This is a genomic window from Kerstersia gyiorum (assembly GCF_048595715.1).
GTDB lineage: Bacteria > Pseudomonadota > Gammaproteobacteria > Burkholderiales > Burkholderiaceae_B > Kerstersia > Kerstersia gyiorum.
In genome coordinates this window covers 2123121-2353806 of sequence record NZ_CP169556.1, presented here as the reverse complement: position 1 = coordinate 2353806, position 230686 = coordinate 2123121, and the positions used below count along the sequence as shown (strand labels likewise).

General features: G+C 59.8%; 200 protein-coding genes, 2 tRNA genes and 2 pseudogenes (2 of these 204 only partly in view). 131 read left to right on the top strand and 73 right to left on the bottom strand.

The annotated features are described in order from the left end of the window. From ACEW7X_RS10415 to ACEW7X_RS10385, 7 genes are all read left to right on the top strand, one after another. Positions 1-220: the end of a GntR family transcriptional regulator gene (locus tag ACEW7X_RS10415; RefSeq protein ID WP_134838596.1), read on the top strand. It extends 581 nt beyond the left edge of the window; 220 of the gene's 801 nt are visible here — the last part of the coding sequence; its start codon lies off the left edge, out of view; its stop codon occupies positions 218-220. A gap of 106 nt (positions 221-326) precedes the next feature. Beyond that, positions 327-746, top strand: a complete 420-nt coding sequence (gene sdhC, locus ACEW7X_RS10410; RefSeq protein WP_068370631.1) for a succinate dehydrogenase, cytochrome b556 subunit — start codon at positions 327-329, stop codon at positions 744-746. Further along, a complete protein-coding gene (gene sdhD / locus ACEW7X_RS10405; RefSeq protein WP_068370634.1) occupies positions 746-1129 on the top strand; it encodes a succinate dehydrogenase, hydrophobic membrane anchor protein in 384 nt (127 codons plus the stop codon). The genes sdhC and sdhD overlap by 1 nt, the downstream gene beginning before the upstream one ends. 3 nt (positions 1130-1132) lie before the next feature. Next, a complete protein-coding gene (gene sdhA / locus ACEW7X_RS10400; protein ID WP_130487384.1) occupies positions 1133-2911 on the top strand; it encodes a succinate dehydrogenase flavoprotein subunit in 1779 nt (592 codons plus the stop codon). A 13-nt stretch (positions 2912-2924) separates the two neighbouring features. After that, on the top strand, positions 2925-3641 hold the full coding sequence (locus ACEW7X_RS10395) for a succinate dehydrogenase iron-sulfur subunit (RefSeq protein ID WP_068370636.1): 717 nt from the start codon (positions 2925-2927) through the stop codon (positions 3639-3641). Between the two features lie 49 nt (positions 3642-3690). Further along, positions 3691-3951 (top strand): succinate dehydrogenase assembly factor 2, encoded by a 261-nt coding sequence (locus tag ACEW7X_RS10390; protein ID WP_068370637.1) that lies wholly within the window; start codon positions 3691-3693, stop codon positions 3949-3951. A 29-nt stretch (positions 3952-3980) separates the two neighbouring features. Continuing rightward, positions 3981-5279, top strand: coding sequence for a citrate synthase (locus ACEW7X_RS10385; protein ID WP_068370638.1), 1299 nt, complete (start codon positions 3981-3983; stop codon positions 5277-5279). A 92-nt stretch (positions 5280-5371) separates the two neighbouring features. On the opposite strand, the gene ACEW7X_RS10380 is transcribed toward ACEW7X_RS10385, so the two are convergent. Further along, positions 5372-6550 carry an MFS transporter gene (locus ACEW7X_RS10380; protein ID WP_134838595.1) on the bottom strand — a complete coding sequence of 393 codons (1179 nt, stop codon included), beginning with the start codon at positions 6548-6550 and terminating at the stop codon, positions 5372-5374. Positions 6551-6598: 48 nt separating this feature from the next. Continuing rightward, complete coding sequence (locus tag ACEW7X_RS10375; protein ID WP_420177173.1) at positions 6599-7840, bottom strand: MFS transporter; 1242 nt, start codon at positions 7838-7840, stop codon at positions 6599-6601. 134 nt (positions 7841-7974) lie between these two features. On the opposite strand from ACEW7X_RS10375, the gene ACEW7X_RS10370 reads away from it, so the two are divergent. Then, complete coding sequence (locus tag ACEW7X_RS10370; RefSeq protein ID WP_134838593.1) at positions 7975-8595, top strand: TetR/AcrR family transcriptional regulator; 621 nt, start codon at positions 7975-7977, stop codon at positions 8593-8595. 104 nt (positions 8596-8699) lie between these two features. On the opposite strand, the gene ACEW7X_RS10365 is transcribed toward ACEW7X_RS10370, so the two are convergent. Continuing rightward, a complete protein-coding gene (locus ACEW7X_RS10365) occupies positions 8700-10028 on the bottom strand; it encodes a PLP-dependent aminotransferase family protein (RefSeq protein ID WP_134838592.1) in 1329 nt (442 codons plus the stop codon). 81 nt (positions 10029-10109) lie between these two features. Between ACEW7X_RS10365 and ACEW7X_RS10360 the strand changes: the two genes are divergently transcribed. Both ACEW7X_RS10360 and ACEW7X_RS10355 read left to right on the top strand, forming a co-directional pair. Then, positions 10110-10742 (top strand): LysE family translocator, encoded by a 633-nt coding sequence (locus tag ACEW7X_RS10360; protein ID WP_134838591.1) that lies wholly within the window; start codon positions 10110-10112, stop codon positions 10740-10742. Positions 10743-10981: 239 nt separating this feature from the next. Beyond that, positions 10982-11437 carry a MaoC family dehydratase gene (locus ACEW7X_RS10355; RefSeq protein WP_068370642.1) on the top strand — a complete coding sequence of 152 codons (456 nt, stop codon included), beginning with the start codon at positions 10982-10984 and terminating at the stop codon, positions 11435-11437. Between the two features lie 14 nt (positions 11438-11451). Here ACEW7X_RS10355 and ACEW7X_RS10350 read toward each other — a convergent pair whose 3' ends face one another. After that, on the bottom strand, positions 11452-12855 hold the full coding sequence (locus ACEW7X_RS10350) for a PLP-dependent aminotransferase family protein (protein ID WP_167731938.1): 1404 nt from the start codon (positions 12853-12855) through the stop codon (positions 11452-11454). A 120-nt stretch (positions 12856-12975) separates the two neighbouring features. On the opposite strand from ACEW7X_RS10350, the gene ACEW7X_RS10345 reads away from it, so the two are divergent. Beyond that, a complete protein-coding gene (locus ACEW7X_RS10345; RefSeq protein ID WP_068370643.1) occupies positions 12976-13845 on the top strand; it encodes a DMT family transporter in 870 nt (289 codons plus the stop codon). Positions 13846-14052: 207 nt separating this feature from the next. Next, complete coding sequence (gene dsbG, locus ACEW7X_RS10340) at positions 14053-14820, top strand: thiol:disulfide interchange protein DsbG (protein ID WP_130487389.1); 768 nt, start codon at positions 14053-14055, stop codon at positions 14818-14820. Positions 14821-14863: 43 nt separating this feature from the next. Here the strand turns inward: dsbG and ACEW7X_RS10335 are convergent, their stop codons facing one another. After that, positions 14864-15640, bottom strand: a complete 777-nt coding sequence (locus tag ACEW7X_RS10335; protein WP_130487390.1) for an AraC family transcriptional regulator — start codon at positions 15638-15640, stop codon at positions 14864-14866. A gap of 262 nt (positions 15641-15902) precedes the next feature. Here ACEW7X_RS10335 and ACEW7X_RS10330 point away from each other — a divergent pair, with 262 nt between their 5' ends. After that, positions 15903-16874 (top strand): MFS transporter, encoded by a 972-nt coding sequence (locus ACEW7X_RS10330; RefSeq protein ID WP_130487391.1) that lies wholly within the window; start codon positions 15903-15905, stop codon positions 16872-16874. 101 nt (positions 16875-16975) lie between these two features. After that, complete coding sequence (locus ACEW7X_RS10325) at positions 16976-17410, top strand: VOC family protein (protein ID WP_068370646.1); 435 nt, start codon at positions 16976-16978, stop codon at positions 17408-17410. Positions 17411-17735: 325 nt separating this feature from the next. Here ACEW7X_RS10325 and ACEW7X_RS10320 read toward each other — a convergent pair whose 3' ends face one another. Together ACEW7X_RS10320 and ACEW7X_RS10315 are read right to left on the bottom strand one after the other, a co-directional pair. After that, on the bottom strand, positions 17736-19307 hold the full coding sequence (locus ACEW7X_RS10320) for an ABC transporter ATP-binding protein (RefSeq protein ID WP_134838589.1): 1572 nt from the start codon (positions 19305-19307) through the stop codon (positions 17736-17738). Then, positions 19304-20920 (bottom strand): ATP-binding cassette domain-containing protein, encoded by a 1617-nt coding sequence (locus ACEW7X_RS10315; RefSeq protein ID WP_130487393.1) that lies wholly within the window; start codon positions 20918-20920, stop codon positions 19304-19306. Before ACEW7X_RS10315 ends, ACEW7X_RS10320 begins: the two co-directional genes overlap by 4 nt. Positions 20921-21089: 169 nt before the next feature. Here ACEW7X_RS10315 and ACEW7X_RS10310 point away from each other — a divergent pair, with 169 nt between their 5' ends. Together ACEW7X_RS10310 and ACEW7X_RS10305 are read left to right on the top strand one after the other, a co-directional pair. Then, positions 21090-21692 (top strand): TetR/AcrR family transcriptional regulator, encoded by a 603-nt coding sequence (locus tag ACEW7X_RS10310; protein ID WP_134838588.1) that lies wholly within the window; start codon positions 21090-21092, stop codon positions 21690-21692. A gap of 177 nt (positions 21693-21869) precedes the next feature. Next, complete coding sequence (locus tag ACEW7X_RS10305) at positions 21870-23528, top strand: carboxylesterase/lipase family protein (protein ID WP_240733227.1); 1659 nt, start codon at positions 21870-21872, stop codon at positions 23526-23528. A gap of 114 nt (positions 23529-23642) precedes the next feature. Here the strand turns inward: ACEW7X_RS10305 and ACEW7X_RS10300 are convergent, their stop codons facing one another. The 4 genes from ACEW7X_RS10300 to ACEW7X_RS10285 form a co-directional block, all read right to left on the bottom strand. Further along, positions 23643-24416, bottom strand: a complete 774-nt coding sequence (locus tag ACEW7X_RS10300; RefSeq protein ID WP_068370657.1) for an ABC transporter ATP-binding protein — start codon at positions 24414-24416, stop codon at positions 23643-23645. Further along, positions 24413-25426, bottom strand: coding sequence for an iron chelate uptake ABC transporter family permease subunit (locus ACEW7X_RS10295; protein ID WP_127775619.1), 1014 nt, complete (start codon positions 25424-25426; stop codon positions 24413-24415). Before ACEW7X_RS10295 ends, ACEW7X_RS10300 begins: the two co-directional genes overlap by 4 nt. Further along, positions 25426-26340, bottom strand: coding sequence for an ABC transporter permease (locus tag ACEW7X_RS10290; protein WP_127774570.1), 915 nt, complete (start codon positions 26338-26340; stop codon positions 25426-25428). Before ACEW7X_RS10290 ends, ACEW7X_RS10295 begins: the two co-directional genes overlap by 1 nt. 91 nt (positions 26341-26431) lie before the next feature. After that, a complete protein-coding gene (locus ACEW7X_RS10285) occupies positions 26432-27325 on the bottom strand; it encodes a siderophore ABC transporter substrate-binding protein (RefSeq protein ID WP_238591375.1) in 894 nt (297 codons plus the stop codon). A 436-nt stretch (positions 27326-27761) separates the two neighbouring features. On the opposite strand from ACEW7X_RS10285, the gene ACEW7X_RS10280 reads away from it, so the two are divergent. Further along, complete coding sequence (locus tag ACEW7X_RS10280; RefSeq protein WP_253101721.1) at positions 27762-28619, top strand: 3-hydroxyacyl-CoA dehydrogenase; 858 nt, start codon at positions 27762-27764, stop codon at positions 28617-28619. A 54-nt stretch (positions 28620-28673) separates the two neighbouring features. Here ACEW7X_RS10280 and ACEW7X_RS10275 read toward each other — a convergent pair whose 3' ends face one another. Next, positions 28674-29594, bottom strand: coding sequence for a LysR family transcriptional regulator (locus tag ACEW7X_RS10275; RefSeq protein ID WP_068370662.1), 921 nt, complete (start codon positions 29592-29594; stop codon positions 28674-28676). A gap of 334 nt (positions 29595-29928) precedes the next feature. Here ACEW7X_RS10275 and ACEW7X_RS10270 point away from each other — a divergent pair, with 334 nt between their 5' ends. From ACEW7X_RS10270 to ACEW7X_RS10245, 6 genes are all read left to right on the top strand, one after another. After that, a complete protein-coding gene (locus ACEW7X_RS10270; protein WP_415358537.1) occupies positions 29929-31131 on the top strand; it encodes an alpha-hydroxy-acid oxidizing protein in 1203 nt (400 codons plus the stop codon). 24 nt (positions 31132-31155) lie between these two features. Continuing rightward, positions 31156-32052 (top strand): amidohydrolase family protein, encoded by an 897-nt coding sequence (locus ACEW7X_RS10265; RefSeq protein WP_420177172.1) that lies wholly within the window; start codon positions 31156-31158, stop codon positions 32050-32052. Positions 32053-32105: 53 nt separating this feature from the next. After that, positions 32106-33335, top strand: a complete 1230-nt coding sequence (locus tag ACEW7X_RS10260; protein ID WP_253595489.1) for an MFS transporter — start codon at positions 32106-32108, stop codon at positions 33333-33335. A 276-nt stretch (positions 33336-33611) separates the two neighbouring features. Further along, positions 33612-34778 (top strand): ATP phosphoribosyltransferase regulatory subunit, encoded by a 1167-nt coding sequence (locus ACEW7X_RS10255; protein WP_068370677.1) that lies wholly within the window; start codon positions 33612-33614, stop codon positions 34776-34778. A gap of 87 nt (positions 34779-34865) precedes the next feature. Further along, complete coding sequence (locus tag ACEW7X_RS10250) at positions 34866-36161, top strand: adenylosuccinate synthase (RefSeq protein ID WP_068370681.1); 1296 nt, start codon at positions 34866-34868, stop codon at positions 36159-36161. A gap of 238 nt (positions 36162-36399) precedes the next feature. Then, positions 36400-36945, top strand: a complete 546-nt coding sequence (locus tag ACEW7X_RS10245; RefSeq protein WP_068371034.1) for a phosphoribosyltransferase — start codon at positions 36400-36402, stop codon at positions 36943-36945. Between the two features lie 73 nt (positions 36946-37018). Here the strand turns inward: ACEW7X_RS10245 and ACEW7X_RS10240 are convergent, their stop codons facing one another. Then, the gene (locus ACEW7X_RS10240) at positions 37019-37315 is read right to left on the bottom strand and encodes a hypothetical protein (protein WP_068370683.1); all 297 of its coding nucleotides are present in this window, start codon (positions 37313-37315) and stop codon (positions 37019-37021) included. A 230-nt stretch (positions 37316-37545) separates the two neighbouring features. Here ACEW7X_RS10240 and ACEW7X_RS10235 point away from each other — a divergent pair, with 230 nt between their 5' ends. The 3 genes from ACEW7X_RS10235 (at position 37546) to ACEW7X_RS10225 (ending at position 39786) form a co-directional block, all read left to right on the top strand. Further along, complete coding sequence (locus ACEW7X_RS10235) at positions 37546-38472, top strand: DNA/RNA non-specific endonuclease (protein WP_130487399.1); 927 nt, start codon at positions 37546-37548, stop codon at positions 38470-38472. A 136-nt stretch (positions 38473-38608) separates the two neighbouring features. After that, on the top strand, positions 38609-38926 hold the full coding sequence (locus ACEW7X_RS10230; RefSeq protein ID WP_257740523.1) for a hypothetical protein: 318 nt from the start codon (positions 38609-38611) through the stop codon (positions 38924-38926). 149 nt (positions 38927-39075) lie between these two features. Next, positions 39076-39786, top strand: a complete 711-nt coding sequence (locus ACEW7X_RS10225; protein ID WP_257740524.1) for a metallophosphoesterase — start codon at positions 39076-39078, stop codon at positions 39784-39786. Positions 39787-39902: 116 nt separating this feature from the next. On the opposite strand, the gene ACEW7X_RS10220 is transcribed toward ACEW7X_RS10225, so the two are convergent. Next, positions 39903-39976: transfer RNA gene (locus tag ACEW7X_RS10220), tRNA-Cys, on the bottom strand. Between the two features lie 994 nt (positions 39977-40970). Between ACEW7X_RS10220 and ACEW7X_RS10215 the strand changes: the two genes are divergently transcribed. The 4 genes from ACEW7X_RS10215 (at position 40971) to ACEW7X_RS10200 (ending at position 53611) form a co-directional block, all read left to right on the top strand. Further along, the gene (locus ACEW7X_RS10215) at positions 40971-41987 is read left to right on the top strand and encodes an AraC family transcriptional regulator (RefSeq protein WP_130487414.1); all 1017 of its coding nucleotides are present in this window, start codon (positions 40971-40973) and stop codon (positions 41985-41987) included. Between the two features lie 637 nt (positions 41988-42624). Then, positions 42625-51888, top strand: a complete 9264-nt coding sequence (locus tag ACEW7X_RS10210) for a YadA-like family protein (RefSeq protein WP_420177171.1) — start codon at positions 42625-42627, stop codon at positions 51886-51888. Positions 51889-52004: 116 nt separating this feature from the next. Continuing rightward, positions 52005-52805: an OmpA family protein gene (locus tag ACEW7X_RS10205; protein WP_127774557.1), complete on the top strand. Its 801-nt coding sequence runs from the start codon at positions 52005-52007 to the stop codon at positions 52803-52805. 218 nt (positions 52806-53023) lie between these two features. Then, positions 53024-53611 carry a SecDF P1 head subdomain-containing protein gene (locus ACEW7X_RS10200; RefSeq protein ID WP_420177170.1) on the top strand — a complete coding sequence of 196 codons (588 nt, stop codon included), beginning with the start codon at positions 53024-53026 and terminating at the stop codon, positions 53609-53611. A 30-nt stretch (positions 53612-53641) separates the two neighbouring features. Here the strand turns inward: ACEW7X_RS10200 and ACEW7X_RS10195 are convergent, their stop codons facing one another. Both ACEW7X_RS10195 and ACEW7X_RS10190 read right to left on the bottom strand, forming a co-directional pair. Then, a complete protein-coding gene (locus tag ACEW7X_RS10195; RefSeq protein ID WP_127774555.1) occupies positions 53642-54358 on the bottom strand; it encodes an MgtC/SapB family protein in 717 nt (238 codons plus the stop codon). A 128-nt stretch (positions 54359-54486) separates the two neighbouring features. Then, positions 54487-55398 (bottom strand): LysR substrate-binding domain-containing protein, encoded by a 912-nt coding sequence (locus tag ACEW7X_RS10190; protein ID WP_420177169.1) that lies wholly within the window; start codon positions 55396-55398, stop codon positions 54487-54489. Between the two features lie 167 nt (positions 55399-55565). Between ACEW7X_RS10190 and hcaE the strand changes: the two genes are divergently transcribed. The 10 genes from hcaE to tehB all read left to right on the top strand — a co-directional run bounded on the left by hcaE (position 55566) and on the right by tehB (position 65585). After that, a complete protein-coding gene (gene hcaE, locus ACEW7X_RS10185; RefSeq protein WP_068370714.1) occupies positions 55566-56924 on the top strand; it encodes a 3-phenylpropionate/cinnamic acid dioxygenase subunit alpha in 1359 nt (452 codons plus the stop codon). Then, the gene (gene hcaF / locus ACEW7X_RS10180; protein ID WP_205704105.1) at positions 56921-57469 is read left to right on the top strand and encodes a 3-phenylpropionate/cinnamic acid dioxygenase subunit beta; all 549 of its coding nucleotides are present in this window, start codon (positions 56921-56923) and stop codon (positions 57467-57469) included. The genes hcaE and hcaF overlap by 4 nt, the downstream gene beginning before the upstream one ends. A gap of 115 nt (positions 57470-57584) precedes the next feature. Next, on the top strand, positions 57585-57905 hold the full coding sequence (hcaC, locus tag ACEW7X_RS10175) for a 3-phenylpropionate/cinnamic acid dioxygenase ferredoxin subunit (protein WP_068370720.1): 321 nt from the start codon (positions 57585-57587) through the stop codon (positions 57903-57905). Beyond that, complete coding sequence (gene hcaB / locus ACEW7X_RS10170) at positions 57905-58717, top strand: 3-phenylpropionate-dihydrodiol/cinnamic acid-dihydrodiol dehydrogenase (RefSeq protein ID WP_068370723.1); 813 nt, start codon at positions 57905-57907, stop codon at positions 58715-58717. The genes hcaC and hcaB overlap by 1 nt, the downstream gene beginning before the upstream one ends. Positions 58718-58851: 134 nt before the next feature. Continuing rightward, entirely contained in the window at positions 58852-60078 is a 1227-nt protein-coding gene (gene hcaD / locus ACEW7X_RS10165) for a 3-phenylpropionate/cinnamic acid dioxygenase ferredoxin--NAD(+) reductase subunit (RefSeq protein ID WP_257740538.1), read from the top strand. 509 nt (positions 60079-60587) lie between these two features. Then, entirely contained in the window at positions 60588-61535 is a 948-nt protein-coding gene (locus ACEW7X_RS10160) for a 3-carboxyethylcatechol 2,3-dioxygenase (RefSeq protein ID WP_253595480.1), read from the top strand. A 126-nt stretch (positions 61536-61661) separates the two neighbouring features. Then, positions 61662-62528: an alpha/beta fold hydrolase gene (locus ACEW7X_RS10155; protein ID WP_415358985.1), complete on the top strand. Its 867-nt coding sequence runs from the start codon at positions 61662-61664 to the stop codon at positions 62526-62528. A gap of 69 nt (positions 62529-62597) precedes the next feature. Then, entirely contained in the window at positions 62598-62906 is a 309-nt protein-coding gene (locus tag ACEW7X_RS10150; RefSeq protein WP_068370731.1) for a DUF485 domain-containing protein, read from the top strand. Next, positions 62903-64561, top strand: a complete 1659-nt coding sequence (gene actP / locus ACEW7X_RS10145) for a cation/acetate symporter ActP (protein WP_253595479.1) — start codon at positions 62903-62905, stop codon at positions 64559-64561. The genes ACEW7X_RS10150 and actP overlap by 4 nt, the downstream gene beginning before the upstream one ends. A gap of 148 nt (positions 64562-64709) precedes the next feature. Continuing rightward, entirely contained in the window at positions 64710-65585 is an 876-nt protein-coding gene (gene tehB, locus ACEW7X_RS10140; RefSeq protein WP_068370737.1) for an SAM-dependent methyltransferase TehB, read from the top strand. 34 nt (positions 65586-65619) lie between these two features. On the opposite strand, the gene ACEW7X_RS10135 is transcribed toward tehB, so the two are convergent. Continuing rightward, on the bottom strand, positions 65620-67050 hold the full coding sequence (locus ACEW7X_RS10135) for a PPC domain-containing protein (protein WP_068370740.1): 1431 nt from the start codon (positions 67048-67050) through the stop codon (positions 65620-65622). Positions 67051-67610: 560 nt separating this feature from the next. Between ACEW7X_RS10135 and ACEW7X_RS10130 the strand changes: the two genes are divergently transcribed. The 4 genes from ACEW7X_RS10130 (at position 67611) to ACEW7X_RS10115 (ending at position 71005) form a co-directional block, all read left to right on the top strand. Next, positions 67611-68975: an NAD(P)-binding domain-containing protein gene (locus ACEW7X_RS10130; RefSeq protein ID WP_420177168.1), complete on the top strand. Its 1365-nt coding sequence runs from the start codon at positions 67611-67613 to the stop codon at positions 68973-68975. Between the two features lie 85 nt (positions 68976-69060). After that, a complete protein-coding gene (locus ACEW7X_RS10125) occupies positions 69061-69651 on the top strand; it encodes a hypothetical protein (protein ID WP_127774546.1) in 591 nt (196 codons plus the stop codon). Between the two features lie 194 nt (positions 69652-69845). Next, complete coding sequence (locus ACEW7X_RS10120; RefSeq protein WP_242611488.1) at positions 69846-70286, top strand: antitoxin Xre-like helix-turn-helix domain-containing protein; 441 nt, start codon at positions 69846-69848, stop codon at positions 70284-70286. Positions 70287-70339: 53 nt separating this feature from the next. Further along, positions 70340-71005 carry an RES family NAD+ phosphorylase gene (locus ACEW7X_RS10115; RefSeq protein WP_130487421.1) on the top strand — a complete coding sequence of 222 codons (666 nt, stop codon included), beginning with the start codon at positions 70340-70342 and terminating at the stop codon, positions 71003-71005. 85 nt (positions 71006-71090) lie between these two features. Here ACEW7X_RS10115 and ACEW7X_RS10110 read toward each other — a convergent pair whose 3' ends face one another. Continuing rightward, on the bottom strand, positions 71091-71444 hold the full coding sequence (locus tag ACEW7X_RS10110; protein ID WP_068370752.1) for a DUF6693 family protein: 354 nt from the start codon (positions 71442-71444) through the stop codon (positions 71091-71093). Between the two features lie 497 nt (positions 71445-71941). Between ACEW7X_RS10110 and ACEW7X_RS10105 the strand changes: the two genes are divergently transcribed. Together ACEW7X_RS10105 and ACEW7X_RS10100 are read left to right on the top strand one after the other, a co-directional pair. After that, the gene (locus ACEW7X_RS10105) at positions 71942-72283 is read left to right on the top strand and encodes a hypothetical protein (protein WP_420177167.1); all 342 of its coding nucleotides are present in this window, start codon (positions 71942-71944) and stop codon (positions 72281-72283) included. Positions 72284-73818: 1535 nt separating this feature from the next. Then, on the top strand, positions 73819-74898 hold the full coding sequence (locus tag ACEW7X_RS10100) for a plasmid recombination protein (RefSeq protein WP_420177166.1): 1080 nt from the start codon (positions 73819-73821) through the stop codon (positions 74896-74898). 28 nt (positions 74899-74926) lie between these two features. Here ACEW7X_RS10100 and ACEW7X_RS10095 read toward each other — a convergent pair whose 3' ends face one another. From ACEW7X_RS10095 to ACEW7X_RS10085, 3 genes are all read right to left on the bottom strand, one after another. Beyond that, entirely contained in the window at positions 74927-76237 is a 1311-nt protein-coding gene (locus ACEW7X_RS10095; protein WP_420177165.1) for a phage integrase N-terminal SAM-like domain-containing protein, read from the bottom strand. A 72-nt stretch (positions 76238-76309) separates the two neighbouring features. Further along, positions 76310-76399 (bottom strand) — tRNA-Ser (locus ACEW7X_RS10090). A 177-nt stretch (positions 76400-76576) separates the two neighbouring features. Beyond that, positions 76577-78793: an FUSC family membrane protein gene (locus tag ACEW7X_RS10085; RefSeq protein ID WP_420177164.1), complete on the bottom strand. Its 2217-nt coding sequence runs from the start codon at positions 78791-78793 to the stop codon at positions 76577-76579. A gap of 639 nt (positions 78794-79432) precedes the next feature. Between ACEW7X_RS10085 and ACEW7X_RS10080 the strand changes: the two genes are divergently transcribed. The 4 genes from ACEW7X_RS10080 to pssA all read left to right on the top strand — a co-directional run bounded on the left by ACEW7X_RS10080 (position 79433) and on the right by pssA (position 83986). Then, positions 79433-81145, top strand: coding sequence for an acetolactate synthase 3 catalytic subunit (locus ACEW7X_RS10080; RefSeq protein ID WP_253103764.1), 1713 nt, complete (start codon positions 79433-79435; stop codon positions 81143-81145). Positions 81146-81155: 10 nt separating this feature from the next. Beyond that, complete coding sequence (ilvN, locus tag ACEW7X_RS10075; protein ID WP_068370122.1) at positions 81156-81647, top strand: acetolactate synthase small subunit; 492 nt, start codon at positions 81156-81158, stop codon at positions 81645-81647. Between the two features lie 77 nt (positions 81648-81724). Further along, complete coding sequence (ilvC, locus tag ACEW7X_RS10070) at positions 81725-82741, top strand: ketol-acid reductoisomerase (RefSeq protein WP_068369973.1); 1017 nt, start codon at positions 81725-81727, stop codon at positions 82739-82741. 477 nt (positions 82742-83218) lie between these two features. After that, positions 83219-83986, top strand: a complete 768-nt coding sequence (gene pssA / locus ACEW7X_RS10065; RefSeq protein ID WP_068369966.1) for a CDP-diacylglycerol--serine O-phosphatidyltransferase — start codon at positions 83219-83221, stop codon at positions 83984-83986. A 95-nt stretch (positions 83987-84081) separates the two neighbouring features. Here the strand turns inward: pssA and ACEW7X_RS10060 are convergent, their stop codons facing one another. After that, positions 84082-84624, bottom strand: a complete 543-nt coding sequence (locus ACEW7X_RS10060; RefSeq protein ID WP_068370119.1) for a hypothetical protein — start codon at positions 84622-84624, stop codon at positions 84082-84084. A 333-nt stretch (positions 84625-84957) separates the two neighbouring features. Here ACEW7X_RS10060 and rpsO point away from each other — a divergent pair, with 333 nt between their 5' ends. From rpsO to ACEW7X_RS10045, 3 genes are all read left to right on the top strand, one after another. Further along, positions 84958-85227 (top strand): 30S ribosomal protein S15, encoded by a 270-nt coding sequence (rpsO, locus tag ACEW7X_RS10055; RefSeq protein WP_068369963.1) that lies wholly within the window; start codon positions 84958-84960, stop codon positions 85225-85227. A gap of 188 nt (positions 85228-85415) precedes the next feature. Beyond that, positions 85416-87557, top strand: coding sequence for a polyribonucleotide nucleotidyltransferase (pnp, locus tag ACEW7X_RS10050; RefSeq protein WP_068369960.1), 2142 nt, complete (start codon positions 85416-85418; stop codon positions 87555-87557). A 203-nt stretch (positions 87558-87760) separates the two neighbouring features. Continuing rightward, the gene (locus ACEW7X_RS10045) at positions 87761-88636 is read left to right on the top strand and encodes a PaaX family transcriptional regulator C-terminal domain-containing protein (protein ID WP_420177163.1); all 876 of its coding nucleotides are present in this window, start codon (positions 87761-87763) and stop codon (positions 88634-88636) included. Between the two features lie 166 nt (positions 88637-88802). Here the strand turns inward: ACEW7X_RS10045 and ACEW7X_RS10040 are convergent, their stop codons facing one another. After that, positions 88803-89366 (bottom strand): XRE family transcriptional regulator, encoded by a 564-nt coding sequence (locus ACEW7X_RS10040; protein ID WP_339136682.1) that lies wholly within the window; start codon positions 89364-89366, stop codon positions 88803-88805. Between the two features lie 313 nt (positions 89367-89679). On the opposite strand from ACEW7X_RS10040, the gene ACEW7X_RS10035 reads away from it, so the two are divergent. Beyond that, positions 89680-90585, top strand: coding sequence for a DMT family transporter (locus ACEW7X_RS10035; RefSeq protein ID WP_420177162.1), 906 nt, complete (start codon positions 89680-89682; stop codon positions 90583-90585). Positions 90586-91037: 452 nt separating this feature from the next. After that, the gene (locus ACEW7X_RS10030) at positions 91038-92063 is read left to right on the top strand and encodes an alpha/beta hydrolase family esterase (protein ID WP_420177161.1); all 1026 of its coding nucleotides are present in this window, start codon (positions 91038-91040) and stop codon (positions 92061-92063) included. Positions 92064-92156: 93 nt separating this feature from the next. Here the strand turns inward: ACEW7X_RS10030 and ACEW7X_RS10025 are convergent, their stop codons facing one another. Then, positions 92157-93362 carry an aromatic amino acid transaminase gene (locus tag ACEW7X_RS10025; protein ID WP_068369949.1) on the bottom strand — a complete coding sequence of 402 codons (1206 nt, stop codon included), beginning with the start codon at positions 93360-93362 and terminating at the stop codon, positions 92157-92159. A gap of 151 nt (positions 93363-93513) precedes the next feature. Between ACEW7X_RS10025 and uvrB the strand changes: the two genes are divergently transcribed. After that, positions 93514-95541 (top strand): excinuclease ABC subunit UvrB, encoded by a 2028-nt coding sequence (uvrB, locus tag ACEW7X_RS10020; RefSeq protein WP_420177927.1) that lies wholly within the window; start codon positions 93514-93516, stop codon positions 95539-95541. Positions 95542-95636: 95 nt separating this feature from the next. Here the strand turns inward: uvrB and ACEW7X_RS10015 are convergent, their stop codons facing one another. The 15 genes from ACEW7X_RS10015 to ACEW7X_RS09945 all read right to left on the bottom strand — a co-directional run bounded on the left by ACEW7X_RS10015 (position 95637) and on the right by ACEW7X_RS09945 (position 116735). Further along, complete coding sequence (locus ACEW7X_RS10015) at positions 95637-97091, bottom strand: MFS transporter (protein WP_420177160.1); 1455 nt, start codon at positions 97089-97091, stop codon at positions 95637-95639. A gap of 575 nt (positions 97092-97666) precedes the next feature. Beyond that, entirely contained in the window at positions 97667-98845 is a 1179-nt protein-coding gene (locus ACEW7X_RS10010; RefSeq protein ID WP_068369944.1) for an acetyl-CoA C-acetyltransferase, read from the bottom strand. A gap of 285 nt (positions 98846-99130) precedes the next feature. Beyond that, complete coding sequence (locus ACEW7X_RS10005) at positions 99131-100255, bottom strand: ABC transporter permease (RefSeq protein WP_068369941.1); 1125 nt, start codon at positions 100253-100255, stop codon at positions 99131-99133. A gap of 10 nt (positions 100256-100265) precedes the next feature. Beyond that, positions 100266-103076 (bottom strand): ribosome-associated ATPase/putative transporter RbbA, encoded by a 2811-nt coding sequence (rbbA, locus tag ACEW7X_RS10000; RefSeq protein WP_068369938.1) that lies wholly within the window; start codon positions 103074-103076, stop codon positions 100266-100268. 2 nt (positions 103077-103078) lie between these two features. Then, positions 103079-104149 carry an HlyD family secretion protein gene (locus ACEW7X_RS09995; protein WP_068369935.1) on the bottom strand — a complete coding sequence of 357 codons (1071 nt, stop codon included), beginning with the start codon at positions 104147-104149 and terminating at the stop codon, positions 103079-103081. A gap of 45 nt (positions 104150-104194) precedes the next feature. Next, a complete protein-coding gene (gene fabI / locus ACEW7X_RS09990; protein ID WP_130487431.1) occupies positions 104195-104965 on the bottom strand; it encodes an enoyl-ACP reductase FabI in 771 nt (256 codons plus the stop codon). Position 104966: 1 nt separating this feature from the next. Beyond that, a complete protein-coding gene (locus ACEW7X_RS09985; RefSeq protein ID WP_257740621.1) occupies positions 104967-106706 on the bottom strand; it encodes a PHA/PHB synthase family protein in 1740 nt (579 codons plus the stop codon). A 221-nt stretch (positions 106707-106927) separates the two neighbouring features. Further along, positions 106928-108199 carry an exopolysaccharide biosynthesis polyprenyl glycosylphosphotransferase gene (locus ACEW7X_RS09980; protein WP_420177159.1) on the bottom strand — a complete coding sequence of 424 codons (1272 nt, stop codon included), beginning with the start codon at positions 108197-108199 and terminating at the stop codon, positions 106928-106930. 109 nt (positions 108200-108308) lie between these two features. Beyond that, positions 108309-109424 (bottom strand): glycosyltransferase family 4 protein, encoded by a 1116-nt coding sequence (locus ACEW7X_RS09975; RefSeq protein WP_420177158.1) that lies wholly within the window; start codon positions 109422-109424, stop codon positions 108309-108311. After that, on the bottom strand, positions 109421-110689 hold the full coding sequence (locus ACEW7X_RS09970) for an oligosaccharide flippase family protein (protein ID WP_420177157.1): 1269 nt from the start codon (positions 110687-110689) through the stop codon (positions 109421-109423). The genes ACEW7X_RS09975 and ACEW7X_RS09970 overlap by 4 nt, the downstream gene beginning before the upstream one ends. After that, the gene (locus ACEW7X_RS09965) at positions 110686-111474 is read right to left on the bottom strand and encodes a glycosyltransferase family 2 protein (protein WP_420177156.1); all 789 of its coding nucleotides are present in this window, start codon (positions 111472-111474) and stop codon (positions 110686-110688) included. The genes ACEW7X_RS09970 and ACEW7X_RS09965 overlap by 4 nt, the downstream gene beginning before the upstream one ends. Continuing rightward, positions 111467-112582: a glycosyltransferase gene (locus ACEW7X_RS09960; protein ID WP_420177155.1), complete on the bottom strand. Its 1116-nt coding sequence runs from the start codon at positions 112580-112582 to the stop codon at positions 111467-111469. The genes ACEW7X_RS09965 and ACEW7X_RS09960 overlap by 8 nt, the downstream gene beginning before the upstream one ends. Then, positions 112542-113936 carry a hypothetical protein gene (locus tag ACEW7X_RS09955; protein ID WP_420177154.1) on the bottom strand — a complete coding sequence of 465 codons (1395 nt, stop codon included), beginning with the start codon at positions 113934-113936 and terminating at the stop codon, positions 112542-112544. Before ACEW7X_RS09955 ends, ACEW7X_RS09960 begins: the two co-directional genes overlap by 41 nt. Before the next feature lie 46 nt (positions 113937-113982). Beyond that, positions 113983-115119 carry a non-hydrolyzing UDP-N-acetylglucosamine 2-epimerase gene (wecB, locus tag ACEW7X_RS09950; RefSeq protein WP_257740627.1) on the bottom strand — a complete coding sequence of 379 codons (1137 nt, stop codon included), beginning with the start codon at positions 115117-115119 and terminating at the stop codon, positions 113983-113985. 662 nt (positions 115120-115781) lie between these two features. Next, a complete protein-coding gene (locus ACEW7X_RS09945; protein ID WP_420177926.1) occupies positions 115782-116735 on the bottom strand; it encodes a DMT family transporter in 954 nt (317 codons plus the stop codon). A 338-nt stretch (positions 116736-117073) separates the two neighbouring features. Here ACEW7X_RS09945 and ACEW7X_RS09940 point away from each other — a divergent pair, with 338 nt between their 5' ends. From ACEW7X_RS09940 to ACEW7X_RS09930, 3 genes are all read left to right on the top strand, one after another. Then, entirely contained in the window at positions 117074-117811 is a 738-nt protein-coding gene (locus ACEW7X_RS09940; RefSeq protein ID WP_420177153.1) for a beta-ketoacyl-ACP reductase, read from the top strand. Between the two features lie 12 nt (positions 117812-117823). Continuing rightward, entirely contained in the window at positions 117824-118807 is a 984-nt protein-coding gene (locus tag ACEW7X_RS09935; RefSeq protein ID WP_083969543.1) for a phosphate acetyltransferase, read from the top strand. Between the two features lie 66 nt (positions 118808-118873). Further along, positions 118874-120061 carry an acetate/propionate family kinase gene (locus ACEW7X_RS09930; RefSeq protein WP_068369910.1) on the top strand — a complete coding sequence of 396 codons (1188 nt, stop codon included), beginning with the start codon at positions 118874-118876 and terminating at the stop codon, positions 120059-120061. Between the two features lie 135 nt (positions 120062-120196). Here ACEW7X_RS09930 and ACEW7X_RS09925 read toward each other — a convergent pair whose 3' ends face one another. The 7 genes from ACEW7X_RS09925 to ACEW7X_RS09895 form a co-directional block, all read right to left on the bottom strand. After that, the gene (locus ACEW7X_RS09925) at positions 120197-121477 is read right to left on the bottom strand and encodes an MFS transporter (RefSeq protein ID WP_420177152.1); all 1281 of its coding nucleotides are present in this window, start codon (positions 121475-121477) and stop codon (positions 120197-120199) included. A 47-nt stretch (positions 121478-121524) separates the two neighbouring features. Further along, positions 121525-121998: a hypothetical protein gene (locus ACEW7X_RS09920; protein ID WP_127774506.1), complete on the bottom strand. Its 474-nt coding sequence runs from the start codon at positions 121996-121998 to the stop codon at positions 121525-121527. A 439-nt stretch (positions 121999-122437) separates the two neighbouring features. Next, on the bottom strand, positions 122438-123265 hold the full coding sequence (gene panC, locus ACEW7X_RS09915; protein WP_130487440.1) for a pantoate--beta-alanine ligase: 828 nt from the start codon (positions 123263-123265) through the stop codon (positions 122438-122440). A gap of 8 nt (positions 123266-123273) precedes the next feature. After that, positions 123274-124131: a 3-methyl-2-oxobutanoate hydroxymethyltransferase gene (panB, locus tag ACEW7X_RS09910; protein WP_068369901.1), complete on the bottom strand. Its 858-nt coding sequence runs from the start codon at positions 124129-124131 to the stop codon at positions 123274-123276. An 82-nt stretch (positions 124132-124213) separates the two neighbouring features. Next, on the bottom strand, positions 124214-124624 hold the full coding sequence (panD, locus tag ACEW7X_RS09905) for an aspartate 1-decarboxylase (protein WP_068369898.1): 411 nt from the start codon (positions 124622-124624) through the stop codon (positions 124214-124216). Between the two features lie 141 nt (positions 124625-124765). Further along, positions 124766-125446, bottom strand: coding sequence for a response regulator (locus ACEW7X_RS09900; RefSeq protein WP_083969542.1), 681 nt, complete (start codon positions 125444-125446; stop codon positions 124766-124768). Continuing rightward, positions 125446-126891, bottom strand: a complete 1446-nt coding sequence (locus ACEW7X_RS09895; RefSeq protein WP_068369895.1) for a cache domain-containing protein — start codon at positions 126889-126891, stop codon at positions 125446-125448. Before ACEW7X_RS09895 ends, ACEW7X_RS09900 begins: the two co-directional genes overlap by 1 nt. A gap of 188 nt (positions 126892-127079) precedes the next feature. On the opposite strand from ACEW7X_RS09895, the gene ACEW7X_RS09890 reads away from it, so the two are divergent. Continuing rightward, positions 127080-129176, top strand: a complete 2097-nt coding sequence (locus ACEW7X_RS09890; protein WP_130487442.1) for a carbon starvation CstA family protein — start codon at positions 127080-127082, stop codon at positions 129174-129176. Positions 129177-129184: 8 nt separating this feature from the next. Continuing rightward, complete coding sequence (locus ACEW7X_RS09885) at positions 129185-129409, top strand: YbdD/YjiX family protein (RefSeq protein ID WP_068370100.1); 225 nt, start codon at positions 129185-129187, stop codon at positions 129407-129409. 175 nt (positions 129410-129584) lie between these two features. Here the strand turns inward: ACEW7X_RS09885 and ACEW7X_RS09880 are convergent, their stop codons facing one another. Continuing rightward, complete coding sequence (locus ACEW7X_RS09880; protein WP_253602284.1) at positions 129585-129848, bottom strand: hypothetical protein; 264 nt, start codon at positions 129846-129848, stop codon at positions 129585-129587. A 132-nt stretch (positions 129849-129980) separates the two neighbouring features. Between ACEW7X_RS09880 and ACEW7X_RS09875 the strand changes: the two genes are divergently transcribed. From ACEW7X_RS09875 to ACEW7X_RS09865, 3 genes are all read left to right on the top strand, one after another. Beyond that, on the top strand, positions 129981-130589 hold the full coding sequence (locus ACEW7X_RS09875; protein ID WP_127774503.1) for a DUF2239 family protein: 609 nt from the start codon (positions 129981-129983) through the stop codon (positions 130587-130589). Between the two features lie 110 nt (positions 130590-130699). After that, a complete protein-coding gene (locus ACEW7X_RS09870) occupies positions 130700-131161 on the top strand; it encodes a MarR family winged helix-turn-helix transcriptional regulator (protein ID WP_068369889.1) in 462 nt (153 codons plus the stop codon). A gap of 89 nt (positions 131162-131250) precedes the next feature. Next, positions 131251-133182, top strand: a complete 1932-nt coding sequence (locus ACEW7X_RS09865; protein WP_420177925.1) for an FUSC family protein — start codon at positions 131251-131253, stop codon at positions 133180-133182. Here ACEW7X_RS09865 and ACEW7X_RS09860 read toward each other — a convergent pair. After that, the gene (locus ACEW7X_RS09860; protein ID WP_068370094.1) at positions 133175-133624 is read right to left on the bottom strand and encodes a MarR family winged helix-turn-helix transcriptional regulator; all 450 of its coding nucleotides are present in this window, start codon (positions 133622-133624) and stop codon (positions 133175-133177) included. The two genes, ACEW7X_RS09865 and ACEW7X_RS09860, sit on opposite strands and share 8 nt — an antisense overlap. 328 nt (positions 133625-133952) lie before the next feature. On the opposite strand from ACEW7X_RS09860, the gene ACEW7X_RS09855 reads away from it, so the two are divergent. The 20 genes from ACEW7X_RS09855 to ACEW7X_RS09760 all read left to right on the top strand — a co-directional run bounded on the left by ACEW7X_RS09855 (position 133953) and on the right by ACEW7X_RS09760 (position 157341). Next, positions 133953-136289, top strand: coding sequence for a thiamine pyrophosphate-dependent enzyme (locus tag ACEW7X_RS09855; RefSeq protein ID WP_420177151.1), 2337 nt, complete (start codon positions 133953-133955; stop codon positions 136287-136289). Positions 136290-136394: 105 nt separating this feature from the next. Beyond that, the gene (locus ACEW7X_RS09850) at positions 136395-137927 is read left to right on the top strand and encodes an indolepyruvate oxidoreductase subunit beta family protein (protein WP_420177150.1); all 1533 of its coding nucleotides are present in this window, start codon (positions 136395-136397) and stop codon (positions 137925-137927) included. A 232-nt stretch (positions 137928-138159) separates the two neighbouring features. Continuing rightward, a complete protein-coding gene (locus tag ACEW7X_RS09845) occupies positions 138160-138687 on the top strand; it encodes a MarR family winged helix-turn-helix transcriptional regulator (RefSeq protein WP_253595435.1) in 528 nt (175 codons plus the stop codon). Positions 138688-138719: 32 nt separating this feature from the next. Then, positions 138720-139175, top strand: coding sequence for an acyl-CoA thioesterase (locus ACEW7X_RS09840; RefSeq protein WP_420177149.1), 456 nt, complete (start codon positions 138720-138722; stop codon positions 139173-139175). A 154-nt stretch (positions 139176-139329) separates the two neighbouring features. Then, on the top strand, positions 139330-141657 hold the full coding sequence (locus tag ACEW7X_RS09835; protein ID WP_420177148.1) for a bifunctional salicylyl-CoA 5-hydroxylase/oxidoreductase: 2328 nt from the start codon (positions 139330-139332) through the stop codon (positions 141655-141657). A 67-nt stretch (positions 141658-141724) separates the two neighbouring features. Then, on the top strand, positions 141725-142858 hold the full coding sequence (locus tag ACEW7X_RS09830; protein ID WP_068369872.1) for a cupin domain-containing protein: 1134 nt from the start codon (positions 141725-141727) through the stop codon (positions 142856-142858). Positions 142859-143010: 152 nt separating this feature from the next. Next, the gene (locus tag ACEW7X_RS09825; RefSeq protein ID WP_253595431.1) at positions 143011-143934 is read left to right on the top strand and encodes a fumarylacetoacetate hydrolase family protein; all 924 of its coding nucleotides are present in this window, start codon (positions 143011-143013) and stop codon (positions 143932-143934) included. Positions 143935-143952: 18 nt separating this feature from the next. Further along, a complete protein-coding gene (locus ACEW7X_RS09820; protein ID WP_068369866.1) occupies positions 143953-144972 on the top strand; it encodes a carbon-nitrogen hydrolase family protein in 1020 nt (339 codons plus the stop codon). A 6-nt stretch (positions 144973-144978) separates the two neighbouring features. Continuing rightward, positions 144979-145737, top strand: coding sequence for an Asp/Glu racemase (locus ACEW7X_RS09815; RefSeq protein WP_127774495.1), 759 nt, complete (start codon positions 144979-144981; stop codon positions 145735-145737). Between the two features lie 130 nt (positions 145738-145867). Continuing rightward, positions 145868-146659, top strand: a complete 792-nt coding sequence (locus ACEW7X_RS09810) for a cyclase family protein (protein WP_068369859.1) — start codon at positions 145868-145870, stop codon at positions 146657-146659. Positions 146660-147155: 496 nt separating this feature from the next. Beyond that, complete coding sequence (locus ACEW7X_RS09805) at positions 147156-148133, top strand: PDR/VanB family oxidoreductase (RefSeq protein WP_240733220.1); 978 nt, start codon at positions 147156-147158, stop codon at positions 148131-148133. 88 nt (positions 148134-148221) lie between these two features. Next, complete coding sequence (locus tag ACEW7X_RS09800; protein ID WP_238591341.1) at positions 148222-149652, top strand: aromatic ring-hydroxylating dioxygenase subunit alpha; 1431 nt, start codon at positions 148222-148224, stop codon at positions 149650-149652. Then, positions 149649-150125 carry an aromatic-ring-hydroxylating dioxygenase subunit beta gene (locus ACEW7X_RS09795; protein WP_127774492.1) on the top strand — a complete coding sequence of 159 codons (477 nt, stop codon included), beginning with the start codon at positions 149649-149651 and terminating at the stop codon, positions 150123-150125. The genes ACEW7X_RS09800 and ACEW7X_RS09795 overlap by 4 nt, the downstream gene beginning before the upstream one ends. A gap of 10 nt (positions 150126-150135) precedes the next feature. Then, positions 150136-151830 (top strand): AMP-binding protein, encoded by a 1695-nt coding sequence (locus ACEW7X_RS09790; RefSeq protein ID WP_083969541.1) that lies wholly within the window; start codon positions 150136-150138, stop codon positions 151828-151830. Then, on the top strand, positions 151827-153035 hold the full coding sequence (locus tag ACEW7X_RS09785; protein WP_130487450.1) for a thiolase family protein: 1209 nt from the start codon (positions 151827-151829) through the stop codon (positions 153033-153035). The genes ACEW7X_RS09790 and ACEW7X_RS09785 overlap by 4 nt, the downstream gene beginning before the upstream one ends. Next, a complete protein-coding gene (locus ACEW7X_RS09780; RefSeq protein WP_068369848.1) occupies positions 153032-153499 on the top strand; it encodes a Zn-ribbon domain-containing OB-fold protein in 468 nt (155 codons plus the stop codon). The genes ACEW7X_RS09785 and ACEW7X_RS09780 overlap by 4 nt, the downstream gene beginning before the upstream one ends. A gap of 20 nt (positions 153500-153519) precedes the next feature. After that, positions 153520-154248 carry an SDR family oxidoreductase gene (locus ACEW7X_RS09775; RefSeq protein ID WP_253595421.1) on the top strand — a complete coding sequence of 243 codons (729 nt, stop codon included), beginning with the start codon at positions 153520-153522 and terminating at the stop codon, positions 154246-154248. 157 nt (positions 154249-154405) lie between these two features. Then, positions 154406-154936, top strand: coding sequence for a TRAP transporter small permease (locus tag ACEW7X_RS09770; protein ID WP_083969540.1), 531 nt, complete (start codon positions 154406-154408; stop codon positions 154934-154936). 1 nt (position 154937) lies between these two features. After that, complete coding sequence (locus ACEW7X_RS09765; RefSeq protein WP_068369842.1) at positions 154938-156230, top strand: TRAP transporter large permease; 1293 nt, start codon at positions 154938-154940, stop codon at positions 156228-156230. 61 nt (positions 156231-156291) lie between these two features. Continuing rightward, positions 156292-157341: a TRAP transporter substrate-binding protein gene (locus ACEW7X_RS09760; protein ID WP_130487453.1), complete on the top strand. Its 1050-nt coding sequence runs from the start codon at positions 156292-156294 to the stop codon at positions 157339-157341. 102 nt (positions 157342-157443) lie between these two features. Here the strand turns inward: ACEW7X_RS09760 and ACEW7X_RS09755 are convergent, their stop codons facing one another. Continuing rightward, the gene (locus ACEW7X_RS09755) at positions 157444-158331 is read right to left on the bottom strand and encodes a helix-turn-helix transcriptional regulator (RefSeq protein WP_420177147.1); all 888 of its coding nucleotides are present in this window, start codon (positions 158329-158331) and stop codon (positions 157444-157446) included. 140 nt (positions 158332-158471) lie between these two features. On the opposite strand from ACEW7X_RS09755, the gene ACEW7X_RS09750 reads away from it, so the two are divergent. Next, positions 158472-159926, top strand: coding sequence for an MFS transporter (locus tag ACEW7X_RS09750; protein ID WP_420177146.1), 1455 nt, complete (start codon positions 158472-158474; stop codon positions 159924-159926). Between the two features lie 44 nt (positions 159927-159970). Here ACEW7X_RS09750 and ACEW7X_RS09745 read toward each other — a convergent pair whose 3' ends face one another. The 5 genes from ACEW7X_RS09745 to dctP form a co-directional block, all read right to left on the bottom strand. Further along, the gene (locus ACEW7X_RS09745) at positions 159971-160273 is read right to left on the bottom strand and encodes a monooxygenase (protein ID WP_127774483.1); all 303 of its coding nucleotides are present in this window, start codon (positions 160271-160273) and stop codon (positions 159971-159973) included. 42 nt (positions 160274-160315) lie between these two features. Beyond that, positions 160316-161248 carry a ketopantoate reductase family protein gene (locus ACEW7X_RS09740; RefSeq protein WP_130487457.1) on the bottom strand — a complete coding sequence of 311 codons (933 nt, stop codon included), beginning with the start codon at positions 161246-161248 and terminating at the stop codon, positions 160316-160318. A gap of 10 nt (positions 161249-161258) precedes the next feature. Beyond that, on the bottom strand, positions 161259-162578 hold the full coding sequence (locus ACEW7X_RS09735) for a TRAP transporter large permease (protein ID WP_130487458.1): 1320 nt from the start codon (positions 162576-162578) through the stop codon (positions 161259-161261). 2 nt (positions 162579-162580) lie between these two features. Continuing rightward, on the bottom strand, positions 162581-163114 hold the full coding sequence (locus ACEW7X_RS09730; RefSeq protein ID WP_420177145.1) for a TRAP transporter small permease: 534 nt from the start codon (positions 163112-163114) through the stop codon (positions 162581-162583). Between the two features lie 184 nt (positions 163115-163298). After that, positions 163299-164285 (bottom strand): TRAP transporter substrate-binding protein DctP, encoded by a 987-nt coding sequence (dctP, locus tag ACEW7X_RS09725; protein ID WP_068369822.1) that lies wholly within the window; start codon positions 164283-164285, stop codon positions 163299-163301. Between the two features lie 490 nt (positions 164286-164775). Here dctP and ACEW7X_RS09720 point away from each other — a divergent pair, with 490 nt between their 5' ends. The 5 genes from ACEW7X_RS09720 (at position 164776) to ACEW7X_RS09700 (ending at position 170561) form a co-directional block, all read left to right on the top strand. Further along, complete coding sequence (locus ACEW7X_RS09720; RefSeq protein ID WP_420177144.1) at positions 164776-165657, top strand: SphA family protein; 882 nt, start codon at positions 164776-164778, stop codon at positions 165655-165657. A gap of 367 nt (positions 165658-166024) precedes the next feature. After that, on the top strand, positions 166025-166813 hold the full coding sequence (locus tag ACEW7X_RS09715; protein ID WP_068369820.1) for an SDR family oxidoreductase: 789 nt from the start codon (positions 166025-166027) through the stop codon (positions 166811-166813). Between the two features lie 140 nt (positions 166814-166953). Further along, positions 166954-168198, top strand: coding sequence for a styrene monooxygenase/indole monooxygenase family protein (locus ACEW7X_RS09710; protein ID WP_127774476.1), 1245 nt, complete (start codon positions 166954-166956; stop codon positions 168196-168198). Positions 168199-168210: 12 nt separating this feature from the next. After that, positions 168211-168726, top strand: coding sequence for a flavin reductase family protein (locus ACEW7X_RS09705; protein WP_238591339.1), 516 nt, complete (start codon positions 168211-168213; stop codon positions 168724-168726). A 233-nt stretch (positions 168727-168959) separates the two neighbouring features. Continuing rightward, positions 168960-170561, top strand: a complete 1602-nt coding sequence (locus tag ACEW7X_RS09700; protein ID WP_134838491.1) for a phytoene desaturase family protein — start codon at positions 168960-168962, stop codon at positions 170559-170561. A 211-nt stretch (positions 170562-170772) separates the two neighbouring features. On the opposite strand, the gene ACEW7X_RS09695 is transcribed toward ACEW7X_RS09700, so the two are convergent. Continuing rightward, positions 170773-171744, bottom strand: coding sequence for an AraC family transcriptional regulator (locus tag ACEW7X_RS09695; RefSeq protein ID WP_134838490.1), 972 nt, complete (start codon positions 171742-171744; stop codon positions 170773-170775). A 174-nt stretch (positions 171745-171918) separates the two neighbouring features. Here ACEW7X_RS09695 and ACEW7X_RS09690 point away from each other — a divergent pair, with 174 nt between their 5' ends. From ACEW7X_RS09690 to phaP, 6 genes are all read left to right on the top strand, one after another. Further along, the gene (locus tag ACEW7X_RS09690; protein ID WP_420177143.1) at positions 171919-172533 is read left to right on the top strand and encodes a flavin reductase family protein; all 615 of its coding nucleotides are present in this window, start codon (positions 171919-171921) and stop codon (positions 172531-172533) included. Between the two features lie 229 nt (positions 172534-172762). Next, positions 172763-173512: a transporter substrate-binding domain-containing protein gene (locus ACEW7X_RS09685; protein ID WP_068369804.1), complete on the top strand. Its 750-nt coding sequence runs from the start codon at positions 172763-172765 to the stop codon at positions 173510-173512. A 340-nt stretch (positions 173513-173852) separates the two neighbouring features. Continuing rightward, on the top strand, positions 173853-174689 hold the full coding sequence (locus ACEW7X_RS09680; protein WP_068369800.1) for an EI24 domain-containing protein: 837 nt from the start codon (positions 173853-173855) through the stop codon (positions 174687-174689). A gap of 60 nt (positions 174690-174749) precedes the next feature. Further along, a complete protein-coding gene (locus ACEW7X_RS09675) occupies positions 174750-175574 on the top strand; it encodes a competence/damage-inducible protein A (RefSeq protein WP_068369796.1) in 825 nt (274 codons plus the stop codon). 159 nt (positions 175575-175733) lie between these two features. After that, on the top strand, positions 175734-176549 hold the full coding sequence (locus ACEW7X_RS09670; RefSeq protein WP_068369793.1) for an IclR family transcriptional regulator: 816 nt from the start codon (positions 175734-175736) through the stop codon (positions 176547-176549). Between the two features lie 354 nt (positions 176550-176903). Then, the gene (gene phaP, locus ACEW7X_RS09665; RefSeq protein ID WP_068369790.1) at positions 176904-177470 is read left to right on the top strand and encodes a TIGR01841 family phasin; all 567 of its coding nucleotides are present in this window, start codon (positions 176904-176906) and stop codon (positions 177468-177470) included. 221 nt (positions 177471-177691) lie between these two features. Here the strand turns inward: phaP and ACEW7X_RS09660 are convergent, their stop codons facing one another. Both ACEW7X_RS09660 and ACEW7X_RS09655 read right to left on the bottom strand, forming a co-directional pair. After that, positions 177692-178054: a hypothetical protein gene (locus tag ACEW7X_RS09660; RefSeq protein WP_068369787.1), complete on the bottom strand. Its 363-nt coding sequence runs from the start codon at positions 178052-178054 to the stop codon at positions 177692-177694. Between the two features lie 37 nt (positions 178055-178091). Next, positions 178092-178172: pseudogene (locus tag ACEW7X_RS09655) on the bottom strand (SulP family inorganic anion transporter); the annotation flags it as partial. A gap of 204 nt (positions 178173-178376) precedes the next feature. Between ACEW7X_RS09655 and ACEW7X_RS09650 the strand changes: the two are divergent. The 5 genes from ACEW7X_RS09650 (at position 178377) to ACEW7X_RS09630 (ending at position 181236) form a co-directional block, all read left to right on the top strand. Further along, positions 178377-178619 carry a hypothetical protein gene (locus ACEW7X_RS09650; RefSeq protein WP_130487535.1) on the top strand — a complete coding sequence of 81 codons (243 nt, stop codon included), beginning with the start codon at positions 178377-178379 and terminating at the stop codon, positions 178617-178619. A gap of 13 nt (positions 178620-178632) precedes the next feature. Next, entirely contained in the window at positions 178633-179973 is a 1341-nt protein-coding gene (locus ACEW7X_RS09645; protein ID WP_068369785.1) for an NAD(P)/FAD-dependent oxidoreductase, read from the top strand. Between the two features lie 11 nt (positions 179974-179984). Then, entirely contained in the window at positions 179985-180350 is a 366-nt protein-coding gene (locus ACEW7X_RS09640; protein ID WP_068369784.1) for a DUF5368 domain-containing protein, read from the top strand. Positions 180351-180385: 35 nt separating this feature from the next. Beyond that, complete coding sequence (locus tag ACEW7X_RS09635) at positions 180386-180763, top strand: carboxymuconolactone decarboxylase family protein (protein ID WP_068369781.1); 378 nt, start codon at positions 180386-180388, stop codon at positions 180761-180763. Between the two features lie 101 nt (positions 180764-180864). Further along, positions 180865-181236: a DsrE family protein gene (locus ACEW7X_RS09630; protein WP_420177142.1), complete on the top strand. Its 372-nt coding sequence runs from the start codon at positions 180865-180867 to the stop codon at positions 181234-181236. Positions 181237-181721: 485 nt separating this feature from the next. Here ACEW7X_RS09630 and ACEW7X_RS09625 read toward each other — a convergent pair whose 3' ends face one another. After that, on the bottom strand, positions 181722-182636 hold the full coding sequence (locus ACEW7X_RS09625) for a LysR family transcriptional regulator (protein ID WP_068369778.1): 915 nt from the start codon (positions 182634-182636) through the stop codon (positions 181722-181724). A gap of 267 nt (positions 182637-182903) precedes the next feature. Here ACEW7X_RS09625 and ACEW7X_RS09620 point away from each other — a divergent pair, with 267 nt between their 5' ends. Beyond that, positions 182904-184421 (top strand): acetyl-CoA hydrolase/transferase family protein, encoded by a 1518-nt coding sequence (locus ACEW7X_RS09620; protein ID WP_127774464.1) that lies wholly within the window; start codon positions 182904-182906, stop codon positions 184419-184421. 203 nt (positions 184422-184624) lie between these two features. Here ACEW7X_RS09620 and ACEW7X_RS09615 read toward each other — a convergent pair whose 3' ends face one another. The 6 genes from ACEW7X_RS09615 to ACEW7X_RS09590 form a co-directional block, all read right to left on the bottom strand. Further along, the gene (locus tag ACEW7X_RS09615; protein ID WP_420177141.1) at positions 184625-185671 is read right to left on the bottom strand and encodes a quinone-dependent dihydroorotate dehydrogenase; all 1047 of its coding nucleotides are present in this window, start codon (positions 185669-185671) and stop codon (positions 184625-184627) included. A gap of 119 nt (positions 185672-185790) precedes the next feature. Continuing rightward, a complete protein-coding gene (locus ACEW7X_RS09610; protein WP_068369770.1) occupies positions 185791-186570 on the bottom strand; it encodes an arginyltransferase in 780 nt (259 codons plus the stop codon). Beyond that, positions 186567-187400 carry a leucyl/phenylalanyl-tRNA--protein transferase gene (gene aat / locus ACEW7X_RS09605; protein WP_420177140.1) on the bottom strand — a complete coding sequence of 278 codons (834 nt, stop codon included), beginning with the start codon at positions 187398-187400 and terminating at the stop codon, positions 186567-186569. The genes ACEW7X_RS09610 and aat overlap by 4 nt, the downstream gene beginning before the upstream one ends. Positions 187401-187405: 5 nt before the next feature. Next, on the bottom strand, positions 187406-187984 hold the full coding sequence (locus ACEW7X_RS09600) for an NUDIX hydrolase (protein WP_068369764.1): 579 nt from the start codon (positions 187982-187984) through the stop codon (positions 187406-187408). Positions 187985-188064: 80 nt separating this feature from the next. Next, positions 188065-189240, bottom strand: coding sequence for a hypothetical protein (locus ACEW7X_RS09595; RefSeq protein ID WP_420177139.1), 1176 nt, complete (start codon positions 189238-189240; stop codon positions 188065-188067). 256 nt (positions 189241-189496) lie between these two features. Then, the gene (locus tag ACEW7X_RS09590) at positions 189497-190114 is read right to left on the bottom strand and encodes a DUF2946 family protein (RefSeq protein ID WP_339136771.1); all 618 of its coding nucleotides are present in this window, start codon (positions 190112-190114) and stop codon (positions 189497-189499) included. Between ACEW7X_RS09590 and ACEW7X_RS09585 the strand changes: the two genes are divergently transcribed. The 11 genes from ACEW7X_RS09585 (at position 190103) to ACEW7X_RS09535 (ending at position 201326) form a co-directional block, all read left to right on the top strand. Beyond that, on the top strand, positions 190103-190336 hold the full coding sequence (locus ACEW7X_RS09585) for a hypothetical protein (RefSeq protein WP_420177138.1): 234 nt from the start codon (positions 190103-190105) through the stop codon (positions 190334-190336). The two genes, ACEW7X_RS09590 and ACEW7X_RS09585, sit on opposite strands and share 12 nt — an antisense overlap. Positions 190337-190552: 216 nt before the next feature. Continuing rightward, a complete protein-coding gene (locus tag ACEW7X_RS09580) occupies positions 190553-191671 on the top strand; it encodes an ABC transporter permease (RefSeq protein WP_420177137.1) in 1119 nt (372 codons plus the stop codon). Next, the gene (locus ACEW7X_RS09575) at positions 191665-192519 is read left to right on the top strand and encodes an ABC transporter ATP-binding protein (protein ID WP_083969536.1); all 855 of its coding nucleotides are present in this window, start codon (positions 191665-191667) and stop codon (positions 192517-192519) included. Before ACEW7X_RS09580 ends, ACEW7X_RS09575 begins: the two co-directional genes overlap by 7 nt. A gap of 1 nt (position 192520) precedes the next feature. Next, positions 192521-193459, top strand: a complete 939-nt coding sequence (locus ACEW7X_RS09570) for an MlaD family protein (RefSeq protein ID WP_130487472.1) — start codon at positions 192521-192523, stop codon at positions 193457-193459. Beyond that, positions 193456-194136: an ABC-type transport auxiliary lipoprotein family protein gene (locus tag ACEW7X_RS09565; protein WP_420177136.1), complete on the top strand. Its 681-nt coding sequence runs from the start codon at positions 193456-193458 to the stop codon at positions 194134-194136. The genes ACEW7X_RS09570 and ACEW7X_RS09565 overlap by 4 nt, the downstream gene beginning before the upstream one ends. A gap of 405 nt (positions 194137-194541) precedes the next feature. Then, complete coding sequence (locus ACEW7X_RS09560) at positions 194542-195975, top strand: cytochrome ubiquinol oxidase subunit I (RefSeq protein WP_420177135.1); 1434 nt, start codon at positions 194542-194544, stop codon at positions 195973-195975. Next, on the top strand, positions 195976-196983 hold the full coding sequence (gene cydB / locus ACEW7X_RS09555) for a cytochrome d ubiquinol oxidase subunit II (RefSeq protein WP_253105466.1): 1008 nt from the start codon (positions 195976-195978) through the stop codon (positions 196981-196983). Continuing rightward, the gene (locus ACEW7X_RS09550) at positions 196983-197315 is read left to right on the top strand and encodes a DUF2474 domain-containing protein (protein WP_242611493.1); all 333 of its coding nucleotides are present in this window, start codon (positions 196983-196985) and stop codon (positions 197313-197315) included. The genes cydB and ACEW7X_RS09550 overlap by 1 nt, the downstream gene beginning before the upstream one ends. After that, positions 197312-198748 (top strand): PLP-dependent aminotransferase family protein, encoded by a 1437-nt coding sequence (locus ACEW7X_RS09545; protein WP_420177134.1) that lies wholly within the window; start codon positions 197312-197314, stop codon positions 198746-198748. The genes ACEW7X_RS09550 and ACEW7X_RS09545 overlap by 4 nt, the downstream gene beginning before the upstream one ends. Before the next feature lie 279 nt (positions 198749-199027). Then, positions 199028-200743: a nitrite/sulfite reductase gene (locus ACEW7X_RS09540; protein WP_130487475.1), complete on the top strand. Its 1716-nt coding sequence runs from the start codon at positions 199028-199030 to the stop codon at positions 200741-200743. Then, positions 200736-201326, top strand: a complete 591-nt coding sequence (locus tag ACEW7X_RS09535; RefSeq protein ID WP_420177133.1) for a DUF934 domain-containing protein — start codon at positions 200736-200738, stop codon at positions 201324-201326. Before ACEW7X_RS09540 ends, ACEW7X_RS09535 begins: the two co-directional genes overlap by 8 nt. A gap of 277 nt (positions 201327-201603) precedes the next feature. Here ACEW7X_RS09535 and ACEW7X_RS09530 read toward each other — a convergent pair whose 3' ends face one another. The 6 genes from ACEW7X_RS09530 to ACEW7X_RS09505 form a co-directional block, all read right to left on the bottom strand. Continuing rightward, positions 201604-202164 carry a GNAT family N-acetyltransferase gene (locus ACEW7X_RS09530; protein ID WP_420177132.1) on the bottom strand — a complete coding sequence of 187 codons (561 nt, stop codon included), beginning with the start codon at positions 202162-202164 and terminating at the stop codon, positions 201604-201606. Positions 202165-202213: 49 nt separating this feature from the next. After that, a complete protein-coding gene (locus ACEW7X_RS09525; RefSeq protein ID WP_420177131.1) occupies positions 202214-202864 on the bottom strand; it encodes a sugar transferase in 651 nt (216 codons plus the stop codon). A gap of 126 nt (positions 202865-202990) precedes the next feature. Next, the gene (locus ACEW7X_RS09520) at positions 202991-203893 is read right to left on the bottom strand and encodes a 1-aminocyclopropane-1-carboxylate deaminase/D-cysteine desulfhydrase (RefSeq protein ID WP_420177130.1); all 903 of its coding nucleotides are present in this window, start codon (positions 203891-203893) and stop codon (positions 202991-202993) included. 215 nt (positions 203894-204108) lie between these two features. Next, complete coding sequence (locus ACEW7X_RS09515; protein ID WP_420177129.1) at positions 204109-205116, bottom strand: ATP-grasp domain-containing protein; 1008 nt, start codon at positions 205114-205116, stop codon at positions 204109-204111. A gap of 16 nt (positions 205117-205132) precedes the next feature. Further along, complete coding sequence (locus ACEW7X_RS09510) at positions 205133-206974, bottom strand: polysaccharide biosynthesis protein (RefSeq protein ID WP_420177128.1); 1842 nt, start codon at positions 206972-206974, stop codon at positions 205133-205135. 326 nt (positions 206975-207300) lie between these two features. After that, entirely contained in the window at positions 207301-208476 is a 1176-nt protein-coding gene (locus ACEW7X_RS09505) for a DegT/DnrJ/EryC1/StrS family aminotransferase (RefSeq protein WP_420177127.1), read from the bottom strand. A 199-nt stretch (positions 208477-208675) separates the two neighbouring features. On the opposite strand from ACEW7X_RS09505, the gene ACEW7X_RS09500 reads away from it, so the two are divergent. The 9 genes and pseudogenes from ACEW7X_RS09500 to ACEW7X_RS09460 form a co-directional block, all read left to right on the top strand. Further along, complete coding sequence (locus ACEW7X_RS09500) at positions 208676-209026, top strand: MarR family EPS-associated transcriptional regulator (RefSeq protein WP_420177126.1); 351 nt, start codon at positions 208676-208678, stop codon at positions 209024-209026. 27 nt (positions 209027-209053) lie between these two features. Next, positions 209054-210328 carry a Vi polysaccharide biosynthesis UDP-N-acetylglucosamine C-6 dehydrogenase TviB gene (tviB, locus tag ACEW7X_RS09495; RefSeq protein ID WP_420177125.1) on the top strand — a complete coding sequence of 425 codons (1275 nt, stop codon included), beginning with the start codon at positions 209054-209056 and terminating at the stop codon, positions 210326-210328. A 70-nt stretch (positions 210329-210398) separates the two neighbouring features. Further along, positions 210399-211694 (top strand): lipopolysaccharide biosynthesis protein, encoded by a 1296-nt coding sequence (locus tag ACEW7X_RS09490; RefSeq protein WP_420177124.1) that lies wholly within the window; start codon positions 210399-210401, stop codon positions 211692-211694. Between the two features lie 43 nt (positions 211695-211737). Continuing rightward, positions 211738-212862 (top strand): glycosyltransferase family 4 protein, encoded by a 1125-nt coding sequence (locus ACEW7X_RS09485; RefSeq protein WP_420177123.1) that lies wholly within the window; start codon positions 211738-211740, stop codon positions 212860-212862. 59 nt (positions 212863-212921) lie between these two features. Continuing rightward, a complete protein-coding gene (locus ACEW7X_RS09480) occupies positions 212922-213986 on the top strand; it encodes a glycosyltransferase (RefSeq protein ID WP_420177122.1) in 1065 nt (354 codons plus the stop codon). Positions 213987-214001: 15 nt separating this feature from the next. Next, positions 214002-215129: a glycosyltransferase family 4 protein gene (locus tag ACEW7X_RS09475; RefSeq protein WP_420177121.1), complete on the top strand. Its 1128-nt coding sequence runs from the start codon at positions 214002-214004 to the stop codon at positions 215127-215129. A 43-nt stretch (positions 215130-215172) separates the two neighbouring features. Next, the gene (locus ACEW7X_RS09470) at positions 215173-216087 is read left to right on the top strand and encodes an NAD-dependent epimerase/dehydratase family protein (protein ID WP_420177120.1); all 915 of its coding nucleotides are present in this window, start codon (positions 215173-215175) and stop codon (positions 216085-216087) included. 35 nt (positions 216088-216122) lie between these two features. Next, positions 216123-217421 carry an O-antigen ligase family protein gene (locus ACEW7X_RS09465; RefSeq protein WP_420177119.1) on the top strand — a complete coding sequence of 433 codons (1299 nt, stop codon included), beginning with the start codon at positions 216123-216125 and terminating at the stop codon, positions 217419-217421. 88 nt (positions 217422-217509) lie between these two features. Then, positions 217510-217743 (top strand): annotated as a pseudogene (locus tag ACEW7X_RS09460) (IS3 family transposase); the annotation flags it as partial. Between the two features lie 12 nt (positions 217744-217755). Here the strand turns inward: ACEW7X_RS09460 and ACEW7X_RS09455 are convergent. From ACEW7X_RS09455 to ACEW7X_RS09445, 3 genes are all read right to left on the bottom strand, one after another. Beyond that, the gene (locus ACEW7X_RS09455; protein WP_420177118.1) at positions 217756-218310 is read right to left on the bottom strand and encodes a transposase; all 555 of its coding nucleotides are present in this window, start codon (positions 218308-218310) and stop codon (positions 217756-217758) included. A gap of 89 nt (positions 218311-218399) precedes the next feature. Beyond that, positions 218400-218714, bottom strand: a complete 315-nt coding sequence (locus ACEW7X_RS09450) for a DUF1153 domain-containing protein (protein ID WP_068375548.1) — start codon at positions 218712-218714, stop codon at positions 218400-218402. Positions 218715-218981: 267 nt separating this feature from the next. Further along, positions 218982-219191, bottom strand: coding sequence for a hypothetical protein (locus tag ACEW7X_RS09445; RefSeq protein WP_420177924.1), 210 nt, complete (start codon positions 219189-219191; stop codon positions 218982-218984). Between the two features lie 531 nt (positions 219192-219722). Here ACEW7X_RS09445 and ACEW7X_RS09440 point away from each other — a divergent pair. The 9 genes from ACEW7X_RS09440 to pgi form a co-directional block, all read left to right on the top strand. Further along, positions 219723-220844 carry a polysaccharide biosynthesis/export family protein gene (locus ACEW7X_RS09440; RefSeq protein WP_165390053.1) on the top strand — a complete coding sequence of 374 codons (1122 nt, stop codon included), beginning with the start codon at positions 219723-219725 and terminating at the stop codon, positions 220842-220844. A gap of 22 nt (positions 220845-220866) precedes the next feature. Further along, positions 220867-223098: a polysaccharide biosynthesis tyrosine autokinase gene (locus tag ACEW7X_RS09435; protein ID WP_420177117.1), complete on the top strand. Its 2232-nt coding sequence runs from the start codon at positions 220867-220869 to the stop codon at positions 223096-223098. A gap of 134 nt (positions 223099-223232) precedes the next feature. After that, positions 223233-223499 (top strand): hypothetical protein, encoded by a 267-nt coding sequence (locus ACEW7X_RS09430; protein WP_205704103.1) that lies wholly within the window; start codon positions 223233-223235, stop codon positions 223497-223499. Positions 223500-223628: 129 nt separating this feature from the next. Continuing rightward, complete coding sequence (locus ACEW7X_RS09425; RefSeq protein WP_420177116.1) at positions 223629-225740, top strand: YjbH domain-containing protein; 2112 nt, start codon at positions 223629-223631, stop codon at positions 225738-225740. After that, complete coding sequence (locus ACEW7X_RS09420; RefSeq protein ID WP_420177115.1) at positions 225737-226453, top strand: hypothetical protein; 717 nt, start codon at positions 225737-225739, stop codon at positions 226451-226453. Before ACEW7X_RS09425 ends, ACEW7X_RS09420 begins: the two co-directional genes overlap by 4 nt. A 95-nt stretch (positions 226454-226548) precedes the next feature. Beyond that, entirely contained in the window at positions 226549-226959 is a 411-nt protein-coding gene (locus ACEW7X_RS09415; RefSeq protein WP_253102686.1) for a hypothetical protein, read from the top strand. Between the two features lie 385 nt (positions 226960-227344). Further along, positions 227345-228229 (top strand): UTP--glucose-1-phosphate uridylyltransferase GalU, encoded by an 885-nt coding sequence (galU, locus tag ACEW7X_RS09410; protein ID WP_068369698.1) that lies wholly within the window; start codon positions 227345-227347, stop codon positions 228227-228229. An 8-nt stretch (positions 228230-228237) separates the two neighbouring features. Next, positions 228238-229524, top strand: coding sequence for a UDP-glucose dehydrogenase family protein (locus tag ACEW7X_RS09405; RefSeq protein ID WP_127774411.1), 1287 nt, complete (start codon positions 228238-228240; stop codon positions 229522-229524). A 249-nt stretch (positions 229525-229773) separates the two neighbouring features. Next, positions 229774-230686: the 5' portion of a glucose-6-phosphate isomerase gene (pgi, locus tag ACEW7X_RS09400; protein ID WP_068369692.1), read on the top strand. Its footprint extends 704 nt past the window's final position; 913 of the gene's 1617 nt are visible here — the first part of the coding sequence; it begins with the start codon at positions 229774-229776; its stop codon lies beyond the right edge, outside the window.

Here is a 230686-nt window from a genome sequence, read left to right as displayed (position 1 = left end):
CTTGTTTGAATCGGAATTCGGCATCAGCATGGTGCGTGCCGACGAGAAACTAAAAGCGGTGGCTGCCACCGAAGAAGATGCGACTTTGCTGAGTGTGCAAGCGGGGTCCCCATTGCTGCAGGTGGAGCGGGTTTCCTATACGTATGGCGATCGTCCCATGGAATACAGAAGGGGTTTATACATCACGGAGCGTTACTACTATCGCAACAGTTTGAAGTGAATCCGGTGTAACATACTGCTGCCCGCGTTTTGTGATGATTTGAAACCCCAACTGACATAAGCGAAAATAGCGCGTTTGCCTAATTTTTTTAGAAACGAGGCTGTCCATGAGTGATTCCATAACCAAGCCGCGTCCCACTTACAAAAACGTAGGTGTGCCGCAACTCCTTGTCTATCTTCGGCATATGCCGGCGCCGGGCAAGTTATCCATCCTGCATCGCGCCAGCGGCGTGATTCTCTTCCTCTGTCTTCCGTTGGTGATCCTGCCTCTGTTCGCCAAGAGTGTCGGTTCCGAGGCAAGCTACGCGTCCATCGCGGAAATCGCCGGCAATCCGCTGGTGAAACTCGTGCTGTTGGCCATTATCTGGGGCTACCTGCACCATTTCTGTGCTGGCATCCGCTTCCTGCTGCTCGACCTGCACATCGGTGTCGAGAAGGTTGCGGCCCGCAAGAGCGCGACCACTTCGCTGGTCATCAGCCTGATCCTGACCGTCATCCTCGGCCTGAAACTTTTCGGAGCATGGTAATGGGAGCCCCTGATAACATCGGCCCGCGTCGCCTGGTCGTCGGCGCACACTATGGCGTGAAGGATTTCATCGCACAGCGCCTGACCGCAATCATTCTCGCCACCTATACGCTGGTGTTGCTGATCGGCATCCTCGTGATGCCCGAATTCAACTACGCCAACTGGAAGGCATTGTTCACGTTCCATGTCTTCGCCCTGCCTGTGGGCCAGATCCTGGCCACTCTCGCATTCATTTCGCTGGCCTGGCACGCCTGGATCGGCGTTCGCGATATCTGGATGGACTACGTGCGCGCCGTCAGCGTGCGTCTGTTGCTGCACACCCTGACGATTCTGTGGCTGGTTGGTTCGGTCGCTTATTTCGCACAAATCCTTTGGAGCCTGTAAGCCGTGGTCGCTGTCAAAAAATCTCTTCCGCGCCGCCAGTTTGACGTTGTCGTCGTGGGTGCCGGCGGCGCCGGCATGCGTTGTTCCCTGCAACTTGCACAGGCGGGCCTGTCCGTGGCCGTGCTGTCCAAGGTTTTTCCAACCCGCTCGCATACCGTTGCTGCCCAAGGCGGCGTCAGCGCTTCGCTGGGCAATATGAGCGAAGACAACTGGTACTGGCACATGTACGACACCGTCAAGGGGTCGGATTGGCTGGGCGACCAGGATGCCATCGAGTTCATGTGCCGTGAGGCTCCTCACGCCGTGTACGAAATGGAACACTTCGGCATGCCTTTCGACCGCAACCCGGACGGCACCATTTACCAGCGTCCGTTCGGCGGGCATACGGCCAACTTCGGTGAAAAGCCGGTGCAACGCGCCTGTGCCGCCGCTGACCGTACCGGTCACGCACTGCTGCATACGCTGTACCAGCGCAACGTTTCGGCCCGCACCCAGTTTTTCGTGGAATGGATGGCGCTGGACCTGATCCGCAACGACGAAGGCGATGTCCTCGGCGTGACTGCGCTGGAAATGGAAACCGGCGAAATCTACATCCTGGAAGCCAAGACCACGGTGCTGGCCACCGGTGGCGCCGGCCGTATCTGGGCTGCGTCGACCAACGCCTTCATCAATACTGGTGACGGCCTGGGCATGGCGGCACGTGCCGGCATACCGCTGCAGGATATGGAATTCTGGCAATTCCACCCGACTGGCGTGGCCGGCGCAGGCGTGCTGATTACCGAAGGCGTGCGTGGCGAAGGCGGCATCCTGCTGAACAAGGATGGCGAACGCTTCATGGAGCGCTATGCGCCCACGCTGAAGGATCTGGCGCCGCGTGACTTCGTGTCGCGCTCGATGGACCAGGAAATCAAGGAAGGCCGCGGCTGTGGCCCCGACGGCAGCTACGTGGTGCTCAAGCTTGACCACCTGGGCGCTGACGTCATCAAGAAGCGCTTGCCTTCGATCCGCGATATCGCCATCAAGTTCGCCAATGTCGATCCGATCAAGGAACCGATTCCGGTTGTTCCTACCATCCACTACCAGATGGGCGGTATTCCGACCAACTTCTATGGCCAGGTGATGGATCGCAAGAACGGCGAGAACCAGGTCGTCAACGGCCTGTACGCCATCGGCGAATGCGCCGCGACTTCCGTGCACGGCGCCAACCGCCTGGGTACGAACTCGCTGCTCGATCTGATCGTGTTTGGCCGTGCTGCCGGCAACCACATCGTGGCCGCGCACCCGGAACGCCAGCATGCGCACAAACCGCTGGCGATGGAATCGGTCGACGCTTCGATGGCGCGTGTCGATGCCATCGAATCGCGTACCGGCGGCGAGCCGACGCAGGAAGTGGGCAATGCCATCCGTATGTCCATGCAGCATCACTGCGGCGTGTTCCGCACGTTGGAACTGCTGGAAGAGGGCGTGGGACAGATCGCCGAACTGAACGAGCGTGCCAAGCACATTTCGTTCAAGGACAAGTCCAAGGTCTTCAATACCGCCCGCGTCGAGGCACTGGAACTGTCCAACATGATCGAAGTGGCCCGCGCCACCATCCTGTCGGCTTCCAAGCGTACCGAAAGCCGTGGCGCGCATGCCCTGGATGACTTCCCCACCCGCGACGACGAAAACTGGCTGCGCCATACGCTGTGGTACTCCGCGACCAACAGCCTGGAGTACAAGCCGGTGCAGATGAAGCCCCTGACCGTCGACTCCTTCCCGCCCAAGGCGCGTACCTTCTAAGCAGGACCCAGTCATGAGCACCAAACGTATCGTTAAGTTCGAAATCTACCGCTACGATCCGGACAAGGATGAGCGTCCGTACATGCAGAAGCTGGAGGTGGAGCTGCTGCCCACCGACAAGATGCTGCTGGACGCCATCATCCGCATCAAGAACTCGGTGGACGACAGCCTGGCCCTGCGCCGCTCCTGCCGTGAAGGCGTGTGCGGTTCGGACGCCATGAACATCAATGGCAAGAATGGCCTGGCCTGTACGACCAACCTGCGCGACCTGAAGGAACCCATCGTTCTGCGGCCGCTGCCGGGTCTGCCGGTTATCCGTGATCTGATCGTCGATATGACGCACTTCTTCAATCAGTATCACTCGATCCGGCCGTACTTGATCAATGACACCCCCCCGCCCGAGCGCGAGCGTCTGCAGACGCCCGAAGCCCGCGAAGAGCTGGACGGCCTGTACGAGTGCATTCTGTGCGCCTGCTGCTCGACGTCCTGCCCCTCGTTCTGGTGGAACCCCGACAAGTTCGTCGGTCCTGCCGGGCTGCTGGCGGCCTACCGCTTCATTGCGGACAGCCGTGACGAAGCGACCGGTTCGCGCCTGGACAATCTGGAAGACCCGTATCGCCTGTTCCGATGCCACACCATCATGAACTGTGTCGATGTCTGTCCGAAGGGTTTGAACCCGACGCGCGCTATCGGAAAAATCAAAGAATTGATGGTGCGTCGCGCTGTCTGACCGCTGTTAGGGTTGCGGCGTGCAGGGTTTTTTTAGGAAGGAAGGTTAGATGTCAAAACTGACCGATCTGGATCGTGTTCGTCTGCGCTGGCGTGGCCGGCGCGGTATGCTGGAAAACGATCTGATAATCACCCGGTATCTGGACGCCTATGAGGCGGATCTGGACGATGAGGACGTTGCCGTGCTCACTCAGCTGTTCGAGCTGAGCGATAACGACCTGTTCGATCTGCTGCTGGCGCGCAGTGAACCGGAGGGTGACCTTGACACGCCGCGCATGCATAAGGTCCTTGGCCTGATGCGCGCACTTTGATCATTCACTAAAGTAGAGGATGCATTGCAATGAAACTGTCCGACAAGAAGGCAACGCTAAGCTTTTCCGATGGTTCGGCTTCGGTTGAATTTCCTGTTTACCAGGGCACGGTTGGCCCGGATGTGATTGATATCCGTAAGCTCTACGGGCAAACGGGCATGTTCACGTATGATCCCGGTTTCCTTTCGACCGCATCTTGCTCGTCTGCCATCACTTACATCGACGGCGACAAGGGCGAGCTGCTGTATCGCGGCTACCCGATCGAGCAACTGGCCCAGAACTGCGACTTCCTGCAAGTCTGCTACCTGATCCTGAATGGCGAACTGCCCGACGAAAAGCAAAGCGCCGATTTCGACTACGCTGTCACGCATCACACCCTGGTACACGACCAGCTGCAGTTCTTCCTGCGTGGCTTCCGCCGCGACGCGCACCCGATGGCCGTGCTGACGGGCCTGGTTGGTGCCTTGGCGGCGTTCTACCATGACTCCACCGACATCAACAATCCGGAGCATCGCCGCATTTCCGCGATCCGCCTGATTGCCAAGATGCCGACGCTGGTCGCCATGGCGTACAAGTACTCCGTGGGCCAACCGCTGGCCTATCCGCGCAACGACCTGTCGTACACCGGCAATTTCCTGCGCATGATGTTCAGCAATCCGTGCGAAGACTACGTGGTCAACCCCGTCGTCGAGCGCGCTCTGGACCGCATCTTCATCCTGCACGCTGACCACGAACAGAATGCCTCGACCTCGACTGTGCGCCTGTGCGGTTCGTCGGGCACCAACCCGTTCGCAGCCATTGCCTCCGGCGTGGCTTGCCTGTGGGGTCCGGCTCACGGCGGCGCCAACGAAGCTTGCCTGCAAATGCTCGAAGAGCTGCAAGCCAACGGCGGCGTGGCCAAGGTCGGTGAATTCATGGAAAAGGTCAAGGACAAGAACTCGGGCGTGCGCCTGATGGGCTTTGGCCACCGTGTCTACAAGAACTACGACCCGCGCGCCAAGCTGATGCAGGAAACCTGCAAGGAAGTGCTGCAAGCACTGGGCCTGGAGAACGACCCGCTGTTCAAGCTGGCCATGGAACTGGAGCGTATCGCTCTGGAAGATCCGTATTTCGTCGAGCGCAAGCTGTACCCGAACGTGGACTTCTACTCGGGTATCGTCCAGCGCGCCATCGGTATTCCGACCTCGCTGTTCACGGCCATCTTCGCGCTGGCCCGTACCGTGGGCTGGATTGCCCAGTGGAACGAAATGATCTCCGATCCCGAATACAAGATCGGCCGTCCGCGCCAACTGTTCGTGGGGTCGCCCTCGCGTGACATCAAGGCTTAATGGCTGGCAGCCGTTGAGCGGATGCGGCGGCAGCATCCTCGCCAGCCGTATCTGAATGATCCCCGTGTCTTTGGCACGGGGTTTTTTTTTGCCTATTCGTTGCCGGTGAATGGCTTTGAGCGCAGGGCCAGTAGCAGGGCGGCGGCAAATCCAGCCGCCAGCCAGAGATTGCCGGCGAGGCCCAGCCTGTCCACGCTGTGGCCGCCGGCCCAGGAACCCAATGCAATGCCGATATTGAACACGCTCACATAGAGCGCGGCGGCAATTTCCACGGCTCTGGGAGCGGCTTTCATCATCCAGGTCATTAAACCGACAGAGACGCCGCCGTAGGCCAGGCCCCAGGCCAGCAGCAGGATAGCCCCGCCGGCCGGCGTGTGGCCCAGGCCCAGGAACAACAGGGGCGCGGCCAGCAGGCCCATGGCGATTGCTGCCACAGTTGCCCTGGTATGGCGCGCGGCATGCATGCCCGCGAGGAAGTTGCCAGCCACGCCGGCAACGCCATAGGCGAAAAGCAGCATGCCTATCCATTGCGAATCGAACGCTGGGAATGTCAGCAGCAAGGGGCGCACGAAGGTGAAGGCGATGAAGTGGCCGGCCACCAGCAAAAGTGTCAACAGCAGCCCGGTACGCAACTGCCGGTTGTGCCATTGCGCTCGGAAATGTCGCAAGGCCGTGGAACCGGAGACTGGCAGGGCGGGCAGGACAGCGCCATGCAAGACCAGTACCAGTCCGCTGAACAGTGCCATGCTGCCGAAGGCCCAGCGCCAGCCGGCAAGCTCGCCGATCATCGCCCCCAGCGGTACGCCCAGCACGGACGCCGCAGCCACACCGCCGAAAATGACAGAAGTGGCGAGGCCAAGGGCATGGCCTGGGACCAGCCGCGCCGCCAGCCCGCCAGCGATGGCCCAGATGCCGCCGATACAGAAACCGAGCAGTGCGCGGGCCGCCAGCATCCCGCCCAGGTTTATCGCCAGCGCCGAGGTCAGGTTGGCCAGTGCCAGCAAGGCCAGCAGGCCGCACAGGATCTTGCGCCTGTCCAGATTGCCCGAGACGATGACAACCAAGGGAGAGAAGCCGGCGGCCAGCAACGCGGGCAGGGACATCATCAGGCCGGCCCTGCCGTTGGACGTGCCCAGGTCGGCGGCGATGGCATCCAGCAGGCCTACCGGCAGCATTTCCGTGCTCACGACCGAGAACGTGGCAAGGCCCACGGCAATAACTGCCAGCCAGGCGCGCCGGGACGTGGCATGGGTATCAGGCGCGAGATTCATGGCTGGTAACCTTGAAATGAGCAGTCAAAGAGGAAGAGGCATGCAGGGTCATGGCTTGCAATGCTCCAGCGTGGAGTCAGGGGCGACAGCAGGGGCGACTGCCGGGGTGGCTATCCGCAGGCGCTGATGGCCGCGCAAGGCTGCCAGCAGCACCACGGTTGCTGCGCCGAGTGCGACCAGGAGGCCAGCCCGGGCACCATGTTCATCGACCAACTGGCCGGCGGCTGCGGCACCCATCGCAACTCCGATGTTGAGGCCGGCCAGCAGCCATGTCATGCCTTCGGTAAGGCGTTGTTCCGGTACCAGCCGTTCCACCAGCGACATGGCAACGATCATGGTTGGGGCGAAGAACAGGCCGGCTATCCATACCGCAGCGGCCAGCATGGGAATACTGTTTGCCAGCAGCAGAGGCAGCGTTGTGGCCGCCGTTGCCAGACCGCCCAGCAGCAATAGGCGGTGCAACGGGGCGGACAGCTTCAGCGCACCGAAGCCGAGCCCGGCCAGGCAGGACCCCAGGGCATAGGCGGACAGGATCAGGCTCGCCGCAGCCGGCTGGTCCAGCTGTGCGGCAAAGGCCACGCTCACGATATCGACAGTGCCGACTATCGCCCCCATTGCCATCATCATGAGCACCAGCAGTTGTACCGGCGTCTGGCGGATGACCGATCGCACTGCGCAGTACGTGGCCTGCTGCGGATTCACGGGAGGCTCTGTGCCACGTTGCACGACCAGGGCTGATACACCTAGTGCCAGCACAAGTGCAGCTGCCATCAGGCCAGCCTGTGGCAGCACGGCAACGGACAAGCCTACCGATAGCGGCGGTCCGGCAATGAAAGTCACTTCGTCCAGTACGGTTTCCAGTGAATAGGCGGTTTGCAGCCTGGGTTGGCCACGGTAAAGCACCGACCAGCGGGCCCGCACCATGGCCGACAGGCTGGGCATGAAGCCGGCCAGCAGCGCGCCGGCAAAGAGTGGCCAAACGGCATGAGAATGCCAGGAGGCTGCGATCAGGAGCAGGAGCCCGACGCTGCTGACTGCCGTGGCGGCGGGCAGGACGCGGCTTTGCCCATGCCTGTCGACCAGGCGGGATATCTGGGGCGAAACCAGGGCGTAGGCCAGCACGAACGTGGCGGAGACGGCACCTGCCAGCGCGTAGCTGCCACGCAATTGTGACAGCATGGTGATGATGCAGATGCCCGTCATGGGCAGGGGAATTCGTGCCAACAGGCCAGCCAGGACAAAGCCACGGCTGCCGGGCGCATTGAAAAGTTCTCGATAGGGGTTGGCCATCTTGTTTCTCTGAAGGCGCCGCTTGCCTGGGGGGGACGGTACGGCGAAAATACATACGTAGCGTATGAATGTGATCATATATTCATACGCAGTGTATGTAAATAAACATTCAATATGTATGTAAAGGGGATGTGATGGTTCGTCGCACACGTGCTGAAATGGAAGAAACCAGGGTGATACTGCTGGTCACTGCCCGTCGGGTGTTCGGCGAAGACGGCTACGCGGATGCGTCAATGGATGACCTGACCGCCAGGGCCGGGTTGACCCGGGGAGCGCTGTACCATCATTTCGGTGACAAAAAGGGACTGCTGGCGGCAGTGGTCATGCAGATCGACGCCGAGATGGATGCGCGCCTGCAAGCGATTTCAGATGGGGCCGAGGATGACTGGGCAGGGTTTTGCAAGCGATGCCGCGCCTACCTGGAAATGGCGCTGGAGCCGGAAATCCAGCGCATCGTGCTACGCGATGCGCGCGCCGTACTGGGCGGCGCCACGCCGGAGGCGCAAGGGCACTGCGTGAGCTCCATGCAGAAGATCATAGACAGGCTCATGCAGCAGGGAGTGGTGGCGCAGGCTGATGCGCAGGCGCTGGCATCCATGATTTATGGCAGCCTGGCCGAAGCCGCGTTCTGGATCGCGGATGCCGAAGATGGCAGTCAACGCTTGCAACAGGCCACGCAGGCGTTGGAATTATTGTTGCGCGGATTGCTGGCCGAGCCTGGGTCCGAGGGGCGAAGGGTTAATTCGGCTGGCTAGGCGACGCGGCTGGCAGGCAACCTGGCAGCCCGGCGACAAGATGGTCCGGTGGCCCGATGACCCGGTGGCGTGGGCCGAAGTGGCTAGTGCTGGTGGCAAGCAACCTAATCTATTTCCGTTGCGCCTGCATCCAGGATCTGGCGCAGTTGCGTCAAGGCTTGGCGCAGCGTCTCTGGTGGCGGGGCCGACAGGGCGAGGCGCACGGCGTTCGGCGAGTGTCCGCTGGCGATGGCAAAGGCGCTGCCCGGCGCAATGGCGATGCCTTGCCGGGCGGCGGCGGCGACCAGGTTTTCTGCACGCCAGCCAGCGGGCAAGGGCAGCCACATGTGATAGGCGCGCGGGTCTCCTGCCGGCGCCAGGCCGGCAAGCGCCTGGCGTGCGATTTCCTGCCGCATGGCGGCGTCTGCACGCTTGAGCGCGGCAATCTGCCGGGCGCTGCCGTCGGACATCAATTGCAGGCCCAGGGCGAGAGGAAAGCCGGCTGCCGCCACGCCGCCAGCGCGTATGCTGGCGGCCAGCCGTGGCGCCAGGGCTGGTGGGGCTGATGCGAAGCCCAGCGTCAGGCCGGGTGCAATGCGCTTGGAGAAGCTGTCCACGTAGATGACTTGTTCAGGCGCATAAGCGGCAAGCGGTAGGTCATCGACAAGAAAGCGGTAGATAGCATCTTCGATGGCGGGTAAACCAGTGCTGGCCAGTACGGTTGCCACGGCCTGGCGCCGAGCCGTGTCCATATGGCAGCCCAAGGGGTTGTGCAGTGAAGGCTGCAGGTAGAGGCCATCGAGCGGCGTGGCTGCATGCGTCTGCAGGATGGCGTCGGGCACCAGGCCTTGGGCGTCGATGGCCAGCGGTACTAGCGTAATGCCCAGCTGGCTGGCCAGGCCCCGTATTCCCGGGTAGGACAGGGACTCCACGCCGATGCGGCCGCCCGGCGCAGCCAGTGCGCGCAGCGCGGCGGCAATGGCCTGCCGTCCGTTGCCGGTGAAAAAAATGCTGTCGTCCTGCGGTTGCCAGTGCGCTTGCGCCAGGAAAGCGGCAGCGATGCGGCGGGCCTGGGGCTTGGCGGCAGTGCCCACGGCCTGCAGGGCATGGCCGAACAGGCCGGCCTGGAGTATCCGGGCAGTGGCGTCGGCCAGCATGGTATTGGCCTGGGCCAGGACGGGAATGTTCATTTCGAGGTCTACGGAAGCCAGGCCTGGCTCCGACAGGGCAGGATGAGGCGCAGCCCAGGCGGGCCGGACATAGGTGCCGCGCCCGATCTCACCGCTGGTCAGTCCGCGGCGGGCGAGCTCGGCGTAGACGCGGCTCGCAGTGGAGGCGGCAATTCCGTGCCGGTCGGCAAAATCGCGCTGCGGCAACAGCCGGCTGCCGGGTGGCAGGCAGCCTGATGCGATATCGGCGGCGATGGCATCGGCCAGCGTGCGGTAGTCCGTCATGTCATTGCTCCGAGTGCAATATATCAATTGCACTGAATTATGCCTCAGTGCAATGATGAGTCCTTTGCAGGAGTCACAACAATGGTTTCCGCCAGCAATCTCGCGGCCTTTTCCCTGGTCGCCCTGGGCATGGTGATCACGCCAGGTCCAAACATGATTTACCTGATCTCTCGTTCCATCGCCCAGGGACGGCGCGCGGGGCTGGTGTCGTTGTGCGGCGTGGTCATGGGTTTCTTCTTCTACCTGGTCTGTGCGGCTTGTGGCCTCACAGCGCTGCTGCTGGCCGTGCCATACGCCTATGCGCTGATACAGTGGGCGGGGGCGGCCTATCTGTTGTATCTGGCGTGGCAGGCCGTGCGGCCTGGAGGCAGTCCGGTATTCGCGATACGCGCGGATATGGTGCCAGACAGGCCGCGCAAGCTGTTCCTGATGGGGTTTGTGACGAATCTGCTCAATCCCAAGATCGCCGTTCTGTATCTGTCGTTGCTGCCGCAGTTCATGGACCCGGCCATGGGCGATCTGTTGCTGCAGGGCATGACGCTGGGGCTGGTGCAGATTGCCATCAGCTTTTCGATCAATCTTGCCATCGTCTGTGCAGCCGGTTCGATCGCGGGTTGGCTTGCTTTGCGTCCGGGGTGGTTGCGGATGCAGCGCTGGTTGATGGCGGGAGTGTTGACGGCATTGGCGCTGCGGCTTGCGACGGAACGGCGCTAGGCAGGAAGCGTCAGCGCAAGAGGCGCGTATCGGTGCCGGTGTCGGTGTCGATGCATGGCGGCAGGCGCGGGCTTATGATGGATGCTGGGTTGGCGCAAGCCGGCTGCAGGCACAAGCCGGAGTCTGCGCGGCACTGCCACCTTTTCAGGGTGGAGAAAAAGGCGGCTGGCAGGCATCCGGATAGGGTGGAGAAGCCTTTCATTCCTGAACCCGGAAGGCTTCACAAGGAGACTGATTGCATGACCAAGCAGAACAAAATCTATCTGGAAGATATTGAAATCGGGACGGAGTTCCGTAGTGCCGAACATGCGCTGGATGTGGCGCAAGTCATTGGCTTTGCCCAGCAGTTCGACCCGCAGGTATTCCACCTGGACGAAGATGCCGCTCGGCAGACGTTTTTTCAGGGGCTGGCGGCCAGCGGTTGGCATACGGCCGCGATCACCATGAAGCTGCTGGTACAGAGTATTCCGGTCGGCAATGGCCTGATAGGCGCGGGCGTCGAGGTGGCCTGGCCGCAGCCAACCCGGCCGAACGATGTGCTGCGGGTCGTCAGCACGGTCAAGCAGATACAGCCATCCAGGTCCAAGCCGGACCGGGCCATCGTCATCATGGAGTGCCTGACGCTGAACCAGCGCGACGAGGTCTGCCAGCGCATGACGGTCAAGACGCTGGTCATGCGCAGACCGGCGGGCTGAGCCGCAGCGGCCGGCTAGCCGGCCATGGCTTGTGCCAGTACTTCGAAAATGCGCGGGTCGGCACATTGGGCGACATTGAAGCGCAGGTAGTCGGCGGCGCGTTGCGACTGGCTGAAGGCGTTGCCGGGTGCCAGGATGATACCTGCCTTCAGGCAGGTGCGGGCCAGCGTGGCGGCATCGCCGCCGGCGGGCAGGCGGCACCAGAGGAACATGCCAGCCTGGGGCCGCAGCCAGGGCTGGATGCCTAGTGCCGCAAGCCGTTTCAGGGTGGTGTCCATCGCGGTGGCCAGGCGTACCCGGATGGACTCCATATGGCGGCGGTAGCCGCTGTCGCTCAGCGCGGCCAGGATGGCTTCTGTCGCAAGGCGGCCGCCGCCGAACGACGTGGCGATCTTGAGGTCTGACAATCCTTCCAGCCAGTCTGGTCGGGTCGCAATGTAGCCGCAGCGCAGCGAGGCGGAAATGGTTTTGGAAAAACTACCTATCTGTATCACCCGGGAAAAATCGTCGAAGGCGGCCAGCCGGGGTGCCGGCGTGGTTTCGAAGTCCGCGAAGATGTCATCCTCGATGATCGTGAGCCTGGCTGTGTCGGCAAGTTTCAGCAGGCGATGCGCCACGATGGGGGAGAGCGTGGCGCCGGTGGGGTTGTGAATGCCCGCATTGGTGATATACAGGCGTGGCGCATGTTCCTGTAAGGCAGACGCGAAGGCATCCAGGTCGGGTCCTTGTGGGGTATAGGGCACGCCGACCGCATGAACCCGGTGCGCTCGCAGCAACGCGTGGAAATTGAAGTAGCAAGGATCGTCGACCAGGACGGTATCGCCAGGCTGCAGCAGGAAGCGGCAGATCAGGTCGATGGAGTGCGTGCTGGATTCGGTGAGCATGACCTGCTCGGGGGCGACATCGACGCCATTGCCGGCCAGGCGTCGTGCCAGCCATTGACGCAGCGCGGGGTTGCCCAAGGGGGGCGCGTACTCGGCAAGCGTCGTACTGGATGTACGCGCCAGGGTACGCAGCGCCCGACGCATACCGGTTTCATAGAGCCAGTCGGGCGGCAGCCAGCCGCATCCGGGCTTGAGAACGTCCACATCGGTTTCCAGCGACTGCCGGGAAATCCACAGCGGGTCGATGGCGCGGTCCAGGTCGGGGGCCAGTTCAGACAACGCCAGTGGGGCCAATGGCCCGGCAACATAAAACCCGGAGCCAGGGCGTGACACCACAGCGCCGCCGGCACTGAGGCGGCCATAGGCCTCCACGACCGTGGAAACAGAGCATTGCATTGCTTGCGCCTGGGCGCGCACGGAAGGCAGGCGTGCACCCGGCGGATACACGCGGGAAGCGATCCTGGACTGTATTTCCGCCATGACAGCTTCGATGCGGGTGTGTGCCTGAGCCTGGCGATGGGATTCGTTTTTCATATCGGTCATCAACTGTGCTGGATTTTGATCCATAACAGTTCTTTCTAATCGTACTGGATTGTATCTGGCCCGGCAGCAGGAACGGGTGATCTACTGCCATCAAGCTTGATGGAGAGGATGATGTCGAAAAACAGCAAAGGGTGGGTGCAGGGCATGATAGGCGTGGCGATTTTCGCGGGTTCTCTGCCCGCCACGCGTTTGGCCGTGCGCGGATTCGACCCGGTGTTCCTGACCGGCGTCCGGGCGCTGATCGCGGCGCTGCTGGGGGCTGCCTTGCTGTGGCTGCTGCGGCAGCGGCCGCCCGAGCGCAAGGATTTGCCCGCGCTGGCCCTGACTGCCTTGGGGGTAGTGGCCGGGTTCCCGTTGCTGACGGCCCTGGCCTTGCAGCAAGCCAGTGCGGCACGCGCCATGGTGTTCGTGGGCTTGCTGCCATTGTGCACCGCGCTCTTTGCCGTCTGGCGCGGGGGTGAACGGCCTAGACCGGCATTCTGGCTGTTTTCCGGCGCAGGGGCCTTGTGCGTGAGTGCCTATGCCGCGCTGGACGGTTCGGCTGGTTCCATCCCGGGTGATCTGATGATGTTGGGTGCTGTGCTGATCTGCGGACTGGGCTATGCCGAAGGGGCTGGCTTGGCGCGCCGCCTGGGCGGCTGGCAGGTGATCAGCTGGGCCCTGGTCCTGTCGGTGCCGGTTATGCTGCCGCTGGCGCTGTGGTGCTGGCCGCCGTCGTTGGTGGGTATCGGGCAGGAGGCCTGGCTGGGCCTGGCCTACGTTTCGGTTTTCAGCATGCTGGTGGGCTTCGTGTTCTGGTATCGCGGGTTGGCGCTGGGCGGTATTGCTGCGGTCGGGCAACTGCAGTTGCTGCAACCGTTCCTGGGCCTGGCGCTGGCAGCCGGTCTGCTGCATGAGCCGGTGACGACCGGTATGCTAGTGGCCATGCTGGGAGCACTCGTGTGCGTGACGGGCGCCAAGCGCTATGCGGCTGCTGGATGAAGTCCAGGGAATCGGGAGCTGAGGCGTGGCACCTGCGTGGCAATGCGATGGTGGCATGCCGCATCTTGTTGACACCTGCTTGCAGGTTCATGGTCGGCGAGCTGGCGCTTACATGGGAGAATTGAGCCTGGCTGGTTTCAGGCGGACGGTAGGGTGCAAGCGTGCGCCATTGCCTTCACTGGATTTTCTCAAGGAATAAGAGCGCGTATGTTTCAGCAAAGCCTTTGTTTTTCTTCCCTGCTTCTGGCAAGCCTGGCCCTGGGGGCCGCACCTGCGCATGCGGCTGAGATGCCCGAAGCGGTGACGGCGCTGCAGGCCAAGGGGCTGAAGGTGGTGCAGGAGTTTGAAGTCGGAGGCGGCCTGCGCGCCTTCGCGGGCGTTGCCGGGGATGTGCCTGTCGCCGTTTATTTGACCAGCGATGGCAAGGCGATCATCGGCACGCGCCTGGACGAGAAGGGGCAGGCGCTGGACGAGGAGATCCTGGAGCAACTGGTGGCGCAGCCGATGGCGGAACAGGCCTGGGCGCAGTTGACCGAGGCCGATTGGGTGCTGGATGGCAAGCCGGACGCGCCGCGCATCGTCTATACCTTCAGCGACCCCAATTGTCCGTATTGCAATCGTTTCTGGCAGGCTGCCCGGCCTTGGGTGGATGCCGGCAAGGTGCAATTGCGGCATGTGCTGGTCGGCGTCATCAGGGCTGACAGCCCCGCCAAGGCAGCCGCCATCCTGGAAGCCAAGGACCGCACGGCGGCGCTGCTTGAGAACGAACATAATTTTTCCAGGGGCGGGATCAAGCCTGCGGCGAAGATTTCCGCAAAGGCCGGCGCGAGTCTCAATGCCAATCAGGCCTTGATGGCCAGCCTGGGTTTTCGTGGTACGCCTGGCATCGTGACGCAGGACGGCAAGGGCGGGTTGACCAAGCTCAACGGCATGCCCCAGCCGGAGTCTTTGCCGGAATTGTTCGGCCCGCTCTGAGCGCGTGAGTGGGCGCGGCCCAGGCAGCGCTCCCGCTGGCCGTTCAGCCGTGGCCGAAGTATCTGGCGGGAGTTTTGCCGAACATGCTTCGAAAGGCGGCGATGAAGCTGGAAGGCGATTCATAGCCGACTTCAAGCGCAGCCTGCGTCACACTGGCGCCATAGGCGAGTTGTTCCATCGCAGTCAACAGGCGCAGGCGGTAGCGCCAGGCGCCAAAACTCATCCGGGTTTCCAGGGAGAACAAGCGTTCCAGCGTGCGTGCGCTCGCACCGGCATGGCGGCACAGGCTGGCCAAAGGTTCCCGGTTGGCCGGGTCCTGCTGCAGGATGGCAACGATGCGCAGGGCACGCGGGTCCGTCGGCATGGGGATATCCGCCGGGGCCTGCTCCAGGGCCTGCAACTGGTCGATCAGAACGTGAGCCATGCGGCCCTGGGGGGAATCTGCTGTGTAGTCGGCGGGATACTCGGCGCAGGCCAGTATCAGTTCACGTACCAAGGGTGGTACATCCAGTACCCGGCAGGCGCTGCCGCCGGGGATGTCATAGGCGTCGGGATCTATGTAAAGCACACGGGTCTCGGCCGGCCGCTTGACCTCAAGCCCGTGTGGGATGCCACCGCCTATCCAGATGGCACGGCTGGGCGGCAGGATCCATTGGCCGGCAGGCGTCGCGACATGCACGACGCCACGGGTCGCATAGATCACCTGGTGGCGCAAATGGCTATGGGGCGCCAGCCTGCCTGGCTGCCAGCGCTCCACCTGGCCGGCAATCGGGGTGCGGGCCTGGTCGGGATTGGCAAGGGATTGGCGGATTATCAACATATTCGGTCATTATGCATGGAGACGCGCCGGCAGGGCTGGCCTAAGCTTGGATTTCATTACTGTTCGGCTTGCCGGCCGACGTAGGCGTCTGCGGCAGCGGTGCGACGGCAATGCGGAACGAAAGACCTTCCCCACGACAGGCATACATGCATACGAGAACCCCTGACACGACTGCTGCGCCGCTGGACGGCGCCAAACGCGCCACTCGGCTGGCCTTTTTCATTGCCGGCTGCGGGATTTCCGCCTGGGCGCGGTGCTTGGCATGCCCGCAGCCGGCGTCCTGTCGGGGCGGCTGGGTAGCAGGCGTGTCATTGTCGCAGGGGCGCTGGGGATTTTCGTGGCCTTGCCGCTGCTGGTGATAGGCACCAGTCCATGGGCGATGGGCGCAGCGTTGCTGCTGTTCGGCGCGTCCATAGGCGCCATTGACGTTGCGGCCAATATCCACGGTTCGCAGGTACAGGACCTGGCGGGCGTGCCGCTGATGTCCGGCTTTCATGGCATGTACAGCATCGGCGGCCTGGCTGGGGCCAGTGGCATAACGGCGCTGCTGGCCGCCGGTCTGCCGCCGGGCGCCGCCGCCGCGCTGGCCAGCGTCGTCATCGGCGCAGCGATCCTGTGGGCATTGCCGGGCTTTCTCAACACCCGGGCAGAAGGACATCATCCCATGTTCGTGCTGCCGCGAGGCGCCGTGTTGGTGATGGGTGTATTGGCATTGATTACCTTCCTGGTCGAAGGCGCCATGCTGGACTGGGGAGCAATCCTGTTGACGCAGGTGAAGCATGTTGATGTGTCCCTGGCCGGCATGGGCTATTCCGTCTTCGCCACGGCCATGGCGCTCAGCCGCCTGGTGGGCGACCGCCTGGTCCTGGCCATGGGGGAGAAACGCATGCTTTCGGTCAGCATGGCAGTCACCGGCTTGGGCATCATGTCGCTGGCCTGGGTGACATCCGTTCCGGTTCTGCTGGCGTGCGTGGCGCTGGCGGGCATGGCCGTCGGAAATGTCGTGCCGGTGTTGTTTTCCCTGGCGGCACGCCAGCGCGTCATGCCTGCCGCCCATGCCATCGCGGCCGCCAGCATGCTGGGGTACCTGGGTGTATTGCTCGGGCCGGCCTTGATCGGCTATGCCGCCCATTTCGTCGGCCTGGAAATTGCTTTCGTGGGGGTGGGGGGCTTGCTGCTGCTGGCGCTGGCAGGCCTGCCAGCCGTGCTGGCGAGCGGGCGGAACGCGTCCTGAGGATGGCTGACAATAGCTGTTTCGCTGCGCTACGGCTGCACCGGTGAAAAACGGTAGAACGCATACTGGGTGCCTGTCCGAGTTTTTGTCCAGGAAAAGACATGACCCAAGCCCGCAATTTCAACCAGCTCTGGCGCGAGCGTAACGATACGTCCCGGCAACCGGTGCCGCGCGTTTTGATCCGTGTTTTCGTTGGTCCGGGGCAACTGGAGGCGTCTGTGCGCTTCTACGAGGACCTGCAGGACGTGAAGGCGGATGCCGGTTTTCCCTTCCCGGAAGCCGGCCTGCGGCTGGCGATGGTGGGGGCCTTCCTGCTGATTGAGGGGGCGCCGGAGGCGCTTGCGCCATTCACATCGACGACCGGCACCCTGCTGGTGGATGATGTCCGGCCATACTATGACAAGCTGGTGGCGGCCGGCGCGGAAATTATCTTTCCGCTGCAGGTCGTGCCCACCGGCGCTGCGTTCAATGCCGTGCATCCGGATGGTACGGTGGTGGAATACGTGCACCACAGGCCGGACCCGCAGGGGCGCTGAACTAGGCGCGCCGGCTGATGGTGACCAGCGCGAAGGCGCTTGCGCACACGGCCACCAGCAGGAGCATGACGGCCCGGACAGCTTGGCTCGCGTCTGTGCCATGCGCCGCGCCAGCCGCATATGCGGCTGGGTGATCTGGCTGCGGTTCGCCAGGCAGCCCGAGCCCCCTGCCGATACACCTGCTTTGGCTGAAAACCACGCGCATGACCGCCAGGTTGCGCCTGGTGATAGACGCACTGCTCAATACCCTGGGGCCGCCGCAGGCATGATGCCGCCGGCTCGCAGTCATGCCTGCGGACTGTAGATCAGGGGTGTGCGAGGCTGGTCAGGTGTCCTGGCCTAGCCGTATGGTACGGCTGGCTTGCCAGACGCCGGGATCACGGTGGGTGACGATGATGACGGTGGCATCCAGCGCACGGATTGCCTGGGCGACTCTTGCCTCGGTGGTTTCATCCAGCGCTGCCGTTGCTTCATCCAGGATGAGCACGGGAGCGCGCTTGAGCAGGGCGCGGGCCAGGGCCACACGCTGGCGCTCCCCGCCCGACAGCGCCGAACCCTGGTGGCCCAGTTGCTGGTGAATACCCTCAGGCGTACGTGTCAGCACTTCATCCAGCGCCGCCAGCCGGGCTGCCTCGGTGACTTCCGCATCGGACGCGCCCGGACGACCCAAGCGCACGTTTTCAGCCAGGGTGCCGGTGAAGACCACCGGTTCCTGCGGCACATAGGCGATATGGGTGGCGAAGTCATCATAGCGCATGTCCGGCAGCGGGACGCCGCCCAGCGTGATGCGGCCGGATTGGGGGTCGTCAAAGCGCATCAGCAAACCCAGCAAGGTGCTTTTGCCGCTGCCGGTCGGACCGGCGATGAGTATCCGTTCTCCTGCTGGAATGCGTGCATTGATGCCGTGCAGCACCGGGGCATGACTGACATCACTGAGTTCGAAATGCCAGCCTTGGGGCTGCTGCGCCTGCGCGGCGCCGGGCTCGGGCAGTGTCGGTGCGGTAATGGCCTTGCGGTAATCGTCGACGGTAGCGCGCAGGTCGTTGATACCCAGCCCGGCCAGGGCCAGGGCGTCGAGGGGTGCGGCAGCCCTGGCGGTCAGGATGAGAATTGCCAGCGCGGCGGCCGGGTCGGTGAAGCCCTGCAAGCCCTGAGACAGTACGACGCCTGCCAAAGGCAGTACGCTTGCCAGCGCAGAAATGAAAGTGGCCGGGGCAGCGGCATGATTGGTACGCGCCAGCGCGCGTTCCTGCGCCTGCCAGCGCTGTTCCAGGCGAGCCAGTGCGCGGCTCGGACCGGCGGCGGTACGCAGTAATTCCAGGTGATCGGTCAGTTCCAGCGTGGCCTGAGTTGCGGCCAGTTCGGCTTCATGACGCCGTGCGTCGGCTCGGCTGAGCGCGCGCTGGGAGAGATATTGCGCCGTTAGTGCGACGACCATCAGGCCGCCGACCAGCAGCGTGGTGCTGGCGCCGGCAACCAGCGCAATGCCGACCAGCAGGAAAAGCGGGGTGAGCGGAGCTAGTAGAAAGGTTTGCAACTGGTGGGCCGGCACGCTCATCAGGGTGGTAATGCCACGGCCGGCGATGCTGGATACCAGGGCGCGATGTGCCGGCGTGAACCAGGACAGGCGTGTGCGAGTCAGCGCCTGGCCCAGCGCGTCATAGAGATCCCCAGCCATGCGGGCGCCGGAGAAAAATCCGGTCCGTGTGACCAGGACAGTGAGCAGCAGCGTGAGGGCGGCGCAGGCCAGGACCAGGCCAGGTGGCTGGTGATGCAGGATCGCCAGCGCAAGCAGGGTATAGGTGACGGCTTCCAGCAACGCTACGGCGGACCAGCCTATGCCGATGGCAATCAGGCGGCGGCGGGCGGAGTGAATCGGGTTCGGTGCGGCGGTCATCGCGCATCTCCCTGGTGAAAGGCGGCAAGGTCCAGCCGTGCGTCGGCAGTATTTGCCAATTCTGTATCGTGAGTCACCATCAGGATGGCCTTGTTTGCCTGCCGCGCCAGGCGCAGCAGTTCCTGCATCAGGCGCGCAGCCGTCTGCGAGTCCAATGCGCTGGTCGGTTCATCGAGCAGAATGAGGCTGGCGGAGGACAGGAAGGCGCGGGCCAGGCCGACGCGCTGCTTTTCGCCACCGGAGAGTAGGCTGGCGTCGGCGCCTGGTTCGATGTCGATCTGCGCCCGGCCCAGGGCGGCCAGATAGTCTGCTTCGCTGGCGCCGGGAGCGGTCAGGGCAAGCGTTGATTGAACGGCGGCGGGCAGTACGCTGCCACCTTGCGGAATCAGCAGCAGGTGCTGGGAGCGCACGTCTTCCGCCAAGTCGGCCACACGCGTATGGCCCAGCCGTATTTCGCCGCCTTGGGGCGTTTCCAGTCCTGCAAGCACGCGCAGCAGCGTGGTCTTGCCGCTTCCGCTGGGGCCGGTGATGGCTGTCAGGGTGCCTGGCATGAAAATGTGCGTCAGCCCTTGGACCAAATGGCGTTCCCCCTGCTGCAGTTGCAGGTCCGAAACCGTCAGCGGCAGGCCCTGGCCCGTGGGTTCGGGCGCCAGGCAGGTGCCGCTGGCCAGCGGGGTTTCTTGCAGCAGTGCTGCCAGGCGCTGTGCAGCGGCACGTCCTGCTGATAGATAATCCAGGCCGTGACCGAGCTTTAGCGCTGGGGTCACGATGGCCAGGCTGAACAGCAGGGCGGCAGCCAGCCGATAGGCTGGCAGTTCATGGCCGACCGCATAGGCAATGGCGAAGGTGGAAACAGCCTGCAGCAGTGCGACGGCGATGGCGGCAGCCGTCGCGACCCGGCCGACGCGTTCCAGCATGCCGTCGATGAAGCGCCGTGTCGCCGACTGGTAGGCGGCCGCCGCGCCGGCCTGGGCGCCATAGATGCGGCTCACTCGGATGCCGCGCGCATAGTCGTCGGCGGCACTCATGATATTGCCCATGACATCCGCTTGTTCAGCGCCTTGCCGGGCTGCCATTTTCGGAATCACCACCAGGTAGAAACCGGCAGCCAGTGCGCCAGGGATCAGCGCCAGCAAGGCAAGCGGACCGGCCAGGCCGGACAGCAGCAGCACGGAGGCAATCGGCACGATGACAAAGGTGGCGATTTCCGAAGGCAGGTGCGCAACCATGTGGTGCAGGGCGCTGATGTCGTCCGACACCAGACGGCGCAGCTTGTCGCCGCCGTGGCGGCTTAACGTGCTGGCTGGCAGGCGCAGGAGGTGCCCGGCGACCTGCCGCCTGAGCCTGGCCTCGAAACGTCCTTCTGCGTCATGCGATAGCCACGCAGACAGCGACGCCAGCAGGGCGCCGCTGACCCACAAAAAGCAAGCCGCACCCGCCCAGGACAGCGTCGGCTCGCGCAGCATGCAGACCAGGCACCAGAGCGCGCCGAGTGTCGCGAGGCCAGATGCCGCAGCGGTGCCGATACCGGCAGCCAGGGCCGGGAATGCGGGTTTCAAGGCGGGGAGCAGGACGGGATCCAGCCATCGGTTCCGGGGAACAGTTTGAGTCATGGTGTGTTCTGTCATCGGCAGGGGCGTCCGGTTTCAGGGAAGGGGCGCCGTGGCGGAACCGTTATTCCGAAAATCAGGCCCAGGTCGAGAATGGTTTTCAATCAATTAGTTTCATGATGATAAACTAATTTCGTTGATCAGATGAAGATGACCCGGAAAAGCGAAATACATGGAAACGGTTAAACCAGCCCCCCGGCGTGGCCGGCCGCCCAGCATCACTCGCCAGCGCATTGCCGAGGCGGGGATGGCCATGGGCTTGCCCAGGATGACATTCGTGGGCGTGGCGGCTTTGCTCGGGGTGAGTCACATGGCCCTCTACAAGCATGTGCAGAACCTGGAGGCGCTCAAGCGTCTGGTCGCCGAGGAGATTTTCTGCCGCTGGCAGATGCCGGAAACGGTTGGGCCGCTACACGAGCCGCTCGAGGCATACCTGCATCGCTTCAGTGCGTCTTTGCGCGAACTGGTGCGCCGGCACCAGGGATTGGCGCCCTATCTGATACGGCGCAGCGCTACCACGCCCACCATGCTGGACAAAATCTATGCGCACCATGAATGGTTCGCTGGCCGCTACGGCTTGACGCGCGAGCGGGCACGCTGGCTGTTGTCCACGATTGCCTTTCATTGCATTGCGCTGGCAGATACCGTGTATGCCGTTAGCGCGGACGATGATGTGCCGCTGCTGGATGATGAAACTGAGGCTGCGGAAATCGAAGCGGAATTCGACCGGGGCATGCAGGCCCTCGTTATCGGGGTGCTGCACATGCCGTCCTAGCCATGCCAGCCGTCGGGCTACCCCTGTTATCAGATGTTAGTTAATGCATAAAAGTTCGTTTGAACATGCCTTCGGGTTATTTAGACTAATCGGTCTACCCCTGTGCTGGCAGCAGCATTGTCCGACAGTGGCGGGCAGCCGGTCTGGCTGGTGGTGCAGCGTATGAACGAAGGATGGATGATGAATAAACGAGAATTTCTGGTATCAGGCTTGAAAGCCGGTGTGGTCGTCAGTTTGCCGGGTGGCCTGCTGGCCTGCGCCAGTCCGGTCGCGGCGGGCGAACCGGTCGTGGAAACGGCGGCCGGGCGTCTGCGTGGCGTGCGCACCAGCCAGGGCTATGCCTTCCGTGGCGTCCCCTATGGCGAAACAACGGCAGGAGCCAACCGGTTCCAGCCGCCCGTGCGCAAGCAGCCGTGGGCAGGCGTGCGCGATGCCACCAAGCATGGCGCGAGTGCGCCACAGCTCAAGGGTGCTTCCGTTGCGGAATTCGCCTGGTACTGGTCTGGCGTGGCCGCCGATGAGGATTGCCTGTCGCTGGCGGTCTACACCCCTGCCATCAATGACGGCAAGAAGCGGCCGGTGCTGTTCTGGCTGCATGGCGGAGCGTTTTCTGCTGGAGCAGGGACTTCCGCCGGTTTCGATGGCAGTTTCCTGGCGCAGAGCCAGGACGTGGTCGTCGTCTCCGTCAATCATCGCCTCAATGTGTTCGGGTCGCTCTATGTGGGTGAAAATGCGCCCGGGTTCGCAGCGGAATCGGCCAACGTCGGTGTGCTGGACCAGGTCGAGGCCCTGCAGTGGGTGAAGGACAACATCGCGGGCTTCGGCGGTGACGCCGACAACGTTACGATCTTCGGGCAATCCGGCGGAGCGGCCAAGGTCACGGCGCTGCTGGGGCTGCCGGCGGCCAAGGGCCTGTTCCACAAGGCCATCGTACAAAGCGGTTCGGGTCTGTGGCGCCTGGGCAGCCAGGAAAAGGCTGAGCGCGCCACGCATGGCCTGTTGCAGGAACTGGGGCTCAATGCAGGCAATGCTGCGCGCATCCAGCAGTTGCCGGTGGAACAGATCCTCGCCGCCTATGGCAAGCTGCTGGCCAAGACCGGCGGCGTCAGTGAATTCCGCCCGACGCTCGACGGCGTGGTGTTCCGTGAGGAACCCTATGACCCGCGCGCGGTGGCGCTGGCGGCTGACGTGCCGGTGCTGGTGGGCTATGCCCAGGATGAAGCGACGTTTTTCCTGGCAGGCAATCCGGCCAATTTTTCCATCAGCCAGGCGCAGCTGGAGGCCCGGGTACAGAAATTCCTGCAACTGACGGATGCGCAGACCAGGGAAATCCTCCAAAGCTACGCGGCACGCTATCCGGGCAGCACGCCTGCCCATCAATTGATCGCCATTGCCGGCGACTACAACTACAAGCTGCCAACACTGGCGTTTGCGGATCGTCAGGCGGATCTGAACGGCGCTGCCGTCTACGCCTACGAGTTCGACTGGAAGTCTCCGGCGCGCGCAGGCGTGCTCGGTGCGGCCCATACGTCGGAAGTGCCCTTCGTGTTCGGTACGCTGGATGCCGCCCGGGCGCTGGTGCAGGATAGCTCCGATCAGATCGAGGTGCGCAATCGCCTGGGGGCAATCTGGGGGCAGTTCGCCCGCACCGGCAACCCGAATTCGGATCGTGCCGGCGTGCAGGGCTGGGAGCGCTACGAGCGTGGCCAGCGCCAGACCGCCCGCATTGGCGGCAGCTGGCAGGTCGTTGCCGACCCGCAAGCCCATGGGCGCGAGGCGCTGGCGGACTTGCCGCTGTACGAGTACAGCTTCCCGGTTTCGTTCGTGAAGGACTGAGCCGCGGAAAATGCAGGCCTGGCCGAAATCCTACCGCCAGGCCTGCAGTCGTCTGCATGACCTCATGCCATGCGAGCCTGGTTGTTACGATTCCTGCGCCTGGGCGGGCTGGCCTTAGAGTCGGGGCTGGCCGGTGTAATAGACGCAGATACGCTGGCCGCCGATGTCATGCACGCTGATGGGCGTTTCATAGAGTTCGCTGAGCAGATCGCTTCTGACCAGTTCCGCCGGCGAGCCATGATGGGCCAGCCGGCCCCGGCGCATTGCGATGATGGCGTCGGCATAACAGGAAGCGAAATTGATGTCATGCAGCACCAGCACCACGGTCTTGCCCAGGGTGTCGGCCGCATGTCGCAAGGTGCGCATCATGGCTACCGCGTGTTGCATGTCCAGTCCGTTGAGCGGTTCGTCCAGCAGCACGTAGTCGGTGTCCTGGCATAACACCATGGCGACGAAGGCGCGCTGGCGCTGGCCGCCGGACAACTCGTCGAGAAAACGATGCGCCAGCGTTTCCATATCCATGTAACGCAGCGCCATGCTGATCTGCCGTTCGTCTTCCTCGGCCGTGCTCACGCCTTTGTGCGGGAAACGGCCGAACGCCACCAGGTCGCGGACGGTCAGGCGCAGCGGCAGGTGGTTGTCCTGGCGCAGGATGGCGAGCCGCCTGGCCAGCACTTTGCTGCTGGCGCGGCTGACGTCCAGCCCGTCGATGAGGACTGCGCCGGCATCCATGGGCAGCAGTCGGCTGATCATGGAGAGCAGGGTGGATTTGCCCGCCCCGTTGGGGCCGATGATGGCGGTGACGCCTCCCGTGGGAATGCGCAGCGAAACGCCATCGACCACGACGCTGCCGCCATAGTGTTTGCTGAGTTCGGAGACTTCTATCATTTCATTGCCTTGCGCGTAACCATGAGCAGGAACAGCAGCCCGCCGGTGAACTCGATGACCACGCTGATCGCAGTTTCCAGATGCAGGACATGTTCCAGCACGGTCTGGCCACCCACCAGCAAGATGATGCCGATCAGGATGGCGGCAGGCAGGGTTAGCCGGTGCCGGTCGCAATCCATGACGTGGTAGGCGAGGTTGCTGACCAGCAGGCCGAGAAAGGTGATGGGGCCGACCAGCGCCGTGGAAACGGCAACCAGCACGGCAATGACCACCAGCGTCTGCATGACGGTGCGCTGATAGGGCACGCCCAGGTTGATGGCGATATCGCGCCCCAGCGCCAGGACATCGTAGCGCGGCAGTAGGCGTAGCGCCCAGAGCGCTGCGGCCACCAGTAGTACGGTGCTCAGTCCGAGCAGCTTGGGTTCCACGGAATTGAAGGACGCGAACAGTTTGTCCTGCACAATGACAAACTCATTCGGGTCGATCAGGCGCATCAGCAGATTGGCCAGGCTGCGAAACAGCAGGCCGAAAGTGATGCCGACCAGTATCAGGCGATGCAGGCTTTGTGCCGTATCGGTGAAAAGCCAGCGGAACAGCAGGCAGGCCAGCCCGGTCATGATGGCGACCTGCACCAGGAACTGAACGCCGCTGGCTTGCGAAATCGACGTAAGTTCGGTGCCCAGGCCGAAGGCGGCCGCGGCCTGTATCAGGGTATAGAGGGCATCGAAACCGATCAGCGCGGGCGTGAGGATGCGGTTATGCGTGATGGTCTGGAACAGCACCGTAGAAATTGCAATGGCACAGGCCACCAGCACCATGGTCGCCAGCTTGATTCCGCGGAACGCCAGAATGAAACCCCAGTCGCCACGGGTGCCGGTCGTCATGAAGGCGAGGATGGCCAGTAGCGCCAGGACCAGCAGCGGCAGCAGGCGCCAGGCGCGTCGTGCGGCAGGATTCAGTGGCAATGTGTCGACGGTCGCCAGGGCAGGGGATGATTCACCACGATGCATCATGCGGCTCCGTTCCTGTTGCGTAGAATCAGGTAGAGGAACAGGATGCACCCGAGTATGCCCATGGTGACGCCGATGGGTATTTCATAAGGCGGATTGATCAGGCGGCCGACAATATCGCACAGCAGGGCCAGGCCGCCCCCCATGAGGGCGATCCATGGCAGGGAGCGGTGCATATTGTCGCCCATGATCAGGCTGATGACATTGGGCACCACCAGCCCCAGGAACGGGATGTTGCCAGCCGTGATGACCACGACGGTCGATACCGCAGATACGATGACCAGGCCTGCCAGCGTCAGGGCGCGGTGGTTCAGGCCGAGATTGGTGCTGAAGCGCTGGCCCATGCCCATGACCGTGAAACGGTCGGCGGCGAGATAGGCCGCACAGGCCAGCGCGAAGCCGATCCACAACAATTCGTAGCGCCCGCGCAGGACACCGGAAAAATCGCCGGTGGTCCAGGCATTGAGGGATTGCAGCATATCGTAGCGATAGGCGAAGAAATTCGTCACGGCGCTGACGATGCCGCCCAACACGATACCGACCAGCGGGACCAGGAAGGGGGAGCGCAATGGTGTGCGCCGCAGGATCATCAGGAACAACATGGTGCCGCCCATGGCGAAACTGCCGGCGACCAGCATGCGTCCCACAACGGAAATGTCGGGCATGACCAGGGCAACGAACAGGATGCCCAGCATGGCCGATTCGACAGTGCCGGTGGTGGAGGGCTCGACATAGCGGTTCTGCACCATGACCTGCATGAGCAGGCCGGCGACGGCTAGTGCGATGCCAGCCAGCAGCAGGGCGATGGTGCGTGGCAGGCGGCTGACCGTGAGCAGGGACCAGGCATCGCCGGCATCATCCTGCCACAGATCGCGCCAGCTGAGGTCGCTGGCGCCGATGAACAGACTGATCATGAATAAAACGGCGATCCCGCCGCAGGCGGGCAACAGCCAGCCTGCAGGCGGAACACGCCGGCGCGCCACTCGCGGAGCGGCGACGGCCGGATTACTGCTTTTCATCGAAGGCGGCACTCAGCTGATCGACGTTTTGCTGCATGGCGGCCAGGCCGCCGCTGCCCAGCAGATACCAGTTGGCGGCATCGAGATACACCACATGGCCCTTTTGCCAGGCGGCGGTCTTGCGGACCAGTTCATTGTCCAGCAGGCGCTGGGCCGACGTGCCTTCGCGGCCGATGGCGGCATCGCGGTCGATCACGAACAGCCATTCGGGGTTGGTCTTCAGGATGTACTCGAAGGAAATGGCCTGTCCGTGCAGCGAAACCTTGAGGTTGGGGTCTGCCGGCACAATGCCGAAGGCATCGTGCAGCACGCCGAAACGCGAACCCGGGCCGTAAGCGCTCATCTTGCCGCCGGTGGTCAGCACGATCAGGCCGGGGCCGGCCTGGGCCGCCTTGGCCTTCAGCGCATCTATGGATTCGTGCAGCGTGGCCAGCTTGGCGTCAGCCACATCTTCCTTGTCGAACAGGCCGGCCAGCAGCTTGGTGTTGTGCTCGAGGCTGCCCAGCAGGTCGGCGGCGTCAGGCGTCAGGTCCACTGTCGGTGCAATGCGCTTGAGCATGTCGTACTTGGGGGCGGAACGGCCGGCCACCAGTACCAGGTCGGGCTTGGCGGCATTGATGGCCTCATAGTTCGGCTCGAAAGCGGTGCCGGCTTTCAGCACATCGTCCGCGCTGTATTTTTGCAGGCGTTCAGGCAGCACGGCAGCGCTGGGGACGCCGGCCACCGGCACGCCCAGGGCATCCAGGGTGTCGAGTGTGGCGAAGTCCAGCACGATGACCTTTTCCGGTTTGGCCGGCAGCGTGGTGTTGCCTTGTACGTGGGAGACCTCGACCGGTTCGGCCTGCGCGGAGACTGCGGCGCAGCTCAGGATGGCGGCCAGGACAGGCGTGAGGCAGGCGCGGGCGACGCGGTGGGTAAACGGGAACTTGCCAGCGGCGGGCAGATGTGTAGCGCGGTGCACGGCTTTCTTCCTATAAGAATACGTTTCATTCATTGTCTGACGCCTGATGCGGCCACAAAAAACGGTTTGTAGCCGCCAGCGGGCGCAGGGCGGATATTTCACGTAGTCGCCTTTATATCGCCATATGTGGGGCGTGGGCAAACGCCGGGCAATAAAGATAGGAAGGTCGAGACGGGAAAAACGGGGAGACTGTGGGGGATACAGGTGTGAGATTGCCTGTATCGACTGCCGTCTTGTAACAGTTGTTCGTTACAAGATGTGCGGGAAGCTCGTTTTCATCTTTATATTAGGTCATTATTTACTAGCGGCAGCACGACTCCCCGGACGTTGCCGGCGTTCCAGTCAAAGGATAGCAATGAGCACCATCAGGAAGGTCACAGTGGTCGGCACGGGCGTGCTGGGTTCCCAGATTGCGTTTCAAAGCGCCTACAGCGGTTTTGACGTAACGGCATATGCTGTCAATGATCAATCGGCAGAGCAGGCCAGCCAGCGTTTTGCCGAATTGGCGGAAACCTACGTGCGCGAGGTGCCGGGCGCGGCAGATGGCAAGACTGATGCGGCGGCGGCAAGACTGCACCTGAGCACCGACCTGGCTGCGGCCGTGGCCGATGCCGACCTGGTCATCGAAGCCATTCCGGAAGTGCTTGCCATCAAACAGGAAACCTACGCCAGGCTGGCGGGCCTGGCGCCGGCCAGGACTATCTTCGCCACCAATTCGTCTACCTTGCTGCCCAGCGCCATCAAAGATGCCACTGGCCGTCCGGATCGTTTCCTGGCACTGCACTTCGCCAACCAGATATGGAAGTTCAATACGGCGGAAATCATGGGCACGTCCGATACCGATCCCGCCGTGTTCGATGCCCTGGTGCAGTTTGCCGCGGATATTGGCATGGTGCCCATTCCCGTGCGCAAGGAGAAGGCTGGGTACGTACTCAATTCGTTGCTGGTGCCCTTGCTCAATGCCGCCGCGGAACTGGCGGAAGGCGGCTATGCCGACCCGCATGATGTGGACAAGGTATGGCGCATCGCCACCGGCGCGCCCATGGGGCCATTCCAGATCTATGACATCATCGGCCTGAATACGCCGTACAACATCCTGTCGCAGGGCGGGGAACGTGAACGCAGGCTGGCGAACTGGTTGAAGGAAAACTATCTCGACCAGGGCAAGTTGGGCGTTGCCAGCGGTGAGGGCTTCTACAAGTACGAAAAATAGGCGAACCTGTGGCAGAGCCGGGCCAGACGGGCGGCACTGCTTGCGGCCTGGCTGCTACAGGTTTTCCCTGGGGGCGGAAAAATCAACGCAACCCGCCAGCAGTTCGCGCATCGCCAGGATCAACGGACGTTCGTCACTGCGGCGCCACTGGACCGAATACAGCAAGGGAGCCAGCGGTTGCCGGTGCTCCAGGCGCGCAAGCGGTTGCCGATCGTTGGCGTGCAAGGCCCAGCCGCAGGGCAGGAAACCGACACCCAGGCCGCGCCGCAGCATGCCGGCCACGGCCGTCCAGTTATTGCAGGACAGCCGCGTGACATGATGGATCTGCTGGCTCATCAGCCAATCGTCGAGAATACGCGTCGTGCCGGCGCCAGCGGGCAAGGTGATGAGCGGCAGTTCCTGCAGCAAGGCGGCCGGGTCGCGCTGCCTGGCTTTGCGGCCGGCCAGTAGCGCCGGCGCCGCCACCCATTCGAAATCCGCACGTCCGATGGGTTGGGACAGGATATCGCTGCGTGAAGAACGCCCTGCAATCACGGCCAGGTCCAGTTTGCCGGCGGCCAGCCGCTGTTCCAGTGGAGCGCCCATATCCACGTCCAGCGCGAGCTGCAAGGCGGGATGCAATGCCCGCACCTGTGCCGCGAAGTCCGGCAGCCAGCTCAGCGCCGACAGTTCTCCTGCGCCCAGTTCGAAGGTGCCGTTCAGGCTGGCGCCCTGGTTGCCGGCCGCCTGTTGCAGGGCCTGTGCGGCATCAAGCGCCGCCAGCGCCACGGGCAACAGGCGCTGGCCGTCATGCGTCAGCGTGGCGCGGTTGCCGCGCCTGTCGAATAACTGTACGCCCAGCGCGGCTTCCAGCTCGCTGATGCGCTTGGACAGCGACGACAGCGATAGATGCAAGCGTTGCGCCGCCGTGGCGAAGTTGGAGCAGGTCGCGGCGCGATAGAACGCTTCTATCTGCTTGAGGGTGGGGGGCATCATGGGCGTGCGTGGGGAGGATAAGTGGGTGTACTGGAAAGCGGGCTGCCGGCCGGGGTGAAACCGGAGCCAGGATGAAAGAAGGCTGGTGGCAACGGTTGGCGGGGGCAGGCAGGCATAGGGGTAAATACCAGGTTTGATGCGAGTGCCTGCGGCTTTTCGCCGAGGCATTCGGTAATCGGATCGGCTGCGCGGCCAGTAAAACCGCCACACCAGGCATTCATTGCCAGATTTTGGTTCGATTTTATTCAATCTAAGCCGGGTGTTTATTTCAATTTACCAAAGAAAGTGCCATTTCTAGAATGCGCCTCATCGTTGTATTCAAGGCGCAGCACCCATGTCTGTTTTTCAACCGAACGCAAAATCAAAGGCAAGCGAGCCCCGCAGACTGCGCGGCGTGCTGAACTTGCAGGATTTCGAGCGCCAGGCCCGGCGGCACTTACCCAGGCCGCTGTTCGAGTATGTCGCCGGTACCGTGGAGGATGGCCGCGCCGGACGAGACAACCAGCATGCCTTGCTGGAATACGGCCTGCTGCCACGCATTCTGACGGATGTGTCCGGGCGCAGCCAGAAAGTCGAACTGTTCGGCCGCACCTATGACAGCCCCTTCGGTATTGCCCCCATGGGCCTGGCCGCGCTGACCGCCTACCGTGGCGATGTCGTGCTGGCCCGCGCTGCGCGTGCTGCGAATATTCCTGCAGTCCTGAGCGGCACTTCCGTCATTCCGCTGGAAACTGTCATGGAAGATGTGCCGGGGACCTGGTTCCAGGCCTATCTGCCCGGGGATTCCGAACGCATTGCCGCCTTGCTGGACCGTGTGGCGCGTACCGGATGCGATACGCTGGTCGTGACAGTGGATATCCCCGTCAATGCCAATCGCGAAAATAATATCCGCGCCGGTTTCTCCACGCCGCTCAAGCCCAGCTTGCGGCTGGCCTGGGATGGCCTGACGCGGCCTTCCTGGCTGTTCGGCACCTTTCTGCGTACGCTGGCGCGTCACGGCATGCCGCATTTTGAGAACTCTTTCGCGACGCGCGGCGCGCCCATCCTGTCGGCCACGGTGCTGCGGGATTTCACTGCCCGGGACCATCTCAACTGGCGCCATTTCGCTGAAATCCGCCGTCAATGGCACGGTAACCTGGTGATCAAGGGCATCTTGCATCCGGCCGACGCGCAGCTGGCCCGCGAGCATGGTGCGGATGCCGTCATCGTCTCCAACCACGGGGGCCGCCAGCTCGACGGTGCCATCTCGCCGTTGCGCTCCCTGCAGGCGGTCGTGGCTGCTGTGCCGGACCTGCCCGTTCTGGTTGACAGTGGTTTTCGGCGCGGTTCGGACGTGATGGTTGCGCTGGCGATGGGGGCACGCATGGTCTTTGTCGGACGCCCTTTCAATTACGCCGCCGCCATTGCCGGCGAAGCGGGCGTTGCCCATGGCATCAGGCTGTTGCGCGAGGAAATCGACCGCAACATGGGGATGCTGGGCATCAACCGCTGCGATGAACTGACTCCCGCGTGCCTGGTGCCGCGCACTATTTCCTGATCTTACCCACAGCGAGGACACTCCATGTCTAGCCATCCTCAAACCGAAACCGCAGCCCTGTGCCGCGCGCCGCTGGCGCAATTCGAAGCGCCTGCTTTCGATGTTCCTCCGGGCGCCGTCGATACGCACGCCCACGTCGTGGCCGACAGCGACGCCTATCCGATGGTGGCCAATCGCAGCTATACGCCGCCGCCGGCGCCTGAGCAGAAATATCTGGCGATGCTCGACAACAACCACATGAGCCATGGCGTTCTGATCCAGATCAGTGTCTATGGCACCGACAACCGCTACATGCTGGAAGTGCTGCGGCGCAACCCGCAGCGCTTGCGCGGCATTGCCGTGGTCGACGCAGATATCAGCGATCGCGAACTGCTGGCCATGCACGAAGCCGGCGTGCGCGGCTTGCGCATCAATGTCCTGTTCGGCGGCGGCATCGGCTTTGAGGCCATGGAGCGGCTGGCGGCGCGCATTGCGCCGTTGGGCTGGCACATGCAATTCCTGATGGATGTGCGCGATTTGCCGGAATTGATGCCGCGCATGACACGCCTGCCCGTGCCAGGGGTGATCGACCACATGGGGCATGCGCCGGTTTCGATGGGGCTGGATGCGCCGGGCTACCAGGCCATGCGCAGCCTGGTGGCGGACCATGGCTTCTGGATCAAGCTCTCTGGCGCGTATCGCATCAGCGACGATTTCGAGGCGTTCCGCGATGTGCAGCCCCTGGCGCAGTCGCTCATCGAACTGGCGCCGGACCGCATGGTGTGGGGCAGCGACTGGCCGCACGTGGCGCGCGAGCAGATGCCCGATACCGGCAAGCTGCTGAACCTGTTGCCGCAATGGGCGCCGGACGCAACGACGCGCCGCCGCATCCTGGTCGACAACCCGGCGCGGCTCTACGGTTTTCCTGCCACGCCCGCCTGAAGGCGGCAGGCAGCATGGTGGCAAACAGATATCCATAAACAGGAGACAGAATCATGAGTTGGTATTCGGAACTTTCCCCCAAGGAACGGAAAACCTTTATTGCCGCGTTTGGCGGCTGGGCGCTGGATGCGCTGGATTTCATGGTGTTCACTTTCGTCATCACGACCTTGATCACCTTGTTCAATATCGACCGCACCCAGGCCGGGATGCTGGGCACGGTCACGCTGCTGTTCTCGGCGGTGGGCGGCTGGCTGGCTGGTATCCTGGCGGACCGCTACGGCAGGGTGCGCGTGCTGCAGGCGACTATCCTGTGGTTCTCGCTGTGCACGGTATTGATCGGCTTTGCACAGAATTTCGAGCAGGTGTTCGTACTGCGGGCATTGCAGGGCCTGGGCTTCGGCGGGGAATGGGCAGTGGGTTCCGTGCTGATGGGCGAAATCGTCCGCACCCAATACCGTGGCCGCGCCGTGGGCACGGTGCAGAGCGGCTGGGCGGTCGGCTGGGGCTTGGCGGCGCTTCTATATACGGTGGCTTTCAGCGTGCTGCCTGAAGACTGGGCCTGGCGTTCGCTGTTCTGGATCGGCGTGATTCCGGCGCTGCTGGTGCTGTACATCCGCCGTCACGTGCCCGAGCCTGAAATCTTCGAGCGCACCAAGAAAGAACAGGCCAGCCGTGGTGAGCGCAGTTCGCCGTGGAAGATATTTTCCCCGGCGCTGCTCAAGACCACGGTGCTGAGCGCCATTCTATGCACCGGCGTTCAGGGCGGCTATTACGCCGTGACCACCTGGTTGCCGACCTTCCTCAAGAGCGAACGGCAGTTGTCCGTGGTTGGTACCGGCGGCTACCTGATGGTCATCATCCTGGGGTCGTTCATCGGCTATATCGTTGGGGCCTACCTCACGGACCGCCTGGGGCGCAGGGCCAACCTGCTGATTTTTGCCGTGATCTCGTGCATCAGCGTCTATGCCTACACGCAGTTCCAGCTGAGCAACGAGCAGATGCTGTACCTGGGCTTCCCGCTGGGATTTGCGGCGTCGGGGATTTTCAGTGGCATGGGCGCCTACCTGACTGAGCTGTTCCCCTCGGATGTGCGGGCCACCGGGCAGGGCTTTGCCTACAACTTCGGCCGTGGCGTAGGGGCCTTGTTCCCCAGCCTGGTGGGCTACCTCTCCGGCGTGACGGGGTTGGGCATGGCGATCGGGATATTCGCAGGTACGGCCTATGCCGTCGTGTTGGTGACGGCTTTGCTGCTGCCTGAAACCAAGGGCCGGGAAATCGAGTAGGTTTTGCCTGCGGGCACCGGCAAACCTGCGGAACGCGCCGTTCAACAATTGGGTGAACGGCGCGTTTTCATGTGCCGGGGCAGGGCGCCGGGCGGTGGTTTGTGTAAATCTGCAAAGGGTATACAATAACCCGTAAGCTAATTGCAGGAAGTTTGTCTGGCACAGACCCTGCGTTACTCCTAGGCGGCTTGCCGGGCTTACGCCCCAAGCCGCTTTTTGTTTGCCCGCGCACTTTGCGCAAGCGTATCCAGTTTTGGGAATTGCTGAAATATCATGATGGGCGATTGGTTGCTTCCGGAAGGGATTGCCGACACATTGCCGGCAGAAGCACGACGCATCGAAGAGTTGCGCCGCAAGCTGCTGGATCTCTACCGGGTTTATGGCTATGAGCTGGTGGCGCCGCCACTGGTCGAATACATAGATTCACTGTTGTCGGGTACCGGGCGGGACCTGAGCCTGCGTACTTTCAAGCTGGTGGACCAGCTGTCTGGCCGCACGCTTGGCATCCGGGCCGACATGACGCGCCAGGTGACGCGCATAGACGCACACCTGCTGAATCGCGATGCGGTCACGCGTCTGTGCTATTGCGGCTCGGTGTTGCATACCCGTCCCGCCGGCCTGTTGGCGCGGCGCGAACTGTTGCAGATCGGCGCCGAGCTGTACGGGCATGCCGGCGTCGAGGCCGACCTCGAAATCGTTCGCCTGGCGTTTGCCAGCGTGCGCGTGGCCGGGGTCGTGGATGCCCGCCTGGATCTCTATCACCCTGGGTTGGCGCAGTCCATCCTGGATGCCGATGCGGCCATCGCTCCGCATGCGGAAGCGGTTTTCACCCTGTTGCGCGACAAGGACATCCCCGGCCTGCGTGAGCTGGCGGCAGTTGTGCCTGGCGTGGCTGCGGCCACCTGGACGGCACTGGAGCGCCTGCCCAACCTCTATGGCGGCCTGGAAGTGCTGGACCAGGCACGCCAGTGCCTGCCCGCCTTGCCGGGTGTCACGGCGGCGCTGGACCAGCTGCAGACGACGGCGCAGGCCCTGGATGTTCCCTGCATCAGCATCGACCTGGCGGAAGTCGGGGGCTATGGTTATCACTCCGGCGTCACGTTCGCCATCTATGCGCAGGGCTGGCACGATGAAATCGTCCGTGGCGGCCGCTACGACAAGGTGGGCGAATCCGGTTTGCGGGCCCGGCCCGCGACAGGGTTCAGTCTGGACCTGCGCAAGCTGGCGGCGGGCCTGCAGCCGGCCCAGGCGTCCCCGGCGATCCGTGCGCCCTGGAGCACCGATCCGGTGCTGGAAAAAGTGGTGCACGAACTGCGCAGCCGGGGCGAAGTCGTGGTGCAGATGCTGCCCGGCCACGAGCACGAACAGGACGAGTTTTTCTGCGACAGAGAACTTTACGAACATGAAGGGGCCTGGAAGCTGCGCTCGCTGGAGCGTGCCTGAACGGGCATGCTGCCAGGGCGGGCGCTGCTGAGGCGCCGTTCCAGGGCTTTTTCCGGATTTGAATCTACTCTTTTCTCGAATACAGACATGGCTAAGAACGTAGTAGTTATCGGCACCCAGTGGGGTGATGAAGGCAAGGGCAAGATCGTCGACTGGCTGGCAGAATCGGCCCAGGGCGTGGTGCGTTTCCAGGGAGGCCACAATGCCGGCCACACGCTCTGGATCAACGGCAAGAAGACGGTGCTGCGCCTGATTCCCTCGGGCATCATGCATCCCGGCGTGACCTGCTATATCGGCAACGGCGTCGTCCTGTCGCCGCAGGCGCTGATGACCGAAGTTGCCGAACTGGAAGCCGCCGGCCTGGACGTGCGTTCGCGCCTGAAGATTTCCGAAGCCTGCACGCTGATCCTGCCGTACCACATTGCGGTTGACCAGGCTCGCGAAGCCCGCAAGGGCGAAGGCAAGATCGGCACGACCGGCCGTGGCATCGGCCCGGCCTACGAAGACAAGGTCGGCCGCCGCGCCCTGCGCGTGCAGGATCTGTACGACGAAGCCCAATTCGCCGCCAAGCTGGAAGAAGTCCTGGAGTACCACAACTTCGTGCTGACCCAGTACCTGGGCGGCGAAGCGGTCGATTTCAAGAAAGTGCTGGACGAGGCGCTGGCCTTCGCCCCGATCATCAAGCCCATGGTGGCCGATGTTTCCACGCTGCTGTTCGAGGCCCGCGAAGCCGGCCAGAACCTGCTGTTCGAAGGTGCACAAGGCGCGCTGCTGGACGTGGACCACGGTACCTACCCCTTTGTGACCAGCAGCAACTGCGTGGCGGGTGCTGCCTCGGCGGGTGCCGGTGTTGGCCCCCAGGCGCTGTCCTATGTGTTGGGCATCACCAAGGCCTATGCAACGCGCGTCGGCTCGGGCCCGTTCCCCACGGAACTGCATGACGATATCGGTTCGCACCTGGCCAAGGTCGGCAAGGAATTCGGCGCAGTGACGGGCCGTCCGCGCCGTTGCGGCTGGTTCGATGGCGCGGCGCTGAAGCGCTCGGTGCGTCTGAATGGGATCAGCGGCCTGTGCATCACCAAGCTGGATGTGCTCGATGGTCTCGAAGAGATCAAGATCGGCGTGGGCTACAACCTGGACGGCAAGTTCGTCGACGTGTTGCCCAGCGGCGCTGCAGCCGTGGCGCGTACCGAGCCGGTGTTCGAAACGCTGCCGGGCTGGACGGAATCCACGGTGGGCGTACAGTCCTTCGACGCACTGCCGGCCAATGCCCGCCGCTACCTGGAACGCATGGCGGAAGTCTGCGGCGTGCCCATCGCCATGGTCTCTACCGGTCCCGATCGCAACGAAACCATCCTGATGAAGCATCCTTTCAAGGATTGATGTCCGGTTTTTCGGCTGATTGCGCCTGGCATCAGCCGATCCGGAAAGACAGCAGACGCCGCTTGGCGTTATGATTTCTGCCGCAGCCATTTGGCTGCGGTTTTTTTATCGCCGGGCCATTTGTGCCAGGAAGGCAGCCTGTCCGTTCAGCGGACCTTCCTTCCTGGGACCAGCCTGGCATTTTTTGACGTTGCCGGGGGCCTGGATGGCCGTCTGGAACTCGCATGGAGTAATGAGTATGGCCCTTCCTGAAAACACTGATAGCGACCTGTGGGTAAGCTGGGAAGAATACAACCGTCTGATCGAACGCCTGTGCCTCAAGGTGTATGAGTCCGGCTGGGTATTCGACAAGATTCTGTGCCTGGCTCGTGGCGGCGTGCGTGTGGGGGATGTCATCTCGCGCATCTACGACGTACCCCTGGGTATTCTGGCCACCAGCAGCTATCGGGAAGCGGCCGGCACCCAGCAAGGTGAGCTGGATATTGCCCAATTCATCACCATCACGCGCGGCTCGCTGGATGGCAAGGTACTGCTGGTCGATGACATGGTCGATACCGGCCTGACCTTCAACCGTGTGCACGAGCATTTGCGCAAGCAATTCCCTGCCATCACGGAGCTGCGCACGGCCGTGCTGTGGTGGAAAGGCAGGGCGCAGGCCACGCCGGATTACTACGTGGATCGTCTGCCGACCAACCCCTGGATTCACCAGCCTTTCGAAGACTACGACAGCCTGCGTCCGCACCAGCTGGCTGCGTGGATGCAGAAAGGCGTGCATAACGACTGATCGAGCCGTTCGGCCCGATGATAAACAGGCCTGGCCGCAGCGCACATGCAAGCGCTGCGGCCAGGCCTGTTTTTTATTCCGCGTCCAGCAGATGCAGGCGCTTGTCGGTAAAGACACAGAGCACGCCGGCGTCGGTATGCATGATCTGGTGATCGAAGTCGCAATACAGGGCGGCGACTTGCAGCGGCAACTGTTGGTTGCCCCAGCTTTGGGGACGGAAATAGGCCAGTTCGCCGGGCTTGCAGGCTTTGGCCTCTTCGTCCGTGGAGTAGATGCAGGTATTGTTCTGCGAAATCTTGGAAGACTCTCCGCAGCCGGACAAAATGCTGACGGCAGCCAGGGCCAGCAGCATGGGGACAGTTCGTTTCATGGTCTCTGATCCGAGGGAATAAAAAGAAGCCGCACAAAGCGGCAGCCGGGATTATGGCATTCGGCCCTTGAAGCCGCCAGCCGTGCGGGCGTGCGCTGGAAAAGCGTAACGCGCCGGGCGGTGCGGCAGCCTGCAGGCCGGGTCAAATGGTTACTGATGTGAACGGCTACAATGCCAATGGGTACTTACCGACATGGTGTGGTACCCGGCAGCAAACAGATACCCGTCGCATGAGCCCCAAGAAGAAAACTGTACCCCGCAAGAAAAACGTTGCATCAAGCACCAGCAGTAGCCGCAGCCGAGCCAGGGCGTCAGGAGGGCAGGCGGGGCGCTTCTTCCGGGCGTTGGGGGCCTCCGCGCTGGCATCGTTCCTGGCCGCCAGCTGTGCTCTGCATCCCGAACTGCGCGACAAGCTGTCGCTGGAACCCATTCTGTCCAGGATGGTGTGGCAGCAAGACGAGCCTGGCCATGTGACAGGGCAGGCCCAGGTACAGACAAACTTTGCTGGCTGTCCGCAGTTCTTCCCGGAACGCCGGCCGCCGGTTGTACCTGCGCAGCCGGCTTTGCGCGAACTGTGCTTCAGCGCATTCGCCATCCTGCATGGTGGCCGGCAGAAAACGCCGGTGTTCGTTGCACAGCGTCTCAATCGCCAAATGCTGGCGCAAGGCCGAAGTATCGGGCGGACCGACAGGTTCTATGCGGAAGCGCGCCTGCCGGAGGCCGAACGCGCCACCCTGGCGGATTACCGTGGGTCGGGCTATTCGCGCGGCCACATGGCGCCGGCGGGTGACATGCACACGGCAGAAGCCATGGCGCAAAGCTTTTCGCTGGCCAATATGGTGCCGCAGAACCAGATCCATAATGGCGGCGCCTGGAATCGCATCGAACAGGACACCCGCAAATATGTGCAGCGCGCCAAAGGCGATGTCTACATCTTCACTGGTCCGGTGTATGAGAACGGCGTGGCAACCATAGGCGCGGGCCATGTTGCCGTTCCCAGCCATATCTACAAAGTCGTCTACGACGCCAGCAGCGGCCGTGCCTGGGTGCACTGGCATGCGAATCGTCCTGACACCAAGGCAGGGCCGCCCATCAGCTACGAGGAATTCGTACGCAGAACGGGGCTGGAACTCCTGCCGCCGGGCGCGCTGCGTTGACGTCGTCGCACCCGGCGGGGCCCTTGGGTGGAAGTGAGGGCAGTTTTTGGGGGCTTTGGGAGGCAGAGAGCCTGGCGCTCAAGCGATGAAAAACTTCTCGGGTATGATGGAATCATCCTACATGCGGAGGTGAGCGATGTCCGAAGTCAAAAACAGCGCAATGGAACTGGCCCGGCTGCATGCAGCGGAGGCCCAGGTGGAAATCCAGGCTGCGGCCGTTTCTCCGACGCGACGCTCAGATGAACTGCGCATCGAGGCTCAAGTCGCCGCCAGGAATTTCCCCGGGCGAGAACAGGAATTCATGTCCGCCTACGATACCGAACTGGAAAATCAGATGGCCCAGGCCTCGCTCGAGGCCGCGAAAACAGGTGAAAAAGCTGGCGCCTGGATCAATATCGCCAGCCTGGCCGTAGCCATCATCGTTGCGGCCGTCTTGTTGTTCTATCTGGTCTAAGGGCCGACAGAACACGGCATCCACCGGCGTGGCTGGTCTGTGCCCAGGATGCGTCCGGTGATTGTCGGGACAGCGGCTTGATGGTCATGCCCGACGGCTGCCTTGCCGTGGCGGCAAGTGAGTGGGGATGCCGCAACACGTTTATGGCAATGAAACTGCAACACTTCACCATCAACCGGGGCGGCCGGGACTTTGCCGTGGGCGACATCCATGGCTGTTACTCGAAACTGCAAGCGGTGCTGCTAAGCATTGGATTCGACTGCACGCGCGACCGGCTCTTCGCGGTCGGCGACCTGGTTGACCGCGGCCCTGAGAATGCAGCCGTGCTGGAGTGGCTGGCCCGACCCTGGTTCCATTCCGTCATGGGAAACCATGACAACATGGCATTGCGCTGGCCCAATGGGTGCATGCAGGAAGCCAACTACCGCGAAAATGGCGGCGCCTGGAACATAGACCAGCCGCGCGCAGCCCAGGAACGTATCGCGCAGGCCATGGCGGCGCTGCCTTTCGCCATCGAAATCGAAACATCGGCTGGATTGGTCGGGCTGGTACATGCCGACGTGCCGCGCAGCAGCTGGCAAGCCTTCACCGCCGCGCTACTGGGCGAGCACGGGACTGCCAAGGCGCGCAATGTCAGCAGCATGGCCATGTGGTCCCGTGAACGCATAGGCGCGAACAACATATCAGGTGTCGCGGGGGTACGCGCAGTCGTTGCAGGGCATACCCCGCTCACTGAACCGCTGGTACTGGGCAACGTCTATCACATCGACACCGGCGCGGTATTCGGACGGGAATTCACCATCCTGGATCTTGAAACGCTGGAATTCGTGCGATGTCCAGTCGTTCCGTCGATGCGATAGACAGGGATGGCGCGACAACATGTTGCGATGTACGCCGCGACGGGGGGCAATGTCAAAAAATCCCCATACAGAAAACAAAAAAGGCTTACACAGATCGTGTAAGCCTTTGATTTGTTTGGAGGCGCAAGCCGGAATCGAACCGACGTACACGGATTTGCAATCCGCTGCATAACCACTCTGCCATTGCGCCATTTGCACCACAGAGGCCCGAAGTATACACGTTTCATCCCGTTTTTGAGCGTTATGAAAGGCTTCAAGGCGTCCGTCGTGAAGCTTTAAATATTAACGTCCTTCCAGCATGGTGTCAAGTCTTGCGGCGGCAGGGGCTGTGGGTAGAAGCCAGGTCGAGGTTAGCGGCTGGTTTTCCCCAGCTTTTCAAAATCGCCAATTACTGTTCTGGAAATAATTATCGGGGCACTTTATTTGTTGCCCCGATTTACTGGTGAAACGTGGTGGAGAATCGCGAGATTCAAGGAGTAACAATATATCGTTTTATTGTAGGGTGCTGCTCTGTTGCTGTTTTGAGAATCGGCTTGCGAATGGGTGCTTGGAGCTGAGAATGACTGCCGTAGACTTTCCGCTGGTAGTCTATGAGTTCTTGCTCTATAGAAGTCCATGCCCAAAAGTCTTGTGAACTGTTGTCACGGTGCTGATACATAGCTGATCTCCCCCGTAGCTTTTGATAACCGTAAACATATCAGAATTTTCTATATTCTTGAATCTTTGATGGCTTGTTCTTGCAATTTTTAAACAAAATCCGATTTTTGTATCAAAATTTTTCTAAAAATGTCGTTATGTTTTTATCCCGGGGCCAGGAGGAAAGCGAAAAAACACAGTGGTTCTGATTTCACAGAGTTTTTCCGCTTTTTTCCCCGTTTTAGAGACTGGGGGTTGGAGGAGGACGGCTCGATATAGAGAATGATCTTATTTTTTTGAGTATCCGATGTGAATTGTTTCAGTCGGTTTTAAAATCATCGGCCTTGATGTTTATAAATTTCGAATTTTTTCGAGGTCTAATCAGAAATTGCAGATGGTTTGACACTTCATATGGGTTTTTTGCGTTTTTGACCTATATTAAGTGAAAAAAATGCTATTTCTTGTTTCAAGAAATATCCCATCCTAGACAATAAGGCAGTACCGGTTCCGGCGTCGGTTCAGGGTGTTGCCAATTCTTCTAATCAGGGATGGAGCAATATCAGGCCATGCTATTAAATTATTCAGTTGCCATGCCTGCATGGAAAGTGGAGCAGGATGTTCTCGGCAGCTTTTTGGAGTTCATGGTCCGGGATCGGATTTTTCGCACACTGATATCCGTTCCTCGACATTTGGCAACGCAATGCTCAGCCGAGGTTGATACGGATGATGGCGGGCAAATCAAGAAATATGAAGTCGGTGATTTTCCTTTACGTGCCGAGCCCGAAGATAGCTGGTTGCTGATATATACCCGCGTGAAGTGGAGCATTATGGTCCGCGGGGATTTCGTTGTTTTCCCGGAAGGTGAACTGGCATTGATGCGTAGCCGGGATATTGATGCCGCTGGTTTTCATGATTTCCGTGGCAGCATGTTGGTATTGCCTAGTCAGGCGTTGACGCTTTATGACCGTACGCTATTAATGCGTCAAGCAGGAAAGATTCGTCTCAAGGTAGGCTGGGGGAGGATTCTGGCTGCCTATATTGAAAGTCTGGATGTGCAGATTCTGGCGCAGGCCGTGCGCGATGAGTCGGCCTGGTTGATGTTGGAACAGCACATTATGGCATTGCTCAGGCGTGCCTTGCTGGGAGGGTTTGAGTCCAGGAGCGGGCAGGGTTTGGAGAGTGATGCCCAGGACGCTCTGCGCAGCAAGGGAGAGGTGCTGTTCCAGCGGCTGTGCGCCTGGATTGCGGAGAACTACGCTAATCCGGAGATGTCTTCGGATTTCGTGGCCAGCCATTTTGATATTTCGCCACGCTATATCCAGAATCTTTTCTCCAAATACGGGAAAGGTGAAACTTTTGTTTCCTATTTGCGCGATAAAAGGATGCGGCGCGCCTGGGAGATGCTGACGAGTATCGACTTCATTCACCAGAGCGTTTCCGAAATTTGCTGGAACTGCGGTTTTTCAGACCCCGTCTACTTTGGCAAAATTTTCAGGCGCTTCTATGGGATGACTCCCGGGATGGCTCGCAAGAATAGCTTACGAGAAGTCGCGGAAAGAGTCTGACGTTGCAGCACGACAAGGTAATGATGCCGGCCCCTTAGGGCCGGATTTTTTTTGCTGTCGCAGAGAGGAAGCATCAAAGGACATTGCGTCAGAGAATGACATCAGGCTGTGTGGCGTTTTTATTACTAGGGACGGATGAAAGGCATTTTGTTTTCATTGTTTTCCTAAAAAATATCAGGATTCAAGGATGAAAAATCTTAACGCAAGTTTTTTGACAAGTGAAAAATAATGCAATTGTTTTGTGGGTTCAGTTTCCGTCATATGTCAAAGTTCACGGAAATTATTTTTTAATAATGTCATACATTGACAAAGTGAGCCATTTTTGCGCATATATACCATGAGTTTTCGCTAATCGCCTAGTTGTGTTTTGATCTGAAATGAAACCATAGCCGCGATTCTTCTGTATCTGGGAAGAGGTTTGCGGATCTTCTTCTATGTCATTGGTTATTCGGAGCGTTTCGGGTGCAGCCTAGTGCCGTGCCCGTGTCGCAGCAGTTATCTGTATCAATGGGCAGGACGCCCGTAGATACCCGTTAACGATCGCGGCACACGTGTTTTCTGGTTCGCCAGGCATACCCGAACACTGTGATAGTGGAAAGTCCGTTTCGATCTGGTGGTTTCTTGATTAGGGTTATTCATGAACAAGGCATACCGTAATGTATGGAGCGAAGCGACGGGCACGTTTGTGGCTGTGGCAGAGAATGTAAAGGCGCGGGGCAAGCGTTCTTCCAGCGCTAAAACGCTGGCCAAGGTGACCCTGGCGGTTGCTGCGCTGGGTGCGGCAGGTGCTGCCCAGGCCGATGTCACCCTTGATGGCTCCACGCCAGTCGTAACGGATGGCGCTGAAATTATTTTTGAAAATGGTGCTGGCAAGATCACGTTCACTAACGGCGGCACAATTGATTTTGGCGCAACGGGCGGCACGATCACCGGCCTGAACGATGGCGCCGTCGATGCCGCCAGCCGCGATGCAGTGACGGGCAAGCAGCTGCATGCAACGAATCAGGAAATCAGTGGTGTGCAGGGTAGCGTGGCGGCGCTGCAGGTGGACATGTCCGCAGCTCAGAACGACATCACTACGTTGCAAGGCGACCTTTCGACGGCGCAAGGCAACATCTCGACGCTGCAGGGTGACGTCTCCACAGCGCAAGGCAACATCTCGACGCTGCAGGGTGACGTCTCCACAGCGCAAGGCAACATCTCGACGCTGCAGGGCGATGTCTCCACGGCGCAGGGCAACATTTCGACGTTGCAGGGTGACGTCTCCACGGCCAAGAACAATATCTTGACGCTGCAAGGGGACGTTTCGACGGCCAATACCAATATCGCTGATCTGCAAAACGACCTGGCGCTGCTGCAAGGCGGCACGACGACGGCCGACGGCTATTCGGGTGTCAAGTACTTCCGCGTGAAGTCCGATGGCGACGATGCCCAAGCGACGGGCGACGACGCGATTGCAATTGGTCCGAATGCCAACGCTGCGGGCGCGGCTTCGATTGCCGCTGGTGTTGATAGTTTAGTCAAGGGGGCAAGCTCTATCGCTGTCGGCGAGCGTGCGACGGTTGATTCCGAGTTCGTGACGAACGCCATTGCTATCGGTACCGATGCCGCCGTTCAGGGCAAGGACAGCAGTGGTGCCGTGGCCCTGGGTAGCAATTCCGTAGCTTCCGCTGCCAATGCAGCGGCGCTGGGGGCAGGTGCAAACGCCAGCGGTGCGAACGCCGTTGCGCTGGGCAACGCTGTTGCTGCTGGCGGGAATGCGCTGGCGGCCGGCAATGGCGCCAACGCGCTCTCGCCTAACAGCATCGCCCTGGGTGTCGATGCAGGCAAGGGCACGCAAGGCACACTGGCCGATGACCGTACGTCGCATATCGCGATCGGTACCGGTTCGGGCCAGAATGTCGTTGGCAATCAGACGGTTGCTCTGGGCTACGGTGCAGGCTCCAATGTTTCCGGCGACCAGAATATCGCTGTGGGTTCGCAAGCTGGTTCGGGTGTGGACGGTGACTTGACTGTCGCCATTGGTTACCAGGCCAACAAGGACATCGGCGTAGCGGATCACGCCGTGGCACTGGGTGCCTTGACGCAGGCTGGCCGCGATTCCGTGGCTGCGGGCTACGGCGCAGTGGCTTCCAGCGAAGGCGCGATTGCCATCGGCACGAACTCGAACGTCAGCAGCGGGCAGGGCGTGGCCCTGGGACGCAACGCCAACGCAGTGGGCGCCAGCGTGGCGCTTGGCACCAATTCAGTGGCAACGCTTACCGATGCGCAAGGCACGGGTTTCCTGACCGGCAGCAACTTCAATGATGGCAGCGTCGTCTCTGTGGGCAATGCGGGCCAGCAACGCCGTATTGTTAACGTCGCTGATGGTTCCAATAACTATGATGCGGTCAACGTCGGGCAGCTCAAGGCCTCGCAGATCAGCGTGGCCAATCTGGTTGGCGTGACCGTTGATAGCACCACTGGCGAGTACTCCAAGATTACGGTAGGCAAGGATATCAACGGTCAGGATATCGTGGTGGATACCGTTGCCGAAGGCCTGGAACTGCTGGGTAGCGGCGCTGTGGTTTCCGTATTGCCCGCTGACGCAGTCAAGTACAACGCCGCCGGCCAGATCAATAACGTGACGGCAGGCACACTAGCGACAGATGCTGTCAATGTTGGCCAAATGAACACCGCAATCGCGGAAAAGGGCGCCAAGTACTACAGCGTAAATTCGGTCAACCCGACGAACCGCGACAATTCCGGCGCTACCGGCACTGACGCCATTGCGATCGGGCCGGAGGCCGGCGCGACCAAGAATGCCGGTGTGGCCGTCGGCCTGCAATCCCGCGCCGAAGGCAACGAAGCGACCGCTATTGGCTACAACAGCAATGCGCTGGGCAATCAGTCCAGCGTACTGGGCAATACCAGTTTTGCCTATGGGGATCGCAGTGTCGCAATCGGCAGCGAAGCCCGCAGCAACGGCGAAAATTCCATCGTCATGGGGACCAATGCACAGGCTGACGTGAAGGTTCCTGGCGCAACGGTAGACAATGCCATTGTGATTGGTACCGACGCAGAAGTGTCGGCCGACTACGGCATTTCCCTGGGTTTTGATGCAACGGTCAACCAGGACCGTGGCATTGCTCAAGGTTACAAGGCAGCGGCCACCGGCGAGGATGCAACGGCTATCGGCAGCAATGCCCATGCGTCTGCGACCAATGCGTTTGCCAGCGGTACGAATGCCCAGGCTTCGGGCAACAATTCGATCGCTTCCGGTACGAACGCCCACGGGTATGCCAATAGCGGTATTGCACTGGGTGATGGTGCGGTATCTGGCCGTCAGGTGCTGGTGCCGGACGACTCCTTGCAGAATTTCAACTCGATCGCCGTGGGTACGGCATCCAAGGCGACGGCACTGAATGCCAGCGCCCTGGGGCGCACGGCGGAAGCAACTGAAGAGCAGGCGCTGGCGATCGGTGACGCTGCCAAGGTCAGCGGCAAGCAGGCGACTGGTGTCGGGGCCGGTAATACGGTTTCTGGCGCACAGGCATTCGCGGGCGGCGCCGGAAACACGGTCGGTGGTGCAGGCGCCAGCGTGGTTGGCAATGAAAATAGCGTGGCGGCTGCTGGTGCGGGTGCATTCGGCAACGACAATACGCTGACGAATCGCGCCACGAACAGCCGCATCGTTGGTAATGGCAACCAGATCACGGCTGCCAACTCCTTCGTTGTCGGCAATGGCAATGACCTGAACGTCGGTGACGCCTTCGTGCTGGGCAATGGCGCTTCCGTGGCGAACGCTGGCGGCGTGGCCATCGGCTCGGGCAGTGCTTCTACTGCAGCTGCGGGTGTCGCCGGTTATGCGGCCAATGCCGGTCACAACACGTTGTCCAATCTGAATGCCGTTTCGGCGACCGTCAGCACAGCTGCTGCTGTTGCTGTTGGTTCGGATTCGGTGCGTCGCCAGATTACCGGGGTGGCAGCAGGTACCGCAGATACCGATGCCGTCAACGTGGCACAACTGAAGTCCACGGGCTGGAACATCGCCACCGGCAACACCAGCGGCACGACAAATACCACCCATGTCAGCTCAGCTAATGGTGATATCGTGGATATCGGCCTGGCGACTGGTGAAAACAATCTGGACGTGACGCGCTCGACCTCGGGCAATACCACGACCATCGCCTATTCCTTGAAGAAGAACCTCGACCTGGGCAGCGCAGGTAGTGTCAAGACGGGCGATACGACGCTGAACAATGCTGGTGTGCAGATCGCCAATGGAGGCAATGTCACCAACGTCGGCGCTGGCTCCTTGAGCGTCAGCAACGGTTCTAACACCGTTACCGTCAACAGCAGCACCGGTACGGTCAATGGTCTGACGAACAAGACTTTCAATGCCAATAGCTTCACGAGCGGCCAGGCGGCTACCGAAGACCAGCTCAAGCAGGTGAGCGGTGATCTGACCACGTTGGGCTTCGCGATCGAAGATGAATCGGGCAACAAGATCCAGAAGAGCCTGGGCGAGTCTGCACCGATCGTCGGCGACGGCAATATTGAAACGGCCGTACAAAATGGCAAGCTGGTGGTTGGTCTGGCGGATAACGTCAATGTCAGCCAGAACCTGACGGTAGGCGGCAATAGCAGCGTTGCGGGCAACAGCTCGGTGGGCGGTACGCTGAACGTGGCCGGTTCCACGACGCTGAACAACACGCTACAAGTAGCTGGCAGCACGACGCTGGCAGGTGGCGCCACCATTGGCAACAATCTGACGGTCAACCCGTCTACCAACGTCAACTTCGGCGGCAATCAGCTGCATGGCGTGGCGGAAGGCACCCTGGGAACGGATGCCGTCAACGTTAATCAGTTGAACTCCACCAAGCAGGACATCATCACCGAGGGCTTTGCGCTCAAGGCTCAAGATGGCCAGACGGTGCAGAAAAAACTGGGTGAAGCGGTCGACGTGGTCGGCGGCGACACCAATGTCGTCACCTTGGTGGATAACGGCCAGGTCAAGGTCAAGCTGGCCGACAGCGTGTCGATCAAGGACAATCTGACGGTGGGCGGCAATAGCAGCGTGGCGGGCAACAGCACGGTGGGCGGCACGCTCAACGTGGCTGGCGCGACGACGCTGGCAGGCGGTGCAAACATCAGCAACCACCTGACGGTCAACCCGAATACCACGGTCAACATGGGTGGCAACAAGGTTGGCGGCGTGGGCGCGGGCGAGGTTTCCTCGACGAGCCAGGAAGCGGTCAACGGCAGCCAGCTGTTCGACGTGGCGAACCGTCCGCTGGGCTTCTCGGCAGACCAGGGTAGCGACGTTAGCCGCAAGCTGGGCGAAACGCTGGCGATCAATGGTGCAGACAGCAACATCGTCACCAAGACGACGGCTGCCAACGGCATCGAGATCGAACTGGCGAAGAACCTGGACCTGGGCAGCGCCGGCAGCATCAAGCTGGGTGATACGACGGTCAACAATGGCGGCCTGAGCATCGTTGGCGGCCCGAGCGTGACCAAGACCGGCATCAACGCCGGTGGCGCGAAGATCACGAATGTGGCTGCCGGTTCGGACGACACCGATGCCGTGAACGTGAGCCAGCTCAATGATGTTGCCGCCGTGGCCAACAGTGGCTGGAACCTGAGCGCGGAAGGCGGCAATCAGTCGAACGTGGCGCCGGGTGCAAGCGTGGATCTGTCGTCCTCGGACGGCAACATCGACATCACCAAGGGGGCAGCCGACGGGAACGTGACGTTCGCATTGGCGGATACGCTGGAGCTGGGCACGGTCAATGTCAGCAACAACCTGACGGTGGCAGGCACGACGAACCTGGGCGACAGCACGCTGGTGGTGAACAAGGGCAATGTGACCTACGCACCGAACACCACGATCAACATGGGTGGCAACAAGATCACCAATGTGGCCGAAGGAACGGATGGCACGGATGCCGTGAACAAGGACCAGCTGGACCGCCTGGCGGATACCCCGCTGACCTTCGTGGCGGACTCCGGCACGCCGCTGGACCGCAAGCTGGGCCAGCAGGTGGCCTTTACCGGTTCGAACGCCAATCTCAGCACGACGACCACCGCCAACGGCGTGGAAATCGCGCTGGCTGACGACCTGGACCTGAATAGCGTCAAGACGGGCAATACGCTGATCAACAACAGTGGCGTGCAGGTGGGCCAGAACGTGCACCTGGGCAATACCGGCCTGGTGATCGCGAATGGCCCGAGCGTGACGAACAGCGGCATAGACGCTGGCGACAAGATCATCCAGAACGTGAAGGCCGGCGTGGCCGACACCGACGGGGTGAACGTGAGCCAGTTGAAGGGCGTGGAAAACGTGGCCAATATGGGCTGGAACGTGACGGCTAACGGCACGAACTCGACCAACGTCAAGCCGGGTGACACGGTGGATCTGACTGACGCCGATGGCAACATTGTCGTCGCCAAGGGTACGGACACCAATCCGCATCAGGTGACATTTGGCCTGGCCGACAGCGTGTCGATCAAGGACAATCTGACGGTGGGCGGCAATAGCAGCGTGGCGGGCAACAGCACGGTGGGCGGCACGCTCAACGTGGCTGGCGCGACGACGCTGGCAGGCGGTGCAAACATCAGCAACCACCTGACGGTCAACCCGAATACCACGGTCAACATGGGTGGCAACAAGGTTGGCGGCGTGGGCGCGGGCGAGGTTTCCTCGACGAGTCAGGAAGCGGTCAACGGCAGCCAGCTGTTCGACGTGGCGAACCGTCCGCTGGGCTTCTCGGCAGACCAGGGTAGCGACGTTAGCCGCAAGCTGGGCGAAACGCTGGCGATCAATGGTGCAGACAGCAACATCGTCACCAAGACGACGGCTGCCAACGGCATCGAGATCGAACTGGCGAAGAACCTGGACCTGGGCAGCGCCGGCAGCATCAAGCTGGGTGATACGACGGTCAACAATGGCGGCCTGAGCATCGTTGGCGGCCCGAGCGTGACCAAGACCGGCATCAACGCCGGTGGCGCGAAGATCACGAATGTGGCTGCCGGTTCGGACGACACCGATGCCGTGAACGTGAGCCAACTCAATGATGTTGCCGCCGTGGCCAACAGTGGTTGGAACCTGAGCGCGGAAGGCGGCAATCAGTCGAACGTGGCGCCGGGTGCAAGCGTGGATCTGTCGTCCTCGGACGGCAACATCGACATCACCAAGGGGGCAGCCGACGGGAACGTGACGTTCGCACTGGCGGATACGCTGGAGCTGGGCACGGTCAATGTCAGCAACAACCTGACGGTGGCTGGCACGACGAACCTGGGCGACAGCACGCTGGTGGTGAACAAGGGCAATGTGACCTACGCACCGAACACCACGATCAACATGGGTGGCAACAAGATCACCAATGTGGCCGAAGGAACGGATGGCACGGATGCCGTGAACAAGGACCAGCTGGACCGCCTGGCGGATACCCCGCTGACCTTCGTGGCGGACTCCGGCACGCCGCTGGACCGCAAGCTGGGCCAGCAGGTGGCCTTTACCGGTTCGAACGCCAATCTCAGCACGACGACCACCGCCAACGGCGTGGAAATCGCGCTGGCTGATGACCTGGATCTGAATAGCGTCAAGACGGGCAATACGCTGATCAACAACAGTGGCGTGCAGGTGGGCCAGAACGTGCACCTGGGCAATACCGGCCTGGTGATCGCGAACGGCCCGAGCGTGACGAACAGCGGCATAGACGCTGGCGACAAGATCATCCAGAACGTGAAGGCCGGTGTGGCCGACACCGACGGGGTGAACGTGAGCCAGTTGAAGGGCGTGGAAAACGTGGCCAATATGGGCTGGAACGTGACGGCTAACGGCACGAACTCGACCAACGTCAAGCCGGGTGACACGGTGGATCTGACTGACGCCGATGGCAACATTGTCGTCGCCAAGGGTACGGACACCAATCCGCATCAGGTGACGTTCGGCCTGTCCGACACCCTGAACCTGGGCACGGTCAACGTCAGCAATAACCTGACGGTGGGCGGTACGACCAACCTGGGTAACAGCACCCTCATCGTCAAGGAAGGCGATATCAAGGTGGCAGGCGGCACGACGGTCAACATGGGTGGCAACAAGATCACCAATGTGGCCAAGGGCACGGATGGTTCGGACGCAGTCAACAAGGACCAGCTGGATGAACTGGCTAACACGCCGCTGACCTTCGTGGCGGAATCTGGCGCACCGCTGGATCGCAAGTTGGGTCAGCAAGTGGCCTTCACGGGGTCGAACGCCAATATCAGCACGAAGACCACCGCCAATGGCGTGGAAATCGCACTGGCCGACAACCTGGACCTGGGCGCCAATGGCAGCGTGACGACGGGTGATACCGTTGTGAACAACGCCGGCGTGAAGGTGGGCGGCGATGTGACCTTGAACAATACCGGCCTCATCATTGCTGGCGGCCCGAGCGTGACCACTGGCGGCATCAATGCGGGCGACCTGCAGATTACCAATGTGGCAGCCGGTACGGAGAACCACCATGCGGTCAACCTGGGGCAGCTGAAGGACGTCGAAACCATTGCCAACACCGGCTGGCAACTGTCGGTCAATGGCGATGCACGCCAGGATCAGAGCCAGGTCAAGCCGGGTGATGTGGTCGACTTCTCGACCGATGACGATGGCAACATCATCATCGACAAGACGGGTAACAACGTCGTCGTCAAGATGAGCCGCGACCTGGACCTGGATTCGGTGACTACCGGCCAGACCGTCATGAACAATGACGGCGTTAAGGTGGGCAACGATGTGTTCCTGAGCAGTGATGGCCTGCGTGCCGGTAATGTGATCATCTCTGCAGCAACCGGCATCAATGCCGGCGGCATGAAGATCACCAACGTTGCGGCAGGCACGGACCTGACAGACGCGGTGAACGTCAGCCAGTTGAAGGATGTCGAGCAGCAGGTCGGCAACCTGGATGATCGTGCGGTGAAGTATGACGGTAACGTCGGCGATCCGAAGAGCAAGATCACCCTGGAAGGCGATGTGTCGACGGACGGCGGCAAGACCGGCGGTACCACCATCACCAACGTGGCGCGTGGCGAAATTTCCGAGAACAGCACGGATGCCGTCAACGGCAGCCAGATCAAGGAAATGGGCGACAGCATCGCGGAAGGCATGGGCGGTAACTCGAAGTTCGAGGACGGCAAGCTGGTGACCGAGCTGAACGTGGGCGGCAACACCTACAACAATGTCAATGATGCGTTGAACGGCGTGAACAACGAGCTCAACACGAAGATCGACAATGTTGCGGAAGTGGCCAATGCCGGCTGGCAGATCGACACCAACGGTGAGGGTTCGAGCAAGGTTGCTCCGGGCAAGACGGTCAACTTCGTTGGCGGCAGCAATATCGAGATCTCTCGTGAAACCACGGCTGACGGCAACAACAATGTGACCGTGGGCCTGGCCAAGGACATCACTGTGGATTCCGTGACGGCCACGACCGTGACGGCGGATACGGTGAATGCCAAGGAAGTGGTGATCGAGAACGGTCCGGTCCTGAACCAGAACGGCATCGACATGCGTGACCAGCGCATCGTCAACGTCGCGGCTGGCCAGGCGCCCAACGACGCAGTGAACGTGAGTCAGTTGGAAGCGGCAACCGGCAATCTGCAGAACCAGGTCAACAGCGTGCGCGGCGACCTGCACAAGCTCGACAACAAGCTGAGCGCAGGTGTCGCGGCCGCCATGGCGACCGCAGGCCTGCCGCAGGCTTACCTGCCGGGCAAGAGCATGGCTGCGATTGCTGGTGGTACCTGGAATGGGGAATCCGGCTTTGCCATCGGTGTCTCGACGATTTCCGACAATGGCAAGTGGGTGATGAAGCTGTCTGGCAATACCAGCTCGCGCGGTGACTTCGGTGGCGCGGTTGGTGTGGGTTACCAGTGGTAATCACTGCCGGTTGAGCTTCGAGTGCTCCCGGCTGCGGCCGGGAGCATGCACCGGCAGGCGAGCATGCCTGCCGGTGGATCACCTCCAGACTTCCCGAATTTCAAAGGATATTTTTCATGAAGATCGTTTCTAACCGCCGTGCGCTGTGGGCAGCGCCCCTGGCCGCCGCCGTGCTGCTGGCCGGCTGCGGCACCTTGAGTAACGTCGATCGCGATGGCAAGACCGACGAACCGGTATTCCCGGAAGCAGAGAAGGTAACGCTGCATACCGGCACTTTTCCCAACCTGGCCGACTTGAACCAGGTGCAGGATGGCGTGACGCGCGACCAGATCTATGACTTGCTGGGCCGCCCGCATTTCGCCGAAGGTTTCCAGGTGCGTGAGTGGGATTATCTGTTCCACTTCCGTACCGCCGAAGGCATCAAAACCTGCCAATTCAAGATTCTGTTTGATTCTGACAAGGTGGCGCGCAGCTTCTACTGGGCGCCTGAGGATTGCCGTCCCCAGGCTGACGCGACGCCGTCGCCTGCGCCTGTCGTCGTGGCGCCGCAGAAGTATTCGCTGGGCAGCGACGTCGGTTTTGCCTTCGGCAGCGCGACGCTGACGGCGGCCGGCAGCAGCCGCATCGCGGAAATCGCCCGTGAGCTGAAGCAACAGAAGACCATTGATCAGCTGGAAGTGGTGGGTCATACCGATCGTATTGGCAGCGTGGCCTCCAATGACCTGCTGTCGCAGCGCCGTGCGGACGCGGTGCGCCACGAATTGGTCGCCAACGGCATTCCGGCCGCCAATATCCGTGCCTACGGCTATGGTCCGCGCCAACCGCTGGTGCAGTGCGATCAGGACAACCGTGCAGAACTGATCTCTTGCCTGGCGCCGAACCGCCGAGTGGATATCCAGGCCAGCGGTATCCGTTGAGGCCGCGAAGCGCAGCCGGCGCAGCCATGATGGTCTGCAGCCGCGCCGGCTGTCCTGCTGGAATCAACAGAAAACAGTCTCAGTGATGTATGGGCGGAAGCAACGGCATCGAGCAGGTCGCCGGTGGCTTCCGTTTCTTTTTTCCGGCAACGGAATTGAACAGAATTTTTTGCGGCTCGCGTTGAGGCGCCTGCCGTGTCAATCAGTGGAGTCTAGCGATGACGATGGCGATGAAAACGATTTTTTCCAAGCGAGCGGCCTGCCGTGGCCTGACGGTGCTGGGTGCTGTGTTGCTGGCCGCCTGCCAGCAGACCGCTCCGGTGCGTCAGGACGCGCAGCCGGATGCCGCCCAGCAGGCGGCAGCACAGCAACAACAGCAGCAGGCTGCCAGGGCAGTGGCCCAGGCGCCGGCAGCCAATAGCGCGCCTGCCGTCAGCTTCTTCCTGGCACAGGCCCAGCCTGCGGAAGGGCTGTCCGAGGTCGTGCTGAACCCGAATACCCGCCTGTATGCCTTGCCGCAACCAGTGTTTACACAGCAAGATCTGCAGCAGGTCCTGCCGGTGCGCAACAACCAGGGCCAGGTGTTCCTGCGTTTCGACTTCAATGAGCAGGGCGCGCAGAAGCTGGCAACGGTGACCAGCCGGGCGCAAGGCAACTACCTGATCCTCAGCATGCGCGACCAGATTGTGGCCGTGCCGCAGATCAATGCCGTTTACGACCAGGGATTCCTGCCGGTTCCGGTGCAGAGCGCCGAAGCTGCGCAGGCCATGCTGCAACTGCTGCGTCCCGCAGCGGCTCAGCAGTAAGCCGTTGCTGCGCTGACGGGGAAATCTTGCCTATTCGCGTGTGCTGGGGCTCCAGAAGGCCTGGCGCACGCCGTGCACCGCAGCCAGGCGCTGCACCAGTGTATCGAGGATTTTTCCGTCTACCGAAGTCGAGGCCAGCGTGGCCTCGATTTTGACTTCATCCTGCCCGAAAGGCTCGATTTCCAGTTCCTGCTTCGGGAAGCTGCAGCGTGCCAGTTCGTCCTTGAGATGCTGCATGACGTGCTTCTGGTGGGCACGGTCGACGATCATTTGTAGCGAATTGGTGACTTCCACGGATTCGGTATCGAGCGGCTGCCGGTTGATGGCGTCGACGACCGGGCGCAACAGTGTGTTGGCCGCCAGGACGAAGACCGTGCCCAGGATCGCTTCGATCAGCAGGTCCGAGCCTGCCGCTGCGCCGACGGCGGCCGAGCCCCACAATGTTGCCGCGGTATTGAGCCCGCGTACATTGCCTTCTTCGCGCATGATGACGCCCGCGCCCAGGAAACCGACACCCGAAACCACGTAGGCGATGACGCGTACTGCGCCATCCGCATCGTGCAGCCGGAACGCCACGTCAACGAATAATGCCGCGCCGACCGCAACCAGGACATTGGTGCGCAATCCGGCGGTGCGCTGGCGGTACTGGCGTTCGATCCCTATGATGCTGCCCAGGATGAAGGCAGCACTCAGGCTGACCAGGGTATCGAGCAGGGAAGGCAGGTTGATATTCTGAATGGCGTTCATGGTTTCCGTCTGGGGCTCTCTTTACGGCGCCTGCTCGGGTGCCTGTTGGGGCGCACTTGCTGGCAAGCATGGCGCGATTCTAGCCGCAGCGCATGTTGCCCATGTTGCAGCCGGCTGACATCCTCCATCTAGGCCTGCGGAGTGCGCTCGGTTGTGCCGGCGCTGCCTTGCGGCGGGATATGGAAGCGGTCGTTGCCGTTGTCAGGGCAAACCAGCTGGCGCAAGGTCGGCAGCAATGGCGACGGGTTGTTTGCCCGATACGCCATGATCAGGTCGATTTCCGGGGCATTGCTTTCGAACTGGCGCACGCACACGGAATGTCCGGCCATTGTGGCGGCATAGGCGGGCAGTAGGGCATAGCCTATCCCGGCACCCACGAGATTCACGTTCAACAGAATGTTGGAGGCCTGCTGGACGATGGGGCTCCTGACGCCATGGCGTTCCAGAAAGGTTTCCACCAGGTCGTACAGCGGCCGGGTGAATGCCGGATCGGAAGCAATGCGCGGCTCGCCGTCCAGCATCTGCGGCGTGATCCGGCGCATGGCGGAAAGTGGATGGCTGGCGGGCAGAAAGACCTGCAGCGGTTCGGTATAGACCAGATGAGTGACCAGTTCGCTGGATTGCAGCGGCGGGCGCAGGAAGGCGACGTCGATATCGCCGCGTAGCAGCGCCGGTTCCTGTTCGTCGTTGATCAGGCTGTGCAGGCTGATGTTCAAGGTCGGATAGTGCATGCGCAGCTCTGGCAGGATGGACGGAAAAATCCGGATCTCTGCTGATGGCACAAAACATATCTTCAGGGTCTGTTCGGTGTGCCGGCCAGCGCGGCGGGCGCGGGTGACGGCATTGTCTACCTGCATCAGCGCCTGGCGCGCCTCGGTCAGGAAAACTTTGCCGACCTCGGTCAGTTCGACGCGCCGTTTAGTGCGCTCGAGCAGCGGGAATCCGATCTCTTCTTCCAGGTGGATGATTTGCTGGCTCAGTGAAGGCTGGGAGGTGTGTAGTCGTTGTGCGGCGCGAGTGAAGCTCAATTCCTCAGCCACGGCAATGAAATATCTTAGATGTCTTAGTTCCATGGCTGTATTAATAGGTTGTACGTCTTAATAGAGATGAAACAACTATTTTACAGAGACTGCAGCTTTGCTGACAATTTGCCCTCAAGTGCTGCACAGATCAGCACTGGGAACCATGCAGAACAAGGAGACAAAGCATGTCCAATAGCACGCTGCGGGATATAGAGGCCTTGGTGGATGCGCAAAACGGCCGCGTCACCCCGTCCATCTATACCGATCCCGAGATCTATGAACTGGAATTGGAAAGGATTTTCGGGCGCTGCTGGCTGTTCCTGGCGCATGAAAGCCAGATTCCCAAGGCCGGCGATTTCTTCAATACCTATATGGGGGAAGACCCGATTGTCGTGGTGCGCCAGAAGGATGGCTCCATCAAGGCCTTCCTGAACCAGTGCCGCCATCGGTCCATGCGCGTCAGCTTCGCGGATTCCGGCAATACCCGCGCCTTTACCTGTCCGTACCATGGCTGGTCCTATGGCGTCGATGGTGCCTTGGTGGAAGTGCCGCTGGAATCCCGAGCCTATCCGCAGGGCCTGTGCAAGGAAAAGTGGGGATTGCAGGAAGTGACCCGCATCGAGACCTACAAGGGCCTGATCTTCGGCAACTGGGACGCGAGCGCGCCCGGCCTGCGGGAGTACATGGGCGATATCGCCTGGTACCTGGATGGGGTGCTGGATCGCCGCGAAGGCGGCACCGAGATCATCGGCGGTCCGCACAAGTGGGTGATCGACTGCAACTGGAAATTCCCGGCAGAGCAATTCGCCAGCGATCAATACCACGCATTGTTCAGCCATGCCTCGGCCGTCCAGGTGCTGGGCGCCAAAAGCGAGGCCGACAAGGCGCTGGGTGCAGGCCAGACGGCCAGGCCGGTCTGGGAAACCGCCAAGGATGCGGTGCAGTTCGGCCAGGATGGACATGGTTGCGGCTTTTTCTTCACGGAAAAGCCGGATGCCAATGTCTGGGTCGACGGCGAAGTGTCGCAGTACTTCCGTGATACCTACCCGGAAGCGCTGGCGCGCCTGGGCGAGGTGCGTGCCCTGCGCCTGGCCGGCCACAACAACATGTTCCCCACGCTCTCCTGGCTCAACGGCACGGCAACGCTGCGGGTCTGGCACCCGAGAGGCCCGAACCAGGTGGAAGTCTGGGCTTTCTGTATCGCCGACAAGGCGGCGCCGGACGACGTGAAGGCTGCGTTCGAACGCAGCGCAACGCGCGCCTTCGGCCCGGCTGGTTTCCTGGAGCAGGATGATTCCGAAAACTGGGTGGAAGTACAGAAAGTCCTGCGCGGCAAGCGTGCCCGCAACAGCAAGCTTTGCCTGGAAATGGGGCTGGGACGCGAACGCCTGCGGGAAGATGGCATTCCCGGGGTAACCAACTACATTTTTTCGGAAACCGCAGCGCGAGGCATGTACCGCCGTTGGGCCGACCTGCTGTTGTCGGCAAACTGGGAAGAAGTCCAGGAGCGCACCCGCCAATATACCGAGGAGCTGGTGAAATGAGCACAACCGTGGAAACCATGGAACAAGGCAAGGTGGCCTCGCTGGCGTTGCACCATGAAATCGGGCAGTTCCTCTACCTGGAAGCGGAACTGCTGGACGACTGGGAGTTTCGCGACTGGCTCGATCTGCTGGCCGAAGATATCGAATACACCATGCGCACGACGGTCAATGCACAGACGCGTGATCGTCGCCGCAGTGTCCAGCCGCCTACAACCTGGGTATTCAACGATACCAAGTTCCAGTTGGAGCGACGCATCGCCCGCCTGGAGACCGGCATGGCCTGGGCCGAGGAGCCACCGTCGCGCACGCGCCATTTGATTACCAACTTGCGGGTGCGGGAATCGGCACTGCCCGACGAGTACGAGGTGAGGCTGAACTTCATCCTGTACCGGGCGCAGAAGGAGCGCGACGAGGTGTTCTACGCCGGCATGCGGCAAGACCGGGTGCGCAGGGCGCCACAGGCCGCCGGCTGGCAGCTGTGCCGTCGCCATATCACCCTGGATCAGGTTGTGATGACTTCCCATAACCTCAGCGTTCTGTTCTGACCCGTGCGGGCCCGGCGTGCAAGTGCAAGCCGGGGCCGGCCGGATCTGTGACGCATTCTGGCGCCGCTGGCCTGCCGGGCGGCTGGCGCCATATTCCTCAAGACGAGATTGCCTCATGCCACGTATTGCCGTTTGTCCTGACGACGCCTTGCCCGAAGGGGAGGCCGTCAAGATAGATTCGCCAGTCAGCCATATTGCCGTGATCCGTTCCGCCGGCGAGCTGTATGCGGTGACGGACCGCTGCAGCCATGGCAATGCCTCCATGTCGGAAGGCTATATCGAAGACGATGGGACCGTGGAATGTCCGCTGCACGCGGCGCGTTTCTGTCTCAAGACCGGCGTGGCGCTGTGCCAGCCCGCGACGGAGCCCTTGAATACCTATCCCGTGGTCGTTGATGCAGGCACGATCTACGTGGAAATTCCGGAGACGGCGTGATGGGCTGGTTGAAGAATGAATCCATCCTGGTGACAGGCGGCGGCTCAGGCCTGGGGCTGGCGCTGGTACAGCGCTTCGTGGACGAAGGCGCGCAGGTCACGGTGCTGGAACTGAATGCCGACAAGGTGGCTGCCCTGCAGTCCTGTTTTGGCACGGCGGTCGTGGCAGTGCAGGGCAATGTGTGTTCCGGAGCCGATAACCAGAGAGCGGTGGAGGCGGCCATGGCGCGCTGGGGCAAGCTGGATTGCTTTGTCGGCAACGCGGCCATCTGGGACCACGGCCTGAGTCTGATGGGCATGACGCAGGAGCAGCTGGAAAAGGGCTTCGACGAGTTGTTCTCGGTCAATCTCAAGGGCTACCTGCTGGGTGCCAGGGCAGCGGCACCGGCCTTGCTGGCTTCCGGCGGCAGCATGATCTTCACGTTGTCCAACTCGGCCTTCTATCCGGAAGGCGGCGGGCCGCTCTATACCGCCAGCAAGCATGCCGCAGTGGGCTTGATCCGCCAACTGGCCTTTGAACTGGCACCCAAAGTGCGCGTCAACGGCGTCGGGCCGTGTGGCATGGCCAGTGACTTGCGCGGGCCTGCGGCCCTGGGGCAGCAGGAAATGCGCATCATGGATTCGCGGACGCCGGACGCCATCGCCGCCATCCTGCCGCTGCAGTTTTTTCCGCAAGCCGAGGACTTCACCGGCCCGTATGTATTGCTGGCATCGCGCGCCAACAACCGGGTGCTCAGCGGGGTCATGATACAGGCCGACGCCGGCCTGGGCATACGGGGCATACGTCACGTGGCCGGCGGGTTGGATCTGTAGAGGCAGCTTGTCGGTACAGGCGTGTGCCGCAGAGGCAGGGCGGGTACCGAAAATGCGGGCCTGCAGGATGGCAGTAGCCGATGCCCCAGAGGCCGGCACCAATACAAGAAAAACAGGGACAGGAGACAAAAATCATGAAAGAAACAGGCATCATCATTATCGGTGCGGGGCAGGCCGGCGCGATGGTTGCGGCGCAGTTGCGCCAGCTCGGCCATACCGGGCGGATCACGCTGGTGGGCGATGAACCGCATGTGCCTTACGAACGCCCGCCACTTTCCAAGGACATGTTGCTCCAACCGGCGTCAACGCCTTGCGCTATCCATGCAGACGGCTTTTATCGGCAACATGGCATCGAGCTGCGCCTGGGAGTTGCCGTCAAGTCGCTGGATATCCAGGCAAAGACGGTCAGCCTGGATGATGGCGAGACGCTGGCATACGACCAATTGGTACTTGCAACAGGCGCCAGGGCGCGGCGCCTGCCTGTGCTGGATGCGCTGGGCGAAGGTGTGCACACCCTGCGCACACTGGAAGATGCTGCCGCGCTGCAAGCCGCATTGCAGGCTGGCCGGCGCCTGATCCTGGTGGGCGCTGGCGTGATCGGCCTGGAACTTGCCTCGACAGCCGTGGATCTCGGGGTGAAGGTAGCGCTGGTAGACCCGGCCGAGCTGCCTATGATGCGCGCCACTCCTCGCTTGCTGGCCGAGTTCCTGTGCGAAACCCACCGAGAGCGCGGCGTGGCCCTGCACATGCGAGCGCAGGTGGTGTCGGCCGAACGCACGGCCGTCGGCCTGCGGTTGGCCTTGTCTGACGGCACCTGCCTGGAGGGTGACGTGATTGCCTATGGCGTAGGTGTTGAGCCAAACGTCGAATTGGCCTGTGCCGCCGGCCTGGCGGTCGAGAACGGCATTCTGGTTGACCGGGCTTGCCGCAGTTCTCATGCGGATGTTTATGCCATCGGTGACGTGGCAGCACGCCAGGAGCAAGCCGGGCGCCCATACCAGCGCCGCGAAACCTGGGAGAACGCCAACTGGCAGGCAGAGTTGGCCGCACGCGGCATTCTCGGCCTGGCGCTGCCCGAGGATATCGTGCCCTGGTACTGGACGGACCAATGCGGTCTGAATATTCAGCTGGCAGGCGATATGCACGCCGAGCGCTGGGTCGTGCGCGGCGCCCTGGGCGCCGGGCCCTGCATGTTGCTGGGCCTGCGTGGCGATGAGCTGGTGGCTGCGATTACGGTCAACCAGGGCAGGGAGATGCGTAGCGCCAGGGAACTGATTGCGCGGCGTGCCTGCATCGAGCCGGCGGTATTGGCCGATACCCAGCAAAGCCTGCGCAATCTGAGTCGGGCCTTGCCCGCCTGATACGCGCCGTGCCTGCCTCTGGCGGTAGCCGGAAAGGCCATTTCCACCATTCATCCCGTTCATTGTCCTGACATTGACGCTGCCGCCGCGCTGTGGTGTGGCGGCTAGCCCTGGCCATGTGGCCGGCATCGGCTCGCCTGGTTGTTGCCTGCGCGCTTGCCATGCTGGCCCGGCGCTCCGGGTGGCGTGCGGCTAAGGACCGATGCACAAGCCTGCCTTGCAGCCGTGCGGGCGCCTCTTCTGTGAGGGGCTGCGTAGTTCAAGGCAACGGCAGTCCGGCGGAAGGGGGGAGGGCGTCCGGTGTCGCCATGGCCGACATGGTTCAACAACGACGATTTCTTTGCAGCGACTGACAGTTCGCATCGCCATGGCTGGTGGCAGTCCGGGCGTGCAGGCTGCCAGCCCAGGTGTTTGCGTATGCCGGCCGGTTGCCGGCAGCCATGCCATGCACGGCCCAAGTTGTTCAAGCCTTCATAACGAAAACCGTTTCAACGGGAGACATTCCTATCATGCAAGCACGAGTGCAATGCCTGTCCCATACGCCGCTGGTTGGCCATGTCGATCCGCCGGTCTGCGTCCTGGACGAAGTCCAGGGCGTCATCGCCCAGGCGCGCGAGGCGATCGCTAGTTTCGACCCGGAACTGGTCGTGTTGTTTTCGCCTGATCACTTCAATGGTTTTTTCTATGACGCCATGCCGCCCTTCTGCATCGGCATGCAAGCCCATGCCATTGGGGATTTCGGCACCCCTGCAGGGCCGTTTGACGTGCCCCAGGCATTGGCGCTCGACTGTGCCCAGGCCGTGCTGGAGGCAGGCGTGGATGTGGCCATGTCCTATTCCATGCAGGTGGATCATGGCTTTTCCCAGCCACTCGATTATCTGCTGGGTGGCATTGCGGTGCGTCCGGTCATTCCAGTGTTCATCAACGCCGTAGCAGCGCCTTTGCCGACTTTCGCCCGTGCGCGGGCCTTGGGTGCTGCGGTGGGACGTTTCATCCGCGATACCGGCAAAAGGACGCTTTTCATCGGCTCTGGCGGTTTGTCGCACCAGCCGCCGGTGCCGGAATTGGCAACAGCCGACGCCCACATCCGCGATCGTCTGTTGGGCAGCGGCCGGCATTTGCCGGCAGCGGAGCGTGCCGCGCGCCAGCAAAGGGTGATAGACGCGGCCCTGAGGTTCGTCGAAGACCAGAGCAGCCTGCATCCGCTCAATCCGGCGTGGGACCGTGCGTTCATGGACACGCTGGCGCAGGGCAGGGCGGCCGAGCTTGATGGGCTGAGCAATGCGGATGTCTCGCGCCAGGCCGGGAAATCCACCCATGAGGTGAAAACCTGGGTGGCTGCCTTTGCCGCGTTGTCCGCCTATGGCGGTTACGAGGCGCTGGATGCCTATTACCGGCCCATCCCGGAGTGGATTGCCGGCTTCGGCGCCCTGGCGGCCCGGCCGATGGCAGCCTGATTTTTCCCCTTGCTGTTTTTCCATCCGTTTTTATGTTTCTTCCCCCGGGGTTTGCCCATGAGGTCCCGGGGTGGAACACCTAGGCCCTCGGCCGACATTCTTCACTGGAAAGGAGTACCGAACATGATGGCTTCCGCAACGAACTACACCGAAGCATCCAGTAGCCGTTTTGCCCGCATTCAGGACGAGGGTACTGCGCTGCAGATCCATTACAACGATATCGGCCAGGGAGCCGAAACCGTCGTGATGCTGCATGGCTCGGGTCCGGGCGCGACTGGTTGGGCCAACTTCAGCCGGAATATCGACCCACTGGTGGCTGCCGGCTACCGCGTCATCCTGATGGACTGTCCGGGGTGGGGCAAAAGTGATTCGGTGGTCTGTACCGGGTCGCGCTCGGATCTCAATGCCCGTGTGCTGGACCGCCTGCTGGAAGCGCTGGGACTGGAGCAGGTGCATCTCCTGGGCAATTCCATGGGTGGACACAGCGCGGTGGCGTTGGCGCTACAGAACCCGCAGCGGGTCGGCAAACTGGTGTTGATGGGAGGCGGCACTGGTGGCATCAGTTCCTTCGTGCCCATGCCGGCCGAAGGCATCAAGCTGCTGCAGGGGCTGTACCGCGAGCCCACGCTGGAGAACCTCAGGAAGATGATGGCGGTATTCGTCTTCGATTCCAGCGACCTGACCGAAGAACTGTTCCAGCAGCGCCTGGAGAACATGCTGCGCCGGCGCGACCACCTGGAGAACTTCGTGGCCAGCCTGGATGCCAATCCGCGCCAGTTTCCAGATGTCGGCCCGCGCCTGGGCAGTATCGAGTCGCACACGCTGATCGTCTGGGGCCGCAATGACCGTTTCGTCCCTCTGGATACCGGGCTGCGGCTTGTGGCGGGCATTCCCCATTCGGAACTTCACATCTTCAATCACTGCGGCCACTGGGCGCAATGGGAGCACGCCGAGCGATTCAACCGCCTGGTGCTGGATTTCCTGCGCGATTGAGTCGCCCGAACCCGGTTTCCCTGCTGTTCATATCCATAACAACCCGCTGAAGCGGGAAGGAGACAAACCTTGAATCCACAACAATTGCGGATATACCGCAACCCCAAGCTCGCGCAACTGGTGCGCAGCCGCCAGCGTCTGGCGTGGACGCTGACGCTGCTGGTGCTGGGCAGCTTCTTCTGCTACCTGATGGCCGGCATCTTGCGGCCGCACTGGCTCGCCAGGCCGCTGTATGACGGCACGCTGCTCAATGTCGGAGGCCTGCTGGGCGCCGGCATCATCGTCATGGCATGGCTGGCGACCGGCGTCTACGCCTGGTTCGCCAACACCCGGTTCGATCGCCTGAGCCAGGAAATCCTGCAGGAGTCCGTGCAATGAAACCCGCCAAGCTTGCTATTCCTGCCGCGCTGGCGGCGCTGCTGCTGCCAGGGGCCGCGCTGGCCGCTGCCGGAAGTCCCGGCCCCAATGCCTCGGCGATCGCCATCTTCCTGGCGTTCGTGGGCATTACATTGCTGATCACCTGGTGGGCTGCCCGCCGCACCAGCAGCGCATCGGATTTCTACACCGCTGGCGGTGGCCTGTCGGGCTTTCAGAACGGGCTGGCGATCGCAGGCGACTATATGTCCGCGGCGACGCTGCTGGGGATCTCCAGCATTGCCTATTTCCGGGGCTATGACGCGCTGCCTTTTGCCGTTGGCTTTTTCATCGGCTGGCCCATCGTGCTGTTCCTGCTGGCCGAGCGCCTGCGCAATCTCGGGCGCTTCACTGTCGCGGACATTATTTCCTACCGGCTGGACGAAACCCGCATGCGCATCCTGACGGCGCTGGGTTCACTGACGGTGGTGCTGTTCTACATGATCGTGCAGGTGGTCGGGGCCGGGCAACTGATCCAGTTGCTGTTCGGGCTGGACTACAAGTACGCGGTATTCATCGTCGGGGCGCTGATGGTGGTCTATGTCATGTTCGGCGGCATGATTGCGACAAGCTGGGTGCAGATCATCAAGGCAACACTGCTGCTGGCCGGGGGAACTGTCATGCTGCTGCTGACCATGCAGCATTTCGATTTCAGCCTGGGCCAGATGTTGCGCGACGTCGTGACTGCCAGCAAGCAGGGCGCCGCGATCCTGGAGCCGGGGCGCATGCTGTCCGATCCGATTTCCACGATTTCGCTGTCCCTGGGCATGATGTTCGGCATTGCGGGCCTGCCGCATATCCTGATGCGCTTCTTTACCGTGACCAACGCCAAGGAAGCCCGCCGTTCGGTGTTCTATGCCACGGGCTTCGTGGGCTATTTCTTCCTGATTGTCGTCGTCATGGGGCTGGCTGCCATCGTGATCGTCGGCGGCAATCCGGTCTATTTCGTGGATGGCAATCTGTCGGGCGCGCTGCTTGGGGGCAGCAACATGGTGATCATGCATCTGGCCAACGCGGTCGGCGGAAATCTGCTGTTGGGTTTCATGTCTGCGGTGGCTTTTGCCACTATCCTGGCGGTGGTCTCCGGCCTGGCACTGGCGGGAGCGTCGGCGATATCGCACGATCTGTATGCGATGGTATTGCGCCGGGGCAGGGCCAATGAGCAGAGCGAAATCCGGGTATCGAAAATCGCCACGCTGTGCATAGGCCTGGCGGCCATCGTGCTCGGGCTGGTATTCGAGAACATCAATGTTGCGTTCATGACGGCGCTGGCCTTCGGCGTTGCGGCTTCATCCAACTTCCCGGTATTGATCCTTGCCATGAGCTGGAAGGGCCTAACAACGCGTGGGGCGCTGTGGGGCGGGCTGACGGGCCTGGTGGTGGCGGTGGCACTGGTCATTCTGTCGCCCGCCGTGTGGCAGAGCGTGCTGGGCTTCCCCGCGGCTATCTTCCCCTATGAGCACCCGGCGCTATTCTCCATGCCGCTGGCTTTCCTCGTGTGCTATGTGGTGTCCAGGCTGGACCGCAGTGCCGGTATCGCCAGGGAACGCGAAGGGTTCGAGCGCCAGTTCATTCAGGCCCAGACTGGATTCGGCATCAACGAAGCGGCGCGGCATTGACTGGCCGGTGGCCGTAGCTGTCATCCGTACCGCCCTTGCGGGGCGGTGACGGGTGATAATCGAAGCTTGTACCCGGGCCTGTGCCGTACGGGTCGAATCAGGGCGGTGGCTCCATCGGGCGCCGCCGGCCCGCGCTCAGGAGAGAAACATGGACGCGCTGCTTTGCTACAAAACCCTGCCGGTCTGGGACGCCGGGACCTTGCCCGAAGCGTTTCAGCGGAATCACAATACCAAGGCGGGAACCTGGGCGAAGCTGACGATCCTGCGCGGCTCGCTGGATTTTGCCCTGACGGATGGGCAGGGTGAGCTGTTGGAAACCCTGCACTGCACGCAGGACGCCCAGCCGCCGCTGATCGAACCACAACAATGGCACAGGATTGCCGGCTTCAGCCCGGACATCCAGTGCCAGTTGGCATTCCTGTGCGAGCCTGCGGACTACCTGTCCAAGAAACATGGGTGGACCCGCACGCATTCCGAGGTGCTGGAAGCCGCGCAACACCTTCCCGCTCGTGCCTGCAAGGTATTGGACCTGGGGTGTGGCAAAGGGCGCAATACCTTGTACCTGGCCATGCAAGGGCATGAGGTTACAGCCTGGGACAAAGATGCAGGCAGCATTGCACAGTTGCGCGAAGTTGCCGGGCAGGAAGGCTGGGGTGGCGTAACGGCGGATGTCGCGAATCTGGACGAGCCGGGGCTGGCGCTGGGCGGTGCGTACGACTTCATCCTGTCCACCGTTGTGATGATGTTCCTGCAACCCGAAACCGTGCATCCGCTGATTGCCCGAATGCGTGAGGCGACTGCTCCTGGCGGTTTGAACCTGATCGTCGCGGCGATGGATACTCAGGATTGCCCGTGCCCGGTGCCGTTTCCCTTCACCTTCCGGGAAGGCGAACTGGCGGGGCTATACGCAGATTGGGAAATTCTGAAATCGAATGAGGATCTGGGTACGCTGCATCGGAAGGATGCGGAGGGCAAGCGCATTCAACTGCGCTTTGCCACTTTGCTGGCTCGCCGTCCGGCCTGAGGGCCCGGACGGCGGCAGCTTGCCTGTTGCTGCCTCAGGCGCCGGAGGCGCGGGCGTTGCCTTGGGGGGCCGGACGTATCGAGAGGGTGTAGCGGCTGTCACGCGAGGAGGAACCGAATTGGCCCGCGTGCAGCTGATATTGACCGGCTTCGAGATACAGCGTGATCTGCGCATCCAGGTTGCCGCCGCTGTCATCGTCTTCCGCGATCAGGATGCCATTCTGGTAGAGCCAGAGATAGGTGTCCAGGGAAGGCGACTTCATGTCGATGACGTAGGTACCCGTGCGCGTGATCGTGAAGTTATAGGTGTCGTAATCCAGGCCACCCAGCAGTACTGCGGGGCGCGGCTCGTTCACGGCCAGGGTGCCGCCGCCTGCATTGGCCGGAACTGCCTGGCTGCGTGCGTCCAGAACGAACAGGCCGCTCTGGCTGCCGCCGTCGACACCGACGGTGTAATTGCCTGCCTGCAGGATGGTGCGTATGCGTTTCTTGCCGTTGTCGCTGTTGGACAGCATCAGGTTCTGGCCGGTCAGGCTGAGGTTACCTTCAAAGCTCTGGGTATTCAGTTCCAGTGTGACCAGGGCAGGAGCCTCGAGTGAGAGCGGATATTGCAATTGGTCGCCCGTATAAATGCCGCTGGCGGGCTTGCTGTTGAGCGTCAGTGGGGTGCCGCTGGGCAGGCGGTTTTCGTCCAGGCGGCTTAGCTGCTTGATTTCCAGGTCGAAACTGCCTTGGAAGGAACTGGTGTCCATGGCGGAGTCGGCGCGCAGGGTGTATTCACCAGCGGCCAGGGGAATCTGGATACGGGCATCGAGGTTGTTGCCGCCGTCGTCATCGCTGGCCAGCTCCATACCATTGCTGTCGAGCAAGGTCAGGTATGGATCCAGATCGCTATGCGTGGCGATCATGTCGATGCGGTAGAGGCCATCGGTGTCGATATGCACGCTGTAATCCAGCGTTTCGCCTGTGCCCCAGTCAGAAATACGCTGATTGCTGCCGATAGGCTCGCCGGAATAGGCCTCCTGGATTTCAGCAGAAAGGCGGAATGGGCCATAGGCGCGGGCGTCGGTGCCGCTGACGGCGACCAGGTAGCTGCCGGTTTCACTGGCCTTGAAGGTCAGGGAGGTGTCATTTGCCCTGCGCGAACCGCAACTGTTGCAATCGTCCTGGCTGCGAGCAAGCAGCTGGCCATCCCGGTAGACGCTGATTTGCGAACGCAGCGCACCGTTGACGGCCAGTTTGATGATTTTGTCCTTATCCGCATTCAGCGAGAACAGGGTGCTGCGCACGCCGCTGTTGTAGTTCAGCAGACTGGTGCTGGTTAGCTCGCCGTTGGCGTTCTGGCCTGGAACCAGGGGGGCTGCTTGGGGCAGCGGAACGTTGGGCGTATCGTGAACCGTGAAATAAACGGCAGCACCTGCCACGACTGCGCCAGCAATGGCGGCAAGCGGGGTAGAGAGATTCATGGGGTCAGGACCTTTTCAATGCAAACAAATAACGGTCAACCACTGCTTGCAGCGCGGATGGCTGCATCTGTTCAGGGGCAGATAGGGGCTGGCTTGCGGGAGGTTATACCCCGCAAAGCCTGGCAACGCAGCAAAGGGTTTCCGATGCTAACGATTTAGTGGAAATTTCATCCTATGAAAATAGCCTTCAATTTCTTTCATCAACGTTCAATTTTCATCAATTAAGACTCAATTTGAGTCATCTATATTTTTGTGTTTCAATAAAAGCGTCTGGCCTACGGCCATTCTTCCGGTTGCGCAGCATAAATGCCTTGCTGCGCAGCTTGCGTCTTTCGGAGTCTCGCTGGCTATTTCGGCGGGCTCCGCATGCCGGGCCTGGGCTACCTGCAGGTGGCCCAGGCCTTCCGTCCGCTTCGGGCGGAACCAGATTGTGCCGGCTTTCCGCCGCGCTCAATCGGGGTGATCATCCGGACATTTGCTCAGGCCCTGATTGGCTCTACGCTGATCATTGCCAGTGCTTTTGTCCGTCCATCAACGACATGAGAAAAGAGGAGCAATCCATGACGATGCGCATTGGCATTATTGGCGCGGGCCCGAGCGGCCTGGCGCAACTACGCGCTTTCGAGTCCGCCTTCAAACAGGTATCCGAGCCTATCGAACTCGTATGTTTCGAAAAGCAGGATAACTGGGGCGGCTTGTGGAATTACACGTGGAGGACCGGTCTGGATGAATACGGGGAGCCGGTGCATGGCAGCATGTACCGCTACCTGTGGTCCAACGGACCGAAAGAAGCCCTGGAGTTTGCGGACTATTCCTTCGATGAGCACTTTGGCCGGCCGATTCCGTCCTACCCGCCACGCGAGGTCCTGTTCGACTACATCCAGGGACGCATGCGACGCAACAACCTGCGCCAATACATCCGTTTCCAGACGGTTGCCCGCTGGATCGAGTTCAATGAGCAGGAGAACATTTTCCGCGTCACCGTGGAAAACCTGGAAAAGCAGGAAACCTATACCGAGGAGTTCGATTATCTGGTTGTCGCGTGCGGCCATTTCTCGACGCCCAATGTGCCGCACTTCGAAGGCCTGGAGCAATTCCCCGGTACCGTGATGCACGCCCATGACTTTCGTGGAGCCGACCAGTTCATCGGCAAGGATCTGCTGCTGGTCGGTGGCAGCTACTCGGCGGAGGACATAGGCGTGCAGTGCCACAAGCATGGTGCTGCTTCCGTGACGATCAGCTATCGCAGCCGCCCGCATGGTTTCGGCTGGCCGGAGGGCATCAGCGAAGTGCCGCTGCTGCTGCGTTTCGATGGGGAAATCGCCTATTTTTCCGATGGCTCGACGCGCCGCTTCGATGCCGTCATCCTGTGCACCGGTTATCAGCACAAGTTCCCATTCCTGGCGGACAACCTGCGTCTGTCCACGCACAACCGCCTGTATCCGGGCGGCCTGTACAAGGGCGTCGCATGGATAGAGCAGCCCCGCCTGTTCTATCTGGGCATGCAGGACCAGTACTACACCTTCAATATGTTCGATGCGCAAGCCTGGTTTGCGCGTGACGTGATGCTGGGGCGCATCAGGCTGCCGGGCAAGGAAGACATGGTGGCGGACAGCCTGACCTGGCAGGAGCGCGAGGCCACGGTGCAGGATGGTTTCGATGCGGTCGATTTCCAGACGGCATACGTGCGCGACCTGATGGACCGTACCGACTATCCGGGGTTCGAGGCGGAGCAGGTGGCGGTGCTGCTCAAGCAATGGCTGCGAGACAAGCAGAAGAACATCCTGACCTACCGCGACCGTTGCTATGTGTCAGTTGTGACAGGAACCAAGGCACCCGCGCACCACACGCCATGGATGGAAGAACTTGATGACAGCATGGAACGTTTTCTTTCTATTGAAGTAGAAGAAAACTCACCGATTTAGATTAAAATTGCATCTAATCGTGACATAAGTTGCCGTCCCTTATGTGCGTCATGAGGGACGGCAATTTTTATATATGTCATTTTGAATGCTTGTCATTTTCACGGCCTTTACGCTTGGGTGCGTCCAGGGTGCGGGCTCTAGGGGAACACAGATAATGCAGTCCGGAATTTGGTCTTGGTTGTTGGGGCTGGTGGCGATGCTGGTGGTACCCGTCGCGCTGGGCGAGATACTGTGGCGGCGCTTTTCCGATAGCATCCGCAATCCGGAACGCAAGCCGGGCGTCCTGCCGTTTTCCCTGCTGTTCGGCTTTGTCGGCCCTCCGGTCGGCATGGCGGCATTTCTGATGGTGGCCTCATGGCTTGAGCGGGACATGCCCAATTCCCGTCCGGCCAACGATATGCTGATCGTGCTGTTTTTCTTTTCATATGTTGCTGGTGGAATCCCTGCGCTTATTTGCGGCGGCGTCATGGGGGGCTTGCGCAAACGCTTCAAAGGTTGGGCAGGTATTGGGGGCGCGGTGCTCCTGGGCGGGCTTCTGGCGTTCATCTTCTTCACCATGACCGGCCTGTATGCAGACTTCCAGGAAGGCTGGCGTGCCATCGTGTGCGGTGCAGTCGGCGGGCTGGGCAGTGCCTCCATTGCCTATGGTGTCTGGCGGCGCGAGATCAGCGACTGAAATACGGGGCTGCCCCGTTGCAATACGGTTTTTTGCGAGGAGCCTGGATGTTGCCGATGGGGCACTATTCCAGGCCGGGGGCTCAGCGGCGTGATGCCGAGCGAGTACAAGTTGCCGCGGCTGGGTCGGCTGAACGGTTTCCTGTATTCAGTCATTTATCCATCATTTGAAATTTTTATTTGATATTTTTTCAAATGATGGATTTTTTGCGTTCATTTGATATGATGTGGGCATCCATGGACCCGTTGCAGGAGACGATCATGCCGGCCACTCCCCACGCTGTTCCCGATGCTGCTGTCGTGCTGACGAAGGCAACGTTGCGCGCTGCCGAACAATTGGGGTTGAACAATTCAGCGCTGGCATCGGTGATCGGTGTCAGCGAACCCACGATCTCGCGGCTCAAGGCGAATGGCCGCACCATCAGCCCGGACTCCAAGGAAGGGGAGCTTGCCCTGATGCTCATTCGGGTATTCCGCTCGTTGGATCCGCTGGTAGGGGGCGACGCGCACAAGCGAAAGTTGTGGATGGAAAGCCATAACAACGCTTTGCTGGGCAGCCCGATACAGCTGATCCGCAAGGCCGAGGGCCTGGTCCGCACCTTATCGTATCTGGATGGTATGCGGGCTGCGACATGAATGGGGCCGCCTGGAACCCCGCCTGGTTACAAGATCACGCAGGCAGCCTGGCGATGGAAAATGCCTGGCGCGGCGTGGAAACCCAGTACATTGCGGCCTCCATGAAACTGGTGGACTCCCTGGAAGAACAGGGCCTGCTGGAAATTCTCCTTGAAGAAAGCAAGCCGCCGGCTCAGAGGAAATCGCCAGGTCAGCATTATTTGTTGCTGAGCCCGTTCCGTTACTTTCCCCAGCATGATTCACGTTTCCGGCCAGCACGCCAGAGTGGCCTGTGGTATGGCTCGTCCACGCTCGATGGGGCCTGTTCCGAAGTTGCGTACTGGCGCATGCGTTTCCTGCTGGATAGCGAAGCGCTGGCAGCCGATGGTGAGCTGATCACCGAGCACACTTTCTTTCAGGCGTCCGTGCGCGGCAATGCAATCAACCTCATGGCTGAACCCTGGGCGGGGTTGGCGCATCTGTGGAAGCATTCCACGGACTACCGGGCTACCCATGCGCTTGCTGCAGCGGCCATGGCAGCATCCATTGAATGGATTCAGTATGAATCCGTTCGTGCGCCTACCTGCGCGTTGGCGGCCGTCCTCACGCCCACGGCTGTTCACGCCGCATCGGCGAGACTGGAGCGTTCCAAGCAGGAATGGGTGTGCAAGGCAACCTTGGCTGGCGTCATGATGATCCGCAAAAACGGGCAGGGCAGATTCGAGTGGCGTCCGGAGTGAGGCGAAGCAGCTTGCAATTGGTCGGATTGGGCTTGTCGTGCTGCCTGGGGGTGTCAGACTGCCTGACGGGATGCCATGCGGCAACTCACAAATCGTTGACGCCAACCAGCTTGGTATGACTCATGCAGTGGGCGGAAATCTTGTATAGAAACACCAGGTAGCCCAGGCCCAGCGTAACAATGCTGATGATCGCCCACAGGACGATATTGCCAATAATGCTGGCCAGGTCGATGGTGCAGACCAATCGTCCCACGCGTTGCCCCTGCGCATCATAGGCATAGGTTTTGCTGATGATGAACTTCTGCATGTAGTAGGGAAACACGAACATCGCCAGCCCTAATGTGACGATTGTGAGCAGAACCCAAACGATCATATGCCCGAGGGCTTCCATGAAGCCAAGTTCTGACTTGAGCTGCAGATTATTGAAGGCGCTGGGCATTGTGCAATCCACTGGGCGAAGCAGCGTCAGCGCGCCCGGGCCGTGCGACGCGTGAGCGTAACAATTGCCATCGGGGTTCCAACTGCCATGAACACGGCTCCCAGGATCATAAATGTAGGGCTGTTGAGCGCCAGCCCGGAAGACAGGAAGGTAACGCCGGAGCACAACAAAGCGATGGACGCGGGGATGAATGCGGTCATAGTCATGGTTGGATTGTGGCACAGGTTGCGCATGGCAGGTTGGGGGACGCCGGTAAAAGGCTGGCGCGATGGTGGCTATTCGTGAGGGAGGGGCAAGCTCAGGCCGAGTACATGGACTGCAGGATTGGGTTGGGGCAATTGTTAGGTAGGCTGGTGTGCGCGGCGGCATATGACGAGATTAGCACCTGGCTGCTAAGATACTTTCCGTATAAGTCAGAGGCTTCTGAAAACGCATTACAGAGAGGCCAGCTTTTCGCGTTGGCATATCCGCAATGTTGGGTTGGCGATAGAAATCACATGAATATCAATGATAAGTATTATGGTGAAGCCCTCAGATCGCTTGAGAGAGGCGAACGGCGCGATGAGCTATGGGCTAAAGCTTATGCCAAGAGCCAGGGTGACGAATCAAGGACAAGGGCGCTGTATATTGAGCTACTTGCCGGATATCTGGCAGTGACTGACCCTGACCTAGCCGAGGAAAGAGCGCGTGCCGAGGCTGAAAGGGCCAACAAACAAAAAATGTTGAGTTATGGCTCTTACCGGCTCGGCTATAACCTTGCTAGAAAAGGATGGGGCGGGAGTCTTTGGTTGATCGCTATTTTGATTGTGGTGATAGTTGCGGTAGCGGCTGGGGGCTAAGTATCTGGATCTCACGGCAGTTCAGAACTGCACGGATGGATCGAATGCAATCGACGGCCAGCAGTTCTACCGGGGGGTATATTCAGATATGGGATAGGCCAGTTGCGGACGATGCGGCAATTCGTTTTGCGGAGCAAAGGCGTAAGTGCGGAGCAAAACAAAAAGCCCGCTGTGTGAGCGGGCTTGGTGTAAGTCTTTGAATTCTTTGGCGGACAGGGTGAGAGAAAAACCCACTTGATGTTTTTCCCTGCCATTTCAATAGGTTAGTGGTTTGGTGGGTTAAATTATTTTTACCTACCTTTTACCTGTCTGGTAAGAGTATAACACAAATATTATTGAATAATAATTATTCTTATTTAATGTATTATTTAAAAATAAATTAATTTATATATTAAAGAATATATTTATTTATTAAACTTTTTTGATCCCTTTACCTTTTTCCCCTTGGTCAAAAGGTAAAGGGATTCCCTACCCGGCTTGTATTAAAAGCAAGGTTGAGAAAACCCTTTTACCTTTTGACCTGTTGGGTGTCCCCTTGGCCGTTTCGGTCTTATAGACTTAAAGAGTTGCTATAAGTTAGTAAGTTCCGTTTTTTAAACTCCTGTCCTTCTTGACAGTTCAGCCAACCCTTACCTTGGTTAGTTGTGCCCTTATGCTGATCCTCGTTCTAGGGCTTCACTCTTTATTTACTTCCCTCTACTCTGTCATTGCTGTTGGTTGTTTGCCAACTGATTTTCGAGATTTTCAATAAAGAGCTTGTCTGTTATCTATTACCTTATTGTTAGGTGGTTTTAAGTGCTGTCCAACAGCCTTTCGTTCTGTCATAAAGCCACCCCAATTTTAGGGAACTAACTGATATTTGTAGAACCGGGTGAGAAAAGAAAACTCAGACGTATATACAAACATAACACTATTAATGTAATAAATTAAAAATAAATGTCAAATAAAAAGCCCACTTAAAAAGTGGGCTAATTATTCTGCTGGTGTTATGTTTGTACGTCAAGTTTAGGCATAGGCAGAACTATGATTGACAATTAAATAATAGCAAATTAAAAAATAATGTCAATAGTAAAGTGATATATCTTTTTGCTTGGATGTTTAATTGTCTTTGAAAATCAAAAAGCCATCTAAAAAGATGGCTTATGATTTTTTACTAACTTAATTACTAATTTGACTTAGTTTATTTCAAGCCCCACGTGTGGGGCAACTATTTGGCAAGGCTAACCTGACCAAATGACTAACACAAGGTTAGTTATTAAATAATAACAAATAAAAAAATAATGTCAATAGCAAAGGCTATGGAACTATGAAAATAGTTAACTATAAAACTATGAATATAGTTCAGTTGCTATATTCATAGTTTGACAGGGTTCGGGATGTATTCCCGAGGGGTGTTTTTTTTGTTCCCCTGAAAGGGGCCGCGTATCTCGTAGAGATACATAGTCGGTCACTATGTATTTCAGCAGTTGTTTTTGTTGTGGTTGTTTGACTGCCAGAATATACCCGCTATAAATATAAGAAGATAGGGGGAGATTATGGCAGGCTATCAGTTTATTCACATAGAAAGCTATGCTCGTTTTGGGTCAGAAAGGAAAGATCCAAAATCTGGCAAGATTAATAAAAAGTGGTCTATAAGAGATATAGTTGCAGAAGCAAGAAGGGAGCAGGGGGCAATTTCACATATAGAAAATCCACAAGAAATTGATTCTGGCTTGGTGTATGGAATGCCACTTTTAGAACTTGAAAAAATAGCTCATGCTTGGGGCGATAACTCAAAGGACAAGACAGGTAAAAAATTACGAAAGGATGGGCATTGTCTTCTGGCTGGTGTGATTTCTTTGCCTGACAGTGAAAAAGGGGATTGGGAAAAGTTTAAGGCTAAATCTGTTGAGTGGTTAAAAAAGAATTATGGAGATAGGCTTAAAACTGTTGTTGAGCATTTGGACGAAAGTCATCCCCATATACACTTTTACTGTGTGCCAAGGCCAGGAGAGACTTTTGAGACTATCCACGAAGGACAAGCAGCAGCAAAAAAAGCAGCAGCCCAGGGGAAGGTTAAAGGTGAGCAAAATCAAGCTTACATTGAGGCTATGAGGGGTTTCCAGGATGCTTTTGCTAATGTTGCTCAAAGGTTTGGGCTTGCTAGGTTAGGACCAGGCAGGAGAAGGCTCACAAGGGAGCAGTGGAAATCTGAACAAATTCAGGCTGAGGCATTAAAAAGGGCTAGGGAAAAAGCCAATAGAATATATAAAGATGCTAAGAAAAAGGGTATTGAAGATAGTAAAACAGTTGGTTTTTTAGATAAGATGAAATTGAGTTGGCATCAACCTAGCAATGAACTCAAAAAAGAAAATGAAGAATTAAAACGTAAAAATAAAGAATTGGAACAAGAAAAAGAAGAGTTAAAAGAAAAGTCTCGCTCATCAATTGCAAGAGCACTTGATGAAATCAGAAAATCTGAAAAATTAAAAGAAGAGTTGCAAGAAAACAAAAATCAAAAAAGAACAATGGAGGACGAACTAAAAGAAAAGAACAAAAAACTGTTAGACATATACCACAAACAACAACAGCAAGAAAAAAGACAAGATCAGCCTAATAAAAGATTTAGCATATAAAAAAGCCCCATTGCTGGGGCTTAAATTATTATGACTGATTGATTCTTTCCAAAATCTTTTTTTGGAGTGGATCAATCATCTCGTGAAGTTCTTTTATTGTAAAGTCACTTGAATATATTTTATTGTTAATATCTTCGTTCTCATGCCCTAGGACTTGGGTTCTTGCTTCCCATGTAATTTTATTTTTTTTAAGGTAATCGTTGAAGTATTTTCTCAATGAATGAAAAACCAGCTTGTCTCTATGGGTTTTTGTTGCTGTAAGCAAACGAGCAAACTTCTTGCCTAAAGCATTTCCTGCCCCTTTGCCTTCTCTTTCTCTATATCTAAAAATCTTGCTTTCTGGTTGCTGTGATTTTTCAGCATAGGCAAAGAATTCTTTTGTCAAATCACAATCAGGAAGTGGTATTTCTCGCTTACCAGCTTCTGTCTTTGCCACAAAAAGCTTAATATATGGAATACCTTCATCACTGAAAAACAAGTTTGTTTTTTTCAGTGCTGTTATTTCGCTGGCTCTCAAGCCACTAATTAAGGTAATCAAACAAGAAAAATAAAAATCTTTGTCCCTGTCATATTCTCTTTTGAAAAGCTCATTTGTGAAGATTTGAATTATTTCGTTGTCTTCAAAAATTGAGTAGGTTGATTGATCTTTTTGCTTTTTTGATAATAGTCCTTGTCCCTGGCAGGGATTTTTTTCAAAGTAATAACCTTTATCAATGGCAAAGTTAAAAAAGCTTTTCAACACTGATATTTTATTGTCTGCTGTTCTATGGCTATTTTTCTTATCAACCAATAAATGCTCTTGATACCTGACAATATCACTAATCAAAATTTTTTGAATGTCGCAATTTTTGACAAAAACAGCAAACTCTTCAATATTGGTTTTATATTGTTGGACTGTTCTAACTTCAAGTTTTTTAAAAAGAAGAAGCTTGTCCAAGACTTCCCTGATGGTTAAGCCTTTTTTATTGGTTGGAACAACACAAGCAAGAGATTCCACGGCATCAGAAGTTAAAACCTGCTGTCGTGGAGCCTGATAGCCTGAACCTGTCAGCATTGCTATGGCTTTAAGAAGTGCGTCATTGTCTTCTTGACTGCCATCTGTCTTGAAAATGCCTCTGCTGGTATCAATTTCAAGTTTTCTAATGTTGTTTTTCCAGTCATCATTAGACATATTGCTTCTCATTCTCAAAACAAGCTCATACAAGGGTATAGCTCGAATGATAGCTTCAGTTTTGTCTTTTGTATGAAGTGATTTTTTGAACTGCTTCCCTGCTATGGAGGTGTGGAAGCAGTAAATCCCAGTCTCTGGACGCGGATAGATGGGAAGGGATGAAGGCATTTTACCTACCTTTTACCCAAACCCTAACCCAGAAATGAAAAAACCCTTGAATAATCAAGGGTTTAGAATGCTTGGCGGACAGGGTGAGATTCGAACTCACGATACGCTTGCACGTATACCGGATTTCGAGTCCGGCGCATTCGACCACTCTGCCACCTGTCCTTAGGTAACCGCAGCGGTACGTGTTGAACGCTGCAGTGGAAGAAAAAATAAATTATATCGGGTATTTTTTTTCTTGGCAAGTGTTTTGCGTTTGGGGATAAACGCACTTGGGATTGGAAGCTGCACAAGGAGAGCAAGCAGGTTAATGCCATCCACAAGCACAGTCGTGCCAGCTATCTAGCCCGGGCTGCGGGTGGATGGTGTCGGGGGCATGTCTTCCTCGGCTTGGGATTCCAGTGCCGCCAGTTCGCGCCGCGCCAGCAGGCCGGCCTTGAGCAGCTGGCGCATGGGGAAGGTCAGGTTGGCGGTATCGGCGTCGGTGTCCGCCGCCGACGGCGCCAGCGTGATGTCCGCGGCCGGTCGGTTGGGGTCGAGCAAGCCGAAGAACTGGTCCAGCGCTTGCTGGATGGCCGGCGGCGTCGCGGGCAATTCCGCCAAGGCGCCGATGATGGATGCCATCTGCGAGGCCAGGATGTGGTTCTGGATCACCAGGTTGTTGACCTCAGGCACCAATACCTGCCGCGAGCGGGGTTCGCGTGTCATGCGGTAGAAGGCTTCAGCCATGTTTGCCAGGGCTGTATGCAGGTTTTTCCGTGCCAGCATCCAGTCCAGCCTGGCCTGTTCCAGTTCCGTGTCGTGCTCGTCGCTGGGGTCTGCCGCCGCGGTGCGGCTGGCATCCACGTAGGCCAGGCCGGTGCGCAGATATTCGCGGTTAGCCTTCAGGCTGGCGCGCGCCATCGGCGCCATATAGCGCTGTTCCCACCAGGGTAGGATATAGCTGCAGATCAGCGCGATGATGCAGCCCAGAAATGTGTCCAGCGCCCGTTCGCTTACCATGAACAGCGAACTGGGCGATACCAGGTGGAACACGATCAGCACGTAGATCGTGATGAACAGCGAGCTGGCCATGTAGTTGAGCTGGATCAGGCTGTTGCCCAGGACGCTGGCCACGAACATGGCGGCGATCAGCGAGACGTGAGAATCCAGGACGTTGAACAGCGCCAGCGCGATGATGCAGCCCAATAGCGTGCCGATCAGGCGCAGCGAATTGCGCTGGCGGGTGAGGGCGAAGCCGGGCTTCATGATGGCGACGATGGTCAGCACGATCCAGTAGCCATAGGGGCGCAGGACTTCGACCGAATAGCTTAGTGTCATGGCCATTGCTGCAGCGCAGGCCACCCGGATGGCATAGCGGCAATGTGGAGAATCCAGCCTGAGGTTGGAGGTCAGCATGCTGAGGCGAAAATCCTGGCGCGAGAGGAAGTGGCTCAGAGATTTGTTGATGCGCAGCGAGCCTTCGGGCTTGGCGCTGCGTGCCGAGCGTGTGTGCGCATACAGCCGTTCCACCAGGCGTGCGGCGCCTCGCAGGCGGCGCTGGACCTGCAGCAGCACGCCATACAGTTCGGCATCCCGCTGGGGCAGGCCTTGTTGGCGCAATTGCTCCATTTCATAGTCGATGGCGCGCAGCTCGGCTTTCACGCTGGTGCGCTCCATGGCGGGGCGCCCCTGTGATACCGCCAGCGCAATGCGTTCCAGGTCGCGGGCGAGTTTTTCCAGGCAGTCGCGAGCGAACAGCATGATGTCGGCGTCCCGCAAATTCCGCCGCAGCAGGATGTAGTCCGTATGCGTGGCCAGCATGGTGTCCAGGATGGCGATCATGTCGCTGAAGATGTTCCACAGCATGGAGCGCTCGGAGGTGCGGCGGTCTTCACCCGGCAGCGAGCGCAGGACGATGTCGCGGGCGTCCTGGTGCTGTTCGATCATGGCTGATTGGCGGCGGATCAGGGTGCTGTAGCACTGTTCGAGGTCGCGGTTGACGTCATAGAACGCAGATCGTGCGGCGATGTAGTCGGCCGTGGCAAAAAGCGCGACGGAAAGGGATTGGCGGGTTTCGCGCAGCGCCAGCAGATAGCTGATGCCCAGGCTGAACGCTGTATAAAACAGGCCGCCGCCGGCGGTATAGAGCATGGCGGCGGGAATCTGGGCGGGAGTGAGCGGCGCGTGCATGGTGACGCTCATGAGCAGCAGGCAGCCCATGCTGATCAGGTTGCCTTTCTTGCCATAGACGGAGAACATCGAAAATACGAAGCACTGCGCCACGACTGCAACCCAAAGCAGGGCGGGGAAGGTGCTGGACAGCCCGGTAATGGCGACCACCAGCGTGCTGAGCGCGCAGCAGGTCAGCATTTCGTTGCGGCGGTGGCGGTGCGGTCCAGGCTGGTCGATGATGGCGGTGCCCAGTGCGCCGAATGTGGCGGCAATGCCTGCCGAGAAATCCCCCAGCAACAGGCCCAGAACCAGCATGGGCGTCAGCATGCCTATGCTGCGGCGCAGGCCGAGCAGGAAATAGTGGCTGTAAAGAAACCTGTTCAGCGATTCTAGGCGGATGTCCATGGCGGAGGTGATGCTGGTGCCGGAGGCAAGTCTGTGTCTGGCGGGGTTTGCCGGCGGCTATCTGCCGTTCCCGGGGCTGCTTGGGATGGTAATGCCGGCGCCTGCTCCTCAGGGCTGGTGCCTTGCAAGCGAAAGTATAAGGGCAGGCGGCCAGTGGCGGATGATGCCTGCGCGCAGGCTGTCGGCAGCAGGTGTGCAAGCTCTTGGAAGTCCCTGTTTTTCCTTGAGGAAAACCCTATAAGTGATGCGTAAGAAACACTGTTTCATTGGCGTGTAGACAGTTCCTGTGCAAACGGGTAAATTCCAAAACTTGTCCTGTCCTGCTATCAGGGGCGGGACAAAGGCAGTCAGAGTCTCCGGGTCATCCGCCCGGGCCAATGCGCCGTTATACCGTCGCGGGCCGCGTCACAAGCGCAGGCGTTGCGGCATCCGTTTCGATCCAGAGCATCCCATCCGGGGTGCGTGCGAAACGTTGTCGATGATTGTGCTGCCAGGGGGCAGGGCAGGTGGGTGGAGCGGTTCCGTGAATCGCAAAGCGCCACAGTGTTCTGTCAGTTTCTGGGGGTGCATCCGGCTAGCCGCCGTTACCCGGGCGGGCAGCGATCGAGGACGTTTTAGCCGGTACAGAAAGGAATATTCATGGAACTCAATGGCGCAGATATCCTTGTGCGCTGTCTTGCCGACGAAGGCGTGGAACACGTTTTCGGTTATCCCGGCGGGGCGGTGCTCTATATCTACGATGCAATTTTCAAACAGGATGCTTTCCAGCATATCCTGGTCAGGCATGAACAGGCGGCGGTTCACGCTGCGGATGCCTATTCCCGTTCGTCCGACAAGGTCGGTGTCTGTCTGGTGACCAGCGGTCCCGGGCTGACCAATGCCGTTACCGGTATTGCCACCGCCTACATGGACTCGATCCCGATGGTGATCATCAGCGGCCAGGTGCCGACGACGGCCATTGGCGAAGATGCTTTCCAGGAGTGCGACTCGGTCGGTATTACCCGCCCCTGTGTCAAGCACAACTTCCTGGTGCGCGACGTCAAGGACCTGGCCGAGATCATGCGCAAGGCCTTTCATATCGCCCGCACTGGCCGGCCTGGCCCCGTGCTGGTGGATATTCCCAAGGACGTGACGGTTGCCCGCGCGCGCTATGCGCCGCTGAAGGGTGAAGTCAAGATGCGTTCCTACGCCCCGGTGGTCAAGGGGCACCAGGGCCAGATCAAGAAAGCCGTGCAGATGCTGCTGGCCGCAGAGCGCCCGATGCTCTATACCGGCGGCGGCGTGGTGTTGTCCGACGCCAGCGCCGAGTTGCGCGAGTTCGCGAGCCTGATAGGTGCGCCGCTGACTAGCACCCTGATGGGGTTGGGCGCATTCCCGGCCAACGAGGGGTTGTTCGTGGGCATGCCGGGCATGCACGGCACGTATGAAGCCAATATGGCGATGCAGCACAGTGATGTGCTGATCGCGATCGGCGCGCGTTTTGATGACCGCGTTATCGGCAATCCCAAGCATTTTTCGCAGAACGCCCGAAAAATCGTTCACATCGACATCGACCCTTCGTCGATTTCCAAGCGTGTGAAGGTCGATGTGCCCATCGTGGGCAACGTCAAGGACGTGCTGCAGGAAATGATCGCCCAGTTCAAGGAGCTGGCGCCTTCGGCTCGCCGTCCGTCGCTGGACAAGTGGTGGCAGCAGGTGGAAGGCTGGCGCGGCCGTCAATGCATGAAGTACGAGCTGTCCGATGAGTTGATCCGGCCGCAGTATGTGGTCGAGCAGCTGTGGGAAGAAACGGGCGGCAACGCTTTCGTGACGTCGGACGTCGGCCAGCACCAGATGTGGGCAGCGCAGTACTACCACTTCAACGAGCCGCGCCGCTGGATCAATTCCGGTGGCCTGGGCACGATGGGTGTGGGCCTGCCATACGCCATGGGCGTGCAGGCAGCGCATCCCGGCGCCGAGGTGGCGGTGATCACTGGTGAAGGCTCCATCCAGATGAATATCCAGGAGCTGGCCACCTGCAAGCAGTATCGCTACACCCCCAAGATCATCTGCCTGAACAATCGTTTCCTGGGCATGGTGCGCCAGTGGCAGCAGCTGGATTATGGTTCGCGCTATTCCGAATCCTATATGGATTCGCTGCCGGACTTCGTCAAGCTGGTAGAAGCCTACGGCCACATCGGCATGCGTATCGACAAGCCTGCAGATGTCCGTCCCGCATTGCGTGAAGCATTTGCGGCGAAGGATCGTCTGGTCTTCCTGGACTTCATCACCGACCGTGGCGCCAACGTCTGGCCGATGGTCAAGGCTGGCAAGGGGCTGACTGAAATGCTGCTGGGTTCCGAGGATCTGTAAGGTGGCTGATATGAAACACGTGATTTCCGTCCTGATGGAGAACGAGCCGGGCGCCTTGTCGCGCGTGGTGGGCCTGTTTTCCGCCCGTGGCTACAACATCGAGACCTTGACGGTGGCGCCGACCGAAGATCCTACCCTGTCGCGCCTGACGCTGGTAACGGCTGGTTCCGATGCCGTGATCGAGCAGATCACCAAGCACCTGAACCGCCTGATCGACGTCGTCAAGGTCGTCGATCTCAATGAAGGCCCGCATATCGAACGTGAGCTGATGCTCATCAAAGTGCGCGCGGTGGGCAAGGAGCGCGAAGAGGTCAAGCGCATGGCCGACATTTTCCGTGGCCGCATTATCGACGTGACCGACAAGAGCTACACCATCGAGCTGACCGGTGTGCAGGAAAAAATCCAGGCGTTCATTGATGCGCTGGACCGCAGTGCCATTCTTGAAACCGTCAGGACCGGCGTTTCCGGCATCGGCCGGGGCGAGCGGGTACTGAAAGTCTGATCCTCGCGCCTGGCCAGGGGGTTGGGCGCGTTCCAAATTGATTTATTGCAATCCAAAGAATTCCTCAGGAGATATACATGAAAGTTTTCTACGACAAGGACGCCGATCTGTCCCTCATCAAGGGCAAGACTGTCGCGATCATCGGTTATGGCTCGCAGGGCCACGCCCATGCGCAAAACCTGAATGACTCGGGCGTCAAGGTCGTGGTCGGCCTGCGCAAGGGCGGTTCGTCCTGGAACAAGGCCGTCAACGCCGGCCTGGAAGTCAAGGAAGTGGCTGAGGCCGTGCGCGCCGCCGACGTGGTCATGATGCTGCTGCCGGACGAGAACATCGCCCAGGTCTACAAGGAATCCGTGGCTGACAACATCCAGTCCGGCGCCGCCCTGGCTTTCGCCCATGGCTTCAACGTTCACTATGGCCAGGTCGTGCCGCGCAAGGACATCGACGTCATCATGGTTGCGCCCAAGGCGCCGGGCCACACGGTGCGTGGCACCTACTCGCAAGGTGGCGGCGTTCCGCACCTGATCGCCGTGCACCAGGATCACTCCGGTTCCGCCCGTGACATCGCCCTGTCGTACGCCAGCGCCAACGGCGGTGGCCGTGCCGGCATCATCGAAACCAACTTCCGCGAAGAGACCGAGACTGATCTGTTCGGTGAACAGGCCGTGCTGTGCGGCGGTACCGTCGAGCTGATCCGCATGGGCTTCGAAACCCTGGTGGAAGCCGGTTATGCGCCCGAAATGGCTTACTTCGAGTGCCTGCACGAACTGAAGCTGATCGTCGACCTGATCTACGAAGGCGGCATCGCCAACATGAACTACTCGATCTCGAACAACGCTGAATTCGGCGAATACGAGACCGGCCCGAAGGTGGTCAATGAGGGTTCGCGCGCAGCCATGCGCCAGGCCCTGAAGGACATCCAGACGGGTGATTATGCCAAGCGCTTCATCCTGGAAAACGCGGCCGGCGCTGCTTCGCTGACGGCCCGCCGTCGCATCATCGCCGACTCGCAAATCGAGGAAGTGGGTGGCAAGCTGCGCGCCATGATGCCCTGGATCGCCAAGAACAAGCTGGTCGATCAAAGCAAGAACTGATCTACCCGAGGCTAACGGCCGCCACGTCTCGAGCAGGGGCGTGGCGGAACGAGTCAGGCAAGGGCGCAGGCCGGGAAACCGGTCTGCGCCCTTGTTGTTTCCGGTGCTGGGGCAGCGCGAGTTTCGCCATGCTTGCGCGTATTCGGTTAATCTTCGTCTGCGAGACCATTCGTGGATTCGGGCGTGGTGCGTATGTTGCCCGCCCCTGCTACGGTGGAAACCTGGTCCGCTGCCAGATGCCAGCAGGTCCGATGCCGGGTGTTGCGAGGGCTTGCCTGCATGGTAGTGCTGGTCGCCGGGCGTCCCCGATGGCAGTACACTTGCGCGCGGAAGGGGGCTGCACGCATCTGTGTATCTGCCTGCCCTGCACTTTTTTTCAGCGGGATGCGCTGCCAGATCATTGCGCTGGCGCTCAATGTGAAACATCTTCCTGTCCTGGCCGATCCGGCCATTTGAACCAACGGAAAATCCTGAATTATGCCGAACCTGCGTTTTCGTGATGCCGATCACCGACACCGCAGCATTTACCTGTTGCCCAATGCTTTTACGACGGCGAATCTGTTTGCCGGGTTTTATGCCATCGTCCAGGCCATGGGGGGCCACTTCGAGGCCGCTGCCATTGCCATCTTCGTTGCCATGGTGTTCGACGCCATGGATGGGCGCGTGGCCCGCATGACCAATACCCAATCCTCGTTTGGCGAGCAATACGATTCGCTGTCGGACATGACGTCCTTCGGCATCGCGCCGGCGCTGGTGATGTATGAATGGGCGTTGCACGACCTGGGGCGCTGGGGCTGGCTGGCGGCGTTTGTCTATGTCTCTGGTGCGGCGTTGCGCCTGGCGCGCTTCAACGCCAATATCGGCGTGGTGGACAAACGTTTCTTCCAGGGGCTGCCCAGCCCTGCGGCTGCCGCCCTGGTGGCGGGATTCATCTGGCTGGTGGTCGACAACAAGCTGGCGATCGCGCCGGAAAGCCTGGCCTGGATCAGCTTCGGGCTGACGCTCTATACCGGCATCACCATGGTGACTGATGCGCCGTTCTACAGCGGCAAGTCAGTCATGGTGGGGCGCAGCGTGCCTTTCTGGGTGATCTCGGTCTTCGTGGCGGGCTTTGTCTTCATTTCCAGTGACCCACCTGTGGCGCTGTTCGGCTTTTTCGTGCTGTACGGCCTGTCGGGCTGGGTGATCTGGATATGGCGCTGGCAACGACTGCGCCGCCTGAGTTCTGGACGACGCGAAGGCTAGCAGGCTTTTGAAGCTTGCATGCAAAAAGGGGCATGGCGCCCCTTTTTTTTATTCCATGCGAATGTCAGGGCAGGGCAGGCCTGCCGCAGCGGCGCTCAGAAGTCGAAGTAGTTCCAGGGCGCGTTGTCGTCGAAGCGCGGGTCCGGGCCAGGGTAGAAGCGGGTGACTTTCTCGCCGGTCATGCCGAAGAAGACGTACATCACGGAATTCCAGACGCCGTTCTCGCGGTAGCGGTAGCCCCAGACCTGTTCGCGCAGCGAAGGCAGGCCGACCCAGCCGGTGCGGGCAGGGGGGCCGAAGGCGCAGGTGACATCCTGCTGGGTCCAGGTGCCGGTGCGCAGGCGTTCGAACGATTCATTGGTGAGGACCGGTTCGCGCTTGGTCAGGCGACCCTCGGCGTCGAAGTCCATGGCCCAGGCATATTGGCCCTGGGGTTGCTGCGACCAGACGGCGCGCAGGCCGCCGTTGGCTAACGGGCAACTGCTGGTGGGCGCGCCCAGCGTGGTGGTGGCGCTGTCCAGCGTGGTGTCCGCCGGCAAGGTCATGGGCGTGGAACAGGCGCCCAGCAGCAGGGTGGCGAGCGCCAGCGGCAGGCTGAGACGGGCAAGGCGAGGAGTGGCAAGACGTTTGGTTTGCATATCTGGCAGGTGTCCCGGCATGGATGACACGGGAGAATCAGTGATGCGTTGGAAGGAAAATGGTTGATTGCTATTGTGCACTGTTTGCGGCTTTCCTGCGTTCAGGCAGCGCGGGTGGCTTTTTTGCAGCTAGGGCGAATTGTTGCGCGACAGTTGGGGTGGATCTGGGTTATTATCAGCGGCTATACGGAAACGTATTGAATTGTGTGGCGCAGCCGTAATGGCTGTCTGACTGATGGTTAAAGTATCAGTCCGGACAATCAGGCGGGTGCGCGTTTTTTCAGCTCACGCCAGGGCACCTCGGTCCTGGCGCATGTCCGAGAGGAATAAATCATGTCTGTAGCAGATATCAAGAAGTCCGAAATCGTTTCGCAATTCCAGCGCGCCCAAGGCGACACGGGTTCCCCCGAAGTGCAAGTGGCACTGCTGACGGCTCGCATCAACGAGCTGACGGGCCACTTCAAGGAACACGTCAAGGATCACCACTCGCGTCGTGGCCTGCTGCGCATGGTCAGCCGTCGCCGCAAGCTGCTGGACTACCTGAAGGGCCGCAACCCTGACGCTTACCGCGCCCTGATCGAAAAGCTCGGTCTGCGCAAGTGATCGAAGTCAACGGGGCTGGTTCCCCATGATGCCGACCGTGGGCGATGCAACGCTGTGTGCGCTGCATCGCCCACGGTTTTTTTACTGTCGGGCAAGCGCATGGCTGCAACACCGTTCATTGAGGGCGGCAGGCTGGACGCTGGGCATGGCGGCAAAGGCATTTTTTAAATAGTAAGGATTCATAGACAATGTTCAATAAAGTGACCAAGTCGTTCCAGTACGGTCAGCATACGGTGGTGCTGGAGACGGGCGAGATTGCCCGCCAGGCCTCCGGCGCCGTGCTGGTGTCCATCGAAGACACCGTCGTGCTGGCAACTGTTGTCGCAGCGCGCAAGGCCAAGGCCGGTCAGGACTTTTTCCCGCTGACTGTCGATTACATCGAGAAAACGTATGCGGCCGGCCGCATCCCCGGCGGCTTTTTCAAGCGCGAAGGCAAGCCTTCCGAAAAGGAAACGCTGACTTCCCGCCTGATCGACCGTCCGCTGCGCCCGCTGTTCCCGGAAGGTTTCTACAACGACGTCCAGGTCATCATTCATACGGTTTCGGTCAATCCTGAAATCGACCCGGACATCGCTGCCATGATCGGCGCTTCTGCCGCGCTGGCCATCTCTGGTATTCCGTTCAACGGTCCGATTGGTGCCGCACGCGTTGGTTACATCGACGGCAACTATGTGCTGAACCCGACTGCCAGCCAGCTCAAGACGTCTGCGCTGGATCTGGTCGTGGCCGGTACGGAAAACGCCGTGCTGATGGTCGAGTCCGAAGCACAGCAGCTCAGCGAAGAAGTGATGCTGGGCGGCGTGGTCTATGGCCACGAGCAAATGCAGGCCGTCATCAATGCCATCCATGAGTTGGTGGAAGATGCTGGCAAGCCGGAATGGGATTGGCAAGCTGCGCCGCGCAACGAAGCGCTGATCGCGGCCGTGACTGCCGTGGCCGAAAACGGCCTGAAGGCGGCTTACTCCATCCGCGAAAAGCAGGCGCGCACGGCGCAACTGCGCGAAGTGTACGCTGACGTGCATGCCAAGCTGGCCGAACAGGCTGCACAGGCAGGGACTGCTGCGCCCGATACGGTTGAAGTCGAAAACATTCTGTTCGACCTGGAAGCTCGTATCGTCCGTTCGCAGATCCTGAGCGGCGAGCCGCGTATCGACGGCCGTGACACGCGCACGGTGCGCCCGATCAGCATCCGCCTGGGCGTGCTGCCCCGCGCGCACGGCAGCGCGCTGTTCACCCGTGGTGAAACGCAGGCGCTGGTGGTTGCCACGCTGGGCACCAAGCAAGACGAGCAGATCATCGACGCGCTGATGGGCGAGTACCGCGACCGCTTCATGTTCCACTACAACATGCCTCCGTTCGCGACCGGCGAAACGGGCCGCGTGGGCGTGCCCAAGCGTCGTGAAATCGGCCATGGCCGCCTGGCGAAGCGTTCGCTGGTGCCGCTGCTGCCCGCTCATGAAGACTTCCAGTACAGCATCCGTGTGGTGTCGGAAATCACCGAATCCAATGGTTCCTCGTCGATGGCTTCGGTTTGCGGCGGTTCGCTGGCCATGATGGATGCCGGCGTGCCCGTGAAGGATCACGTGGCTGGCGTGGCCATGGGCCTGATCCTGGACGGCGGCAAGTTCGCCGTGCTGACGGACATCCTGGGCGACGAAGATCACCTGGGCGATATGGACTTCAAGGTGGCGGGTACCGAAAACGGTGTGACCGCACTGCAGATGGACATCAAGATCCAGGGCATCACCAAGGAAATCATGCAAGTGGCGCTGGCTCAGGCCCGCGAAGGCCGCCTGCATATCCTGGGCAAGATGAAGGACGCCCTGGGCGGTTCGCGCCAGGAGCTGTCGACCTTCGCACCGCGCATGCTGCAGATCAAGATCAATCCCGAAAAGATCCGTGACGTGATCGGCAAGGGCGGCGCCACCATTCGCGCGCTGACCGAAGAAACCGGTACGCAGATCGACATCTCGGACGATGGCAGCATCACCATCTCCAGTGCCGACCTGGATCGCGCGAAGGAAGCCCAGCGCCGCATCGAAGAAATCACGGCGGACGTGGAAGTTGGCCAGGTATATGAAGGCAGCGTACTGCGCCTGCTGGATTTCGGTGCCATCGTTCAGGTGTTGCCGGGCCGCGACGGCCTGCTGCACATTTCCGAGATCGCGAACTATCGTATCGCCAACATCAACGATGTGCTGAAGGTTGGTCAGGCAGTGCGTGTTAAGGTGATCGAAGCCGACGAAAAGGGCCGTCTGCGCCTGTCGGTGAAGGCGATCGGCGGCATCGAACAGCAGGGCGGCCCGGCCGCTCCTGGCGCTGCCCAGTAAAGTCCAGGTGTTCCTGTGCCGGGCGCCTGAGAGGGGGCCGGCAACGGGAGGCAGTGACTTGCATGCCCCAGTGGCTGGAGAAAATCCGGCGACTGGGGTTTTTTACATGATGGATGAGGGATGGTGCGGGCAGGTTGAGCTGCAGCTGCGTCCTTGGACTCGCATAGGTGGTACCAGAGTCAGTACCTTGGGAAGGAGTTGGGGTGTCCAGCGCTATCGACGAAATTATCGCGGGTCGAGAGCCCGGCGGGCATGAGCAACCCGCGCACCATCGCTATGTCGTCACGGTGTTCGGTATCTATGGCCGGCCGGCAGGCAAGGCCATTCCTGTTGCTGCCCTGGTGCGCCTGTTGTCCGAACTGGGCTACGAGCCTGCCAGTGTGCGTTCGTCTATTTCCCGTCTGAAGAAAAAAGGCGTGTTGATCAGCCGCAAGGTGGGCGGTGCCAGTGGCTATGCCCTATCCGATGGCCTTGAATCACATATGCTAGCAGGCGATGAACGTATCTTTTCGCCTCAGACGGCACGCTTGGCGGATTCCTGGCTGTTGGTTTCCTATTCCGTGCCGGAAAGTGAGCGGAAAAAACGTCACAAAATACGGGCGGGCCTCTCGCGCATGGGGTTTGGCAATGTGGCTCCAGGCCTTGGGATCGCTCCGGCTCGGATGCAGGCCGAGGTCGAGGCTTACATCCGCGAGCATGATCTGTGGCCGTATGTCGAATTTTTCGTTGCGGAACCCGTGGGGTTTGGCGATTTGCGCGACAAGGCGGCCCAGTGGTGGAACCTGGCTGCCATTGAGGCCGAATACGAGGCTTTTGTACAAACCTACGGGCCGGAAAGCGAGCGCTGGCTGGGTTCTGTGCGTGAAGACCCGGATGTCTTGCGCGAAGCGTTCAGGCTCTATGTGCCCATGGTGACGCAATGGCGGCGCCTGCCGTTCCTGGACCCGGGGCTGCCGCCGGAGCTGTTGCCTGCCGAATGGCGCGGCATTGCCGCACGGAGGGTGTTCAGTGAGCTGCACCGGGTGTTGAAGCCTCTTTCGGCGCGTTACGTCGACAGCCTGTCGCAAGCCTGTGTCTGACTGCCAGGCCTGGGCTGTATTCCATACGCCAGCAGTTCCTGTGCGTTGTCTGTTTGATACCCCTGTGTAATGGCACTGGCGGCAATCAGCGTATTGCCCGGAACCTGGGGCAAGTCATGCTGGCGCCAACGCCGCGCCCGCCTGCGGCGTTTTGTGGCCGCGGGAATCAGGGGTGTTCCATCAGCATGACGGCACTGGTGTCCGGAACCAGCGCTTCGAAGATATGGGTTTCATCCGCAGGATAGCTGGCGTAGTCGCCAGGGCCGAGTTCCACGGTCTGGTTGAGCGGGCCGACGCGCGCGCGGCCATGACAGATGACAACATGCTCGGCAGTGCCGGACGGGTGGGGGATGGACACCCGGGGCTTGCCCGGTTGCGCGACCAGGCGGTACATATCGCGCTGCATGCCGGCCGGGCAAACCGCCAGCAGGGTTGCCACATAGTTGGCCTGTTCCGATGCCAGGGCCATGCCTTCGCCGGCACGCAGCACCTGTATCGGCGGCCTGGCGGGCGCAATCAGGCGCGTTACCTGGATTTCCAGTGCCATGGCGAGTGACCAAAGGGTTTCGAGACCAGGGTTGCCGATGCCAGCTTCGATTTGCGAGAGCGTGGATTTGGCTACGCCCGCTCGCTTGGCCAGTTCCGAAACTGACAGGCCCATGCGTTCCCGTTCGCGTCGCAACGAAGCGGAAAGAATAGCGATCGGAGAAGAAAATGGCGCTTCAGGCATGCATGAATCCTTGTTCAACGGGCTAGCCAGGCTATTTGACCATGACGTATTGCCGTGCGTGCTGTTGGATTAGTGATGCGCCGCGCCGGCGTGTTGTACAGGACTGGTCCGGAGGAGGCCTTTCGGGCATGGGCAGGCTGGCCTGTCGGGCTTGGAGGAGTCTCTTTTTGTTCATTTTACAGAACGTTTGTTCAGTTTGACGAACTTGGAATATTTGTCCATTATATCGTCCACTTGTTTTATTTATAGAACGGTGGTCTGGCAGACCCTAGACTGGAGAGGTGCTGCAGACATGCCGATACATGGAAAAGAGATGGATAGGCGGACAAGCGGCGTGGTGGAAATGATCGTGGCCATGGTGATTTCCGGCACGATAGGCTGGTTGGTACTGGAAACCGACATGCCGGTCATGACAGTGGTGTTCTGGCGTTGCGCATTCGGCGGCCTGGCCATGTTGCTGGCCTGTATCGTCCTGGGACTGCTGCGAGGTGCCTGGCCCGGCCGGGGCCAGGCGGCGCTGGCCGCGCTGGGGGGCGTGGCGCTGGTGGCCAACTGGTATTGCCTTTTTTCGGCCTATTCCTATTCATCCATCGCGCTGGCCACGATTACCTACCATACCCAGCCATTCATGCTGGTGGCGCTGGGGGCAATTTTCTTTGGCGAGTCGCTGAGGCTGCGCCAATTGGCCTGGCTGGCACTGGCGTTCTGCGGTGTGTTGCTGATCGTCGCCGGCGGCCAGCATGCGCAAGGCGATTCGCAGGCCTATCTGGCCGGAATCGGGCTGGCACTGGCCGCTGCGTTCTTCTACGCGGTGGCGGCGGCGATCACGAAGCGCCTGCGCGATGTGCCGCCGCACTTGATCGTACTGATACAGATGGGTACTGGCTTGCTATTGCTCTGGCCTGTTGCCGCCGTTCCGCACGGGAGCAATGCGGCCGGTACCTGGGGGTTGTTGCTCATGCTGGGTTTTGTCCATACGGGTTTCATGTCCACCTTGCTGTATGGCGCCATCCAGAAAATATCCACTGCCTTGGTGGGGGCGCTGTCATTCATCTATCCTGTCATGACGGTCATGGTAGATGCCTGGGTCTTCGACCATCGGTTGGGCCTGCTGCAATGGGCGGGGGCGCTGGCTATCCTGCTGGCGGTGGCGGGTATGAACTTCGGCTGGCGAGTGCCGGGTCTGCGCCGAAACGCTTCTGTAGCCGGCCAGGGGTAACGCCGTTGTCAATTGCACCGCAACAGGTGGGGAGTGCATGCAGGCATGGCAGGCAATATGGCAAGGCAGGGTGACAAGGCGGCGTAGATTGGGGGGCGCATGGTGGCATGGGCGTGATGGCCATGAATAGCGCGAGAGCAACAGGCTGTAGCATGAATGAAGGCCAGCGCCGATATGATCGGTTGCGGGTACGCATTCTGCCATTGGTTTGAGCGTTCTCCCGGCCAGTGCAAACCGCCGAACCATGTCCGGTGTGCGGCGCTCAGCTTGCCTGGCATGGTCCGCGCCAGTACGGCACAAGGCGTCGTGCTGGAAAGCATCCGGGGTTGGTGGCATTCATGGAAACAACGATGAACACAGCAGCTGCATTGGTCTGTAGTGCTTTGGCAGGTACTAGCGTTCTGCCGGGCGGCCGGCAAGGATGCTCAATCATGCCGGCAGTCGGAGGCTGAATGGCCAGGCAACGGCGCCAACCGGCATTGGCCAAGATAATTTCCAGGAATCTGGCGGCTTTTACTCGCCAGGTCGTGAAAAACGGCGAAAAGGCAGCGCGCCAGGCCTGGCAGCCGGTAACGGCGGGATTCAAGGCGCCCGGAGGTGCGGGTGACTGGATCTCGGGAATAGCGGTCGGCCCGGCGGGTATGCGCCGCTTCCAGCTATACCGGCCGCCAGGCGCGCACGCCGGTGAGCGGCTGCCCTTGATGGTCATGCTGCATGGTTGCGGACAGAATGCGCAGTCTTTTGCGGCCAGCACGAGAATGAACCGGGTCGCGGCAAGGGAGCGCTTCCTGGTGCTGTACCCCGAGCAGGATCGCCTGTCGAATATGCAGGGTTGTTGGAACTGGTTCGATACCCGTACGGGGCGAGCCCAGGGAGAGGCGGCCCTGATCATGAGCGCGATAGACCAGGTTTGCTTGCTGCATGGCGCGGACAGCAGCCGCGTCGCGGTCGCCGGGCTGTCTGCCGGCGCCAGTATGGCGGCCCTACTGGCAGTGCGCTATCCCGCGCGTTTTGCTGCACTTGCGATGCATTCGGGCATTGCGCCGGGATGGGCGGATTCCAGCCGGTCGGCTGCGCGTGCCATGCGCGGCCAACTGGCCCCGGACGAACCGCCGGACATGACGCTCATGGACACAACGGAGGCCTGGCCTGCCTTGCTGGCGATCCAGGGCAGCCTGGATGCGGTGGTGTCGGCCAATAATGCACAGGCGGCTGTCGGCCTGTGGGCAGGGATGGCAGGGGCGCATGCAGACAAGCCGCGTGAGGTGCAGCGCGGCAAGCGCCGGGCCATGAGCATGACGGATTACAGAAGTGCAGGGAGATTAGTGGCGACGTTGGCGCTGGTCCAGGGCTTGGGGCACGCCTGGAGCGGCGGTGCTGCCGCGCAGGCATTCAGCGACCCGGATGGACCGGATGCCGCACGCTTGATATGGACCTTTTCGGCCCGCCGCTTTCGCGAGCGCCTGCCATCAGGCTGAGGCCGATGCCGTGCGGCATCGGCCTCGAAGGGCGCATTCTCTCTATCGCCCGGGTGCACCTGGCGATGCGTCAGGCGGTAGAGAGGGCGGTGATCAACCCTTGATGACGGCAGCGATGGCGTTGGCCACGGCGTCGATGTTGCCGCTGTTCAGGGCGGCAACGCAGATGCGGCCGCTACCCACGGCGTAGATGCCGTGGTCCACGCGCAGCTTTTCGACCTGGTCGGCCGTCAGGCCGGAATAGGAGAACATGCCGCGTTGTGCCTTGACGAAGCTGAAGTCACCGGGCACGCCGGCCGCAGCCAGCTTTTCCACGAGCTGGGCGCGCATGGCACGGATGCGGTCACGCATGCCGGTCAGTTCCTGTTCCCACTCAGCAAACAGTTTGGAGTCGCCCAGAACGGTAGCGACGACGCGGCCACCATGCGTGGGTGGGTTGGAGTAGTTGGTGCGGATGACGCGCTTGATCTGGCTCAGCACGGCCTTGGCTTCGTCGCTGTTGGCGGCAACCATGGTCAGCGCGCCGACGCGCTCGCCGTACAGCGAGAACGATTTCGAGAACGAAGAGCTGATGAACAGCGTCAGGCCCTTGTCGGCAAACAGGCGAACGACTGCGCCGTCTTGCTCCAGACCGTCGCCAAAGCCCTGGTAGGCGATGTCGAGGAAGGGAACCAGGTTCTTTTCCTTGACGATTTCGGCGATTTCGTCCCATTGAGCCAGCGAGGGGTCCACACCGGTCGGATTGTGGCAGCACGCGTGCAGCACGACGATGGTGCGGGCCGGCAGGGCACGCAGGCTGGCCTTCATGCCTTCGAAGTCCAGGCCATGCGTGGCCGGATCATAGTAGCGGTAGGTCACGACAGGGAAGCCGGCGCGGGTGAACAGCGCGCGGTGGTTTTCCCAGCTGGGATCGCTGATGGCGACTTGCGCGTCAGGCAGCAATTCCTTCAGGAAATCGGCGCCGACCTTGAGGGCACCGGTGCCGCCCAGGGCTTGTACCGTGACCAGGCGGCCGGATGTCAGCAGCGGGGAATCTTGGCCAAACAGCAGCTTCTGTACACCGCTGTTGTAGTCGCTCAGGCCGTCGATGGGCAGGTAGCCGCGTGCGGCAGCCTTGGCGGTCAGCGCTTCCTCGGCTTGCTTGACGCAGTTGAGCAGGGGCAGGCGGCCCTTGTCGTCGTAATACACACCAACGCCAAGATTGGCCTTGTTGGGACGGGTGTCCGCTGCGAACTGTTCGTTCAGACCCAGGATTGGGTCGCGCGGTGCGACTTCGACGGATGCGAAAAGTGAACTCATGATGGAAGGGAGAGTAGAGAAGATGGACGCAGTGATGCGTGACAGGGATAATGTAGAGCTTTCCCCGACTTAAAAGTCTAGCATGAGCACAGCGGCCTCTTCCGATGATTTTTCAACGCGGCCCGATGGTGAGGGCAATGAAAGCAGCGGGATGACCCACGGCGGTGAGGGCGTGTTCCAGCGTTTTCCCGGTAGCCCGTTCCTGTTGCACCAGCCCTATCCGCCGGCCGGCGACCAGCCGAACGCCATCGAGGCGCTGGTCGAAGGCGCCAACGACGGCTTGATGCGCCAGACTTTGCTGGGTGTGACGGGCTCCGGCAAGACCTACACCATGGCCAATGTCATCGCCCGCCTGGGGCGGCCCGCATTGGTGCTGGCCCCCAACAAAACGCTGGCGGCCCAGCTGTATGCGGAAATGCGCGAGTTTTTCCCGCGCAATGCGGTCGAGTATTTCGTTTCCTATTACGATTACTACCAGCCCGAAGCCTATGTGCCGTCCCGGGATCTCTTCATCGAGAAAGACTCGGCGATCAACGAGCACATCGAGCAGATGCGCCTGTCGGCGACCAAAAGCCTGCTGGAGCGCCGTGATACGGTGATTGTTGGCACGGTGTCGTGTATCTACGGTATTGGTAATCCGGGCGATTACCATGCAATGGTGCTGATCCTGCGCACTGGCGATCGCATTGGCCGCCGTGAAGTGCTGGAGCGTCTGGTGGCGATGCAGTACACGCGCAACGACGCCGAATTCACGCGGGGCGTGTTCCGTGTGCGTGGCGACACGATAGACATCTTTCCGGCGGAAAGCGCGGAGCTCGCCGTGCGCGTCAGCATGTTTGACGACGAAGTCGAAACGCTGGAACTGTTCGATCCGCTGACCGGGCGCGTGCGTCAGAAAATTCCGCGCTTTACAGTCTACCCTGGGTCGCATTACGTGACGCCGCGTGAAACGGTGTTGCGAGCCATAGAAACCATCAAGCAGGAACTGAAGGAACGCCTGGCGCTGTTTGTCGCGGATGGCAAGCTGGTCGAGGCGCAGCGGTTGGAACAGCGCACCCGTTTCGACCTGGAAATGCTGCAGGAGCTGGGCTTTTGCAAAGGGATCGAAAACTACTCCAGGCATTTGTCCGGTGCAGCGCCCGGCGATCCCCCGCCGACGCTGATCGACTACCTGCCAGCAGATGCCATGATGTTCATCGACGAAAGCCACGTCATGATGGGGCAGCTGGGCGGGATGTACCGGGGTGACCGTTCACGCAAGGAAACGCTGGTGACCTACGGTTTCCGGCTGCCTTCGGCGCTGGACAACCGCCCGTTGAAAATGGATGAGTTCGAGGCGCGCATGCGCCAGTGCATCTTCGTTTCCGCCACGCCCGGCCCCTACGAGAACGGGTCGTCGGACAACGTGGTCGAGCAGGTGGTACGCCCCACCGGCCTGGTGGACCCGGTGGTCGAGGTGCGGCCGGCCATCACGCAGGTGGACGACCTGCTGGGGGAAATCCGCTTGCGCGTGGACCAGGGGGATCGCGTCCTGGTGACCACGCTGACCAAGCGCATGTCCGAGGAACTGACCGAGTACCTGACGGAAAACGGCGTCAAGGTACGCTATCTCCACTCGGACATAGATACGGTCGAACGGGTGGAAATCATCCGGGACCTGCGCCTGGGGGTGTTCGACGTGCTGGTCGGCATCAACCTGCTGCGTGAAGGGCTGGATATTCCGGAAGTGTCGTTGGTGGCGATTCTGGATGCGGACAAGGAAGGTTTCCTGCGGTCCGAGCGCAGCTTGATCCAGACCATCGGCCGGGCGGCGCGCAACCTGAACGGCAAGGCCATCCTGTACGCCGACCGGGTGACGGACTCCATGCATCGCGCCATTGGCGAGACAGAGCGCCGCCGGGCGCGCCAGGTGGCCTATAACGCCGAGCATGGCATACAGCCGCGCGGTGTGCACAAGGCGGTGCGCGAACTGATCGACGGCGTGGTAGCGCCGAGCAAGGAACTGGACGTCGCGCCTGCCTATGATATGACCGGCATTCCCCAGGATGAAAAAAGCCTGGCGCAGGAAATCCGCCGCCTGGAAAAGGCGATGCTGGAACACGCCCGCAATCTGGAGTTCGAGCAGGCGGCCGCTGCCCGCGACGCACTCAAGACGCTCAAGGAAAAAGCTTTCCGTTGATGGCTTGGCGAACTGCTGGCAGCCGGTCCTGGACCCATGCTGCCGGGTGAAGGCCGTGAGGCTGTCCGGCAATACGGCCATCTGGCCGCATAGGCTCAGGCGCCTGGAGCGCGGCGCAAGTGTTCGCCGCTGCTGGCGGCCATGCGCATGACATCGACGACTCCCAGGACGGCGATCAGCGCGACACACACCAGCGCAAAGCGGTAGCTCAGTGCGGGGACGTGCTCCCAGGCCGGGAATTGAGGCGCCAGGCGGCTTTGCAACCATTCGCCCAGGCGGATGCAGATTGCGCCAAAGGCGATACCCAGGCCCAACGCCATCTGCTGGATGGTGCTGGCCAGGGTATTGGCAGCCGCCATCTGTGGCGCCGGCACATCGGCAAAGGCCAGGGTGTTGATGGCCGTGAACTGCATGGAACGGCACAGGCCGCTGACGAACAGCACGGCGACGATCACGAACGTGGGGGTGGCAGGGGTCAGCATCGCGCAGGCCAGCAAGGCGAGCACGTTCAGGATGCCATTGATGGCCAGGATGCGTTTGAATCCATGCCGATGCAGCAGGCGCGTCGTGAACAGTTTCATGGACAGGTTACCCGCAAATACTGCCAGCACCAGCATGCCTGCTTCCACGGCGCTCAGGCCGAATCCCAGCTGGAACATCAGCGGCAGGATGAAGGGCAAGGCATTGATGGCCAGGCGAAAGCAGCTGCCGCCACGTACTGATACTGCATAGGTGGGAATACGCAGTGGGGCGAGATCGACCAGCGGATGCCGGGTGTGCAGCAAATGGCGCACCGTGATCGCCAGCAGTAGCGCACCGCCAGCCAGATAGGCGAGGATAGCGCTGGTTCCTGCGCCCAGACCGGCCAGTTCCATGCCATAAAGCAGCCCGAGCAAGGCCAGGCCGCTGCCCAGGAAGCCGATGAGATCAAAGGGGCGGGGCTGGTCTGCGCGCATGCCGGGAATCAGCAGCCAGGCGGCCAGCAGGGCCAGCAGCCCGATGGGTAGATTGATATAGAAAATCCAGCGCCAAGAGGCATAGGTGGCGAACAGGCCGCCAAGAGGCGGTCCCAGGACCGGCGCGATCAGCGCGGGCCAGGTAATCATGGAGATGGCCGCAATCAGTTGCTGCTTCGGTGTGTGGCTGAGCACGACCAGCCGTCCCACCGGCACCATGAGGGCGCCGCCCATGCCTTGCAGCACGCGCATCGCGACGAATTCCGGCAGGCTGTCGGCTTGCGCGCACAGCAGCGAGGCCAGGGTGAACAGAACGATGGCGCAGCAGAATACCCGGCGTGCACCCAGCCTGCCGGCCAGCCAGCCGCTGGGCGGAATACAGACGGCGAGTGTCAGGAGGTAGGCGCTGACACCGAGATTCAGGTCGACGGCGGAAACCCCGAAACTGAGCGCCATCTGCGGGAGCGCCGTCACGATGATGGTGCCGTCCAGGTTTTCCATGAACATCACGGCGGCGACCAGCAAGGCGATCAGAGCCGTGCGCGGCGGCCGCGAGGCATCAGAGTGGCTGGAGGAGGGAGGCGTGCTGGTCATCGGAAATAACGGTAGGCAGGCAGCAGCGTTGATGCTTGGGGCGTTCAGGTCGGCAGATGCCCGGGCTGCAGGCCAGCCCGCAAGACGGCACCAGCGCTGCTTGCTGCCGCAGATTTTTAGGAACGAGAGAGACGAAGCGATCCCTGGCGATGGCCGCGATTCTAGCATTCGGCCATTGGCCAGTTTAAAGCTCCGGTGGGCCTGCGGGTCTCGTGCCCGTCTGCAGCCAGTATCCGTACTTGCGCCAGTTCAGGAAAAAAAGAGCCCTCACGTTTGAACGGCACGCCGGAAGTTGGACACTTATCTGATCCCTGGGATGCAGTGCACTTGCAGCCCAGGGGGAGCTTGGGGGGCGGCCCTGCGATAAAAAAGGCTCTCCCCACGCTGCGCCTTCGGCTCGCTGCCCCCCGGGGACGTATTGGTCTTGGGGCGGTCCTGCGATAAAAAACGCCCCGGCGCCCGGAAACTTGCGTCCGGGCGCCGGGGCGTGAGCCGACTGCCTTGCACCGACCGGATGCAGAGGGCAGGCTGGCGCGCCGGATAGTGTCTATGCGGCGGCCAGCAAAAGGGCAGGATCAGCGTTCAATGGCGATAGCCACGCCCTGGCCGCCACCGATGCACAAGGTGGCCAGGCCCTTCTTGGCATCGCGGCGGTTCATTTCATGAACCAGCGATACCAGGATGCGCGCACCCGACGCGCCGATGGGGTGGCCCAGTGCAATGGCGCCGCCATTGACGTTGACCTTGCTGTTGTCCCATTGCAGTTCACGGGCAACGGCCAGCGATTGTGCTGCAAAGGCTTCATTGGCTTCGATCAGGTCGAGGTCCTCCAGTTTCCAGCCAGCCTTTTCCAGCGTCTTGCGCGTGGCCGGGACCGGGCCCAGGCCCATGACGGAGGGATCGACTCCGGCACTGGCGTAGGACTTGATCCAGCCCAGCACGGGCAGGCCCAGTTCCTTGGCTTTTTCGGCGCTGGCCAGCAACAGGGCGGCGGCGCCGTCGTTCAGCGTGGATGCATTGCCGGCGGTGACAGTGCCGTCTTTCTTGAAAGCAGGGCGCAGGCGGGCCAGCGTTTCCAGGCTGGTGTCCGGGCGCGGCTGCTCATCGGTTTCGATGCGTACGGGGTCGCCCTTGCGTTGCGGGATTTCGACCGGAGCGATTTCGTCCTTGAAGCGGCCGGCCTTGATGGCGGCGCCGGCTTTCTGCTGCGATTCGTAGGAGAACTGGTCCAGCTCTTCACGCGTCAGGCCATAGCGCTCGACCAGGTTTTCCGCCGTGATGCCCATGTGGTAGTCATTGAAGGCGTCCCACAGGCCGTCCTGGATCATGCTGTCGAGCAGCTGGGCGTGCCCCATGCGCAGGCCGGTACGCGCCTTGGGCAGCACATAGGGCGACAGGCTCATGTTTTCCTGGCCGCCGGCGATGATCAGGTCGGCGTCGCCGCTGCGGATGGCCTGGGCGGCCAGGTGCACGGCCTTGAGGCCGGAGCCACACACCTTGTTGATGGTCAGCGCGGGCGTTTCGACGGGCAGGCCGGCATGGATGCTGGACTGGCGTGCCGGGTTCTGGCCCGAACCGGCTGCGAGCACCTGGCCGAGGATCACTTCGTCGATGGCTTCGGCAGGGATGCCGGTCTTGGCGAGCAGGTGCCGGATGACCGTTGCACCGAGCTCATGGGCAGGGGTATGGCCCAGGGCGCCCTGGAAGGCGCCGATGGCGGTGCGGGATGCGGCGAGAATTGCAACGTCACTCATGATTCGACCTCATTGAGACATAACAGAAAAATGACCACGCGCCAAAGCGCAAGCCCCGGCCTGCTGGCCGAGGTCAAGCAGAGCATTGTCCATACGGTGCCGAAGTTGCCCCGGTATGGTGGTGGCGCATCCCGGCCAGCCAGCCTGGGTGCACCGCCGGTATCCGGACTGCACACCTGCCGGTGTTGGGGCCGGGCAGGCGAGAGTTCGGATAATCCTTATATCAACACTGTATTGCATTTCTGCCTGCCCGCAAACCTTCGGGCAGAGACAGACGGGACGGTATCAGGCCATGCGGGTAATGGTTTTCCGGAAGCGGCTGAGCGAAAACCCGAACAGTGCGCAACCGATCAGGAAGAGCACCAGGAACGGCTGCCAGACCACATCCAGGCCGGCGCCCCGGAACAGGATGGCCTGGCTCAGTTCCACATAGTGGGTGTTGGGCGCGAAGTACATGATGTCCTGCACGAACTGCGGCATGCTTTCACGTGGCGTCATCGAGCCGGAAAGCAATTGCAGCGGTAGCAGCGCCAGGATCAGCAGCAGGCCGAACTGCGGCATGCTGCGCGCCAGAGTGGCGAAGAAAATCCCCATGGACGTGGTGGCGAACAGGTGCAGCGCGGTGCCGGCAATGAAGAGCAGTACCGACCCTTCCACCGGTACCTTCAGCAACTGCATGACGACCAACAACAGCGAAAGCGAAGCCGCCACCAGCACGACCAGTCCCATGGACCAGACCTTGGCCAGCATGATCTGCGTGGGCGTGACGGGCATGACCAGCAGGTGTTCCACCGTGCCATGCTCGCGCTCGCGTATCAGCGCCGCACCCGTCAGGATGATGGACAGCATGGTGACGTTGTTGATGATCTGCATCAGCGCGCCGAACCAGGACGGTGTGAGGCTCGGGTTGAAGCGCATGCGCATCGCGAGCTCCACCGGAGCGACCTGGGCGCCGCGATAGCGCTGTAGGAACTCGTTGACCTCGGCCAGCACGATTTGCTGGATATAGCTGCTGCCGGTGAAGGCCTGGCTGACGCGGGTTGCATCGACATTCAGCTGTACTTCGGGGTTGAGGCCCGCCAGGACATCACGCTGGAAGTTGGGCGGAATGTCCAGGACGAAGGTGTATTGCCCGGAGTCCAGCGCGGCGTCCATCTGTTGCGGTCCTATCATGTCCGGCGCTGTGAATTGCGGCGGGTAGAAGGCTGACGCAATGCGTGCCGACAATGGGGAATCATCTTCATCCACAACGGCGATGGAGGCGTGGTTGAGGTTCTCCGGCATGGAGGTGGCGGCAGAGTAGACCGACACGGTGAAGGTGTAGACGATCAGCACCAGCATGATCGGATCGCGCGCCAGGCTCCAGAGCTCCTTGACGCCCAACCGGAATATATTTTTCAGCCCTTGCATGTGGTTTCCTTCAGCGCTCCTGTTTGTTCAGCAGGGCGATGGCCAGGCCCAGAATGATGGGCACGGACACGGCCATGGCCCAGAACTCGGGCCGCAGGTCTGAGATGTAAAGCGCCTTGTTGAAAATGCCGCGGCTGATGGTCAGCATATAGCTGGCCGGATGCAGTTCACCGATGATGCGCCCGGAGCCTTCCAGCGACGACACCGGGTTGATCAGGCCGGCGAACTGAATGGCCGGTATCAGGGTGCCGATGATGGTGAAGAACATGGCGGCGATCTGGCTGCGAGTGAAGGTCGAGGCCAGCAGGCCGAAGCCGGTCGCGGCCGTGCAGTAGATCAGTGCGGCCAGCGTCAGCGACAGGAAGCTGCCCTTGACCGGCACGTCGAAGACCACGATGGAGAAAATCACCATCAGCACGAAGCTGATCATGGCCAGCACTACATAGGGAATCTGCTTGCCGAGCAGGAACTCCGCGCGGGTGACAGGCGTGACGTAAAGATTGATGATGGAACCCAGCTCCTTTTCACGTACGACCGACAGTGCAGTCAGCATGGCGGGCAGCATCAGGAGCAGCAGGGGAATCACTGCGGGCACCATGGCGACCAGGCTCTTGACGTCCGGGTTGTAGCGGAAGCGGGTTTCCACCGATGCCGCGTTGGCGTAGTTGATGCCCAGGCGTTCCTTGGCTTGTTGCTGCAGCCAGGTCATGTGCATGCCCTGCACGTAGCCCTTGACCGTTTCTGCCCGTGAGGGCATGGCGCCGTTGACCCAAACGCCTATCTCCACGGAATTGCCGCGACTGACGTCGCGGGCGAAGCCCGGGGGGATTTCGATTGCCAGGGCCAGTTCGCCGCTGCGCAGGCGCTTGTCCACGTCTTCATAGTCGCGCAATGGCGGTTGTTCGACGAAGTAGCGTGAGCCCGATAGGTTGAGGGCGTAGTTCTGGCTCAGCCCGGACTGGTCATGGTCCAGGACGGCGAATTTCAGGTCCTCGACGTCCATGCTGATTCCGAAGCCGATCACGAACATGAGGATGAGGGAACCCAGCAGCGCCAGCGTGGCGCGCAGCGGGTCGCGCTGCAGCTCCAGCATTTCGCGCCACATGTAGCTGAACATGCGGTTGACGCTGAACGCCTGGTGCTTCTGTGGCGGGTGTGCGGTATCGGGTGCACCGCTGGCGACCAGCGCGGGCGCGGCGTCACCGGCCTGCGCCGCCTTGGCGTCCTTTTCGGCGGCGGCGTCTGCCTTGGCCTGGGCCGGATCGTTCTGTTCGATGGCCTCGACCAGGTACGAAATAAACGCTTCTTCGAGATTGGCCGAGCCGCGCTTGCGTACCAGTTCTGCCGGCGTATCGCTGACCAGCACCTTGCCGGCGTGCATCAGCGACATGCGGTCACAGCGCTCGGCTTCGTTCATGAAGTGGGTGGAGATGAAAATGGTCACGCGATCGCGGCGTGCCAGTTCTATCATCAGGCGCCAGAAATTGTCGCGCGCCACCGGGTCCACGCCCGAGGTCGGTTCGTCGAGGATCAGCAGTTCCGGCTTGTGCACCATGGCGACGGCCAGCGACAGGCGCTGGCGCACGCCCAGCGGCAGTTGCTCGGGCAGGGTTTCCATGACGTCCTGCAGTGCGAAGCGCTCCGCGCTTTCCTCGACGCGGGCCGGGATATCGGCTTCCGGGACGGAAAACAGCCGTGCGTGCAACACCAGGTTCTGGCGTACGGTCAATTCGCCATAGAGCGAGAAGGCCTGCGACATGTAACCGACGCGGCGGCGCGTTTCGATATCGTTGGCGGCAATTTCCTTGCCGAACAACCAGGCCTGGCCTTCGCTGGCCGGCAGCAGGCCGGTCAGCATCTTCATGGTGGTGGATTTGCCGCAACCGTTGGAACCAAGGAAGCCGAAAATTTCGCCACGGCGAATGCGGAAGCTGACATGGTCGACGGCAACAAAATTGCCGAAGCGCATGGTCAGGTCCTTGGCCTCGATGGCGATTTCGTCGTCATCGTCGTCCTGCAGCGGGGTGATCACGACGGCTTCGTGGTCGCGCTTTTTTTCTTCCGGCAGCAGCTCAATGAAGGCTGCTTCCAGCGAGCTGGTACCGGTACGCTGTAGCAGCTCCTTGGGCGTTCCTGTATCCAGAATCTTGCCGCTGTCCATGGCGACTAGCCAGTCAAAGCGCTGGGCCTCGTCCATGTAGGCCGTGGCCACCAGCACGCTCATGCCGGGGCGCTCGGTGCGGATGCGTGCGATCAGGTCCCAGAACTGGGCTCGCGCCAGCGGATCGACCCCGGTGGTCGGTTCGTCGAGAATCAGCAGGTCGGGGTCGTGGATCAGCGAGCAGCACAGCCCGAGCTTCTGCTTCATCCCGCCCGACAGTTTGCCGGCCGGACGATCCAGGAATGGGTGCAGGCCGGTGGCGCGTGTCAGGTCATCAATGCGGCGGCGGCGTTCGGCGGCATTGTGGCCGAACAAGCGTGCAAAGAACTGCAGGTTTTCTTCTACCGAGAGGGTGGGATAGAGGTTTTTCCCCAGCCCCTGGGGCATGTAGGCGATGCGCGGGCAGACCGAATCACGGTGCGCCTTGCTGCGCATGTCGCCACCCAGCACTTCGACGGTACCTTGCTGAACTGCGCGGGCGCCAGCAATGAGCGACAGCAGGCTGGATTTGCCGACGCCGTCTGGGCCGATGAGGCCGATCATGAGGCCGGCAGGAATATCCAGCGTGAAGTCCCGCAGCGCGGAGACTTCGCCGTAATTCAGGCTGACGCCTTCCAGCCGGACGGCGACGTCCTGCGGGGATTGAGAGGGCTGCGGCATGATTACTCCGGCAGCCGGACCTGCAGGGATTCAGGCCATTGGGCGTTGCTGTCGATTTTCACCCAGGTGACGCCTGGCAGGCCGGTCTTGACTTGCGTGAGGTGCTTGCGCAGCAGTTCCGGGTCGATGCGGGCCTTGACGCGGAACATCAGCTTTTCGCGTTCGCTGGCGGTTTCGACAGTTTTGGGCGTGAACTGCGCGGTGCTGGCCACGAAGGACACCGATGCCGGGATCACCAGTTGCGGCGCGGCGTCGAGGATGATGCGTGCTTCGGAGCCGAGGGCCACCTTGCCGGCTTCGGTCGCCGGCAAGAAGAAGGTCATGTAAACGTCGGACAAATCGACAAAATTGAGCACCTTGCCGCCGGCGCCGAGCACTTCACCGGGTTGTGCCACGCGGTACTGCACGCGGCCGTCGCGCGGAGCGATCAATTGGCTGTCCTTGATGTCCGCTTCGATGCGGGCAATGGTAGCCTGGGCGGCGGTGACTGCAGACTCGGCACCTACGACCTGTGCCCGGGCCGCTTCGATGGCGGCATCAGCGGCTGCAACCTGGGCCTTGGCGGCCTCGACTGCCGCCTGGGCGCTGCGCACCCGGGCGCGGTCGTCGTCCAGTTCCTGGCGCGAGGTCGCGCCACGCTGGGCCAGCGTTTCAGAGCGGTTCAGGCGTTGGCGCGCAGCCAGGTGTTCGCTTTCGCGTTGCAGCACGGCAGCTTCGGCAGCACGTTTGTCGCTGATGCGGGCTGCCACCTGGGCCTTGGCGCCGGCCACGGTGTTGATGGCCTTCTGCAGGTTGGCCTTGGCCTCGTCGCGCTGGGCTTCCAGCACGTCTATCTGCATGGCGGCCAGCGGTTGCCCGGTAGTGACGAAATCGCCTTCATTGACCGCGATGGATTCAACCCGGCCGGCCAGCTTGGTCGACACGTCGATTTCCGTGGCCTCGATGCGGCCGTTGCCCTTGGCGAAGCCCGGTCCGGGGCCTGCATTCTGGGATGCCTGCCAGGCGTAGTAGGCGCCGCCAGCGATGGCGATTACCAAAACGGGGACGATGAATTTCCTGATTTTTGGGTTCATGCGTAGTGCCTGCTGAGTTCTGATCCGGAGCCGCGCTGGGCGGACTCAATTGAGAATGTGAAAAGCGTTGTCTACGAACAGCGTGCTGCCGGAAATGGCACGCGCCGCGTCCGATGCGAGAAAAGCGCAGAGGGCGCCAGCGTCTTCGATATCAAGAGTATGCCGCAATGGCGCGCGTTCCATACTGTCCTTGATCAAGGAATCGAAACCCGCGATGCCGGAAGCCGCCCGTGTTTCCAGCGGCCCGGGAGAGACGGCATTGACACGGATGCCGCGGGGCCCCAGTTCGCTGGCGAGATAGCGGACGCTGGCTTCCAATGCTGCCTTGACCGGGCCCATGATGCCGTAGCCGGGCATGACAGCCTGGGCGCCCAGGTAGCTGATCGTCATCATGCTGCCGCCTTGGGCCATCAGCGGCTCGGCATCCCGGGCCAGCCGGATGAAGGAATGGCAGGAAAGATCCATGGCCTGGGCAAAGCCTGCGGCGGAGCTGTCCAGCACCCGGCCGTGAAGGTCGTCCCTGGGGGCGAAGGCAACCGAATGCACCAGGAAGTCCAGCCGGCCCCAGCGCTCGCGCAGCGTGTCGAATAGCGCCTGCTGTTGCGCGGTGTCGCTGACATCCAGCGGCAGGCGCAGTGTGGCGCCGATTTCATCGAACAGTGGCGTGACATAGGGCAGTGATTTGTCGGAGTACCAGGTCACGGCCAGCTCGGCACCCGAGGCGCGCATGGCACGGGCTGCGCCCCAGGCAATGCTCTGATCGTTGGCGATGCCCACGACCAGGCCTTTTTTGCCGGCAAGGTTGGCTGAACGCATCCTACTTCTCCAGGACATACTGGCCGGGCGCAGCTTCCAGCGGGCGGTAGCCGGCCTTGGTGGCGCCCATTGCTGGCGGATTGACCTGCTGTGAGCTGGAATGGCGGGCAAGCCACTGCTCCCAGGCCGGCCACCAGGAGCTTTCCTGGCGCGGGGCGCTGGCCTGCCAGTCATCCGGAGACTGGTAGGGGGCATCGTGGGCATGAGTCGCGATCTGGTAATGGCGGCGCGGATGTCCGGGAGGCGACACAATGCCGGCATTGTGTCCGCCACTGGTCAGCACGAAGGTGATTTCGGTCGTGGTGAGATGGTGCAGCTTATAGACGGATTTCCATGGCGCCACGTGGTCGGTCACCGTGCCGACTGCGAAAATCGGCAGGGAGATGTCGCTGATTGCGACCGGCCGGTTGCCGACCGGGTAGCGGCCATGCGCCAGGTCATTGTCGAGGAAAAGGCGGCGCAGGTATTCGCCGTGCATGCGCGCGGGCATGCGGGTGGCGTCAGCGTTCCAGGCCATCAGGTCGTTCAGGCCACGGCGGTCGCCCAGCAGGTAGTCATTGACCATCTTCGACCACAGCAGGTCGTAGGAGCGCAGCATCTGGAACGCGCCGGCCATCTGGCTGCCCTTGAGGTAGCCCGTCTCGCGCATCTGCGCTTCCAGCATATTGACCTGGCTTTCGTCGATGAACAGGCTCAGCTCGCCCGGCTCGCTGAAGTCTGTCTGGGCGGCAAACAGCGTCATGGTGGCCAGGCGCTCATCTTTGTCGCGTGCCATCGCTGCGGCGGCAATGGCCAGCAGGGTGCCGCCCAGGCAGTAACCCACGGCGTGCACGCGCTGCTTGGGCACGATGGTGTTGACGGCAGCCAGGGCGGCAAAAATACCGCTCTGCAGATAATCATCCATGCCGAGATCACGTTCGGCGACGCCAGGATTCTTCCAGGAAATGCAGAAAACGGTATGGCCCTGGTCGACCAGATACTTGATAAGCGAGTTGTCCTGCGACAAATCCAGGATGTAGTACTTCATGATCCAGGCCGGAACGATCAGCACTGGCTCGGCATAGACCTTGGGTGTTGCGGGCGAATACTGGATCAACTCCATCAGCTGATTGCGCAGTACGACCTTGCCTGGCGTGGCGGCCACCTGCTTGCCGGGAATATAGTTTTCCGCGCCCTCAGGCGGTTCATCGCTGCGCAGGCGGGCGATATCGTCGAGCAGGTGCATCATGCCGCGATAAAGGTTGGCGCCGCCCTGGTCGCGTGTCTGTTGCTGCACGACGGGATTGGTCAGCAACTGGTTGCCGGGCGAGAACACATCCAGCCACTGGCGCGCGGCGAAGGCGACGACGTTCTCGTGATGCTTGCTGACCCCGCGAATACCGGTGGTGGCCTCATGCCACCACTGTTGCTGCGCCAGGAAAAGCTTTTGCCAGAACGAAAACGGCCATTCCTGCCACGCGGGCGCGGCGAACCGGCGGTCCTGCGGAGCTTGGGATGTCTCGCAAACCCCGGCCATTTGCGGCAGCGTGCAGAGCAGGTCCGAATACTGCCGCGCCGCCAGTGCGCCCAGGCTCAACTGCTTGCCTGGCGACATGGCCAGATGCAGGCCCCAGTCATACGCCGCCAACAGCATCGAAGCCGGCGACAGCCCGCCCGTCATGCGGGCCAGCGCAGCGTACGAAGATTGATCCAGTTGGGCTGCGGCGTCTTGCAGTTCTTGCGATAGCGGGGAGAGAGACATGAAGGCCATCCAAGGAGCGCGTTTAGTTGAGACTTATGCGTATCAACAAGATTGTGGCATAGCTGTGTATATTTCTCTACGCAGCCGAGCTGGTAATCAAGCGTTACTTATGACAGATGGCTTCAGGTAACCTGCTGTTTTCGCATTTCTATTTGCGCTTTCGTTGGGGAAAGGAATAATTTCCTATTTCAGCAGGTTGTACTGGTTTCCTCAGGGAAAAATTATCGTGCACCAAATCCGGTCAGCATAATTCGGATGGTCAGTATGGTGATCATCAGGTCCAGGGTCAGTGAGCAGTTTTTGATGTAATAAAAATCATGCTGGATTTTTATTTGGGTTTCGTCGGTGCTGGCGGTATAACCCTGGCGCACTTGCGCCCAGCCGCTGATGCCGGGCTTGACGATATGTCGGTAGCTATAAAATGGAATGATTTCCTCATATTGTTTGACAAACGTGGGCTGCTCGGGGCGCGGTCCGATCAAGCTCATGTCGCCTTTGAGGATATTGAAGAACTGTGGCAGTTCGTCGATCCGGAGTTTACGGATGATACGGCCTACGCGTGTCACGCGGGGATCATCTTCATCGGCAAATTGTTCCGGTGCATCACGGTCAAAGCGCATGCTCCGGAACTTGTAAATAGTGAATGGCTTATTGCCCTGGCCAATTCGGGTCTGGGTATAAATCGCCGGTCCTGGGCTTTCGAGCTTGATGAGCAAGGCGGTGATCAGCCCGATAGTCAGCACGATGGGCGACATGGCGATCACAAAAAGAATATCTATGATCTGCTTGAGGCGTTCGTAGATGGGGGAGGGCAGCAGAGAACCCATGTTGTTCTCTGACATGCGGTGGATTTCCACCCGGCCCGAAAGTGATTCGTAGATTTGCCGTGCGTCATAGACAGCAGTACGGTTCAGCGCGCATTGAGTCAGGAAACGCTGCGTGGCATCGTCGATTTGGTGAAAGTCGGCGACAACGCCATCATAGCGACGATCCAGCGTCAGGGTTGTCAGTGGTGTCACCTTGATATCTTCCATCGCCAGGATTTCACTGGTGTACCGGCCGCCGGGCACGACGGCCAGCTTCAGCGACATGTACTTATAGGTCAGGGTGTATTCCAGATAGAGCCAGAGTGTTGCACACGCGCCGCTGGCAACCAGCAAATAGCGGGACACGGGCAGTTGCAGCATGAAAGTGCATAGTGCAAACAGGCCGTACAGGATCAGGACCTGAGGCGCAATGAAGGCGGCAGAGCGGCCGCCCGGATAGGTGGCGCGCAAACGCAGGCTGCATAGGTGGCTGGTGACGTATGCGAGCGTTGTGACGATCAGTGCGGTGAGCTGACCACTATCAGGCTGGAGGAGCGTCTGCCAGGACCAGAATGCCACGAAAGGCAGAAGGACGGCCAACAGCCATCCAACCAGAATGGAGAATCCCCGGGATAACAGGATTTGTTCATACAGCCGCTTGTGGCGACGATGTTGGGCTGAGCTCATGGGAGAGTGGAATATTAGCGTATCGAGAAATCTCTCAGCAGTTCACGATGTTGCAGAATAGCGATGAACTGTTTGATTGGAATGCGTGGAAAACCGACTTGTATTGTTTTTATGGAGGGGCTGTTTTCTGGGGAGCGACCAATTTTTCAAAAAGTGCGTCCCATTGTTGCAGAACCTGCGGCAGCATGTATTTGGCCGCAGCGGTTCGCGCATTGCTTCGCATGGCAGTACACAACGTAGGGTCATCAAGTAGTTGCAGTAAACCCCCTGCCAGGGCTATAGGGTCGCCGGGTGCGCACAACACGCCGTCCTGTCCATGGGAAATGACTTCGCGGGGCCCAAAATCGCAGTCGAAAGATACGATGGGTAGGCCGCAGGCCTGGGCTTCCAGCAATACCAGACCTTGGCCTTCATAGCGTGAGCTGACTGCCAGCAAGGTTGCATTCTGGTAATGCTGGAAAATTTGATTGGTAAAAGGTAGCCAGGAGAGTTTGGTATTGATGCCCAACTGGTCAGCCTGGGTATGCAATGCATCCTGTTCCGGCCCTTCACCGACGATGGTCAGGTGTGCGTCCGGTCGCTGTTTGGTCACGAGTGCCCAGGCCTGAAGTAGATAATCAAAGCCTTTTTGATGCGCCAGCCGGCCAACCGCCAGTACCTGATTGCCGGGCGTTGTGTCATTGCTGCGCTCGAGCGTGGGGAGATCCACGGGGTTGGCAATAATTGCAATGCGGTGCGCAAACTCCTGATAAAGCCTGGCTTGGGTCTGTGTCAGCGACAGGACGCAGTCGGCATGCCGATAGAGTAAGCGGCAGGCCGAGCGGGTCAGCGAGCCAAAAGCGGCCGGATTATTGTGATCGCATACGATGAGCGCAGGAGTATGCTGCCGCCTGATCGGGAATTTGAGCGCCAGAATGGCCAGCAGGGCGCACCAGGGGCCGTTGGCGATCAGTATGTCAGCATTGCGTACTTCGGACTGCCTCTTCAGGGCAAAGATGTCCTGCGCGTAGTTCAGCAGGCGCCGGACGCGGCCTGGCTGGGGAGAGTGCATCAGGCTGCAGCGCCTGATGTCTGCGTGCAGGGGGTATACATCAGAAACCTGGCCTTCGCGTACCAGGAGTGATACATCATGCCCGTTATCAGCCCAGCTGTTCAGCAATAACGCCAGCACGCGTTCGACGCCGCCCTTGATGCTATAGCTGTCGTAGAGTTGGACGATTTTCATGGCGCGGCAGCCTTGTGGGACGTGTGGTGGGAGCGATGCAGCAGCGCTCCTATCGCAAAGCTGATCGTATAGGCCGCACCGATGGCCAAGGGTCCCTGTTTCCAGGAAAGGTGCAGGTCGGGCAGCAGGAGCAGGGCGGCTACCGCCAAGCCTGTTAGCCATTTGATCGTAACGGCATAATGTAGCCCAGCTCGTATGAGGATGGCATCAAGGCTGAGAGCGGCAAAGCCCGGAATCAGGATGAGCGAGCCCAAGCGGATGATGCCGATGGCTGGGTCAAATGCATGACCGTAAATCAGAGGGATGAACAACGGGGCAAACAGGCCGATGCCTGCCGTCAGGAGTAAGCCCAGCGTGATCAGGGTAGGTACGAAAAGGGGAGAAGCCTTGCCCGTTGCGGATACGCGGCGGTACACAAGGGATGGCGCCAGGGCTGCGATGGCGACCGGGCCGAAGAACCACCCACTGTCGAGCAGTCCGAAGGCGGCTGTGTATTGTCCATAGAGGTCGGCAGGCAAGCGGGTTTCCAGTACGATCCGGTCCAGGCGCTGGATAAGAATAAGCGCTAGCACGCCGATCCATACGATGAGGCCTTTGCCGAGCAGCCAAACCATGCGATCCCGGCATGCCTGCCAACGCCATGGTGGTCCGTCGTCGCGAATGGTGTAGACGTAGCAAGCAGCGACGGCAAAATATTCGACGCTGTAGGTCAGGATGAAGCCGGTGACGGAAGCATCCAGGAAATAGAGGGCGGCGATGCAGAGCAGCTTCAGGCAGGAAATGATTAGCCTGATGGCGGTGATCACCCGAGTGTTCTGGTTGATTTCCCTGATCAGGCGCAGAGTATTGAATGGCTCGGCGACAAGCAGGGAGGCGGCCAGGATGAACAGGAGTGGTTGCCGTGAATTGGGTTCTGCGGCCACGGCCCACAAGACCATACTGATGCCTGCCAGTAGTCCAACCAGCAGGCGCAGGAGGAATACCGAGCCCAGCAGGCGTTTCCTGCTGACAGGGTCGTTGTTGGCAGCGAGCTGCGGCGCGACCGTTTCCGAGCCGGCCATAAGGCCAATGGCGGAGAATACGAATAGCAAGGCGAGCGCATATTGGAACTCGCCGAAAGCATGAACGCCCAGCGTGCGTGCAATCAGGCCTACCGAGATGGCAGAGAACGCAAGCTGGAGCACTTTCTCCGAGACCAGCCAGATCAGGCTGGAGAGTTCCCGGCGTGCCAACAGTTGGCGTAGGCGGAAGGACAGGGTCGTCATCGTGAATCAGCGTTGTCTGCTCTGGCAGCGGAGGAACTGCGCTTGCGTAGCGCCTTGGTCACGTAATGCGTCATGAGCCAGGCACTTTTCAGGACAGGCAAACCAAGCTCATTGCGATAGATATGCCATTGCCATTGCAAGTTGCGGACTTTTTTCGATGAGCGGGATTCGGCTTGTACGCGATAGCGGGCCATAGGGCTGACTGTCGGCAAGCGGCGGCCAATGGGAATGCGCTGCAGCGCCGAAAGCCAGAACAGATAGTCTTCATGGCCGATATTTTTGAAACGCAGATCTTGCACTGCTGAACGCTTGATGATGCCGGTCAGATTGGCAATGACGTTGCTTTGCAACAATTGCTCGTAGCTGACTTGTCCGGGCGGGACCACGAGATTCAGTGGGCCGTGTTCATTGAAACGTAGGTAAGCTGTATAGCAGAGTTCAGTGCCTGTTTCTTTCATGAAGGCAACCTGTTCCGCGAGTTTCGTTGGCAGCCATAGGTCGTCGCTGTCGAGAAAGGCGAGGTAGTCGCCTTTTGCCTGTTCCAGGGCCAGATTGCGTGCCTTGGAGACGCCCTGATTCGTCTGGCAGGCCAGCACCTTGATACGTGCATCACGAGCAGCAAGGTGCTCGGCGATGGCCAGCGTATCGTCGGTCGCCGCATCGACCACCAAAAGTAACTCCCAGTGGGGCCAGGTCTGGGCCATGGCGGACTCAACGGATGCGGCCAGGGTGCCGGCAGCGTTATAAGCCGGCATGACAATGGAAACCAGGGGGAACTCAGGCATGTTGGATCAGTGCCTCCAGTCGGCTGCGGTACTGTGACGAATACACATCGTGGGCATATTGTCGGTAGTGTTGGTCCCAAAGTGCCCGTGCCTGAACGCCGCGAGAGGCGATCTCAGCTTTTGTCACGTTGTCCAGCCAATTGCTGATCGCGTCGGCAGTTTCGGCCAGCGCCCATCCGGTCTGCTCTTTGGTCACGCGAGTGCCGGGCGGAGTGCCTAACGTGGTGAGTAGCGGCCGTCCAAGCAACAGGTGTTCGTAGTACTTATTTGGGGCAGCATACCTGTGGTTGGGCATACTCAAATAGTAGAAGCCGACAGTGCAGTGCATTCCTGACAGCATGTTCAAGCCTGCTTCGTGGCTGAGGGGGCCGTGCACGATGATGTTGTCGTGGTTGCGTGCCACGGCTTCGATGCGAGCTGATAATGGGCCATATCCGCCAAAATGCAGCTCGACATCTGTGCGGCCAGCGCAGGCATCCAGAAGATTTTCCAGGCCCCTGTGGCGTTCTTCCAGTACACCAAGATAGCCGATACGGATGGGGCCAGGTTCAAGTGGATCAAGAGGTCGGGCAAGCAACTGGCTGGCAGGTACGTTTTCCACGACCATGATATTGGATGCCGGAGCGAGGGAATGCTGTTGATAACGGGATTCGTCCGCCAGTAGCGTCAGATCGGCATGTCGGGCCAGGAAGCGCTCGATGCCATTGAAGAGCATGCGTGCCGGGCCGCCAATGGCACGCGTGTCTGTATAGTGGTCGTAAATATCGAAAACCAGCGGTTTGCTGCACAGGCGGCAAAAGATCCACGCAGCCAGGGCGCTATCGAGGTCCACGGCATGGACTGCAGATAGCTGGTGTTTTTGCCGGAACAGTGTGCGGATGATGAACAGGTTCCAGCCTAGCAACGCAAGCAGGTTCCGCCAGCGCGCGCCCAGAGCGGCGGCTTTGCGGTACAGGAATACTTCGTCTTCAAGGGCCGGGACATTGGTCTGGCCCCGGTCCCAGCCTACAAAAGTAACCGTGTCCCCTTGTTCTTTCAGGGCACGAACATATTTGTTCATGCGGGAATCAAGCTGCGGCAGGAACGCTCTGACGAATGTGATGTGCATGGTTCTGGTTTGCTGCCGAATCGAAATGATGGAACAGAAGGAAGAAATAGAATATGAAAAAATTCTGATACAACCACTCGGACTTCACGAAAAAAATCAATCCGTAGGCAGTGAATAGTGCCAGGTAGATTCGTGATGATAGTGGCGAGTACCGCGAGCGTTGCCATGCACGAACGAAGAGGGCCAGCCAGAACAGAACAAACAGCGTACAGCCGAGATACCCTGACAGATAGATCAAGCGGACAAATCCGGAATCACTGGAAGTCAGTTTCCTGTCTTCGTACTGTTCATTGTCCCTGAAATAAATCCCCTGGCCGATCAGCGAGGACGGGGCCAAGAGATCCCAGGTTTGAACGGAAATGGTTTGCTTGCGGTCGTGTTGTGATTTGTCGGCAGAAAGACCTTGATAGGATTCGAGCGTGATATCCAGCGATGCTGAGGCGAGTGTGCCTCGTTCCAGTGAGGTCTGGATTGGTTCTACCAGCCATTCGATCAGTTGTTGTCCATCGTCAGAAATTCTAGGCAGCAGGGCGAGCAGCGCGCCGATGACGAGGTACGCAATGCAGAGAGATAGCCGCTGACGCAGGCCATGGGCAAGATACAGGCTGGCAAGTATGTAGATGCCGAACAGAGGCAGGGAACTGCGGCCGCTGAGCAGTGCTGCAAACAGGCAGATGATTTCTATGCAGAAAAAAGAATAGGTCGCCGTACGGCAGCGGGTCTTGTTGCGGCAGACGAGCATGCCGAGGGCTGCGAAGGCGAAAGCGACGCCATGGGAGGCAAATAGGAAGCCATTGAGGCCGAGAAACCGGAATGGATGTCCCTGGTTGTTGCCGTTGATGACATGGTCGACCCGAAAGCCGCCTAGTTGTTCGATGCTCCATTCGTGAAATGATGGGATAAAAAGCTGGAACAGCATCACGACCAGCGGGAGCATCACGGCCAGCCAGAATACTTGCATGACTGCGCCTGGGCTGAAGCCCAAACGCCGCAGCGTGTGCATGGCACCGCAAGCCAGTACACCCAGAGCCGGTATCTTGAGAAGGTATGTCATGAACAGCAGCAGTCCGGGATGCTCACCGTCTTGCATCAGGTGCAATAGCAAAATGCCGTACAGCAGCAGATAGGGTATCCAGGCCAGACCGAAAAATTTCCTGATGGCTGCGGGCCAGTGTCGGAACCCTGCCAGGCAGGGCAGGAGCATACAGGCGCCAACGATCTGGCTGGAAAACACGGACCACGAAAAAGGCCAGACGATGAATGCCGTTGCCAGGGCAATCCATGCGGCGGTCAGGGATTGACGCAGATCTGGTGAACCTTGGCAGGCGCGGGTGTCGGTCGCGGTGAGTGTCATGGAATTCCGGACTGGATCAGCTCTCGATTCAAAGGCCTGGCAACGCTCAGGGATGTGTCTGGCTATACCAGCGGATCAGGGCATCGGCGATTCGATGTGCTGCGAGCCCGTCGCCATAAGGATTGAGCTTGTTCCCGGCCTGGGCACGCGCACTGGCGCTGTCAAGCAGGCGCCGGGTTTCGTGCTCGATACGAGCCGCATCGGTGCCAACAAGCGTGACTGTGCCGGCTTGTACCGCTTCCGGGCGTTCGGTAGTGTCGCGCATAACCAGAACCGGCTTGCCAAGGGATGGCGCCTCTTCCTGAATGCCACCCGAATCGGTCAGGATCACATCTGCACGATCCATGAGGTAGACAAAGGGGAAATAGTCCTGTGGCTCAATCAGGTAAATATTGGGAATGCCGTCCAGCAGCCGGTGAACCGGGCCAAGAACATTTGGATTGAGGTGCACGGGATAAAGAATGTCTGCGTTTGGATGGGCGCAGGCAATATTTCGCAATGCTTCGCAAATACGCTCGAAACCCGCTCCGAAATTTTCCCTGCGGTGGGCTGTGACGAGCACCAGCTGGCGTTCCGGCTTGAGAAAGTGATATTTCTCGACAAATTGCTGGAGCATGCCCGGATCAGCTTTTATCTTGTTGCGGGCAATGAGTAGAGAATCAATGACTGTATTGCCTGTTACGAAAATACGCGATGCTGGCACATTTTCCGCAAGGAGGTTGTCGGCTGCTTCCTGGGTGGGGGCGAAGTGCAATGTGGCAAGGGCACCAACGGCTCGCCGGTTGCCTTCTTCCGGCCAGGGAGACGACAGATTGCCGGTACGCAAGCCGGCTTCCACGTGACCAATAGGAATTTGACGATGGAATGCAGCCAGTGCTGCAGCCAGCGTGGTGGACGTGTCTCCATGGACCAGCAGCATGTCTGGCTTGTCCGTTTCAAGAATGGCGTCCAGGTGCGTCAGAATTTGTGCCGTTAATTCCGAAAGAGAAAATGTTTTACGTTGTACTGCCAGATCGTAATCGGGGTGGATGTTGAATACATCAAGAACACTTTGCAGCATTTCGCGGTGCTGGCTAGTAATGCATACCAGGCCCTGCAATTCTTTTCTGCATTGGATTTCTTTTACCACCGAAGCCATTTTTATTGCTTCAGGACGCGTGCCAAAAACGGAGACGATTTTCATTGATTGACTTTTTATCAACGCAGTTCTATGGCTTGCTTTATTTGCATTGCCTGAATGATGCAAGGGAGTGCTGGCAGGGGAGTTCGTCCTGCGCCCACCTGGGTACAGGTCCACCTGCAGATCTCAAACCTATGATTATAAGGTCTATCCGTAGGCACGGGGGTTCTGGGTGGTAAAAAACATTTTCAGTGAATCCTGAATGCGAATTGTTTTTAATGATTTGGTTTTTGTCTGATGTGTTGGGTGGCAAAGCGAGCATAGCGAAGTTGTTCAGTATTTTTTGATATTTGGTTGTCAGGATAATGGTGCTTCACCGAAGCAATATGGGACAAGGTGCTGGTACGGAAGTTCATTGGGGCAGATTCGAATAAAAGAGATTCTGCAAAAAATAATGAACATTTCCCGGAGTTAATTGGCATGTATTGCCCTCGGTCGATAAATCGGAGGGGCTAACGTGATGGAGGTAATTCAATCTCATGCCATTTCTATCAGTCAGGAGATTGATAGGCAATAACCATTAATAGGGATTTAATGGTAGTGCATGGCAACGGCGCACCAAACCGAATGGGCGTGGCATCTATGGATGCATCCATACACCGGGAGCAGTTGCATGCTCTCTCGTGTGCAGATCGACAGCAGGGGAGAGTGCTTGCCGCAGGATTCTATGAGTTTGATTCTGTCTGCGGCCTGCGCATGAGTTGTTTGCGAGCGCTATACCATTCCAATATCCCGATCGCAATTCCGCTGCTGCAAATAATCCCTATTCCAACCCAGGACCATGCATCCGGCATATGGCGGTAGATGATCCAGCCCCAGGCACAGGCGCCCAGGATGTGGGCGTAGTTGAAGGGGGCGAGGACCGAGGCCGGGGCGCTGCGGTAGGCCTGGATTTGCAGCAGGTGTCCGAGCGCGCCGAAGACGCCCGTGGCCAGCAGCGGCAACCAGTAGAAGAGCGGCGCATCCCAGAGCGGCTGCCAGGCATCCTGGAAGAAGAACAGCGTCAGTGTCAGTGCGATGGTGCCGAATAGGCCGCTCCAGATCAGGGAGGTCAAGGCGTGGTCGTTGGCGAGGCGGCGCGTGACGATGAACTGGCCCGCCAGGAAACAGGCGGTCAGGATGCCATACAGGACGCCGATGGGGTCCAGGCCGCTGCCCGGGCGGACGATGAACAGCACGCCGATGAAGCCCGCCAGCGCCGCGATCCAGCGCGAGCGCTTGGGCGGTTCGCGCAGCAGCCAGGGGGCCACGCCGAGCATGATGAGCGGTGCGAGGAAGATGATCGCCGTGGCTTCCGCCTGCGGCAGGTAGCGCAGCGTGGTGAAGGCACAGAGGGTGGTGAGCAGCATCAGCAGGCCGCGCACCAGCTGCGGTACAGGCTGGGAAGAACGCATGACTGTCAGGCCCTGCTTGGGCAGTACCAGCGCCAGAACCAGCACGACATGGATGAGGTACCTGACCCAGGCTGTCAGCAGTACCGGCATGCCTGCCAGCATCAGCCATTTGCTGCTGGCGTCCAGTGTGCTCAGCGTTGCCGTGGAGGCAACTAGAAGCAGGATGCCGGAAAGATAACGGGTGGCGGGCAGGCTGGTATTGAAGGGGGCGGAGACAGGTTTCATGGCATCGGTTTTTTTTATTGTCTTCAAGATACCGTATTCCTGCCGGGCGTTGGGTATTCAAGGATGCGATGTGTCGGGACGGGGCGGATGAGTTATTAGTCGAAACTGAAATAACTTGAAATCGCTTGCACAGAATTCGCGCGGGAATAAGCGCTTTTCTTGTGCAGCGCCTTGCTCTACGTCAATATCGCCGCAGTGCGCCATGTTTTTTTAAGACAACCTTGGTACCATCCAGAATATTCTGAAGTAAGGCAATTTCTCGACTGGCGCTGGTTTTGCCGGTTGTTCCCGGTGCCGTGGACCCACCATGGCGCCGTTAAAAAACGTAGAGGGAAGCTATGACGCAAAAAGTTGCATTGGTTACCGGTGGTATGGGCGGCATTGGAACGGCGATCTGCCGCAAATTGGCCGATGCAGGTTTCAAGGTCATTGCCGGGGCGAGCCTGTCGCGTGATCCCACGGCCTGGCTGGAAGAGCAAAAGGCGGATGGTTATGAATTCCAGGCCATGCTGAGCGATGTGTCCGACTGGGAGAGCACTCAGGCGGCGGTCGCCAAGGCCGTGCAGACGGTCGGCCCGATCGACGTGCTGGTCAACAATGCAGGGATCACCCGTGATGGCGTGTTTCGCAAGATGTCGCTTGAAAACTGGCGTGCCGTTATCGACACCAACCTGAATAGCCTGTTCAATGTGACCAAGCAGGTGATCGAGGGGATGGTCGAGCGCAAGTGGGGGCGTGTGATCAATATCAGTTCGGTCAATGGCCAGAAGGGGCAGTTCGGCCAGGTGAACTATTCGGCTGCCAAGGCCGGTATTCATGGCTTTACCATGGCGCTGGCCCAGGAAGTGGCAGCCAAGGGGGTGACGGTCAATACTGTTTCGCCGGGCTATATCGCGACGGAAATGGTGCGTGCCGTTCCTGAGGAAGCATTGCAAAAGATCGTGGCCGGCATTCCGGTGCGCCGCCTGGGCGAGCCGGTGGAAATTGCCTCTATCGTGGCCTGGCTGGCTTCCGATGAAGCGGGTTTTGCCACTGGCGGGGATTTCTCCGTCAACGGCGGCCTGCATATGATGTGATGCGAGCCTGACATGACACAGCAACAGGTGGCCGGCCATCCGGCAGGCAATACTCAGTCCAGCTCCCAGGGCGGGGCTCATTACGAAGCCCTGATTGCCAAGGCCAAGAGCCTGAAGGCTCAAGTGTGCGCCGTGGCGCATCCTTGTGATGAGGTTTCGCTGTCGGGGGCGTTGGAAGCCGGCCGCCTGGGCCTGATGCAGCCGCTGCTGGTGGGCCCCGAGGCCCGTATCCGCAGCGTTGCCGAACAGGCCGGGCTGGATTTGAACGGGGTGGAGATCATCGACACCCCGCACAGCCATGCGTCGGCGGAAGTCGCGGTCCAGCAGGTGCGCTGCGGCCGCGCCGCGCTGCTGATGAAGGGCAGCCTGCATACCGACGAGCTGATGAGCGCCGTGGTGGCTCGGGAAACCGGCCTGCGCACCGGGCGCCGCATCAGTCATGTGTTCGTGATGGAAGTGCCGTCCTATACCTATCCGCTCTTCATTACGGACGCGGCCATCAACATCAACCCCGATCTCGAGGCCAAGGCCGATATCGTGCGCAATGTGATAGACCTGCATATCGGCTTGGGTCTGGGCGAGCCGCGCGTGGCGATCCTGTCAGCCGTGGAGCAGGTCACGCCGCAGATTCCGAACACGATCGTTGCTGCGGCCTTGTGCAAGATGGCCGATCGCGGGCAGATCGCGGGTGGGGTGCTGGATGGCCCGCTGGCGCTGGATAATGCCATCGACATGGATGCGGCGAGGATCAAGGGGATCAAATCCCCGGTTGCAGGCCGCGCCCAAGTGCTGGTGGTGCCGGATCTCGAAGCCGGGAACATGCTGGCGAAGAACCTGATTTTCCTGTCTGGCGCCAGTTCCGCCGGGGTGGTAGTAGGCGCCCGCGTGCCTATTATTCTGACGAGCCGGGCCGAGCATATGCGTGCCCGACTGGCTTCGTGCGCGGTCAGTGCCATTTACGCCAATTACCTGCTGCGTCAGCGGCCAGTAGTCTGAGCGTGTGCCAGCCATCGCTAAGCGGCATATTCAGTCAACGTAGTACACCGAGGTTTGCAGCCCGTCATGGACGATACGATTCTGGTAGTCAACGCTGGTAGTTCCAGCTTCAAGTTCCGGCTTTACGGTGTGCCCGCCACGCAGGACCCTGCGGCACTGGAACCGTTGCTGGATGGCCAGGTGTCGGGCATAGGCGGGCGGCAGCCGCATTTCAAGGTCAAGGCGGCTGACGGGCAGCGGCTGGCTGATCAGTTGCTGACGCCGGAGGCGGCGCGCGACATAGGCGCAGCGCAGGAGCTGCTGAGTAACTGGCTGGCGGATCGTCTCGATAATCCGCCGGTGGCCATCGGCCATCGCGTTGTGCATGGCGGGCCGGATTTTACCGAGCCGGTGCGGGTGGATGCCGAGGTGCTGCAGCAATTGCATGCCCTGGTGCCGCTGGCGCCGTTGCATCAGCCTTCGGCGCTGGAAGCCATTGAGGTGATACGCCGGATTGCTCCCGATATGGCCCAGGTGGCGTGTTTCGATACGGCGTTCCATCGCACGCACTCGGGCGTTGCAGACCGCTATGCCATCCCTGAAGCCATGTTCGAGCAAGGGGTGCGCCGCTATGGATTTCATGGGCTGTCCTACGAGTTTATCCAGCGGCGCATGCGTGAAATCGCGCCTGCCCTCGCAGCGGGCAGGCTGATCGTGGCTCATCTGGGCTCGGGTTCGTCGGCCTGCGCCATGAAGGACGGCCTGAGCGTGGACAGCACCATGGGTTTTACCGCGCTGGACGGTCTGCCGATGTCGACCCGGCCGGGGCGGCTGGATGCCGGCGTCGTGCTCTGGATGATGGAACGCGGCATGACGCCCGAACAGGTCCAGCGCGTGCTTTACAAGGAAAGCGGCATGCTGGGGCTATCGGGCATCAGCGCCGATATGCGCGAGATTGCCGCCAGCGATACCGACGCCGCCCGGCGTGCACGCGAATACTTTGCCTGGCGTACGGCCGAAGGCATTGCCGGCCTGTGCGTCGCGATTGGCGGGCTGGATGCGCTGGTGTTCACGGCAGGGGTCGGTGAAAACGATGCCGCTGCACGGGCGTTGATCTGCGAGCGGCTGGATTGGCTGGGCGTGCGGTTGGACGCCACCCGCAACCAGGGGTGCGCAACCCTGATTTCGGCTGAGGACAGCCGGGTTGCCGTGTATGTGGTGCCGACCAATGAAGAACTGGTGATTGCCGAACATACCCTGGCCTTGCTGCGTTGAACGAGCTGGCTATTCGCGTGTGGGCCTTGAAGGCAGGCCCAGCGTATTGAGGGAAAAACCGGGATGCAGTGTATCTGCTGCATCCCGGTTTTTTTGTGGTCAGGACAAATGCCTGGCCGGCCATCGGGCCAAGGTTCAGGCCTGGTGGGGTTGGGGGGGAGTGGGGCGGGAGCCTCGGGCGATCGCGGCGGCCAGCATGGCCGAACAGCACATGGACGCGCCAGCGGCAAGCCAGGGGCCCTGCAGCTTACCGGCATCCATCATGACGCCGAAAATCAGCGGGCCGAGCGCGGCGCCGACATCCATGCCGGAATACACCAGGCCGTAGACGGCGCCGACCGACCCCTTGGGCGTGACGCGGCGGATCAGCATGTCGCGCGATGGGCCTGCGATGCCGGAGAAAAATCCTGCCAGCGCGATGGCAGCCAGGACTGCCTGCGAAGGAATCCAGTTCAAGGCCACCAGGACGAGCATCAGGCCGGACAGGACCAGCGCTGCGCCGATGACGAGTTCATTGCGTGCGCTGGCCCGCGCCATGAAGCCACCGGCCAGCATGCCCAGCGCCGAAGCGACCATATAGCCTGACAGGGCCGAGCTGGCCACGATGGCGGTCAGGTGATGGACGTTCTCGAGGATGGGAATGGTGTAGTTCTGGACCGACGAGAAGGCCAGTGAACTGGTGGCGAAAAAGGCGAAGGCAGCCCATAGCACGGGGTTGCGCAGCAGGGACATCAGGCTGGCAGGGACGGCCGCGGCATGGCCGGGCTGGGCAGTTGCCGCCAGGGCGGCCTGTTTGCGCCGCGTTATGCTGTCGCCGAGGTGGTCTCGCCCCAGCAGGCACAGCAGCAGGACGACACCCGCCAGCAGCCCGGCGCACAGCGCAGCGCTGCGCCATCCGGCCATGACGCTGATCGTGCTCAGGAAGACCGGCGCCAGCGCCCAGCCCAGGCTGCCGGTCAGCAGGTGCAGGCTGAAGGCATGCCCCAGCCTGGAGGGGTGGATGCGCTGGTTGATGATGGCGTAATCCACCGGGTGGAACACGGAATTGCCCAGTCCTGCGATCAGCGACGCCAGGATCAGGACCGTGTAGTTGGGGGCTGCGCTGATCAGCAGGCCTGCAGTCATGAAGCTGCCCAGGCCGAACCAGAGTACGCTGCGCGCGCCGATACGATCGACGATGAAGCCCGAAGATGCCTGCCCGACGCCGGAGGCCACGAAGAATAGCGAGACCAGCAGGCCAAGCTGGGCGTAATCCAGGCCGAAAGCCAGGCCCAGCGAGGTATACAGCGTTGGAATGACGAGCTGGAAGAAATGCGAAGTGGCATGGGCGATGCCCACCAGCGTAATGGTGTGCCAATCGCGATTCGCGGGCGGTTGCTCGTTTTCGGGCAGGGTGGAGGATGCCGTGCGGCTCATACGGGGCTCTGTGGCCTGGGAACAGAAAAAGAGTCAGTCCAGGCAGATCAGGCCTGGTGTGACGGCAGCGAACGCCATTGCGCGTGCATGGACCAGCGGCGCGCCAGTTCATCGCGCAGCAGGGCGGCGTTGTCCGGGGTCAAGGCCAGCCGGGAGTTCAGGTGCGAGCCGTCGCGCATTTGCATGGCGATGCCGTAGCTGGTGAACTGCTTGGTCCGGTTGGGCAGGCCGACGCGGCCGACATAAAGGCCGCCGGCCAGGGCCAGCGCGAAGATGAACGCATAAACGACCGGGCCGCCATTGCTCAGTATGATGCCGATACTGGTGCCAAAGGAGATGCTGATCGCGATGAAGGCGACCGTACCCAGCAGCCAGCCGCCCATGCGTTGTTCCGTTACCTTGGCATTGGGGTGGAATGCAATGCTGGAAATCTGTTCGCGGGGGTACACCTGGCCGTCAAGAGTCAGGGCGTCGTCCTGCAGGCCGTAGGCGGAAGAGGTGTCGGAAGTTTGCATGCTCATGGAGGGGAGATCCTGAATCCGGAAATGCACAGGTGCGAAAATGCACAGGGAAAAACGAAAACTGCCGCGCAAAATGGCATGATCCGCCGTGCTCGGGCCAGGCCAGAGGCTGCGCTGGCAGCCAGCAGAGCGCTGGCCGGAATATCGGGCAGGCAGATGACGGAGCACCATCAAACGGTATCATTCGCAAGTGTAGCTTGAGTCTGCTGAAGCTGCGCTGAAGCTGCGCTGAAGCCCCTGTTGCGCTGTGTATGTCTGGGCGGACGTTGGCGGGCGTGTGCCGGAAGCACGGTTGCGGCAGAGGCACTGCACAAGCGGGCCGCCTGTGCCAAAGCGTCATGTTTCGGGGCGGGGGGCGAGCAGGAAGGCTGCCGGCAAAGATGCTGCCTGGCAGCGCCGAGCACCCCTGTTCGCGGGGGCTCGGCGCTGAACGTCAGGCTCAGAGCTCGAGGTTGTCGATCAGGCGGGTATTGCCCAGCCGGGCCGCGCCCAGAGCAACCAGGCGGGACTCGTCGGGCGTCGGCAATTGCAGGGTATCGGCCTGGCGCAGGGTCAGGTAGTCGGGTTTCCAGCCCTGGCTGGCAAGTTGGGCCCGGGCTTCACTTTCCATGGCGGCCAGGTCGCGGCGGCCTTGATGCCAGGCATCTGCCAGGGCTTGCAGGGCGGCATGCAATTGCGGCGCGGCCTGACGTTCGGCATCGCCGAGATAGCCATTGCGTGAAGACAGCGCCAGGCCGTCGGCCGCGCGTTCGGTGGCGCCTGCCACGATTTCCACCGGCAGTGCAAACTGGCGCGCCATGGCGCGTATGACCTGCAACTGCTGGTAGTCTTTCTTGCCGAATACCGCATAGGCGGGCTGCACGCAACAGAACAGCTTCATGACGACCGTGCAGACGCCGGTGAAGAATCCGGGCCGGAATTCGCCTTCGAGGATATCCGCAATGGCCGGATCTGGCTGCACCTTGAAGGTCTGTGGTGCTGGATAGAGATCGCCTTCACGCGGTGCGAACAGGATGTCGCAGCCATTCTGGCGCAGTTTTTCGCAATCGGCTTCCCAGGTACGTGGGTAGCTGTCGAAATCCTCGTGCGGCAGGAACTGCAGCCGGTTGACGAAGATGCTGGCCACCGTGGTATCGCCCAATGTGGCGGCCTGGCGCACGAGCGAGAGGTGCCCGTCGTGCAGGTTGCCCATGGTTGGAACGAAAGCCGGGCGCTGGCTGTCGGCCAGCGCGGTACGCAGTTCAGCGGGGGTATGTACGATTTTCATGATGTGCGTCACCAGGCGTGGAGGCTGTCATCCGGATATTGGCCGGACTTGACGGCAGCGACATAGGCGGCCATGGCGCCTGCGATGCCGCCTTCATGGTTGCCATCTGCCAGGAAGTTGCGCACGAAGCGGGGTAACCTGCCGGTGGTGGCGCCCAACATATCATGCACGACCAGTACCTGGCCGTCGGTGCCGCTGCCTGCACCGATCCCTATGGTGGCGCAGTGGGCCAGCGCAGCGGTCACCTGGCGAGCCAGTGCCGCTGGTACCATTTCCAGCACGACCATGGCCGCGCCGGCCTGTTCCAGCGCGATCGCGTCGTTGAGCAGCTTTTGCGCGGCAGCGTCTTCCCGGCCCTGCAGACGGTAGCCGCCCAGCACATGAACAGTCTGTGGCGTCAGGCCCAGGTGGGCACAGACGGGCACACCGCGCTCAACCAGGAAAGCGACCATTTCCGCCGTCCAGCCGCCACCTTCGAGCTTGATCATTTGGGCGCCGGCCTGAATCAGCCGCAGCGCGCTGGCAAGTGCCTGCTCGCGCGACAGGTGATAGCTGCCGAAAGGCAGGTCGGTCAGCAGCCAGGCGCTGCCGCCGCCGTGGCGCAGGCCCCGGGAGACGGATTCCGTGTGGTAGACCATGGTGTCCAGGCTGACCGGTGTGGTGCTGGTCAGGCCCTGGCATACCATGCCAAGCGAATCACCTACCAGCAGGCAATCCATGCCGGCGCGGTCGGCCAGCAGGCCGAACGTCGCGTCATAGGCGGTCAGCATGGCGATTTTTTCGCCACGCGCACGTTGTGCGGCCAGGCTGGCCAGAGTAACGGCGGGGCGCTGGGCCGCAGCGCCAGGTTGGGGTGTGCTGCTCAAGTCTTCTCCGGGTAAGTCTTTTAGTTATGGGTAGGCGCTGCGCATGGCGCAGGCAATGGACAGTTCTGCCCGGCGTAGGGAATCAGTCCGCACCGCCGTTTGCGAGGCCGCCGTCTTCCTGCAGCGGGACGTGGTCACGGGCGGCGACGGCACGGTTGGCCGCGTCGACGAAGACCAGTTGCGGCTTGTAGCCGGCGGCCAGTTCTTCTTCGCTGACCTGTGCAAAGGCGGCAATGATGACGAGGTCGCCGGTGGATGCCTTGCGGGCGGCCGAACCGTTGAGAGAAATGATGCCGCTGCCGCGCTTGCCGCGGATGGCATAGGTAATAAGGCGTTCGCCGTTATTGATGTTCCAGATGTGGACTTGCTCGTTTTCGAGGATGCCGGAGGCGTCCAGCAAGTCTTCGTCTATGGCGCAGGACCCTTCGTAGTGCAATTCGCAGTCAGTGACTGTGGCACGATGGATCTTGGATTTCAGCAGGGTGCGGTACATGGCTGTCTTGCGTATTTATTCTGGTGGTTCGGGCGGCGCATGGCGGCGCCGACTGGGCCGCACCGCGCCAGGGCGGGGTGCCCATGAATCGCATTATCGCGGAATTAGGCGTACAGATGCGATTTTTGCCCGGCAATGCTGCTAGAGCCGGTCCTTGTGCTCAACGGCATATTTGATCAGCTCGGCCTGGCCGTCGATCTGCAGCTTGCGGCGGATGTTCAGGCGGTGGCTTTCCACTGTCCGCACCGACAGGTCCAGTTCCCTGGCGATCTGCTTGCTGGAACTGCCGCTGCCTATGAGCGCCAGGATCTGCTTTTCGCGTTGTGTCAGCAGTGGTTCCGGCCCGTAGGGCTGGCTGCGGGCGAGCTGCGCCATCACCGACGCGCTGAAGTAGGGTTGGCCGTTCATGACGGCGCCCAGCGCTTGGACCAGTTCCTGCGACGGGCCGTCCTTGAGCAGATATCCGCGCGCGCCCGCACGCAGGGCGCGGGTGATGTATTCGGTGTTGTCGTGCATGGACAGCACCAGCGTGGCGATCTGCGGCCAGCGTTCATGGATGGCGGCGATCAGGGCCAGGCCGTCCGGGCCGCGCATGTTCAGGTCTGTCAGCACCAGGTCGGGCAAGCCGGCGCCGTCCGCCTGGCCTGACAGTTGGGCCAGCAGGGCCAGGGCCTGGTCGTGCCCGGCCGCTTCGCCGACGATTTCCAGTTCCGGATGGGCGCTCAGGCACAGCCGGATGCCGTCGCGCACCAGTTCATGGTCATCGACCAGCATGATTCGTATGGGAGCAAGCATGGCCTGGGGAGGTAGGTTGGGCTGCATCAGGAAAGTGCGCGGGTAGTGCTGGCTGCGGCGCGGGCTTCAGGCAGCGGAATTTTTGCGAGCACGGTGGTGCCGTGGCCGCCAGCTGAAATATACAGGCTGCCTCCCAGTGTTTCCAGGCGTTCGCGCATGCTGCGCAGGCCCAGCCCGCGCATGGGGTCGCTGTGCACGCTTTCCAGGTCGAAGCCTTGCCCGTCATCGGCGATATACAGGGAGATGTCGCTGGTGTTGTAGCTCAGGATGACCCGCACACTGTGGGCCCGGGCATGGCGCAGCACGTTGACCAGGGCTTCCTGGGCGATGCGAAACAGCGTGGTGGCATGGGTGTCGGGCAAAGGACGGGCTGTGCCGTGGCTGCTGAATTCCGCGCATATCGGCAGTCCCTCGGCCGTGGCGTCGGCGTCGGGCAGTTCCTGCACCAGGTGGCGCAATGCGGCATCCAGGCCCAGGTCGTCCAGCAGGGTGGGACGCAGATTATGGGAAATACGCCGCACTTCCGCCAGTGTGGTATTCAGGCGTTCCTGGGCTTGCTGCAGGGTGTCGTCGAGGTTGCCGCGTGGCGCCTGGCAGATGCTGGCGTGGCGGCCCAGCGCATGACGTGCGCTCTCCAGTATCAGCTTGACCGAAACCAGCAGTTGACTGATGCCGTCGTGCAGTTCGCGTGCCAGGCGGGCGCGTTCTTCCTCTTGCGAGTGCACGACCTGGCGCGCCATGCGTTGCAGTTTGGCATCCGATTGCCTTTGGTCGCTGATATTGAGCGCCAGGCCGCAGAGCATGACGAGCGCCACGCCCAGCAGGGCGATGCCGGCAATGCGGATCTGGGTGGTGTGGATATTGTTGAGCGCCGTCTCGTCGATGCGCGCCAGCGTGGCGTCTATGTCGTCCAGGTATAGGCCGGTGCCCATCATCCAGCCCCAGGGGGCGACCTCCACGACATAACCCAGCTTTTCGGTCGTCTGGCGGGCCGAGGGCTTTTCCCAATAATAGGGCAGCGCTTCGCCTTGGGCACCGCTGCGCCTGGCGGCGGCCAGCAGGCGTTGGAGGGTGGGTTCGCCCCGGGGGTCGCGCAGCTCCCACAGAGAACGGCCGACGAGCTCGGGCTGGCGCGGGTGCATGAGGTTCACCCCCTGCTGGTCGTAGACGTAGAAATACCCGTCAGGCCCGAAATCCAGCCGGTGCAGCAAGGCCAGTGCCTGGCGTTGCAGCGCATCGGTATCGGCACCATCCTGGCCAGTGGCTGCCACCAGTGGGGCAATGGCGCTCTGGGCGATACGCACGTAGTGGCGCAATTCGCTGATGCGCCCCTGCATCCAGGCCTGGCGTATGGCTTCCTTTTCCTTGTCGGCCAGGGCGAGTCCCTGGTGCAGCGTGAAAGCGGAGATCGCGGCCATGGCGACGAGGAAGGGCAGGATGGCCAGCAGCAGGATTTTCAGGCGGAGTTTCATGGACTGATGGTTTTCCCCTGCGTGGTACTACGGACGCGGATTCAGTAGCTCCACGCTTGTACGCCTGCGGGCAAACCGAAATACTAACGGGGCCCGGCGCTATATCTAATTCTACTTAAATGATGCCCGAGTGCGGAGCATGACCGAACGCCGGTCCGGCGTGCCCGAACCACAGGAGGAGAGAGCTTATGCATGCCCAGCAGCAGAATGGATGGGCGCAAGGAATCGTCTGGATCGTGATTGCAGTGCTGGGGGCGTTCGCGCTTGGCACCGTGGCACTGACCCGAGGCGAAACCGTCAATGCGCTATGGATCGTGGTCGCGGCAGTCTGCGTCTACCTGATCGCCTACCGTTATTACAGCCGTTTCATCGCGCGCAATGTGTTCCGCCTGGACGCCACGCGCATGACGCCGGCCTGGAAACACAATGATGGCCTGGACTATGTTCCGACCAATAAGCATATTCTGTTCGGCCACCACTTCGCTGCAATCGCCGGCGCCGGGCCGCTGGTCGGGCCGGTGCTGGCCGCGCAGATGGGCTATCTGCCTGGCATGCTGTGGCTGCTGGCTGGCGTAGTCTTTGCCGGCGCGGTGCAGGATTTCATTGTGCTGTTCATTTCCACCCGCCGCGACGGCCGCTCGCTGGGCGACCTCATCAAGGGCGAGCTGGGCCAGGTGCCGGGCGTGATCGCACTGTTCGGCGCCTTCATGATTATGGTGATCATTCTGGCCGTGCTGGCGCTGATCGTTGTCAAGGCGCTGACGCACTCCCCCTGGGGGACGTTCACGGTGGCGGCCACCATTCCCATCGCGTTGTTCATGGGTGTGTATTTGCGCTATATCCGGCCCGGACGCATCGGCGAGATTTCCATCATCGGCTTTGTGCTGCTGATGGCCGCCATTATTTTTGGCCAGGATGTTGCCGCCAGTGCCGAATGGGCGCCGGTGTTTGATCTGGACGGCCCGCAACTGACCTGGGCGCTGATTATTTACGGCTTTATTGCGGCGGTGCTGCCGGTATGGCTGCTGCTGGCGCCGCGTGATTACCTGTCCACCTTCCTGAAAATCGGGACGATCATCGGGCTGGCGCTGGGCATCCTGATTGTCGCGCCTGAGTTGAAGATGCCCGCGACCACGCGCTTCATCGACGGTACCGGCCCGGTCTGGTCAGGTGACCTCTTCCCCTTCCTGTTCATTACGATCGCCTGCGGCGCAGTCTCTGGCTTCCATGCGCTGATTTCTTCGGGAACCACGCCCAAGCTGATCGAAAACGAAACCCAGGCGCGCTACATCGGCTACGGCGGCATGTTGATGGAGTCCTTCGTCGCCATCATGGCGCTGGTGGCAGCGTGCGTCATCGAGCCGGGCATCTACTATGCCATGAATAGCCCGGCCGCCCTGATAGGCACGACGCCTGAGCAGGCCGCTCAGGTGGTATCGAGCTGGGGCTTTCTCATCACGCCGGACCAGCTGACGCAGATGGCGGCCAATGTGGGCGAGGGCACCATTATTTCCCGCGCCGGGGGAGCGCCGACGCTGGCAGTCGGCATGGCCTACATCCTGCAGCAGCTGATAGGCGGCCAAGCCATGATGGCGTTCTGGTATCACTTCGCCATTCTGTTCGAAGCGTTGTTCATCCTGACGGCAGTCGATGCCGGCACGCGGGCAGGCCGCTTCATGCTGCAGGACTTGCTGGGCACTTTCGCGCCCAGCCTGCGCCGCACGGAGTCGCTGCCTGCCAACTTGCTGGCGACGGCGCTGTGCGTGGCGGCCTGGGGCTACTTCCTGTACCAGGGCGTGGTGGATCCGCTGGGTGGCATCAATACCTTGTGGCCGCTGTTCGGTATTGCCAACCAGATGCTTGCGGCAGTGGCGCTGATGCTGGGCACGGTGGTGCTCTTCAAGATGAAGCGCGACCGCTATGCATGGGTGACTATTCTGCCGACCATCTGGTTGCTGGCTTGCACCCTGACGGCTGGCTTTGAGAAGATCTTCCATAGCAATCCGAAGATCGGTTTCGTGGCCCACGCCAAGGTGTATGCGCAGGCGCTGGCGGAAGACAAGGTGCTGGCACCGGCCAAATCCCTGTCTGAAATGAGCCGCGTCATCTTCAATGACTACGTTAATGCCACGCTGTGCGGCATCTTTATCTTCGTTGTGGTCAGCATCCTGGTGTTCGGTATCCGTTCGGTGCTGCTGGCGCGCCGCCAATCGCAGCCGACTGCCAACGAAACGCCATACGAGCCGCTGCCGCCCGAAGCCGCCGTGGCAGTGGGAGCGCACTGATGGCCCGCATGAACCTGGCCGGACGCTTTTCCGGGGCGGCTAGCGCCGCCGGAGAGGCGGGCCGTTACCTGGGGCGCACCTTGCGCCTCATGGTAGGGGTGCCGGATTACGACACCTACGTGGCGCATATGCGCCGCGTGCACCCGGACCAGGAACCCATGAGCTATGAGGCGTTTTTCAAGGAACGTCAGGAGGCGCGTTACGGAGGCAAGGGCCGGATAGGCTGCTGCTGATACTGCTCGCTTGTATTGCCCAGGCAGGCCCGCGATGATCGCGGGCCTGTATTTTTCAGGGAGACGGTAGGATTGGTCACTACCGTGGCGGCGCGGCGGAGCAGAGGTCGGGAGAGGGCGCTTACCCGGGTGTTATTGGTGATTTAATTTTATCCGGGTAATATTTGGCTGGTGGTCAGTGCGAGTTGTCGCAGGCGACGGTCCACGCATGGGCAGGGACGAGTGGCCCCTGATCAATCCTAAAGAGTACGTAATGAATAAATTTGAGTTTCGCCTGTCGACTGGACAGGATCTGCCGCGTGTCATGGAGATCTGGCGCAGCGCCGTCGATGCCACGCATGATTTTCTTGCCCCGGCCGATAGGGCGGCGATCGAGGCAGAGTTGCTGGCGTTCCTGCCACAGGTCAGCCTCTTGCTGGCAGCTGGATGCTGCGGGCATGCCTCAGGGCTTCATGTTTCTGCACGATGGCCATCTGGAAGCGCTATTCATCGAACCGGGCCAGCACGGCCGGGGGATGGGCAAGGGCGCTATCGCGGCGTCCGTGCCGCGTCACAATAAATAGAGGTACCCATGATGAATCCATCCATTTCCAATTCCTACAGCAGTTTCGAGGGATATCGGCGCATCGCCACCGGGTCATTGCAGACCAATGCCCTGGCGGTCAAGCGGGCCCGCGAAAGCGGGGCGGCCGGCCCCATCCTGATCTTTGACGATACGACCGGTCGCTCCATGGATGTCGATACCCGTGGCGCGGATGATGCGGTGTTGGCGCGCCTGGCGGCCGTTGCGCCGGTCGCAGACCCATCCGCCAGCCCAGGCGAGACGGAGGATGCGGCCGGGCCCAGGGGCAGGGGGCGCCCCAGGCTGGGCGTGATTGCGCGTGAAGTGACATTGCTGCCCCGTCACTGGGAATGGCTGGCCGGGCAACCTGGCGGCGCTTCGGTGGCATTGCGCAAGCTGGTGGAAGAAGCGCGGCGGTCCGGCGGCGAAAAAGACAGGGCGCGCAGGGCGCAAGAGCGGACCTATCACTTCATGCTCGCCATCGCGGGCGATCTGCCCGGATTCGAAGAAGTGACTCGGGCGCTTTTTGCCAACGATTTCGACAAGTTTCGGGGTTTGCTTGCCGCCTGGCCCGGCGATGTCAGGGATCATGCCTTGCAACTGGCATCGGTGGGATAGCTGCAAATGCGGGGGCCGGGGCGGGCCAGGTGTGTGCCCCGGCCGGGGTTTCTCAAGGTATGGGCTTGGCTATATAATTGGCATTCAAATTATTTTAATCAAAAGATAATATGCCCTATCAGGAAACCCCACGCCAGCGTTTCGGCTGTCTGTTCGTCGGCGTAGCGCGGCGCTGGCGTGCCGCGCTGGACGCCAGCCTGGCGGAAGTGGGCCTGTCTGACGCGACCTGGAGCCCGTTGGTGCATATCGGCCGCAGCGGCGGGGGCATCAGCCAGAAGGATCTGGCCGCCAGGGTGGGAATAGATACTTCCACCCTGGTGCGCTTGCTGGACATCCTGTCCGCCAAGGGCTTGATCGAGCGCCGCCAGGACCCGGCAGACCGGCGCGCCAATCTGCTGTATCTGACGCCAGAAGGGCAATCCATGCTGGCGCGCATCCAGCAGGTGCTGGATGTGGCGGAAACCCGCATGCTGGCGGATTGGGATGATGAGACCATGCAGCAGTTGACCGACAGGCTGGAGCAGCTGGACCAGCGCCTGCGGGCCGGGCGCACGCAGGAGGAACCGGCATGAACCTGGCGGAACGCTTGGATACCTGGGGGTTCGACCGTGCACGGCTGGGGTTCACGTTGCGTACGGCAATCGCTGCCTGCTGCGCTGTGGTGCTGGCCTGGCTGGCGGGCTTCGAGCATCCTCAATGGTCAGGCATGACGGTCTGGGCAGCATCGCAGCCCATGCGTGGGCAACTGCTGGAGAAAAGCGTATTCCGTGTGCAGGGCACGATCCTGGGCGCTTTGTTTGGCACAGGTCTGCTGGCTGCTGCGCAGGGGCAGGCCTGGGTGCTGGTGCTGGGCCTGTCGGTGTGGATAGGCCTGTGCGCCTGGGCTGGCAATGTGATGCGTGGCTTCGCTTCCTATGGCGCCATGTTGGCCGGCTATTCGGCGGCGATGGTGGCGCTGTTGCATAGCCAGCAGGCCGACAACCCGTTTGCGGTGGGCCTGGACCGCCTGTTGACCGTCTTGCTGGGGGTACTGGTTGCGCTGGCGCTGGGCTGGTTTTTTGCACGTCAAAGCAACTACAGGCATTTGGCGCAGCAGGCACGCCAGCAAGGCAGAGAAGTCTTGGAACTGCTGTGCCAGGCGCTGGTGCCTGGCAAGGGAGCGGATTTCCGGCGCAGCCAGCAATTGCTGGCAGATATGGCTGCCGCAGAGGAAGCACTGGACGGCCAGGGGGCCGGTTCGCTCAAGGCGCGGGCTGCTGTCCGTGCTCTGCGGCGCCAGCTGGCTGCTCAGGTGTCCCTGCTGCTGTGGATGCGGCGCTTGCCGCAGGCATCGGAAACCGCCGCATTTGGGCAGGCCTTGCAGGATGCGGCGGCGGTGTTGGCCAGCGGCGGCTCGGCCCGGCAGGCTGGCGTGGCCTTGGCGCGCGCCGCCGGGCTGGCGCACTCGCGCGCATTGCAGGAAGCGCTGGAAAGCATGGCTCAGGCGTGCCGGCGTTATGACCAGGTGGAAACAGACACCGTCGCCCGGCGTGGCGTGGCTGCCATGCAATTGGCTACGCGTTGGCCCGGCCGCGTGCGCCAGCGAGCAGCAGTCAGGCAGGCCGGGATGCGGCAGAATGAAGTCGCCTTGCACCGCGATTGGCGCGGTGGCCGTGAGGCCGGGGCGAGGGCGGCGCTGGCCATTCTGTTTGCCGGGGCCGTTTGGCAGTGGACCGAGTGGGAGGCCGGCCCATTCATGCTGCTGGGCGTGGCCATCATGACCACCATTTTTTCCACGGCAGACAATCCGGTGCGTTTGCTGCGCATGGTTGTTCTGGGGCAGTCGCTGGGCGTCCTGGGGGCGCTGGCCTGCCGCTGGCTGGTCTGGCCGCAGATGGACAGTGCCGCGGGGTTGGTATTTTCAATGCTGCCCTTCGTGCTGCTGGGCGGCTTGTTCATGGGGCATCGGCGCGGTGCCGGCCCGCTGGGTTTTGATTTCAGCATGGTATTCCTGCTGTTATTGCAGCCGGACTGGCCTTTGCCGGTTTCGGACGCGGCCAGCCTGCTGCATTCCTTGCAGACGGCGCTGGCGGTGGTGCTGGGGCCTTTGCTGGGCCTGCTGGCCTTTGCCCTGGTGTTCCCGGTGGACAGCGCCCGCCGCATGCGTGCCTTGAGTGCGGCCATGATGCAGGAGTTGCAGAAGATGGCGGCGCGGCGCGGGGTATCGCGGCGGCGCAACGGCTGGCGCATCCGCCTGAGCCATCGGGTGCTGGCGCTGGTGCGTTGGGCTGATAAGTCCGGGCGTAGCCGGGATGAAGTCATCCAGGAAGGTTATGCTGCCATGCTGCTGGGCGCATCCATCCTGCATATGGATGAAGTGCTCTTGACGCCGGGCCAGACGCCGGTGGCGGCACGGCGCCTGGCTGCAACCCTGATCCGCCTGCAACGCCTGGAGGATGCGCCTGTTCGTGCGGCGCAGGCCTTGCACCGCTGCGCGGCCAGCCTGGCAGGGGCGCCAGGTGTGGATGTCCGCTTGCTGGGCGACGCCGCGCAGGCGCTGGAACAGTCATTGGCGCGGCGGCCGGCAGGCAGAGGGCCGCGGCGTCCTAAATAGGTTCGCGGTACTCTGCGATGACGCGCCGCAGCGTGGCTTTCAGGGCCTCGCTGTCCAGCGGCGCCAGGCGTGCCAGCACCTCTTCTTCATGGCGCTTGGCCTGCACTGCCAGGTCGGCAATCAGCGCCTGGCCAGTGTCGGTGATGCGCACCAGCGTGATGCGCCGGTCGGATTCATGGGCGATGCGGCGCAAATGCCCCAGTGTTTCCAGGCGGTCCAGCAGGCGCGTCACAGTGGGCTGTTTGGTCAGCGTGACTTGCGCCAGATTGCCTATGCTGATTTCCCCGGCACCCAGCAGGGTGGAAAGAATCCGCCATTCCGTGACAGAAAGATTGTGGCGCCGGACGACTTCGTGGAATTCGGTCGAGATCAACTGACTGGCCTGCGCCAGCAGGGCGGGCAGGTAGTCGTCTATGAACGTGGGCGTGGGTTCTGCAGGCATATTCTTTGTTTGATGGATGCCGCGTCGCATCCATGTCATTGCGCTGGCACGACTATAACTGTTTCCATGTGGCCTGCGCTTGACCCCCGGCGGGCATGACCAGGAACGGTAGTTCGCCGTGCCTGGGGTTTTCCTGCGCCCGGCCTGTTGCCACAGACACTTCTGTCCCGCCGTCAGCCAGTCCTGGCGCGGCTTCCCCGGAAAAATGAAGGATTTCCCTTAGCAGGGCGTCTAGGGAAAACCATGATTTTAAATTAGTTCATAAATAAATATATTCACATGGAATTAATTGCAAATGCATGTGTGAATAGCGCACAGGGGAACTGACATGGCGGAAAGGTCATTTGTCGAAGAAGTCAAGAAACTGCGTCTGGGCGAAGGCGAGGTGTTCAGCGGGGAAGGGATTCTGGCAGTCACCAAGGCCTTGCTGGAATCCGGCGTTTCCTATGTGGCGGGCTACCAGGGCGCGCCCATTTCGCACCTGATGGACGTGCTGGCGGATGCCCAGGACATTCTGCAGGAAAACGGCATCCGTTTCGAGAACAGCGCGAGCGAGGCCACGGCGGCCGCGACGCTGGCAGCTTCGGTCAATTACCCGCTGCGCGGCGCTGTTACGTTCAAGGCGACGGTGGGCACCAATGTGGCGTCGGACGCGCTGGCCAATCTGGCATCCGGTGGCGTGAAGGGCGGCGCGCTGGTGATCGTCGGGGAAGATTACGGCGAAGGCTCTTCCATCATGCAGGAGCGCAGCCATGCATTCGCGATGAAGTCGCAGATGTGGCTGCTGGACCCGCGCCCCAGTCTTCCCTGTATTGTGCAAGCGGTGAAAGACGGGTTCGACCTGTCCGAAGCCAGCAATACGCCGGTGATGCTGCAATTGCGCATCCGGGCCTGTCACGTGCACGGCCAGTTCGTGGCGTCGGATAACAAACGCGCCACGTTTACCCTCAAGGAAGCGCTGGAGAATCCGGAGCGTGACGTCAGCCGCATCGTGCTGCCGCCGGCCAGCTTCCTGCACGAACAGGAAAAAATCCGCGACCGCTGGCCCAATGCCGTGCGCTTCATCCAGGAGCGCGGGCTCAATGAGTTCATTGCCGATGGCAAGGACGAGCTCGGCATCATCGTGCCCGGCGGCGATTACAACACTGCCATTCGCGCCCTGGAAAAGCTGGGCCTGGCAGATGTCTACGGCCAGACCGAAATCCCGCTGTACGTCATGAATGTGGTGTATCCGGTCGTGGACGAGGAAGTGCTGCGTTTCTGCAAGAGCAAGCGCGCTGTGCTGCTGCTCGAACAGGGCCAGCCCAATTTCCTTGAGCAGAACATGGCAACCATCCTGCGCCAGGACGGCTGTAACACGGCCTTGCATGGTAAAGATATGTTGCCCATGTCCGGCGAGTACAACACCGCCACCATGGTAAAGGGCATGCGCACGTTCTTCGAGCGCTATGACCGCATCGAGGCGCAGCCGGTGCAGCGCAAAATCATTCCGCTGGTGGCGCAACAGGTGTCGCGTGAGCGTCCGGCCCCTGGCGGTCAGGGTGGGGGAACGGCGGTTGCAGAGCGCACGGAATTGGCGGTCGAGGAAGACCTGTCGGAAAGCCGCGCTGCAGTGGCCGCCAGCGTGGCCATTGCCCAGGCGGCCGCTGGCAGCCAGCAGGGCCAGGGCGCATCCAGCGCCACCGGACTGGCGCCGGAGACCGATACCCTGGACCAGCACGTGCATGCGCGTCCGCCCGGCTTCTGTACCGGGTGCCCCGAACGCCCCATCTTCACTGCAATGAAGCTGGTCGAGCGCGAACTGGGGCCGCACCACGTCAGCGCAGATATCGGCTGCCACCTGTTTTCCATCCTGCCGCCTTTCAACCTGGGTAATACCACCATGGGCTACGGCCTGGGCGGCGCAGGCGCGGCGGCGCTCAATACCCAGGCGGGCAAGCGTGCCATTTCCGTTATGGGCGATGGCGGCTTCTGGCACAACGGCCTGGTTAGCGGTATTGCCAATGCGGTGTTCAATCGCAGCGATAACCTGACCATTGTGATCGACAACAGCTACACCTCGGCCACGGGCGGCCAGGACATCCTGTCGTCCAAGGCGCTCAATGCCACGCGCAGCACCGGCCATGAAATCGAAAAAGCCGTGCGCGGGGTCGGGGGCGAATGGGTACGCACTGTCAAGCGTACCTATGACCTGAAGACCATGACTGCGACGCTGCGCGAAGCGCTGACGACCAGTGAAAAAGGCCCCAAGGTGCTGGTGGCCCAGAGCGAGTGCATGCTGAACCTGCAGCGCCGCGAAAAGCCCAAGGTGCGCAAGGCGATCGCCGCTGGCGAGCGGGTGGTGCGCGAGCGTTTCGGCGTTGATCCCGACACCTGCACGGGTGACCACTCCTGCATCCGCTTGTCGGGCTGCCCGTCGCTGAGCATTCGTCCCAACCCCGATCCGCTGCGTACCGACCCCGTCGCGCGTGTCATGGACAGCTGCGTGGGCTGCGGGCTGTGTGGCGAAGTGTCGCACGCCGCCGTGCTGTGCCCGTCGTTCTACCGCGCGCAGATCATCACCAACCCGACGCGCTGGGACAAGTTCCGCCAGAAGCTGCGCGAAGGCGTGATCGGCTGGTTGCAGCGCCGCGATGCGCAGCGCCGCGCCCGCCTGGCGTTCTGAGGCAGGCAAGGAGCCGGGCAGGTGCCAGAGGCGCCGCCCGGTGCGAGAGGGACAAGGTAATAGAGGCCGTCCGGCGTGCAGCCGGAAGCACCGCAGGATAAGAAAATGAAGACAAACGTACAACCGATCAAAATCGCCATTCTCGCCATGGGCGGCGAGGGCGGTGGCGTGCTGGCAGACTGGATCGTCAGCCTGGGCGAGCACAACGGCTATATTGCGCAGACGACTTCGGTGCCTGGCGTGGCGCAGCGTACCGGCGCTACGATCTACTACGTCGAACTGTTTCCCGAGGAAGAGGCGAAAAAGAACGGCAAGGAGCCGGTTCTGGCGCTGATGCCCATGCCGGGGGATGTGGATGTCGTGCTTGCCTCCGAACTGATGGAAGCCGGTCGTGCGGTGCAGCGCGGCCTGGTGACGCCGGAGCGCACGACCCTGCTGGCATCTACCCACCGGGTGTATTCCATTGCAGAAAAATCTGCCATGGGCGATGGCCGGGTCGATAACGAGGCGCTGATCCGCCACGCGACACGGGCATCGCGCCGCTTCATCCATTTCAATATGGAGCAGGCTGCCGAGGAAACCGGCAGCGTTATCAGTGCCGTGCTGTTCGGCGCGCTGGCGTCGGCGGGTGTGCTGCCGTTCACTCGTGAACAGTTCGAAGCCACCATTGAGCGTGGTGGCGTGGGCGTCAAGCCCAGCCTGCGCGCATTCGGCTATGCCTTTGACCGCGTCGGCAAAACGCAATCCGACGCAGCCGGCCAGGCCGCAGCCGATGGTGCCCAGGCCAGTGCTGCACCGCGTCCGGCCATGGAACCCAAGGACCCGGTACTCAAGCAGCTGCTGGCGCGGCTGGAGCATGAGATTCCTGCCGCCGCGCGCGACCTGGCGCTGGAGGGCGTGCGTCGCATGGTGGACTATCAGGATGCTGCCTATGCCGGGCTCTACCTGGACCGCCTGGTGCGCGTGCGCGATGCTGCGCGGCAGGATGATGCCGTGTTGTTGCGTGAAACGGCCCGCTACCTGGCACTGTGGATGTCCTACGAGGATGCGATCCGGGTGGCGGAACTGAAAACGCGTGACACCCGCTTCCAGCGCGTGCGCGGCGAGGTTCGTGCCAAGGAAGAGCAGATTCTGGCGATCCAGGAGTTCATGCATCCCCGCGTCGAGGAAATCAGTGAAATTCTGCCTGTGGCGGCGGTGGGGCGCTGGCTGATGCGGCCTACTTGGGGCAATTGGCTGGTGCGTCGCTTCACGCGCCAGGGGCGCATCATGCGTACCAGTTCGCTGCGGGGCTACCTGCCGCTCTACCTGCTGTCCGGCTTCAAGCGCTGGCGCCGCAATACCTTGCGCTACGCCACCGAGCAGCAGCGTATCGAGGAATGGCTGGCGCACGTGATCGCTTTCGCGCCCGCGCATCCGGCGCTGGCCTTGGAAGTGGTGCAATGCCAGCGCCTGGTGAAGGGCTATGGCGACACCCACGTGCGCGGCTGGAAGAATTTCCAGACCTTGATGGGCGCGGTAGCGAACAAGCGCGAAAACCTGGCGCCGGACACTTTGCGCAGCCTGCGCGAAGCGGCACTGGCGGATGAGCACGGTCGAGAACTGAATGTCGCCTTGCAACGTTTTGCACTGGCCTGAGACAGGAGTTTCAGGCGGATACAGCGCATTGTTCCAGATCAAGTATTTGTTCTTCTGAATTGTTTACCTATCAAGTAATTAAGGTAGAATGACCAACACCGCACAGACATTGCAAAAGCAGGGCGCGTGCCAGGACATTCCGCCCGCGCCGGGACAGTTATCGGCAAGCGTGCCCAGCGCCAGGCAAGGCCGGCGCCGTGCACGGATAGCCAAACAGCAGGAAGAAATCACCATGGAGCACAAGGACAGTTCGCACGCATTGCTGCACGAGGCCCAGGAGCTGGGTTACGAAGGGCGTGTGCGTTCTCAGGATCCGGCCAGTCTCAAACTGTGGCTGCGGATGATGGCCTGCACCAAGCAGGTGGAGGACGAAATCCGCCGCCGCCTGCGCTTGAACTTTGATATTTCCCTGGCGCGTTTCGACTATATGGCGCAGCTGTATCGCTATCCGGACGGACTGAAGATGGGCGAACTGTCGCGCTATCTAATGGTTACCGGCGGCAATATCACGGGGCTGACCGACGAGTTGTCGCGCGAGGGCTTGGTCTCTCGTGCCAGCAGCCCAACTGACCGGCGCGCCTGGATACTGAGGTTGACGCCCGAGGGACGCAGCAGTTTCGAGGTCATGGCAAAAGCCCATGCGGGCTGGGTGACCGAAATGTTTTCCGGGCTGGAGCCCGAGGCGGTACGTCAGCTGCATCAGCATCTGGGCGCCTTGCGGGTCCACCTGGTCAATCTGGCGACCGGCCAGCAGGGCTGAGCCGGTATCGCAAATTTCATGACAGGTGGCAGATGACTGATACAACTGTATTCCAGCGCCCGCACCGCATCCGGTTCTCCGAATGCGATCCGGCGGGCATCGTGTTCTATCCGCAGTATTTCGTGATGTTCAACGATCTGCTCGAAGCCTGGGTGGACGCCATCACGACCGGCGGTTTTCACGACATGATAGGTAGGCAGCAGGTGGGAATGCCGACCGTGCATCTGGAGGCCGATTTCAAGGCAATCAGCCGCATGGGCGATGACGTGGTTCTGAGCCTGGCGGTGGAGCACATGGGCAGCCGTTCGCTGCGGTTGGTGCTACGCTGCGTTGGTGACGATGGCGTGCTGCGCATGCAGGTCAATCAGGTCATCGTGACGACCTCGCTGGTGACGCACAAGGCTATCCAGATTCCCGATGCGTTGAGGCAGGCCATGCAGGCTTATGTGCTGCCCCAGGAAGTGGTGGCCGGCGAAGGCGCCGCCTAGGGAAAAGGAGCATATACGAGGCAATTTTTTTGCCCATATACTTTATAAATAAAATATTCAGCAATAAAAATAATCACGCGGTAGTTTTTCTGATCCGGCTGGCGGCGGCGCAAAAATGGGCGGCGGCGGGTGCGGAAAAGGTGTGGAGAGAGCCATGAAGATTGTATGTATGGGTGGCGGGCCGTCCGGCCTGTATTTCGGATTGCTGATGAAGCTGCAGAATCCGTCCAACGAAGTGATCGTGGTGGAGCGCAACCGCCCCTACGATACCTTTGGCTGGGGCGTGGTGTTCTCTGACGCCACCATGGAGAATCTGCGCATTGCCGATCCGGTGTCGGCCAAGACCATCGGCGACGCTTTCAACCATTGGGACGACATCGAGATCCATTTCAAGGGCCGCGCCTTGCGCAGCGGCGGTCATGGATTCATCGGTATCGGCCGCAAGAAACTGCTGAACATCCTGCAGGCGCGCTGTGAAGAAGTCGGGGTCGAGCTGGTGTTCGAAACCCAGGTAACCGACGACCAGGACCTGGCTCGCCAGTACGGCGCCGACCTCGTGATCGCTTGCGACGGCATCAACAGCATCGTGCGCAAGCGCTACGAGCTGACTTTCCAGCCTGATATCGACCAGCGCAACTGCCGCTTCGTCTGGCTGGGTACGCACAAGGTGTTCGACGCCTTCAATTTCATTTTCGTGGAAAACGAGCACGGCTGGTTCCAGGCACACGCCTATCGCTTCGAAGACGGTACCTCCACGTTCATCGTGGAAACGCCGGAAGAAACCTGGCAGAAGGCTGGCATCGGCGAAATGAGCCAGGAAGAGGGCATTGCCTACTGCGAAAAGCTGTTCGAGCCCTACCTGGACGGCCACGGCCTGATCAGCAACGCGACTCACCTGCGTGGTTCCGCCATCTGGATCCGTTTCCCGCGCGTCATCTGCCGCAATTGGGTGCAGTGGACCGAGCCGGAGCCCGGCCGCCGTGTGCCGGTGGTGCTGATGGGCGATGCCGCGCATACCGCGCACTTCTCCATCGGTTCGGGCACCAAGCTGGCGCTGGAAGACGCCATCGACCTGGCGCAACGCCTGCGCGACAAGCCGCTGGAAGCGGCCTTGCAGGATTACGAGGCGCTGCGTGGCGTGGAAGTGCTGAAAATCCAGAACGCCGCGCGCAATTCCACCGAGTGGTTTGAAAACGTGTCCCGCTATGCCGGTCTGGAACCGGAACAGTTCGCCTATTCGCTGTTGACGCGTTCGCAACGCCTGTCGCACGAGAACCTGCGGCTGCGCGACCCGGCCTGGCTGGAGGGCTACGAGGCCTGGCTGGCCACGCAGGCCGGCAGCGCACCGGCGGCCGACGGCAAGGCGCCGATGCCTGTTTTCACGCCATACCGCGTGCGCGGTGTGACCTTGCCCAATCGCATGGTGTTCTCGCCCACGCTGACCTATTCCTGCGTGAACGGCGAAGGCATGCCGAATGATTTCCACCTGACGCATCTGGGGGCACGTGCCCTGGGCGGCATTGGCCTGGTCATGACGGAAATGGCCGCTGTGACGCCCGATGGCCGCATTACGCCGGCATGCCCCGGCCTCTGGAGTGATGAGCAGGCGGGCGCCTGGAAGCGCATTACGGATTTCGTGCATCAGCATACCGGCAGCCGCATCGGCGTGCAGATCGGGCATGCCGGCCGCCGTGGCGCCACCCAGGCCGACCCGCGCCAGTCCGACCAACCGCTGGCCGAAGGCGCCTGGCCGCTGGTGTCGGCTTCCGCGCTGGCTTACCAGCCGGGACGCACCCAGGTGCCGCAGGCGCTGGATCGCGACGGCATGAAAGCGGTGACGGCTGCTTTTGTCGCGGCGACGCAGCGCGCGGCACAGGCCGGGTTTGACTGGCTGGAGCTGCAGGCGGGCCACGGCTTCCTGCTGTCGAGCTTCATTTCGCCGCTGACCAACCAGCGGGACGACGAATTCGGCGGTGCGCTGGAAAACCGCATGCGCTTCCCGCTCGAAGTGGTGCGTGCCGTACGTGCGGCCTGGCCCAAGGACCTGCCCCTGTCGGTGCGGATTTCCGCGACTGATTGGGCCGAAGGCGGCACGACGGTAGACGACGCCGTCGCCATCGCCCGCATGCTGCGCGAAGCTGGTGTGGATGTCGTGGATTGTTCCAGTGGGGAAGTCACGCCGAACCAGAAGCCGGTTTACGGCCGCATGTTCCAGACGCCGTTTGCGGATCGCATCCGCAACGAAGCGGGCATTGCCGCCATTGCCGTGGGCAATATCAGCGAGCTGGACCAGGCCAACGGCGTGATTGCCTCGGGGCGAGCCGACCTGTGCGCGCTGTCGCGGCCGCTGCTGGCCGACCCGCACTGGCTGCTGCGCGAAGCGGCGCAGCTGGGCAGCAAGGATGCCCCGTGGCCGGCAGCGTACTTCTGGGGGCAGGACTGGCAGGAACGGCAGGGCAAGCGCGGCGCCATCGCGGCATAAGGGCGTTGCTGGGTGAGTCCCGGGCCAGGCGCAGCGGCCGGCCCGGAGTCAGGCAAAGGAAAACATCATGAGCAATACAAGTTACGACACTTATCGCGAGAACGTGGCTGGCCGTGCGGATGTGGAAGATACGCCGGAGCTGGTGGCCTACTACAAAGACCTGGACCGCCTGAAGGCAGGCGCGCTCTGGACCGTGGCCAACAAGATCGAGCCGTGGCAGCCCAAATCGGATTCCGTGCCGGTGCTGTGGCGCTACCGCGAGCTGCGCGATCACGTGCTGCGCTCGGTTTCGCTGGTCACGCCGGAAAAAGCCGGCCGCCGCGTCATCTACCTGAACAACCCCGGCCGCCAGGAAGTCTCGGCCGCCGTGGGCTGGCTGTACTCCGGCCTGCAGGTCATGCACCCCGGCGAGGCAGCTTCGGCTCACGCGCACTCGTCGTCGGCGCTGCGCTTCATCATGGAAGGGCGGGGCGCCTACACCATTGTCGACGGTCACAAGATGACGCTGGGCGCCAATGATTTCGTGCTGACGCCCAATGGTACCTGGCATGAACATGGCGTCGAGGCCGACGGTCTGCCCTGCATCTGGCAGGACGGCCTGGATATTCCGCTGGTCAACGCGCTGGAAGCCGGTTTCTACGCCGTGCACCCGGACCTGAGCCAGGCGGTGGGTTACCCGGTGGATGATTCCGTGTCCATCTGGGGCGCTGCCGGGCTGCGCCCGCAGAATGTGGGCTGGAGCAAGCCGTACTCACCGCTCTTCAAGTATCAGTGGGAGCCGACCTACGAAGCGCTGCGCAAGCTGTCGGGGGCGCGCGAGGACAATCCTTTCGATGGCGCGCTGATGCACTACACCAATCCGGTCAGTGGCGGTCATGTCATGGCGACCATCGGCGCCAGCATGCAATTGCTGCGCCCGGGCTTCGAAGGCAAGGCTCATCGCCACACCGGCAGCTTCCTGTACCAGGTGGCCAAGGGCAAGGGCTATTCCATCATCAATGGCCAGCGTTTCGACTGGCAGGAACGGGACATCTTCTGCGTTCCGTCCTGGGCCTGGCACGAACACGTCAATGCCTCGCAAAGCGAAGATGCCTGCCTGTTCTGCTTCAACGACCTGCCGGTCATGGAAAAGCTCGGCCTGTATCGCGAAGAAGCGCTGGCCGACAACGGCGGCCATCAGCCGGTCCTGTCGCAGGAATAATGCCGCAGCCCGGTGTGCGCTGGGCCACCGGGCCGCTTTCAATCACACCGCCGGGCAGCCATCAAGGCTTGCACGGTCCAGCAGTGCCGCCGGCAACGGCGGCGGGAATCTAGGCCGCAGCGCATCGTCGCGGCCCATTACGGAGAAAAGAAATGCGTCTTGTCACTTACCGCACCGAACCGGCAGCCGCCGGACGCCTGGGCGCCATCGTCGGCGATCTGGTGGTTGATCTGGAACTGTTCGGCGACGTCGCCGGCCAGCCCCTGCCCGACAACATGCTGGACTTCATCGACCTGGGCCCGTCGGCCGTCAAGCTCACCAGCCAGCTGCTGGCCGAGATGGAAGGTGAATTCCCCGTGGGCGTGGCGCTGCCGCTGGCCAACGTCAAGCTGCTGGCGCCGATTCCGCGCCCCCGCAAGAACATCTTCGGCATCGGCCTGAATTACGTCGAGCACGTGGCCGAATCCAGCCGTACCCTGGATACCTCCAAGGAACTGCCCAAGGAACCGGTGATTTTCTCCAAGCCGCCCACGAGCATCATCGGGCCGGGGGATGCCATCGAGCACAACAAGAAGATTACCCAGCAACTGGACTGGGAAGTGGAGTTGGCGGCCATCATCGGCACCCGCGCCACCCGAGTGAAAAAGGAAGATGCGCTGAAGTACGTGTTCGGCTACAGCGTGATGATCGACGTCAGCGCACGCGATTGCCGCCGCGCAGGCCAGTGGATCTATTCCAAGGGTCAGGACACCTATGCGCCCTTCGGACCGGTCATCGTCACTGCCGATGAAATCCCTGATCCCCACGTGCTGGACCTGAGCCTGACGCTCAATGGTGTGACCAAGCAATCGTCCAACACGCGCCACATGCTGTTCAAGGTGGATACCCTGATTGCCGATATCAGCGCAGCCATTACGCTGGAGCCGGGCGACATCATCGCCACCGGCACGCCCGAAGGCGTGGGCGCCGGCCGTTCGCCGCAGGAATGGATGTGGCCGGGCGATGTGGTGCATGCCGTGGTCGAAGGCATCGGCGAATTGCGCCATCCCGTGGTTGACGCCACGCCGTTGGACTAACAGGGAAAGAGGCCTGTCATGTTGAATCTTCCCCGTTTCAAGGCAGCTGCCGTGCAGGCGGCGCCGGTTTTTCTCGATACCGATGCGACGGTCGACAAGGTTTGCGCGCTGATCCGCGAAGCCGCGGACAATGGCGCCAAGCTGGTTGCCTTCCCGGAAGTCTTCGTGGCAGGCTACCCCTATTGGAGCTGGATCATGAATCCGGTGGAGGGCAGCCCCTGGTTCGAGAAACTGGTGCGCTCCTCCATTGAGATTCCCGGCCCGGAGATCGCCAAGATCGCTCAGGCTGCGGCACGCCATGACATCAATGTCGTGATCGGCGTCAACGAGCGTTCGCGCTACGGCATCGGCACGATCTACAACACGGTTGTCACCATCAGCAATGAAGGCCGCATCCTGGGGCGCCACCGCAAGTTGGTGCCAACCTGGGCGGAAAAGCTGACCTGGGCGCCGGGCGACGGTTCCGCCTTGCGCGTGCATCAGACCAACATCGGCCCGCTGGGCGCGCTGGCCTGCGGCGAGAACACCAATACGCTGGCGCGCTTTGCGCTGCTGGCGCAAGGCGAACTGGTACACGTGGCCAGCTATATCGCCTTGCCGGTGGCACCGGCGGACTATGACATGGCCGAAGCCATCAAGGTCCGCGCAGCCGCGCATTGCTTCGAAGGCAAGCTGTTCACCATTGTGTCCTGCTCGACGGTGTCCGAGGAAATCATTGCCGCCATGGAAGCCACGCATCCGCAGGCGCGTGAGTTGCTGAGCCGCCGCAACAGCGCCTTCTCCGGCTTCCTGGGCCCGGACGGGCGAGTGATTGGCCAGCCGCTGATCGACGATGAAGGCATCGTATATGCGGAGCTGGACCTGTCGCGTTGCATCCAGCCGCGCCAGATGCACGACATTACCGGCCACTACAACCGCTTCGATGTGTTCGACCTGCGCGTCAACCGGCGTCCGCTGGAAGCCGCCCAGTTCAACGATGGCGGCGCGCCGCTTCCCGAATTTGACCTCGAGCCGGTGCGTCCCGGCGAGGCGGAGTAAAGCAATATGAGCAATCAGATGAATTATCGCATCGGCCAGATCGTCCCGTCGTCGAATACGACGATGGAAACCGAGATCCCAGCCATCCTGCGCGCGCGCGAACTGGTGGCGCCGGAGCGCTTCACCTTCCATTCGAGCCGTATGCGCATGAAGCATGTGACCAAGGAAGAGCTGAGCAAGATGGACGGCGACAGCGACCGTTGCGCATTGGAACTGTCCGACGCCAGGGTGGATGTGCTGGGCTACGCCTGCCTGGTCGCCATTATGAGCATGGGGCGCGGCTACCATCGCGTGTCTGAGCAGCGACTGCACCAGCGCACCGTGGAAAACGGCGGGCCGGCGCCGGTGGTGACCAGCGCCGGTGCGCTGGTGGACGGCCTGCATGCGATAGGCGCGAAGAAAGTCTCCATCCTGGCGCCCTACATGAAGCCGCTGACGGCGCTGGTCATCGACTACATCGAAAACGAAGGCATAGAGGTCGTCGACAGCATTTCGCTGGAAATCCCCGACAATCTGGAAGTCGGCCGCCAGGACCCGCGCGCGCCCATCGAAATCACCAAGAAACTCAATACCCAGGGCGTGGACGCGGTCATTGCGTCGGCCTGCGTGCAGATGCCTTCGCTGGCCTCGATTCAGGCGATCGAGGACCGCGTCGGCCTGCCGGTGCTGTCGTCGTCGGTGGCAACCACCTACATGATGCTCAAGCGTCTGGGCCTGGATACCTCGGTGCCGGGCTTCGGATCGCTGCTGTCGGGCAAGTACTGACGCAGGCTGCGCCACCCGCCTTGCCCGGCCGGTGGCGTGGCCCGGTCCGCCCGGTGCCGCCGGGCGGGCTGTCTGCAGAACACAAGCGGCAGCTCCAATGACGGGCGCCGCAAAATAGGAGGAGCAAGACATGGCTGGAGAACAAGTTCTGGGTAACCTGGTGCAGGCGTTGGCAGGTGGCAGCGTGCGCATCGTCGACCTCACACAGGTGCTGTCGCCGCGCTTTCCTGCGCTGCAGCTGCCGCCGCAATTCGGCCAGACCGCCGGCTTCAGCATCGAGCGCATCAGCCGCTACGATGAAAACGGCCCGGGCTGGTACTGGAACAACTTCACCTGTGGTGAACATACCGGTACCCATTTCGATGCGCCCGCGCACTGGATCACCGGCAAGGACCACCCCTGCAATACTGTCGATACGATCCCCGCTGAAAATTTTGTGCGTCCGGCAGTGGTCATTGATGCGAGCGCGCAGGTAGCGCAGGATGCAGACTGGCTGCTGACACCTGAATTCCTGGAAGCGTGGGAAAGCCAGCATGGGCGCATCCCCGAAGGGGCCTGGGTGCTGTTCCGTACGGATTGGTCATTGCGCGCCGATGATGCCGAGGCCTTCCTGGGGATGCGTGAAGATGGCGCCCATACGCCCGGCCCATCGCAGGCGGCGGTTGAGTGGATGATTCATCAGCGCAAGGTGCATGGCTTTGGCGTGGAAACCATCAATACCGACGCCGGACAATCCTATGCCTGGCCCGTGCCGTATCCCTGCCATACCCTGATGCATGGCGCTAACCGCTATGGTCTGCAGTGCCTGAAAAACCTGGATAAGCTGCCGCCGCAAGGCGCGGTGATCCTGTCGGCGCCGCTGAAGATCGAAGGCGGCTCCGGCAGCCCGCTGCGCGTGCTGGCGCTGGTGCCCGAAGCATAAATATATTGCTGCGCACCGGCTGGCAGGCCGGGCGTGGTGTGGGGAACCCTCTCGGGTCTCGGGAGGGGTATTGACCACACGCCTAAGCGCAAGCCCTGGACTTTAGTCCGGGGTCAAGCGTGGCGGTATTTATCAGGTGCCGCAGGCACCCTCGTAGGGTGGCGGAGAGGCTTCGGCCTTCAGGCCGAAGTTCTTCATAGCAGCACCCGGGGTTCCGGGTGCTGCTTTTTTTTGCCTGGACGGCGGGCAGCCAGCGGGAAACCGGCTGCGCGGGTAATGAATGCAGACGAATACAGGGCAGGGCGTCTGTCCCTGGCCAGTTTTGTCAATTACTATACTTTTCACGTTTTTCTTCAAGCATTCGGAGAGAAATTTTTCCATCAGTACATACGCTTAATGGTTTCCTACCATTTTCAGTGGAATATGTTTATAAATAAACTATTCATCACTGATATAAGTCCTTGGCGCTGGCGCTTTGGGGCGCTGCACGTAGGAGATGATGATGGAAATTCTGGATCTGGTTGTCAGCGACACCAGGCAATTGACCCCCCTGGTGCGGCAGATCACGCTGCGTTCAGTGGACGGCGCCGCCTTGCCAGCAGCCCAGGCAGGGGCGCACCTGAAGATCGCGATTCCCGGACTGGACGAGCCGCGCTGCTATTCGCTGGTGCTGGCCGGAGAAGAATCCTGTACGGATGATGGGCCGCAGCAGGCGTACTGCCTCGGGGTGCGCCTGGAGTCGGACAGCAGTGGGGGCTCGCGCTTCATGCACGCCCTGAAAATGGGGGATCGCGTACAGGCCAGTGTGCCGCGCAATGATTTTCCCTTGCAGGAACATGCAGGCCAGGCCGTGCTGATTGCCGGTGGTATCGGCATTACCCCCATTCTCAGCATGGCAGTCGCATTGCGTTGTGCAGGCCGCCCGTTCCAGACCCACTACTGCGCCAGCAGCCGCGAGCACATGGCATTCCTGCCCGAGCTGCAGGCCGTGGCTGGCGATGGCTTGGTCCTGCACCCGGCCGATGAACCCAGCGGCCGCCTGGACCTGTCGCAGCTCATGGCCAGCGTGCCGCGCGACAGCCATCTTTATGTGTGCGGCCCGCGCCGCATGCTGGACGCCTTGCTGGAGCACGGCAAGGAACTGGCCTGGCCGGCCTGCCAGCTGCACTTCGAATTGTTCGAGACGGCAACCCCGCAGGAAGGCGACCAGGCGTTTGAAATCGAGTTGCGGCAATCGGGCATGGTTCTGCAGGTGCCTGCCGACCGCACGATTGCAGATGTGCTCGAAGAAGCCGGCTGCGATCCCATGTACGACTGCAAGCGGGGTGAGTGCGGCGTGTGTTCGGTCGATGTGCTCGACGGCACCCCCGATCATCGCGACTACTTCCTGTCCGACTCCGAAAAGGCGGCAGGCAAGGTGATCCAGATCTGTATTTCACGCTCGAAAAGCCCGCGGCTGGTGCTCGATCTCTGAGCCGCTGCGCAAAGTACGCCTGGCGCCTGGCGGCACTGGCAAGGATACCGGCCCGGCCAGGCAACAGGATAACGATAGGGAGACTGATATGACGATGGAAGCGCAGTCAGCGGTAGCAACGGCGCCCCACGCGGCACCTGGCGCCTGTGGAACGGCGATCCGCCAGCCCGGCGAAGCCGGCGGGGTATCTGCCGGCAAGTACCGCAACAACCCCGCCGCAATACGCGCCCTGGTGCGCGACACGGAGGTCCACAAGGATTTGTACGTCGACCCGGAGCTGTTCGAGCTGGAGATGCGCCATCTCTTTGCCAATACCTGGGTGTATGTCGGCCATGCCAGCCAGGTGCCGAACAAGGGCGACTATTACACCACTACGGTGGGTACTGAGCCCGTCATCATGGTGCGTCACACCGATGACAGCATCAAGGTGCTCTATAACCGCTGCCCGCACAAGGGCGTGAAGATCGCAGCCGAGGCCTGTGGCAATACCGGGAAATTCTTCCGCTGTCCGTATCACGCCTGGACTTTCCGTACCGACGGCCGGCTGCTTGCGATTCCGCTCAAGAAGGGCTACGAGAACACCGGCTTTGAAAACAGCGAAGCGACCCGGGGCATGGCGCCGGTCGGAGCGGTGGAGGTCTATCGTGATTTTGTGTTCTGCCGCCTGAATCCCGAAGGCGACGATTTCCAGAGTTTCTTCGGCGAATCGCTGTCCACGCTGGACAACATGGTGGACCGCTCGCCGGAGGGCCGCCTGGAAGTGGCTGGCGGCGTGGTGCGCTACATGCATCACTGCAACTGGAAGATGCTGGTAGACAACCAGACGGACACCTGTCACCCGATGGTCGCGCACGAATCCTCGGCGGGAACGGCAGTCAAGGTCTGGAACGAGGCACCGGAAGGCACGCCCAAGCCCATGGCGGTAGAGCTGTTCGCGCCCTTCATGTCGCCCTATGAGTTTTTCGAAGGCATGGGCATCCGGGTCTGGCAGAACGGCCATGGGCACACCGGTGTGGCGGATTCCATTCATGCGGCCTACTCGGAAATCCCGGAATACTGGGACCGCATGGTGGCGGCCTATGGCGAGCAACGAGCCAAGGAAATCCTGGGCGACGTGCGTCACAACACGGTTTATTTCCCGCACATCATGGTGAAGGGCCCGATCCAGACCCTGCGTATCTTCAAGCCGGTGGCCGTGGACAAGACACTGGTCGAATCCTGGACTTTCCGGCTGGTGGGCGCGCCGGACAAATTGCTGGAACGCACGCTCATGTACAACCGGCTGATCAATGCACCGACCTCGGTGGTGGGCCATGACGACCTGGAAATGTACGAACGCGCCCAGGAAGGCCTGCAATCGCGTGGCCGCGACTGGATGAACGTCGGGCGCCTGTATGAAGCGGGCGAGGAAGACCGGACCAACGTCGTGACCAACGGCACCAATGAAATGCAGATGCGCGCCCAGTTCAGGGCCTGGTTGCGCTACATGCTGGCTGACATGCAAGGAGAACAGGCATGAGCGTGACCAAGGACGAGTTGGCGGATTTCGTGTACGCCGAGGCGCGCATGCTGGACGAACAGCGCTTCGAGGAATGGCTGGCGCTGTTCACGGACGATGGCCGCTACTGGATGCCGCTCAGTCACGGCCAGACTGATCCGGTGCTGGAGAACTCGTTGATGTACGAAGACGGCCTGTTGCTGCGCATCCGCGTCGAGCGCCTGGCAGGGCAGCGCACATTCTCGCAGCAGCCCAAGAGCCGTTGCCATCACCTGTTGCAAAGGCCGGAGGTAGAGCAGCACGGCGAGCAAGGCGAGCACGTGGTACGCACCGCCTTCCATTACACGGAAACCCGGCAGGACCAGCAGACCATGTATGTCGGCTGGACCCGCCACCATCTGGTGGAAACGCCGGATGGCCTGCGCATCCGCCTGAAACGCGTCGACCTGCTGAACTGCGACGCGCCCTTCAGCAATATCCAGCTCTTCATGTAACGAGGCTACGATGAGCAAAAGCCAAAGTTCCCCCCAGGAGCGGCCTGCCGCTGATCCCTTGTCCCATCCGGCGCAGGCGCCATCGGTCTATGAGGCCTTCGCCCGTACCGCTGCCCGCTGGCGTCAGCGGCCTTTTCTGTGCGTTCTGCCGGAAACCGCTGCTATCTATGGCGACGCGGCCGGTGAATGGAGCTATGCCCAGGTGCTGGCGGAAGTCGATGCCCTGGCGCAAGCCTATGCGCGGGCCGGCTACGGTCATGGTCACCGGGTCGGCCTGCTACTGGAAAACCGCCGGGTCTTTTTTTCGCACTGGTTTGCACTTAACCGCTTGGGCGTCTCGGTTGTGCCCATCAGCGCGGAGATGCGCGCGTCGGAACTGGAATACCTGATCGGCCATTCCGAACTGATCTTGGCAGTCTCCCTGGCGGGGCGTCATGCGGACCTGCGGGCGGCGGCAGAGCGCGTCGGCCGCCCGCTGGCGGTCATGACGGCCGATGAGACGCCACCTGCCGCCTTGATGCCGGCACCGGCCAGTGGCGAGCCGGACCTGCGCACTGAATGCGCCTTGCTTTATACCTCGGGCACGACCGGGCGCCCCAAGGGCTGCATGTTGTCGAACCGCTATTTCCTGCGTGCCGGGCAGTGGTATGCCGAACTGGATGGGCTGGTATCCCTGAAGCCGGGAGCGGAGCGCATGCTTACACCCTTGCCGCTCAACCACATGAATGCCATGGCGACCTCGGCGATGGCTATGGTCATGACGGGCGGCTGTCTCATTGCCCTGGACCGCTTCCATCCGCGCAGCTGGTGGCAAAGCGTGCGCGAGTCCGGCGCCACCGTGGTGCATTATCTGGGCGTCATGCCGGCGATCCTGATGAAAGCGCCGGAGGAAGCCAGCGATACCCGTCATGCCGTGCGTTTCGGTTTTGGCGCTGGTGTTGATGGCAAGCTGCATGCGCCATTTGAAGCACGCTTCGGCTTTCCGCTGCTGGAAGCCTGGGCCATGACGGAAACCGGTGCAGGCGCGGTAGTGATCGCCAACCACGAACCCAGGCATGTGGGCACGCATTGTTTCGGCAAGGAAAGCGCTGCCATGCAAGTGCGCCTGGTGGCCGACGACGGCAGCGATGCGGTGCCGGGCATGCCGGGTGAACTGTGGGTGCGCAGCAGCGGGCCAGACGCTCGCGATGGGTTTTTCAGCGCTTACTGGAAAGACCCGCAGGCGACCGAAGAAGCCTGGCAGGGCGGCTGGTTTCATACCGGGGATATCGTCAGCCGGGGCGAGGATGGCCAACTGCATTTCGTAGACCGCAAGAAGAACGTGATCCGACGCAGCGGCGAAAACATTTCCGCCGTGGATGTCGAAACCGTGCTGTTGCAGCATCCTGCAGTGAAATCGGTAGCGGTCGCGGCTGTGCCAGACGACGTACGTGGCGACGAAGTGCTGGCGCTGGTGGTGCCGCATGCCATGGCGGCAGATACCTCGGCCAGGCAGGCGGCTGCGGTCGAACTGGTGCAATGGGCGCTGGGCCAAATGGCGTACTACAAGGTGCCGGGCTACGTGGCCTGGGTGGATGCCTTGCCCCTGACGGCCACCAACAAGATCCAGCGCGGCGAAATCCGGGAGCTGGCCCGCCGCCTGATGGCCGAGGCAGATGCCGTAACCGATACCCGTGCCATGAAAAAGCGGCAGGAGGCAGCATGACGGTACAAGCGGATGCCGGGCCTGCCAGGGCAGGCGGCAGGCAGCAGGGCTACGACGGCGTGGCTGTCGTGGTGCCGGTGACGGTGCCGTACCAGCGTTTCTCCGGGCAAACAGCGCACTGGTGGCTGGGGCAGGCCCTGCGCCAGCTTTTGCAGGGTGCCGGTGTGGACAAGTGCGAGGTGGACGGCCTGTGCGTTTCCAGCTTTACGCTGGGCAGTGATACTGCCGTGGGGCTGGTGCAGCATTTCGGCCTGTCACCGCGCTTCCTGGAGCATATTCCCATGGGCGGGGCCAGCGGCGTGGTGGCCTTGCGGCGCGCGGCGCGCGCGATCCAGGCGGGAGATGCGCAAGTCGTGGCGTGCATTGCCGGCGATACCAACCAGGCCGGTTCGTTCCAGGAAACCATCAGCCAGTTCTCGCGCTTCAGCCAGGACGCGGTACTGCCTTATGGCGCGGGCGGGCCGAATGCCAGCTTTGCCTTGCTGACGGATCACTACATGCGCCGCTATGGCGCGCGCCGCGAGGATTTCGGACGCCTGTGCGTGGCACAGCGCGACAACGCCTTGCGCAATCCGCATGCCTTGATGAAAAAACCTTTGAGCCTTCAGCAATATATGGAGGCCCGCCCGATTGCAGACCCCATTCACCTGTTCGATTGCGTGATGCCGTGCGCTGGCGCCGAAGGCTACCTGGTCATGAGCGCAGACCGCGCCCGTCAGCTGGGCCTGCCCGCAGCGCGCATCCTGGCAACCCAGGAACGCCATAACGCCTTTCCTGAAGACGATATCCAGTATCGCGGCGGTTGGGCGATGGATCGCGAGGCGTTCTATGCCCAGGCCGGCGTGGGGCCGGACGCAGCCGATTTTTTCGAGGCCTACGACGATTACCCGGTGATCAACTTCATGCAGCTGGAAGACCTGGGTTTTTGCGCCAAGGGCGAAGCGGCGGCGTTCGTGCGCCGCAATGATTTCACCATCAGTGGCAGTTTGCCGTTCAACACGTCGGGCGGTCAGCTTTCTGCCGGCCAGGCCGGGGCAGCAGGGGGATATCTGGGCCTGGTGCAGGCGCTGCGGCAACTGACGGGCCAGGCTGGCGCCATGCAGGTAGCGCAGGCCCGTATCGGGCTGGTTTCCGGCTTCGGCATGATCAATTACGACCGTGGTCTGTGCACGGCGGCAGCCATGCTGCAAAGGGAGAAGGCATGAGCCAGGACACGAACACGCCCCAATGGGATGCGGCTCGCTGGCCGGCGCAGCCGCTGGATGCGCCGGCAGAACAATTGCCGCCACGCCTGCGCAGCGGTGCGGGATTGGCGTTGGCCAGCGGCGAGGGGCTGGGCCGCCTGCGCCTGCAGGTTTGCCAAGGCTGCGGACAGACGCAGTATCCGCCACGCGACGTCTGCGTCCATTGCCTGGACGACGCCCTGGATTGGCAGGATGTGCCGCAAGGTGCGCGGCTGGTGGCCAGCACCACGCTGCATCACAGTCATTTCCCGTATTTCCAGGCGCGTCTGCCCTGGCGTATCGCCACCGTGCGGCTGGATTGCGGACCGGTGGCTGTCATCCATCTGGGCGACGGCTGCCGGGGGGAACCGGGAGAGCGCCTGAGTGTGACCTTGCGGCGCGATGGCGGCGGCATGGCCGTGTTGTTCGGCCAGCCGGAAGAGTGAGTGGCAAACAAGGAAGAATCATGAGCGAGCGAAATATAGCAGTGGTGACTGGGGGTAGTGCCGGGATAGGCGCGGAGATCTGCCGCCAGATGCTGGATGCCGGCTATGAAGTGATATCGCTGGCGCGGCGTGCGCCGGAATGGCGCCATACAAGGTTGCGCAGCGTGCAGGTGGATTTGCTGGACCCGCAGGCTACGCAGCAGGCGGCGCAGGCGGTGGCCGGCCAGCACCCGGTGACGCATTTCGTGCATAACGCTGGCGTGATCTGGCCCAAGTTGCTGGGCGACGTCACCCAGGCAGAGTTGCAGGGGCTGACGCAATTGCACCTGGGGGCAGCCATAGACATCATGCAGGCGATTCTGCCGGGCATGCGCGAACGCGGCTGGGGCAGGGTGGTGCTGATGTCTTCGCGCGGCGCGCTGGGCCTGCAGACGCGCACGGCCTACTCCGCGACCAAGGCCGGGATGATAGGCATGGCGCGTACCTGGGCGCTGGAGCTGGCAGGCAATGGCATTACGGTGAATGTCGTGGCGCCGGGACCGGTGCAGACCGACATGTTCCACGATGTCGTCGAAGCTGGCAGCGAGCGTGAGCGCAAGATCGCCGCGTCGATTCCAGTTCAGCGCCTGGGCCGTCCCGATGACGTGGCGCGTGCAGTCATGTTTTTTGGCGACCGCGCCAATGGTTTCGTGACCGGGCAGGTGCTGTATGTCTGTGGTGGAGCCAGCGTGGGCACGCTGGTGATCTGAATGGTGCCTTTGCAATAAGAAGAAAAACCGGATCTGAGCTGGCGATCGCGGCCCCGCCCCAGGGGTGGCACTGGCCGGTCCGGCATGAAAAAGAGACAAGCAGCGGATCGACCGTGCCGGAAAGAGCACGGCAGGCGCTGGAGACAAAGGAGTTCTTATGCAAGACACTGACTTGCCCGTGGTGGCTGTCGCCCGCTCCAGGGGGCCGGCCAGGGTGCTGGAGGCCATTCTGGATGGGGTGGCGGGCACACTGCTGTTCATCATGATGATGGTCACCACAGTAGACGTGGTCGGCCGCTATTTCTTCCATTCCCCCTTGCACGGCGCCTACGAAGGCAATGAGTTGCTGCTGGGCGTGCTGGTGTTCACCGCCTTGCCGCGCGTGACCTGGCACGGTACGCATCTGACGGTATCCATGGTGGACGGATTGTTGTCCGCGCGGGCGCGCTGCTTCAAGCAAGGGCTGCTGGACTGGGTGTCCGGGGGCATCCTGGCGGTGCTGGCCTGGCAGCTGTACCTGCATGCCAGCGGCATGGCGGAGTTCGGCGACCGCAGCAATGCGCTCGACCTGCCGCTGGCGCCGCTGGCCTGGTTGATTGCCGCGCTGACCGCGTTGGCTGCACTGGCGGCGCTGCTGCGGCCGTTCTTCTTCCGCCTGGCGGACGCTGAAACTCAAAAGGGAGCCTGAGATGCTCATATCCCTGATCGGGCTGCTGGCCCTTCTGATCTGCCTGTTCATCGGCCTGCCTATCGCCTGGGGCATGATGCTGGTAGGCGTACTTGGCTTCAGCTATTTTGCCGGCCTGGAAGCGGCGCTGTCCATGGCGGCGCAGCTCAGTTTCGATACCGTCATGAGCTACAGCTTCACCGTGCTGCCGCTGTTCATCCTGATGGGCAACCTGGTCAATGCTTCTGGCCTGTCTAACGACTTGTACCGTGCGGCCTATGCGTTCATCGGACATTTCCGTGGCGGGCTGGCGATGGCAACCATCCTGGCCTGTGGCGCCTTCAGCGCGTTGTGCGGGTCCAGCATGGCGACGGCCGCAGCCATGGGGCGCGTGGCCATGCCTGCGATGCGGCGCTACCAGTACGACGACAGGCTGGCCACGGGCAGTATCGCCGCCGGCGGCACGCTGGGTATCCTGATCCCGCCCAGCGTCATGATGGTGGTGTACGGCATCCTGACCGACACGGACATTGGCAAGCTGTTCGCCGCCGGTTTCCTGCCCGGTATCCTGGCCATCCTGATGTACCTGCTCACCATCGTCATCATCACGGCCATCAACCCGGCGCTGGGCAAGCCGGGTGAACGCACCTCCTGGCGCGAACGCCTGTCGGCGGCCAAAGGCGTCATCACCATTACCGTTCTTTTCGTGGGCATCATGGGCGGCATCTACGGTGGCGTGTTCACCCCCACGGAAGCGGCAGGGGTCGGTGCATTCGGCACGTTTCTGATGACGCTCTACCGCCGTGGCTGGAAGCCGCGCCTGTATCTCACCGTCCTGATCGAGGCGGCGCAGACGACAGCGGTGATGTTCGCGCTGGTGATCGGGGCGCTGGCCTTCAACAACTTCCTCAATGTGGCTGGCCTGCCTGCCGGATTGCAGGACTGGGTACAGGGCATGGACGTGCCGCCGCTGGTGGTGATCCTGGCCATTTGCCTGATCTACCTGGTGCTGGGGTGCTTCCTGGAAACCATGTCCATGGTACTGCTGACAGTGCCCATCTTCTTTCCGGTAGTGGCCGGGCTGGGCTACGACCTGATCTGGTTCGGCATCATCGTGGTCGTGGCGGCGGAAATCAGCCTGATCACGCCGCCGCTGGGGCTGAACCTGTTCATGATCAAGAACATCATGCCCGAGATCGGCCTGGGCACGCTGATACGTGGCGCCATCCCCTTCGTGCTGGCCGACATCACGCGGCTGCTGATCCTGATCCTGGTGCCGTGGATCATCCTGGCCCTGCCCAACAGCATGGGCTGACCCCCGACGATTTCTGTTTCCGCATGCGCAAGCATGTGTCCTTCCCCCTCTGGAGAAAGCCATGAAGCTATCCAAAATCCTCTGTCTGGGCGCGGTCTCCCTGGCGGCCGCCTTTGCCCCGCTGCGCGGTGCCGTCGCCCAGGAAGTCCTGCGTTTTTCCAACTGGTTGCCGCCCACGCACTACATCGTCCAGGAAATGCTGATTCCCTGGGCGGCGGATGTCGAACAGGCAACCGAAGGCCGGGTGAAAGTCGAGTTCATCAATGCGCTGGGCAAGCCGCCCGCCCACCTGGATCTGGTGCGCAACGGCGTGGCGGACATGGGCATGTCGGTGCACAGCTATACCGCCAACCGTTTCCCGCTGATCGAATTTGCCGAACTGCCCCTGACCACCGAAGACGGCGAGGTCAATTCGGTGGCCTACTGGCGTACCTATGACAAGTTCATGAAGGATGCCGGTGAGCACCGGGGGGTCAAGCTGCTGGGGCTCTGGACCAGCCCGGCCACGGTCATCTTTACGACCAAGGAGTCGCTGGACGGGCTGGATTCGCTCAGGGGGCTGAAACTGCGTTCCCCCAGCCCGCTGTTCGATACCATCGGCCAGAAACTCAACTTCGTGACGGTCAATGCGCCGGCTTCGGAAAGCTATGAAATGCTGTCGCGCGGCGTGATCGACGGAATGTACTTCCAGTACGACCAGATCGAGAACTTCAAGCTCGACCGCCTGATCCGCAGTGCCCTGCAGGCGCCGGGCGGCTTTGGCAAGAGCAGCCAGTACATGTTCATGAACGAGCGCAAATGGAACCGCTTGTCGGAAGCGGACCGCGCAGCCATCGAAAAACTGTCGGGTGAACATATCGCCCGCGCGTTTGGCGGCAAGTGGAACGAATCCGAGCAGCAGTCCATCAAGCGCCTGGCCGAGGCAGGGCTGAAGACCACCAAGCTGGAAGGCGCGGAACTGGAAGCCTTGCGCGGACGCCTGCAATCCATCGAGGACGACTGGATTGCCACGGCAGACAAAAAAGGCGTGGATGGCAAGGCGGCGCTGCAATACTATCGCGAGCAGATTGCCGAGCTGGAAAAGGAAAAAGCGGAAAAATCCGGTTCCTGATCTGGCTGCAACCCGGAAAAACAGGCCAGACCTATGAACGGCCCCCTGAAAGTTGAAAACATCACCAGCCTTCAGGGGCCGTTCACACATACGGCCTGTTTTTTATTCGCAGCCAGCTTGCGCTGAAGACAACGCTGATGGCATGCGGGGTGCCGGCTTGGATAGCGTCCCTGATGGCAGACCTGATGTCGGGACCGAAGCCGCCGTCTCCCGTTGGCGGGCATAGACGACCAGCCTCAGATGCCGGTCGGCGTCGATGGTCAGCATGGTGTGTTCATAGGCTTCGGCCTTGCCATCCAGCATCCAGGTACGCACGCCATCGCAAGGCGCATGCACATCGTGCTGTTGCCACCAGGTCTTGAAATCCGGCGATATTCTTTCCAGTTCGTCCACCAGGCCGGTGGTATCGGCATCCCGGGTGGCGCGGACATAGTCACGGCGGAAACTTGACAGCATCAATGGCGCCTGCGTTGTCCAATCGACGAGGCGGGCCTGCAGCAGCGGGTCAGCAAACAGCAGCCACAGCAGATTGCGCCGCTCCGGCGTATGGCGGCCGAAACCGAATAGCACATCGGCCGGCGCATTGAAACCCAAGACATCCCAACGAAGATTCAGTACGAAAGCCGGATGGGGCAGGTCGTGCATCAGGCGTCCTACCAGTGGCGGCAGCACGCACCAGGTTTTTCCGGGTTCCGCGGGCGGCCGTTCATGGGCCAGCAGGAACAGGTGGCGGCGTTCGGCTGCGTCCAGTTTCAGTACCCGGGCCAGATTGTCCAGGAAATTGGCAGACACACCGATGTCGCGGCCTTGTTCCAGCCAGGTATACCAGGTGAGCCCGACCCCGGCCAGCGCTGCGACTTCTTCGCGCCTGAGCCCGGGCGTACGGCGGCGCGCCCCACTGGGCAGGCCGACATCGGCGGGTGTCAGACGTTCGCGGTGGGCGCGCAGGAAGGCAGCCAGGTCGGTACGGGTTCGTTCCAGGGTTCGCATTCGTGGTTCCGGTGAATGGCGGGAAGGCTGCACTGACAGTCAGCAGGCTGACCATCACTATAAGTAATAGTATAAATGGTTAAATTGTAATGGCTTAAAAAGCATCCGAGAATGGCGTTTCATATTACTGGATACGCAAGATGAACTCGGATACCTCTTGGCCTGCTTCACCGGCACGTGCCGCCGATGGTCCTCCCTGGCTGGGGTTGGCCGTGCTGTTGCTGGCGGGCTTTGTCACTATTTTCGACCTGTTTGTGGTCAACGTCGCCATTCCCGCCATGCAGTCCGGGCTAGGGGCAAGCCTGGCTCAGATCGGCTTTGTCGTGGCAGGCTACGAACTGGCATTTGGTGTTCTGCTGATCACTGGCGGGCGCCTGGGGGACCTGTTTGGGCGCCGTCGTCTTTTCATTGCGGGCATGGTGAGCTTCACCCTGGCTTCAGCCCTGTGCGGCCTGGCGCCGGACGCTGCATTCCTGATCGGTGCACGGGTGCTGCAGGGGCTGGCAGCCGCACTGCTGTTTCCTCAGGTTTATGCCTCTATCCGAGTCAACTTCGAGGGCGATGACAGCCGCCGCGCCTTTGGCCTGTTGGGTATGACCCTGGGTCTGGCAGCCATTGCAGGGCAGGTGTTGGGCGGATGGCTGGTGCATGCCGATCTGTTCGGTTTGGGTTGGCGCAATATTTTTCTCATCAATATCCCCATCGGTGTCTTTGCCATTGCAACAGCCCGCTTCATTCCCGAGTCCCGCGCTGCGCAACGCCCCTCGCTGGACTGGGGCGGGGTCGTACTGGTGAGCGCAGGGCTGACATTGCTGCTGGTGCCGCTTATCGAAGGGCCGGCGCAGCACTGGCCGGCCTGGAGCCTGCTTTCGTTCGCGCTTGCCGTGGCATTGCTGCTGTTGTTCCATCGGCAACAGGAATGGCGCCGGGAGGCGGGCGGGTTGCCATTGGTGGACATGCGGCTGCTGGGGCAGCGCCGCTTTGCGCTGGGCGCATTACTGGTGTTGCTGATCTATTCCACGGCCAGTTCATTTTTCCTGTGTTTTGCGTTACTGGTGCAAAACGGGCTGGGCCTGGACCCTTTCGTGGCGGGCAGCATCTTCGCGCCTTGCAGCGTGGGCTTCGTGCTGGCATCGCTGGCTGCCCCAAGGCTGGTCGCTCGCTGGGGAACGCCAGCCATAGCTGCCGGGGCGCTGGTGTATGCCATGGCCATCGGTGTGCTGGTGTTGCAGGTGGGCCAGGCTGGTGCCGCCCTGGCGCCGGCCTGGCTGATCCCGGTGCTGGTGGTGCTTGGCGCGGGGCAGGGGCTCATCATGACGCCCTTGTTGAACCTGGTGCTGGGGTTTGTCGACGCAGCCCAGGCCGGCATGGCGGCAGGAGTGATCTCAACCGTCCAGCAGCTGGGTGCGGCGCTGGGAGTGGCGGTGGTAGGCATGCTGTTTGGCGCCGCGCTGGCCGCTGATCATACCTTGGGTGGAACAGCCGGCCAGTATGCGGCGGCCTTCGTTGCCGGCATGCGCTACAACCTGGTGGCGGCCGTGCTGGTTTGCGTACTGTTGCTGATGCTCGCGAAAATCCGGCAGCCCCGGGACTGAAGGCTGCCGGATAGGGGCAGATCATGCATTTTAGATCCGGTGCTTCAGATCGGCGCCCGATCCAGCAAGGACAAGCCGGGATTGACGGCGAATATCTTTGCATTCACCTGCGCGATACCGAAGGAACGCAGCCGGGCCGCATGCATGTCCAGGTAGGCCTGGGCGCTATTCTGGTCCTCGAATAGATAGATGCCGCCCGCTTCTCCAGTGTCCGGGCTTTCCGTCCAGATTTTCCAGATTAGGCCGGGTTCGGTGGCGATGGAGGCAGCCAGATCGGTCATGGCGGCAGTCATGGCTGCTCCCCAGGGGCCGGGATAAGGAAAGTCGACTTGCAGGAGATAAGGCATGGAAAGCGAGTCCGTGGTGAATGAGGAAAGCCCGGGCCGGGTCTAGGCGGCCCAGTGGTCGTAGTTTTCCAGGCAGCGTACCAGATGCGCCGCCCATTCCGTCGCTGGTGCCGGAATGTGCAGTGCCTGCCCGGCGCGCACGATGGCGCCGTTGATGGCTTCTATTTCAGTAGGGCGCCGGTTGAAGACGTCCGTTGCCATGGAAGGGACGTGGCCCCTGGTTTTCTCGGCGACATGCAGGACATGCTGCAAGGCAGCCTGCCGGGAAATGCCCAGTCCCTTGGCATTGGCGATATCGGCGGTTTCATAGACGATGCTTTCCAGAATCCGCCGGGTGCCGGGATGGTCCACCACATGCCCGACGTTCTGGCGGGTGATGGCGCACAGGCTGTTGAGCGAGGCATTGACCAGCAGTTTCATCCAGACGTCCCGTTCCACCTGGTCGGAAATCACGGTTTGCAGCCCGGCCTGGTTCATCAGCTGGCAAAGTTCCTGCAGGCGCGCATCGGGCTGGTGGGTCAAGGGCCACATCGCCGTGTGCAGGTTGAGGTCGCAGGTGACGTGGATGTGGCCTGGGCCGACAAGGTCGCTGGTCAGCGTGCTGAACCCCTGGACAATCTGGGCTGGCGCAAGCAATTCGCGCATCACTTCGATATTGCCCAGACCGTTCTGCAGGCTGATGACCTGGGTGTCCGGCGTGATGGCCCGCTGCAGACCATCGAGCAGGGCAGCTCGAGTGTGGGGTGATTTGACGAACAGGATGACGGCATCCATTGCGGGTACGGCGGAGGGATCGCTGGTGGCGGTAACCTCGGCGATTTCGTCCTGGCCGGAGAAACTCATGCGCAGGCCATGTGCACGCATGGCGTCGACGTGGGCCTGGTTGAGGTCGTAAAGGATGGGCTGGCAGGTGCGGGCGAGCAGGCCTCCGAAGAGGCTGCCCATCGCGCCTGCGCCGATGATGGCGATTTTCATGGTTTAGGCGCTAGTTGATGAGGTTGGGCAGCCCGGTGGCGATGCCGGGCAGCAGGAAGACACTGGCAAGGACGACGATCTCTATCACCAGGAAAGGCACGGCTGCGCGGTAGATCTGCGGTAACCGTATCGACGGCGGCACCACACTTTGCATGACGATCAACAGCAAGCCGAAAGGCGGCGTCAGCAGGCCGATTTCGAGCGCGATCAACATCATCACGCCCAGCCAGACCGTATCCACGCCGGCGGCCAGGGCCAGCGGCATGAAAAAGGGAAGGGTGATCATCATCATGCTGATCTGATCCAGCACGGTGCCGATCACCAGCAGGACCAGCAGCATGCAGATGACCAGTATCGCAGGCGAGAGGTTCATTTCCTTGATCAGGCCCAGGAAGCCCGTGCTGGCGCCGGAGAAGCTCAGCAGCTGCGCGAAGGTGGTCGAGGCGGCCAGAATGAACAGGATCACCACCGAAACTTTGGTGGTTTCGATCAGGCTCTTCCACAGCGCCTGCAATGAGAAGGCGCGGTAGCAGAAGGTGGCCAGCACCGAGGCCAGCACGCCAATGGCGGCGGATTCCGTTGGCGAGGCCCAGCCGGCCAGCATGGAACCCACCACGGCGATGAAAATACCCAGCAAAGGCAGCACGTTCTTGACGAAGGGCAGCCATTTCTGCATGCCGGACAGACTGGTGCCGTCCTTATCCGACGGGGGCGCATCCTGCGGGCGCAGGCGGCTGCGGATGATAACGTAGCCGAGAAAGCCGATAGCCATCAGCATACCGGGCAGGATGCCGCCAATCAGCAGCCGTTCGATGGAAATTCCGGCCAGGCTGCCCAGCATGACGGCCAGTGCCGACGGTGGAATCAGCATGGCGATGCCACCTACTGCCATGATAGGCCCCATGGACATGGTGGGGTGATAGCCGCGCCGCATCATTTCCGGCATCATCACGCCGCCCATCATCGCGGTATTGGCGATAGAAGAGCCTGACAGGGTGGCGAATGTGGTGCCGCCCAGGATGCTGACGATGGAAAGTTTGCCGGGGACCTTGTCTATGGCTTTTTCAATGGAATCAATGGCCTTGAAAGCCAGCCCGGTATGAAACAGCACTTCGCCCATGAGGACGAACAGCGGGATGGGCGTGAGGGAAAAACTGACCAGCGATGAGGTGGTGTTGCGTACCCATTGGCCCAGGCCGATTTCACCGCCCAGGAAGGTAAAGGCGCCGATCAGGTTGACGGCCAGGAAGGAGAAGACCACCGGTGCGCCGATAGCCATGAAGAAAAATAGTGTGCCCAGCATAAGGGCCAGTGCGTAATACCAGTCCATGATCAGTTTCCCTGATGGCGCAGTGCTTGCAGGGACAGGTAAAGGCGCCGCAGGAATTCGATGCAGAGCAGTGTGGCGCCGAACAGCAGCGGCAGGTTCAGCCACCACTCGGGAAAGATGATTTCCTTGAAGACCAGGTTGCCCTGGGCGGCGGCATCCAGCGCCACCAGCAGCGATTGCCAGGCCAGCACCGCGCAGACGACCGCGCCGACGAAATTACACAGCACTTCGCAAAGCTGGGCCGTCAGGCGCGGCATCTTGGAGACCAGGACGTCGATGCGGATGTGGCCGCCCTGGTACAGCAGCCAGGGGGCCGCCACGAAGGTAGCGATCATCAGCATGTATTCCGAGATTTCCACGCTGGAAGGCAGCCAGTTCAGGCCGAGGTTGCGCAGGATGACGTCGCAGCCGATGAGCAGGGCCATCAGGCCGAAGGTCAGTGCGCCGACCGCGCCGCAGGCGGACATGAGCAGCAGGTAGGCATGGGCCAGTGGCGAGCGCGGCGGCTCCTGGCGGTCTATGGCAGGGGTGTGCATAAGGAGCCCTCTTTGGGGTAGCAACGGCAGCGCGATGGCCTGCACGGGGAAACAGGTGAACGGGTGAGTGGGGGGGCAGGCGCGCCAGCCGTGCCAGTACGCCTGAAGACGGCGCGTGCCGGAGAGGCGTACTGGTGTGTTTTATTGGTGCGGCCCGCTGGGGCCGCGTGCTGGGGTTGCGTGTTCAGGGCTGGCTGTCGCCGTGCCCGAACAAGCGTTCGATTTCCACCGCGTGGCGTGAGCCTGTCTTGGCAATACCGTCCCAGCCAGCCTTGTAGGCCACCGCACGCATGGCCTGTGCTTCCGCTTCCGGCAGGGTGATGGTCTGCACGCCGGCCTGGGCCTGGCGTTCTTTTTCCTGGATCGCCAGGGTCAGGTCTTCCTTATTCAGGGACTCAACCCATTCCACCTTTTCCTTCAGGAAGTTCTTTTGCGCGTCATCGAGCTTGTCCCAGCTTTTCTGGTTCATGAACAGGCTGACTTCGACGTTATAGAAACCAGGTTCGATGCGGTATTTGGTCTTTTCCTGCCAGCCCAGGTCCAGCACGCCCACCGAAGGCCAGCCATAGCCGTCCACCACGCCGCGCTCCAGCGCGGTATAGACCTCGCCGGGTGGAATCTGCAGCGCCGATGCGTTGACGGCACGGAAGAACGCCAGATAGGTCGGCACGCTGCGCAGTTTCAGGCCCTTGAGATCCTGGACGCTATTGACGGGCTTGTTGCTGTAGATGTGGTACTGCAAACCGTCGGTCAGGCGTGCCAGCCACAGCATGTTGGCCTTTTCGCGGTGGATCTGGTCCATCAGCGCATGGCCGCCGTTGGCCCGCAATTCCTGGATGGTTTTGTCCGTCAGCGTCATGGCCAGGGCTTCGGGCACCATGTTGGCGTGGAACACGGCAGAACTATTGGCCAGATCGACCACCCCGGCGCGCACGGCGTTGCCGACCTCGAAGGTCGGGATGGCTTCCGGCCCGCCGATCATCTGGATCTGCAGGATGCCTTTGCCGTCTTCATTGACCTTGTCGACGAATACCTTGAAGCGGTCGGTGAAGAAGGTGTCGGTATTGAAGGCACTGACGGCCTTCAGGGTGGTTTCGGCAGCCTGGACAGCCAGGGAGTGACAGGCCAGCAGGGTGGCGGCCAGCGTGAGGGCGACGTGTTTTTTGCTCATGATGCGAGATTCCGTGAAAACCGCTGGGGAAGAACTGCGTCGTGCATGCCAGGACACCGGCTAGCCGGGGTGCTTCACGCCCGTGATGGATTTAATTCCATATTGAATATTTTATTTATCAACATATCTATCTGGGCATGATGGGAAACCATTAGGCGTATGCCCTGATGGCGCAGGCGAACCGCGCCTGCGCCTGCCGGCGCAACGCCCGGGGTTTTCCCTTGAAACGTGATTTCCTTGCGCGAAATGGATGATGCCTGCGCGAAATGGATAGCTGCCGCCAGGGCGCTTTTCTAGCATTGCCGCCATCGGCCTGAACAAAAAAACAGGCGCAGCCGCCGTGCCCCTACCGGCAGGCGGCCCAGGCCGGAGCCCGTCACCAGGCATGGGGCTGGCGCGCGACACAGGCCGTACCGACCCGCAGCAGGCGGGCGGCCAAAGACAACAACCGGAGACATACAGCATGCGGAACAAAGGAAAACAGGCAGGGATGCGATTGGCCGTATTGGGCCTGTTCTGTGGCGCCCTGGCGGGCGGAGCGGCCAACGCCACGGAAGGCGGCGGCTTGCCCGTCTATGCCGATGGACTGGAAAATTTCATGTCGGGCGCCTTGCCGCCCCCCGGCGTGCACTGGCTGTCCTATGCCGGCGCGCTGCACTATGACAAGGTAAGGGATGCCTCGGGGGACCAGATTCCCATCCCCGGTTTCAAGGTCAATGTCGGCGTGATTGCTCCGCGCCTGATCTGGGTGACGGAGCAGAAGGTAATGGGCGGCCAGCTTGCCTTTCACGTCATTGCCCCGTTGCTGACCGTCAAGGCCGAAGCCATGGGCGAGAGCCAGCGCAAGAGCGGGTTGGGCGACATCGTATTCGGGCCGGCGCTGGGTTACCACCCCAGCGAGCGCCTGCACTATGTGCTGGGCCTGGACGTCTATGCACCGACCGGCCGCTACCGCAAGGAAGATTCGGCCAATCTGGGGCGTAACTACTGGGCCTTCCAGCCGGTCGCGGCGGTGACCTACATGCAGCCCACAGGCCTGAATATAGACACGAAGTTCATGTTTGATGTGAACATGGAAAACAATGACACCGACACCCGCTCGGGCAATGCCCTGCATGTGGACTATGCCGTGGGTTGGGGTTGGGGCAACGGCCTGGTGACCGGCGTGGGCGGCTACTGGTATCGCCAGTTAGGCGACGACCACGGCCCCAATGCCGGCCCGGGCAAGGCTCGCGCCTTCGCCTTTGGTCCGAGCCTGCGCTACGCCAACGACAAGGGTTTCATGATCACCGCCAAATGGCAGACTGAAATGGGCGTACGCAGCCGCCCGGAAGGCAGTGCGTTCATGCTCAAGGCATCGCTGCCATTCTGAGATCGGTAACACCGCACGGAAGCGTACCGGCAGGCCCTTTCTGGGGCCTGTTTTTTGTCGCCGGGCCGCCCCAAGACAAAAATGCCCCCTCGGGGGGCAGCAAGCCGAAGGCGCAGCGTGGGGGCGCTTTTTTTGCCGGGCTGCCCCAAGACAAAAATGCCCCCTTGGTCTAGGGGTTTCCCCTGGAAAGCCGCATGCAGACTCATTTTTATGCACGAAACGGATGCTGGCTGCACAGGGTGGATAGCAGGCGGCGCCGCTCGCTTCTAGCATGGAAACCACAGGCGGAAAAGCGCTGCCGGCGGGGGGCGAACCCCGATGTCCTTGCGGGCAACCGGCAGCAGGCACGACATAACAGGAGACAGACATGAAAGGTTTGCAAGACAAGGTGTATCTGGTGACGGGCGGCGCAACGCGCATCGGCGCGGGCGTGGCGGAAGTTCTGTTGGGCTATGGTGCCCGTGTGGCAATTTTCGATATCGACGCCGAAGGCGGCCGGCGTGCTGCCGGCAACGATGCGGCGCGTGCGGTGTTCCACCAGGTGGACATCACGGACGACGCCGCCTTGCAGGCAGGCATGGCAGCAGTGGCCAGCCATTTCGGCCGGGTCGATGGCCTGGTCAATCTGGCGTGTACGTATCTGGATGACGGCCCGGCGTCGAACCGTTCGGACTGGCTCAAGGCGCTGGACGTCAACGTCGTCAGCGCCATCCAGGCGGCACTGGCGGTGCGTCCATACCTGCAGCGCCAGCAGGGCGGCGCGATCGTCAATTTCACGTCCATTTCCTCCAAGGCCGCGCAGACCGGGCGCTGGCTCTACCCGGTGTCCAAGGCGGCACTGCTGCAGGCCACGCGCAATATGGCCCTGGATTTTGCGGCAGACGGTATCCGCGTGAATTCAGTGTCGCCGGGCTGGATCTGGTCTCGCGTCATGGATGAACTCAGCGGCGGCGACCGCGCCAAGACGGATCGCGTGGCCGCGCCGTTCCACATGCTGGGCCGGGTCGGCAATCCGGCCGAAGTTGGCGAAGTCGTGGCCTTCCTGTTGTCCGACGCCGCGTCCTTCGTCACCGGCGCTGATTACGCCGTCGATGGTGGTTACTCGGCCATGGGGCCGGAGCAGGGCAAGCCGGCCATCCCCTTGCTGGCAGGCTGAACCTTTTTCCCATCGGTGTGGCGCGGGCCATTCGCCAAGCACCATCACAAGTTGAGCAGTCAGGCTCCGTGCCGCTGGCGGCGGCGCGGATAGGGCCAGTTCGTCCGTGATCTGGCCAAAAAAAACATCAGGAGAAGACAATGCGCAAAGTTGCAATCATCGGCGGTGGCCAGGCGGGCATGCCCGTGGCATTCGGGCTGCTGCAGCGGGGCTACGAAGTTTCCGTCTATACGAACCGTACGCCGGACGACATCCGCAATGGCCGGGTGATGTCCAGCCAGTGCATGTTCGCCAATGCGCTGGACGTGGAAGCAGGCCTGGGCATAGATCATTGGGCGGCGGACTGTCCTCCCGTGGAGGGCATTGGCTTTGCACTGCCCGACCCTGAACACCCCGGCCGCAAGGCGGTGGACTGGAGCGCACGCCTGGATCGCGTGGCGCAGGCCGTCGACCAGCGCGTGAAGATGCCCGCCTGGCTTGAGGAATTCGCCCGCCGCGGCGGCAACCTGGTGATCGAGGACGTGGGCGTCGCCGAACTGGAGCGTATCAGCGCCGAGCACGATCTCACCATCCTCGCGGCAGGCAAGGGCGAGGTCGTGAAGCTGTTCGAGCGGGATGCCAGCCGTTCCCCCTATGACAAGCCGCAGCGCGCGCTGGCGCTGACCTACGTGCATGGCCTGAAGCCGACGCCCGACTACTCGCGCGTGTCCTTCAATTTTGTGCCGGGCGTGGGCGAGTACTTTGTGTTTCCGTCACTGACGCTCTCAGGCCCTTGCGACATCATGGTATTCGAAGGCGTGCCGGGCGGCCCGCTGGACCGCTGGCGTGATGTACAAGGCCCGGCCGACCACCTGGAACGCAGCCTGGATTTCCTGCGCACCTTTCTGCCCTGGGAAGCCGAGCGCGCCCGCAATGTCGAGTTGACTGACAGCATGGGCTATTTGTCCGGCGCTTTCCCTCCGACTGTGCGCAAGCCGGTGCTGACCTTGCCGTCGGGCCGCATGGTGCTGGGCATGGGCGACGCGGTGGTGGTCAACGACCCGATTACCGGCCAGGGCTCCAACAATGCTGCCAAGGCCGCCAAAGTCTATCTCGATGCCATTCTGGCACGTGGCGAGCAGGCCTATGACCGTGCCTGGATGGAACAGGTCTTCGAAACCTACTGGGATTATGCCGGCAAGGTGGTGGAATGGACCAACTCCATGCTGGCGCCGCCGCAACCTTCGGCCCTGAGCCTGCTGATGGGCGCGCAGGCGCATCCCGCGCTGGCGCATTTCCTGGCCAATGGCTTCAATCATCCGCCGCGCTATTTCCCGGCCTGGACGGATATGGCCGCAGCGGAAAAACTGATCAGTGATTGCGCCACCGGACGCATTGCTGCCTGAAGGAGAAACACCATGTCTATGTCTTCCATCCAGGAAAAGCCGGCAGTGCTGCTGGACAGCCGTGCATTTCGGCAGGCGCTGGGCCATTTCCCCACCGGAGTCGCGGTCGTTACGACGCGTGGTTCCGATGGGCGGCCGGTCGGCCTGACGATCAACTCGTTTTCCTCGCTGTCGCTGGATCCTCCGCTGATTCTGTGGAGCCTGGTGAACCATTCCCCCAGCCTGGATATTTTCCTGAACTGCGATCACTTCGCCATCAACATCATGAGCGAGGCGCAGGCCGAGTTGGCGTTGAACTTTGCCAATCCGAAGGTGGAAGACAAGTTTGCCATGGCCGCTCACCAGGATTGCGAGGAAGGGATTCCCCTGATCGACGGCTGCAGCGCCCGTTTTGTCTGCGAGAATTATCAAAGCCACGAAGGGGGTGACCACCGGCTGTTCATCGGGCGGGTATTGCGCCATGAGGCCGATGGTCATGCGCCCGCGGTGTTTCACCAGGGACGCTTCACCCGGCTGGCCATGGCATGAACGCGCTCCCGGGTGAATCAAACGGCCAGGGCGGCACATGCGGCCCTGGCGACGCTGCCCCTGGCTGCTGTCCCTGCGGTTCGCGCAGCGGCGCAGTGCCGTATCAGGCCGGGGGAGAGGCTTGAGGAGCTTTTCGCATCGTCAGCAAGCAGCGCCGGCCCCTGGGCCGGTGTTTGCATATATTGCGCAGCACCCGGGCGGGCGCTGCAAACTGGAAGGACAGGAGACAAAGCATGAATAAGAATCCTGACGCCGATATTATCGTCGTCGGCAGCGGCATGAATTCGCTGGTCTGCGCGGCGTTGCTGGCGCGGCGCGGCATGACGGTCACGGTGCTGGAACGCAATCCCGTGGCCGGTGGCTGCATCCGCACCGAAAGCCTGTATCCCGGCTATACCCATGAAGTCCTGTCGAGCTGGTATCCGCTGTTCATGGGCGGGGCTGCCTATGCCGAGCTTGCCGAACCCCTGAAACAGGCGGGCGTGGAATTCGTTTCCTGCGACTACAGCACCGGCGTGGCCATCCCGGGTGGCCCGGGCCTGGCGTTGCGCAAGGATATTGCCGATACGGCGGCTCGCATGAATGCCTTGGCAGCCGGGGACGGCGACGCTTTTGCCGCCATGGCCCAGCGCATGTTTGGTGACGACGCCGGGCTGGTATTCGGCCTGATGGGTAACGACCCCTACAGCTTTTCGACAGCCAGGCTGTTGTTTGGCGAATGGCGCAAGCGCGGCCTGGACGGTCTGATGGCCTTCGGTTCCGAAGCGCTGGAAAGCCTGCGGCGCTGGGCGGACCGCTCGATGAACGGTACGATCAACCGCGCCATGCTGGCGCCGTGGGTGTTGCATGGCGGCCTGGGGCCGGATGAGGCATCATCGGCCCTGATCGGCAAGCTGACCTGCGCCGCCGTGGTGGCGGGCGGCATGCCCGTCGTCAAGGGAGGCGGCGCACGTTTGGTCCAGGGGTTCATCGACATCATCAATGCGGCCGGTGGCACCGTGCAAACTTCCATGAATGTCGAGCGTGTCCTGGTGGAGCGCGGCCGAGCCGTCGGTGTCCAGGCGGGTGGCCAGACGCTGCGCGCCAAGCGTGGCGTGGTCTGCAACGTGACACCGGGGCAACTGTACGGGCAGCTCCTGAATGGCGCTCCCGAAGTCCGGGCGGCAGCGGAGCAGGCCAAACGCTTTCGTCACGGGAGAGGCGGCATGCAGGTGCATTTCACGCTGGACCGTCTGCCGGATTGGTGTGAACCCGAACTGCGTCACGTGCCGATGGTGCACGTGACGGAAAGCCTGGAGCAGGTCTGCCTGTCGGTTACCGAGGCCAATAACGGCTGGCTGCCGGCGCGGCCTACGCTTGCCGTTGGGCAACCGGTGGCGGTGGATGTCACGCGCGCGCCGGAAGGCGGCTGGATACTCTGGGTACAGATGCAGGACGTACCGTCACGCTTGCGCGGCGATGCTGCCGGGGAAATCGCCATTCCAGCAGACGGACGCTGGAATGAAGCCGTCCGCGAAGCCTATGCCGACCGCGTTCAGGCCCGGCTGGAAACTGTGATGCCCGGGCTGGGCCAATCCATCCTGGCGCGCCAAGCGTTCTCGCCGGCCGACCTGGAAGCCTGGAATGTCAATCTGGTGGGGGGAGATCCTTATTCCGGTGTGTGTTCGCCGGACCAGTTCTTCTGGATGCGACCGTTTGCCGGGGTCAAGGCAGCGCGCACTGGCCGCACGCCGGTGAAAGACCTGCACCATATCGGCGCGTCCGTGCATCCCGGCCCCGGCCTGGGCGGACAATCGGGCTATCTGGCGGCCAAACGCATCATGGGCAAGAGATAGGGCCCCCACGCTGCGCCTTCGGCGTGCTGCCCCCAGGGGTGTTTTTGTCTTGGGGCGGCCCGTGACCCGTCCTGCCCTGGATTGACACCTCCGGACCGGTATCCGTAGCGATGCTACGGACTGAGCACCCGATGAACTTCAGCGGGTGTTTTGCATTGTCGGGACCGATCATTCTGATAGCAGTCGTTGCCGTGGGCAGCGGCGAACGGGCTCAGGCATGGCGGCGTTGCAGGCTGGCGCTGGGGGTTTCACCAAAGCGTTGGCGATATTCGGCGCTGAAGCGGCCCAGGTGGGAAAAGCCCCAGCGCAGCGCGATGGTGGAAACGGAATCGGCTTGATGCGGGTCGAGCAGGTCGCGGCGGGCCCGCTCCAGCCGTATGCCGCGCAGATACTGCATCGGGCTGATGCCGCAATACTCGCGGAAGCCCGCATACAGGCTGCGCAGGCTGACGCCGGCAAAGTGGGCCAGGTCTTCGCCGCGCACGGCTTCATGCGCATGCTCTTGCAAATAGGTTTCCACGCGCTTGATATGGCGTGGCAGAATTCGCTGCGTGAGGGCCGGGCTGTCGTCGAGCTGGCGGTGCGGGTGCAGACTGAGCAGCGTGGAAGCCGCCAGTTGTTCGATCTGCGTCAGCAGCAAGGGGGAATCGGCGCCTTCGCCCTGGGTGTGGGCGCAATCCAGCAAGTAGCGCATCATGCGCTTCCAGGGTGCGCTGGCATGGGCTTCGAAACGTACCGGAAAGCTGACGCTGCGCGGCGTCTCTGTACCGTCCATGGCGGCGGCCAGGCCCTCGACCAGGCTGCGCTCCAGCTTCAGCATGACCTGGTCGCTGTCGCCGCGCCAGCGCATGTCTATGTCTTCGTTGGGGTTCAGCAGCGTGGCCGTGCGGACGTTGGAATCCACTTCCTCGTTGCCGCAACGTACCTGGGCCGAGCCATAGAGGGGAATCTGCACAAGATAAAAGCCGGCCAGGTGTTCAGGCTGGATGCGTACATCCGCGCCGTAACACAGGCGGCTCAGCGTAATGCGGCCAAAATCGGCGTGACGGACGCGCGTATCCAGGGCCTGCCCGGTGTGCTGCATGCACAGGCGGTGCGGCTTGAGCATATTGCTCACGGCGGCCTGTGCCTGGTCCAGGTCACCGTAGGCGTGGTCTTCCCAGTGGCTGAGCATGGTCTGCATGGTGAAAGTCCCTGTCTGGGCAAGGTGGCCTGGCAATCCGGGGCTTGTCGCGCCGCCGGCACCAGACCCGCTGCCGGGCCATGGTGAAAAGGTTATTTTAGTTGTAAAGTATTTGCGTGGGCATCGGGGTTTCCCGGTGTTTTGGATGGAACAACAGTGGAAAGCAGCAGAAAAATGGAAGATCGCAACTATCACTATTACGAAACTGCCAACGGCCATGGGCTCAAGCACGACCCTATTGCTGCCATCGTCGGGCCTCGTGTGATCGGGTGGATAGGCTCCCGTTCCACTGAAGGCAAGCTGAACCTGGCGCCGTACAGCTTTTGCAATGTGTTCAATTACCGTCCACCGGTCATCGCCTTTTCCAGCGTGGGCTACAAGGACAGCGTGCGCAACGCCATAGAAACAGGGGTGTTTACCTGGAACCTCGCCACCCGTGTGCTGGCTGAAAAAATGAACCAGACCAGCCTGGAGCAGGATGTCCGCGAGTTCGAACTCGCCGGCCTGACCCCGCTCACCGGACGCCTGGTAGACGCGCCCCGGGTCGCGGAAAGCCCCGTATCGCTGGAGTGTCGCCTGACACAGCATTTCCGCATGACGAACGCCGCAGGGCAGGAACTGGATACCTGGATGGTGCTGGGCGAAGTCGTCTCGGCCCATATCTCGCGGCATTGTCTGGTCGACGGGGTTTACCAGACCGCGCTGCCCGGCCCGATCCTGCGCGGAGGCGGCCCGGGGGATTACTTCGAAGTATCAGAAGCAACGAAATTTTTCATGCGCCGCCCCTGAACGAACGTCCGGCTGGCGTCGCTCCTGGGGACTTTCCCGCATTTTTGTCGCGCTGCACAAAAAGTGCTTGCCTATACGGAAAAATCTGGAAGAATAGGTTCATCACCGACGGGCCATGTTGCATTGCATCGTAACCTTGCGGTGATCCGGGAACAGGCTTTCCAAGAGACAGCAGGACAGGGCGGACCGGCGCAGCCCGTGCCCTCCATGCCCTGGCAAGGAGACGACCGTGCAGGAAAAAGAAAAAAAAGCAGCAGTCCTGGCGCCCAGCGGCACGCTGCGCGCCGCCATCAACCTTGGCAATGCGGTGCTGGCCGGGGTCACGGACAAAGGCGCGCTCAAAGGCGTGACCGTCGACCTGGCTCGCCGCCTGGCCAGCGAGCTGGGCGTGCCCCTGGAACTCATCGCCTGCCAGGCCGCGCGTGAATCGGTGGCGCTGGTATCCGGCGGCAAGGCCGATGTCGGGTTTTTTGCCATAGATCCCCAGCGCAGTGGCAGCGGCATCGCGTTTACCGACCCCTATGTTCTGATCGAAGGCTGCTACGCCGTGCGGCGCGATTCTCCTCTGCAGGCCAATGTGGATGTTGATGCCGAGGGCATAGATCTGGTTGTTGGCCAGGGCAGTGCCTACGACTTGCATCTGTCACGCACGCTCAGGCATGCGCGCCTGGTCCGTGCGCCCAGCCCCCGGGCTGTGCTCGACATCTTCCTGGAAGCCGGCTACCCGGTCATGGCGGGCGTGCGCCAGCAACTGGAAAAAGATCGGGATCACGTACCGGGGCTGCGCCTGTTGCCGGGGCATTTCATGGTCATTCCCCAAGCGATGGGCGTGCCGCAGGCGCGTGGGCAGGAGGCGCTGGCCTATCTGCAGGGCTTCATCGAATCCTGCAAGCTGGATGGCTTTGTGGCCCAGTCCCTGGACCGTCACGGCATGCGCGGCGTTTCCGTCGCACCGGTAGGGGAATGGCTGGCAGCCTGAACCACAGGCGCCATCCATCCACTGCCGGCCCTCTCCGATCCTGCCCGGCGGCGGGGTCGTCGGGCAGGATGGCAGCGTTAGCCGCTGTCGCCTGTCCTGTGGGCCACTGTCGCCCTCGTGCCCTAGGGCGTTACGCCGCGCTGTTGCGAGTCTTGCTCGCAGTCTGGTCATGTGGCGCCGTAACGATGCGGTGCAATAACGACGCAGTGCCGTAACAATGCCGTGCCGTAACATCAGGCAACGCTTCCCTGGCGCGACGGGTGTCGGCGCGCGCGCGGGCGACAGAAGAGCCGTGCCCTGATCAGGGATAATGGCAGCAGTTTGCCAGGCAGGAGCCATCATGTCAGATCCCTACCGTCATCAGTCCCTTCCCATCGAGTCTCCAGCCGCCGCCTCTCCGCGTGAGGCGGCAGGCCCGGCCGCGCTGGCGCAAGCCTTCCAGCGCGCATTGGTGTCGTTATGGCACCCGCGCATGCTGCTGGCGCTGCTGCTGCCTTTCATCATCATGGCGGTAGGGGCGGTGTTGCTGGTGTGGTTCGCCTGGACACCGGTCAGCCAATGGTTGATGCAGCAGCAATCGAGCTGGTCGGCACTGGAAAACGCAGACGCCTGGCTGACGGGCATCGGCCTGTTCTCGTTGAAAGTCTGGCTGACGCCGCTGCTGGCCGCCTTGCTGCTGTTGCCGCTGGCAGGCCTGCTGGGCCTTTTGATTGCCGCCGTGTTCATCACCCCGATGGTGATGTCGCACCTGGAAAAGACGCGCTACCCCGGCCTGCAACGCAAAGGCCGGCATGGTTGGGCGCTCAGCCTGTGGAACGCTTGCTGGGTCGGGACGGTCTTCTGCGTGGGCTGGGTCGTGACCTTGCCGCTCTGGCTATTGCCGCCCGCAGGCATGGTGCTGTCCATCTTCTGGTGGACCTTTGCTTTTACCCGCCTCATGCGCGTCGATGTACTGGCCGAACATGCCAGCCCGGACGAGCGCCGCTTGCTGTTGCAGCGGCAAGGCAAGGGGTTCTGGTATGCCGGCCTGATCTGCGCGCTGCTCAACCTGCTGCCGCCCGCATGGCTGGTGCTGCCGGTCTATTCGGCACTGGTTTTCGGCCACTATGGCATGGAAGGTTTGTCGCGCCTGCGCACCGGATCGGTGCATGGTCAAGGCGGCGTGAGGAGCCTATGATATGCAGTCATCAGCGGGCATGCGCAGCGTGTGCCCTGGATTGAACCCACGGATGCACATATGACGCAAGAGTTCCCGGCACGGCGCTTTTCCCTGATTATCGTCGGCGATGAAATTTTGTCCGGCAGGCGCGAAGACAAGCACCTCAGCAAGGTCATCGCCTTGCTGGGAGAGCGCGGCCTGTCGCTTTCCCATGCGGAATTCCTGCCGGATGATTTCGATACCCTGGTCGAAGCCTACCGGCGCAGCTTTGCCCGTGGCGACATCGTATTTTCCTGCGGCGGCATAGGCGCCACGCCGGATGACAAGACTCGCCAGGCGGCCGCCCGGGCGCTGGATGTGCCCCTGGCGCTGCACCCGGAAGCGGTGCGCCTGATCACCGAGCGCTGCGCCGAAATGGCCGAAAAGGGCTCGGGCAGTGCAGACATGAACACGCCGGAGAACCAGCAGCGCCTGCAAATGGGTGTTTTCCCGGAAGGGGCGGAAATCGTGCCCAACCCGTATAACCGCATTCCCGGTTTTTTCATCCACGACCACACCTTCCTGCCCGGTTTTCCGGTCATGGCATGGCCGATGATCGAATGGACGCTGGACTACCGCTATGCTGATTTGCAGCACCGGCAGAATCGCGTCGAATACTCGTTCCTGGTTTTCAAAATGCCGGAGTCCCGCATCACGCCCGCGATGGAAGAAGTGGAACGCCGCTGGCCCGGTGTCAGTGCCTTCAGCCTGCCGACGGTTGGGGATGGCCAGGGCACCATGCCGCATATCGACCTGGGCGTGAAGGGCGAGCCCGAAGCCGCGGCCCAGGCACTGGCCTACCTGCGTGACGAAGTGGTACGGCTGGGTGGGCTGCTGCAGGCGCCGGCAGCACATCAGGCCTGAGAGCAGCCATTCCGTACCCATGAACGGCATTCATGGGTACGCGTGAAAATCCTTGTATTTTGCATGGCACTTTTTCACGATATGAGATTAAAATAAAAAAATTGCTGCACCGCCGCATGCGCTATTCCAGCTGCATGGACGTCTTTGCCGATAAGAAAAATGACTCGACCCTCAGTCAAGCTGTCGCCGGGAGACCAGGCGTCCCAGCCCGAATCGTCCGGGATCGCCATTCAGGTACTGGAACGCGCCATGCGCTTGCTCGATGCGCTGGCCGCCCAGCCAGACCCTATCTCGCTGAAAGACCTGTCTCATGCCACCGGTCTGCACCCGTCGACTGCGCACCGTATCCTGCATGATCTGGTGCAAGGCCGCTTTGTCGAACGTGTCGATAGCGGCATGTACCAGCTCGGCATGCGCCTGCTGGAATTGGGCTCGCTCGTCAAGGGCAGGCTGGACGTGCGCGAGGCCTCGATTGCTGCCATGCGCAATCTGCATCGCTTGACACGCCAGACTATCAATCTTTCGGTGCAGCAGGGCGATGAAATCGTCTACATCGACCGCGCCTGGAGCGAACGCTCCGGCATGCAGGTCGTGCGTGCCATTGGCGGCCGGGCGCCGCTGCACCTGACTTCCACCGGCAAGTTGTTCCTGTCCATGGTGGACAGCCGGCAGCTGCGTTCCTATGCGATGCGTACAGGGCTGGCGGGCAATACGCGCAACAGCATCACCAGCGTGGATGCGCTCGAGCAGGAGCTGGCCAAGGTCAAGCGCCTCGGGTATGCGCGAGACAACGAAGAACTGGAGCCCGGTGTTTGCTGCATTGCCGCAGGAATACGTGACGACAGCGGCAAGCTGGTCGCCGGTCTGTCCATTTCCTCGCCAGCGAGCCGCATGCAGGACGAGTGGCTGGACTTGCTGGTGCAGGCGGCGGACAGCATTTCGTCGGCGCTGGGTTTCGAGCCTGAGCACAGCTGAAAACGACCAGGCAGGTTCTGCCCGCAGTCCCTGGACGGAACGCGTAAGTGATTTTTTCAAAAGGAGAAAATCAGCCCGCGTGACGGTCCACTGGCGCGAAAGTGGCGTGAATGCTGGCGCTGCGTGATGCACGGCGAAAATTTGCAGCCAGGCTGTAACAACTCGGTCATGCCCACGTCGTTGACATTAATGAAGAAATGTATAAAATTCAGTTTGTGCAGCGCAACAACCGGCTGATCAGGCCGGCAGGTGTGGTAAGCGCGCTGCCTATCGCTACGATTCGCTGAGATTCACGTATTCCAGGGTCAACCTTTTCCGTCTCTGCCAGGAGAGACGGTAATCCAGGAGATAAGCATGAGCGCCATTCCGCAACAATTCGCCGCCGGCCAAAAGTCGGCTGTTGACAGCATCGTCAACTTCCAACAATCCCTGTTCGGCGGCTTCGAGAAGCTGGTTGAACTGAACCTGAAGACCGTGCGTGCCTCGCTGGACGAAGCCGCACAACTGGCGCAGCGTGCCCTGGAAGTCAAGGATCCGCAACAGGCCGCCGGTCTGGTGTCCGGCCTGGCCCAGCCCTCCGCCGACAAGGCGCTGGCCTACAGCCGCCAGGTTTACGACATCATCGCTTCGGTGCAGGGCGAACTGACCCGCCAGGCTGAAGCCCGCGTGGCAGAGCAACAGCGCTTCGTGTCCGAGCTGGTCGAGCAACTGAGCAAGAATGCCCCGGCAGGCTCCGAGCATGCCCAGGCACTGCTGAAGTCGGCTCTGGCTTCGGTCAACGGTGCCTATGACACCTTCTCCAAGGCTGCCAAGCAGGCTGCTGAAGTTGCCGAGAAGAATGTGCATGCTGCTGCCAATGCGTCGTTCCAGGCTGCTTCCGAAGCTGCTGGCGCCGCTGCCAAGGCTGCCAAGGTCGCCTGATCCGCTATCTGCAGGGTTCAAGAAAACCGCTGCTCCGGTTTATCCGGAGTGGCGGTTTTTTCATTTCACCAAGGCTCCAGCACCTAACTTCACTGGACTACATCGAAGTCGCAGTCGATGCGGAGCGACTTCCAGGTGTTGGCAGGGATGGTGCACAGTCTTGGCTTCATCGTGGCCGTCACGGTGGCTATCGCACCGTGAAACAACAACCCAAGGCTGGCTCAAGCCAGGCTTTCAGGGGCCAGTTTGGCGATGGCCTGATAGTGCGTGAGGTGGATGCGGCCATCAAGGTAGCGCACATTGGCGAAATACAGGCTTTCGTCGATGCGCAGTCCCAGCACATGTGCGCTGGTGCGCACCGGGTGCCGCAGCACGTTGCGGAAATGCTCGGTACCCGGCACTTGCCCCACCACAGCGATGTGGGGACGGCTACTGCGGTATAGGTGCAACACCAGGGCTAATCCCACCCCAGTCACTAGGCCGATTTCCACGCCAGCTAGCAAGGTGGCGGCCAATGTGGCTGCCACTACCGAGAAATCGAAGCGCGAGTAGATCCACGTCCGCCGCAGCGGGCCCAACTGCAAGCGTACAGCTGCTGCCCAGGACCGCGTAGGCTAATAGCGGCAGTATGCTGGCGTACAGGCCAGTTTGAGGTGGCAGGCCGGCCAACAGGGCATAGGCCAGGCTTTGCGGGATCAGCATTAGCGTGACGACGCCAGCGGCCAGCAGGTCGCCGGTGAACTGGTTCCGGTTGTAGCGTCGGCCCCACGTCAGGATAGGAAACCAGCGCCGAAAGCGCTTTGGCTGTGTGGCATGTGGGCGCTGACGTTGTGTTTGCATGCCAGGGTCTCTTTCAATATCAATTTTTATAGTTTATATTTTTATATATTGATAGTCGAAAGGCACATTTCCAGTAAGCAAACCACGCCCGAACAACTGCGCGAACATGCAGGTAAAGCCTGTGCATTGCTCAAGGCGCTTGCCAACGAAGACCGATTGATGCTCTTGTGCCAGACCGCTTTAGGACGGCAGAACGTGGAGGAACTGGAAGGGGCTACGGGTATCCGGCAGCCCTCTTTGTGTTTGGCCAGCGATAACGTCGTGTGCATCATGCGCACACTCTGGAATATCTATTGCGCCCCGACGTGACGGGGCTGACACCATGACAAGAGCAAAAGACCTCATTGGAGACATCGCATTTGATCGTCGTCGGGCATTGCTGATGCTGGGCACTGCATGCGCCGCGGGCTCGACATGTTCAGCGAATGCTGCCCGTGCGACGGGCAAGACGCCGACCAAGGCGCGTATCGTCATCGCGGGCGCCGGCGCAGCGGGCCTGACTGCGGCTTCGCGCCTGGCTGCCGCGCTCGACGGCGCCCAGATTACCCTGATCGACGCACGCAAGGAACACTTCTACCAACCGGGGTTCACGTTGGTCGGCTCAGGCATCAAGCCGGTGAACTACGTTACGTCCTCCACCGCCGACTACGTGCCAATGGGGGTGGAACAGGTTCAGGAGCGCGTGGCCGAGTTCGACCCGGAAGGCAACCGCGTCGTTACTGAAAGTGGAAAAGCCTACCCCTACGACTTCCTCATCGTCGCCACCGGCATGCAGCTGGAATACGGCTTGATCGAGGGCATGGATGACAAGCTAATCGGTCAGAACGGCATCGGCAGCATCTACCACAGTCCGGCGGGAGCGCTGGCCACCTGGCAGGCCATGTCTGCGTTTGCCGACCGGGGTGGCCGTGGTGTGTTCATGCGCCCCGCCACCGAGATGAAGTGTGCGGGCGCTCCTCTCAAGTACACCTTCGTGACCGAGGATTACCTGACGCGGCGCGGGCAACGTGGCAAGGCTGAGGTGGTCTACAACGCGAACAACAAGGCATTGTTCAGCGTGCCCATCGTCTCGGAGAAGGTGCGCATGCTGTTTCAGGCGCGTGGCATCAAGATGAACTATGACCGCGTACTCAAGGCCATCGACCCGGGCAGGAAGATCGCCACCTTCAGCACACCCGATGGCATGGAGGAGCAGAACTACGACTTCATCCATGTCATCCCGCCTATGCGTGCGCCGGAGGTTATTCGCAATAGTCCACTTCCGTGGCAGACGGGTGCCTGGTCCGTCGAAGGATGGCTGGAGGTTGACCAGGGCACGCTGCGCCATGTGCGCTATCGCAACGTCTTCGGCGTGGGCGACATCGCTGGCGTGCCCAAGGGCAAGACGGCAGCCAGCGTAAAGTGGCAGGTGCCGGTGGCAGTCGATCACATGGTCGCGGAGATAGCAGGCAAGTCGTCGGAGGCCGTCTACACCGGCTACACCTCGTGCCCGCTGATCACGCGCCTGGGCCAGGCCATGCTGGTGGAATTCGACTACCAGAACAACCTGGTGCCGTCGTTCCCGGGCGTGATCGCACCGTTGGAAGAGCTGTGGGTCAGTTGGGTCATGAAGACCATGGCCTTGAAGCCAACCTACATCAGTATGCTGCGCGGTCGCGCCTGAGGAACCCCAACATGAAAGAACTTGATCCTTTGGTCTTGCTGGTGGTCTTCCAGGAAATGCTGGGGCCCTTGCTGTGGTTGCTCATGGCAGTGGTGGTGCTGGGCTTGCCGGCGTTCATTGTTCTACTGATTCGTGAGCGCGGCATCGTGTCGCGTCGCCTGGTCCGTTCGCAAGCCCTGGGCGTGATCGGCGGTGGCCTGGCACTGGTGCTGATGGCTCAAGTGTCATCATCCGGTTTCACCGATGCTGGCGGGCCTGCAGACTGGTTCCTTATTGCCCTGGTGTTCGGGCTGGGGCTTGTGGTTTCGACCCTCCTTTTCTACACCGTCGACGGCTGGTGGTCTCGACGCGGTATGTCCGCGCGGTCTTCGGTCTGATTTCAACCTGATATTTCTACCAATGAGGAGTTTCGATGACGAACAGCTATAAACAATTGACCCAGGACGTGATGGCTAATCTGGTGCCCCTGCATAAGGGTGTTCCGCAGGTTATGAAGGGTTTCGGCGAGATGGGCAAGTCTGCCATTGCCAACGGGGCACTGGACGCCAAGACGAAAGAACTGATCGCGCTCGCGGTGGGTGTGGCGGCACGCTGTGACGGTTGCATCGCGTTCCACACCAAGGCCTTGGTCAAGCTCGGCGCCACCGAAGCCGAAGTCCACGAAGCGCTGGGCGTTGCCATCTACATGGGCGGTGGTCCTTCGGCAATGTATGCCTCGAATGCCGTAGCCGCTTTCAACGAGTTTTCGGCATTGGCCGGTAACTCGGGTGCAAAAGCCTCCGAGCAATAGCAAGTGAGAGAGTCGCAGATCGTGTTGATTCTGCCCCCTCATTGGAGGCGAAAGCGACCGGCGCCTCCCTATATCCACTTTGTACGATTTAGGACCTGACCATGCAAACCACTGATTTTGTTGCGACCGTTTTCGATGGAAGAAGCAACCCCAACAAGGTGACTGTGACCTTCACCATGGCCCTCAACGCACTACTCAAGGGCTACACCGCCACCATTATTCTGATGGTGGCAGCCGTCGAACTTGGCAAGCCGGGTGCTTGCGCCGGCATGGACATCGGCAAACCCTTCGAACCTGTTGCCAGTCTGTTGGACACGTTCCTGGAAAAGGGAGGGCGGATCGCGATCTGCGGCTCTTGCATGACCCACAACGGCATGACGGCTGAACAGATGGACCCACGATTCAGCATCATCAGTGCACCGGACGTAATTGATCTGTTGATGCAGGCCAAGGGGTCGTTACAGGTGACTTGACGTCAGCCTTGACATCGCCCCTGATTGCGACTCGATGAGTCCCCCTTCAATGCCGTAGTCGCCTGGCGCGTTGCCAGGCGTCCACGCTGGCCTGCTGGACTTTCCGTGTGGCTCTTGATGAACCGACGCGATGTCTGGGCGTGGGGAGCTCCACCTAGTATCTCCGCGATGTAGCTGTTGGTGCAGCAGTCTCGCCGTCACCGTTGCAGCAGAGATCTATTGTTCCTACGGGATATAACTCAGCCGAGCCCAAGGGAAACGACGTCCCTGGTTGAAACGGGCGTGGGCATTGGTGAACTTGGGGCCTTAGTTTTAATCCGGGGATAATCCGGCCTAAGCCATTGATACACAATGGTTTAGGTTTATCAATCTGGCTGAAAGCTTGACGGCGGACATTTTTCATGGGTGTGCGAGTGGTCAGGGGTAGCAGGGGCAGGGCCGATTTCAGCAGTGCCCGGACATGCTCGGAGCCTACCAGGGCAAGGTCAGCTGGAAATGGGTTCGGCGCCCGTGCCGGAACGGTCATTCATGACTTCGTCGCAGACTTCCAGCCAGGCCCTGGCAGCATGGGATATATAGCGTTCGCGCGGCCAGATGTGGCCCACCTGCCATTTCAGGTCGGGTTTCACCAGCCGCATCAGGCACATGTCTGCAGTCTTCAAGCGTTTGATCAAGGGGTCGGGCAGGACGGCATAGCCCAGTCCCGCCGATGCCATCGACACCAGGAAATCCCAGTGTGCGCTGTGGGTTGCCACTTTAGGCGCGAATCCCGCGCTGCGAAATGCCTGGCGCAACCGCCGGGTCAGGGCGAAATCTTCGTCCAGCATCAACAGCGGCAGTTCGGCCAGCTGTGCGAAGGGCAAGGTCTTGCGCCCACGTAACGGGGAGCGACCCGGCCCGACGACCCAGAGGGGGTAATCGCCGAAAGCCTGGGTGACCAGCTCCGGATGGTCGGCAGGCAGAATCGTGGCCCCGACCTCCAGCTCGCCGGACGCCACCAGCCGCTCCACTCCCTGGCCGGTTGCCTCGCGCAGTTGCAGGTCAATGGCCGGGTAGCGTTCACGGAACCGTTGCACGACCGGTGTGAACAACAGGTTAACCATGGGGGGAATGCCAACCGTCAGGGTGCCGCGCACCAGGCCGGTGGTTTCCTGGACTTCCAGCGCAATGCGCCGCATTCCGGCAAGGATTTCCTGGCCGCGCTCGTAGACGATCTGGCCCACATCAGTAGTATGCACACCGCGCGCTTCCCGTATCAGCAGGGGCGCGCCGATTTCATCTTCCAGCTGGCGCACCATCTTGCTGATGGTCGACTGGGTCACGTACAGCGCTTCGGCAGCCTGGGTAAAGCTGGCCCGCCTGACGGTTTCGACGAAGTAGCGCAAAGCGCGGATATCCATGCCTGTTTCCCATGAAAAAATAGAATGGCTGGGATGATATTAAGTCATAAACTGACTGGTCACCAGTGCCTATACTCGGCTCATCAGCACTGTTCAATGCCTGGTTCCCTGGAAAGAACGGCATTGCGCATACCCGCAAAAGGGCGTTGCAACCGCAATCAATTGCGGCCTGGGCAACGGAAGAATGTCGCCGGGAGACCTTCTTGAGAAGGCCAAGGTTGGGCTATCCCGGCCAGTAGCGATATCGGAATCAGGAGACACCACACTATGCATAGCGATCGTATCCGCCTTGCCTCCCTGAAGGACAAGATCGTATCTGCCGACGCAGCGGCTGAAATCTTCCGTGACGGCATGGTCGTCGGCATGAGCGGCTTTACCCGCGCCGGCGATTGCAAGGCCGTACCGCATGCGCTGGCGCGCCGCGCCATTCGCGATCCTCTCAGTATCACGCTGATCACCGGCGCCTCGCTGGGCCACGACACCGACAAGCTGCTGGCCGAAGCCGGCGTACTGGGTCGTCGCCTGCCGTTCCAGGTGGATACCACCCTGCGTCGCAAGATCAACGCCGGTGAAGTGAAATTCATCGACCAGCATTTGTCGGAAACCGTCGAGCAACTGCGCTCCGGCTTCCTGGGCAAGCTGGATGTGGCCGTGATCGAAGCCTGTGCCATCACCGAAGATGGCGGTATTGTGCCCACCATGTCCGTGGGTAATTCGGCCACCTTCGCCACGATGGCCGAACGTATCATCATCGAGCTGAACACCCAGGTGCCAGCAGCCCTGGAAGGCTTTCACGACATCTACCTGCCGGCGGAGCGCCCGAACCGCCAGCCCGTGCCGCTGACCGACGTTGGCCAGCGCATCGGCAGTACCAGCATCAAGGTCGATCCGTCGCGTATCGTCGCCATTGTCATCACCGACCAGCCGGACAGCCCGTCCAACGTGTTGCCGCCGGACGAGGAAACCGCCGCCATTGCCGGCCACATCAACGATTACCTGCTCAATGAAGTCCGTCATGGACGGCTGACTCATTCATTGCTGCCGCTGCAGGCGGGCATAGGCACCATCGCCAATGCGGTACTGCACGGCCTGGTGGATTCGCCCTTCCACGACCTGACGATGTACTCGGAAGTGCTGCAGGACAGCACCTTCGCGCTACTGGATTCCGGCCAGATGAGCTTCGCTTCGGCGTCGTCCATCACGGTCTCCAAACCGGTGTACGAGCAGCTGATCGAAAACGTCGAAAAGTACCGTTCGCGCCTGGTCCTGCGTCCGCAAGAGATCAGCAACCTGCCCGAGCTGGTACGCCGCTTTGGCCTGATCACGCTGAATACCGCGCTGGAATTCGACATCTACGGCAATGTGAACTCCACCCACGTGGGTGGCACGCACATGATGAACGGCATCGGCGGTTCGGGCGACTTCGCCCGCAATGCCCATACCTCCATCTTCGTGACCAAGTCCATTGCCAAGGGCGGGGATATCTCCAGCGTGGTGCCCATGGTGCCGCACGTGGATCACTCGGCGCATGATGTCGACATTCTGGTGACGGAAACCGGTCTGGCCGACCTGCGTGGCCTGGCGCCGCGCGAACGCGCCGCTACCATCATCGAGAACTGCGTGCATCCGCTGTATCGCGAAGAACTGCGCGAATACTTCCGTGCCGCTTGCAAGCGTGGCGGCCAGACGCCGCACATTCTCGAAGAAGCCTTTGCCTGGCATACGCGCTTCCAGCAAACGCATAGCATGCTGGCGAATCAGGAGCATGAAGTCGCCGTTGTTTGAGACAGCAACGGTATTTGCCTAGCGCCCGGAGACGCTCCGGGGCTTTTATCGGCCGTCACTGTGTGGCGGCCGTTTTTTTTGTGCTGAAACCTGGGGTGGGGCTGGCGGAATCTCGGCTGACGCCTGGGACAGGCGCGCGCGGTATGCTGCCGCGCGCGTTCTGTCTGGCTGGAAATCTATAGCTGCGGTATATCTGCCCTGTATCAGCCTTGTTGCAGGGCCTGGACGCACTCCTGTACCAGACCAGGGCCACGATAGATCATGCCGGTGTAGATCTGTACCGCCTGGGCGCCTGCGGCGATTTTTTCCTGGGCGCGCTGGCCGGAATCTATGCCGCCTACCCCGATAATGGCGCAGCCGCCAGCCAGGCGACCATGCAGGCGCCGGATGACTTCCAGGGACAATTCATGCACGGGCGGGCCGGAAAGCCCGCCGGCCTCTTGTGCATGGGGCAGGCCTTCCACGGCGCTGCGCGAGAGCGTGGTATTCGTGGCGATCACGCCATCCACGCGATGGCGTAGCAGCGTTTCCGCGATGGCATCTACTTCTTCTGTGCTGAGGTCCGGAGCGATCTTGACGGCCAACGGAACGTTGCGGCCGTGGCGGTCGGCCAGCGCCTGGCGCTTTTCCTGGAGAGCGGCAAGCAAGGCATCCAGCGCGTCGCCGCTTTGCAAGCTGCGCAGGTTCTTGGTGTTGGGCGAGGAAATGTTCACGGTGACGTAATCCGCATGCGGATAGACGCCTTCCAGGCCCAGCAGATAATCGTCCACGGCGCGTTCCACGGGGGTGTCGGCATTCTTGCCGATATTCAAGCCCAGGATGCCGCCATGCTGGCGCCAGGTGCTGCGTTGCACGTTCTGGAGAAAAACATCCAGCCCTTCGTTATTGAAGCCCATGCGGTTGATGAGCGCCTGGCCCTGCGGCAGGCGAAACATGCGCGGCTTGGGGTTGCCTGGTTGCGGGCGCGGCGTGACCGTGCCAACTTCCACGAAACCGAAGCCCAGGGCGCCGAGCGCGTCGATGCAGGCGCCATTCTTGTCCAGCCCGGCGGCCAGGCCCACGCCGTTGCGCAGTGTCAGGCCCATGAGCTCCACCGGCTTGCCGGCGCAGCGTTGTTCCAGCAGCGGGCGAGTGAGCTGGCAACGTTGCAGGCGCGCCAGGTTGCGCAGCGTCAGTTCGTGCGCGGTTTCCGCGTCCAGCGAAAAAAGGGCGCGGCGTGTCAGGGGGTAAAGCGTGGAGAGCAGGGACATGGCGGGCGGTCAGGAAGAGAACCTAGAATGAATGTGCCGCGCCCGCCGGAGGGCAGGGACGGGAGAATAAGTGTAGAGGATGCTGTTCAGCCTGGGGGCTGTAAAAACGGTATACATGCTCAGGCCTGGTGTAGCGCAGGCGGATCTGGCCATTGTGCCGGCGGTAACTGTTCGAACGGCAGCCAATGATCATCGCGCAGGATTTGCGCCGGCCTATAACCGGACTTGTAATGCATTTTCGGGTGGCCCGGGATCCAGTACCCCAGATATAGCCAGGGGCGTTGGTTTTCCTGGCATTGCGCAATCTGCCACAGGATGCTGTAGGCGCCCAGGCTGCCGGGGGTGTCAGGGTCGTAGTAGGTATAGACCGCTGATAGTCCATCATCGAGCAGGTCAATGACAGAGACCATGATCAGCCGGCCGTCGGCCGGGTCGCGGAACTCTACCAGGCGGGTCTCCACCCGTGAGGCCAGCAGGAACTGTGCGTATTGTTCGGGGTCGCCGTCGTCCATACCACCTCCGGCATGGCGTTGCGCCTGGTAGCGTTGGTAGAGCGCGTAGCTTTCCTCGGACCACGCCGGGGCCAGTACACGGGCCTGCAGGTGCGCATGGCGTTTCCAGGCACGCTTCTGGCTGCGGCTGGGCTGGAAATGTTGCGCGTCGACGCGCAGTGGCGTACAGGCTTGGCATTGGTCGCAATGCGGGCGGTAGATATGCAGGCCGCTACGGCGAAAGCCCAGCCGTATCAACTGGCTATAGGCGCCGTCATAAAGTTCCTGTCCGGCCTGGACCACCTGGGAGCGTGCCTGCCTTTCGGGCCAATAGCTACATTCATAGCTTTCCGTCCGGTAGCAGCGTAGCCAGGCACCGGAAGGCGGAGTTTGCCGCGCCTGCATCATGCCTGCCTCTCGCGAAAGACGTCGGGCGGCGCGGCCACAGATCTGGCCGCACCTGCAGGACTGGCTGTGGTATCTGGGTGGCTGGGGACAGGCAGCGGGTGCAGTCGCCCTTGGCTATCGAGCCAGCCCGGCTGCCAGGGCGGCACGGGCTGTTGGCAGGCGGCGGCAATATGGGCCAGGAATGCCTCGCGGCTGCGAGGCCGGGCGCCCAGGCTGGCCAGGTGTGCGGTCTGTTGTTGGCAATCTATCCATTGCACGCCATGGCGTGCCAGGAAACGCACCAGATGGGCCAACGCAATTTTCGATGCATTGCTGCGGCGGGTAAACATGGATTCGCCAAAGAACATGCTTCCCAGGCTGACACCATACAAGCCGCCGGCCAGCCGGCCATCCATCCAGGTTTCTATGCTGTGGACCGCCCCCGCCAGGTGCCAGTCTTCATACACACGCCGCATGGCGGGCACAATCCAGGTGCTGCCATCTTCCGTTCTGGGGGCAGCGCATGCGGCAATAACATCCGCGAAGGCGGTATCCACCTGCACGCATACGGTGTAGTCACCCTGGCCTTGTGCTCGTTCGATCTGGCGCAACTGCTTGCGCAAGGCATGTGGCGGCGAAAACTCGTCGCAGGCCAGCACCATGCGTGGATCCGGGCTCCACCATAACACCGGGTCGCCAGCGGAAAACCAGGGGAAAATACCTTGACCATAGGCTTGACGCAGCCTGGCGACCGAAAGGTCGGCGCCTGCGGCCAGCAAGCCATCCGGCACTTCAAGTGCCTGTCCGGCAGGAGGAAAAGGAGTGTCGGCTTCCAGCCAGGGAATGCGCATGCCTTTCAGTGTATGGGCAGGGTATAGCGGTGAACGCCGAACTCAGGCTGTTTGCGGTCTTCGAAAAAATGCCGCAAGGTCGACGATACGCTGAGAAACGATAGGTGATCCCAGGGGATGTCGGCTTCATCGAAAAACGCGGCTTCCAGGCTTTCCGGACCTGGGTCCAGTTTTTCGTCCAGTACGTTGGCAAGATAATAAATATGAACCTGATTGACGCCCGGCACGTCGATCACGGTGAAGAGCGGGCCGGCCTCGACCTGCGCGCCAGCTTCTTCCAGCGTTTCCCGCAGGGCACCTTGTTCGGTGGTTTCTTCCAGCTCCATGAAACCGGCAGGCAAGGTCCAGAAGCCATAGCGGGGTTCGATCGCCCGGCGGCATAGCAGCACTTTGCCGCGCCAGACCGGCACACAGCCAACCACCATGCGCGGGTTCTGATAGTGAACCGCACCACAATGCTGGCAAAGATCGCGCACGCGGTTGTCACCCGGCGGGATGGCACGAGTCAGCAGCGTGCCGCATTGGCTGCAATAGCGTTGCTGGCGTGGGGCGGGGAAGTAAAAATCTGCGGGAAGGTCGCTCATGCGGCCATTTTAGCGACAGACGCCCTGGCCGGGGGAGTCTTCCCGGCCAAACGCGTTGAATCTGTCACGCCGGCATCGGTTCAATGCCAGATGCCTTCCAGTGTCCGGGCATCCAGCAGGCGCCGGCCCCAGGCACGCAGCGTCGTGCCATCCGCCAGTTGCAGACGTTGCAGGTCGGCCGCTGACAAGGGGCCGAACCGGACTTCCAGCTGCTCGCGCAACAGTCCCGCCATGCCTTCGTGACGTCCTGTTTCCAGGCCTTGTGTCAGGCCCTTCTTAATGCCGATTCGTTCCACGCTGCTGATATAGGCCACGTTGCGTTCCTCCTCGAAGTTTGCCAGGGATTGCCAGAATTGTTCGTCCAAAGCGGGCGGCAGGGCGAGAATGCCGTCGATGAACAGGAATAGTTGCCTGACGCGCGCGGCAGGCCAGCCGTATTGATAGAGGTTGCGTACCAGCCGGGTTTTTGCCTCCAGACGTACCTGGGGCGCATCGCGCCGGGCGGCGGCGAGTTCTGCCAATACCACGACGGCAAATGGGTTGTCGGGCGCCCGGGCTTGAAGTTCGTTCTCCTGATCGGCCCAGCTCTGCAAATGTACCACCGGCACTCGATAGGCCAGGCTCAGAAAATCCTTACCTTCTGGGGCGTAGTCATAGTGCAGATGCGACGCCCGTCCGGGGCTGCGCGTAATGATGGCAAATTGCAGGATGGGGGTGTCAGGATAGGTTTCATATAACCTGGCGAAGTAGCTATACATGCGTTTGGCAAAATGACTGGCCAGACGCTGCTGGATTTCCACGTGCAGCAGCATCAGTGCTGGCGCGCCATTGCGCAGCCGCACGCGGACCAGCTTGTCGGGATAGCGCCGGTTGCGGCGGCGACCGGGGTTCAGCGCGCGTAATTCCTTGTCGAGTAAATCGAGTGGCGAGTTCCAGTCGACCGCGTCATGCAAGTCCGGCCAGAACAAGGCCATGCAAGGTGCCAGCAGCGAGGCCAGCGCGTCTTTCCAGTGACCGTCGAAATCGGTGCCTGGCGACGTGTGGGCGGTGGGCGGCGACGTGGCCTCTGTGTGCGTCGGGGCATGCAGCATCCGCACGGGAAAGGGCAGGCATTGATAGGGCCGGCGCGGCATATCCGGGTGGCGCGGCTTGATGCCCGGCCGGGTTGCGAAAGGGGAGCGCGAGGCGGCATCCGGCGGCGGGTTGGTATTGGTGGCCTGGCTGCCTGCAGGTGAAGTGGGTGACGGTGATGGCATGGGGACGCTTCCTGGCGGATCGGACGTCATAGCCTAGCGCCTGGCGTCAGTTTGCAGGCAGACAGAGTGCTCAAATGAGCACAGTGGATTGGCCGCCGGCCGTTCGTGCAGTTTCAGCTCCGCTAGTGTCGTTTCAGCAGCTTATGCGGTTGCGGCTGTTTACGCCCTCTCGGGGGCATCTCAGCCGAATGCGCAGCGTAGGGGCCCTTTTTTGCCCAGTTTTCTGTACGTCAAAGTGCCTGGACTGCTGTGCCTGCTAGATGCTTGGGTGTCTTTGGAAACCGAGTTCGGCAGGCAGTCGTTGCTCGCCTATGCCCATCAGCGGTGCCCCTGGGAGCTGGCCGTCCAGTTGAACGTCCGGCAGCAGCAAGACGCTGGCGGCGTCGTCGGCAAGTTCCGGGTAGTGGGCCAGCCAATACTGCAACAGGCTTGCGCCATTGGGCAGCATCAGCCGCCTGGCGGTGCTTTCCAGTTCACGATCATCCAGCGCAGCCGGACCCAGGGCGGTTTGGGCATAGAGCCTGCCGTCACTGCTCAGCCACCAGGCGAAAATATTGCCGGCGGGCATACCCAGGTGGTTTTCCAGTGCACTTTGCGTGTCATTCCAGCGCAACAGGTAGGGCGCCGCCTCCAGGCTTACAAAAACACGCTGGGGCCCATTCTGGAAAAACCAGCGGCCATGGTCGTCATGGCTGTAATTGCGTGCAATAAAGGCGCGCAGGCCGTCGTGTGCAATGCGCTCCCCCGGTGTGCCGGTATTGGCATCACCGTGTTCATGCAGGCGCCAGGCGCCACGTGCATCCAGCGAAAGCCAACCACAGGCTGCGGGAACGTCCGGCCAGCGTTGCATGGCGTCGATGACTTGTCTGTCCATTTATTGCCCATCTCGATTCAAGGCACCGTGCTGTCCGAAAAATCTCTGCGCTGGGAACGTACATCCGGCCAGTCCGTCATCATCCGCGCAGTTGCCAGTTGCCAGTTGCCAGTTGCCAGTTGCCAGTTGCCAGGCGGCGCTGCGCCGGAATGGCAGATGTTTTTTCAAGAAAGCGTGACATCCATCAAAGATATTCGAATTGTCGCCTTCGAATTGCAATGAAAAGATTGGAAGTATAAATATAGTCACTCTTGTGCGACAAAATCAGCATGGCAAGTTAGCATACGGGTCGGTTGTCATTGTGGCTGGTTTTGGGTGGGGCCGCATCGTAGGTGGCATAGGCAGTCTTATGCCTGTCCCTTGCTCGGCCGGCGTTGCAACAATGCGCATGCACGCTGGCCTTGGCCCAAGTTTAGGATACAGACGGAACTGACGGTGGTGGAATCAGCTTTTCTCTCTTGGGATGAAGCGAACGGCACGGCGCGATTGAGCGGCGAGTGGACGCTCGCCCATTACTCTCAGCTGCAGGCGATCACCGGCAATTACCCGTCGGCCAAGGTCAAGGCGCTGGATCTTGGGGATATCAAGGCCCTGGATACGGCCGGCGCAGCCATGCTGCTGGAATGGCTGGGCAAGGACGAACTGGCGCGTTTGCTGGGGCAGGGCGATGGCCTGGAACCTGGCCGGCTAGCCTTGTTGCGCGCCGTCATCCTGGCGGATCCTCCGTTGGATGCCCCGGCTGCCAAAAAGGCCAATGCCTTCACGCAGTTCCTCGAAAACGTCGGCACGGCCACGGAAAACATCTGGCACAACCTGGTTGGCCTGATGGGTTTCATCGGCCTGATCATCCAGTGCTCGCTGGGTGTGCTGCTGCGTCCCAGGCGCTGGCGCATGACGGCCATGGTGGCGCAGATCGAACAGGCGGGTTTCAACGCCATTCCCATCGTCATCATGCTGTCGTTCATGGTGGGGGCAGTGGTGGCCTTTCTGGGGGCGACCATTCTGGCGGATTTCGGCGCCAGCATTTACACCGTGAGCTTGGTCGGCTTTTCCTTCCTGCGAGAATTCGGCGTGTTGCTGACCGCCATTCTCATGGCCGGCCGTACTGCCAGTTCATTCACCGCGCAGATCGGTGCGATGAAATCCAATGAGGAAATCGACGCCATCCGGGCCCAGGGCCTGGACCCCATGGAAATGCTGGTGGTGCCCAGGGTGCTGGCGATGCTGATCGCCTTGCCGCTCCTGACGTTCATTGCCATGATGGCCGGGATTCTGGGCGGCATGCTGGTGTGTGCCGTGAGCCTGGATATTTCCCCGACCATGTTCCTGTCCATCATGCAGGAAAACATTCCGGTGCGGCATTTCGTGCTGGGGATGGTCAAGGCGCCGGTATTCGCGTTCATGATTGCCGCGATCGGTTGCCGCGAAGGTTTCAGTGTGCGCGGCAGCGCCCAGTCGGTGGGTGAACACACGACTTCCAGCGTGGTGCAGTCCATCTTCCTCGTCATCCTGCTGGATGCGGTGGCTGCATTGTTCTATATGGAGATGGGATGGTGACGGAACAGGATGTTGCTGCCGCCAGCGCGGCAGCAGCTGCACAGCCTGCCGCGGGCGCGGCAGACGCCGAACCCATTATCCAGGTGCGCGGCGTGCGTAATCAATTCGGCAAGCAGGTTGTGCACAATAATCTCGATCTCGATGTGCGCCGTGGGGAAATCATGGGCGTGGTCGGCGGCTCGGGGACCGGCAAATCGGTGTTGTTGCGCACTATCGTCGGATTGCAGCGGCCAGCCGCTGGCGAGGTCAAGGTGTTCGGCCAGAACCTGCTGGCGTTGCCCGAAGCGCAGCGTTCCAAGCTGGAACGCCGTTTCGGCGTATTGTTCCAGAGCGGCGCCCTGTTTTCCTCGCTGACGGTTACTGAAAACGTCGCTTTGCCGCTGATAGAACATGCGGGGCTTTCGCGGCCGGAAGCCGAGCGCCTGGCAGGCCTGAAGCTGGCGCTGGCAGGCCTGCCGCCCGATGCTGGCCCCAAGTCGCCATCTTCGCTGTCGGGCGGCATGGTCAAGCGCGCCGCACTGGCGCGCGCATTGGCGCTTGATCCCGATATTCTGTTTCTGGATGAACCCACTGCGGGGCTGGACCCGATCGGTGCGGCGGCATTCGACCAATTGATCCTTACCCTGCGCGGTGCGCTGGGTTTTACCGTGTTCCTCGTGACTCACGATCTGGACACGCTTTATACGATTTGCGACCGTGTCGCCGTGCTTTCCGACAAGCGGGTGCTGGTTGCAGACAGTCTGGATGTCGTGGAAGAGGTCGACAACGACTGGATTCGCGCCTATTTCCATGGCCCGCGCGGGCGCTCGGCCGAGCGTGCGGCGCGGCAAGTGAAGGAGAGCAACTGATATGGAAACCCGCGCCCATCATATTCTGATTGGCACCTTTGTCACGCTGGCCGTGGCAGCCATCATGCTGTTTGCGCTATGGCTGCACAAATCCTACGGGGATGGCGCGGTCAAGCATTACGAGGTCGTCTTCAATGAAACCGTGCGTGGCCTGTCGCAAGGCAGCGCGGTGGAATACAGCGGTATCGTGGTGGGCGACGTGGCGTCGCTGCGCCTCGATCCCAATGACCCGCGCCGGGTGTTGGCGCGTATTGCAATCAAGAGCAGTATTCCCGTTCGCAAGGATACGACTGCCGTCCTGGCCCTGACCGGCCTGACCGGCACTTCGGTGATTCAACTGGGCGGCGGTTCGCCCGGCAGCCCGCTGCTTGAAGGCAGCAACGGGCAGGACCCCGTCATAGTCGCCAGCCCGTCGCCGTTCGCCCGCATCCTCAACAGCGGTGAGAATACCGTCGCCAATATCAACGATCTGCTGCGCAACGCCAATCGAGTGTTCTCCGAAGAGAACGTGAACAACGTCAGTAAGATCCTGGCCAATGTCGAGGAAGTCAGCAATACGATGGCACAGCAAAGTGGCCATGTTTCCAGCATGCTGGATGCCCTGGCCGAAGCCGGTAAGGGGGCTGATCAAGCACTGGCGCAGATTTCGCAGCTGGCCCGTACCGCAGAAAAGGCGGTGGGCGAGCGTGGTGCTGCCATCATGGATAACGTGCGCAATACCACGGAGTCCCTGTCGCGCATTTCCGCCGAAACCGAGAACCTGCTGGCCAACCACTACGGCGCTCTGGCCAGTGGCATGCAAGGGCTGAGCGACATTGGCCCGGCGATACGTGAGCTGCGTAGCACGCTGGTGACCTTGCGTACGCTGATCCAGCGTCTGAATGAAGATCCGGCAGGTTACCTGCTGGGCCGCGATACCATACGGGAGTTCAAACCATGAGCGTCATTCTTCGTGGCCGTGTGCTGGCTGCTGCTGCCGTCCTGGCCAGCCTGGGCGCCTGCTCCATCCTGCCGGAGCCGGTCGTCCGTACCCCTTATGTGCTGCCGATGGCCGCCGTGCCGTCCAATGCCAGCCTGCCGCAGGCCGGCTGGAATGTTCGGGTGGTTACACCGCATGCCGTACGTTCACTGGATAGCCGGCAATGGTGGATCGTCGCGCCGGACGCGAGCGTCAGTGCCTACAAGGACGTACTCTGGGCCGAAGCTGCGCCGGTCATGGTACGTGAACGCCTGATCACCGCCTTCATTGATGCCCGCCGTTTCAGCGGTGTCAGCAATGAACTGTCCGGGCTGCCTGCAGATTTCGAACTGGAATCCAGCTTGAGGGCTTTCCAGGTGCTTCGTAAAGCCGATGGCGGCGGTACGGTCTACCTGCGTCTGGATGCCGACTTGCTGCACCTGGATTCGCGTCGCGTCGTCGCGGATCAGGTTTTCGAAGAGCGCGTGGACGTGCCTGACCTGGGCACGGAAACCGTGGTGCAGGCCTATGGCCGCGCCACTGATGCGCTGGCAGCGGACGTGCTGGCCTGGGCCATTGAGGCTGGCAACAAGAACTGGCAATCTCCGAGCACCCGGGTTGAGCCCATGCTGCTGCGCAGGCTGCCTGCGCAGCAGTAAGTATCTGCCGGATGCATTGACTGCCGGTGGTTCGGCTCTCAGTATAGCTGGACAAGGCAGTGTTCTGACTGATGCAGGGCCTCGGCCCGCGGGAAGTACGATATCGCGTTCACGACTAGCCCCTGCACGGTAACGGCAGGGGCTAGTTGCGTTGGGCGCGGCATTTGGCACGGCAGGAAGATGCCGGCTTGCACGCACCGACAGCAAGCCGGCTCATCTTCGGCAGCTTTCCGTCAATCTGATATGGTTTTTTTCCTGATTTCTGATTCTGTACTGAAATAGTGCTGGCGCTTAAGGTTCAGTTGTGGCCTTGCGTGCCCCATAAGGGCGGGCTTGGCTACCTGTGCCACGTAGCGGCGCCATGCCTGGAAACCGGGGGGGCCCGCGCTATCGGGAGTCTTCATCATGGAAGCAAGCGCATTATTGCTGGCGCGCATCCAGTTCGGTTTTACCGTGTCGTTCCACATCATTTTTCCGGCCATTACCATCGGCCTTGCCAGCTATCTGGCGGTGCTTGAGGCCTGTTGGCTGAAAACACGCCGGCCGGAATATCGTGACCTGTACCACTACTGGAGCCGCATCTTTGCCGTCAACTTTGGCATGGGTGTAGTTTCAGGCCTGGTCATGGCCTATCAGTTCGGCACCAACTGGAGCTATTTTTCGGAATACGCAGGCAGCATCACCGGGCCCCTGCTGGCTTATGAAGTATTGACAGCCTTCTTCCTGGAAGCAGGCTTCCTGGGTGTGATGCTGTTTGGCTGGCAGCGCGTCGGGCCGGGCCTGCACTTCTTTTCGACCGTCATGGTGGCGATAGGAACGCTGATATCGGCCACCTGGATCCTCGCTTCCAATAGTTGGATGCAGACCCCGGCAGGCTATGCCATTGCTGATGGGCGAATTATTCCTACCGACTGGTGGGCGGTGATTTTCAACCCGTCTTTTCCGTACCGGCTGGCACACATGGGCCTGGCTGCATTTGTGGCCACGGCCTTGCTGGTCGCGGCGACTGGGGCGTGGCACTTGCGCCAGGGCAACCAGGATAAGCGCGTCCGCCGTATGTTCGCCATGGCGCTGGGCATGCTGTTGCTCGCGGCGCCGCTACAGGCTTTCGTGGGCGATATGCACGGCTTGAATACACTCAAGCACCAGCCGGCCAAGATAGCCGCGATGGAAGGGCATTGGGAAAACCATCCGGGCGAGGGCTTCCCATTGCTGCTGTTTGCCGTGCCGGACATGAAAACCGAGTCGAACCGCTACGAAATCGGTATTCCGCGATTGGGTAGCCTGATCCTCACGCACAGCCTGGATGGCGAAATTCCCGGCTTGAAGGCATTCCCGCCGGAAGACAGACCGAACGCAACCGTGGTGTTCTGGTCGTTCCGTGTCATGGTCGGCCTGGGCCTGCTGATGATTCTGCTGGCGCTATGGGCGGCCTGGGCGCGCTGGCGCGGCCGTTTGTACGATGCGCGGCGCCTGCAGGGCTTCGCCATCTGGATGGGGCCAACCGGGCTGATCGCGATATTGGCCGGCTGGTACACCACGGAAATCGGGCGTCAGCCCTGGGTAGTGTACGGCCTCATGCGTACCAGCGATGCGGCCACGCCGCATAGCACCTTGACGCTGGGGGTCACACTGGCGGTCTTTCTCGTCGTCTATCTGCTGGTGTTTGGTGTGGGCATCTGGTACCTGTTGCGGCTGTTGGCCAGGCCGCCGGAAATCAGCGGCCCTGACGGCCATGAACCGGATGAGCAAGCGCCTGGAATGTTGCATGCGCATGGCCGGGCCGTCCCCGCGAACTTCCCGGCAGCAAATGCCAAGACCCAACGCACGGAGGCCTGAATGGGTATAGATCTGGCAGTTCTGTGGGCGATCATCATCCTTTTTGGCGTGCTGATGTACGTGATCCTGGATGGATTCGACCTGGGGGTAGGCATCCTGTTTCCATTCGTCGGCAACCGCGAAGACAGGGATGTCATGGTCAATACCGTGGCGCCGGTGTGGGACGGCAACGAAACCTGGCTGGTGCTGGGTGGGGCGGGCCTGATGGCGGCGTTTCCCTTGGCATACGCCGTGCTGCTGCACGCGTTCTACATCCCGCTGCTGGCCATGCTACTTGGGCTGATTTTCCGCGGCGTGGCATTTGAATTCCGGTTCAAGGCGACACCGGGGCACCGGCGCTATTGGGATATTGCCTTCACGGGCGGATCATTGGTTGCTGCCTTATGCCAGGGCATCGTGCTGGGGGCTTTCGTCGAAGGCATTGCCATGGATGGGCATCGCTACATCGGTGGCATTTTCGATTGGGCCACGCCGTTCTCGCTGTTGTCTGGCGTGGGCGTGGTGGTGGCCTATGCCTTGCTGGGCAGTACCTGGCTGGTACTGAAAACGGAAGGTGCCTTGCAGCGCCGGATGATGCGCCTGGCCCGGCCGCTGACCTGGCTCATGCTGGCGTGCATTGCGCTGGTCAGTGTGTTCACGCCGCTGGTGCAGGGTCACATTGCACAGCATTGGTTCAGCTGGCCAGGCATGTTGTGGCTGGCGCCGGTGCCGATACTGGTCCTGCTGCTGGCCGCGGGCTTGCTGCGCGCACTGGGCCGGCAGGCTGAAGCCGCACCGTTCACGCTGGCGCTTTGCCTGATATTGCTGGGCTACGGCGGCCTGGGGGCGGCGATCTGGCCGTACATCATTCTGCCGGGCATCACTATTTGGGACGCGGCTGCTCCCCTGCAAAGCCAGGGTTTTGCCCTTGTGGGCGCCTTGCTGATCGTTCCGGTCATCCTGATGTATACGGCATGGTCCTATTTTGTGTTCCGCGGCAAGGTCAAGCGCGGCGAGGGGTATCATTGATGAAAATGGAAATCCAGAAACCGATGATGGGCAAGCCTGCCGCCAGTTCATGGCAGCAGCGCCTGGCTTGGCTGCTGGGCATCTGGCTGGTCAGTGTCCTGGTGCTGGCGGGCATGGCCTATGGCATGCGCCTATTGATGTCGGCGGCCGGCATGACGGCAACCGGCCAGAGCGCATATTCGGCCACGCATGGCAGTGCCGGAAGGCAAGTTGCAGGGCTCTTGATGCAGCCGCATGGGGCAATTGCAGCCGTTACCGCGCAAGCGACGCCTGGGGCCGGCCGGCCCATGGTGCCGCTGGAACGGCCGGGTAGGGGAATGGCGCAAGTATGAAGCGTTACGAATCATTGGCCTATGAGTTTTCCGACGCCATTCGCACCGGCATCTGGCGCGCTGGCGACCGCCTGCCGTCAGTACGCAGCCTGGCCAGGGAACGCGGCGTCAGCCCGACGACGGTGTTCAGTACCTATTACCTGCTGGAATCCTGGGGCCTGGTACGGGCGCAGGACCGTTCGGGCTATTACGTTGTTGGCCATCCCGTCGTGCGCCCGCCCGAGTTCGATGGTGCAAAGGCCGATGTAGCCGGCCATGTGGTGCAGCCTAAAGTCATAGACCGGGTGTTCGACGTCCTGAGCGCGATGCTGCGCCGGGATGTCGTGCCGCTGGGCACGGCTTTTCCCAGCGCTCACCTGTTTCCGTTGGAGCGCCTGGGGCAACTGGTGGGCAAGGCCGCCCGCAATGTCGATCCCTGGAGCACCGTGGATAATCTCAGCATGGGTGATTTGCGCTTGCGGCGCAATATTGCGCGCCGTTATGCGGCGACGGGCAAAGCAGTGCATGCGGACGAAGTCATCATCACCAATGGCGCCATGGAAGCGCTCAACCTGTGCCTGATGTCCGTGGCAAGACCGGGGGATGCCGTGGCGGTGGAGTCGCCAGCATTTTACGGCGTGTTCCAGGCCCTGGAACGCCTGGGCCTGCGTGCCATAGAAATCCCGACGCACCCGGAGCAGGGCATGGACCTGCAGGTGCTGGAACAGGTGCTGGCCGAGCAACGCCCGGCAGCCTGCTGGGTGATGAGCCATTTCCAGAACCCGCTGGGCAGCCTCATGCCCGAGGAAAAAAAGCAGGCGCTGGCGGAAATGGCGGCGCGGCACCGCATCCCTGTCATAGAGGATGATGTTTATGGCGAGCTGCATTTCAGCAATGAAGCCTTGCGACCCATCAAATCCTATGACCGCGATGGCTGGGTGTTGCATTGCTCATCGTTCTCAAAAACCCTCGCGCCGCATTATCGCGTGGGTTGGGCGATTCCAGGGCGCTTCATTGACCGCATGGCGCGCCAGAAACTGACCTTCAGCCTGGCAGCCTCCATGCCGGCCCAGGTTGCGCTGGCGGCCTATCTGGAGCAGGGCAGCTACGACAAGCAATTGCGCCTGTTGCGGCGCACCTTGCAATCGACCCAGGGAGAAATGCTGCACGCGATTGCCGGCAGTTTTCCGGCCGAAACGCGCTGCACCCGGCCTGAAGGCGGCTATTTCCTGTGGCTGGAATTGCCGCAGGACGTCGATGCCATGACCCTGTTCCGGCTGGCGCTGGAGCAGGGCGTTTCGTTGGCGCCAGGGCCGATGTTCACTGCCAGGGACGGAGCCTATGGCAACTGCGTCCGGCTGAACTATGGGCTGGAGTGGAATGATTCCGTGGCACGCGCGGTGCAATGGCTGGGGCGGAATCTGAAGGCACCGGCGCCGCGGCAGGCAGCCTGATGAGGCGGGCTTGAGGCGGCTTGGCTACGGTCAGAAGGTGGTCTGGAGGCTGCCTTAGGCTGCTTGGGGTACCAAACGGGCGCAGCCACCTATTATTTTTTATGCTTCAAGCATCAGCTTATAGAAAAACTGTCTAAGAATGAATGGGGGGTTCTTATATCCTTGTCACTCCCCATTCCCGCCTTCATGCGGGGAAAACGGTCGCCTGGGGTCCGCAGGCTGCTGCTCCCGATGCTGCCTGCCGACAAGTGTGGCGTGCCGGCGCATCTGGATTCCTGTATGTATATTTACGATGAAATAGATCAACAACTGGTCGAGCAGCGCGTTGCTCAGTTTGCGGACCAGACCCGCCGCTTTCTCGCCAACGAGCTGACGGAAGACGAGTTCCGCGTGCTGCGCCTGCAAAACGGCCTGTACGTGCAGCGCCATGCGCCCATGCTGCGCGTGGCCATTCCCTACGGCATGCTGGCGTCACGGCAACTGCGAAAATTGGCCTTCATCGCCCGCAAATATGACCGCGGCTATGGGCACTTCAGCACACGCCAGAACATGCAGTTCAACTGGCCCAGGCTGGAAACCGTGCCGGAAATACTGGGCGAACTGGCGACGGTGCAGATGCACGCCATCCAGACCAGCGGCAACTGCATACGCAACACCACCACAGATCACTTTGCCGGTATTGCGCCGGACGAACTGGTTAACCCGCTGGTATGGTGCGAAATTATCCGCCAATGGTCCACGCTGCACCCCGAATTCGCTTTCCTGCCGCGCAAATTCAAGATCGCCGTCAGTGGCGCCGTGGTGGATCGGGCTGCCGTCGGCGTGCATGACATCGGCTTGCAAGCGGTCGAGCAGGATGGCGAAATCGGTTTTCGCGTCTGGATAGGCGGTGGCATGGGCCGCACGCCCATCGTCGGCAAGCTGGTCAAGCCATTTGTTGCCTGGTACGACCTGCTCACCTACTTGCAGGCTGCGCTGCGCGTCTATAACCTGCATGGCCGGCGTGACAACAAATACAAGGCGCGCATCAAAATCCTGGTCAAGGACCTGGGCGTCGAGGCCTACGCGGAACAGGTTGAAGAACAATGGCGGCATATCCGTGGCGGCCCAGACACCATCACCCAGGCTGAACTCGACCGCATTGCCACCCGCTTTACCTGGCCGGACTACGAAACCCTGACGACCCGGCCCGAGGTGCACGATGCGCATGCGGCGGCGCACCCGCTATTCGCGCGCTGGCTGCGCACCAACGTGCATCCGCACAAGGTGCCGGGTTACGTTGCGGTGACAGTCTCTCTCAAGGCGACAGGCATCCCGCCAGGTGACATCACCGCTGACCAGATGGATTACGTGGCCGACCTGGCGGATGAGTATGGCTTTGGTGAGTTGCGCGTATCCCATGAGCAGAACCTGATCCTGGCCGACGTGCGGCACGATCGCCTGTTCGAGCTCTGGCAGCAATTGCGGGCACAGAACCTGGCAACACCGAATATCGGCATGCTGACCAACATCATCGCCTGTCCGGGGGGGGATTTCTGCGCATTGGCCAATGCGGTATCCATCCCCGTCGCCGAGGCCATACAACAACGTTTCGAGAATCTCGATTACCTATACGACATCGGGGAACTGGACTTGAACATCTCCGGCTGCATCAACTCCTGCGGTCACCATCACGTGGGGCATATCGGCATCCTGGGCGTAGATAAGGCCGGGGAAGAGTGGTATCAAGTCACGCTGGGCGGCCGCCAGAGTGGCGCCGGCGGCACGCCCGAAGGCGGTGCTGCCATAGGGAAAATCATAGGCCCGTCATTTGCGCGCGAACATGTGCCCATCGTCGTGGAGCGACTGGTGGAAACCTATCTCTCCACCCGAGACAGTGACGCCGAGCGCTTCATTGACGTGGTCGAGCGCCTGGGCATCGCGCCCTTCAAAGACCACGTCTACGACGACCCCGTCCTGAACCCCAAGAAAGCCGCAGGAGCTGCACATGCCTGATACCCTGACAGTAAATCCGGCCGCGGCAGAGCAAGCGCAGTCCGCTGCCGCGGAGCAAAGCGAGGCACCACAGCCGCACCTGATCCGCCATGGCCAATTGGTAGCCAACGACGCCAGACTGCACGAAGCAGAAGAAGGCGGGCCGGCACTTCCGGCCGATGAACCTGGCTGGCTGGTACGCCTGCCCGTCTGGCTAAGCGCACAGGCAGCGGTGCAGTCACGCCAGCACCCCCTGGGAATCTGGATTTCGCCTGATGATGACATCGCCAGCCTGCCCGGTGCGGGCCAAGGCCGGATAGAACCGCAGGGCATCCGGCTGCTGGCGATAGACTTCCCCCAATACACCGACGGCCGCGGCTACTCGTTTGCGCAAATTTTGCGGACGCAATACGGATGGCAAGGGGAATTGCGTGCGGTAGGGGATGTCATGATAGACACCATCCACTACCAGGCACGCTGCGGCTTTGATAGCTTTCTGGTCAAGGCTGGCCATGACCCGCAACTGGCGCTGAAGGCTTTTCAGGCGTTCACGGTGCGCTATCAGCGGTCTTATCCGGCTGCGGAGAAAGTGACGGAACACTGATCCAAGTAGCGTCCGGCAGCGGGCAGATCAAGTAGATTGATTCTGTCCTTCTGAGAAGGCTCATCCTAGTGGTGAGCCTTTTTTCTATCAGGGTAGAGTAGCGATAGTGAAATTATCACTCTATGTGACTCAAGTTAATATAAATTCTATTTTTTGAGAACGAAAACATTGGATTTTGGTTGTATGAAATTAAGGTCTATTTGGCCAGCTGGATTTGGTATTGAAGGTGACGCAGCGTTGATGCTAACGATTGGCACAAATAGAGAAATGTGGAAAGCTAAACTTCATCGTAAGTAGAGTTTGTTTCCCATTCGGACCGAAGTATTGCAACGACAGATCGGCCTTTTATTTTCCCATGTGAATAGATATCCTCCTTGAGGAAGCCTTCTATAGACCAACCTATTTTTTTGACTGAATTGTTTGCTTTAATATTGTGATCAAGTTGATAGCCATATACTCTGTTCAGACCTAGTTCGATAAAACCGTAATTTGTAAGTAACTTATAAGCTTCTCGACCATAACCTCCGGACCAGAAGTCTCTTCCAATGAATATATATAACTCAGCCTTTCTTGTTACTCGGTCTAAATTTATGTAGCCAGCAAAGCCAATAATGTTGCCGTCAGTATCCTCAATTGCAAAATCTACTCGATTTGGTGCTAATACATTTTTAGAAAACCATGCTTCTGTTTTAGCTAGTGATGTTGGATAGTCAAAATTAAGGGTTTCTTGAACTGCAGGGTCGTTAATATACTCAACCCTTTTTATTAAATGTCTTTTTTCTAATGGGATGAGTTGGATACGGGAACCTTGGAGGATTTGCCGTTGAGTGTAGGACATGTGTCTAATCCTTGTTTGTAGAGGGTGGTGTTTCTAATTTCTAATGGGGTTATTTGAGAAATTTTTCTTTGTCTGATATATCTGAACTACCGCGTTTTGCCAAAGCTCGTCTTTCTTCACTAAGTTTTTTATATGCTGAAGAAGGTACAACAACAACACCTTCACGTTTGTATACTTGATATATGGTCTTGAAAATTATTTTCATGTCTAACCATAGTGTATGGGTATTAACATATTCTATGTCATAGGCCAGTCTATCGTTCCAGGTTGTCGCATTGCGACCATTTGTTTGTGCTAAACCTGTTATGCCCGGACGAACTTGATGTCTAAGGCTTTCTTCGGGAGTGTAATATTCCAAATATTCTAATAATAAGGGCCTAGGACCAACAATGCTCATGTCTCCTTTGAGTACATTCCAAAGTTCTGGTAATTCATCTAGGCTTGTTGAGCGTAAGAAACGGCCGAATGATGTTATTCTTTCTGCATCAGGTAAGGGGGCTCCTGTACTGTCGTACGCATCGCGCATTGTACGGAACTTTATCATTTTGAATGGCTGGTTGTTTAAGCCTGGGCGAATTTGCTGAAACAGGACAGGTGACCCAAGTCGGCGCTTAATTTGCCATCCAATAATTATGAAAACAGGAGATAATAATATTATGGCTGTGGCGGAAGCGAATATATCGAAAATGCGTTTTATCATCGGGTTGCCCTTGGTATGGAACGGCTCACCAAAATCGTAGAGAACTAATTTTCAATGGATTTTATGAAGGCGATGAGGTTCAATAGGATGAGTGTTAGTATATAAGACCTGTTGATTGATATTTCTTTATATGGCGTTGGAACTTAATAAATTCATCAGGCCGCCAGTATGCAAGAAAAGAATTTTTTTTGATTGGAATGTTGGTGAGCTTTTTATCATGGATATCATTCCAAAAAAAGCTTTGGCAGTGTATGTAGGATCTAGGATGATACCGGTTTGGCGTGCAAGGTCTTTTATTAGTTGAATTAGTTCTGGCGAATGTTTTTCATATCCGCCGAATGTCCAGGAATCATCAAAAAATACTTCGCGTTCATTTGAATTTTGAATTTTTAAATGCGAACGAGCTTCAATATATGATTCGTGAATGATTTTCTTTCCGCGGTCTGCTTTGCGAGCTACAGAAATGCCTATAACTTTTGTGTTCCATTGCTGACGATCTAGTCCTGCCATTAAGCCGGCTTGTGTTGTGCCTGTTCCACTGGCTAGAAATATATAATCTGGTTCTTCCGGAATTTCTTCAACAGCGTCAGCATATGCAAGTGCTCCATCTAGACAATGCCCCCCTCCAGGGATAATGATCGGATTTTTATTTGACTCTATAAGTCTAGCTTTTACTTCTTCGATTTTTTGTGCTATTTGATCGGCTGTAACTATATGAATATGCGCGCCAGCTAACTTTGCGATTAGAAGGTTGCCTTCTATATCTATTTGATTTTTTTCTTGATTATCTGTATGTAATACGAGGTGGCACTCGTATTGGTTTTGTGCTGCCATTAATGCGCATGCTCGTGCATGATTGGACTGCAGTCCGCCATTTGTTATGATCGTCGGCTGAGGTTGAGATGTAATGTTATCCATTATTCTCTTGGTTTTTCTTCCTTTATTTCCCCCTCCGCTTATAGGGTATAAGTCATCTCTCTTTATATAAAGCTGAATGCCGTGATAATTTATTTTCTCGATAGGAGTCATTGTTTTGAATGTGCGTGGCAATGCCATCCGCACCTAAAAATTTTTTGTAGTGAGAGATTGTCTTAATGAATTTGTCGGCCTGACGGGTGCTATGAGGCTACATTTTCAAGCGTGATGTGAATGACTTGGATTGCCCGATTGATTGCGATGTAGGCTCTAATGACTAATTGGTTGTGTGAAATGTGAAAATCGAGGTTATTGAGTGTTGTGATAAGCTATTGGCTTTTAAATTTAACGATGGTGTCGCATTTTGCGTAAGTGTGATCTGTCGAATAAGTATATTTTTTCGCCTTGTCGGCGGCACTTCCAGCTGTGAGCAAAAGCCTTATATGGTTTGCACCAGCGTAGTGGGTAAATGGATAGCCCCCACCAAATCTCGGGTTGAGCTCAAGAAAATATAGTTTTCCTTCTTTCTCTAAGACATCGCAGTCTAGATTGCCTATATGCTTAATGGTTTGTGCGATTTTTTTTACGGGCTCATCAAACCTGGCGTCATGGGTAGGAGTAGATTTGTCGGTCTCCCCTGAACGCATCGCTAATTTTCTTTTGCTGCAATACCCAATATACTCAGAATCTAGGCTATTAAGTATATCAATACCATATTCTTGACCTTCGATGTATTCTTGAATTATTACTGTCTCGTGATTGCTGAAGTTGCTGAGTATGCTATGTCTTATTGCATCAGTGCATGTTTTGTATGCAGTATCTAGTTCTGCTGCCGTATCCACTTTTATTAATGATATGGATGCGCTTCCCCAGCGAGGTTTAACCATCAGCGGGAAATGTATTATGCCTTTCGTTAATGCTTCTTTTGTTTCTTTTGGGCTAATGTAGGTTTTCGGGGAGAGTATTCCGCATTGTTCGAAAAACTTATAGGTTTGATATTTGTCTGCCGCAATTTTGATAGCGCTGCTGTCAGATACTACAGCGATGGCTCCAGACTCCTGGTGTATTTTCTTTTTGTTGGCTGCCAGAATGGCTAGCTCTAAATCATTTACAGAGAATATATAGTCTACTTGTTCGGTTTGGCAAATGGAAATTAATTGCTTAATATAGTCTGGGTGGTTAACGGCATGGCAAATGATAGGTTTATCGCAAGCGGCTAAGGCTGGCGCATATGGAGATATGTCCGTACCAATTATTGTCCCTTTGCTACCCACAAATTCTTTAAAAAACTCAACTAGATAATGTCGCCGACCGGCGCAAGTAATGAGAATGTTCATTTGATTTATTCGATTTTTACAAACAACTAGGCGTATATTCTGGGATCCAGTGCTTTAATGTGGCTCTTACTTCTTCGTCGCTCATGGGTGTGCGATGCTGGCGCCATTCCATGAGAAAAGTATGCAGTTCATCCGGTGTTTGCCGGGCGCGGGCAATCCGGAGCTTGGGATGGGTGGTCTCTAAGGTTTCTTCGGTATCTGCCAGCAATTCTTCGTAGAGCTTTTCGCCGGGACGCAGGCCGGTGAACTCGATGCTGATCTGCTCTTCCGTCAGTCCAGCCAAACGGATCATGTTTCGCGCCATATCGGTGATTTTCACCGGTTCGCCCATATCCAGCACGAAGACTTCGCCGCCTTTACCCATGGCCGATGCCTGCAGCACCAATTGTGCCGCTTCCGGGATAGACATGAAATAGCGCGTGATTTCGGGATGGGTGACGGTAATGGGGCCGCCGGACTCGATCTGTTGTTTGAATTTCGGGATAACGCTGCCTGTGCTGCCCAGCACGTTGCCGAAACGAACCATCTGAAAGATGGTCTGGTTATCCGGACTAGTCTGCAAACCCAGGCAGGCCATTTCGGCCATGCGCTTGGTAGCGCCCATGACGTTGGTGGGATTGACAGCCTTGTCGGTAGAAATCAATACAAAACGCTTCACCCCATGGGCTTGCGCGATGCGTGCGACATTCAGGGTACCAAAAACGTTGTTCCGGACGGCTTGCCAGGCGTTGCGCTGCTCCATCAGTGGAACGTGCTTGTAGGCCGCGGCGTGGAATACCACTTCAGGCTTGTACTCGGTGAAAATCTGGTCGATACGGATTTCGTCCTTGATATCGGCAGCCAGAGGCACAACTTCAATTTCGGAGCGGTGGGTACGGAACCATTGTTCGATGGTATAGAGGGCGAACTCGCTCGATTCCACCAGCAGAATCCGTGCGGGATGGAAGCGGGCCAGTTGGCGGCACAGTTCGCTACCAATAGAACCGCCCGCACCGGTAACCAGAATACGCCGGCCGGCCAGTAGCGTGCTGACATTCTCATCGTCGATCTTGACGGCTTCGCGGCCCAGCAAATCCTCTACCTTTACCGGGCGCATGCTGTTGATGGCGACGCGTCCGCTCATCAATTCCGACAAGCTGGGAATAGTAAATACTGTTGCATGGGCAGAGGTAGCGATCTGCGTGATACGTTGGAATGCCTCACGGTTGGCTGTTGGAATGGCGATGATCACATGACGAGCGTCATAGTGTTCCAGAATTTCTGGCAAATCTTCCGCTGCACCCTCAACCTTATAGCCGTGCAGCTCTTTGCCGTGCATTGCTGGGTTGTCATCCACTAATGCAACCACATGCCAGTCGCTGCTGCGCTGCAGCTCCTTGACCATCAGCGCGCCAGCTGCGCCAGCTCCTACGATAACCACAGGTTTGCCTGATCCACCTACTTTGCGTTCCATGCTGGCTTCTCGATACATGCGCCAGGCGACACGACCGCCGCCCATGATCAGCAGGAGCAGAATCGGGTACAGGAAAATGACAGAACGCGGCACGACATGTTGTTCGGCCGTGGAGAACGCTGTCGTCAGCAGTAACAGTACTGCCGGAACGAGGACAGCCTTAATGACCCGCTTCAGATCCGGCAGGCTGGCGAACATCCAGATGCCGCGGTAGAGCCCGGCGTAACGGCAGATGAGGAGCTGAATGACCAGAAGTGCCGCCAAACCGACAAGAATTTGTGTGTTCTGGTCGCTGGGCCATTCAAAGTTGAAGCGCAGCAGGTAGGCACCCAGCCAGGCCAGGACAACTGCAATAAGGTCGAAAGCGACGGCGCTAAGGGCGCGCAAGCGTACAGGGGATATCATGCCGCGAGAAAAAAAGGACTAAGGTAAGCCATCAAAAACGATAGGAAAAATCGCATTAATCGTATTAAACCCGGGGATTGTCGCATACGGTCCAATATGTTACGCATTATTGCTATTCTTGGTGAATATTAGACGATCGCCAGAGTGTGCAAACACCGGCTTTATGAAGTTTTGATGACGGCGGATGGGGGACAGACAGAGGGGCAGCAGCGACTTGCCAGCAAGTTTGCCAGATGAAAAACTGTGTTACATCACCAGGACGGGGGATGCGGAATTCCGCACATTAGGCAAAATTCCGCACCATGTGCCCAAAAACGAAACCGCCGTCAAGCGCTCGCTTGTTGAACGACCGACGTGATCACCTCATTGGTGCGCGCAATGTTCGCATCCGTCAGGGTAGGGTGGACCAGGAACATCAGGCTGGTTTCGCCCAGCGCCTTGGCCACGGGCAGGCTTGTTTGCGGGCGCCAGGGGGTGCCATCAAACGCTTTTTCCAGGTAAACCTCGGAGCAAGAGCCCGAGTAGGCAGGAACGCCTGCTGCATTGATTTCATGCAGGATGCGATCTCGGTTCCAGTCAGCTTTCAGTGCTTGGGGTTCAACAAAGACATAAGTCTTGTAGGCGGCGTGCACGATATGTTGAGGCACTTCCGGAACGCGCAGTGCCGGCAAGCGTCTTGCATTGTCCCAAATGCGGCTTGCATATTCCAGGCGGATGCGGTGCCATTCGGGCATGCGCTTGAGTTGAATGCGGCCAATGACAGCCTGCATTTCCATCATGCGCCAGTTGGTGCCAAAACTTTCGTGCAGCCAGCGGAAGCCGGGAGGGTGCTGGCGGTTGTAGACGGCATCCCAGGACTTACCGTGGTCCTTGTAGGACCACATCTTCTTCCAAAGCGCCTCATCATTGGTGGTGACCATGCCGCCTTCGCCGCCGGTGGTCATGATCTTGTCCTGGCAGAACGACCAGGCGCCGACATGCCCGATGGAGCCGACCTGCTTGCCACGGTACAACGCGCCGTGCGCCTGGGCACAATCCTCGATGACATACAGGCCATGTTGCTCGGCCAAGGCCATGAGGCCATCCATTTCACATGGCCAGCCCGCCAGGTGCACTGCCACAATGGCTTTGGTGCGCGGCGAGAGCACGGCGGAAATGGTTTCCGGGGAAATGTTTTGGCTGTCCCTGTCCACATCGGCGAAGACGGGCGTGGCACCGGTGTTCACGATGGACGACACCGAAGCCAGGAAGGTGCGGGAGGTGACGATGACCTCATCACCGGCACCGATGCCCAGGGCAATGAGGGCGACATCCAGCGCTACCGTGCCGTTTGTCAGCGCCACGGCATGTTTGGTGCCGGCCCAGGCGGCGAATTCTTGCTCAAATTCGCGGGTTTCCTGTCCTGTCCAGTAGTTAACGCGATTGGAGAGCAATACTTGCTTGACCGCATCTGCTTCTTCTTCAGTAAAGCTGGGCCAAGGAGGGAAGGGAGTGTTCAGCATGAATGCAAGTCAAAAAAATTAAACAATTCAGGAATAAGCCGCGCCCATCCTGTTTCCGGCCGAATTATAGGACGAGACTCACCTAAATGCGAAAAAAAATAGAAATTTTATGCACTGAATATTCGCTGAAGCGGTATCATACGCACCGTTCAAAGACTGAACGCACCTGAGACATCACAGCGCCGTTATGCATAAAGATATGAGCAATGAATATCACCTCAAGGTAATGCAGCTGATTTCCAAAGACCCTGATATCAGCCAGCGTGAGCTTGCTGCACGCCTGGGCGTTAGCCTGGGGAAGGTCAATTACTGCATGAAAGCCTTGGTGGGCAAGGGTTTGGTGAAAATTCAGAATTTCCGGAACAGCCAGAACAAGGTGGGCTACGCGTACCTGTTGACGCCGGAAGGCGTGGCCAGCAAAGCGAGACTGACCGTTCAGTATCTGAAGATACGTGTAAAAGAATACGATGCCTTGAAAGAAGAAATCGCGGAGTTGCAGCGGGATCTGGATGCAAATGAACCTGTAATATTTTGTCGCGAAGATGTTTAACTTTTGTATCAAACTGATAAATTAATTATGAATCTTGACGAAATTAAATTGGCAGTTGTTGGCTTGGGCTATGTGGGGCTGCCGCTGGCAGTCGAGTTTGGTAAAAAACGCCCCGTCATTGGTTTTGATATTAATAAAAAACGGATTGCTGAGTTGCAGCAGGGCACGGACAGCACGTTGGAGGTCAGCAACGAAGAGCTGGCTGAAGCGCATCAGCTGAGCTATACGGCCGACGTCAACGCCTTGCGCGAGGCCAACGTCTACATCGTGACGGTGCCGACGCCGATCGACGATTACAAGCGCCCGGACCTGACGCCGCTGATCAAGGCGAGCGAAACGATAGGCGGGGTGCTCAAGCGCGGCGATATCGTGATCTACGAATCGACGGTCTATCCTGGCGCGACGGAAGAAGACTGCGTGCCGGTGCTGGAGCGAGTGTCGGGCCTGAAGTTCGGCACGGACTTCCATGCCGGTTACAGCCCCGAGCGCATCAACCCAGGCGACAAGCAGCACCGTGTCAGCACCATCAAGAAAGTGACCTCCGGCTCGAACCCGGAAGTGGCGGAGCTGGTGGACCAGCTGTATGGCTCCATCATTGTGGCGGGCACGCACAAGGCGCCCAGCATCCGCGTGGCGGAAGCGGCCAAGGTGATCGAAAACACGCAGCGCGACGTGAACATCGCGCTGATCAACGAACTGGCGCTGATCTTCAACCGCATGGGTATTGATACCGAAGCGGTGCTGCAGGCTGCCGGCACGAAGTGGAACTTCCTGCCTTTCCGTCCGGGCCTGGTGGGCGGCCACTGCATTGGTGTGGACCCTTACTACCTGACGCACAAGGCGCAGGCCATCGGTTATCACCCGGAAATCATCCTGGCGGGCCGCCGCCTGAATGACGACATGGGCCGCTATGTGGTGTCGCAGCTGGTCAAGGCGATGATGAAGAAGCGCATCCAGGTGCAGGGCGCCCGGGTGCTGATTATGGGCCTGACCTTCAAGGAAAACTGCCCGGACCTGCGCAACACGCGCGTGGTGGACATCGTCAAGGAACTCAAGGACTACAACGTCGAAGTGGACGTGTACGATCCCTGGGTGGATCCGGCCGAAGCGCAGCATGAATACGGCATAAAAACTATTACAGAACCGGTTGATAGTAGCTACGATGGCATAGTCTTGGCGGTAGCACATGCACAATTTGGCACTTTGGGGGCTCAAAATATTAGGCGCTGGGGTAAATCTGATCATATTTTTTATGATTTAAAATATTTATTGCCCGCATCTGATGCCGATTTGCGTTTGTAAATTAAAAAACAATCGAGGTAATCATGGATGGTTTGTTAAATTTCCTCAAAATGATTTTTAACTTTTAATAATGATTTCCTTGATTAAAACAATAAATATGAAAAGTGGAATACTGCGAAGTATCTTAATTGTTGCATCAGGAACTGCTGGCGCTCAATTGCTGACATTTGTTTTCATTCCTTTTGTTGCGAGGATATTTGGTCCAGAAGCCTACGGTCAATTGGGAAGTTTCTCTGCTGTTTTGGCAATTTTAAGTCCTATAGCGGCTCTATGTCTTCCTATCGCTATAGTACTACCCGAAAGTGATGGGGAAGCCTATTCTATACTAAGGACTTCATTGTTCTGCGGAGCGCTATTTTCTGCAGGAATTTTGATAATACTTATATTTTTTTCTTCTTTTATCTCCAGCGCACTGGGGTTAGAAGTTATTTCTGAATATTTGTTGTTTATACCCTTGGCTATGTTTTTGTCCGTCATTATGGCGGTTGCCATGCAATGGATAATTCGAAAGAAGAAATTTGAAATTAAGGCCAAAGTTGATATTTACCAATCATTATTGGTAAATATTTCTAAGCTAGGAGGGGGGCTGATATACGGCAGTGGATCGGTGCTAATAGCAATTGTATCCTTGGCTGGAGCAACATATGGTGTGTCAGCGTTTCATCGTCTATCAAAATCTGGGGATTTTGAAATTAAAGCGTTCTCGCCACAGAGAGACGATTATATAGGTATCTTTAAAAAATATTCTGATTTTTGGAAGTATAGAGCGCCACAAGCGTTATTAAATGGGGCAAGCCAAGGTGTTCCTGTGATAATTCTTGCCAAATATTTTGGCAGTACGGTTGCTGGGTTTTATGCAATAGCGAGGTTGGCACTAGGTATGCCATCAATGCTAATTGGATCTTCAGTGTCTGATGTTTTTTACCCAAATTTTATAGAAAAAATTAGGTCCGGAGGAAATGGAAGAGCAATTTTATTACAAACATCTAAATATTTATTGCTTCTCTCTATTATCCCTTATGGGTTAATAATAGCTTTTGGTCCATGGTTGTTTACCTTGGTGTTTGGCGCTGAGTGGGGGCAAGCAGGAGAATATGCAAGGTGGATGGCTTTATGGCTTACATCTTTTCTGATTGCCAGACCTGCTGTCGCTGCAATCCCTGTCTTGCGTTTACAACGATTTTTTCTTTTGTTTGAGATAGTTTCTTTTCTCGCAAAAATATCTGTTATGTATGTTTTCATTGTTTTGAAGCACGATGCATTAATTTCAATTGCTGCATTTAGTGTTGTAAGTGTAGCGACATACTTTTTTCTGATAATGGTAGTGCTTAAAAAGTCTAATGTTGGTTCGGAATTTAGTTATTAATTTTCAGAAAATTTAATAACTAAAATTTTGATAAAGGTAAAGAATGACTGTTTGCTTTGTTCTCAGTATTTTTTTGGTTCCAGGAGACCGTGGCGCAACAGGCGGGAATATATCGAATTATTGTTTGGTTTCCGAATTGGCTAAAAATCATCAAATTATATTGATAACTCCAAATTTAACTCCTTTGGCTCAACAGCATCTCACGAATTTAGGGGTTAAGTTTTATCAAAATAATTTGCGGTATAAAAATTCATTTGATTCTTTTCGTGCTCGATCTTGGTTGAAAAGAAAATTGAAAGATCAACTAGCTGCTGATTCCACTGATGAAGTCTATTTGATTGGTAGCGCGGGTACCAATGACATAGTATATAAACAATGGAAAGGTAATCAGCGTAATCAGCGTTTAGGTTTGATCGTTAGAGCATTTGAGGATTTCTCCGGGAATCGCATGTCTGCTCCGATATTACGATATTGCATGAAGCGATTTTTTTTATTTATAACAGGGATAGAAAGAAATATTCGAAGAGCACATAGAAGTGCTGATTTGATTGTTACTAATAGCGAATACATGAGAGCAGAAATTTCTGCGGAAATGGCTGTCCAAAATTCTCGCATCAAGGTTATATATCCCCCCTTAGATATAGAGTTTCAGCCATATAGGAAGAGAAGTACAAAATTCAATAGGATTGGATTTATCAATCCAAGTGCATTGAAAGGTGAATCTATAATGCTTGCACTAGCGAGCGATCACCCTGAATTGATGTTTCGCTATTTTTCACGATCTGATAAAAAATATAATCAGAAAAATATTGAATATGGTGGTTGGGTATCTAATAGAAATGAGTTGTTCGAAAGTATAGACTTGCTAATTATGCCATCACGTCAAGAAGCATTTGGACGTTCTGCTGTTGAAGCCGTGGCTTCGGGGATTCCTGTCTTAGTATCAAAAAATGGGGGGCTCCCTGAAACTGTTGATGAGCGATTTATTGTAATGTCGGACGATCCAGATGATTGGTTTAATTCAATAATTGAGTTTCAAGACAATCCGGCGAAGGTAGAAGAAATATGGCATTCTTCCATCGAAAAAATTCAGCAGTATACCTTCAAAAGGCACAATGAGAGTGTGAGTCAGTTGTTAAAGAATGATGGTCGTTTTATCAATGGGTAACGACATTAATTAGGATTTAATTATATTTTTTCCAAAAGAATTGTGTGGGGTGTTTTGTTATGAAAATTCTTTTTGTTATTACAGGTTTGGGAGGAGGGGGGGCTGAGCGGCAGTTAGTTGATGTTGCAGATAAACTTTCCGAAAAAGGAAATGATGTTATTATTGCGCATCTTCTTAATAATGTAAAAATCCGTCCACAAAAAGAAAATATTAGATTGGTTTATCTTGGGTTGAAAGTTAAAAATCCTTTCTCATTAATTTTAGCTGCCTATAATTTACGAAAACTAATAAAAAAAGAACGAGTTGAGGTTGTTCATAGTCATATGGTTCATGCAAATCTTTTATCCCGATTTGTTAGGCTATTTGTGAAAATTCCTCTTTTGGTTTGTACTGCACATAGTAATAATGAGGGAGGGGTAGTACGGATGCTGTTGTATCGTTGGTCTCACGGATTATGTGATGTCATGACTAGTGTTAGCCAAGATACGGCAATCGAATTTGAAAAACGAGGCGCTGTACCCATAGGCGGTATAACGGCAATATGTAATGGGATAGATGTAAATAAATTCGTTCCGAATAAAGAGAAAAATAAAAAGTGCCGACACAAATTTCTTGCTGTTGGCCGGTTAGTAGAGGCAAAAGATTATCCTAATTTATTATTGGCATTCTCTGATTTATCTAGACAAGTACCATCAGTATCTTTAGATATTGTGGGGGATGGCCCTTTGAGAGAGATGTTAGAGTCGAAAATTATTGAATTAAACATGGAGCATAATGTTCGACTGTTAGGATGGCGCGAAGATATTGATAAGTTGATGAGAATATATGATTTTTTTGTTATTTCATCAAGCTATGAGGGTTTTGGCCTAGTCGTTGCTGAAGCCATGGCGTCTGGCATGCCTGTTATTTCAACAGATAGCGGTGGGGTACGAGAAATTATAGGGAACTTTGGATATATAGTCCCAATCTCAAACTTTTCTGCATTATCTGAAATGCTTAGAAAGGCAATAGATTTGACTGACGATCAATATGAGACACTGGCATTAGGCGGTCGGCAGCGTATAGTTGAAAATTATAGTATTGATTCAACTGTGAATCAGTGGTTGAAGCTATATAAAAGTTAGAGTAAAGGTTATTAGATGAGAATTGCTTTCATTGGAACGGTTCCGTCGAGTCTGTATGGATTTCGAGGCGACTTAATTAAGTTATTGGTTAGCGGTGGACATACGGTTTTTGCCTTGTCATCTTCGTATGACGAACAATCAAAAAAAAAGGTAATTGCTCTAGGTGCTATACCAGTTGATTACGCTATAAATCGAGGGGGAAGCAATCCATTTTCAGACTTTTTTGCGATGTTGCGCTTGGCGAAGCAACTTAGAAAAATGAAATTGGATGTTTGTTTTAGTTATTTTGTGAAGCCTGTAATTTTTGGCACTTTAGCAGCAAAATTAGCTCAAGTGCCTCGCAAAATAGCAATGTTGGAAGGTTTGGGATATGCATTTACAGAGGTGCAGAAAGATGTGGGATCTAAGAGAAAGTTTCTGAAGTTTGTTCAGATAATTTTATATAAATTTTCCCTTCCAATCGCCGACCATGTTATTTTCCTTAATCCGGACGACAGGAATGAGTTGATTAAGGATTGTAAGATAAACTTGAAAAGAAGCAGTATTCTAGGCGGTATCGGTCTGGATTTGGCTTCGTATTTCTATTCCGGTCCGAAGTTTGATCCGTTTAGATTTATATTTGTAGGAAGGTTGCTCAGGGAAAAAGGTATAAATGAATTTGTTTCTGCGGCAAGAATAGTGAAAGAAAAATATCCAGACACAGAATTTGTTGTGCTTGGTAGGTTTGATGCTAGTAATCCAGGTGGATTAAGCGAAATTCAAATGAATGAACTGATGTCTGCAGGAGTCATTAGTTATCCTGGGCATGTTTCTGATATGACTCAGCGACTTCAATCGTCGACGGTATTTGTTTTGCCCTCCTATCGGGAAGGGGTGCCTCGTAGCACGCAAGAAGCAATGGCAGTCGGGCTTCCTGTTATTACCACTGATGTTCCGGGGTGCAGAGAAACGGTTATTGATGGGGTTACTGGATTCTTGGTTAAACCATGGTCAGTAGAAGAGCTTGTGGAAAAAATGGAATATTTTCTACATTATCCTCAGGAAGCAAGAAATATGGGCATAAAAGGATATGAAATGGCTAAAGAAAAATTCGATGTGAATAAAACTAATGAGAAGCTGTTGAAGGTGATTTTTGGTTCTTGAGAGATGCGAAGGTCTAATGTTTAGAAAATAAAAGGGTGTTGAAATGAAAGTGTTGGTAACGGGTGGGGCAGGTTTTATCGGATCTCATGTTGTTGAGTTGTTAATTCGCAATGGATTTTCCGTGACTGTTCTGGATAATCTAAGTACAGGAAAAATTGAAAACATTTGTGATGGCGCTAAGTTCATCTGGGGGGATGTTTCTAACTTGAATGATGTCTCTATGGCAATGGAAGGCCAAGATTGCTGCATTCATTTGGCTGCTATTGCCTCCGTAGAAAAATCTTTCGTAGATTGGAGAAGAACAACAGAGACCAATTTGTTGGGAACCGGAAATGTTTTTCAGAGTGCTGCTTTTTATAAAATAAAGAAAGTTATATATGCATCAAGTGCTGCGGTTTATGGGGACCCATCAGAAGTTCCGTTGCACGAAGATACTGTCAAAAATCCTCTTAGCCCTTACGGTGCAGATAAGTTAGCATGTGAAAGTTACGCATCCGTGGCTTTTTGGTCGTATGGTGTACCTTCTTGTGGGTTGCGTTTCTTTAATATATATGGTGAACGTCAAGATCCGAAGTCTCCATATTCGGGAGTTATTTCACTCTTTATTGATCGTGCAAAAAAAGGGGATGATATTGGGGTGTTTGGAAGTGGAAATCAAACGCGAGACTTTGTATATGTTAAAGATGTTGCAAGAATAATTTTGCAAATTTTGCGAGATAATTCTTTTGAAAGAAATGATGTGTATAATGTTTGCACGGGTGTTGCTACAAATATTAAATCTCTGGCAGAAATTATTCGAGAACAGTTTTCGAGTAAAAGTGAAATAAAATATCTCCCAAATAGGAAGGGTGATATTGCTGCGTCTATTGGATCCAATGAGAGGTTGATGCGCTTTTATCCAAGTACGGAGTTTATTGATTTGGTTTCTGGGATTACGGCAATGCTTAAAAGCCAATAAATTTGAAATCATGCGCTTGTTTTATATGAGCGCATATGGTTCGTCGTCTAAATTTCGTGCTGGTGTTGAATGTGAAGATTAAAATTTATCAATTGCAGTTGTGGTTGTTGCCGCTAGCTGTTTTTTTGACTTTTGTCGCGGTTTTGCGAGATGGAAGTGGGATTGCTCTTTTTCCCGCTGTGCTATATATCGCTGTGGCTTTTCAGGTAATAGGTTCTGTTTTAGTTATTTTATTTGGTGGCGGTATCGTATTTGGGTCTATTGAGCGTACTGCTTTCTTTTTGTTGTTAATGATGTTCGTTTTTTCAGTATGTAGTGCTATCTTTTCTGCAGATTTTATTGCATTGATTTTGCAACGGTCTTTTTCTGTTTTTGTTCCTGCGTTATTGTTAATGCTTGCTGTTTTTTCGGTTTCGAATAAGCGGACGTTGCTAATTAATACATCATTTGTGTGGGTGGGTTTTGTTTTTTTAATGAGCGCTTTGGCTATATTTCTGAGGTTTTTTGGCGAGCAGTCTTATGGTGATTTTGGAGGAGTGCAGTCTTTCTCGTTTGGTGGCTTGGTATTTGAGCAGCGAGTGATGGGGGTGGAGCCTTTTATTCGGGTATCCTCTATGGCTGGTAATCCAAATTTGTTATCTATTTGGGTTTTTATTGCTTTTCCATTTCTAATGTATTTGAAGGATACTGGGGAGATTGGCAGATCGGTGTTTTTGTTTGTTTTTTTTGTTCTATTTTTTACTCTGGTTCTAACTTTTTCGCGAGGTGGATTTCTAGGTTTTTTTGTTTCTATTTCGTTGTATTTTATTTTAAAAGGTAAGAATATAGTGCCTCGTGTCTTAACGGTACTGGGTGTTTTTGTTTTGCTGTCCCTAGCATTTTTTTGGTTCGGTTCTTCCGATGTTTCTTCGGCATCTAGGCTTGACTCCGGATTGTCTTCTCGCGATACTGCTTGGGCACTGATATTGAATGAGGTTTATGAGAATCCGATCGTTGGGATTGGATTTGGTGTGTCTGGTGATAAGATTTTAGATGGCGTATTGGATATTGGGGCACATAGCTTTTATCTTTCTATATTGGCTGAGCTGGGTATTGTGGGCTTATGCATGTATTTTCTTTTGGTTTTTGTTGCTGTGTTTTCTTTCTTTAAGGCAAAGAAATCGAAAGATGTTTTTTTGTTAGAGAAAACGCTTGCTATCTCAGTTGTTGGTGGTCTTTGTTTACAGCAATTTTTTGAAGGGCAGCTGTTTCGTCTTGATATGGTTGGGTACCTGTGGTTTTATATGTTTGCCATTGTGGTTTCTCAGTCTTTTTCCGCAAAAAAAAATAGTTAGTTTAATTTTTGTAGGCCATTAAGATAGAATCAATTTGAATCGCCCCGGGTTTTGAGGAGGCTCCACTCTTTGAGAAAATGGAGCCACTATGAGCAAGCAAAACAAGTTTTCCCCAGAAGTGCGCGAGCGCGCCGTGTGCCTGGTGCAGGAGCGCCGTGGCGAGTATCCGTCGCTGTGTTCAGCCGTCGAATCCATTGCGCCGAAGATCTGTTGCGTGCCGGCCACGCTGCTGGACTGGGTCAAGCGCAGCGAGATGGACAGCGGCATGCGTGACGGCATGACCACAAGCGAATGCGAACGCATGAATGTAATGACCCAGCAGAACCTGCTCAACTTATGCGGCTAAAGCGTAGGCTTGAGCCGGGGTTTTCATCTTCAGCGCTTGGTGGGGCCGTTGATGGTTATAAAAGCGTATCCAGTCACCAATCACGCGGCTGGCATGCCGCAGGGTTTCGAAGCGGTGGCGATGTGCATATTGCTCTTTCAGTGTGCGGATCACGCGTTCGAGCATGCCATTTTGCTGTGGGCAGTGTGGCGTGATGAACTCCTGGCGCAGGCCATAGCTGCGCACCAACGCGGTGTAGTCACGAGACGTAAAAACGAGCCCGTTATCTGACCGAAGCAGGAACGGCACCGGCACTCGTCCCAGCGTACCGAACCGGGCGATCAAGGCGTGTTCCAGGGCACTGCCCGCCGTGCAGGCCTTGCCGCTGCGCGACAGATGCCAGCCCTTGATCTGGAAGATGCGCTGGACGGTGTTCTTGTTGAATCCCAGCAGCCAGGCCACCGTCCGGTACCCAAACGACGGCGACTCCTCGATCATCGCTTTGATCGGTTCGACATACTTTGAATCGACCTTCGGCGCCGACTTCTCCGGTCGGTCATACACCGTTCGACGCGGCACACCAAACTAGCGGCAGAGCTTCGACACCGACACCTCGAAACCCTCAGCAGCCAGGCCCTGCTGCACGCGAAGGATCATTTCCCTTCCTCGTCCAGCAGGGCTTGAAGCTTTTTTCGGGCACGCAGCTCCAGCATCGCTTCGCCGTACGCTTCCTGCAGATCCTTTAGCTGGCGCTCGTACTGTTCCTTGATATCCAAAGGATTGGCACGCAAGGCATTCTCCATGCCCCGTTTGGCATCATCGACCCATTGCTCGACTTCCGATGGCGACAGATCGTACTGTCGGCTCGCTTCTGAAACCGTCGTTTTGCCCTGGATGATGTCCAATACCAACGCGCTTTTACGCTTGGCCGTACAGCGTTTGATGTCTTCTTCCATCGTCTTGCTCATGTCTTCTTTCCTCGATTATGACCTGAGCAGGTTTTCACTGGGTCATTACATCAGCGGCAAATTCCGGGATGAATGTCTGTCCATGGGATGGTTCCGAAACCGGCTTGAAGTGCGGGCCATCATCGAAGACTGGTGACGCCACTACAATAATGTTCGGCGACATTTCAGCCTGAATTGTCTGGCCCCACGACAGTTCGTGGGAATATTGAGCAACAATTTAACAAACACGGTCCGCGTCTCTAATTCCGCTTGGTAGGAAATTTCCGGTCAGGTCAGAAATTTTAATAGTGTTGCAGCTATTAGTCCATGAATGACTGGTTTGACCGTATAGGCAAGAAAAATTTGTGGACGTATATTTTTGATTAATTGGTGTGGCGTGTTCAAATCTTTGAGTGAGTTCGTGTCTAGCCGTTGTATCGGTATTTCATGAGTTTGTGCGCTAATTGCTTGGAAATAGCTATGCATATCTTTTGATATTTCTGGTGCGGCGACATGAACGTCGAGCCCTTTATCCAGTAGCGTTTGAGTAAGCGGCCTGCGAAAATTGATGAGTGCTTCTGCCAGACAGGCTACAATCAGGAGGCAATTTTGAATGTTTGGCGTGGGGGGTAGGTATTTTGGCGTAAATTAATTAGCGTTGTTTATGTGTATGGCAAAACATGAAAATTTGTAATATTTTCTTTTTTGTGTTGGTTACGCTGAAGGAAAATTGTCATTTTTTGACAGGCACTACTGTTTAGAAGATAGGGCTGAATTATCACTCTGAGGCTTAAAATTCGCGTAAATCAAGGGTTTGAGCGATGGCGGCGGCTGTATATTGACCTGGAGCCGCATGACTGTTGTGGATAAGTGCCACGTTAGGGGGAGCGATCACGTTTGTTCACGATCTGCAAAGCGTTGGCTATTTTGAACTGGCCACTAGTTGTCTTCGCTCAGGCTGTGAAATAATAGCAACGATTTTTTCTTGCTGACAACTTTAGAAATACATGAATTTGGGGGATGCCTGACATGGCAAAAACGCTGAAGCTGGCTGCGCTGCTGCCGGTTGCGTTGTTGAGTGCTTGCACTGGTATGTATATAGGCGTGCAGGCGCCGGAGCAGGCGCAGGAAGCTGAGTTGACCAGCGAAGATATTGCGTCCAGGGCGGATATTCACAGTATCAACGCGCAGTCGTTGGCAGAACTCCTCGCGGCTCAGCGCGCCTCCGCAGCCAGGCAACGGCAGCAGGTTGTCTCGGGGCAACAGGAGCAGGGCTCTGGCTATCAGTATCTTTTGGCTCCTCAGGACGTGCTGAATATTACGGTTTGGAACCATCCTGAGCTGAATAATCCTGCAGGGCAGCTGAGCAGCGATCTGGCTGGCCGGCCCATCAATGACGACGGTTATTTCTTTTACCCTTATGTCGGGCGCATCAAGGCAGCCGGCCGCACGCCAGCCCAGATTCGCACGGAACTGACCCAAAAGTTGACGCGCTACCTGACTGAGCCGCAGGTTGATGTGTCAGTGCTTAGCTATCGTGGCCGCAGGGCGTTTGCTTCTGGAGAGCTGAAAAGCCCAGGGCCCAGGCCGATTACGGATGTGCCTTTGCGCGTGACGGATCTGGTTGCGCAATCCGGTGGCTTGACCGAGAAGGCCGACCTGAGAAATGCCATCCTGACGCGCAAAGGGGTGGCGCAGCCGTTGGATCTTTATGCCCTGTACTATGAGGGCGACCTGGGACAGGATGTGCTGTTGCAGGAAGGTGATATTGTCACGGTCCCTGAACGCCGTTTTGATAAGGTTTTTGTCTTGGGCGAGGTGCTCGCTCCTCAGTCGAAGATCATGCCGCTGGGGCGTTATACCTTGTCTGAAGCGCTCAGCGATGCGGGTGGTCTGAACCAGACCACTTCCAATGCGGCGCAGGTGTATGTGTTGCGCGGTACGGATACCGGCCGTCCGCAGATATGGCATCTGAATGCCAAGGCGCCAGATGCTCTGATTCTGGCGGATAGTTTCGAATTGAAACCACGCGATGTAGTGTTTGTTGACCCGGCAGCAGTCACGCGCTGGTCTCGTGTGCTGAATCAGATTCTGCCCACGTCTACCTTCCTGGTGACGGGCGCAAAAAATATCAATGACATCAGCAATTAATTTTCCAGCCTAGACGTTTCCAATGACTGACTCAAAAAATGTTCGTACCGATGTCGGCGGTTCCGATGAAATCAGCCTGGGTGAGATTTTTAATGCGCTGTTGCAGCGTTGGGTCTTGATTGCCAGTATTTTTGTTGCAGTGCTTGTCATCGGCGTGGCTTATGCGCTTTTGGCCAGGCCGGTCTACCAGGCAGACGCGCTGATTCAGGTGGAAGACCAAAAGGGCTCGGCGCTTAGCGGGCTGTCTCAACTGTCGGAGTTTATCGGTGTTCAGCAGAGCTCCGTGTCCGGAGAGCTCGAAATTCTGCGCTCTCGTGAAGTATTGATGAAGGCGGTGCAGGGGACGCGTGCGGATTTGCTGGTCGAGGTGGATAACCGGTTTCCCTTGATTGGTGAATGGTTTGCGCGACGCTACTCTGATGATGGCGTGGCTGCGCCTAAATTGGGTTTAAGCGGCTATGCCTGGGGGGGAGAGCAGATAGATGTCGCAGAATTCAATGTTCCTTCGGGGGCTTGGGGACAGCCTTTTTTTGTTATCGCCTCAGAGAACGGCTTTACCTTGGTTGATGAGGAAGGCAATGGGCTGGCAGAAGGTGCAGTGGGCGAGCGAGTTAATTTTTCCATTAATGGCCAGGATGCGACGCTTGCGCTGAAAGTGCTGCAGGCTCGTCCTGGAACTAGGTTTCTAGTACAGAAAAATTCTCCTTATGAAACTGCCGAGCTGATACGTCAGCAATTGTCTGCGACCGAAGCCGGCAAGCAAAGCAACGTCATTCGCCTCCGCTACGAAGCCTACGACCAACAGTTTGCGCAAGACCTGGTCAATGCCATCGCTCGCGCCTATCTTGCCCAGAACGTTGAGCGTCGCAGCGCCGAGGCTCGCAGCAGCTTGCAGTTCCTGGAAACCCAGTTGCCCGAGCTCAAGCGGACTGTGGATTCCATGGAAGAGTCGCTCAGCAATTACCGCTCCAAGAGTGGCACGATTGCCATTAACAAGGAAGCGGAAGGGCTGCTGCAGCAAGCCATCAGCCTGGAAAACAATCGTCTGGAACTGGAACTGAAGCGCGATGAGCTGTTGCAGCGTTTCAAGCCCGAGCATCCTTCGGTGAAGGCGATTCAGCAGCAGTTGGCTCAAGTGCAACAGGCGAGCAACCGGTTGAACAGCAGTATCGACAAGCTGCCGCAGGCACAAAAAGATCTGCTGCGCCTGGAACGCGATGCCAAGGTCAACACTGAGCTGTATATTTCCTTGTTGAATAATGCTCAGGAGTTGAAGATCGCAGAAGCGGGCACCGTGGGTAACGTGCGGATCATCGACTTTGCTGTTCCGAATAACAAGCCCGTGGCGCCCAAGAAGGCCTTGATCGTTGCCGTTAGCGCAGTATTGGGTTTGATGCTCGGTATCTTCGCTGCCCTGGTCATGCGTTTCCTGCGTCCTGCTATTCAGCGCAGCGAGCAGATCGAACAGGGAACTGGCCTGACGACCTACGTGACGGTGCCGGAGTCGGATACGCAGCGTCGTTTCCGTATCTCCACCCGGCGTTCGCGCAAGATGTTGCCTGGCGAAGCGGCCGGCGCCAACGTACTGGCTTTGTCGCAGCCGGATGATCCTGCGGTAGAAAGCCTGCGTTCGCTGCGTACCGGGCTGGCGTTCGCGTTGATGGGCGCGGAAGGCAAGGTACTGGTCATCACTGGCGCTACGGCTGGGGTGGGCAAGAGCTTTATTTCCACCAACCTGGCAGCGCTGCTGGCGGCGAACGGCAAGCGGGTGTTGCTGGTGGATACCGATTTGCGCCGCCCGCGCTTGGCGGAGTACTTCGCCTACGAGCGCAAGGAAAATGGCCTGTCTAACGTGCTGGCAGGGACGGCAGAGCTTGATGCTGTCATCCGGCCGATCGTGCAGAACCTGGATGTGATGCCTGCTGGCTCCACGCCGCCCAACCCCGGTGAGTTGTTGTTGAGCGACCGTTTTGCCGAGATGTTGAAGCAGTTGGAAGGGCGTTACGACCATATCCTGCTGGATACGCCGCCTATCCTGCCTGTGGCTGATACGCTGGCCGTCATGCAGTATGCCGCTGTCGCTTTCATGGTGGCGCGTGCAGAGCAAACCACCGTCAACGAGTTGCGTGATGCCATGGCCAAGCTCAACAGCGCAGGCGTGGCCGAGCCGATGAAGGGCGTGATCTTCAATGGCGTGCGTCGTAACCGGCTGGGTTATGGTTCATCCTACAAGTATTACTATAGTTATAAATAAGTAACGATTTTCAAGGTGTTGCGATATGTTTGAATGTTTGACGCGCACCTTGTTTTCCAATAGGTTTGGGTTGGGGATAGGTATAATCTCCATTTAGTTGTAAATTTTGGGTTAATTCTTTAAAAGGGGCTCACATGAAAGTTCAACAACTGATCGCTTTCGCTGCTGCTGCGATGATCAGCACCGGTGCCATCGCTGCTGAAGGCGCTGCCGGCACCAATGCTGCTGCCAGCACGGCAACGACCAGCACTGCTGCTTCCAGCGGCGCTGCTGCTGGCGTGGGCGCGGGTGGTGTCAGCACCGCCGTCGTCGGCGCTGGCGTGGCCGTGGTTGCTGGCGCTGCCATCATCGGTGGCGTTATCTCCTCCAGCACCGAATCGTCGTCGACCAGCCACCACTAATCCAGCTGATAGCCTGTATATGTTTATTGGCTTTTCAGCCTAGGTGGTATTTCGATGTATGAGCATAAGCCGGGCGGGCTTCCGCCCGTCCGACTTGGCGCTGCGCTTGTGTTGGGGGCAATGGCTGTTATGGCTTCCCCGGCGCAGGCGCAGCCTGCTTCCAGCGGCCTGACTGGCCTGATCAACATGCCTTCGGGCCGCATGGAGCAGGAAGGTTTATTTACTGCAGGCTATAGCCGCACTGCTCCGTACAGTGCGCCGTACCTGAATATTCAGATGTTTTCCTGGCTGCAAGTGGCCGGGCGCTATACACGGATCAGCGGCACCAAGGCCCTGACCGATGATTACGGTGCAAATAAGGACAAGGCAGCCGCATTCAAGGTGCGCTTGCTTCCTGAGAACGCCTGGGGCGTGTCCTGGTTGCCCGAAGTTTCTCTGGGCATGGATGATTTCCATGGCACCAAGCTGTTTCATAACGAATTCATCGCCGCCAGCAAGCGTTTCCAATTGTGGAACCTTGGTGATGCCGACGTAACGGTTGGCTATGGCCGCAAGCGCATTGATGGCGTTTTCGGTGGCGTGCGCTTCACGCCCAGCGCCTTGCCTTCCTGGAGCGTGGTTGCTGAATATGATGCGACCAATTTCCAGAAAGACAATAGCGTCGAAATTACAGGCGTGAACGAACGCCGGACCGGCAATGTACATGCAGCGCTGGAGTATCGCTGGGGCGGTTTCTCGGTGCGCGCTGGGCGAGAGCACGGTAATACCGCTTTCAATCTTGCGGTCAGCATTCCGCTGCAGCAGCGTGACCTGATTCCCAAGATGGACGAGACCGGGCCGTTTAATGATGGCAACTGGTTCCTGGGGGAACCGCGCCCGACTGCCCTGCAGTGGGAGCAGGACCGCTCATATCGTCAGGGAATGCTGCGCAGCCTGCATGAAGAAGGCCTGCGCGATGTGCGCGTCGCTTATGTCGATGGCGTGATGTCGCTGTCCATTTCCGGCTCGCGCCACCTGCATCCGTCGCGTGCGGCTGGCCGTGCCGCACGTATCGCGATGGCCTATGCGCCGATTGAAACCAGCACGCTGGAGATTACCTGGGAAGCCCTGGACCTGCAGGGCTTGACCTGGACGTTCTACAACGTGCCCATGTTGTCCCGTTACTTCGCCGGTACTGCCACTCGCAAGGATCTGCGCAACAGCGTGCGTATTACCTACGCGGACCCAGATGGCAGGACGGCCGCCAGCCAGCATAATGACCTGGATGCCGTGCTGGACGCTGCTGCATTGACGGATGGCGGTTATACGGGCGGCATGGGCGGAAGCCCGTTCGCCTGGAGCTTCGGCACCCATGGGCAAACGACCCTGTCCTTGTCGCCATATATCAGTTCGTACTTGAACGATCCCAGTGGCGCATTCAAGTACGACATAGGACTGATTGCCGATGCGCGGGCACACTTGGCGCGTGGCTGGTGGCTGGATGGCGCCATCAAGGGTTCGGTGTTCGAGAACGTCAGTGACGTTACCCAGCCGTCGAACTCTTTGCTGCCCCATGTGCGTTCGGATCTGGCTGAGTACCGCCAGGCTTCCCGGGTGAAGTTGTCCAAGCTGTTGGTGAACAAGTATTGGCAACCGGCCGAGCGCGTCTATCTGCGCGCCTCCGGCGGTTTGTACGAAGAAATGTACGGCGGTGCAGGGGGCCAGGCCCTCTACCTGGGGCGTGATGGCAATTGGGGCGCCGATCTGGCGGTCGATTTCCTGAAGCAGCGTAACTTCAAGGGCACCGGTTTCATGGATTACCGTACGCATACGGTCATCGGTTCCTTGCATTACCGCCTGCCATTGGTGCCGGATACCACGGCGACGATCCGTGCGGGCCGTTTCCTGGCCGGCGACCGTGGCGCCCGCTTTGAGATCAAGCGCACATTCCGCTCCGGCGTGGAGCTGGGGCTCTGGTATACGCGCACCAACGGCGATGACATCACGTCGCCGGGCAGTCCGGGCAACCCGTACTACGACAAGGGCGTATTCATGCGCATTCCGCTGGCGACGCTGTCCACCCGGGACAACGGTTCCGTGGTGCATATGTCGCTTTCGCCCTGGAACCGGGACGTTGGGCAGATGGTGCAATCGCCGGGCGACCTGTACCAGATGGCCGAGCAGCATTGGCTGCAGAATGCGCTGGATGGCGACGGCTTGCGTAGCTTCGGCGATGTGTATGGTGAGGAGGACCAGCCATGACAAAGCCAGGGTTGGCAGCAGGCCTGATTGGCGGGTTGCTGTTCCTTATGTCCGGGGGGGCGGCCTGGGCTGCAGACGAATCTGATTGCTGGGTTGCCGACGAGACGCTGCGCGGGCATTTCCAGGGCATGTGCGTGAATGGCAAGGCCCAGGGTGAAGGCCGGGCCTGGAAGACCGGCGGTGCCTATTACGAAGGTACGTTCGAGCAGGGCATGCGTGACGGCAAGGGCGTGCATGTCTACCCCAATGGGGACACGTATTCCGGCGAATGGTCGCAAGACCGGCGCGAGGGTACTGGCCGCTATGCCTATGGAGACCAATCCCCGTGGCGCGGCGACGTGTATTTCGGCGGCTGGCGCAATGATATGCGCCAGGGCCAAGGTACCTATGTTTTCTGGCCCTCCGGCGAGCGCTTTGTGGCGCAATGGCATGAGAACGCAACGGATACGCCTGCCGGGCCGACCATGACGCGGCGCAAGCAGGCGGTGGCAAGCCTGGCGCCTATTGTTGGCAAGCCGGGGACGGAAGTGTGTTCGATTTCGACCGAAGGCGCGGCGGTGGACCAATTGGCGCACGGCATCGTGCGCGACGTGGTAGACGACCGCCTATTGGTGGAAATCCGGGATGAAGCCGTGCTCGCCGCCAGCAAGAAGCCTGGATTGAACCCTCGTTGGGAAATTTTGACTGATTGGATGTTATGTCCCCGCAAATGAATTCTGTTGCTGGCTCGAAAGCAGCTGCCGTGGCAACACCGCAGCTGCTCGTGATGTGTACGGGTAATGTCTGTCGCAGCCCCATTGGGGAAGTCATGCTGCGTCATCATTTGGCCTTGGCAGGTGCCGATGCCGAGGTGTTTTCTCGTGGGCTGGGTGCGCCGGCAGGCCGTGCGCCGCATCCGTTTGCGGTGCAAGTGTCGGATGCGCATGGCGTGTCGATTCCCGAGGACAAGCGTGCCGCGCAGGTCAATGATATCGACCTGCGCATGGCAGTGGCTGTTCTGGTGATGGATAACGGCCATCGCCATGAAATTCAACGGCGTTATTCCTTTGCCAGTGGCAAGACCTTCCTGATGGGACATTGGCAGGGCAACAAGGAAATCGAGGATCCCATCCATTCACCGGTGGAGGCGTTCGAGCAATGCTGGGTGGATATTGATGAGGGTTGCCGCAGCTGGGTAGAAAAGCTGCTGGAAATGGGCCTGATCAAGCGCAAGGCTTGAGGCGAGCACTTGCACGAGCTAACACCGCCGAGCACGGCGTTGATGCATAGCATGTTGTGCCTTTCGATGTACCAGTAGGGCTGGGATGAATGATGCCCCGGGCAAGTAGCGTGTTGGATTTGATCGCGCTCATGGCCGGGGCTGTTTTTTGCTCGACGGAATGTATCTCAATGTGTCGGAATGCCTATAATTAATGATAATTTTTCTGGTGTTTCCGGCCCGTAATGGGGAATCTGGTACAAAAGCGTAGATGGCCGGGCAGGACGACGCGCCCTTGGTTATAAGGGATTGATGCAAACCCTCCCTATGTGGTGGACTGCTTGCGGATATGCTTCCCGCATATGCCCCCAAATCCCCGGTTTTCCCGAATTCGATTGGAGTAAGTGTGAAAGTCACCAAAGCCGTTTTGCCCGTTGCGGGCCTGGGTACCCGTTTCTTGCCGGCCAGCAAGGCCATTCCCAAGGAAATGGTGACCGTGGTGGACAAGCCCGTCATTCAGTATGTTGTTGAAGAGGCGCTGGCTGCCGGGATAGATGAGATCGTGCTGGTGACCCATGCCAGCAAGCGCGCGATCGAAGACCATTTCGATACGAATTACGAGCTCGAGGCCGAACTTGAACGGCGCGGCAAGCAGGAGCTGCTGCAAGTCCTGCGCGATATCGCGCCTGCGCGCCTGAAAGTATCGGCGGTGCGCCAGGGCCGCGCCCTGGGCCTGGGGCATGCGGTTGGCCGCGCCCGTGAAATAGTCGGTGATGCGCCGTTCGCCGTGATGCTGCCTGACGTACTGGTGCCGCATGATGGCCAGCCTGATCTGGCCGGGATGGTGACGCGCTATGCGGCTGGCGGGAACGCGCAAATTCTGGTCGAACCGGTGCCGGAAGAGCTGGCGCACCAGTACGGTGTAGTAGACCTGGGCGGCGCGAAACTGCAGGCAGGTGATGCCGCGGTGATCCGCCAGGTCGTGGAAAAGCCGCCACGCGGTCAGGCGCCGTCCAACCTGGCAATTGTCGGGCGTTACGTGTTGCCGCCCCGGATTTTCGAACTGTTGGAACAGACGAAACCAGGTGCCGGCGGGGAAATCCAGCTGACCGACGCCATTGCCGCGCTGATGCGCGAGCAGGGCACCGAGGCCTGGCATATCAGCGGCCGCTCTTTCGATTGCGGCAGCAAGATCGGCTATCTGGAAGCGACGCTGGCTTATGCGTTGCGCCACCGGCAATTGGGCAATGAGTTCCGTGGCCTGTTGGCTCAGTATTCCAAGCAAGGCTGATTGCGACCATGTATCTGGCGATCTATGGTGATACGACCGGTGCGCTTGTGAGTGCCGGCGCGCTGGCTTCGTCCGGCCATTTCGTGGCCTTGCATGTGCCTGGCGGGCGGGCGGCTTTCCAGGCGTCCGAAGTGCCCAGCCGTGAGCCCGGGCTTAATACCTTGCTGGCCGAGCAATTGGCAGCAGGTACACTGGTCGTGGAAGAGATGGAGGCGCCGCTGCGCCCGGAGGTTGCCGTTATCTGGCTGGCGCTGGCGCCGGCGCAGTTCGAACTGGCCTATAACATCGTGGCGCGCTTGCAACCGCGCAGTGACGCACCCTGGCTGGTCGTGAATCAGTCCACCTTTCCGGTGGGCAGCAGCGAAGCCTTGCAGGATGTGCTCACCGAGGCGGTGGGCGAGGGCGATGATGCGGTGCTTTGCCTGCCTGATTTGCTGGTCGAGGGGGCAGCGCTTGCCGGTTTTACCCGGGCCGAGCACTGGTTGGCGGGGTCCTCGTCATTCTGGGCGCAGCGCATGCTGGCGGAGATTCTGCGGCCATTCAACCGCCGCCGCGACAACATCATGTGGATGACGACGCGCGAGGCCGAGTTCACCAAGCTGGCGATCAGCGGCATGTTGGCGACGCGTTTGAGCTTCATGAACGATATGGCGAATCTGGCCGATACTCTGGGTGTGGACATTGAAAATGTCCGCCAGGGCATGGGGGCTGACCAGCGTATCGGGCCTGCTTACCTGTACCCCGGGTGCGGCTTTGGGGGGCCGGCCTTTTCCCGTGACGTGTTGAGTCTGGCGCGCGAGCTGCAGCGCAGTGGCATGCAGTCGGAATTGCTCAATCAGGTCTGGCGTATCAATGAACGGCAGAAAGAAGTGTTGTTCCACAAGCTCTGGCAACATTACGGCGCCAATTTGCAGGGCCGGCGCGTGGCTCTCTGGGGGGCTGCCTTCAAGCCTGGCACGGCGCGCATAGACAATGCGCCGTCGCTGCGCCTGATCCAGGCGCTCTGGGCCCAGGGGGTAGAAGTGCATGTGCACGATCCCAAGGCCATGGCGGCGCTCTCTGGCTGGGCCAAGGAGCAGGGGCAGGCGCTGTTCCTGCATGACGACCCCTACGACGCCTTGCAGCAGGCCGATGCCTTGCTGCTGGTCACGGAATGGAAAAGCTACTGGAGCCCGGATTTTTCGCGCATGGCCAGACTGATGCGCCACGGCGTACTGCTGGATGGCCGCAATATCTGGGACCCGGAGTTCGTCAAGGAACGCGGTTTTATTTATCACGGCATTGGCCGGCATTGAGGCGCGGGGCCAGTCGCGACGCCCTCATGTTGTGGCCGGGCAGGACTGGCGCTTTCGGCAGGCGAGGCTGGCCATGGGCCGAAGCGCAAGCCTCGGCCCTAAGGCCGAGGTCAAACGAGGCATCATCCATACGGCGCCACAGGCGTCTCCATAGGGTGGCGGAGAAGCACCGGTCCTTGGGCCGGCGTTTTTCACCGGGAACGATATTGCCGCGACGCTGGGCGCGTGCAACTTAGGATATGAATTGATATGAGCTGGAACGCATTGCTGCAGCATGCGCTGGACATGAAGGGGCGCCATATTGCATCACTGTTCGCCGGAGATCCGGCGCGCTTTGATGCCTTGCATTGCCGCTTTGGCCCGCTGCTGTTCGACTATTCCAAGCAGCGCCTGCTGCCGCAGACCCTGGACCTGCTGTGCGAAGTTGCGCGTGAAAGCGGGCTGGAACATTGGATGGGCCAACTGTTTGGCGGCGCGCCGGTCAATGCCACCGAACAGCGTGCCGCGCTGCACTGGGCCTTGCGTGTGCCGGAAGACGTGCCCTGCGTGTTGGATGGCGAGGACATCGGGGCCCAGGTGCATGAACAGTTGCGCCACATGGAACGCATCGTGCGCAAGGTGCATGCCGGCCAGTGGCGCGGCGTGACGGGTGAAGCAATCACCAATGTCGTGAATATTGGTGTTGGGGGGTCAGATCTAGGGCCGCAGATGGTAAGCCGCGCCCTGGCGGCTGATTTCGGTGATACGCCGGTGCGCCTGCATTTTGCGTCCACCATGGATGGCAGCCAGCTGGCTTATCTGCTGCGCACGCTCAATCCGCATACCACGCTGTTCATTATTTCCTCCAAGTCATTTACCACGGTGGATACCCTGGCCAATGCCGATACCGCCTTGCATTGGCTGCGCCGCTCGCTGGGCAATATGGAAGGGCTGTTACGCTGCCATTTCATCGGCGTGTCGGCCGTGCCGGAGAAAATGACGCAGTGGGGCATCCCACGGGAAAACCAGTTGCGTATCTGGGATTGGGTCGGCGGCCGGTTTTCACTGTGGTCGGCAATCGGCCTGCCCATTGCGCTGGCGCTGGGCATGGATGGTTTCCGCAGTCTGTTGCGCGGCGCCCGCGATATGGATGAGCATTTCCGTCATGCTCCCTGGCGCGAAA

Bases quoted from the DNA above. Each gene is read 5' to 3' on its own strand.
- sdhC (WP_068370631.1), top strand. From the start codon at position 327: ATGAGTGATTCCATAACCAAGCCGCGTCCCACTTACAAAAACGTAGGT.
- sdhD (WP_068370634.1), top strand. From the start codon at position 746: ATGGGAGCCCCTGATAACATCGGCCCGCGTCGCCTGGTCGTCGGCGCA.
- ACEW7X_RS10395 (WP_068370636.1), top strand. From the start codon at position 2,925: ATGAGCACCAAACGTATCGTTAAGTTCGAAATCTACCGCTACGATCCG.
- ACEW7X_RS10390 (WP_068370637.1), top strand. From the start codon at position 3,691: ATGTCAAAACTGACCGATCTGGATCGTGTTCGTCTGCGCTGGCGTGGC.
- ACEW7X_RS10385 (WP_068370638.1), top strand. From the start codon at position 3,981: ATGAAACTGTCCGACAAGAAGGCAACGCTAAGCTTTTCCGATGGTTCG.
- ACEW7X_RS10380 (WP_134838595.1), bottom strand. From the start codon at position 6,550: ATGAATCTCGCGCCTGATACCCATGCCACGTCCCGGCGCGCCTGGCTG.
- ACEW7X_RS10375 (WP_420177173.1), bottom strand. From the start codon at position 7,840: ATGGCCAACCCCTATCGAGAACTTTTCAATGCGCCCGGCAGCCGTGGC.
- ACEW7X_RS10370 (WP_134838593.1), top strand. From the start codon at position 7,975: ATGGTTCGTCGCACACGTGCTGAAATGGAAGAAACCAGGGTGATACTG.
- ACEW7X_RS10365 (WP_134838592.1), bottom strand. From the start codon at position 10,028: ATGACGGACTACCGCACGCTGGCCGATGCCATCGCCGCCGATATCGCA.
- ACEW7X_RS10360 (WP_134838591.1), top strand. From the start codon at position 10,110: ATGGTTTCCGCCAGCAATCTCGCGGCCTTTTCCCTGGTCGCCCTGGGC.
- ACEW7X_RS10355 (WP_068370642.1), top strand. From the start codon at position 10,982: ATGACCAAGCAGAACAAAATCTATCTGGAAGATATTGAAATCGGGACG.
- ACEW7X_RS10350 (WP_167731938.1), bottom strand. From the start codon at position 12,855: ATGAAAAACGAATCCCATCGCCAGGCTCAGGCACACACCCGCATCGAA.
- ACEW7X_RS10345 (WP_068370643.1), top strand. From the start codon at position 12,976: ATGTCGAAAAACAGCAAAGGGTGGGTGCAGGGCATGATAGGCGTGGCG.
- dsbG (WP_130487389.1), top strand. From the start codon at position 14,053: ATGTTTCAGCAAAGCCTTTGTTTTTCTTCCCTGCTTCTGGCAAGCCTG.
- ACEW7X_RS10335 (WP_130487390.1), bottom strand. From the start codon at position 15,640: ATGTTGATAATCCGCCAATCCCTTGCCAATCCCGACCAGGCCCGCACC.
- ACEW7X_RS10330 (WP_130487391.1), top strand. From the start codon at position 15,903: ATGCCCGCAGCCGGCGTCCTGTCGGGGCGGCTGGGTAGCAGGCGTGTC.
- ACEW7X_RS10325 (WP_068370646.1), top strand. From the start codon at position 16,976: ATGACCCAAGCCCGCAATTTCAACCAGCTCTGGCGCGAGCGTAACGAT.
- ACEW7X_RS10320 (WP_134838589.1), bottom strand. From the start codon at position 19,307: ATGACCGCCGCACCGAACCCGATTCACTCCGCCCGCCGCCGCCTGATT.
- ACEW7X_RS10315 (WP_130487393.1), bottom strand. From the start codon at position 20,920: ATGACTCAAACTGTTCCCCGGAACCGATGGCTGGATCCCGTCCTGCTC.
- ACEW7X_RS10310 (WP_134838588.1), top strand. From the start codon at position 21,090: ATGGAAACGGTTAAACCAGCCCCCCGGCGTGGCCGGCCGCCCAGCATC.
- ACEW7X_RS10305 (WP_240733227.1), top strand. From the start codon at position 21,870: ATGATGAATAAACGAGAATTTCTGGTATCAGGCTTGAAAGCCGGTGTG.
- ACEW7X_RS10300 (WP_068370657.1), bottom strand. From the start codon at position 24,416: ATGATAGAAGTCTCCGAACTCAGCAAACACTATGGCGGCAGCGTCGTG.
- ACEW7X_RS10295 (WP_127775619.1), bottom strand. From the start codon at position 25,426: ATGCATCGTGGTGAATCATCCCCTGCCCTGGCGACCGTCGACACATTG.
- ACEW7X_RS10290 (WP_127774570.1), bottom strand. From the start codon at position 26,340: ATGATCAGTCTGTTCATCGGCGCCAGCGACCTCAGCTGGCGCGATCTG.
- ACEW7X_RS10280 (WP_253101721.1), top strand. From the start codon at position 27,762: ATGAGCACCATCAGGAAGGTCACAGTGGTCGGCACGGGCGTGCTGGGT.
- ACEW7X_RS10275 (WP_068370662.1), bottom strand. From the start codon at position 29,594: ATGATGCCCCCCACCCTCAAGCAGATAGAAGCGTTCTATCGCGCCGCG.
- ACEW7X_RS10270 (WP_415358537.1), top strand. From the start codon at position 29,929: ATGTCTGTTTTTCAACCGAACGCAAAATCAAAGGCAAGCGAGCCCCGC.
- ACEW7X_RS10265 (WP_420177172.1), top strand. From the start codon at position 31,156: ATGTCTAGCCATCCTCAAACCGAAACCGCAGCCCTGTGCCGCGCGCCG.
- ACEW7X_RS10260 (WP_253595489.1), top strand. From the start codon at position 32,106: ATGAGTTGGTATTCGGAACTTTCCCCCAAGGAACGGAAAACCTTTATT.
- ACEW7X_RS10255 (WP_068370677.1), top strand. From the start codon at position 33,612: ATGGGCGATTGGTTGCTTCCGGAAGGGATTGCCGACACATTGCCGGCA.
- ACEW7X_RS10250 (WP_068370681.1), top strand. From the start codon at position 34,866: ATGGCTAAGAACGTAGTAGTTATCGGCACCCAGTGGGGTGATGAAGGC.
- ACEW7X_RS10245 (WP_068371034.1), top strand. From the start codon at position 36,400: ATGGCCCTTCCTGAAAACACTGATAGCGACCTGTGGGTAAGCTGGGAA.
- ACEW7X_RS10240 (WP_068370683.1), bottom strand. From the start codon at position 37,315: ATGAAACGAACTGTCCCCATGCTGCTGGCCCTGGCTGCCGTCAGCATT.
- ACEW7X_RS10235 (WP_130487399.1), top strand. From the start codon at position 37,546: ATGAGCCCCAAGAAGAAAACTGTACCCCGCAAGAAAAACGTTGCATCA.
- ACEW7X_RS10230 (WP_257740523.1), top strand. From the start codon at position 38,609: ATGTCCGAAGTCAAAAACAGCGCAATGGAACTGGCCCGGCTGCATGCA.
- ACEW7X_RS10225 (WP_257740524.1), top strand. From the start codon at position 39,076: ATGAAACTGCAACACTTCACCATCAACCGGGGCGGCCGGGACTTTGCC.
- ACEW7X_RS10215 (WP_130487414.1), top strand. From the start codon at position 40,971: ATGGAGCAATATCAGGCCATGCTATTAAATTATTCAGTTGCCATGCCT.
- ACEW7X_RS10210 (WP_420177171.1), top strand. From the start codon at position 42,625: ATGAACAAGGCATACCGTAATGTATGGAGCGAAGCGACGGGCACGTTT.
- ACEW7X_RS10205 (WP_127774557.1), top strand. From the start codon at position 52,005: ATGAAGATCGTTTCTAACCGCCGTGCGCTGTGGGCAGCGCCCCTGGCC.
- ACEW7X_RS10200 (WP_420177170.1), top strand. From the start codon at position 53,024: ATGACGATGGCGATGAAAACGATTTTTTCCAAGCGAGCGGCCTGCCGT.
- ACEW7X_RS10195 (WP_127774555.1), bottom strand. From the start codon at position 54,358: ATGAACGCCATTCAGAATATCAACCTGCCTTCCCTGCTCGATACCCTG.
- hcaE (WP_068370714.1), top strand. From the start codon at position 55,566: ATGTCCAATAGCACGCTGCGGGATATAGAGGCCTTGGTGGATGCGCAA.
- hcaF (WP_205704105.1), top strand. From the start codon at position 56,921: ATGAGCACAACCGTGGAAACCATGGAACAAGGCAAGGTGGCCTCGCTG.
- hcaC (WP_068370720.1), top strand. From the start codon at position 57,585: ATGCCACGTATTGCCGTTTGTCCTGACGACGCCTTGCCCGAAGGGGAG.
- hcaB (WP_068370723.1), top strand. From the start codon at position 57,905: ATGGGCTGGTTGAAGAATGAATCCATCCTGGTGACAGGCGGCGGCTCA.
- hcaD (WP_257740538.1), top strand. From the start codon at position 58,852: ATGAAAGAAACAGGCATCATCATTATCGGTGCGGGGCAGGCCGGCGCG.
- ACEW7X_RS10160 (WP_253595480.1), top strand. From the start codon at position 60,588: ATGCAAGCACGAGTGCAATGCCTGTCCCATACGCCGCTGGTTGGCCAT.
- ACEW7X_RS10155 (WP_415358985.1), top strand. From the start codon at position 61,662: ATGGCTTCCGCAACGAACTACACCGAAGCATCCAGTAGCCGTTTTGCC.
- actP (WP_253595479.1), top strand. From the start codon at position 62,903: ATGAAACCCGCCAAGCTTGCTATTCCTGCCGCGCTGGCGGCGCTGCTG.
- tehB (WP_068370737.1), top strand. From the start codon at position 64,710: ATGGACGCGCTGCTTTGCTACAAAACCCTGCCGGTCTGGGACGCCGGG.
- ACEW7X_RS10135 (WP_068370740.1), bottom strand. From the start codon at position 67,050: ATGAATCTCTCTACCCCGCTTGCCGCCATTGCTGGCGCAGTCGTGGCA.
- ACEW7X_RS10130 (WP_420177168.1), top strand. From the start codon at position 67,611: ATGACGATGCGCATTGGCATTATTGGCGCGGGCCCGAGCGGCCTGGCG.
- ACEW7X_RS10125 (WP_127774546.1), top strand. From the start codon at position 69,061: ATGCTTGTCATTTTCACGGCCTTTACGCTTGGGTGCGTCCAGGGTGCG.
- ACEW7X_RS10120 (WP_242611488.1), top strand. From the start codon at position 69,846: ATGATGGATTTTTTGCGTTCATTTGATATGATGTGGGCATCCATGGAC.
- ACEW7X_RS10115 (WP_130487421.1), top strand. From the start codon at position 70,340: ATGGAAAATGCCTGGCGCGGCGTGGAAACCCAGTACATTGCGGCCTCC.
- ACEW7X_RS10110 (WP_068370752.1), bottom strand. From the start codon at position 71,444: ATGCCCAGCGCCTTCAATAATCTGCAGCTCAAGTCAGAACTTGGCTTC.
- ACEW7X_RS10105 (WP_420177167.1), top strand. From the start codon at position 71,942: ATGAATATCAATGATAAGTATTATGGTGAAGCCCTCAGATCGCTTGAG.
- ACEW7X_RS10100 (WP_420177166.1), top strand. From the start codon at position 73,819: ATGGCAGGCTATCAGTTTATTCACATAGAAAGCTATGCTCGTTTTGGG.
- ACEW7X_RS10095 (WP_420177165.1), bottom strand. From the start codon at position 76,237: ATGCCTTCATCCCTTCCCATCTATCCGCGTCCAGAGACTGGGATTTAC.
- ACEW7X_RS10085 (WP_420177164.1), bottom strand. From the start codon at position 78,793: ATGGACATCCGCCTAGAATCGCTGAACAGGTTTCTTTACAGCCACTAT.
- ACEW7X_RS10080 (WP_253103764.1), top strand. From the start codon at position 79,433: ATGGAACTCAATGGCGCAGATATCCTTGTGCGCTGTCTTGCCGACGAA.
- ilvN (WP_068370122.1), top strand. From the start codon at position 81,156: ATGAAACACGTGATTTCCGTCCTGATGGAGAACGAGCCGGGCGCCTTG.
- ilvC (WP_068369973.1), top strand. From the start codon at position 81,725: ATGAAAGTTTTCTACGACAAGGACGCCGATCTGTCCCTCATCAAGGGC.
- pssA (WP_068369966.1), top strand. From the start codon at position 83,219: ATGCCGAACCTGCGTTTTCGTGATGCCGATCACCGACACCGCAGCATT.
- ACEW7X_RS10060 (WP_068370119.1), bottom strand. From the start codon at position 84,624: ATGCAAACCAAACGTCTTGCCACTCCTCGCCTTGCCCGTCTCAGCCTG.
- rpsO (WP_068369963.1), top strand. From the start codon at position 84,958: ATGTCTGTAGCAGATATCAAGAAGTCCGAAATCGTTTCGCAATTCCAG.
- pnp (WP_068369960.1), top strand. From the start codon at position 85,416: ATGTTCAATAAAGTGACCAAGTCGTTCCAGTACGGTCAGCATACGGTG.
- ACEW7X_RS10040 (WP_339136682.1), bottom strand. From the start codon at position 89,366: ATGCCTGAAGCGCCATTTTCTTCTCCGATCGCTATTCTTTCCGCTTCG.
- ACEW7X_RS10035 (WP_420177162.1), top strand. From the start codon at position 89,680: ATGGATAGGCGGACAAGCGGCGTGGTGGAAATGATCGTGGCCATGGTG.
- ACEW7X_RS10030 (WP_420177161.1), top strand. From the start codon at position 91,038: ATGGCCAGGCAACGGCGCCAACCGGCATTGGCCAAGATAATTTCCAGG.
- ACEW7X_RS10025 (WP_068369949.1), bottom strand. From the start codon at position 93,362: ATGAGTTCACTTTTCGCATCCGTCGAAGTCGCACCGCGCGACCCAATC.
- uvrB (WP_420177927.1), top strand. From the start codon at position 93,514: ATGACCCACGGCGGTGAGGGCGTGTTCCAGCGTTTTCCCGGTAGCCCG.
- ACEW7X_RS10015 (WP_420177160.1), bottom strand. From the start codon at position 97,091: ATGACCAGCACGCCTCCCTCCTCCAGCCACTCTGATGCCTCGCGGCCG.
- ACEW7X_RS10010 (WP_068369944.1), bottom strand. From the start codon at position 98,845: ATGAGTGACGTTGCAATTCTCGCCGCATCCCGCACCGCCATCGGCGCC.
- ACEW7X_RS10005 (WP_068369941.1), bottom strand. From the start codon at position 100,255: ATGCAAGGGCTGAAAAATATATTCCGGTTGGGCGTCAAGGAGCTCTGG.
- rbbA (WP_068369938.1), bottom strand. From the start codon at position 103,076: ATGCCGCAGCCCTCTCAATCCCCGCAGGACGTCGCCGTCCGGCTGGAA.
- ACEW7X_RS09995 (WP_068369935.1), bottom strand. From the start codon at position 104,149: ATGAACCCAAAAATCAGGAAATTCATCGTCCCCGTTTTGGTAATCGCC.
- fabI (WP_130487431.1), bottom strand. From the start codon at position 104,965: ATGCGTTCAGCCAACCTTGCCGGCAAAAAAGGCCTGGTCGTGGGCATC.
- ACEW7X_RS09985 (WP_257740621.1), bottom strand. From the start codon at position 106,706: ATGTCTCTCTCCCCGCTATCGCAAGAACTGCAAGACGCCGCAGCCCAA.
- ACEW7X_RS09980 (WP_420177159.1), bottom strand. From the start codon at position 108,199: ATGAGCTCAGCCCAACATCGTCGCCACAAGCGGCTGTATGAACAAATC.
- ACEW7X_RS09975 (WP_420177158.1), bottom strand. From the start codon at position 109,424: ATGAAAATCGTCCAACTCTACGACAGCTATAGCATCAAGGGCGGCGTC.
- ACEW7X_RS09970 (WP_420177157.1), bottom strand. From the start codon at position 110,689: ATGACGACCCTGTCCTTCCGCCTACGCCAACTGTTGGCACGCCGGGAA.
- ACEW7X_RS09965 (WP_420177156.1), bottom strand. From the start codon at position 111,474: ATGCCTGAGTTCCCCCTGGTTTCCATTGTCATGCCGGCTTATAACGCT.
- ACEW7X_RS09960 (WP_420177155.1), bottom strand. From the start codon at position 112,582: ATGCACATCACATTCGTCAGAGCGTTCCTGCCGCAGCTTGATTCCCGC.
- ACEW7X_RS09955 (WP_420177154.1), bottom strand. From the start codon at position 113,936: ATGACACTCACCGCGACCGACACCCGCGCCTGCCAAGGTTCACCAGAT.
- wecB (WP_257740627.1), bottom strand. From the start codon at position 115,119: ATGAAAATCGTCTCCGTTTTTGGCACGCGTCCTGAAGCAATAAAAATG.
- ACEW7X_RS09945 (WP_420177926.1), bottom strand. From the start codon at position 116,735: ATGAAACCTGTCTCCGCCCCCTTCAATACCAGCCTGCCCGCCACCCGT.
- ACEW7X_RS09940 (WP_420177153.1), top strand. From the start codon at position 117,074: ATGACGCAAAAAGTTGCATTGGTTACCGGTGGTATGGGCGGCATTGGA.
- ACEW7X_RS09935 (WP_083969543.1), top strand. From the start codon at position 117,824: ATGACACAGCAACAGGTGGCCGGCCATCCGGCAGGCAATACTCAGTCC.
- ACEW7X_RS09930 (WP_068369910.1), top strand. From the start codon at position 118,874: ATGGACGATACGATTCTGGTAGTCAACGCTGGTAGTTCCAGCTTCAAG.
- ACEW7X_RS09925 (WP_420177152.1), bottom strand. From the start codon at position 121,477: ATGAGCCGCACGGCATCCTCCACCCTGCCCGAAAACGAGCAACCGCCC.
- ACEW7X_RS09920 (WP_127774506.1), bottom strand. From the start codon at position 121,998: ATGAGCATGCAAACTTCCGACACCTCTTCCGCCTACGGCCTGCAGGAC.
- panC (WP_130487440.1), bottom strand. From the start codon at position 123,265: ATGAAAATCGTACATACCCCCGCTGAACTGCGTACCGCGCTGGCCGAC.
- panD (WP_068369898.1), bottom strand. From the start codon at position 124,624: ATGTACCGCACCCTGCTGAAATCCAAGATCCATCGTGCCACAGTCACT.
- ACEW7X_RS09900 (WP_083969542.1), bottom strand. From the start codon at position 125,446: ATGCAGCCCAACCTACCTCCCCAGGCCATGCTTGCTCCCATACGAATC.
- ACEW7X_RS09895 (WP_068369895.1), bottom strand. From the start codon at position 126,891: ATGAAACTCCGCCTGAAAATCCTGCTGCTGGCCATCCTGCCCTTCCTC.
- ACEW7X_RS09890 (WP_130487442.1), top strand. From the start codon at position 127,080: ATGCATGCCCAGCAGCAGAATGGATGGGCGCAAGGAATCGTCTGGATC.
- ACEW7X_RS09885 (WP_068370100.1), top strand. From the start codon at position 129,185: ATGAACCTGGCCGGACGCTTTTCCGGGGCGGCTAGCGCCGCCGGAGAG.
- ACEW7X_RS09880 (WP_253602284.1), bottom strand. From the start codon at position 129,848: ATGCCCGCAGCATCCAGCTGCCAGCAAGAGGCTGACCTGTGGCAGGAA.
- ACEW7X_RS09875 (WP_127774503.1), top strand. From the start codon at position 129,981: ATGATGAATCCATCCATTTCCAATTCCTACAGCAGTTTCGAGGGATAT.
- ACEW7X_RS09870 (WP_068369889.1), top strand. From the start codon at position 130,700: ATGCCCTATCAGGAAACCCCACGCCAGCGTTTCGGCTGTCTGTTCGTC.
- ACEW7X_RS09860 (WP_068370094.1), bottom strand. From the start codon at position 133,624: ATGCCTGCAGAACCCACGCCCACGTTCATAGACGACTACCTGCCCGCC.
- ACEW7X_RS09855 (WP_420177151.1), top strand. From the start codon at position 133,953: ATGGCGGAAAGGTCATTTGTCGAAGAAGTCAAGAAACTGCGTCTGGGC.
- ACEW7X_RS09850 (WP_420177150.1), top strand. From the start codon at position 136,395: ATGAAGACAAACGTACAACCGATCAAAATCGCCATTCTCGCCATGGGC.
- ACEW7X_RS09845 (WP_253595435.1), top strand. From the start codon at position 138,160: ATGGAGCACAAGGACAGTTCGCACGCATTGCTGCACGAGGCCCAGGAG.
- ACEW7X_RS09840 (WP_420177149.1), top strand. From the start codon at position 138,720: ATGACTGATACAACTGTATTCCAGCGCCCGCACCGCATCCGGTTCTCC.
- ACEW7X_RS09835 (WP_420177148.1), top strand. From the start codon at position 139,330: ATGAAGATTGTATGTATGGGTGGCGGGCCGTCCGGCCTGTATTTCGGA.
- ACEW7X_RS09830 (WP_068369872.1), top strand. From the start codon at position 141,725: ATGAGCAATACAAGTTACGACACTTATCGCGAGAACGTGGCTGGCCGT.
- ACEW7X_RS09825 (WP_253595431.1), top strand. From the start codon at position 143,011: ATGCGTCTTGTCACTTACCGCACCGAACCGGCAGCCGCCGGACGCCTG.
- ACEW7X_RS09820 (WP_068369866.1), top strand. From the start codon at position 143,953: ATGTTGAATCTTCCCCGTTTCAAGGCAGCTGCCGTGCAGGCGGCGCCG.
- ACEW7X_RS09815 (WP_127774495.1), top strand. From the start codon at position 144,979: ATGAGCAATCAGATGAATTATCGCATCGGCCAGATCGTCCCGTCGTCG.
- ACEW7X_RS09810 (WP_068369859.1), top strand. From the start codon at position 145,868: ATGGCTGGAGAACAAGTTCTGGGTAACCTGGTGCAGGCGTTGGCAGGT.
- ACEW7X_RS09805 (WP_240733220.1), top strand. From the start codon at position 147,156: ATGATGATGGAAATTCTGGATCTGGTTGTCAGCGACACCAGGCAATTG.
- ACEW7X_RS09800 (WP_238591341.1), top strand. From the start codon at position 148,222: ATGACGATGGAAGCGCAGTCAGCGGTAGCAACGGCGCCCCACGCGGCA.
- ACEW7X_RS09795 (WP_127774492.1), top strand. From the start codon at position 149,649: ATGAGCGTGACCAAGGACGAGTTGGCGGATTTCGTGTACGCCGAGGCG.
- ACEW7X_RS09790 (WP_083969541.1), top strand. From the start codon at position 150,136: ATGAGCAAAAGCCAAAGTTCCCCCCAGGAGCGGCCTGCCGCTGATCCC.
- ACEW7X_RS09785 (WP_130487450.1), top strand. From the start codon at position 151,827: ATGACGGTACAAGCGGATGCCGGGCCTGCCAGGGCAGGCGGCAGGCAG.
- ACEW7X_RS09780 (WP_068369848.1), top strand. From the start codon at position 153,032: ATGAGCCAGGACACGAACACGCCCCAATGGGATGCGGCTCGCTGGCCG.
- ACEW7X_RS09775 (WP_253595421.1), top strand. From the start codon at position 153,520: ATGAGCGAGCGAAATATAGCAGTGGTGACTGGGGGTAGTGCCGGGATA.
- ACEW7X_RS09770 (WP_083969540.1), top strand. From the start codon at position 154,406: ATGCAAGACACTGACTTGCCCGTGGTGGCTGTCGCCCGCTCCAGGGGG.
- ACEW7X_RS09765 (WP_068369842.1), top strand. From the start codon at position 154,938: ATGCTCATATCCCTGATCGGGCTGCTGGCCCTTCTGATCTGCCTGTTC.
- ACEW7X_RS09760 (WP_130487453.1), top strand. From the start codon at position 156,292: ATGAAGCTATCCAAAATCCTCTGTCTGGGCGCGGTCTCCCTGGCGGCC.
- ACEW7X_RS09755 (WP_420177147.1), bottom strand. From the start codon at position 158,331: ATGCGAACCCTGGAACGAACCCGTACCGACCTGGCTGCCTTCCTGCGC.
- ACEW7X_RS09750 (WP_420177146.1), top strand. From the start codon at position 158,472: ATGAACTCGGATACCTCTTGGCCTGCTTCACCGGCACGTGCCGCCGAT.
- ACEW7X_RS09745 (WP_127774483.1), bottom strand. From the start codon at position 160,273: ATGCCTTATCTCCTGCAAGTCGACTTTCCTTATCCCGGCCCCTGGGGA.
- ACEW7X_RS09740 (WP_130487457.1), bottom strand. From the start codon at position 161,248: ATGAAAATCGCCATCATCGGCGCAGGCGCGATGGGCAGCCTCTTCGGA.
- ACEW7X_RS09735 (WP_130487458.1), bottom strand. From the start codon at position 162,578: ATGGACTGGTATTACGCACTGGCCCTTATGCTGGGCACACTATTTTTC.
- ACEW7X_RS09730 (WP_420177145.1), bottom strand. From the start codon at position 163,114: ATGCACACCCCTGCCATAGACCGCCAGGAGCCGCCGCGCTCGCCACTG.
- dctP (WP_068369822.1), bottom strand. From the start codon at position 164,285: ATGAGCAAAAAACACGTCGCCCTCACGCTGGCCGCCACCCTGCTGGCC.
- ACEW7X_RS09720 (WP_420177144.1), top strand. From the start codon at position 164,776: ATGCGATTGGCCGTATTGGGCCTGTTCTGTGGCGCCCTGGCGGGCGGA.
- ACEW7X_RS09715 (WP_068369820.1), top strand. From the start codon at position 166,025: ATGAAAGGTTTGCAAGACAAGGTGTATCTGGTGACGGGCGGCGCAACG.
- ACEW7X_RS09710 (WP_127774476.1), top strand. From the start codon at position 166,954: ATGCGCAAAGTTGCAATCATCGGCGGTGGCCAGGCGGGCATGCCCGTG.
- ACEW7X_RS09705 (WP_238591339.1), top strand. From the start codon at position 168,211: ATGTCTATGTCTTCCATCCAGGAAAAGCCGGCAGTGCTGCTGGACAGC.
- ACEW7X_RS09700 (WP_134838491.1), top strand. From the start codon at position 168,960: ATGAATAAGAATCCTGACGCCGATATTATCGTCGTCGGCAGCGGCATG.
- ACEW7X_RS09695 (WP_134838490.1), bottom strand. From the start codon at position 171,744: ATGCAGACCATGCTCAGCCACTGGGAAGACCACGCCTACGGTGACCTG.
- ACEW7X_RS09690 (WP_420177143.1), top strand. From the start codon at position 171,919: ATGGAAGATCGCAACTATCACTATTACGAAACTGCCAACGGCCATGGG.
- ACEW7X_RS09680 (WP_068369800.1), top strand. From the start codon at position 173,853: ATGTCAGATCCCTACCGTCATCAGTCCCTTCCCATCGAGTCTCCAGCC.
- ACEW7X_RS09675 (WP_068369796.1), top strand. From the start codon at position 174,750: ATGACGCAAGAGTTCCCGGCACGGCGCTTTTCCCTGATTATCGTCGGC.
- ACEW7X_RS09670 (WP_068369793.1), top strand. From the start codon at position 175,734: ATGACTCGACCCTCAGTCAAGCTGTCGCCGGGAGACCAGGCGTCCCAG.
- phaP (WP_068369790.1), top strand. From the start codon at position 176,904: ATGAGCGCCATTCCGCAACAATTCGCCGCCGGCCAAAAGTCGGCTGTT.
- ACEW7X_RS09645 (WP_068369785.1), top strand. From the start codon at position 178,633: ATGACAAGAGCAAAAGACCTCATTGGAGACATCGCATTTGATCGTCGT.
- ACEW7X_RS09640 (WP_068369784.1), top strand. From the start codon at position 179,985: ATGAAAGAACTTGATCCTTTGGTCTTGCTGGTGGTCTTCCAGGAAATG.
- ACEW7X_RS09635 (WP_068369781.1), top strand. From the start codon at position 180,386: ATGACGAACAGCTATAAACAATTGACCCAGGACGTGATGGCTAATCTG.
- ACEW7X_RS09630 (WP_420177142.1), top strand. From the start codon at position 180,865: ATGCAAACCACTGATTTTGTTGCGACCGTTTTCGATGGAAGAAGCAAC.
- ACEW7X_RS09625 (WP_068369778.1), bottom strand. From the start codon at position 182,636: ATGGATATCCGCGCTTTGCGCTACTTCGTCGAAACCGTCAGGCGGGCC.
- ACEW7X_RS09620 (WP_127774464.1), top strand. From the start codon at position 182,904: ATGCATAGCGATCGTATCCGCCTTGCCTCCCTGAAGGACAAGATCGTA.
- ACEW7X_RS09615 (WP_420177141.1), bottom strand. From the start codon at position 185,671: ATGTCCCTGCTCTCCACGCTTTACCCCCTGACACGCCGCGCCCTTTTT.
- ACEW7X_RS09610 (WP_068369770.1), bottom strand. From the start codon at position 186,570: ATGATGCAGGCGCGGCAAACTCCGCCTTCCGGTGCCTGGCTACGCTGC.
- aat (WP_420177140.1), bottom strand. From the start codon at position 187,400: ATGCGCATTCCCTGGCTGGAAGCCGACACTCCTTTTCCTCCTGCCGGA.
- ACEW7X_RS09600 (WP_068369764.1), bottom strand. From the start codon at position 187,984: ATGAGCGACCTTCCCGCAGATTTTTACTTCCCCGCCCCACGCCAGCAA.
- ACEW7X_RS09595 (WP_420177139.1), bottom strand. From the start codon at position 189,240: ATGCCATCACCGTCACCCACTTCACCTGCAGGCAGCCAGGCCACCAAT.
- ACEW7X_RS09590 (WP_339136771.1), bottom strand. From the start codon at position 190,114: ATGGACAGACAAGTCATCGACGCCATGCAACGCTGGCCGGACGTTCCC.
- ACEW7X_RS09575 (WP_083969536.1), top strand. From the start codon at position 191,665: ATGGTGACGGAACAGGATGTTGCTGCCGCCAGCGCGGCAGCAGCTGCA.
- ACEW7X_RS09570 (WP_130487472.1), top strand. From the start codon at position 192,521: ATGGAAACCCGCGCCCATCATATTCTGATTGGCACCTTTGTCACGCTG.
- ACEW7X_RS09565 (WP_420177136.1), top strand. From the start codon at position 193,456: ATGAGCGTCATTCTTCGTGGCCGTGTGCTGGCTGCTGCTGCCGTCCTG.
- ACEW7X_RS09560 (WP_420177135.1), top strand. From the start codon at position 194,542: ATGGAAGCAAGCGCATTATTGCTGGCGCGCATCCAGTTCGGTTTTACC.
- cydB (WP_253105466.1), top strand. From the start codon at position 195,976: ATGGGTATAGATCTGGCAGTTCTGTGGGCGATCATCATCCTTTTTGGC.
- ACEW7X_RS09550 (WP_242611493.1), top strand. From the start codon at position 196,983: ATGAAAATGGAAATCCAGAAACCGATGATGGGCAAGCCTGCCGCCAGT.
- ACEW7X_RS09545 (WP_420177134.1), top strand. From the start codon at position 197,312: ATGAAGCGTTACGAATCATTGGCCTATGAGTTTTCCGACGCCATTCGC.
- ACEW7X_RS09540 (WP_130487475.1), top strand. From the start codon at position 199,028: ATGTATATTTACGATGAAATAGATCAACAACTGGTCGAGCAGCGCGTT.
- ACEW7X_RS09535 (WP_420177133.1), top strand. From the start codon at position 200,736: ATGCCTGATACCCTGACAGTAAATCCGGCCGCGGCAGAGCAAGCGCAG.
- ACEW7X_RS09530 (WP_420177132.1), bottom strand. From the start codon at position 202,164: ATGTCCTACACTCAACGGCAAATCCTCCAAGGTTCCCGTATCCAACTC.
- ACEW7X_RS09525 (WP_420177131.1), bottom strand. From the start codon at position 202,864: ATGATAAAACGCATTTTCGATATATTCGCTTCCGCCACAGCCATAATA.
- ACEW7X_RS09520 (WP_420177130.1), bottom strand. From the start codon at position 203,893: ATGACTCCTATCGAGAAAATAAATTATCACGGCATTCAGCTTTATATA.
- ACEW7X_RS09515 (WP_420177129.1), bottom strand. From the start codon at position 205,116: ATGAACATTCTCATTACTTGCGCCGGTCGGCGACATTATCTAGTTGAG.
- ACEW7X_RS09510 (WP_420177128.1), bottom strand. From the start codon at position 206,974: ATGATATCCCCTGTACGCTTGCGCGCCCTTAGCGCCGTCGCTTTCGAC.
- ACEW7X_RS09505 (WP_420177127.1), bottom strand. From the start codon at position 208,476: ATGCTGAACACTCCCTTCCCTCCTTGGCCCAGCTTTACTGAAGAAGAA.
- ACEW7X_RS09500 (WP_420177126.1), top strand. From the start codon at position 208,676: ATGAGCAATGAATATCACCTCAAGGTAATGCAGCTGATTTCCAAAGAC.
- tviB (WP_420177125.1), top strand. From the start codon at position 209,054: ATGAATCTTGACGAAATTAAATTGGCAGTTGTTGGCTTGGGCTATGTG.
- ACEW7X_RS09490 (WP_420177124.1), top strand. From the start codon at position 210,399: ATGATTTCCTTGATTAAAACAATAAATATGAAAAGTGGAATACTGCGA.
- ACEW7X_RS09485 (WP_420177123.1), top strand. From the start codon at position 211,738: ATGACTGTTTGCTTTGTTCTCAGTATTTTTTTGGTTCCAGGAGACCGT.
- ACEW7X_RS09480 (WP_420177122.1), top strand. From the start codon at position 212,922: ATGAAAATTCTTTTTGTTATTACAGGTTTGGGAGGAGGGGGGGCTGAG.
- ACEW7X_RS09475 (WP_420177121.1), top strand. From the start codon at position 214,002: ATGAGAATTGCTTTCATTGGAACGGTTCCGTCGAGTCTGTATGGATTT.
- ACEW7X_RS09470 (WP_420177120.1), top strand. From the start codon at position 215,173: ATGAAAGTGTTGGTAACGGGTGGGGCAGGTTTTATCGGATCTCATGTT.
- ACEW7X_RS09465 (WP_420177119.1), top strand. From the start codon at position 216,123: ATGGTTCGTCGTCTAAATTTCGTGCTGGTGTTGAATGTGAAGATTAAA.
- ACEW7X_RS09450 (WP_068375548.1), bottom strand. From the start codon at position 218,714: ATGAGCAAGACGATGGAAGAAGACATCAAACGCTGTACGGCCAAGCGT.
- ACEW7X_RS09440 (WP_165390053.1), top strand. From the start codon at position 219,723: ATGGCAAAAACGCTGAAGCTGGCTGCGCTGCTGCCGGTTGCGTTGTTG.
- ACEW7X_RS09435 (WP_420177117.1), top strand. From the start codon at position 220,867: ATGACTGACTCAAAAAATGTTCGTACCGATGTCGGCGGTTCCGATGAA.
- ACEW7X_RS09430 (WP_205704103.1), top strand. From the start codon at position 223,233: ATGAAAGTTCAACAACTGATCGCTTTCGCTGCTGCTGCGATGATCAGC.
- ACEW7X_RS09425 (WP_420177116.1), top strand. From the start codon at position 223,629: ATGGCTTCCCCGGCGCAGGCGCAGCCTGCTTCCAGCGGCCTGACTGGC.
- ACEW7X_RS09420 (WP_420177115.1), top strand. From the start codon at position 225,737: ATGACAAAGCCAGGGTTGGCAGCAGGCCTGATTGGCGGGTTGCTGTTC.
- ACEW7X_RS09415 (WP_253102686.1), top strand. From the start codon at position 226,549: ATGCTGCGTCATCATTTGGCCTTGGCAGGTGCCGATGCCGAGGTGTTT.
- ACEW7X_RS09405 (WP_127774411.1), top strand. From the start codon at position 228,238: ATGTATCTGGCGATCTATGGTGATACGACCGGTGCGCTTGTGAGTGCC.